The organism is Streptomyces musisoli (genome assembly GCF_016741855.1).
GTDB lineage: Bacteria > Actinomycetota > Actinomycetes > Streptomycetales > Streptomycetaceae > Streptomyces > Streptomyces musisoli.
The window spans coordinates 1-202,424 of record NZ_JAERRH010000014.1 but is presented as its reverse complement, the minus strand read 5'-3'; the positions used below and the strand labels follow the sequence as shown (position 1 = coordinate 202,424).

The following is a 202,424-nucleotide window of genomic DNA, read 5'->3' as shown; positions in this document are numbered from 1 at the left end:
TAAAGGTCGGATCCTGAACTTCGGTTCGGGGTCCGACCTTTTTCTGTTGTGCGTAACGTGTCGTTCACGTTGCGAGCACAGCATCCAGGCATGGGTACTGCAGCAATGCTCAGGGCCGCCGGCGTCGGACTCGGTGACGAGGTCGTCGTGCCGGCCTTCGGAAACGTCGAAGTCGCAGAAGCCGTGACCCTCGCCGGCGCGCTCCCGGTGTTCGCCGACATAGACCCGGTCACCTACTGCCTCGACCCCCTCTCGGTCGAGGCGGCCGTAACCTCCCGTACCGCCGCAGTCGTTGTCGTCCACCGCTTCGGACGACGCGCCGACATCGGGCGGTTGCACACACTCGGCCAGCGGCACGGACTGCTGGTGCTGGAACAGGGCGAGTCCGAAGCGCCGTACGACGAGATGGCCCAGCGCAGGGAGCGGGCCGCCTACCTCGACACCAGGCTGAAGGGCGTACGGACGCCGGACGGCGGAGACGGGCACACCTACCAGCAGTACGTCGTCCGCGTGCCGGGGAACGGCCGGCCGGACCGCGACGCCTTCGCGCGCGCCCTGCGGACCAAGGGCGTCGAGTGCGGCGTACCGGTGAAGACGCCCGTGCACCGGCTGCCGGAGTTCCGCCGGTGCGTGTCGCTGCCGCAGACCGAGCTGGCAGCCGACGAAACGCTCGCCCTGCCCGTGGACGCCGCGCTCATCAAGCGGGACATGCAGCGCATCGCGTCCGCCTGCAATGCCCTCGGCGGCCTGCTTCAGCCCGCCTTCTGACCAGGCACCGAACGAATTTGGGAACTGGGGCTCGCTCGGGGTACAGTTTCTTCGTCGCCGCGAGGGAAACCTCGAAAAGGACAGGCCCCTATAGCTCAGTCGGCAGAGCGTCTCCATGGTAAGGAGAAGGTCAACGGTTCGATTCCGTTTGGGGGCTCCAGCAAAAAGGCCCCACCCTTCCGGGTGGGGCCTTTTCGTGCATCCTCATGCCTCCTTGTGGATCCCCGGGACCCGCATCGCCAGAATCGCCATGTCGTCGGAAGGGGCGTCCGACGCGAAGCGCTCCACGGCACGCATGATGCGTGCCGCGACCGCGCCCGCCGTCAGACCCGTACACGTCGTGAGGACGTCGGCGAGGCCGTCGTCGCCCAGCATGCGCGTGCCCTCACGGCGCTCGGTGACGCCGTCCGTGACGCAGAGCAGCACATCGCCAGGGTCGAGGGTGACCGTCTCCTCGTACAGCTCCAGGTCCTCGATGACGCCCAGCAGCGGCTGGGGCTCGGCCGCGGCCGTCACCGTGCCGTCCTGGCGCAGACGCAGCGGGAGCGGATGCCCGGCGCAGACCACCTTCAGCTCCGCGCTGCCGTCCTGCTGCGGCCGCAACTCGCCGTAGAGAAGGGTCAGGAAGCGGCTGCGGTCGCCCTCGTCGAGGATCGCCGAGTTCAGGCGCTCCAGCACGGCCGGGCCGCTCAGACCCTCGCGGGCCAGCAGACGCAGGGCGTGCCGGGCGAGGCCGGTGACCGCCGCGGCATTGGGGCCCGTGCCGCAGACGTCGCCGATGGCGAATCCGTACGCACCGTTGCCGATGGGGAAGACGTCGTAGAAGTCGCCGCCCACCTCGTTGCCCTCACCGGCCGCGCGGTAGATGACCTCGACCTCGACGCCCTCGATGTACGGAGTGCCCGGCGGGAGCAGACTGCGCTGAAGGGCCTGGCTGATGGCCGTGCGCTCCGAGTACAGGCGGGCGTTGTCCAGGGCCAGGGCGGCCCGGCGGCTCAGATCCTCGGCCAGCTCCAGGATCTCCTGGCGGAAGTGCTCGTCGGTGGGCTTGCCGAGGGTCAGCATGCCGATGACGCGGTTGCGGGCGACGAGCGGCAGGACGACCGTCTCGCCGCCGACCGCTGAGGCCGTCGCGAGCGTCGGGCCGATGCCGGAGGTCACCTGATGCGTGGGACCGCCGGCCAGACCCAGGCTGCGCATGGAGGTGCGCAGGGCCGCCTGGTGGGCGACCTCGCCCGGGGCCGTCCAGACGCGTGCGCCGGGCGTCGGCACCGGATCCGGCGGCGGAACCTTCGACAGCAACGACTTGATGCCGTCGATGAGTTCCTCGTCCTCGTGCAGCACGTACGACAGGTACGGCTCGGACGCCTGGTCGGCGATCGTGTACACCGCACACCACGTGGCCAGGGTCGGGACCGTCATCTGGGCCATCAGCGCCAGGGTCTGGTCCCGGTCCAGGGTGCCGGCCAGCAGGTCGGACGCCTCGACCAGGAAACTCAGCGAGCCGCGGCGCAGCCTCTCCAGTTCGCCCAGACGGGCCGACTCCACGGCCAGGGCGATACGGTCGGCGGCGAACTGCAGGCGCAGCGCCTCCTCGTTGGTGTACCGGCCGGGAGCCTCGGCCGCGACGCCGAGGGAGCCGGTGAGACGGCCCTCCACCTTCAGCGGGACGGTGACCACCGAGCGCATGCCGGTGCCCGCGAGGAGCGGTACGGCCCCGGGGACGGCGGCGAGGTCGTCGTGGACGGCGGGCATGCGGGCGGAGCCGTAGCGGCCGGGGCCCGCCTCCACCGGCACGCGCGCGAAGCGCTGCCGGGCGGAGGGCAGGCCGGTGGAGGCGCGGACCTCCAGTTCCGTCTCGTCGTCCGTCGCGAGCAGCAGGAAGGCGGAATCGCCGTCGAGCATGTCGCGGGCGCGTTCCACCGTGCGCTGGAGCAGCCCGTCGAGGTCGTCCGGGGCGGGGGAGCCGATGAACACCTCGAAGGGGTCCGCGCTCTGCCCGTCGGACGACTGACTCTGGTCGGAGGCCGGGCCCCGGGGCGGGCTCTGAAGCACCGCGCGCTCGTGGTCGCGGACCAGGAGGCAGACGGTGGAGGGCTCGCCGCCGGTGTCGCGGACCCGGAGGTGGGAGGCGTACACCTGGGCCACGCGGCCGTCGGTGCGGCGGATGCCGTAGGTGCCCTCCCAGCGGGAGAACTGGAGGGCCTCGGCGATGCCGGTGCCGGTGCCCGGGGTGTGCGGCCAGGCCGCCAGCTCGGTGAGTGCCTTGCCGATGACGTCGGCCGCCGGGTAGCCGAACAGCTCCTCCGCGTCCTCGTTCCAGGCGCTGATGCTGCCCTTGCGGTCGACCTGGAGCACGGCGACGCGGACGCGGCCGTCGGCGAGCGGCAGGAGGTCGGCGGGCAGGGCCGGGCCGGCCGTGCGGGTGCCGACCGGACGTTCGGGCAGGTTGAGCTGGAACCAGACGTTCTTGTGCGTGGGGGTGTAGTCCACGCCCCAGCGGGTGGCCAGGGCCGCGCAGAGCTGTAGACCGCGGCCGCCCTCACGGTCCGGGCTGCCCATCGAGGCCGGCGAACTCTGGAGGGGGACCTCGCGCTCCGGGTAGCGGTCGGAGACCTCGATGCGCACGCCGTCCTCGGTGCGCAGGCACAGCACCTCCGCGTGGGTGCCCGCGTGGACGACCGCGTTGGTCACCAGTTCACTGGTGAGGACGACGGCGTCGTCGACGATGTCGGCGAACCCCCAGCCCTGGAGGGTGTCGCGGACGAAGGACCGGGCGGTCGCGACCGATCGCCCGACGGGCTCGAAACTGGCGGCCGCGCGCGCGGTGATCACAGAACTCCTCGGCCGGTCGTCGGCATGCAGGGCTGGCTGGCCGGCCGGCTCGCGCCGCTGCTGCGGCAGCAGCTCGCCCGTCGGCTGTGGCTCCGGGGGCTGTCCCCCGGGGATCAGTCCGGTGGTCATGGTGTCCGGCCGCCCCTCCGATGCCCGCTTCTACTCGTGCCACCGCCCAGACCGGTCGGACCGGTGCGGCTGGACAGCCGCATGCAAGGTTACTTACCTTCGCCGTCCGAGCGGGTGCCGGTCGCGGGTGTTTACGCCCCCAGGGTGTGCGGACGATGTGCGAAGCTGCCGAACTGTTATGGCCTGGTTCGGCCGGGGTGAAACACTGGGCAGGCTTCTGATGAAGGTCGGGCCGGGCTGCGTGTGTTCGGTGCGTGGTGGGCAGCAGCCCCTGGTGCGGCCGGATCTCGTCTGGCAGAAATACGCAGAAGTAACCGGTACGTGGAAGTAACCGGCATGCCGATGACCGGCACGCCGGGCCGAAGCGGCCGAGCACAGCAGTAACGGTCTACCCCTCCGGGAGGGACACAGTGGAGTCTGGCGCGGCGACGCGAGGCACGAAGACGCGCGCGAAAGGCGGACCTTCCCTGGGCAGGAGCGGCGGCACCACCGCCGTGGACACGGCTGCCCTGAACCGGCTGCTGGCGGCGCTCGTGGCGATGCGCGACGGGAACTTCCGCAAGCGGCTCACGGTGTCCGGGGACGGCGTGATGTCGGAGATCGCGGCCGTCTTCAACGAGGTGGCCGACCGGAATCTGCATCTGACCGGTGAGCTGTCCCGGGTGCGGCGCATGGTGGGGCGTGAGGGAAAACTCACGGAACGGCTGGAGACGGGCGCCTGCGAGGGTTCCTGGGCGGCGGCCATCGACAACTCCAACGCGCTGGTGGACGACCTCGTCTGGCCCGTCTCGGAGGTCAGCCGGGTGCTCACGGCGGTCGCCGAGGGCGATCTGTCGCCGCGGATGGAACTGCGGACCCAGGCGCCGGACGGCGGTACGGGGCACCCGCTGCGCGGTGAGTTCCTGAAGGTCGGCCGGACCGTCAACAACCTCGTCGACCAGCTGTCCACGTTCACGGACGAGGTCACGCGGGTGGCCAGCGAGGTCGGCACCGAGGGCAAGCTCGGCGGTCAGGCCCGGGTGCGCGGAATGTCGGGTTCGTGGAAGGACCTGACCGAGTCCGTCAACACGATGGCGTACCGGTTGACCGCGCAGGTGAGGGACATCGCGCTGGTGACGACGGCGGTCGCCAAGGGTGATCTGTCGCGCAAGGTCACCGTGCACGTCGCCGGCGAGATGCTGGAGCTGAAGAACACCGTCAACACGATGGTGGACCAGCTGTCGTCCTTCTCCTCCGAGGTGACGCGGGTGGCCCGGGAGGTGGGCACCGAGGGCATCCTGGGCGGCCAGGCGCAGGTGCCCGGGGTGGCCGGCGTGTGGAAGGAGCTGACCGACTCCGTCAACACGATGGCGGGCAACCTGACCGCGCAGGTGCGCGGGATCTCGCAGGTCACGACCGCTGTCGCCAACGGTGATCTGTCGCAGAAGGTGACCGTTCCGGCGCGCGGTGAGGTGGCGCAGCTCGCCGAGACGATCAACCAGATGACCGAGACGCTGCGGATCTTCGCGGACGAGGTCACGCGCGTGGCGAACGAGGTCGGCGCGGAGGGGCGGCTCGGCGGGCAGGCGAACGTGCCGGGCGCGGCCGGTACGTGGAAGGACCTGACGGACTCCGTCAACACGGTCTTCCGGAACCTGACCACGCAGGTGCGGGACATCGCCGCGGTGACGACCGCGGTGGCCAGCGGTGACCTGTCGCAGAAGGTCACCGTGGACGTGGCCGGCGAGATGCTGGAGCTGAAGAACACCGTCAACGGCATGGTGGACCAGCTGTCGGCGTTCGGTGCCGAGGTCACCCGGGTCGCGCGGGAGATCGGTGTCGAGGGTGAGCTGGGCGGCCAGGCGCAGGTGCCGGGCGCGGCCGGTACCTGGAAGGACTTGACCGACTCCGTCAACACTGCATTCCGCAACCTCACCGGCCAGGTGCGCAACATCGCCCAGGTGACGACGGCGGTGGCGAACGGTGACCTGTCGCAGAAGGTCACCGTGGACGTGTCCGGCGAGATGCTCCAGCTGAAGAACACCGTGAACACGATGGTGGACCAGCTGTCCTCGTTCGCGGACCAGGTGACGCGGATGGCCCGGGACGTGGGTACGGAGGGCCGGCTGGGCGGCCAGGCCCGGGTGGACGGCGTCTCGGGGACGTGGAAGGAGTTGACGGACTCCGTCAACTTCATGGCCGGCAACCTGACCTCTCAGGTGAGGCAGATCGCCCAGGTGACGACGGCGGTGGCGCGCGGCGACCTGTCGCAGAAGATCGACGTCGACGCGCGCGGCGAGATCCTCGAGCTGAAGAACACGATCAACACGATGGTTGACCAGCTGTCCGCCTTCGCCGACCAGGTGACCCGGGTCGCCCGCGACGTGGGTACCGAGGGGCGCCTCGGCGGGCAGGCTCAGGTACCCGGTGTCGCCGGTGTGTGGCGGGACCTGACCGACTCCGTGAACGGCATGGCCGGCAACCTGACGGCTCAGGTGCGCAACATCGCGCAGGTCGCCACGGCCGTGGCGCGCGGTGACCTCTCCCAGAAGATCACGGTGGACGCGCGCGGGGAGATCCTGGAGCTGAAGAACACGCTGAACACGATGGTGGACCAGCTGTCGTCGTTCGCCGACCAGGTGACGCGTGTGGCGCGCGAGGTGGGCACGGAGGGCATCCTCGGCGGTCAGGCCGAGGTGCAGGGTGTCTCCGGCACCTGGAAGGACCTCACGCAGTCCGTGAACTTCATGGCGAACAACCTGACCATCCAGGTGCGCAACATCGCCGAGGTCACGACGGCGGTCGCCAAGGGTGACCTGTCGAAGAAGATCACTGTTGACGCGAAGGGCGAGATCCTTGAGCTCGTCACGACGGTCAACACGATGGTTGACCAGCTGTCGAGCTTCGCCGAGCAGGTGACCCGGGTGGCCCGTGAGGTGGGCACCGAGGGCATCCTGGGCGGCCAGGCGCACGTACCGGGTGTCACGGGCATCTGGAAGGACCTCAGCAACAACGTCAACCTGATGGCCAACAACCTGACCATGCAGGTGCGGAACATCTCGCAGGTGTCCGCGGCCGTCGCCAACGGTGACCTGACGCGGCAGGTGACGATCGAGGCGCGCGGTGAGGTGGCGCAGCTCGCCGACACGATCAACACCATGGTCAAGACGCTGAGTTCGTTCGCGGACCAGGTCACCAAGGTGGCCCGTGAGGTGGGCACGGACGGCATTCTCGGTGGCCAGGCGCATGTGCCGGGTGTGGCCGGTACGTGGAAGGACCTCACCGAGTCCGTGAACGGCATGGCGTCCAACCTGACCGGTCAGGTGCGGAACATCGCCATGGTCACCACGGCCATCGCCAAGGGTGACTTGACGAAGAAGATCGACATTGACGCCCGCGGGGAGATCCTCGAGCTGAAGACGACGATCAACACGATGGTTGATCAGCTGTCCAGCTTCGCCGAGGAGGTCACGCGTGTGGCCCGTGAGGTGGGTACGGAAGGTCAGCTGGGCGGTCAGGCACGCGTGCGTGATGTCGACGGCACCTGGCGCGACCTCACCGAGTCGGTGAACGAGATGGCCGGGAACCTGACCCGGCAGGTGCGCGCCATCGCGCGCGTGGCGACCGCGGTGACCCGCGGCGACCTGAACCTGAAGATCGACGTCGACGCGTCCGGCGAGATCCAGGAACTGCAGGACTACATCAACAAGATGATCGCCAACCTGCGCGACACCACGATCGCCAACAAGGAGCAGGACTGGCTCAAGGGCAACCTGGCCCGCATCTCCGCCCTCATGCAGGGCCGTCGGGACCTGGAGGACGTCGCCTCGTTGATCATGAGCGAGCTGACGCCGGTGGTGTCCGCCCAGCACGGCGCGTTCTTCCTGGCGATGCCGCTGATGGAGGGGAAGGGCATCGGCAACGGCGAGGACGACTACGAGCTGCGGATGCTGGGCTCGTACGGCTACTCGATGGGCTCCATGCCGGCGTCGTTCCGGCCCGGTGAGGCACTGATCGGCACGGCCGCCGAGGAGAAGCGCACGATCCTGGTGGACAACGCGCCCAGCGGCTACCTGAAGATCTCCTCCGGGCTCGGCGAGGCCCCGCCCGCGCAGGTGATCGTGCTGCCGGTGCTGTTCGAGGGCAAGGTGCTCGGCGTGATCGAGCTGGCGTCCTTCACGCCGTTCACGCAGATCCAGAGGGACTTCCTCAACCAGATCGCCGAGATGATCGCGACCAGCGTCAACACCATCTCCGTCAACACCAAGACCGAACAGCTGCTCAAGCAGTCGCAGGAGCTGACAGAGCAACTGCGGGAGCGGTCGGCCGAGCTGGAGAACCGGCAGAAGGCGCTTCAGGCCTCCAACGCCGAACTGGAGGAGAAGGCCGAGCTGCTGGCCCGGCAGAACCGGGACATCGAGGTGAAGAACACCGAGATCGAGGACGCCCGGCAGGTCCTGGAGGAGCGTGCCGAGCAGCTCGCGGTGTCGATGCGGTACAAGAGCGAGTTCCTCGCGAACATGTCGCACGAGCTGCGCACGCCGCTCAACTCGCTGCTGATCCTGGCGAAGCTGCTCGCGGACAACGCCGAGGGCAACCTCTCGCCGAAGCAGGTGGAGTTCGCCGAGACCATCCACGGCGCCGGCTCGGACCTGCTCCAGCTGATCAACGACATCCTCGACCTGTCGAAGGTCGAGGCGGGCAAGATGGACGTCTCCCCGACCCGTATCGCGCTCGTCCAGCTCGTGGACTACGTGGAGGCCACCTTCCGGCCGCTGACCGCGGAGAAGGGCCTGGACCTGTCCGTGCGGGTGTCCCCGGAGCTGCCGGCCACGCTGCACACCGACGAGCAGCGGCTGCTTCAGGTGCTGCGGAACCTGCTGTCCAACGCGGTGAAGTTCACCGACTCCGGGTCGGTGGAGCTGGTGATCCGGCCCGCGGGTTCGAACGTGCCGCAGAAGATCCGGGAGCAGCTGCTGGAGGCCGGTTCGCTGACCGACCCGGACGGCGAACTGATCGCGTTCTCCGTGACCGACACCGGCATCGGCATCGCGGCGAGCAAGATGCGGGTGATCTTCGAGGCGTTCAAGCAGGCGGACGGCACGACCAGCCGCAAGTACGGCGGTACCGGCCTCGGGCTGTCGATCTCGCGGGAGATCGCGCAGTTGCTCGGCGGTGAGATCCACGCGCAGAGCGAACCGGGCCGTGGCTCGACGTTCACGCTCTATCTGCCGCTGCACCCGAGCGAGCTGCCGCCGCAGGGCTACCAGCAGTCGGTGCCCGCCCTGGAGGCCGGCGACCTGGTCGCCTCCGAGGCGGCGCGGTCCTCGGAGCTGTCCGCGGTGGAGATCGAGACGCCGGCCGAGGTGAAGTCGTACCGGGAGACGCAGAACGGCCCCGCCGCGCTCTTCCGGCGCCGGCGGCGCAGCCTGCCCGAGGAGGTGCAGCGGCTCGAGCAGTGGCCGGCCGCCTCCGAGCAGGAGCGGGTGCCGCAGCAGGGCCGTGCGGTGCGGTTCGGCGGCGAGAAGGTGCTGATCGTCGACGACGACATCCGCAATGTGTTCGCGCTCACCAGCGTCCTGGAGCAGCACGGACTGTCGGTGCTCTACGCCGAGAACGGCCGCGAGGGCATCGAGGTGCTGGAGCAGCACGACGACGTGGCGGTCGTCCTGATGGACATCATGATGCCCGAGATGGACGGGTACGCGACGACGGCGGCGATCCGTCGGATGCCGCAGTTCGCCGGGCTGCCGATCATCGCGCTCACCGCGAAGGCGATGAAGGGCGACCGGGAGAAGGCGATCGAGTCGGGTGCCTCCGACTATGTCACCAAGCCGGTCGATCCCGATCATCTTCTGGCGGTGATGGGACAGTGGATGACCACGGAGTGACCGGGGTGGGCGCGGCAACGGGCATGATCGCACCGTACGTGAACGCCGGGGGAACCTCCGGCGAGCGTCGGGAGTTGCTGCATGATGAAGGCCGGGAACATGTGGGAATCCCAGATTCCGGGAACCATCCGGGGTCCCGTCACGTTTCTCTTATGTGCACAGTGACATCGCGGTGACAGGGTGTGGCGACAGGCGGGGTGCGGCTACGATGACCGGCACAAGGACGGGCGGCGAAAGGGAGTCGTCCCCTGGGGCGGCGCCCGGTGTACCGCCGGGGCGAGGAGGGCGGGCCATGGTGCAGAAGGCCAAGATCCTCCTGGTCGATGACCGGCCGGAGAATCTGCTGGCGCTGGAGGCCATCCTCTCTGCGCTCGATCAGACGCTGGTGCGGGCATCGAGCGGGGAGGAAGCGCTCAAAGCACTGCTCACGGACGATTTCGCGGTCATTCTGCTGGACGTCCAGATGCCGGGCATGGACGGGTTCGAGACCGCCGCGCACATCAAGCGGCGCGAGCGGACCCGGGACATCCCGATCATCTTCCTCACGGCGATCAACCACGGCCCCCACCACACCTTCCGGGGCTATGCGGCGGGCGCGGTGGACTACATCTCCAAGCCGTTCGACCCGTGGGTGCTGCGCGCGAAGGTCTCGGTGTTCGTCGAGCTGTACATGAAGAACTGTCAGCTGCGTGAGCAGGCGGCGCTGCTGCGGCTCCAGTTGGAAGGCGGCGGCAAGGGCGGGGCCGCGGGCAAGGAGTCGGCCGGGCTGCTCGCCGAGCTGTCCGCGCGGCTCGCGGCCGTCGAGGAGCAGGCGGAGGCGCTGTCCAAGCAGCTGGACGACGACTCCGCGGACGCGGCGGCGGTCGCCACGGCGGCTCATCTGGAACGCAAGCTCACCGGGTTGCGCCGTGCGCTCGACGCCTTGGAGCCGGGCACGGGCGGCAGTGGTGCCGCGGTGCCGTCGCAGAACTGATGCGGGCCCGGACCGTAGTTGCGAATGAGCGTTCGTCAGTTCCGGTCCGCGGCAAGCACGACACGAACGGGTGAAGCAGTGGGCACGCGTGTCCACTGTCGTCTCCCCCGGTAACCTCACACCCATGGCCTCACGTCCCTCCGCAGCCAAGAAGCAGCCCGCGAAGAAGGCGGCGGCTCCCGCGAAGGCTCCGGCGAAGAAGGCCGCCGCGAAGAAGGCCCCGGCCAAGAAGGCGCCCGCCAAGAAAGCCGCGGCCAGGAAGGCCGCGCCTCCGAGGCCGGCGCCCAGCCCCACCGGGGGCGTGTACCGGCTCGTGCGCGCCGTGTGGCTCGGTCTCGCGCACGCCGTCGGAGCCGTCTTCCGCGGCATAGGGCAGGGCGCGAAGAACCTCGACCCGGCCCACCGCAAGGACGGCGTCGCGCTGCTGCTGTTCGGCATCGCGCTGATCGTCGCCGCGGGCACCTGGGCGGACCTCCGGGGGCCCGTGGGCGACCTGGTGGAGATCCTGGTCACCGGCGCCTTCGGCCGGCTCGACCTGCTGGTGCCGATACTGCTGGCGGTGATCGGCGTGCGGTTCGTCCGGCACCCGGAGAAGCCGGAGGCCAACGGGCGGATCGTGATCGGCCTGTCCGCGCTCGTCGTCGGCGTGCTCGGCCAGGTCCACGTGGCCTGCGGCGCGCCCGCGCGCAGCGACGGCATGCAGGGCATAAGGGACGCCGGCGGTCTCATCGGCTGGGCGGCGGCCACCCCGCTGACGTACACCATGACCGAAGTCCTCGCGGTACCCCTGCTGGTACTGCTGACGGTCTTCGGGCTGCTCGTGGTCACCGCCACCCCGGTCAACGCCATCCCGCAGCGGTTGCGCAAGCTCGGCGTCCACCTGGGCGTGCTGCACGACCACGAGGCGGACGAGTTCGCCGACGACGCGGACTACGACGAGCAGTGGCGCGAGGCGAGGCCCGCGCGCCCGCGCAGGCGCCCCGGCGCCCCTCAGGCGTACGACCCTGACAGCGCGGAGGAGGAGGCCCTCTCGCAGCGTCGCGGGCGCCCCAGGCGCTCCGCGGTGCCCCAGCCGGATCCACAGCGCCACATGGACGCCGTGGACGTCGCGGCGGCCGCCGCGGCCGCGCTCGACGGCGCCGTCATGCACGGCATGCCACCGTCCCCGCTCGTCGCCGACCTCACGCAGGGAGTCGGCGTGGGCGAGCGCGAGGACACCACCCCCGTGCCCTCGCCGGCCCCCGAGCGCTCACCGGCCCCCGAGCGCTCACCCGCCCCCGAGCGCTCGCCGGTCCCGGCACCGGCGGCCCGCCCCAAGGAGGAGAGGCTTCCGGCCGGGTCCGTCCCGGACCTGACCAAGAAGGCGCCCGACGAGCCCCGCGACCTGCCCGCGCGCGCGGAGCAGCTCCAGCTGTCCGGCGACATCACCTACGCGCTGCCCTCCCTGGACCTGCTCCGGCGCGGCGGCCCCGGCAAGGCGCGCAGCGCCGCCAACGACGCGGTCGTCGCCTCCCTCACCCAGGTCTTCACCGAGTTCAAGGTCGACGCGGCCGTCACCGGCTTCACCCGCGGCCCGACGGTCACCCGCTACGAGGTCGAGCTGGGCCCCGCCGTGAAGGTGGAGCGGATCACCGCGCTGACCAAGAACATCGCCTATGCCGTCGCCAGCCCGGACGTGCGGATCATCAGCCCCATCCCCGGCAAGTCCGCGGTGGGCATCGAGATCCCCAACACGGACCGGGAGATGGTCAACCTCGGCGACGTGCTGCGCCTCGCGGAGTCCGCCGAGGACGACGACCCGATGCTGGTCGCCTTCGGCAAGGACGTCGAGGGCGGGTACGTCATGCACTCGCTGGCGAAGATGCCGCACATGCTGGTCGCCGGCGCCACCGGCTCCGGCAAGTCGTCCTGCATCAACTGCCTGATCACCTCGGTCATGATGCGGGCGACCCCGGAGGACGTGCGGATGATCCTCGTCGACCCCAAGCGCGTCGAGCTGACCGCCTACGAGGGCATCCCGCACCTGATCACGCCGATCATCACCAACCCCAAGCGGGCCGCCGAGGCGCTCCAGTGGGTGGTCCGCGAGATGGACCTCAGGTATGACGACCTGGCCGCCTACGGGTACCGGCACATCGACGACTTCAACCGCGCGGTGCGCGAGGGCAAGGTCACGGCGCCCGAGGGCAGCGAGCGGGAGCTCCAGCCGTACCCGTACCTGCTGGTGATCGTGGACGAGCTGGCCGACCTGATGATGGTCGCCCCGCGTGACGTCGAGGACGCGATCGTGCGTATCACGCAGCTCGCGCGCGCGGCCGGCATCCACCTGGTGCTCGCCACCCAGCGCCCCTCGGTCGACGTGGTCACCGGTCTGATCAAGGCCAACGTGCCCTCCCGGCTCGCCTTCGCCACCTCCTCGCTGGCCGACTCCCGGGTCATCCTCGACCAGCCCGGTGCCGAGAAGCTGATCGGCAAGGGTGACGGCCTCTTCCTGCCGATGGGCGCGAACAAGCCGACCCGTATGCAAGGCGCGTTCGTGACCGAGGAAGAGGTCGCGGTCGTCGTCCAGCACTGCAAGGACCAGATGGCGCCCGTCTTCCGGGACGACGTCACCGTGGGCACCAAGCAGAAGAAGGAGATCGACGAGGACATCGGCGACGACCTCGACCTGCTGTGCCAGGCGGCCGAGCTGGTCGTCTCCACCCAGTTCGGGTCGACGTCCATGCTCCAGCGCAAGCTGCGCGTCGGCTTCGCGAAGGCCGGGCGGCTCATGGACCTGATGGAGTCCCGCAACATCGTCGGACCGAGCGAGGGCTCCAAGGCACGTGACGTTCTTGTGAAGCCCGATGAGCTGGACGGCGTGCTCGCGGTGATTCGTGGGGAGTCTGAGGGGTGACGCACACTGCCGTCCGGCGGAGCCGTTACGCCGGGTGGCCGCACCGTCGTGACACACCTGTTAGAGAGCGTCGGGCAACCGTTTCCCTTTGTCGTACGTCCAGTTGAGCGAAAGGACAGGTAAGGGTCCCACCCTGGGGTACCTGCTTGTCCGACCATCGGCATGTCAGGCCATATAGATGGCGTAGAAAGTCATACCGTCCGGTTGCCCCACCCTTTCGTCACCCCCCTAGACTGAGCTTCCAGCACAGGTGGCTACACGCTCGAAAGGCGCCCCCGTGTCCATCGGTAACTCCCCTGAAGACGAGCGTCCGTTCCGAGACGAGTCCCAGGAAGCCCGACCCTCCGTCGGTCGCGTCCTCCAGCAGGCGCGGATCGCGGCCGGGCTCACCGTGGACGACGTCAGCAGTGCCACTCGTGTCCGTATCGCCATCGTGCACGCCATCGAGGCGGACGACTTCGCCCCCTGCGGCGGCGACGTGTACGCCCGCGGGCACATCCGCACGCTGGCCAGGGCCGTCCACCTCGACCCCGAGCCGCTGATCGCCCAGTACGACACCGAGCACGGCGGCCGCCCCGCGCCCACGCCCGCCGCACCCCTGTTCGAGGCGGAGCGGATCCGGCCCGAGCGGCGTGGCCCGAACTGGACTGCCGCGATGGTGGCCGCGATCGTCGTCGTGATCGGATTCGTCGGATTCACCGCGTTCAAGGGCGGCGGCTCCGGCGACTCGAAGTCGCAGGTCGCCGAGGGCACCACGCCCACCGTCGGCAAGTCCGCCTCGCCAACGACGAAGAAGCAGAAGCCGGCGCAGCCGACCGGCGAGCCCTCCGACAGCGCCATCGCCGCCGCGCCCCAGGACAAGGTGACCGTCCAGGTCAGCGCGCCCAACGGACGCAGCTGGATCTCGGCCAAGGACCACAACGGCCGGATGCTCTTCGACGGCCTGCTGAAGAAGGGCCAGTCCAAGACCTTCCAGGACAACTCCAAGATCAACCTGATCCTCGGCGACGCGGGCGCGATCGAGCTGTACGTCAACGGCAAGAAGATCGAGGACACCTTCCGGCCCGGCGCGGTGGAGCGCCTCACCTACACCAAGGGTGACCCCGTGGCCGGCTGACGGATCACACCCGGCACCCGGATGTGACGGAGTCGGCCAAGATCGGCCAACCCCGTCGACGTGGGCTGTCAGTGAGACAAAGTAGTCTTGAGCCCATGCCTGAACGCCGTACCGTCGCACTCGTCACTCTCGGCTGCGCCCGTAACGAGGTGGATTCCGAGGAGCTCGCAGGCCGTTTGGAGGCGGACGGCTGGCAGCTCGTCGAGGACGCCGCGGACGCCGACGTCGCCGTGGTCAACACCTGTGGCTTCGTGGAAGCCGCGAAGAAGGACTCCGTCGACGCCCTCCTGGAGGCCAACGACCTCAAGGACCATGGCAGAACCCAGGCCGTCGTGGCGGTGGGCTGCATGGCCGAGCGGTACGGCAAGGAGCTGGCCGAGGCGCTGCCCGAGGCCGACGGCGTGCTCGGCTTCGACGACTACGCGGACATCTCCGACCGCCTGCAGACCATTCTGTCCGGCGGCATCCACGCCGCCCACACCCCCCGCGACCGCCGCAAGCTGCTCCCGATCAGCCCGGCCGAACGGCAGGAGACGGCCGCCACGGTCGCGCTGCCCGGTCACGGCCCTGCCGACCTTCCGGAGGGCGTCGCGCCCGCCTCCGGCCCGCGCGCGCCCCTGCGCCGCCGGCTGGACGGCTCCGCGGTCGCCTCGGTCAAGCTGGCCTCCGGCTGCGACCGGCGCTGCTCCTTCTGCGCCATCCCCTCCTTCCGCGGCTCCTTCATCTCCCGCCGCCCCAGCGACGTCCTCAACGAGACCCGCTGGCTGGCCGAGCAGGGCGTGAAGGAGATCATGCTCGTCTCCGAGAACAACACCTCCTACGGCAAGGACCTGGGCGACATCCGCCTGCTGGAGTCCCTGCTGCCGGAGCTGGCCGAGGTCGACGGCGTCGAGCGGGTGCGGGTGAGCTACCTCCAGCCGGCCGAGATGCGCCCCGGACTCATCGACGTACTGACCTCGACCCCCAAGGTCGCCCCGTACTTCGACCTGTCCTTCCAGCACTCCGCGCCCGGCGTGCTGCGCGCCATGCGCCGCTTCGGCGACACCGACCGGTTCCTGGAGCTGCTCGACACCATCCGCGGCAAGGCCCCCGAGGCCGGCGTCCGCTCCAACTTCATCGTCGGCTTCCCCGGCGAGACCGAATCCGACCTGGCCGAACTGGAGCGCTTCCTGAACGGCGCCCGGCTCGACGCCATCGGTGTCTTCGGCTACTCCGACGAGGAGGGCACGGAAGCCGCGACGTACGACGACAAGCTGGACGAGGACGTCGTCGCCGAGCGGCTGGCCCACATCTCCCGGCTGGCCGAGGAGCTCGTCTCGCAGCGCGCCGAGGAGCGCGTGGGCGAGACGGTGCGGGTCCTGGTGGAGTCCGTGGACGAGGAGGAGGGCGTCTACGGCCGAGCGGCACACCAGGCGCCGGAGACCGACGGCCAGGTGCTGCTCACGAGCGGCGTGGGCCTGAGCGTCGGACGTATGGTCGAGGCGAAGGTGGTCGCCACCGAAGGTGTCGACCTGGTGGCCGAGCCGCTGACCGGCTCGCTCGCGTGTAGTGAGGAGGCGGGCAGATGACCGGAGTCCCGGCATCCGCCGCGGGCGGCCCCTCCGGCGCGCAGGGCGCCCGGGGTTCCGCCGCCGCTGCCGACGGCGTCCGGACCGAGGTCTCCGGTTCTGCTTCAGGCCCCGAGGACGGCAGGGCACCACGCGGCGGCAAGATCGCGGCCGCGGCCGTCAACCAGGCCAGCGTCTGGAACGTCGCCAATCTGCTGACGATGCTCCGGCTGCTCCTGGTGCCCGGCTTCGTCGTGCTGATGCTGGCGGACGGTGGTTACGACCCGGCCTGGCGCTCGCTGGCCTGGGCCGCCTTCGCCGTCGCCATGATCACCGACCTGTTCGACGGGCACCTGGCGCGCACCTACAACCTGGTCACCGACTTCGGGAAGATCGCCGACCCCATCGCCGACAAGGCGATCATGGGGGCGGCGCTCATCTGTCTGTCGGCCCTGGGCGATCTGCCCTGGTGGGTGACGGCAGTGATCCTCGGCCGGGAACTCGGCATCACCCTGCTGCGTTTCCTGGTCATCCGCTACGGCGTGATCCCCGCCAGCCGGGGCGGCAAGCTGAAGACGCTCACCCAGGGCGTGGCCGTCGGGATGTACGTCCTGGCGCTGACGGGATGGCTGGCCACCCTGAGGTTCTGGGTGATGGCCGCGGCGGTCGTCCTCACGGTCGTGACGGGCCTCGACTACGTAAGACAAGCCATTGTGCTGCGCCGGCGGGGAATCGCCGAGCGCGCTGCGGCGTTGGAGGAGAAGGAAGCGTGAGTTCCGCGGCCACCGAACTGGTGCGACTACTGACCGTGAGGGGCGAGACTCTCGCCGTCGCCGAGTCGCTCACCGGTGGCCTGGTGGCGGCGGAGATCACCGGGGTACCCGGCGCGTCCCGGGTGTTCCGGGGCTCGGTCACCGCCTACGCCACAGAACTCAAGCACGAGCTGCTGGGCGTCGACGCCACCCTGCTGGATCAGCGGGGAGCGGTGGATCCGCAGGTCGCGGGCCAGATGGCGGCCGGCGTCCGCAAGGCCCTCGGGGCCGACTGGGGCATCGCGACCACCGGGGTCGCCGGCCCCGATCCGCAGGACGGCAAGCCCGTCGGCACGGTCTTCGTGGCCGTGGACGGCCCGCTCACCGCCCGGGCGGGTTCTGCCGGTGGCGGAAAAGTCGAGGCTCTGCGGTTGAACGGCAGCCGTGCGGAAATTCGTATGGAGAGTGTACGGAGCGTACTCGCAGTGCTCCTGGAGCAGCTTGCGGGCGAACAGACCGGGAACGAGCGGGCACAGGATACGGAACGGAACGGGGGGTTTTGATGTTTGCAGCCCTGAGTGAACACGACATCGCTCCCCGCACGGCCGCGGCGCGAGGCGGTACGGTGGGGCGAGAAGGATGCGGCTACGCGGTCCGAGGAGGGAGCCACCGATGATTCTGCTCCGTCGCCTGCTGGGTGACGTGCTGCGTCGGCAGCGCCAACGCCAGGGCCGTACTCTGCGCGAAGTCTCCTCGTCCGCCCGAGTCTCACTCGGCTATCTCTCCGAGGTGGAGCGGGGGCAAAAGGAGGCTTCCTCCGAGCTGCTCTCCGCCATCTGCGACGCGCTGGACGTACGGATGTCGGAACTCATGCGTGAGGTGAGCGACGAGCTGGCGCTCGCCGAACTGGCCCAGTCCGCCGCGGCCACCGAGCCCGTGCCCACGCCGGTCCGGCCGATGCTGGGTTCCGTGTCGGTGACCGGTGTGCCACCGGAACGGGTGACCATCAAGGCGCCCGCGGAGGCGGTGGACGTGGTCGCCGCGTGAGGTTCGCGCGCGCGGCCTGACGACCGAAGACGTGCGAAGCCCCGGCCGGCTTCCCAGGGAGACCTGGGGGACCGGGCCGGGGCTTTCGTCTTGCCGATGGTGCCTTCTCTCCGCTGACCCCCCGTTTGCCGGGGTTGTGCGGGGCGGTCATCGTGGGAGGGACGTGAGGCGCCGAAGCACCGGAGGAGCGGATGTACATCGTGAAGAGCTCGTTGGCCGACGCGGATCTGAAGACCGTGTCCGAGGCGCTCCAGGGCGCCCTCGTCGACCTGGTGGACCTCTCCCTGGTCGCCAAGCAGATCCACTGGAACGTCGTCGGCCCCCGCTTCCGCTCCATCCACCTCCAGCTCGACGAGGTCGTCGCCTCCGCCCGCACCCACTCGGACACGGTGGCCGAGCGGGCCTCGGCACTGGGTGTACCGCCCGACGGGCGCGCCGCCACGGTGACCTCCGGCAGCGGCATCAAGACCACACCGGCGGGGTGGATCAAGGACACGGACGCGGTCTCGGCGATGGTGGACGCGCTCGGCTCGGTGATCACCCGGATGCGGGAGCGGGTGGACGCGACCGCGGAGCCGGACCCCGTGTCCCAGGACATCTTCATCCAGGTCACCGCGGATCTGGAGAAGCACCACTGGATGTTCCAGGCGGAGAACGCGTAGCGAGCGTGGCGGGCGGCCGAGGAGAACCGCTGTTTCCGGCGGCGAGTGGTCCGGCGTTGCATCGGTGAGCCCGTGGTGCGCCTCCCGCGCGGGACAGGCGACGGTCTAGGGTCTTTCGTTTGGATCAGGCCGGATCAGGGAGCGCGGTCTGGTGCCGTGCAGCGCAAGGCGGAGGAGGGCGGGGCGCCATGGCGGAGCCATGGCAACCGACGACAACGCGGCGGTGGGGGCACCTCCCGCTCGAGCGAAGCCGAGAGTGGGGGAATTGGGCCAGACCGCGCGAGCCCGGCATGATCCAAACGAAAGACCCTGGCGTCCGGCTGGAGGTGGTGGCGGGCATGGTGGGGCGGATAGTGCGCCGGGGGGCCGCGGTCGGTCTCGGGGCGGTGTGGTGGTGGGCCGTGCTGCGGCTCGCCGCCGGACAGGGGACGGGCGTGCTGGAGGGGGCCGTCGCGGCCGGTGGCTGGGGGCTGAGTCTGCTGCCGGTGCACTGTGTGCCGAAGGCGAGCGCGACCGGCGCCGTTCCGACGGGACGCTGGGCGGTCGCCTGGCGGGCCGGAGGCGTCACCAGGGCATCGTCACACCCCCGTTCGGGCGAAGTATCTGGCCCGTCGTGAACCCCGACGCGTCCGACGCCAGATACAGCACCGCGTGCGCGACGTCGTCCGGTTCGCCGACCCGGCCCAGCGGTGTCCGCCGGGCCATCGCGGCCTCGGTGTGCGCCTGTGCCTCGCGGTCGTGGCGGTCGGTCATGGGGGTGCGGACCCAGCCCGGCGCGATCGCGTTGACCCGGATGCCTTGTGGGCCGACCTCGGTGGCCAGCGTCTTGGTCAGCTGCACGACGGCCGCCTTGGCCGCGCCGTAGCAGAGCAGTCCGGCACCGCCGGTGTCGATCGCGCCGGAGGCCATGGTGACGATGCTGCCGCGGGTTCCGTGCGCGAGCATCAGCCGGGCCGCCTCCTGGCAGGCGTACAGCACGCCCCTGAAGTTGACGTCCAGCACCCGGTCGAGATCCTCGTCCCGGGTCTCCAGGACCGTGCTGCTGTGCATGATCCCGGCGATGGCGGCCAGCACGTCCAGCCGCTCGCAGGAGCGGACCGCCTCGTTCAGCGCGGGCCGGTCGGTGACGTCGAGGACGTGGACGCGGGCCGTGCCGCCGCGGTCCTTGATCAGCACGGCCGTGCCGTCCAGGCCGTCCGCGTCCCGGTCGGCGCAGTGCACCGCGGCGCCCGCCTCGGCGAGCAGCACGGCGGAGGCCCGGCCGATACCGCCGGCGGCTCCGGTGACGAAGGCGGTGCGTCCGGTGAGGTCGTACGCGGCGAGAGCCATGCAGGGACGGTACGAGCATTTCTGACGGGTCGTCAATTAGTCGGCAGGGATCGGGGTCACTCTTCCGGGGCCGACTGACGGGGTGGCCTCGGGCCTCGCGCGGCTTGCCGGGGCGGGGCGGCGGCCGGTCCGTGGTGCCGGGTGTGAGCCGGTGCGTGGTGCTGGGTGGTCGGCCGGTCCGAGGTGCAGGGTGCTCGCCGGTCCGTGGTGCCGGGTCGGCTGGTCCGTGGTGCAGGGGGGCGGCTGGTCCGTGGTGCTGGGTGGTCGGCCGGTCCTGGTGCCCGGTGGTCAGCCGGTGCGGCGGTAGCGGTCGCGCCAGCGTTGGGGTGTGCCGGCCGCGGGAGCCGGACCCGTCTGGCAGGTGGGGCACCAGTAGGTGGGGCGTTCCTGGGAGCCGTCGCCCTGGTCGGCCACCCGGACGGGAGTGTGGCAGCGCAGGCAGGGGCGGGACGCGCGGCCGTAGACGAACAGGTCGTGCCGGTGCAGACCCGTGGTCTGCCGGACCGGGCGGTCGCGGTTCGCCTCCAGCAGCCGCTTGGCCAGGCCGGGCAGCTTCTCGGCGCGGTCCGCCGGGAGCGCGCCGGCCGGCAGCCAGGGGGTCACGCCGAGCAGGAAGCACAGCTCGCTCTTGTAGACGTTGCCGATGCCGGCCAGATTGCGCTGGTCCAGCAGGGCCTCGCCGAGCTGGCGGGCGGGGTCGGCGAGAACGTTGGCCAGAGCACGCCCGGGGTCCCAGTCCGGGCCGAGCAGGTCGGGGCCCAGATGGCCGACGACCTGCTCCTCCTCGGTGCTGCGCAGCAGCTCCAGGACCTGGAGACGGTAGCCGACGGCCGTGCGGTCGACGGTGCCGAGGATCGCCCGGATCTGGTGCGCCGGTCCGCCCCGCCACCGCTCGCCCGTGCCGTACACCTTCCACGCGCCCTCCATGCGCAGATGGGTGTGCAGGGTCAGGCCGCCCTCGAAGCGGGTCAGCAGGTGCTTGCCGCGCGGGATCGTGCCGAGCACCTTGCGGCCGGTCAGGTCGACCGTCGCGTACTTGGGCACGCGGAAATCGCTGCGGGTCAGCGTCTTGCCCGTGAGAGCTTCGTGCAGCCGCCGCGCCGCCTGCCAGACCGTGTCACCTTCGGGCATGCGTCAAGCGTGCCACGGCAGGGTCCGGCGGACGCGGGGCGAGGGTGGTCGTGCCGGGTGGGCGGGACGGTGACCCTACCGGGGGAGGGGGCGGACGGGACGGTGGTCGTGTCAGGTGACGGGGACGGCGACCGTGCCGGGCGGAGCAGGACGGTGGTCGTGCCGGTGAGCCGGACGGAGGTCCTGCCGGGCGGGCTGGGCGGGGGTCCTGCCGGGCCGGCCGGGCGGGGTCCGTGACCGGCGGCGCGCGGCGATGCCTGTGCCCGGGCCGGGGGCGGAGCGGCGGCCGTGGACGGAGCGGGGCGGCGGAGTGGTGCCGGTGCCGGTCATGCTCTCAGGCGCAGGCCGCGCGGGGTCGCCACGAACCCTGCCGCCTCCAGGAGGGTGCCTGTCGGGGAGGTCAGGGCCTGGGCGCCGTTGATCCGCTCGACCGTGACCGTACCGAGCGAGCCCGCGCGGGCCGCCGCGGCCAGCGCCTCGGCGGCCGTACGCAGGCGGGGGTCGTCCGTCGCGGCGGTGTCCTCGGCGGTGGGCCAGGCCAGCAGCGTCTTGCCGCCCCGCTCCACGTAGAGCGTCAGCTCGCCCTCCACCAGGACGACCAGCGAACCCGCCTTGCGGCCCGGCTTGTGCCCGGCGCCGGTCGGTGGCTCCGGCCAGGGCAGCGCGGAGCCGTAGGCGTTCGCGGGGTCGGCCGCGGCCAGGACCACGGCACGGGGGTCGGGCGCGGGGGGACCACCCGCCCGACCGTAGCCGCGGTGCGGGGCCGCGCCGTAGGCGGACTGGCCGTGGGGAGGACCCGATCCGTATGGGGTACCGCCGCCGCGTGGGCCGCCGTAGCCCGGGGCGGCGAACGGGTCGGCGAGATCGCGCGGCGAGAACCGGCCGGCGTCCGCGCCGGGGTGGTCCTCCGGCGGCCAGGTGAAGTCGCCCTCCAGGCCGGGGTGGGCGAAGCCACCGTCGGCTCCGTCGAACGTGTGGCCGTGCGGGGTGCCGTCGGTGCCGTCGAAGGGGTTCGGGAAGCCCTGGCCGGCGAAGCCGTCGGTCATGGCCGGGGCGCCGAAGCCGTTCTGTGGCACCGGCGCGGGCAGACCCTGGGCCCGCTCACGGGCGTTCGCCACCGCGCGGAGCCGGTCCACCGCGCCGTCCATCGCGAACTGGGCCGCGCCCAGCCCCTCGACCACGTAACCACGCCTGGCCTGACCGCTCTCCTCGAACACCGACAGCACGCGGTACACCGCCGAGAAGCCGCCCTCGACGCCCTCCGCGGCGACCGCACCCCGGGTGACCACGCCGTGCCGGTCCAGCAGCGTGCGGGCCAGCGCGTGCGCGCGCACGGTCGCGTCCGGCTCGGCCACGGGCAGCAGGGACCAGCGGCCGGCCACGGTCGGCGGGCCGGTGCGGGAGGCGGTGCGCGCGGCAGCGGTCAGGGAGCCGTACCGTCCGCGCGGGACGGCACGCTTGGCGCGGTGCGCGGTCGACCCCGCCGTACGGCCGGAACCCAGCAGGGAGCGCATGGGGGCCAGGGTGTCGTTGGTGAGCCGTCCCGACCAGGCCAGGTCCCACAGCGCGTCGGCCAGTTGGGGGTCGGTGACGTCGGGGTGCGTGGTGGCGCGGATCTGGTCGGCGATCTGCCGGAAGAACAGGCCGTAGCCGCCGGAGAGGGCATCGAGGACGGACTGGTGGAGCGCGGTCAGCTCCAGCGGATGCGGTGCCGGCAGCAGCAGCGGGGCCGCGTCCGCCAGATAGAGGGAGACCCAGCCGTCCTTGCCGGGCAGGGCGCCCGCGCCGGCCCACACCACCTCGCCCGCGGCGGTCAGTTCGTCGAGCATCGAGGGCGTGTAGTTCGCCACGCGGGAGGGCAGGACCAGCTTCTCCAGCGCGGAGGCGGGCACGGAGGCACCCTGCAACTGCTCGACGGCGCGCACCAGTCCGTCTACGCCGCGCAGTCCGTGGCCCTTGCCGATGTGCTGCCACTGCGGCAGGAACTGGGCGAGCGCGGCCGGCGGCACGGGCTCCAGCTCATGGCGCAGGGCCGCCAGGGAGCGGCGGCGCAGGCGGCGCAGTACGGCCGCGTCGCACCACTCCTGGCCGATGCCGGCCGGGTGGAACTCGCCCTGGACGACCCGGCCGTTGGCCGCGAGCCGCTGCAGGGCCCCCTCGGTGACCGCGACCCCCAGACCGAACCGGGCCGCCGCGGCGGCTGAGGTGAACGGGCCGTGGGTCCGGGCGTAGCGCGCGAGGAGGTCGCCCAGCGGGTCCTTGACCGGTTCGGTGAACGCCTCGGGGACACCGACCGGCAGCGCCGTGCCGAGCGCGTCGCGCAGCCGGCCCGCGTCCTCGACGGCCGCCCAGTGGTCGGCGCCCGCGATCCGGACCTTGATCGCCCGGCGGGCCCCGGCCAGCTCCGGCGCCCACTGCGGGTCCGCGCCGCGCGCGGCCAGCTCGGCGTCGGTCAGCGGGCCGAGCAGCCGGAGCACATCGGCGACGCCCTCGACGTCCTTGACCCGGCGGTCCTCGGTGAGCCACTGCAGCTCGCGCTCCAGCTCGGTCAGCACCTCCGCGTCGAGCAGTTCGCGCAGCTCCGCCTGGCCCAGCAGTTCGGCCAGCAGCCGGGAGTCCAGGGAGAGCGCGGCCGCGCGGCGTTCTGCCAGCGGGGAGTCGCCCTCGTACAGGAACTGGGCGACGTACCCGAAGAGCAGGGAGCGGGCGAACGGGGACGGCTCCGGCGTGGTGACCTCGACCAGGCGCACCTTGCGGGACTCGATGTCGCCCATCAGCTCGACCAGTCCGGGCACGTCGAAGACGTCCTGGAGGCATTCGCGGACCGCTTCCAGGACGATCGGGAACGAGCCGAACTCGCTCGCCACCTGGAGCAGCTGGGCCGCCCGCTGGCGCTGCTGCCACAGCGGGGTGCGCTTTCCGGGGTTGCGGCGCGGCAGCAGCAGCGCGCGGGCGGCGCACTCCCGGAACCGGGAGGCGAACAGCGCCGAGCCGCCGACCTGGTCGGTGACGATCTGGTCGACCTCGCCCTTGTCGAACAGGACGTCCCCGGCACCCACCGGCGCCTGCTCGCCGTCGTACTCGGCGCCCGCCTTCACCGGCTCCTGGTCGAGCAGGTCCAGGCCCATCAGATCGGCGTCCGGCAGGCGCAGCACGATGCCGTCGTCGGCATGCATGACCTGCGCGTCCATGCCGTACCGCTCGGACAGACGGGCGCCGAGGGCGAGGGCCCAGGGGGCGTGGACCTGGGCGCCGAAGGGGGAGTGGACGACGACCCGCCAGTCACCCAGCTCGTCCCGGAACCGCTCCACGACGATCGTGCGGTCGTCCGGGACGTGGCCGCAGGCCTCACGCTGCTCGCTGAGGTACGACAGCACGTTGTCCGCCGCCCATGCGTCCAGGCCGGCCGTGAGCAGTCGCAGCCGGGCGTCGTCCTTGGACAGCGAGCCGACCTCGCGCAGGAACGCGCCCACCGCGCGGCCCAGCTCCAGCGGACGGCCCAGCTGGTCGCCCTTCCAGAAGGGCAGCCGGCCCGGCACGCCCGGCGCGGGCGAGACCAGGACGCGGTCGCGCGTGATGTCCTCGATCCGCCAGGAGCTCGTGCCCAGCGTGAAGACGTCGCCCACCCGCGACTCGTAGACCATCTCCTCGTCCAGTTCGCCGACCCGGCCGCCGCCCTTCTTGGGGTCGGAACCGGCGAGGAAGACGCCGAACAGGCCGCGGTCCGGGATCGTGCCGCCGGAGGTGACGGCGAGGCGCTGGGCGCCCGGGCGGCCGGTGATCTCGCCGGTGACGCGGTCCCACACCACGCGCGGACGCAGCTCCGCGAACGCGTCCGAGGGATAGCGGCCCGCGAGCATGTCGAGCGTCGCCGTGAACGCCGACTCGGGCAGCGAGGCGAACGGGGCCGCGCGGCGGACCGCGGCCAGCAGGTCGTCGAACTGCCAGGTGTCCAGCGCCGTCATGGCGACCAGCTGCTGCGCGAGCACGTCCAGCGGGTTCGCGGGGACCCGCAACGACTCGATCGAACCCGAGCGCATCCGCTCCGTGACCACGGCCGCCTGGACGAGGTCGCCCCGGTACTTCGGGAAGACGACGCCGGTGGAGACGGCACCCACCTGGTGTCCCGCGCGGCCCACGCGCTGGAGCCCGGAGGCGACCGAGGGCGGGGACTCGACCTGCACGACGAGGTCCACCGCGCCCATGTCGATGCCCAGTTCGAGGCTGGACGTGGCGACCACCGCGGGCAGCCGGCCGGCCTTCAGGTCCTCCTCGACCAGGGCACGCTGCTCCTTGGAGACCGAGCCGTGGTGCGCGCGGGCGATCACCGGTGGCGCGCCCTGGGCCGCACCCGAGCCGCCCATCAGCTGGGCGGGGGAGTGGTGCTCGTCCAGGGTCTCCCCGGTCGCCCGTTCGTAGGCGATCTCGTTGAGCCGGTTGCACAGGCGTTCCGCCAGCCGGCGCGAGTTGGCGAAGACGATCGTGGACCGGTGGGCCTGGACCAGGTCGGCGATCCGCTCCTCCACGTGCGGCCAGATGGAGGGCCGCTCCGCGCCCTCGGCGGCTTCGGTGGCCGGGGAGCCGCCCAGCTCACCCATGTCCTCGACCGGGACGACCACGGAGAGGTCGAACTCCTTGCCGGACTCCGGCTGGACGATCTCCACCTTGCGGCGCGGCGACAGATACCGGGCGATCTCGTCCACCGGACGCACGGTCGCCGACAGGCCGATCCGGCGGGCCGGCTTCGGCAGCAGTTCGTCCAGCCGCTCAAGGGAGAGCGCCAGGTGCGCGCCGCGCTTGGTGCCCGCGACCGCGTGCACCTCGTCCAGGATCACCGTCTCCACGCCCGTGAGCGCGTCGCGGGTGGCCGACGTCAGCATCAGGAACAGCGACTCGGGGGTGGTGATCAGGATGTCCGGCGGGCGCGTGGACAGGGCGCGGCGCTCGGCGGCCGGGGTGTCGCCGGACCGGATGCCGACCCTGACCTCGGGCTCGGGCAGGCCCGCACGCACGGATTCCTGGCGGATGCCGGTCAGGGGGCTGCGCAGGTTGCGTTCCACGTCGACGGCCAGGGCCTTCAGCGGCGACACGTACAGCACCCGGCAGCGCTTCTTCGGGTCGGCCGGGGGCGGGGCCGAGGCCAGCTGGTCCAGCGCGGCGAGGAACGCGGCCAGGGTCTTGCCCGAGCCGGTGGGGGCGACCACCAGCACGTCCGAGCCCGCCTGAATGGCCTGCCACGCGCCCGCCTGGGCCGCGGTGGGCGCGGAGAAGGCCCCCGTGAACCAGCCGCGGGTCGCGGGGGAGAAGCCGTCGAGGGCCCGGTGGGCGGAGCTGACCATGCGTCCATCCTGCACCCACCCACTGACAATCACCCTGACCTGGGCAAATGGGACGCTGTGCGGGTCTTCGGGCCCGGGGCCCGGGGCCTGCTCCGCTCGGTGGCCGGCTGGCCGGCTGGCCGGCTGGCTGGCTGCGGGTCGGGGGATCGGGTGAGGCGTGCCGGGCGGCGGCGCGGGGCGTGCCGGGCGGGCTGGGGCCGGGTACGCGGAGCCGGGCCGGAGTGGTGTTGTGCCGGGCGGGGGCGACGTGGTGCCGTTCCGGGTGGGGGCGGCGTGGTGTCAGCCGGGCGGGACCGGGGCCGGGTGTGCCGGACGGGGTCGGCATGGTGCCGGGCGGGGCCGGCGAAGAGGCGTGCCCGGTGGGCCGAGACGGGGGCGGGCTCGGCGTGGGCCCGGGGTTCCGGGTGGCCGGAGCCGTGTGGCGGCCGGCCGGGCGGACAATGGCGGTATGGCGGGATCAGGGGAACGGGCACGGCACTGGCGGTACGCGGAGCTGCCCGGGGTGGACCTGCTGCGAGCCCGCTACATCCGCAAGACCTTCGTCCGGCACACCCACGAGCACTTCGTCATCGCGGCCATCGCCGACGGCGTCGAGGTCTTCCACCACCACGGCTCCGACGTCTCCGGGGGCGCGGGAGCGCTCGCCCTGGTCAACCCGGACACCCCGCACACCGGCCGGGCCGGGGTGCCCGAGGGCTGGCGGTACGGCGCGCTCTACCCGTCGCCCGACGTGGTCGCCGCGATCGCCGCCGAGACCACCACCCTCCGCGGCAGCCCGGGCTTCGTCAGCCCCGTCCTCGACGATTCCTACACCGTCCGTCTGGTCCACCAGGTGCTGCGCGCGGCCGACGAGGGCAACCCGCTGGCCGCCGACACGCTCCTGCGGGTCGCCGTGACCAGGCTGCTGCGGTTGAACGGCGGACCGCTGCCCGAGCGGCGGACCCGGACGGCCGGTGCGCGGATCGCGGCACGCGCGCGTGCGGTGCTGGAAGACCGGATGGCCGGGCCGCCGACCCTGGAGCGGCTGGCCGAGGACCTCGGGACCAGCCCGTTCGCCCTGCTGCGGGCGTTCCGCGACGCCTACGGCCTGCCGCCGCACGCCTGGCTGACCGACGCCCGCGTGCGCCGCGCCCGGCTGCTGCTGGACGCGGGGACCACGCCCGCCGAGGCGGCCGTCGCCGTCGGCTTCACCGACCAGCCCCACCTCAACCGCCACTTCGCCCGGATCGTCGGAGTGCCTCCGGGCGCCTACCAGCGCGAGCGCACGAGCCCCGGCGAGCGCAAGAACGTACAAGACACGGGTTGACGGCCGCCCGTAGCGTCCGGGGCGTGGCACAGCACATAGCACTCACGGACCAGACAGCCGACGGGGCGGACAAGCCGGACGCGGCCGTCGTACGGGACGCCCTCGGGGTCGGCGTCGCCGTAGGCCTGTCCGGATTCGCCTTCGGCGTGACCTCGGCCGGCAGCGGACTCGGGCTGCTCCAGACCTGCGCGCTCAGCCTCCTGGTGTTCACCGGCGCCTCCCAGTTCGCCCTGGTCGGGGCGCTCGCCGCGGGGGGCAGCCCGTTCACGGCCGCGGCCGGTGCGTTCTTCCTGGGCGTACGCAACGCCTTCTACGGGCTGCGGCTGTCGCAGCTGCTCGCCCTCCCGCGCGCGGTGCGGCCGTTCGCCGCCCAGTGGGTGATCGACGAGACCACGGCGGTCACCCTGGCACAGCCGACCCGGCGGGCAGCGCGGATCGGCTTCACCGTCACCGGGCTCAGCCTGTACGTGCTGTGGAACCTCACCACGCTGCTCGGCGCCCTGGGGGCCGAGGCGATCGGTGACACGCGCGCGTGGGGACTGGACGCGGCGGGACCCGCCGTGTTCCTGGCCCTGCTCGCGCCGATGCTGAAGACGGCCACCGAGCGCGCGGTCGCGGGCCTCGCCGTCCTGCTGGGCCTCGGCCTGCTGCCCGTCCTGCCGGCCGGAGTACCGGTCCTGGTGGCGGCACTGGCGGCCCCGCTCGCGCTCCTCGCCGAGGGCCGGCGCCGGGGGCGTACGGGGCAGGACGCCACGGACGGCGTGGAGGGGGACCGGTGAACACCTGGATCGCGATCGGCGTGACAGTCCTCGGCTGCTACGCCGTCAAGCTCGCCGGCCTCCTGGTGCCGGCGCACACCGTGGAGCGGCCGTACGTGCGGCGACTCGCCGCCCTGCTGCCCGTCGCCCTGCTCGCCGCGCTCACGGCCCAGCAGACGTTCGCCGACGGGCACGCGCTGGTGCTGGACGCCCGGGCCGCCGGGCTCGGCGCCGCAGCCGTGGCACTGGTGCTGCGCGCGCCGTTCCTGCTGGTCGTCACGGCGGCCGTGGTGGTGACGGCGGGCGTACGGGCCGTCGGCGGCTGAGCGGGCCGGCCGGTCGGCGGACGAGGCCGGCACGGTCCGCGGACGGGGAGGGAACGGTCCGCGGACGGGGCCGGCTCAGCCCACGAAGCGGCCGTGGGCCCTCAGGGTGCGCAGCGCCTCGATCGTCACCAGGGCGCGCGCCTCCAGCGCGGGCGCCGGGGCCCACTGGCGCCACCGGACGGGCCAGCCGCCGTCCTCCCGCTGCTCGGCGGCCAGGTGATCCAGCGAGCGTGCCATCTCGTCGTCCGTGAACCACGCGCGCGCGAGCGAGTCAGGGCTCCTGGCGAAGTCGTGCGGGAAGTGGTGCTCGCCCGGGGCGTAGCCGGACGCGACCGGAAACGCGTCGAGCCGGTCTGGGTCCAGCACGGCGAGCCGCTGCTCCCGCACCAGGCGGCCCAGCCGGTCGGCGGCGGCCTGCGCGCGCGTGCGGTCGGGAGCGGAGTCCAGGAAGGTCACGGCGGCCTCCACCTCGTAGGGGTGGGACTTCTCCAGGTTCTCCACCGCGTGCCAGCAGTAGTCGGTGGCCCGGAACAGCCAGGCGTGCCAGACCTCGTTGCGGTGCAGCAGCCCGACCACCGGCCCGGTGGCCAGCAGATCGCTGGGCGGATCGTCGACGACCGGGACGAACGGCGCCGTCGGATACCCGCGCTGGCTGGGGTGGATCGCCGGCAGTGCCCCGTCGCAGGTGGAGACGGCGGTCAGATAGCGGCACACGCGCTCCACCCGCTGCCCACCGCACCGCCCGACCGCGTCCAGCACGCGCAGCGCGTGCGCGGTGTGCAGGGGCTGGCTGACCGGTCCGCGCAGATCGGGCTCCAGGGCGTGCCCGTACCCGCCGTCCTCGTTGCGGTAGGCGTCCAGTGCCGCTTCCACCGCCTCCGGGCTGCCGTGCAGGAAGTGGTACGCGAAGAGATGCTGCTCCAGCACGCGCGCGGTGAGCCACGCGAACTGTTCGGCGCGGAAGAGCGGGGAGCGCGCCGGGGGCGTGGAGGGGAGTGGGGAAGCTCCTAGTTCGGCCATGCGTCAGACCGTAGGGCGGAAAGCGGTCTCGGCAGGCCCTCCCGGGCAGGGCCCACCCCCAGGGGCGGGATACTGGGGTCATGCGGTTGACGGTCTTCTGGCAGCGGATGGCGGAACACTTCGGTCCGGGGTACGCCGACACCTTCGCGCGCGATCACGTCATGGCCGAGCTGGGCGGACGCACGGTGCACGAGGCGCTGGACGCCGGCTGGGATGCCAAGGACGTCTGGCGCGTGGTCTGCACGGTCATGAACGTGCCGGGTGAAAAGCGCTGACCGGGCCGCTGAAATGTCGGGTTTGCCGACGCGGAATGCCACAGTACGGTACTGATCTGTCACGAAGATCGCTGGTGGGCGCCGGTTGTCGGTGGCGTGGGCGAGACTGGGCGCGTGGCACCCACTGACGAGGACCCCCTGGCACCCACTGCCGAGGACGGCGAGCCGTCCACCCGGCAGACAGCACCGGCCGTTGCGAGCCCGCCCGGCCGGCCCCCGCTCTTCGACGCCGTGGCACCGGGCGGCCGGATGCCGCGGTGGCTGCCGCGCGCCATGGTGCTCGCGCTCGCGCTGATCGCCGCGTTCCAGCTGGGCAGCTGGGCCTTCCACCAGCTGACCGGACTGCTGATCAACATATTGATCGCGTTCTTCCTGGCCCTCGCGATAGAGCCCGCGGTGAGCCGGATGGCGGCGCGTGGCATGCGCAGAGGGCTCGCCACCTTCCTCGTCTTCTTCGGGCTGACCGTCGTCGCCGCCGGGTTCGTCACCCTGCTCGGGTCGATGCTGGCCGGCCAGATCATCAAGATGATCGAGGGTTTCCCGGACTACCTTGACTCGCTCATCAACTGGATCAATGCGAAGTTCCACACGGACCTCAGACGGGTGGACGTCCAGGAGGGGCTGCTGCACTCCGCGTGGCTGCGCAAGTACGTGCAGAACAGCGCGGCCGGTGTCCTCGATGTGTCCACCCAGGTGCTCGGCGGGCTCTTCCAGCTGCTGACGGTCGCCCTGTTCTCGTTCTACTTCGCCGCGGACGGCCCCCGGCTGCGCCGCGCCCTGTGCTCCGTCCTGCCGCCCGCGCGCCAGGCCGAGGTGCTGCGCGCCTGGGAGATCGCCGTCGACAAGACGGGCGGCTATCTGTACTCGCGCGGACTCATGGCGCTCATCTCCGGGATCGCGCACTACATCCTGCTCGAGGCCATGGGTGTGCCGTATGCGCCCGTGCTCGGCGTCTGGGTGGGTCTCGTCTCGCAGTTCATCCCCACCATCGGGACGTACCTCGCGGGCGCGCTGCCGATGCTGATCGCGTTCACCGTCAACCCCTGGTACGCGGTGTGGGTGCTGGTCTTCGTCGTGATCTACCAGCAGTTCGAGAACTACATGCTCCAGCCCAAGCTGACCGCCAAGACCGTCGACATCCACCCGGCGGTCGCCTTCGGCTCGGTCATCGCGGGCACCGCGCTGCTGGGCGCGGTCGGCGCGCTGATCGCCATCCCGGCGGTGGCCACGCTCCAGGCGTTCCTGGGGGCGTACGTGAAGCGGTACGCCGTCACGGACGACCCGCGGGTGCACGGGCACCGCCGCAGGGGCCCGAGCGGTCCCGGGATGCTCACGCGCGCACGGCGGCTGTGGGCCGGGTGCCGCCCCGGCGGGCAGGAGCCCTCGTAGGCGGCTCCCGCCGCACGGCGCCGCCTCAATACGTGAGTGCCGCCCACAGGCCGGCCACGGCGACGGCTGCCGCGTAACAGCCGGCCGCCGTGGCCACGATCCGCCGGCGCACACCCTCGCCCCAGGGCGTACGGGTCAGCAGCCGGGCGAGCAGGGGCAGGACGAGGACCGCGTGCAGGCTCACTCCGTGCAGCGGCTTGAGCGGGGCGGTCGAGTGGTAGGCGGCCTCCTGGTGTCCGGTCCGCGTCAGGACGACCCCGCGCGCGATCATCGCCGCACCCGAGGCCAGTGCCACCAGCAGGAGCGCGAAACCGGACCGCACGGCCAGCGGCATGCCGGCGGGGCCCGTCGGCCGGTGCCGGAAGGACGCGACGGCGAAGAGGGTCAGCAGGACGACCAGGACGCCGCCGCCCACCGCCAGTGTCATGGACACCCCCGTGTCGAAGGGCGTCTCCATGTTCAGGTGCGAGGGCGCCCGGCGCCATGCCTGGAGGGTGATGCCGCCCACTTCCACCACGCAGTCGGCGGCGAAGACGAGCAGCAGGGCCGCGCGCAGCCGGTCGCCGGTCCGCAGGTACGACGTGACCCAGGTGACCGCGATCAGTGTCACCCCGAACGAGAGCCCGAAGGTGACGGGCTTGCGCCAGGAGACGGGACCGTCCCAGGGGCCGCCGTCGACCGCGAACACCACCAGGTGGACGAGGCCGGACAGGATGAGGAGCAGGCCCGTGGTGTGGCAGACGCGGTCGACGGTGGCGCGCGGATTCTTCATGGGCCCAGGCTCGCGGGCCCGGCCCGCGCGGTCGTCGTCCCGCCGGAGACACCCGGGGTACACCGCCGGGAGCAGACCGGCCCGCCGCGGGTGACCCGGAAGCCCCCGAGAGGGGCGAAGCGGCCCGCCGCCAGGTGACCCGAGAAGCCCCTGAGAGGGGCGAAGGCGTCGGGAAGCTGCGGGTGGTGCGGGCCGGCAGCCGGTGCAGGGCGTGGCGGAGGGCCCGCGTCCGATCCCCGTCGTTCACCTCCGCCCACCCCGCGCGGAGCCCGGCCCCACCCCGCGCGAGGCCAGGCCCCGCACCGCGTGGTGCGCTTGACACCAAAATCGAACATCCATTCTCATGGAGGCTCAGGCGAGGCTTTCGGTTGAGGATTTCGCCCCGGTTCACGGGGATATGTCCCTCGGTTATCCACAGGCTGGGCCTGCGTCGGGGCGCATTGTCAGTGGCAGGCGTTAGCGTCTTTGACGTGAAGCGATCGACTCAAGCAAACCGGGTGGAACCCATGGCAGGAACCGACCGCGAGAAGGCGCTCGACGCCGCGCTCGCACAGATTGAACGGCAATTCGGCAAGGGCGCGGTCATGCGCATGGGCGAGCGGTCGAAGGAGCCCATCGAGGTCATCCCGACCGGGTCGACCGCGCTCGACGTCGCCCTCGGCGTCGGTGGCCTGCCGCGCGGCCGTGTCGTGGAGATCTACGGACCGGAGTCCTCCGGTAAGACGACCCTGACCCTGCACGCCGTGGCGAACGCCCAGAAGGCCGGCGGTCAGGTCGCCTTCGTGGACGCCGAGCACGCCCTCGATCCCGAGTACGCGCGCAAGCTCGGCGTCGACATCGACAACCTGATCCTCTCCCAGCCCGACAACGGCGAGCAGGCCCTGGAGATCGTGGACATGCTGGTCCGCTCCGGTGCCCTCGACCTCATCGTCATCGACTCCGTCGCCGCGCTCGTCCCGCGCGCGGAGATCGAGGGCGAGATGGGCGACAGCCACGTCGGTCTGCAGGCCCGTCTGATGAGCCAGGCGCTGCGCAAGATCACCAGCGCGCTCAACCAGTCCAAGACCACCGCGATCTTCATCAACCAGCTCCGCGAGAAGATCGGCGTGATGTTCGGCTCCCCGGAGACCACGACCGGTGGCCGGGCCCTGAAGTTCTACGCCTCGGTGCGCATCGACATCCGCCGCATCGAGACCCTGAAGGACGGCACGGAGGCGGTCGGCAACCGCACCCGCTGCAAGGTCGTCAAGAACAAGGTCGCGCCGCCCTTCAAGCAGGCCGAGTTCGACATCCTCTACGGTCAGGGCATCAGCCGCGAGGGCGGCCTGATCGACATGGGCGTGGAGCACGGCTTCGTGCGCAAGGCCGGCGCCTGGTACACGTACGAGGGCGACCAGCTCGGCCAGGGCAAGGAGAACGCGCGGAACTTCCTCAAGGACAACCCCGACCTGGCCAACGAGATCGAGAAGAAGATCAAGGAGAAGCTGGGCGTGGGTGTCCGGCCGGAGGAGCCCGCGGCCGAGCCGGGTACCGACGCGGCGGTCACCACCGCGGCCGAGGACGCCGCCAAGTCGGCGCCCGCCCCGGCAGCAGCCAAGGCCACCAAGCCCAAGGCCGCCGCAGCCAAGAGCTGACCCGTGACGCGACGAACCGACTGGGCCGAGTACGAGTACGCCACCCCCGGTGCCCCACGGGGGAGGGGCACCGGGGGCTACCCGGACTCCGCCCCGGACGGTGACGACGGACACCGGGACGACGGGCACCGGGACGACGGGCACCGGGACGACGGGCGCGACGCGTACGGCGAGCGTGAGCAGCACCGCGGCCGTGACGAAAGCGGCGCACGGGGCGGAGGCCGCGGGCGCGGCCGACGGCGGCGCGGCTTCGGGGACGCGCCCGGTGAGGACGAAGGCGCCCCTTCCTCGGCGAGGGACGAGCGGGGGGAGTCTTCAGGGGACCCGGCTGAGCGGGCCCGGGCGATCTGCCTGCGCCTGCTCACCGGGACCCCGCGCACCCGCAAGCAGCTCGCGGACGCACTGCGCAAACGGGAGATCCCCGAGGATGTGGCCGAGGAGGTGCTGTCACGGTTCGAGGAGGTCGGGCTCATCGACGACGGCGCCTTCGCGGACGCCTGGGTGGAGTCACGGCACCACGGGCGGGGACTCGCCCGCCGCGCCCTCGCCCGGGAACTGCGCACCAAGGGGGTCGACTCGGCGCTGATCGACGACGCCGTCGCCCAGCTCGACTCCGAGCAGGAGGAGGCGACCGCCCGCGAACTCGTCGCCCGCAAGCTGCGTGCCACCCGTGGCCTCGACCGCGACAAGCGGCTCCGTCGGCTCGCGGGCATGCTCGCCCGCAAGGGCTACCCCGAGGGGATGGCCCTCCGCGTCGTCCGCCAGGCCCTGGAGGAAGAGGGCGAGGACACGGAGTACCTCGAAGACGGGGCCGGGGACTTCTGACCATCCCCGGGGACGAGGGCGGGGGCGGGGGCGGGACTGAGGTTCCTGGGGACGGGCCGGGGGCTGACGGTTCCCGGGTAGGGGCCAAAGACTGACGGTTCTTGGGAAGGCGCCAGGGGCTTCCGACACTTCCCGGAGGCGGGTCCGGCGACTCCCGACGCTTCCCGGGGCCGGGGCTTCCGTCGGTTGCGCGGGCATCGGGGGTCTGTGTCGGCTCGTCGGGGTCGGCCGCTTCTGCGCTCCCTCCGGGACGGGAGCCGGTGACCGGCACCTCGGACGGGCAAGGGGGTGGGGTCAACCCCCGCAGCGGAGGGGCGGGACGACCCCCGGCGGAAGACGCCGGGCCACCGCAGTGCTCTCTCCTGCCCGCACGGGCGAATCTGTACGCGCGCCCCAGGCCCTGGCTTCCGCATCAGCCGGAGGCCGGCCGCGCACGACACGACCCGTGCACACAACAGAAGAGAGTCCGTCCCCATGATGCTGCGCTACGCCCTGCGAACCATCCGCGCCCGGAAGGCCGGATTCCTCGGCGCCTTCCTCGCCCTGATGTGCGCGGCGGCCCTGATCACCGCTTGCGGCAGTCTCCTCGACACCGGCCTGCGTGGCACCATCCGCACCGAACGCTACGCCGCCGCCCCCGTCGTGGTCTCCGCCGACCAGTACGTGCACCGGACCACCGTCAAGCACAAGAAGGGCAAGACCAAGGTCAAGCACAAGGCGAAGCCCATCGCCGAGCGCGCCTGGCTTCCCGGGCACCTGCGCAGCACCCTCGCCCACACCCCCGGCGTGGCCCGGGTCGTCCCCGAACTCACCTTCCCCGCCCAGCCGTCGACCCCGGCCGGCACCGGCGGCCGTACCGCCTACGGCCATGCCTGGGACTCCGCCGCGCTGACCCCGTACCGGCTGACCGCGGGCCGGGCCCCCCGGGCCGCGGACGACCTCGTCATCGACGGCGACCTCGCCGAGCGGGCCGGCCTCCGGCCCGGTGACCGCCTCACCGTGCAGTCCACACAGGCTCCGCGCGACTACCGCATCACCGGTATCGCCACCCCTGCCACCTCCGTACGCCACCAGACGTCACTGTTCTTCTCCGCCGCCGAGGCCCGCCGGCTGGCCGCGCACCCCGGACGGGTCACCGCGTTCGGCGTACTGCCGGCCGAGGGAGCCGACCCCGAGCGGGTGCGCCAGGCCCTGGAGCGGGCGCTGCACGGCACCACGGCCCAGGTCAGCACCGGTGACGCCCGCGGGCCCGTCGAGTTCCTGGACGCCGCTGCCGCCCGCACCCGGCTGGTCAGCATGGGCGGCGCCATGGGCGGCACCTCGCTGCTGGTTGCGGTGCTCGTGGTCGTCGGCACCTTCGCGCTCACCGTCCAGCAGCGCCACCGCGAACTCGCCCTGCTCCGCGCCGTCGCCGCCACCCCCGGGCAGATCCGCAAGCTGCTCGGCCGGGAAGCGCTGATCGTCGGCGCGGCGGCGGGCACTGCCGGCGCACTGCTCGGACTGCTGCTGGGCGGCTGGCTGCACTCCCGGTTCGTCGCACTCGGCGCCGTACCCGACACGCTCGAACACACCGTCAGTGTCTTCCCGCCGCTCGCCGCCCTCGGCGCCACCCTGCTCGGCGCCTGGGCGGCAGCCAGGATCGCCTCCCACAGGATCGCCAGGATCCGCCCGGCCGAGGCCCTCGCCGAAGCCAGGGCCGAGCGCACCCGGCCCGCCTGGGGCCGGATCGTCGCCGGGCTGCTTTCCCTGGCCGGCGGAGTCGTCCTCGTCGTCGTCCTCGCCTCTCTGCGTACCGAGCCCGCCTCGACTCCTGTGACCTTCCTCGCCGTCATCGTGCTGTCCACCTCCGTCGCCCTGCTCGGCCCGCTCCTGGTCAAGGCCGCCGCGCTGCTGCTGGCCGGCCCGCTCCGGTTCACCGGTCACGGCGGCCGGCTCGCCACCGCCAACCTGCGCGGCAACGCCGCCCGCATGGCCTCCGTCGTCACCCCGCTCGCCCTGCTCGTCGGCATGACCTGCACCGTCCTGTTCGTCCAGGCCACCCTTGGGGACGCCGCCCGGACCCAGGCCCGCGAAGGCATCAAGGCCGACTGGGTCGTCGCCGGACAGGGCCTGGGCGTCCCCGGCGAGGCGGCCGAGCGGCTGCGCGCAGGGCACGACACCGTCACCGAGGTCGTCCGTACGACCGTCCGCGTCGGCCTCGACAAGTACGCCGCGCAAGCGGTCACCCCCGCGGGTCTGACCCGCACCTGGGACCCGGAGGTCACCGCCGGCTCCCTCGACCGGCTCGGTCCCGGCACCGTCGCCGTCAGCGAACTGGCCGCGGACCAGCAGCATCTGAAGCCGGGAAGCACCCTGAAACTCACGCTGGGCGACGGCACGCCCGCCACGCTCACCGTCGCGGCCGTCTACGCCCGGGGTCTCGGCTTCGGCGACCTCACCTTTGCCCACGACCTCGTGGCCCACCACGTCGACAACCCGCTCGCCTCCTCCGTCCTCGTCACCACGACCCGTACACAGACACAACTCGCGACTACTCTGCGTAAGTTCCCGGGACTGCGGATTCTTTCGCCGGCCGACGCCGACGCCGTGCAGGCCGACCGGCAGCAGGCGAACGCCGAGGTCAACTACCTCGCCATGGGACTGGTCCTGGCCTTCACCGCCATCGCCGTCGTCAACACGCTCGCCATGTCGGTCGCCGAGCGGGTCCGGGAGTTCGCGCTGCTCCGCCTCGCCGGCGCGACCCGGCGGCAGGTCCTGCGCATGCTGCGCACCGAGGCCCTGTCCGTCCTGTTCCTCGCCACCTCGCTCGGCAGCGGGATCGCCCTAGCCGTGCTCACCGCGTTCAGCGTCGGCATGACGGGCCGGGCCGCGCCGACGGTCACCCCGCTGCTCTACGTGGGCATCGTCGGGATCGCGGGCGTCCTCGCGCTCGTGGCCAGCGCCCTGCCGGGACGGGCGGCGCTCCGGGTGCGGGCGGTGACGGTCGCCACGGCGAAGGAATAGCCCACGGCCAAAAGGCAGCCCACGGCCAAAAGGCAGCCCGCGGTGAAGAGGCAGCCCGCGGTGAAGAGGCAGCCCGCGGTGAAGAGGTGGGCCGCGGTGAAGGGGTGGGCCGCGGCGAATCGGCGGCCCACGGCGGAGGACCCGTGGGAGTAGCCCACGAAGAACCCGCAGCCCCCGGCGGACGACTCGCGGGACTGTCCACGGCGAGCCGGCGGCCCACGGAGGGAGGTCTCGCACCACGGCAAAGGACTAGCACCATGGGAGAGGACTAGCGCCACGGCAGAGGACTAGCAGCACGGCAAAGGACTCGTACCACCGGCGAAGCAGACCCTTTGCCGCGAACCCCCCGCATCACGCGGGGGGTTCATCGTTGTCCTCGGCTCCGGGGTCAGGGCCTCGCCGGCTTCACCGGCAGCCCTTCCGACCGCCAGGCCTGGAAGCCGCCCACCAGGTCGGTTGCCCGGTACAGGCCCAGCTGGTGGAGGGATGCGGCGGCGAGGCTGGAGGCGTAGCCCTCGTTGCAGATCACCACGACACGCAGGTCGTGCCCGGTGGCCTCGGGGAGGCGGTGGCTGCCCTGGGGATCGAGGCGCCACTCCAGTTCGTTGCGCTCGACCACGACGGCGCCGGGGATGAGTCCGTCCCGCTCGCGCAGGGCCGCGTACCGGATGTCGACCAGCAGCGCCCGGCCGGCCCGCGCCGCCTCATGCGCCTCTCGTGCCTCGATGCGCTGGTAGCCGGCCCGGACCCGCTCCAGCAGTTCGTCGATGCCGGGCGGTCGTTCGTCGGCCGCGACGGTGCCCGCCTGCTGTTCGCCGGTGTCGCTCACTGCCAGTCCTCCGGGCGTTCGACCTGCTCCAGGCGCAGCACCTGGCCCGTGCGACTGTAACGGCGGATCCGTGGCAACGGCGGGTAATAGGCGTGGACGGAGATCGCGTGCCGGTCGCGGGACTCGTTGAGCACCTCGTGCACGTGATGACGGCCGAAGCCACGGCCCCGACCGGCGGGCAGCCGGCGCACGCGGTCCACGCCCTCGGTGAGTTCCAGGGTCTTCCAGCCGTCGGTGGGGAGCCGGGTGGCGAGGGAGTTCTCGGTCAGCTCGCCCGAGGCGGTGAGGAAGGCGCCGACCGAGTCGGCGTGGTCGTGCCAGCCGGTGCCGGTGCCGGGTGGCCAGCCGATCAGCCAGGCCTCGCTTCCGCCGGGGCCTTGCAGCCGTACCCAGGTGCGGCCCTCCGGATCGAGCGGCAGGGAGGCGACCAGCTCGGCGTCGGCCGCCGTGCGCCGGACGAAGTCGAGGAGGTCCGCCTGGGTGGGCGCCGGGGCGGCGGCACGTGACGGGGACGAGGGCAGGGAAGGGGAGGGGACAGACACGGGTACCGTCCTGAAAAGGGTTCGCGGAAAAGGGCGCACGACGGCGCCGGTGAGGAAGGGATGCGAATTCAGCAGGACGGGCGACACACGCAGCCCGCGTAGCGGACGAGGTCCATGTGGACCCTCCGCCACAGGCGCACACAGGTGTCGGTCACGATCCGGAGTACAACATGCCGGCCCACGCCGGTCAACCGGGTGTCACCCCGTGGACGGGGGTGAAGGGCGCGCGGTCAGGGCGCGCCGGAGTCCGCTCCGCACACCCTCGCACCGCACACGACGCAGACACCCCGGAGCCGACCACCCCGCGGCCCCGCCCCAAGACGGTCGAGGCCTGCCGGCGGCGGTTCCCACGTGCCCCGGGCGATGAGGACACATCGGAGCCGACCACCCCGCGGCCGGCGATGGCGGTTTCCCGTGCCCCGGCGCGATCAGTACGCACCGAAGGCGCCCCGCGCCCGGCGCCGCGCGGCCTGCTGACGGCGTTTCCCCATGCACCGGCACAGTCAGGGCGCGCGGGAGCCGGACTCCCGGTGCCCGGCACCGCCGAGGCCCGCCAACGGCGCTTCCCCCGTCCCCCCCGGCACGGTCAGCGTGCGCCGGAGTGGGCTTCCTCCTTCGGCGCCGGCTCCTTCCGCTCCTCGTCCTTCCGTTCCCCCTGCGCCACGCCGCCCAAGGCGGCCTCCGCCGCCGCGTACAGGTCGGCCGGGCGGACTCCGCTCAGCGCGGTGACCAGGTGGCCGTCGGGGCGTACCAGCAGCACGCTGTGCGCCGGGGCTCCCGGGTAGCTCTCCGCGACGAGCAGCTCGGCGGGGTGCGGCAGCGCCGTCACGGCCGCCGCGAGCCGGGGCATGACCCCGGCGGACACCCAGTGCTTGCGGTCCCAGACCCCCGTACCGGGCGCGATCAGCACGACGAGCAACGCGCCGCGGCCGAGCCGGTTCCGCAGCTGTACGAAGGAGCCGTCCTCCGCCGTGACCCGGACATCGGCCACCGGTGCGCCTGGCGGGGTGTCGACCGGAATGGTCGCCTCCAGATGCCGGGGCGCGAGCGGCGAGCCGGCGTACGTCCCGGACGCGCCCAGCGGACCGCGCCCCAGGTGGCCGTCGGCGAACAGCGCGTCGTGTCCCCGCCCCGCGCCCGGCACGATGCTGCGCAGTCCGCCTCCGCCGCGCAGCACCGGCAGTGCCTGGTCGGCGGCGCGCAGCCGGGCGGCGACCACCGCGCGCCGCTCGGCCTGGTAGCTGTCCAGCAGTGCCTCGTGCGGGCCGTGGTGCCAGGCCGTGGCCAGCTTCCAGGCGAGGTTGTCGGCGTCCCGCAGGCCCTCGTCGAGCCCCTGCGTGCCGAACGCGCCGAGCAGATGGGCCGCGTCCCCGGCGAGGAAGACCCGGCCGGCCCGCCACCGGCGGGCCAGGCGGTGGTGCACCGTGTGGACACCGGTGTCGAGCAGGTCGTACGCCGGTGCGGTGCTGTCCGTCCAGCCCGTGAGGGTCTCGCGGATCCGGGCCACCAGGGTCTCGGGCGTGACCAGGTCCTTGCCCGGCGGCAGGAGCCAGTCCAGGCGCCAGGCGCCGTCCGGGAGGGGGCGGGCGGTCACCTCCCCGGCCGAGGGCCCGGACGACCGCCACGGCGGCGTCCGATGGAGCAACGCCTGGCCCTCCCACGGAAGTTCCGCGCGCAGCGTGGCGACCGCGTGCCGCTCCACCGCCGTACGGCCCGGGAAGCGGATGTCCTGGAGCTTGCGCACGGTCGAGCGGGGCCCGTCGCAGCCGACCAGATAACTGCCGCGCCACCAGGTGGCCCTGGGCCCACGCGTGTGCGCGGTGACGCCGGAACGCTCCTGCTCGGCCGCGTCCAGTCGGCTGTCGACGGCCACCTTCACCAGCGGCTCGTCGGCCAGGGCCGCACGCAGGGCGTTCGTGAGGACGTGCTGGGCGATGTGCAGCGGGGCGGCGGGATCGGCCGCGTCGAAAGCGACCTCGCTCATCACCTGTTTGCGGCGCAGGGACCGCCATCCGGCCCAGCGCACGCCGTGCTCACCGAGGTCCGCTCCGGTCAGCCGCTCCAGCAGGGCCGCCGTGTCCTCGCGCAGGACGACGGTGCGTGCCGGGCGGGGTTCGTCCTTGCCGGGGCCCTCGTCCAGGACGACGGCGGGCACGTTCTGGCGGGCCAGCAGCAGGGCGAGCGTCAGTCCGACCGGCCCCGCTCCGACGATGATCACCGGGTCCATGACGCGGCGCCCCCTGCCCGTGACGATGCCCTGACGGAGACAAGTGAACAGGAAGGCGGAGCGGGGTGCACGATCACGAAACGTATGCAACCCATTGACAGAGTTTGCGTCAAGCGACCGGGGGCAGTGGCGATCACGCCACTGCCCCCGGTCGCTTCATGTCACCTGAATGATCGTCAGTCGACCTTGCCGGCATCCTGCGGGCCGTCGTCGGCGAGGAGACCGCTGAGATCCACGCCCCCCGGGGCGCCGCCTGCCCCGGTCGCCGCCGTACCCGGGATGTTCGCGACGCCCTGGGCGCCGAGCACCGCACCGGTCGACTTCTTGCGCCGCCGCAGCCGGCCCTCCAGCCAGCCGGCGAACGAGGTCAGCGAGAAGTTGAGGATCACGAAGATCAAGGCCACGATCGTGAAGGACGCGATGGTGTTGGCGCCGTAGTAGCCGCTCATGGTGTTCGCCGCGGCGAGCAGTTCGGGGAAGGTGAGGACGGCGCCGCCGAGCGCGGTGTCCTTGACGATGACCACCAGCTGGCTGACGATCGCCGGGAGCATCGCGGTGACCGCCTGCGGCAGCAGGATGAGCCGCATCACCTGGTTCTTGCGCAGACCGATGGCCATGGCCGCCTCGGACTGGCCCTTCGGCAGTGCGAGGATGCCCGCGCGGACGATCTCGGCGAGCACGGACGCGTTGTACAGCACCAGGCCGGTGACGACCGCGTAGAGCGGACGGTCGTCGGAACTCACGTCGGTGTACTGGCTGTACAGCTCGTTGCCGAAGATCATCAGGACCAGCACCGGGATCGCGCGGAAGAACTCCACGACGACGGTGGCCGGGCCCCGCACCCACGCATGGTCCGAGAGCCGGGCGATACCGAGGACGGCGCCCAGCGGCAGCGCGATGATCATCGCCAGCGCCGCGGCCTTCAGGGTGTTCTGCAGGCCGGGCCAGATGTAGGTCGAGTACGCCTCGGTGCCGCCGCCGAAGTAGGGCTTCCACAGCGCCCATTCCAGCTGGTTCTTCTCGTCGAGGGACGTGTACACCCACCAGACGAGCGCCGCGAGCGCGGCTATGAAGAGCACCGTGTAGAGGACGTTGCGCCGTTTGGCGCGCGGCCCCTGGGCGTCGTAGAGGACCGAGCTCATCGCTTCACCGCCACCTTCTTGCTCACCCAGCCGAGGATCAGACCGGTCGGCAGGGTCAGGCAGCAGAAGCCGAACGCGAAGATCGCGGAGATCAGCAGCAACTGCGCCTCGTTCTCGACCATGTCCTTCATCAGCGCGGCCGCCTCGGCGACGCCGATGGCGGCGGCCACCGTCGTGTTCTTCGTCAACGCGATCAGGACGTTGGTCAGCGGGAGCACGGCGGCCCGGAAGGCCTGCGGCAGCACGACCAGGAACAGCACCTGGGTGAAGCTCAGGCCGATGGCCCGCGCGGCCTCCGCCTGGCCCACCGGCACGGTGTTGATGCCGGCCCGGATCGCCTCGCACACGAAGGCCGACGTGTAGACGGTCAGGCCGAGGACCGCCAGCCGGAAGCTGTACGAGTCCACGACATCGCCGGCCCCGAGGCTGATGCCCAGCGTGTCGTGGAGGCCCAGCGAGGCGAACAGGATGATCACCGTGAGTGGAATGTTCCGCACGATGTTCACGTAGGCGGTGCCGAAACCGCGCATCAGCGGTACCGGGCCCACCCGCATGCCGGCCAGCAGGGTGCCCCAGACCAGGGAGCCCACGGCGGACAACAGGGTCAGCTGCACTGTCGTCCAGAAGGCACCGAGTACGTCGTAACCTTCAAGAAAGTCGAACACGATCTCCCGCGCTTCCGCGTGTAGGGATGCCCGGATGCGCCGCCCTCACGGACGGCGCACCCTACGGGCGTTGCCTCAGCTCTTGATGTCGCCGATCTTCGGGGCGGGCTCGTTCTTGTAGCCGGCCGGGCCGAAGTTCTTGTCCACGGCCTGCTGCCAGGACTTGTCGGCCACCATGTCCTCGAGGGCCTTGTTGATCTTGGCCTTGAGGTCGCTGCCCTTCTTGACGCCGATGCCGTAGTTCTCGTTGGTCATCTTCAGGCCGCCGAGCTTGAACTTGCCCTTGAACTGGGACTGGCTGGCGTAGCCGGCGAGGATCGAGTCGTCCGTGGTGAGGGCGTCGATCGCCTTGCTCTGGAGACCGGTCAGACATGCGGAGTACGTCGGGTACTTCTGGAGCTGCGCCTTGGGGGCGAGCCTGTCCTTGACGTTCTGCGCCGAGGTCGAGCCGGTGACCGAGCACAGCTTCGCCTTGTTGAGGTCGGCGGCCGACTTGATCGAGGCGTCGTCGGCGCGGACCAGCACGTCCTGGTGGGCCAGCAGGTACGGGCCGGCGAAGTCGACGAGCTTCTGGCGCTCGGGGGTGATCGAGTAGGAGGCGACGATGAAGTCGACGTCACCGCGCTTCAGCATGGTCTCGCGGTCGGCGCTCTTCGACTCCTTCCACTCGATCTGGTCCGCGTTGTAACCGAGCTTCTTGGCGACGTAGGTGGCGACGTCGACGTCGAAGCCGGAGTAGCCCTGCGGGGTCTTCTGGCCGATGCCGGGCTGGTCGAACTTGATGCCGATGGTGATCTTCTTGCCACCGCCGGAACCCTTGTCGTCCTTGTCGCCGCCGCACGCGGTGGCGGTCACGGAGAGGGCGAGGAGGACGGCCGAGGCGGCGGTGACCTTGCGGAGCTTCATGGTGAACATCCTTTGAGTGGTGAGGGACGAGGTCCCTGAGACGCGTGAGGCGAGCGGGCCGTGATGTCAGTGGTGCAGGATCTTGGACAGGAAGTCCTTGGCCCGGTCGCTGCGCGGGTTGCTGAAGAACTGGTCGGGGGCGGCCTGTTCGACGATCCGGCCGTCCGCCATGAAGACCACCCGGTTCGCGGCCGATCGCGCGAAGCCCATCTCGTGCGTGACCACGATCATCGTCATGCCCTCACGCGCGAGCTGCTGCATGACCTCCAGGACCTCGTTGATCATCTCGGGGTCCAGGGCGGAGGTCGGCTCGTCGAACAGCATGACCTTCGGGCCCATCGCCAGCGCCCGCGCGATCGCGACGCGCTGCTGCTGGCCGCCGGACAGCTGGGCGGGGTACTTGTCGGCCTGGGTGCCCACGCCGACCCGGTCCAGCAGGGCCCGGGCCTTCTCCTCGGCCTGCTTCTTGTCCGCCTTGCGCACCTTGAGCTGGCCCAGCATGACGTTCTCGAGCACGGTCTTGTGCGCGAAGAGGTTGAACGACTGGAACACCATCCCGACGTCGGCCCGCAGCCGCGCCAGTTCCCGGCCTTCGTGCGGCAGGGCCTTGCCGTCGATCGTGATCGCGCCTGAGTCGATCGTCTCCAGGCGGTTGATGGTGCGGCACAGGGTCGACTTTCCGGACCCGGAGGGCCCGATGACCACGACGACCTCGCCGCGGGCGATCGTCAGGTCGATGTCCTGGAGCACGTGCAACGCGCCGAAGTGCTTGTTGACGCTCTTCAGGACGACCAGTTCGTCGGACGTGGCCGCGTCCTCCTTGGCCACCGTTACTTTGGTCATCGCTCTCGGGCTCCGTCCTCCTCGGGTTTCCGAGGACAGTAGTGAGGGGCTGTGACCTGCGTCATCACATCTGAGGGAGATCTGAGCATCACGATCCGATAGCAATCGGACACGTGTCGTAGCACTTGGCGCCTGTGCGCGTATCGGCCGGGTAACGGAAGCGGCCCGCAACCCGAACCCCCTTGACGCCGTCCTTATCCATCAGCGTCACTGCCATGGTGCACGCGCGCGTGCGTGTGATCTACAAGGCTGCCGCGAACCGAGACCGTACGACCGCTGAACTGGAGGGGGCCGGGATGAGACTGCTCCTCGTCGAGGACGACAACCACGTCGCCGCGGCCCTGTCGGCCGTCCTCGCGCGGCACGGCTTCCACGTCACCCACGCGCGCAGTGGCGAGGAGGCCCTCCAGGCGCTCGTTCCCGAGGGCGCGGGCTTCGGCGTCGTCCTGCTCGACCTCGGCCTGCCCGACCAGGACGGCTACGAGGTCTGCGGCAAGATCCGCAAGCGCACCAGCATCCCGGTGATCATGGTGACCGCGCGTTCCGACGTCCGCTCCCGCATCCATGGGCTCAACCTGGGCGCCGACGACTACGTCGTCAAGCCGTACGACACCGGGGAACTGCTCGCGCGGATCCACGCCGTCAGCCGGCGCACCGTGCACGAGGACCCCGCGACCGGCGGCGAGGACGCCCTGCTCCTCGGCTCCGTCCGGATCGAACTGCCCACCCGCCAGGTCAGCGTGGACGGCACGGTGGTCCAGCTGACCCGCAAGGAGTTCGATCTGCTCGCCCTGCTCGCCCAGCGGCCCGGAGTGGTCTTCCGGCGGGAACAGATCATCAGCGAGGTCTGGCGCACCAGTTGGGAGGGCACCGGCCGCACCCTGGAGGTGCACGTCGCCTCCCTGCGCGCCAAACTGCGCATGCCCGCGCTGATCGAGACCGTACGCGGCGTCGGCTACCGGCTCGTCGCCCCGGCCGCCTAGCGGGTACGGGTGCGCACACGCCTCCTGCCGCTGCTCATCGTCCTGATGGCGGCCGTCCTGCTCGCGCTCGGCATCCCGCTCGCCGGCAGCGTGGCCGCCGCGCAGCAGCAGCAGGTCGTCGTGGACCGGATGGACGACACGGCACGGTTCGCGGCGCTCGCCCAGTTCGTCACCGACGGACCCGGTGGATCCCGCCGCACCAGCACGGACGAGCGCTGGGAGACGCTGCGCAGCGAACTGGACAGCTACCACGGCGTCTACGGCATTCGCGCCGGTGTCTTCTACCGCAACGGTTCGGCGATGGCCAACGCGCCCGGCAACTGGTACGTACCGCCGACGGGGGAGGTCCGCAAGGCCTTCGACGAGGCGCTGCTCAGCCGGCGCAGCCACGACCCGCCGCAGGCATGGCCCTGGCAGCGCAGCCGGCTCGTGATCGCCTCGCCGGTGATCCGGGACGGTGACGTCGTCGCGGTCGTGGTCACCGACTCGCCCACCGGACAGCTGCGTTCCCGGATCCTGCGCGGCTGGCTGTTCATCGGGGCCGGCGAGATCGCGGCCATGCTGCTCGCCGTCGGCGCGGCGCTGCGGCTGACCGGCTGGGTGCTCAGGCCGGTCCGGGTCCTGGACGCCACCACCCACGACATCGCCACCGGACGCCTGAAGTCCCGGGTCGCGGCCGCCGGCGGCCCGCCGGAACTCAGACGGCTGGCCCGTTCGTTCAACGAGATGGCGGACAACGTCGAGGCCGTGCTGGAGCAGCAGCGGGCCTTCGTCGCCGACGCCTCGCACCAGCTGCGCAACCCGCTCGCGGCGCTGCTGCTGCGCATCGAGCTGCTCGCCCTGGAGCTGCCCGAGGGCAACGCGGAGATCGCCTCGGTTCGCACCGAGGGCAAGCGCCTCGCGCAGGTCCTGGACGACCTGCTCGACCTGGCGCTGGCCGAGCACGTCGAGGCCGACCTCGGGCTGACCGACATCGGCGCGCTGGCCGAGGAGCGGGTGGCCGCCTGGGCACCGGCCGCCCGGGCCAAGGGCGTCCGGCTGACCGGCGACTGCCCGCCCACCACCGCCTGGGCCGACCCGATCACCCTGTCCAGCGCCCTGGACGCGGTGATCGACAACGCCGTGAAGTTCACCCCCGAGGACGGCACGGTCGAGGTCACCGTCTCCGCCGACGGCGACACGACCACGGTCGTCGTCACGGACACCGGCCCCGGCCTCACCGAGGAGGAACTCGCGCGCGTGGGCGACCGTTTCTGGCGCAGCGGCCGCCACCAGAACGTGAAGGGCTCGGGCCTGGGCCTGTCCATCACCCGCGCCCTGCTCGCGGCGGGCGGCGGCTCGATCGACTACGCCCACCACGAGCCGGGGGGACTGCGGGTGACGGTCACCGTGCCGCGGCACGCGGAGACGGCCGACGGCTCCGCGCCCGCCTCCTGAAACGAAGCCTCACGAGCCTCGTCCCGGCCCCGGCTTCCTGCCGGCTCCTACGGCTTCATCGACCGGTAGTAGCGCCGGGCGCCCTCCTGGAGGGGCAGGGGGTCGGTGTAGATGGCGGTGCGCACGTCGACCAGCTGGGCGGAGTGGACGTGCCTGCCGATGCCGTCCCGGCTGTCGATCACCGTGCGGGTCACCCACTCGGTCAGCCGGGGATCCATGTCCGCACGGGTCATCAGCACGTTGGACACGGCGATCGTCGGCACCTGCACGCCCTGCTGCACGTTCGGGTACGCCGACTCGGGGATGTTGGTGGCCCGGTAGTAGCGCGACTGCTCGCCCTGGCGGTGCAGCCGGGCGACGAGGTCGTCGTCGATCGGCACGAACCGGAAGCCGCCCTGCTTCGCCAGCGCGACCAGCCCCTTCGTGGGCAGACCGCCGGACCAGAAGAAGGCGTCGATCTTCCCCTGCCTCAGCCGTGCGGGGCCGGTGTCGATGCCGTCCGCCACCGCGGTGATGTCCTTCCGCGGGTCGATACCGGCGGCCTGGAGCACCCGTTCGGCTATCAGCCGCACCCCGGAATCGGGCAGCCCGGTGGCCACCCGCTTGTGCCGCAGGTCCCCGACGTTCTTGATGTCCGAGTCGCGGGGCACGATCAGGTGCACGTAGTCGTCGTAGAGCCGGGCCACACCGCGCAGCCGTCCTGCACCGCTGCCGTGCCGCAGCTCGTACGTGGCCACCGCGTCGGCCGCGGCGATGGTGAAGTCGGCCTTCCCGGTCGCCACCCGCTCGACGTTCTCCTGGGAGCCGGCGCTGTTGAGCAGCTTCACCGTCAGGCCCGGCATGTCCTTGCCCATCTCGGTGCGCAGCCGCTCGCCGTATTCCTGGTAGACCCCGGGAGGCGTACCCGTGCTGAACACGATCGTCCCGCTCGGCGGCTTCTCGCCCAGGGGCAGCAGCCACCACAGCAACAGCCCAAGGACCACGGCACCGACGGCCGTGCCCTGGAGCGCTCGGCGCCTGCCGACCCGGGGGAACACCTTGGACATGCGGCGATCCTGCCAGGCGACACGCTGCGCTGAACAGGGCCGGGGTCACTCCGGGGCCGACTGCGGCCAGGGTCACTCCGGAGCGGGCCACGGCCGGCGGGTGCGGTCGCCGGCGGGCGCTGTCGGTGGCGGCCGTTAGAGTCGCCGTATGAGCACTTCGCCCGCCCGTCTCGTCCGCGAGTTCCACCACGCCTTCGGCCTCGACGCCCGCAGCACGCCGGCCGAGGTGGACCCCGAACTGGCCGCCCACCGCGGGGAACTGCTCGCGGAGGAGGCCTCGGAGGTCGCCGAGGTCGCCGTGGCGGGCCCGCTGGACCGGCTCGCGCACGAGCTGGCCGACGTGGTGTACGTGGCCTACGGCACCGCCCTGGTGCACGGCATCGACCTCGACGAGGTGATCGCCGAGATCCACCGGGCCAACATGAGCAAGCTCGGCCCGGACGGGCAGGTCGCCCGCCGGGCCGACGGCAAGGTCCTCAAGGGCGAGCACTACCGGGCGCCGGACGTGTCCGCCGTGCTGCGCCGCCAGGGCTGGATACCGGACGGCGCGGCCTGACAGACCCGGAGGGGGCCAGGGTCTTCCGTCGGGATCGGACCGGATGAGGGCGCGGTGCCGGGCCCCGCGAGCCCGGCCTGATCCAGACGAGAGGCCTAGGAGGACAGCTTCCCGCCCGCCAGGTTCCACTCGCGGTGCAGGGCGCCCAGCGGGATGCTCCGCTGGATGACCGGTGTCCCGAAGATCGACAGCTGGAAGCGCAGGGTGCCGGACAGGTCCACACCGCCGTACACGCCCCAGGTGCCGTCCGCCTTCGGCGCGCTGCCGTCGGAGGCCGTGGTGAACGTGCCGGAGGCCTCGCCACGCAGATAGGGGGCCAGGTCGGCGGTGACACCGACGCTGCCGTAGAGGCCGACCGTGGCCTCGGCGCCGAGTGTGGTGCGGACGCTGCCGGCGGTGCTGACGGAGGCCCGCACCGGCGTGCTCGTCATGTCGGAGGAGCTGACCGGGGTCCACCCCTTCTTCAGGCCGAAGGTGCCGCCCGCCTTGAAGTCGCCCTTCAGGCTCTGTTCGACGTCGACGGTGACATGGCCGTCGGCGCTGATCTGGAAGTAGCAGGTCAGGTCGAGGTTGACGACGACGGGGACGGGGCCGACCTGGAGGACGGGGTCGGCGTGCAGCTTGGCGAACGGGATCCGCAGCGGGGCGCCGGTGGACGCGGCGGCCCGCCCCTTGACCGACCAGCCGGAGGTCCAGTCACCGGACACACCGAGGTACGCCGAGCCGGGCGGCGCGTCGCTCCCGGCGCCGCCGTACGCGAAGTCGACCTGCGGAGCCACCTGGACGAAGCCGTGCACGGAGGCGGTGGCCGACACGGGGGCGTCCTTGGCGGCGGGCACCTCGGCGCTGACGTCGAGGCGCAGGCTGCCGAGCGGCACGGTCGCGCCCTTGGGGCCGGCGTGCACGTCACCGGTCTTCGACCAGGACACCTGTACATCGGGCAGCAGCTTGTCGACGGCGAACGACGAGGGGTCGACCGGCACGTCGCCCTTCGCCGTGTCGTCGCCCAGCAGGGCGTTGAGCGTGGCCGGTTCGGTCTGGACCTCGGTGCCGCCGTCCCTCTCGCCGATCACCTTGGTGACCTTGGCGAGGAGTCCGTGCGGTGCGCCCGGCGCGGGAGCGCTGGCGATCACGTCGCCGACGGCGGTCCGGCCCGGTGCGGCGGAGGAGCCCGTGGACGGAGCCGGTGAGTTCGGAGCCGGCGAGTGCGGTGAACTCCCCCTCCCCTTCGGCTTGTCGGCGATGACCGCACGCCGGGTGTGGCTGTCGTACGAGTCGACGGTGAGCGTGGTGCGGTGTGCTCGCCGTCCGGGGCCGCTCGGGCTCGCCGCGGCGGTCGCGGCGGCGGTGGGCGCGGCGGCGACGGAGAGCGACTGCTGCGTGCCGTCGGAGGGCCGCTCGGTGACCTCGATCTGCCCGCCCCGGCCGGCGGCCGGCTGTCCGGCGGTCTCCGTGGCGGGCGAGGAGCAGGCCGCGGCGAGGAAGAGGGTCGTCACGGCGAGGGAGGGCAGCAGGGCACGCCTGTGCCTCATGCGTCTGCGCAAGGTGGTTCCTGTGTGGAGTGGGGGGTGGCAGAGAGATACCGAGGCTGGAACTACTCATTGGTAGAACTGATCGGTAACTCGTTGACGAGCCATGAGCATGCCATCCGCCGGGCACAGGTCACGCACAATCCGGCCACAACTCAACGTGACCTGTACCACCAGGAGTTGGGAAAAGAGCAGCTCAGCTCCCCGACAGGCCCGTGCCCCCGAGGCGGGTCAGCAGGCCCGCGAGGCCCGCGACGTCCGCCGCGGGCCATGCCGGGCCGGCGAAGACATCGGCGGCGGTCTCCTCCGCCGTGGCCAGCATCTCCGCCAGCCGCCGCCGCCCCGTCCCGGTCAGCGCCGCGTACGCCACGCGCGCGTCCCGGGCGTCCGGCTCCCGGGTCACCAGCCCGATCCGCTCCAGCGGAGCCAGCCCGCGCGTGACCCCGGAGGCGGTCAGCCCCAGCGCCTCCGCCAGGTCGACCCGGCGCATCCGGTCGCCGGGCGCCTGCCCCAGCCGGAGCAGCAGGGTGAAGTCGGCGAGGCTGACGCCGTGCAGCCCGCCCAGTCGCGCGTCGAAGCGCCGGACGAGCGTCGCCTGCGCCCGTACCAGCCGCAGCGCCGCGTCCAGGGCCTCACTCATCCGTGCCTCCCGATTCCCTTGCCATCTCCTTGACTACTCAAGTTTATGGCCCGCATTCATGAGCCGGCCGTGCGGGCGGCGCGGCGCTGTCGCTTGCCCAAGGGCGCCTGGGAGAGGTCCTCGGCGGTGGTCCGCAGGCGCTTGAAGCCGTAGCCGCGCTCGGTCAGCCAGGACTTCGCCGCCTCCTCGGCCCACTCCGTCGCCTCCAGGATGTCCTCTTCTTCCTCGCCCGTGGCGGAGAAGCGGAAGGTGAAGGCGGGCCGGGCGGCGATGTCGTAGGTGAGGTTCCCCTCGGGCGTGAAGGCGGCGCGCAGGACGTCGTGGGCGGCGGCGTCCGCCGACAGGGCGGCGCGCTGGGCTTCGGTGAGGCCGTCGAAGGCGCCGCGGACGGTGATGCGGAAGGTTCGTGTGCTCATTCCGCGACCTTAGGCACAGCCGGGGTGAACGCTCCACCGGGTTTCCGTGCGCGCAAACCCGCCCGGAACACCGCCCGGCGCCACGGGCGTAGGCCGCCGCAACCGCGATGGCAATGGCAATGGCAGGGGGAGGGGGAAGGGCAGGTGCAGGGGCCGCGGCAGGGGCGTCGCCGCCCTTGCGTGGACCGGATCGCCGCTTGCAGGGGCGGTCACGGCCGTCGGCCGGTCGGTGGCGGGGCGAACCCCGGGCGAGGTCCGGGCCGTCCGTTCCCCCGGACCGGCACCGCTGCTTCCCTGGGTTGGGGTGGTGGGACCACGGGGACGGAGGCGGGGTGGACGTCGGGGATGCGGCCGCGTTCGTGGTCGCGGTCGTCGGAGTCGTCGGGACGCTGTTGTCCGCGCTGCTGACCCAGCGCGCGGCCGACCGCAGCCGCCGGCGCGAGCAGGAGCACGCCGAACAGGTGCGGGAGCGGCGCCGGCACGCCCAGGAACTGCGTGCCTGCTACGTCGCCCTGAACACCTCCGCCCGGCAGTATCTGGCGGCACTCACCGACCAGTTGCACGCGCTGGGCCGCGACGAGGAGCTGCGGACCGTGCGGCAGCGGCTCACGGAGGCACGCGACCAGTACCGGGACGTGTACGCGGAGGCCCAGATGCGGATGCCGGAGCGGGTGCTCGGACTCACTGCCGCCCTCAGTCACGACCTCGGGGCCGTCTACGGCATGGTCCGGCGCCTGGACGACGGGACCCCGCGCGCCGGGGACTCGCCGGCCGCCGTGCGGGAGGCCATCGACGAACTGTGGGGCCGGCTGCGGCGGATGCGGCGCGAGATGCGCGCCGAACTGGGTGCGTTCCGGGCGGATTCCGGGCGGTGAGGGCCAGGACGCGGGATCTCGTCACCCTGCGGGCCCGCGGGTCGGCATAGTGGCAGGGGCGCGGTCCCAGGGCGGTCGAGGTCCGAGAGGGGCGGGACGCCGGTGAGCGAGGAGGGCGGCGGCGTGCGGGTGGGGGTTCGAGGGGTTCGGGGGCACGGGGGCGCCGTCGGGGGAGGGCGGCGCGGCGGGGGCTCCGGTGGGGGCTCCGGTGGGGGCGACGGCTGCGGTGGGGGCTGCGGCTTCCGTGGAGGCGATGGCTGCTGCGGTGGGGGTGATGGCCCGCGTGGGGGAGGGTCGGGGGGACGGACGGCCTGCTGGGAAGGGAGGACTGCGTGAGCGAGGAGGGTGCGGGGGCGGCCGGACGGCTGCTCGCGCTGATCGGTGAACACCGGGACACCATCCGCCAATCGCTGGACGACACGCAGTACGCGGTGTTGCTGACCAGGCTCACGGCCCTCGCCGAAGCCGCGCCCGACGACGACCGGGCCGTCCGCAAGGCGCTGCAGGCCGTCCGCCAGGCGCTGCTGTCGCTGCCGCACGAACATCCGGTACGCCGGGAACTCAGCTCCTCGCGACTGGCCGTGACGCTGCCTCCGCCCGGGCCGGCGACCGTGGCCGGGGCGAAGGAGCTGATGGCCTGGTTCCGGCTCCCGTCCCCACCACGCGCACCGGCGCACGGCCCGGGCTCCGACGGGCATCCGCTGCCCGGCGAGCCGGTGCACGGTTCGGGCTCTGACCGGCATCCGCTGCCCGGCGAGCCGGTGCACGGTTCGGGCTCCGACCGGCATCCGCTGCCCGGCGAGCCGGCGCATGGTCCGGGCTCCGACCGGTATCGGCTGCTCGGCGAGCCGGCCCTGTCCGCCGACGAGGCGCGGGCCCGCTGCGGCGGGGCACCCCCTCCGGAACTGATCAGACTGCGCGATCCCCGCGACGGCGACCGCTACCCGCGGTTCCAGTTCGAGCCGGCCGGCGGCACCCCGCACGGCGTCGTCCTCGAAGTCAACCGACTGCTGCTCGCGGACATCGACCCGTGGGGCGCCGCGGCCTGGTGGTTCAGCGGCAACACCTGGCTGGGCGGCACCCCCGCGTCGCTGCTGGGCCGGCTCCCCGACCACCGGCTGGTCGGCGCGGCCCGTGAACTGGCGGAGGGGGAGTGATGGGCGGCTTCTTTCCCATGATCGATCTGAAGCTGCGCCCCAACCGCCGGGTGATCCCGGCGGGCACCGAGTTGTGGCGGGTGCACCTGTCCCGGTACGCGCCGGACGAGTTCAATCCGAGGCTGGCGGACATCCACTTCGAGGGGGGCCGCTTCGACGGCACGGTGCTGGACCAGTACCACAGCCTGTACCTGGCGGAGAGCGCGCTGACGGCGCTCGCCGAGAGCGTTCTGCGCTCCCGGCCCTTCGAACTGCCCGCCGGCGACCGTACGATCCCCTACCGCGCGGTCTGGCAGCGGTCGCTGAGCTGTCTGCGCACCCGGTGCGACCTGACCCTGGTCTCCCTGGTCAGCGGGGCGGACCTGGCCGCCGTCTGCCAGGACTCCGCGTTCCTGGAGGACGAGAGCAACTACGCCAGGGCGCGGCGCTGGTCCAGCGAGATCCGGGCGCAGGCGTCCGACGCGATGGGGCTGATCTGGGAGTCACGGCGCAACCGGTCCGAGCACGCGCTGGTCCTCTACCACGACCGCTGCGTGGGACCCGACGGCTCGCCCCTGGAGGTGCTGCCCGGCCGGGGCATCCCGGACCTCGGCTCCGAGGAGGGCCGGGAGCGGGCCGGTGAACTCCTCGCACCACTGTGCGCGAGCATCGCGAGCCCGAGTGGCCCGGCTGACGGGCCGTCACCGGGCGCGGCCTCGGCGCCGCGCCCGGTGTCCCCGGAGGCGGCCGGCGCCGTGCCGGCCGCCTCCGGCATGGACCCCGGACGGGCGACCGGGGACGGCGGCGGCTCCCGTCAGCCGGTGTAGGCGGCGAAGACGCGTGTGTAGTCCCAGTCGGACTGGCTGACGCCGGAGCAGCTGTCGGCGGGGCCGCCCGTGCAGGGGCGGTCCCGGTTGGCGGACCAGAAGGTCAGCCGCGCCAGGTGGTGCTGCTGGGCGTAGCCGAGGATGGTGCGGAAGTCGGCCACAGTGACGGTCTCGTTCTGGTCGGTGACGCCGTTCATGGACGAGATGCCCATGTCCCGGTAGGCCTGGTCGTCGCTGTAGTGGTAGGCGTTCTTCAGCGCGTTCTTCAGCCCCTCGGCCGCCTGCACCGTCAGACTGCCCATGTTCCGGCCGGCGCCGCCGAAGTCGAAGGGCATGATGGCCCAGGCGTCGACGGCCAGCCCGGAGGCGGCGGCCCGGTTGATGAGGCCGGTGTCGGGGCCGCTCTGTCCGGTGCCGATGGTGATGTAGACCTTCAGGCCGGGGTTGGCGGCCTTCACGGTCTTCAGCGCGTCGACCGTGCGCTGCTGGACGGTCCCGTTGCTATAGGCGTCGGCCTCCAGGTCGATGTCGATCGCCTTCAGGCCGTAGGCGTCGACGACCTTCTGGTAGGCGGCCGCGAGTTCACCGGCGCTGGAGCAGGAACTCTCCAGCTTGTTGCCGCTGTAGCCGCCGAAGGACGGGATGACGTCCCCGCCGTTCGCCCGCACCGTGCCGACCGTCTGCTGGTCCACGCCGCCGGTCAGCGGACGGCTGCCGTCCCACTGCGGGTTGCAGTAGCCGTTGCTCAGCACGAAGGCGAGGGTGAACCACTTCACGCCGGTGGCCCGGGTGATGGTGCTCGGGCTGGGCGGGCTGCCCCAGCCGTTGTACAGGTACGGCGCCACCGCCATCGGCGCGGAGGGTGTGCCGCCGCCGGCCGCGGGCGCGTTCCACTTCTGGTTGGCGCCGCCGCCGCAGCTCCAGATCTGTGCCCGGGTGCCGTTGGCGGAGCTGTTGCCGGTGGCGTCCAGGCACTTGTCCGCCTGGGGGTTGACGATGTCGTGGGCGGCGGTGACGGTCCACTTCTGGTTCGCGCCGCCGGTGCAGCTCCACAGCTGCGCCTTGGCACCTTCGGCGGTCGAATTGCCGGTGACGTCCAGGCACTTGCCGAGGGCCCGGATGGTGCCGTCGCCGCCGACCGTCCACTGCTGGGCGTTCGTGCCGTTGCAGTCGTAGAGCTGCACCGCCGTGCCGTCGGCGGGGTTCGCCCCGGCGACGTCGAGACACTTGCCGCCGATGCCGGTGATGGTGCCGGTCGCGGCCTGCGCGGGGGACGCCGTGAGCAGGCCGGCGGACAGGGTGAGAGCGGTGACCGCGAGTGCGGTGCACGCCGAAAGAGACCTGGTTCTGGGCACGTTGGGGACGCCCTTTCGTGGGGGGTGGGGGGCCGCCCGGTGAAACTAGAGGTACAGACCACTTCCGTCAAGATGTGAAGTAAGAAGTGAGAGAAGGGGGTGAGGGAGTCGCATCGGACCAGGCGGCCCCGGTGGGCGCTGGCCGGAAGTCGTCACCGGCGGAACAGCGGGTTCTAAGCTCGGACGAGTTCGACGATCTCGATGGTCTCGGTGAAGGAGCCTGAACAGCAGTGGAGGACAAGCGCGTTGTCGTCGTGACCGGCGGGGGCTCGGGCATCGGGCAGGCCACGGCCCGGATGCTGTGCGAGGCGGGTCACCAGGTGGTCGTCTCCGGCCGGCGGGCCGAGCCCTTGGAACGCCTCGCGCGGGAGACGGGGGCGCTGGCCCATCCGTCCGACGTCAAGGACCCCGATGCGGCCGAGGGCCTCGTACGGGCGGCCCTGGACACGTACGGACGGCTCGACGGAGTGGTGCTCAACGCGGGCATCGGGCGCGGCGGAGCCGTGGGCGACATGTCGCTGCAGGACTGGGACGAGGTGATGCGCACCAATGTCACCGGCCCGCTCCTCCTGCTCCGCGCCGCGATCCCGCACCTGCTGGAGTCCAGGGGCGCGGTGGTCGCCGTCGCCTCGGTGTCCGCACTGCGCAACGGCACGAGCAACGCCCCGTACGCCACGTCCAAGGCCGCCCTGCTCCAGCTGTGCCGCTCCGTCGCCGTCGACTACGGACGCCAGGGGGTGCGGGCCAACATCGTGTGCCCCGGCTGGGTGCGGACCGAGATGGCCGACCGGCGCATGACGCGCTTCGCCGAGGAGGCCGGCCTGCCGGGCGGTGGGATGGAGGCCGCCTACGAGGAGGCGACCAGGCTGCTGCCCCAGGGCCGGCCCGGTGAACCGCGCGAGGTCGCGGAGGCGATCGGCTGGCTGCTGTCCCCGGCGGCGTCCTACGTCAACGGCGCGGTGCTCACCGTCGACGGCGGGACGACGGCCCTCGACCCCGGGACGCTCGCCTTCGACCACCACATCGCACCACGCGGCCCCGCCTCCTAGCGGCACGCAGGCCACCGACACGCCCCGGTGATTGCGCCCCGCCTCCTGGCGGCACGCGGGTCACCGATACACCTCGGTGAATGTGCCCCGCACCGGCACGCAGGCCACCGACGCACCTCGGTGATTGCGCCCCGCCTCCTGGCGGCACGCAGGCCACCGACACGCCCCGGTGATTGCGCCCCGCCTCCTGGCGGCACGCGGGTCACCGATACACCTCGGTGAATGCGCCCCGCACCGGCACGCAGGCCACCGACGCACCTCGGTGATTGCGCCCCGCCTCCTGGCGGCACGCGGGGCACCGATACGCCTCCGTGAATGCCCCGCACCGGCCCGCGGTGCGGGGACGCCGGGGGCCGTCAGGGCTGCTGCGCCGGAGAGGTCCGGTCGCGGAAGGGAAGTGCGTCGGTCATGGCCGACCACATCCGGGCGATCCCCAGCAGAGTCTCGGGACTGCCGTGAACCACCCCGGGCAGCGGGCGCGGATCGGCCGGAGGGACGCCGCCGAGTACCGCCCGCCGGGCCTGTCCCACGACACCGGCGAGCGCGGCGGACGCGAGACGGTCGTCCGGCACCCCTGCGCGCCGCGCGTGCCGGTGCGCCTCCTCGTAGGCGTCCGGCTGGATGTACGGCTGAAGCGTCAGCAGCGCGTCGTACGTCTCGATGGTCTGCCGGTGGGCCTGGAGCGCCGGCGGGCAGCGCGGCCACAGCACCTCCTGGAGCCGGGTCCGCCGCGGGCTGGCCAGGGCCACGTGGGGCACCGCCGTCACCAGGTCCCGCCACAGCGGCCACAGCTGCCAGGCCGTCCGCAGCGCGGCGGCCGACCGGGCCACGGCGGTCGCGGTGGGCACCAGCAGGGAGGCCGCCCGCAGGAAGCCGTGGACACCCATGATCACGGACAGGTACGGGAGCAGCCCCGGCGTGAGGCCGTAGAGGTGGCAGAGATAGCCGCACCAGAAGACGAGGGCGAGCACGCTGCCCGCAGCGAAAAGCCGCAGTGACCAGACGAGATCACGCTCCGCCGTGCGCAGGCTGTACCGCCAGCAGACCACGAGGGCGACGGCGTCCCCGAGGATGTGGGCGACGATGAGGATCAGCCAGTAGGCGGCCGCGGCGGACGCCGGCCGCTGGACGGCCGCCATCCCCTCGGGCGACCGGTCGCCGCGCAACAGGTCCAGGACGAGCAACGACACCAGCGCGGCCGTCAGTCCCACCGCCACGGAGCGGCGCAGCCGGGGACCGCGGCGCGGGTCGATCACGAAGAGCAGGACCAGCCCCGCGCTGAGGACGCCGATCAGATTGCGGACGAGGGACACCGTGTGCACGGCGATCCCGACGGACGTCAGCCCGCTGACGATCTCCGGCTGGAAGAGGGTGATGGCGGTGGTCGCCGCCAGGACGGTCACCCACAGCCCACGCAGATGGGGCTGGCGCAGCGCGGGCCGCGCCCGCCAGACGAGGGCGAACCACAGCGCGAGGACGCTGGCGAGTCCGACCCGGGCGGCCAGCTCACTCACCGGCATCGGCCGTCACTCCCAGGAACGCGCCGAGGCGTCCCACGGGACCGGCCACCCGGCCGCCCTCCCCGGCGCTCTGTATCAGGCTCGCGATCATCTCGGCTTCTTGTTCCTCGGTGGTCGTGTAACTCGTCCTGGCCATCAGCCGCCTGACCAGACCGGGATGCGGATCGCCCAGCAGCCGGGCGGCCGGCCCGTCATCGCCGTCCGTGACGATGCGGTGGTGGTCGCACAGCACATGGCCGATCTCGTGGAGGATGATGTGCTCACGGTGCACGGGGGCGGTACGGGCCTCGTAGAAGACGTAGTCGGCCTCCTCGGTACCCAGCCAGAGCCCGCACGCCCCGGTGGCCGCCACCTGCTCGGGCAGCTCCCTCACCACGAGCGGCCGCCCTCTCAGCTCCTCCACCCGCGCACGGAGCGCGTCCAGGGAAAGCGACCGCTGCACCCCGAGATCACGCAGAATCGCGGTGCATCGGCGCCGCAGCGCGGCGTACTCGCTCGTTCTCCGCACCTGTCGTGTCACCCCCGTTCGCTGTTCTCACCGGCCGGAACGGTTGGGGTGTCTCTCCGCCTCCGTTGCGTCGGACCGGGCGTTCACGACGCCGTACTCCCTCTGGCATCCCACTCGTCCGGAGACCTCCTCGTCGGTCGGACGGCCGGGGTGACCCCGAATCGCCCTGCCGGTACGCCGAGACGGCCGAGCACGGCGTGGCCCCACCTAAGCAGGTCGCCCGCCCTCATGCACACGCCTGCCGAGCCTTTCGGTCGCCCTTTGGCGAAAACCTTCTCCTGTCCCGGCACGGGCGGCGATGCGCCAGGCGCGCGGTGAACGACCACCCTCACCTGTGACTGCCGTCACAGGCGCGAGCGCCGCTCCCGCATCGCCCCTGTCCGCCGCGGCGGGCGGTCGCACGACGGAACAAGTGCCGCACCGCGGGTCTCCGAGGACCGCCTACCCTTGAACGCATGACCAGCAGCAGCGACCGGAGCCCGGCAGTGGACGTTCCCGCCCCCAAGAGTTACGAAATCCGCACCTACGGGTGCCAGATGAACGTCCACGACTCCGAGCGATTGGCCGGGCTGCTCGAAGAGGCCGGATATGTACGGGCCCCCGAGGGATCGGACGGGGACGCGGACGTCGTCGTCTTCAACACCTGCGCGGTCCGCGAGAACGCCGACAACCGGCTCTACGGCAACCTCGGCCGGCTGGCGCCGAGGAAGGCGTCCCGCCCCGGCATGCAGATCGCGGTCGGCGGCTGTCTCGCGCAGAAGGACCGCGACACCATCGTGAAGAAGGCGCCCTGGGTGGACGTCGTCTTCGGCACGCACAACATCGGCAAGCTGCCCGTCCTGCTGGAGCGCGCCCGCGTCCAGGAAGAGGCGCAGGTCGAGATCGCCGAGTCCCTGGAGGCGTTCCCCTCCACGCTGCCGACCCGCCGCGAGAGCGCCTACGCGGCCTGGGTGTCGATCTCCGTCGGCTGCAACAACACCTGCACCTTCTGCATCGTGCCCGCCCTGCGCGGCAAGGAGAAGGACCGTCGCCCCGGCGACATCCTCGCCGAGATCGAGGCCCTGGTCGGCGAGGGCGTCTCGGAGATCACGCTGCTCGGCCAGAACGTCAACGCCTACGGTTCCGACATCGGCGACCGCGAGGCCTTCAGCAAGCTGCTGCGCGCCTGCGGGAACATCGAGGGTCTGGAGCGCGTCCGCTTCACCTCCCCGCACCCGCGCGACTTCACGGACGACGTGATCGCGGCCATGGCCGAGACGCCGAACGTGATGCCGCAGCTGCACATGCCGCTCCAGTCCGGCTCCGACACGGTGCTGAAGGCGATGCGCCGCTCGTACCGCCAGGATCGGTACCTGGGGATCATCGAGAAGGTGCGGGCCGCCATTCCGCACGCCGCGATCACCACCGACATCATCGTGGGCTTCCCCGGCGAGACCGAGGAGGACTTCGAGGAGACGCTGCACGTCGTCCGCGAGGCGCGGTTCGCGCAGGCCTTCACCTTCCAGTACTCCAAGCGCCCCGGCACGCCCGCCGCGACCATGGAGGACCAGATTCCCAAGGAGGTCGTCCAGGCGCGCTACGAGCGGCTCGTCGCCCTCCAGGAGGAGATCTCCTGGGAGGAGAACAAGAAGCAGGTCGGCCGCACGCTGGAGCTGATGGTCGCCGAGGGTGAGGGCCGCAAGGACGGCGCCACCCACCGCCTCTCCGGCCGCGGCCCCGACAACCGCCTCGTCCACTTCACCAAGCCGGACGAGGAGGTGCGCCCCGGCGACGTCGTCACCGTCGAGATCACGTACGCCGCCCCGCACCACCTCCTGGCCGAGGGCCCCGTGCTCGGCGTGCGCCGCACGCGCGCGGGGGACGCGTGGGAGAAGCGGAACGCCGCGGAGGCCGCCAAGCCGGCGGGCGTCATGCTCGGCCTGCCGAAGATCGGCGCACCGGCACCGCTGCCGGTCGCCACGGGCAGCGGCTGCGGCTGCGACTGAAACCCGAACCCCGGCCCGCGCTCCGGCGGGCGCCGGGTTTCGGTGGGTGCCGTGGTTCCACTGGGTCGTGTGCTCCGCGGGGCCCGCGCTTCCGGTGTTCCGTGCTTCGGCGGGGCGCGGGCTTCCGGTGGTTTCGCGCCGTGTACGTCGGTGGGCGCGGCAGGCTGGAGGCGCTCGTCCTGGCGGTGGCCGACCCGATGGACGTGCCGATCCAGGAGTGACGCGCGGCCCGCTCGCCGGGTTACGCTGCCGATCATGCTTGTCGCCGCCGCAGTCTGCCCCTGTCCGCCGCTGCTCGTGCCCGAGGTCGCCGCGGGTGCCGCGCCTGAACTGGACGCCGCACGCACGGCCTGCTCGGACGCGCTCGGCCTGCTCGCCGCCGCCCGCCCCGACCTGCTGGTGGTCGTCGGCGCGGCGGAGCAGGACGGGCACGGCACCTTCCCGCAGGGCGCGCCGGGTACCTTCCGCGGCTTCGGCGTCGACCTCGGCGTACACCTCGGACCCACCGCCCACCCGGCCCCGGAGCGCGAGCTGCCCACCTCGCTGGCCGTCGGCGCCTGGCTGCTGGAGCGGACCGGTTGGGCCGACGCCCCGATCGAGGGGCTCGGCGTCGCGGAATCGCTGGAACCGGAGCGGTGCGCCGACACCGGGCGTGAGCTGGCCGGCCGGGCCGGGCGGGTGGCGCTGCTGGTCATGGGCGACGCCAGCGCCTGTCGCACGCTCAAGGCACCGGGCTACCTGGACGAACGGGCGGCGCCCTTCGACGCGGAGGTGGCGAGGGCGCTCGGCGCGGCGGACGTGGCGGCACTGCGGGCGCTGGATCCCGGGCTCGCCCTCGAGCTGAAGGCCGCCGGCCGGGCGCCCTGGCAGATCCTGGCCGGGGCCGCCGAGAACGCGAACCTCACCGGCAATCTGCTGTACGAGGACGCACCGTACGGCGTGGGCTACCTGGTCGCGACCTGGTCCTGACCCGCCCCGCCACCACCGCTCGACCGCTACACCTCTCGCGTGCCGGCACCCCGGCCGCGCGGCGGCTGCACCTTCGGGTGCGGCCACTGCTCCGTCTGCGCGATCGCCGCTCCGCGTGTGCGGTGCTCGTCCGTCCTGGGCGGCTGCCGCTACGTCTGCGCGGCCGCTTGTCCGGTCCGGGATGGCTACTGCTCCGCCTGCGCGGGCGCTGGTCGGTCCCAGGATGGTCGCTGCTCCGCCGGCGGCTCCGGTCCCTCTCGCGCTTACGCGCGGTTCCTCATGCCCGTGCGGAAACGGCGGACGGCCGGGAGCCGTGTCGCTCCCGGCCGTTCACCGTTGTGCCGACGGGGGCCGTCCGGGACACCGCCGCCGGGTTCCTCACGGATTCCGCCTCCGCCGCCGGGTCCCCCTCGGGTGCCGCCACGCGGACTCCCCTCGGGCACCACTGGGCACCCCTCGGACTCCGCCGCCCGGGCGCCCCGCACAGGGCGCCCGCTCACGAAGCCGGAGGCGGTCCCTCCGGGCGGGTCGGGGGCATCGGGTCATGAGGTGCCGCATCCGGGCCGCTCTTGTGCGCGAGGCGGTCCATCGCCTCCTTGGCCTTGCCCGTGCTCGTCTGGATCTTGTCGCTGTACTTGTGCTTGGTCCGCTCGTCGACGGCCTTCGCGGCCTTGTCGATCCCGTGCTGGACCTTGTCCCCGTGCTGCCGCGCGAGGTCCGACACCTTGTCCTTGGCCGGGCCCAGCTTGGCCTTCACGTTGTCCATCAGACCCATGGTCCACCTTCCCTCGCGGGCAATTACCTGAGGGCGCCCTCGCCGGCCTCGCTGTCGGCGGCCTCCCCGGCGGACTGCTGCCGGGGGATCCCGGTGCTCTCGGACGTGTCGTCCGTACCGGCGTCCGACCGCACGGCCACGTCCTCGTGTCCGTCCCCGACCGCCTCCGTAGCCTCCGCCGACCCGGCCTCCCCCGTCTCCGCCGACTCCGTCCGATCCGCCTGTTCCGCCTCGGCTCCTGCCGGCTCCGGGCCGGCGGGCGCCGCCGCGTCCGAGGCCTCCGGAGTCACCTTCGACCTGCCGAGAAGCCGTGCAAACACGCCCATATCCACTCCATACGGTACTCGTGCGGGCGAATTCCCGCGTCGCCCGGTGCGTACGGTTGCGCCGCCCGGGTCACCGCCCCGCGCAGTCCGGCAGGCGGCACCTCGCCACGGGCAACGACGCGGGAACCGCCCCGTCACGTAACTCGTTCGAGACCTCGCCCGGAGGTTTGCGAGACTGGTGCGGTGAGCAGTGCACCCCTCGCCCCCCGCGTCATCGCCGTCGTCGGCCCCACCGCGGCCGGAAAGTCCGATCTCGGCGTCTTCCTGGCCCAGCAGCTCGGCGGCGAGGTCGTCAACGCCGACTCCATGCAGCTGTACCAGGGGATGGACATCGGAACCGCCAAGCTGACGCCCGAGGAGCGCGGCGGCGTCCCGCACCACCTGCTGGACATCTGGGACGTGACGGTCCCCGCCTCGGTCGCCGAGTACCAGAAGCTGGCCCGCGCGAGGATCGACGCGCTGCTCGCCGAGGGCCGCTGGCCGATCCTGGTCGGCGGCTCGGGCCTGTACGTCCGCGGTGCCGTCGACAACCTGGAGTTCCCCGGCACCGACCCGGAGGTCCGGGCCCGGCTGGAGGAGGAGCTGGCGCTGCGCGGCCCGGGCGCGCTGCACGCCCGGCTGGCCGCCGCCGACCCCGACGCCGCCCGCGCGATCCTGCCGAGCAACGGCCGCCGTATCGTCCGGGCGCTGGAGGTGATCGAGATCACCGGCCAGCCCTTCACGGCGAACCTGCCCGGCCACGACTCCGTCTACGACACCGTTCAGATCGGCGTCGACGTGGCCCGTCCGGAACTGGACGACCGCATCGCGCGGCGCGTCGACCGCATGTGGGAGGCGGGCCTCGTGGACGAGGTGCGCGCGCTGGAGGCGCAGGGCCTGCGCGAGGGGCGCACGGCCTCCCGGGCGCTCGGCTACCAGCAGGTCCTTACCGCCCTCGCCGGGGAGTGCACCGAAGCGGAAGCGCGGGCCGAGACCGTGCGTGCCACCAAGCGCTTCGCGCGCCGCCAGGATTCATGGTTCAGGCGCGATCCCCGGGTGCACTGGTTGAGTGGGGCCGTCGCGGACCGCGGGGAACTTCCGCACCAGGCCCTGGCGTTGGTCGAACGACCGGTCACAGCCTGATCACGTCATGGCATCGGGATGCGCCGCGGGTCATCGCGGCCTTCGACGCCGTGCCATCATCGAGCTTCGATCGACCAAGTGGAGCCAAGTTGGGAGGGCGCGTGGCGATGGAGGCCGGCCCTCGCGACACCGCACGAAGCGCCGAACACCTCACCACCGAGGGTGACGATCCGGGCCGGAGCGAAGGCGTCCCGGACCAGGACCGTTCCCGGGTGAACGGTGTGCGCGAAGGCCTTCAGGCGAACGGTGTGCAGGCGCACGTTCCGCACGAGAACGGCCTGCTCGATGACGGTCTGATGGACGACAGTCCGCTGGGCGACGGTCTGCTGGGCGACGGCCGGACCGAGGACCGTCCGGCGGAAGACCGTCCGGTCGGCGACTCCCTGGCTGAAGATCCTCCGCTCGGCGACTCCCTTGCCGAAGATCCTCTGCTCGGGGACCCTCTGGCCGGAGGCCCTCTGCTCGGGGACCCTCTGGCCGAGGACCGTCTGGCCGACGACGGGCCCGACGACACCGCGGGCGGCGTCACCGCCGACGGACCGGCGCCCGAGGAGATGTACCCGAGCGGCCCGGAGGTCGAGGTCGAGCTGCGCCCGCAGCGCCGGCTGCGCATCTGGCAGCTCGCGCCCATCGTCGGTCTCGCCGCCGTCGGCTCCCTGATGTTCGCCTTCCCGCTCGCCTTCGACTTCGGTGACAGCGGCGCCGTCATCGCCATGCTCGGCCTGCTGATCTGCTCCTGCGCGGCCGGCTGGGGCATGATGGCCGCCCGCAGGGTGGGCTACACCTGGCCGGGCCTGCCGCCACGGGGTTCGGGCCGCCGCCCCGACTGGCGCGTCGTCCTCGGATACGTCCTCCTCGTGGTCGTGATCGCGATCCTCGCCGTCTGGCGAGTGGCAAGGCTCCGCTGAAGCGGGGGCGCGCAGAACCGCGCCCTCAGCCGCCCCCAACGGCCGGTCCGGTTCACCGCCCGCACCGGCCACTCCTTCCTACCGGCCGCTGCTTCCCGCCGGCCACTCCCTCCCGTCGGCCATTCGTTCTCATCGGCCACTCCGTCCCGTCGTCCCCCGCCGGAGCGACGCGGCCCCTCGGCGCAGCGCCTCGGCCTCCCGCCGGAGCGACCCCGTACGATCGAGGAATGAGCACACCGATCGCCTTCCTCAAGGGGCACGGCACCGAGAACGACTTCGTGATCGTCCCGGACCCCGAGAACGCCCTCGACCTCTCCCCGGCCGCCGTAGCCGCACTGTGCGACCGCCGGGCGGGCATCGGCGGCGACGGCGTGCTGCACGTCGTGCGGTCCGCGGCGCACCCTGAGGCCCGGACGATGGCCGGCGAGGCCGAGTGGTTCATGGACTACCGCAACGGCGACGGTTCCGTCGCCGAGATGTGCGGCAACGGTGTGCGTGTGTTCGCGCGCTACCTCCAGCACGCCGGACATGTGGCCGAAGGTGACCTCGTCATCGCCACGCGCGCGGGTGTGCGGACCGTCCACATCGCGAAGAACGGCGACGTCACCGTCGGCATGGGCCGCGCCCGCCTCCCCGAGGGGGACGTCACGGTGACCGTCGACGAGCGCAGCTGGCCCGCGCGCAACGTGAACATGGGCAACCCGCACGCGGTGGCCTTCGTGGCCGATCTGGCGCATGCCGGCAGCCTGTACGACGCGCCGCCGGTCAGCCCGGCGGCCGCCTACCCGGACGGTGTGAACGTCGAGTTCGTCGTCGACCGCGGCCCCCGCCACGTCGCCATGCGCGTGCACGAGCGCGGCTCCGGAGAGACACGGTCGTGCGGCACGGGCGCGTGTGCCGTCGCCGTTGCCGCCGCCCGCCGGGACGGCACCGACCCGGCCGTCACCGGCACCCCGGCGACGTACACCGTCGACGTGCCCGGCGGACGCCTGGTCATCACAGAGCGGCCCGACGGGGAGATCGAGATGACCGGCCCGGCCGTGATCGTCGCCGAGGGCGAGATCGACGCCGACTGGCTGGCCCAGTCGCTCGGCTGATCCGCCGGGGCCACGACCCCCGCGGGGCACGACCGCCGACGGCTCGGGCCCCGGTCCGTCGGCTACGGCCTCCCGGTCCGCCGGCTCGGGCCGCCCGGCCCCCGGTCGTCGGCTGCGGCCCGCCGGCCCCGTCCTCCCGGCCCGTCCGCCTCCGCGGTCCCTGGCGCCGGAGCGGTTCGAAACCGCGGGCGAGTACGGGGCACCTGACGCAGACTCTAAACCTCGATTTCGTCGCTCGAAGGGGTGATCCGTTTCACGCTCGGCCAGAGGCGGTCGGTCGCGCGCGGTGGGCTCGATAGCATCAAGCACCGGCACGGACGGGGGAACGTCGCCAACCCTGAGCCGCGTGTGCCATGGGGCTCCGTCCGCCGGTCCACGAGCCGGAGGTGCCCATGAGTGCGGAGGCCACGAATCCTGCGACGGCTGGCCCGGTAGCGCCCACAGCGCCACAAGCGCTCACAGCGTCCGCGGTGCCGCGCAGAAAGTCCCGGCCCCGGATCGACCTGCGCCGGCTCGGCCGCGCCGCGCTGCTCGGATCCGCCGGCCGCCACAAACTGCCCGACGCCATCAGCCACGTAGTGGAGGCGCACCGCGCGCACCACCCCGACGCCGACCTCGAACCCCTGCGCCGCGCCTACGTCCTGGCGGAGTCCTCGCACCGCGGCCAGATGCGCAAGAGCGGCGAGCCGTACATCACGCACCCGCTCGCCGTGACCCTGATCCTCGCCGAACTCGGCGCCGAGACCACGACCTTGACGGCCTCTCTGCTGCACGACACCGTCGAGGACACCGAGGTGACGCTGGATCAGGTGCGGGAACAGTTCGGCGAGGAGGTTCGTTATCTGGTCGACGGCGTCACGAAACTCGAGAAGGTCGACTACGGAGCCGCCGCCGAGCCGGAGACCTTCCGCAAGATGCTCGTCGCCACCGGCAACGACGTGCGCGTGATGTCGATCAAACTCGCCGACCGCCTGCACAACATGCGCACCCTCGGCGTGATGCGCCCCGAGAAACAGGCGCGGATCGCCAAGGTCACCCGGGACGTCCTCATCCCGCTCGCCGAACGCCTCGGCGTACAGGCCCTCAAGACGGAACTGGAGGACCTGGTCTTCGCCATCCTCCACCCCGAGGAGTACGCACACACCCGCGGGCTCATCGCTGAGAACGCCGCCCGCCCCGGCGACCCGCTCGCCGAGGTCGCCGACGAGATGCGCGGTGTGCTGCGCGAGGCCGACATCCCGGCCGAAGTCCTCATCCGGCCACGGCACTTCGTCTCCGTCCACCGTGTGGCCCGCAAGCGCGGCCGGCTGCGCGGCACCGACTTCGGCCGCCTGCTGGTGCTGGTGAACGAGGACGCGGACTGTTACGCCGTCCTCGGCGAACTGCACACCTGCATGACGCCGGTGGTCTCCGAGTTCAAGGACTTCATCGCCGTACCGAAGTTCAACCTCTACCAGTCCCTGCACACCGCCGTCGCCCGCCCCGACGGCCAAGTCGTCGAAGTCCTCATCCGCACCCACCAGATGCACAAGGTCGCCGAGGCCGGTGTCGTGGCCCTGGGCAACCCGTACGCGCCCGCCTCCGACACCCTCGCGTCCGGCACCTCCCCGGCCGGCGCCGCCGCGCCCGGCCCCGAGAACGCCGACGCCCCCGCAGACGGCGAGCGCGCCGACCCCACCCGCCCCGGCTGGCTCTCCCGCCTCCTCGACTGGCAGCAGGCCGCCCCCGACCCCGACACCTTCTGGTCCACCCTGCGCGAGGACCTCGCCCAGGACCGAGAGATCACCGTCTTCCGGCCCGACGGCGGCGCCCTCGGTCTGCCCGAGGGCGCCACGTGCGTGGACGCCGCGTACGCGCAGTACGGCGAGGACGCGCACGCCTGCATCGGCGCCCGCGTCAACGGCCGACTGGCCACCCTCAGCACGGTCCTGCGCGACGGCGACACGGTGCAGCTCCTGATGGGCCAGGACCCGGCCTCCGAGCCCTCCCGCGAATGGCTGGAGCACGCCCACACGCCGGCCGCCCGCATCGCCATCCAGCGCTGGCTGGCGACACACCCCGGCGCCGGCACCGACCCGGACGACGGCACCGACACGGCCGAGCCCGGCGGCAGCCGCACCGCACCCGGCGAGTCCGATGCCGCCGCCCGCACGGTCTCGGCCGGGAAGGCCGCCACGGCCCGACCCGCGACCGGCTCGGCCGCCCGCCCCGGCGCCACCCCGGGCTCACCCGTCGCCCGCCCCGCGGACGGCGCCCCCGCCCCCCGCCCCCGGCGCGCCGACGTCCTCGTGGACCCGCCGGGCGCCGCCGTGCGGCTCGCCGGGTGCTGCACCCCTGTACCGCCGGACGAGATCACCGGCTTCGCGGTGCGTGGGGGAGTGGTGACCGTGCACCGCGCGGAGTGCGCCGCGGTGGCGCACATGAAGAGCAGGGGGCGCGCGGAGATCGGCGTCCGCTGGGGGGAGACCGCCGAATGCCGGGTCACCCTGGTCGCTGAATCGTTCGGCCGCCCCCATCTGCTCGCCGACCTCACCGAGGCGATCGCCCTGGAGGGAGTCGAGATCGTCTCCGCCACCGTCGAACCGCCCAGCCAGCAGCGGGTGCGCCACACCTACACCCTCCAGATCCCCGACGCGGCCCGCCTCCCGGCCCTGATGCGGGCCATGCGGGACGTACCAGGGGTGTACGACGTGAGCAGGGCCCAGCACCAGGCACCGGCCTCCTGACGACGGCGTCCGGCACCGGCCTCCTGACGACGGCGTCCGGCCTACCCGATCGGGTGGACCGGGCGCGCGTCGCCGCCGTGGGGCGCGTACGCCCTGGTAGCGGTGGTGCATGGTGCTCACCCCCCACCCTCGCCCCAGGCCCCGGCCCGAGACCTCCCGCCAACGAACCAGGCCCGACACTCCCCAGCACCGCCCCGACACCATCCGGGAACAAACCCGGCCCGACGCCTCCCAGCACCGGCCCGACGCCTCCGACCACCGGCCCGACGCCTCCGAGCACCGGCCCGACGCCTCCGAGCACCGGCCGTGGCCCGAGTTCGGCCGGCGCCGGATCCGCTTCCGGATCTCCCGGCACCGCAAGGCGGCCCTGCTCGCCTCCGCCGTCTGCGTCTGCCTCGTCGCCGCCGCGGCCCCGGCCGAACCGCTCGGCGTCGGCGACCGGCTCTACCCGTACCTGGGCAACCCGGGGTACGACGTCGCCTCGTACGACCTCTCCCTCACCTACCCCGGCGCCAACGACAAGCCGCTCGAGGCCGTCACCACCATCGACGCCTGGACCACCGCCCGCCTTGAGCGCCTCAACCTCGACTTCGGCCACGGCACCGTGCGCTCGGTCGAGGTCGACGGCCGTCCCGCCGGCTTCGCCCGCGCCGGCGAGGACCTGGTCGTCACCCCCGAGCACCCCCTGAACCGGGGCGACTGGACCCGGATCACGGTGCGGCACACCAGCGACCCCGTTCCCGGCAAGGACCAGCAGGGCGGCTGGGTGCGTACCACGGACGGCCTCGCCATGGCGAACCAGGCCGACGCCGCCCACCTGGTCTTCCCGTGCAACGACCACCCCTCCGACAAGGCGATGTTCACCTTCCGGGTCAGCGTGCCGAACGGCTACACGGCCGTCGCCAACGGCCTGTCCGCGGGAGCCGAGCGGATCGGCCGCACCACCACCTGGACCTACCGCACCCGGCACCCCATGGCCACCGAACTCGCCCAGGTGTCCATCGGCCGCTCCGCCGTGGCGCGCCGCGAGGGACCGCACGGGCTGCCCCTGCGCGACGTCGTGCCCGCCGCCGACCGCAAGGCCCTCGAACCGTGGCTCGCGAAGACCCCCGACCAGCTCGCCTGGATGGAGAAGAAGGTCGGCCGGTACCCCTTCGAGACCTACGGCGTGCTCATGGCACAGGCGTCCACGGGCTTCGAACTGGAGACGCAGACCCTCTCGCTCTTCGAGAAGCGGCTGTTCACCGAGCCGGCCTACCCCACGTGGTACATCGAGTCGATCATGGTGCACGAGCTGTCCCACCAGTGGTTCGGCGACAGCGTCACCCCGCGCAGCTGGTCCGACGTCTGGCTGAACGAGGGGCATGCCACCTGGTACGAGGCGCTGTACGCCGAGGAGACCGCGAAGCGGCCCATGGAAGCGCGGATGAAGGCCGCCTACGGCGCCTCCGACCGCTGGCGCGAGGCCGGCGGCCCGCCCGCCCGGCCCAAGCCGCCGGCCCCCGGACAGAAGATCGACATCTTCCGGCCCAACATCTACGACGGCGCCGCCCTCGTGCTCTACGCCCTGCGGCAGGAGATCGGCCGGCCGGCCTTCGAGCGGCTGGAGCGGATCTGGGTCCGGGAGAACCGCGACGCCACGGCCACCACCGCCGACTTCGTCCGGCTGGCCTCGACCGTCGCGGGCCGCGACCTCGGCGGCTTCCTCGAGCCCTGGCTGTACGGCGAGAAGACCCCCCCGATGCCCGGCCACCCCGACTGGAAGCCCGCGGCGACGGCCAGGGCGGCCACGCCCCACACCCGGCGATAACCCGGTGACGAGACGTGCCGTGCCGTGCGACCATCTACAGGTCGGCGCGGGCACGGGGCGCGGGAATCTCCCGGGGTACTCGTGCGTTGGACAAGGCGAGCGGTCAAGGTGGGCCGCCGCACCGACGCCGTAACGGCATTCTCATCGACGTAAGGATCCAATGACCTCCTCTTCTTCCCCTTCCCAGGACACCAAGCGCCTCGCGCACGCCTACCCCGAAGGTCTTCGGGCCGATGCCCTGATGGAAGAGGACGTCGCCTGGAGCCAGCAGATCGACGGCGAGCGGGACGGCGAGCAGTTCGACCGCTCCGAGCGCGCGGCCCTGCGCCGCGTCGCCGGCCTCTCCACCGAGCTGGAGGACGTCACCGAGGTCGAGTACCGCCAGCTCCGCCTGGAGCGGGTCGTGCTCGTCGGGGTGTGGACCACCGGCACCGCGCAGGACGCCGACAACTCCCTCGCGGAGCTGGCCGCCCTGGCGGAGACCGCGGGCGCGCTCGTGCTCGACGGCGTCATCCAGCGCCGTGACAAGCCCGACGCGGCCACCTACATCGGCTCCGGCAAGGCCCTGGAGCTGCGCGACATCGTCCTCGAAACGGGCGCCGACACCGTCATCTGCGACGGCGAGCTGAGCCCGGGCCAGCTGATCCAGCTGGAAGACGTCGTCAAGGTCAAGGTCATCGACCGTACGGCCCTGATCCTGGACATCTTCGCCCAGCACGCCAAGTCCCGAGAGGGCAAGGCACAGGTCGCGCTCGCGCAGATGCAGTACATGCTGCCGAGGCTGCGAGGCTGGGGTCAGTCGCTGTCCCGGCAGATGGGTGGCGGTCGCGGCGGTCTCGCCACGCGTGGCCCCGGTGAGACCAAGATCGAGACGGACCGGCGCCGGATCCGCGAGAAGATGGCCAAGATGCGCCGCGAGATCGCGGACATGAAGACCGGCCGTGAGATCAAGCGCCAGGAGCGCCGGCGCAACAAGGTGCCGTCCGTCGCCATCGCGGGCTACACCAACGCCGGAAAGTCCTCGCTGCTCAACCGCCTCACGGGCGCCGGCGTCCTGGTCGAGAACGCCCTGTTCGCGACCCTGGACCCGACCGTCCGCCGGGCGGAGACCCCGAGCGGCCGGCTGTACACGCTGGCGGACACCGTCGGCTTCGTCCGGCACCTGCCGCACCACCTGGTCGAGGCGTTCCGCTCCACCATGGAGGAGGTCGGCGACTCCGACCTCATCCTGCACGTGGTGGACGGCTCCCACCCGACCCCGGAGGAGCAGCTCGCCGCCGTACGCGAAGTGATCCGGGACGTCGGCGCCACCGACGTGCCCGAGATCGTCGTGATCAACAAGGCGGACGCGGCCGACCCCCTGGTCCTCCAGCGGCTGCTCCGGATCGAGAAGCGCTCGATCGCCGTCTCGGCCCGCACCGGCCTGGGGATGGAGCAGCTGCTCGCCCTGATCGACGACGAGCTGCCCCGCCCCTCGGTCGAGGTCGACGCGCTCGTGCCCTACACGCACGGCAAGCTCGTCGCCCGCGCCCACACCGAGGGCGAGGTGATCTCCGAGGAGCACACCGCGGAGGGCACCCTGCTCAAGGTCCGGGTGCACGAGGAACTGGCGGCGGACCTGGCGCCCTACGCACCGGTCTCCGCAACCTGACCCACGGCAGCACGAAGGCCCGCCACCCTGCACGGGTGGCGGGCCTTCGGCACGCTCACTGCCCGGCGAACTGCTTGCTCACCGAGTCGTACACGCCCTTGGCGACGTCACCCAGCCGGGGACCGGCCAGCCAGCCCGCGCTCACCGGGCCGATGGACGTGTTGGACACCAGCGTGGGCTTGCCGTCCGCGCCCGTCTCCACCCAGCCGCCGCCGGAGGAACCACCGGTCATCGTGCAGCCGATCCGGTACATCGTCGGGTCGGCCTCCTCGATGGAGAGCCGGCCCGGCTTGTCCTTGCACTGGTACAGCAGCTGACCGTCGTACGGCGCCGCCGCCGGGTAGCCGGACGCGGTGATGCTCTGCACCTTCGGCACGGCCGGCGCGTCGAAGTTCACCGGGAGCGCCCCGCCGACCGTCTCCTCCAGCGACTTGCCGCCGCTGCCCTGCTCCGGCGTCACATGGATGACGGCGAAGTCGTACGAGGCACCGTCGCCGCCCGTCTGACCGCCCTGGTTGATCCACTGCTGTGAGGTCTTGGCCGCGTCGGCCCACCACACGCCGTACGGGGCGATCTCGGACCGGCTGGCGTTCTCCAGCTCGGCCGCCGACTTGCCCTGGTTGTTGTACGACGGAACGAAGGCGAGGTTGCGGTACCAGCCGCCCTTCTTGCCCGCGTGCACACAGTGACCGGCCGTCCACACGAGGTTGGACTTGCCCGGGTGCGCCGGGTCCTGCACCACCGTCGCCGAGCACACCATGGTGCCCTCGGGCGAGTCGAACAGCAGCTTGCCCGAGGTGGCCGCGCTGGTGTGGTACGGCGGCGTGGCCGTCTGCGCCTTCACCGGCTGCGGCGTGGGGTCCGTCACGCCCTGGTCACCGGAGATGTCGTTGTCGTCGACACCCTGGTCCGGGTCGTCGGCGTCGCGCATCCGGTCGGGGTCCCACAGGCCCTTGATGATCGGGTTGACGAAGTCGTTGGCCTCGCGCAGCCAGTCCTCCTTGTTCCAGTTCTTCCAGGCGCCGTTCTTCCACTTGTCGATGTCGATCCCGTGCTCCTTGAGCCTCCGCTTGAGGTCGTCCGGGATCGTGATCTTTCCGTCGCCGGTGCCCGCCGCGGTCGCGGTGGCGCTCGCGCTGCCGTTGGCGTTGTCGTCACCGTTGCCGTCGCAGGCGGTGGCGGTCAGCGCCAGTGCCGAGACAAGGGCGACCGCCGTCAGCGAGGTCGAGGTGCGGCGACCGCCCCTCCCTCGCCGAGCGGTGAACGACGGCCGTATGGATCGCATGTTCTTGACTCCCCTGCTGTGAAAGGAACTCGGCACTTCGGCCGCGACACCGGCGGTGAACTCAGGGAGGGTTCATGCCGGTCCCACGACCTTCTGGGAACGGCATCACACACTATGCGGTCGTCGCACGGGAGTTCTGCCGGGACGGCAACGGTTCCGTCACAGGCTGCCTGAACAGGACGACGGAAACGGGGATCTGCCGTGCGGTCAGCCGGCCGAGACCCGCCCGGACGGCGCGCGGGCCGGTGCGACGGGTGCCGTCGCGGACGGGTGGCGACCGGCAGACCGTGGAAGGCGACGTCGCCGTGGAACCGGCCACCCGGCCCCCGGGCTCCATGACGGACGTGGCCGCCCCCGCCGTGCGGACGGCGACGTGAGGCGTCACCCACGCCGTCCGGCCAAGGATCTCGAGGCGACCCCGTAACCGCCCGAACGGTCCGCGGTTGTAGCCCGTGGGGACCGGCTGCCTGTGTCCGGTCCCCGAGGAGCAACTCGCCTTCGAGCAGCGGGAGGGACAGCGCGCCGTGGCCGTTACGGAGTCGATGGCTGGAGGCACGTCCGGGGAAGCGCCGGCCGTGCACGAGGGCATCCTGAGGCGCCAGTCGGCGCGAGAGTCCTCGGCGCGTACCTACGCCCGCGCACTGCCCATCGTCCCGGTGCGGGCACGAGGGCTCACCATCGAGGGCGCCGACGGCCGCCGCTACCTGGACTGCCTCTCCGGCGCCGGCACCCTCGCCCTCGGCCACAACCACCCGGTCGTGCTGGAGGCCATCCGCCGGGTCCTCGACTCCGGTGCCCCCCTCTCCGTCCTCGACCTCGCGACCCCGGTCAAGGACGCCTTCATCACGGAGCTGTTCCGCACCCTCCCGCCGGGCCTCGCCGGCCGTGCCCGCGTCCAGTTCTGCGGACCGGCCGGCACCGACGCCGTCGAGGCCGCCCTGAAGCTGGTCCGGGCCGCGACCGGCCGCACCGGCATCCTCGCCTTCACCGGCGCCTACCACGGCATGACCGCCGGCGCCCTGGCCGCCTCCGGAGGTGCCCGCGACGTGCAGGTCGCCCGGCTGCCCTACCCGCAGGACTACCGCTGCCCCTTCGGCATCGGCGGCCCGGCCGGCGCCGAACTCTCCGCCCGCTGGACCGAGTCCCTCCTCGACGACCCCAAGTCGGGCGTACCCAAGCCGGCCGGCCTGATCATCGAGCCCGTTCAGGGCGAGGGCGGAGTGATCCCTGCGCCCGACGACTGGCTGCGCCGTGTGCGACGGCTCACGGCGGACCGCTCCGTACCGCTGATCGCCGACGAGGTCCAGACCGGAGTCGGCCGCACGGGCGCCTTCTGGGCCGTCGGCCACAGCGGCATCACCCCCGACGTCATGGTCCTGTCCAAGGCCATCGGCGGCAGCCTCCCACTGGCCGTGATCGTCTACCGCGACGACCTCGACACCTGGCAACCCGGCGCGCACGCCGGCACCTTCCGCGGCAACCAGCTCGCCATGGCAGCGGGCACCGCCACCCTCGCCTACGTCCGTGAGAACGGCCTCGCCGAACGAGCCGCCGCCCTCGGCTCCCGCATGCTGTCCCAACTCGCGGAACTCAGCGGCGCGTACGCCTGCGTGGGAGACGTACGAGGACGCGGGCTGATGATCGGGATCGAACTGGTGAACCCGGAAGCCGACGGAGCCGCCTCCGGCGAGAGCCTCCTGGCCGAGGATCCCGGTGACCTCGGCGTCTCCGGCGGTCTCGGCGTTCCCGGTGGCCTCGGCATCCCCGGTGACCTAGGCGTCCCCGGGGGCCTCGGCATCTCTGACGACCTCGGCGTCCACAGAGACGCCGGCGGCGCTGGCGGTTCCGGTGGTTTTGGAGGCACCGGCGGCTCTGGCGGGCTTGGGAGTTCCGGTGGCTATGGAGGCGCTGGCGGGCTTGGCAGCACCGGTGGCTATGGCCGGCTCGGCGGCTCCGGTCGCCTCGGTGGCCCCGATGGCGCTGGTGCCGCGCTGATCCGGACGGCATCCGGCCGCGCTCCGTACCCGGCCGCGCCCGAACTCGCCGCCGCGGTGCAGCGCGAATGTCTCCAGCGCGGCCTGATCGTCGAACTCGGCGGCCGGCACGCCTCCGTGGTCCGGCTGCTTCCGCCGCTGACGATCAGCGACGAACAGGCCACGGCGGTACTCGATCGCCTGACCGACGCGGTCGCGGCGGCGGCTCGCCACCACAAGCCCCACGACCCACACCAGCAACGACACCCCCGCCCCGACCAGCGCGCGGACTGACCACCGCGCGCCCACCCGGCCCCCGGCTTCGCCAGGCCCCTTCCGGGCCGTCACCCGTTCCTTCCGCACGCCGCCCCTTTCCGCCGTCACCCCGTCCTCTCCCCACTCGGCCCCTCCCCGGCCGTCACCCCGTCCTCTGCTCACTCGGCCACTTCCAACGTTTCCCCGCCCTCCTCCCCATCCGCCCTTCCGGCAGTCAACCCGCCCCCTCCCCACTCCGCGCCCCAGCCATCCACCCCCGGCATCGACCACCGGCCACAACCTCACAGCCCTCTCGTAGACGACTCGCTCTCCCATCCACCCGGCCGCGCCGGTGCCCCGTCCTCCACGGCCACCGGGTGAGGACGACCGAGCGGACGACGGAATCGAGCCCCCGCCACCTCTCTCCAGCCCCAGAGGAGCCGTCATGAACGCCACTCCCACCCCCGACGGCCGCTCCGGCGCCTCCGACGACCAGGGAGACTCCGGCACCCCACCCTCAGCCGTACCGCTCACCGACGCGGTCCCCCAGCAGAAGAAGCGGGAGCCGGGCCTGACCCGACGGACGGCACCCGGCGCCGACCCGCTGGAGGACGCCGATCCCCGCGCCGCGGCCCAGGCCGCCGCCGTGGAGAACCTCCTGCGGTGCTGGGCCCGCGAGACCGGCCTCACCGCTCCCACGGCCGCCCTTCTCCGCATCCCACTGCCCGCCAGCGGCACCGCGCTGATCGCACCGGTCCGGTACTGGTCCGCGACGGGCTGGCACCGCTTCGGCCCCCCGTGCCTCGCCTACGCTTCCGACACCGCGCCCCCCGTCGACGCCGTCACCCTCGCGGCCCTGCTCATCAGGGAATCAGCCGACGCGCCGCCCGACACCCCGCGCGTTCCGACCAGCACCGCACCCGACGCCGACGACGGCACGCGCCCCGGCTGCGGTGACGGCACGGGCCCCGTCCCCGGTGGCCTGGCCGGCCCTCGTCCCGGCGGCTTGACCGTCCCTCGCCCCGGCGATGGCACCGTCCCCCGCCCCGGCGTCGGCGGCGGGACCGGGCGATCTCGCTCCGGTGATGGCCCCGTCCCTCGCCCGGGCATCGCCACCGGCCCCGGCATCGCCACCGGCCCCGGCCTCAGCGGCGGCCTCGGCGACCCCGGCGATCTCGTCGCCAAGGTGTCCGACTCCGTCCGCCGCACCGCGGACTTCATCCGGCACCGGCGCGAACACCCCGCCGACACCCCCGATCTCTTCCTCAGTGCCGAACAGGCCCTCCTCCTCGGGCACCCGCTGCATCCGGCGCCGAAGAGCCGGGAGGGCCTCACCGAGGCCGAAGCCGACCGGTACTCACCGGAGTTGCGCGGCTCCTTTCCCCTGCACTGGTTCGCTGTCGCCCCCTCTCTCCTCGCGGCCGACTCGGCCTGGACCGAGGGCGGCCGCCCCGTGCCCGCCGACCAGTTGATCCGGCGTCTCGCCGGAGCCGACCTGCCACTGCCCGACGGCTACACCGCGCTTCCGCTGCACCCCTGGCAGGCACGCGAGGTACGGCACCGAGCATCCGTCGCCGCACTGCTCGACTCCGGGCTCCTGCGTGACCTCGGCCCCCTCGGCACTCCCTGGCACCCCACCTCCTCCGTCCGGACCGTCCACCGACCCGGTGCGCCCGCGATGCTCAAGCTCTCGCTGGCCCTGCGCATCACCAACTCCCGCCGCGAGAACCTGCGCAAGGAACTCCACCGCGGAGTCGAGGTGCACCGGCTGCTGCGCACCGGACTCGCCGAGCAGTGGCAGACCGCCCACCCCGGCTTCGGCATCGTCCGCGATCCCGCCTGGCTCGCCGTCGACGGCCCGGACGGCCGGCCCGTGCCGGGGCTCGACGTGATGATCCGGCACCAGCCGTTCAACCCGGCCGACGACGTCGCCTGCGTCGCCGGACTCGTCTCACCCCGCCCCCTCGCCGCTCCTCCGGCCGACGCCACTCCTCGGCCCGCCGCTTGGCCGATGAGGTCCCGGCTGGCCCAGCTCCTGGCACGCCTGTCCGCACGCACCGGCCGGCCCGTCGGCGCCGTCGCGGCGGAGTGGTTCCTGCGTTACCTGGAGCATGTCGTCCGCCCCGTCCTCTGGCTGGACAGCGAGGCCGGCATCGCCCTCGAAGCCCACCAGCAGAACACGCTGCTCCTCCTGGACGGCGACGGCTGGCCGGCCGGTGGCCGCTACCGGGACAACCAGGGCTACTACTTCCGCGAATCGAGGCGAGCCGAACTGGACGCCCGGCTGCCCGGCATCGGCGAGCGCAGCGACACCTTCGTCTCGGACGAGGTCACCGACGAACGCTTCGCCTACTACCTCGCCGTCAACAACGTCTTCGGCCTGATCGGCGCCTTCGGCTCCCAGCGCCTGGCCGACGAGCGACTGCTCCTCGCGGCCTTCCGCCGCTTCCTGACCACTCTCGCGTCAGGCCCCGCCCCACTGCGCACCTCCCTGCCCGCCCGCCTCCTGCACTCACCCGTACTGCGCTGCAAGGCCAACCTGCTGACCCGGCTGCACGGCCTCGACGAACTCGTCGGACCGGTCGACACCCAGTCCGTCTACGTCACCATCGCCAACCCCCTTCATCTCTGAGCGGCTTGCCTCCGCGCACCACCCGTGCGGACCGCACCCTCCGCGAGCCGCACCGCCTCCCGCCCCTCCGACCGCGAGCCGCACCGCCTTCCCGCACATCGAGGAACATGACCCACCTCGTCTCCTGAGAGGAGCGCACCGTGCCTCCCACCGACGCGACCGCCGGCACCGGCCCCGCACCCGCCCATCCGGGCAGCACCGGCCCCCGAGCGGACACCACTGGTCCCCGGAACTCTCCGTTCGGCCGGTTCACCGTCGAGGACGACGACCCGGACAGCGAGGACACGCTGGACCTGCACCTGACGGCCGAGTTCGTAGCCCTACGCGCCGGGGAGGCGGCCGGGCTCCTCGGCCGACTCGCCGCGTGGGGCCCGGTCGCGACCCCCGCCGGCGCCTTCCAGCTCGTGCCCGTGCGCATCGATCAGGACCTGCCGCTCGTCCACCGCTGGATGAACGACCCCGCCGTCTCGGACTTCTGGGAACTGGCCGGGTCCCCGGACCGGACGGAGGCCCATCTGCGCGCCCAACTCCACGGCGACGGGCACTGCGCCCCGTGTCTCGGCGTGCTCGACGGCATCCCGATGAGCTACTGGGAGATCTACCGTGCCGACCTGGACCCGCTGGCCCGCCGCTACCCGGCCCGGCCCCACGACACCGGCATCCATCTCCTCGTCGGTGCGGCCGTCGACCGGGGGCGCGGACTGGGATCCGCCCTGCTCCGAGCCGTGGCCGACCTGATCCTCGACCGGCGCCCCGCCTGCGCACGTGTGGTGGCGGAGCCCGATCTTCGTAACACCCCCTCCGTTGCCGCGTTCCTGAGCGCAGGGTTTCGGTTCGCGGCCGAGATCGAGCTGCCCGGCAAACGGGCCGCCCTCATGATCCGGGACCGAGTCCTGCGCGATGTGATGTAGCGTCCCGTAATCGGCCGCTCACCATGAGATACGAGCGGCGGTCCCCCAATGTTCCCGCGCCGGAAGGAAATTTTCGGCCGGCGCCCCGCGCCGTCCGGACGCCGACGTGAGGGCGGCCCGACGAGGAGCCCCGGCGCCGTACGGACACAGGCGGCCGGGGACGGCCGGACACAGGAGTTCGGCATCGCTCGGACGCCGGCGTTCAAGGGCGGCGGAACACAGGCCTTCCGCCGCTCGGACGCAGGCCTCAGGAGCGGCCTGGCACGGCCGGCTCCCACCGGCCCGGACAGCTGTCCCACACCGGCCGGACAGCCGTCCCACACCGGCCGGACAGCTGTCTCACGCCGGCCCGGCCGCAGGCGCGCCGGCCCGGCCGCGTCCCCACCACCAGCCCCAGCCCACCACCCCCAGGAGCCCGGCAGTGATCCCGCCCCCCACTCCCGCTGTGACCCCCCGTTTGTCAGTGCAGGGCCGTAGGGTGGTCAGGCTATGACGAAGCCCTCCCTCCCCGAACTCCTGCATGCCGCCGTTTCCGCCGTCGGCGGCACGGAGCGCCCTGGCCAGGTGACCATGGCCGAATCGGTCGCCGAGGCGATCGACGACGGATCCCACCTGCTGGTCCAGGCCGGCACCGGCACCGGTAAGTCGCTGGGCTATCTCGTGCCCGCGCTCGCGCACGGAGAAAGGGTGGTCGTCGCGACGGCCACACTCGCCCTTCAGCGCCAGCTGGTGGAGCGGGACCTGCCGCGCACGGTCGACGCCCTGCACCCGCTGCTGCGTCGCCGCCCGGAGTTCGCGATGCTCAAGGGCCGGTCGAACTATCTGTGCCTGCACCGCCTGCACGAGGGCATGCCGCAGGACGAGGAGGACGGGCTCTTCGATCAGTTCGAGGCCGCCGCACCCACCAGCAAGCTGGGCCAGGACCTGCTGAGGCTGCGGGACTGGGCGGACGAGACCGAGAGCGGCGACCGGGACGATCTCACCCCGGGCGTCTCGGACCGCGCCTGGGCCCAGGTGTCGGTGTCGTCGCGGGAGTGCCTGGGCGCGTCGAAGTGTGCGTACGGAGCCGAGTGCTTCGCGGAGATGGCCCGTGAGCGGGCCAAGCTCGCCGAGGTGGTGGTCACGAACCACGCCCTGCTGGCCATCGACGCCATCGAGGGTGCCCCCGTGCTGCCGCAGCACGAGGTGCTGATCGTGGACGAGGCGCACGAACTCGTCTCCCGCGTCACCGGCGTCGCCACCGGCGAACTCACGCCCGGCCAGGTGAACCGCGCCGTGCGCCGCGCCGCCAAGCTCGTCAACGAGAAGGCCGCCGACCAGCTCCAGACCGCCGCCGAGGGCTTCGAGCGGCTGATGGAACTCGCCCTGCCCGGCCGCCTGGAGGAGATCCCGGAAGACCTCGGCTACGCCCTGATGGCGCTGCGGGACGCCGCCCGCACGGTCATCTCCGCGATCGGTGCGACGCGCGACAAGTCGGTGCAGGACGAGGACGCGGTCCGCAAGCAGGCACTGGCCTCGGTGGAGACGGTGCACGACGTGGCGGAGCGGGTGCTGAACGGCTCGGAGTGGGACGTCGTCTGGTATGAGCGGCACGACCGTTTCGGCGCGTCCCTGCGGGTCGCCCCCATGTCGGTCTCCGGCCTGCTCAGGGAGAAGCTCTTCGCCGACCGGTCCGTCGTCCTCACCTCGGCCACGCTCAAGCTGGGCGGCGACTTCAACGGCGTCGGCGCCTCCCTGGGGCTGGGTCCGGAAGGTGTGGAGGGCGAGGACCTGCCGCACTGGAAGGGTGTCGACGTCGGCTCGCCGTTCGACTACCCCAAGCAGGGCATCCTCTACGTCGCCAAGCATCTGGCGCGCCCCGCGCGTGACGGTGAGCGGGCCGACATGCTGGACGAGCTGACCGGGCTGATCCAGGCGGCCGGCGGGCGCACGCTCGGACTCTTCTCGTCCATGCGGGCCGCACAGCTCGCCGCGGAGGAGCTGCGCTCCCGGATCCCCGAGTTCCCGATCCTGCTCCAGGGGGAGGAGACGCTCGGCGAACTGATCAAGAACTTCGCGGCCGACCCGAAGACGTGTCTCTTCGGCACGCTGTCGCTGTGGCAGGGCGTCGACGTCCCGGGCCCCAGCTGCCAGCTGGTCGTCATGGACAAGATCCCGTTCCCGCGTCCCGACGACCCGCTGATGAGCGCCCGCCAGAAGGCGGTGGAGGACGCCGGCGGCAACGGCTTCATGGCGGTGGCCGCCACCCACGCCGCCCTGCTGATGGCCCAGGGCGCCGGCCGGCTCGTCCGGGCATCCGGTGACCGCGGTGTGGTCGCCGTACTGGACCAGCGGCTGGCCACCGCCCGCTACGGCAGCTACCTCAAGGCGTCGCTTCCGGACTTCTGGTACACCACGGACCGCAACCAGGTGCGCAAGTCGCTCGCGGCGATCGACACGGCGGCGCAGCGGGCGGAGGCGAAGTGAACCGGGGCCTGACCGTGTAGGTCAGGCCCCCGAGGGGAACCGCCCCTACGGCCACGCCGGGCATACGCAGGGCCCCGGAACCGGCGCAGGGGTTCCGGGGCCCGGTCAGGGAGCGAGTCCGCCGACTCGCCCGCCGCAGCCGTCACACGCGCCGCAGCACAGCGACGACCTTGCCCAGGATGGTCGCGTCGTCGCCGGGGATGGGCTCGTAGGCCGCGTTGTGGGGGAGGAGCCACACATGGCCGTCCTCGCGTTTGAAGCGCTTGACGGTGGCTTCGCCGTCGAGCATGGCGGCCACGATGTCGCCGTTCTCGGCGACCGGCTGCCGGCGCACGGTGACCCAGTCGCCGTCACAGATCGCGGCCTCGATCATGGAATCGCCGACGACCTTCAGGACGAACAGTTCGCCGTCACCGACGAGCTGGCGGGGGAGAGGAAAGACATCCTCTACCGACTCCTCCGCGAGGATCGGGCCACCGGCGGCGATACGGCCGACGAGCGGGACGTACGACGCGGCAGGCTTGCCGGCGGTGTCCGTGGGCTGCACGGTGACGGCCTGGTCCGATCCGCGCACCTCGTACGCGCGCGGGCGGTGGGGGTCCCGGCGCAGGAAGCCCTTGCGCTCCAGCGCCATCAGCTGGTGGGCGACGGACGACGTGCTGGAGAGGCCGACGGCCTGCCCGATCTCCCGCATCGACGGCGGGTAACCGCGCCGCTGTACGGAGTCCCTGATGACCTCGATCACCCGACGTTGCCGGTCGGTGAGTCCGGAGCTGTCCGCCCTGATGCCTGGAGGTCGGCCCGGCAGGGAGCGCTTGTGCCCCTCGGTGTTCGTGGCTTCGTTCATCGCGTGTACCGGCTCGACTCGTCCCTGGGAGCGGTCCTGGGCGGTGATGGTGGCACTGTCTGCGGTGGTGGTCACGGCGGCCCCTCTCGATGGTCTCCCTGCTGCACAACGGTAGTTGCTTTCGAAAGGTTGCGCCAAACACACGTTCGAGTGAAAAAGTGCGTTTCACCTGACGCGATCATGTGTCTGGGTGTATGGCTTCACGCGACACTTGGCGGACAAAAGTGCCCATCGTTGTACTCTTCACCGCCGGGGTTGCTCGCCTCGTGGGCTGCGTCCCCAGTCTGCCATCCGGAATCCCTGAGTCCGGGATTCGGGGCCCTTTCTGTGCCGTAACGCCACGCGTCCTCCGTGCGACGCCCACCGTATCCCCCTGGGTGTCACGGCGGCACGGCCCGGCGCCCGCGTGTCCGCGCTGTCGTCGCAGGTGGCCGGGGGCTCCCTTCCGCAGCGACACGCGTAGCTGCGTCGATGTATGAGCCAATCCCCACATGTAGTGGTTGGATGGCTACAGCGGCCCACAAGTTGTGGTCCCCCCGGTCGGAGTCGGCTCGGGGATCGCCTATGCTTAGGGCTGCTTCGCGAGGCCTATGGGTCCGGCGAGGCTGACGAGTCTGCTGTGAGGAGGGTTGGAGAACATGCACTGCCCCTTCTGCAGGCACCCCGACAGCCGCGTGGTCGACAGTCGTACGACCGATGACGGCACGTCCATCCGCAGGCGCCGCCAGTGTCCCGACTGCTCCCGTCGTTTCACGACCGTGGAGACGTGCTCGCTCATGGTGGTGAAGCGGTCCGGAGTCACCGAGCCGTTCAGCCGTACCAAGGTCATCAACGGCGTGCGCAAGGCGTGCCAGGGGCGGCCTGTCACCGAGGACGCGCTCGCCCAGCTCGGCCAGCGGGTCGAGGAGGCGGTGCGCGCCACCGGAAGCGCCGAGCTGACCACCCACGACGTGGGGCTGGCCATACTCGGCCCGTTGCAGGAGCTCGACCTCGTCGCCTTTCTGCGGTTCGCCTCCGTCTACCGGGCGTTCGATTCGCTCGAGGACTTCGAGGCGGCCATCGCGGAGCTGAGGGAGGCGACGCGTGACCCCGCCGCGGACGAGGAACACGCGGGAGCGGGGAGCCAGGAAGACGAACGCGGGCCCGGCGGGACCACTCAGGTCCCCGTGCCCGCCCGCGCCGCCGACTGACCGGCGGGCCGGAATCCGGGAGGAGAACCGGGTTCCGGCCGGAAGGCGGCGAACCAAGACCTGTTGCGGGCGGCGGCTGAGGGTGCCCGCGACGCATGACAGAAACACGTGCCCACAAGAAACAAATGGGCACTTCAGGGCGTTTTCGCCCGTACAGGGAGGCGGCATGACAGAGACGGCGAGCGGTCCGGCACGAGGTTCCCGAGCCAAGGGCGCCAAGGCCACCAAGGGGCTGCGCATCGAACGCATCCACACCACCCCCGGCGTACACCCGTACGACGAGGTGGCGTGGGAGCGTCGTGACGTCGTCATGACCAACTGGCGCGACGGCTCGGTCAACTTCGAGCAGCGTGGCGTCGAGTTCCCCGACTTCTGGTCGGTGAACGCGGTCAACATCGTCACCAGCAAGTACTTCCGGGGCGCCGTCGGCACCCCGCAGCGCGAGGTCAGCCTCAGGCAGCTGATCGACCGCATCGTGAAGACGTACCGGAAGGCCGGTGAGGACTACAAGTACTTCTCCTCGCCCGCCGACGCCGAGATCTTCGAGCACGAGCTGGCCTACGCCCTCCTGCACCAGATCTTCAGCTTCAACAGCCCCGTCTGGTTCAACGTCGGAACGCCGCAGCCCCAGCAGGTCTCCGCTTGCTTCATCCTGTCCGTCGACGACTCCATGGAGTCGATCCTCGACTGGTACAAGGAAGAGGGGATGATCTTCAAGGGCGGCTCCGGCGCCGGCCTGAACCTTTCCCGCATCCGCTCCTCCAAGGAGCTGCTGTCCTCCGGCGGCAACGCCTCCGGTCCCGTCTCCTTCATGCGTGGCGCCGACGCCTCCGCCGGCACCATCAAGTCCGGTGGTGCCACCCGCCGCGCCGCGAAGATGGTCGTGCTCGACGTCGATCACCCCGACATCGAGGACTTCATCCAGACGAAGGTCAGCGAGGAGGAGAAGATCCGCGTCCTGCGTGACGCGGGCTTCGACATGGACCTGGGCGGCGACGACATCACGTCCGTCCAGTACCAGAACGCCAACAACTCGGTGCGCGTGAACGACGAGTTCATGACGGCGGTCCAGGACGGCGGCCAGTTCGGCCTGCGCGCCCGCATGACCGGTGAGGTCATCGAGGAGGTCGACGCCAAGGCCCTCTTCCGCAAGATCGCCGAGGCCGCCTGGGCCTGCGCCGATCCGGGCATCCAGTACGACGACACGATCAACAACTGGCACACCTGCCCCGAGTCCGGCCGGATCACCGCGTCGAACCCGTGCAGCGAGTACATGCACCTGGACAACACGTCCTGCAACCTGGCCTCGCTGAACCTGATGAAGTTCCTGAAGGACGACGGCAAGGGCAACCAGTCCTTCGAGACCGAGCGCTTCCAGAAGGTCGTCGAGCTGGTCATCACCGCGATGGACATCTCGATCTGCTTCGCGGACTTCCCGACCCAGAAGATCGGCGAGAACACCCGCGCCTTCCGTCAGCTCGGCATCGGCTACGCCAACCTCGGCGCCCTGCTGATGGCCACCGGCCACGCCTACGACTCCGACGGCGGCCGCGCCCTCGCCGGTGCCATCACCTCCCTGATGACGGGCACGGCCTACCGCCGTTCCGCCGAGCTGGCCGCGGTCGTCGGCACCTACGACGGTTACGCCCGCAACGCCGACGCCCACAACCGCGTCATGAAGCAGCACGCCGACGCCAACGGCTCGGCCGTCCGCATGGACGACCTGGACTCCCCGGTCTGGGCCGCCGCCACGGAGGCCTGGCAGGACGTCGTCCGCCTCGGTGAGAAGAACGGTTTCCGTAACTCCCAGGCGTCCGTCCTCGCGCCGACCGGCACCATCGGCCTGGCGATGTCCTGCGACACCACCGGTGTCGAGCCCGACCTGGCGCTGGTGAAGTTCAAGAAGCTGGTCGGCGGCGGCTCGATGCAGATCGTCAACGGCACCGTCCCGCAGGCCCTGCGCCGCCTGGGCTACCAGGAGGAGCAGATCGAGGCGATCGTCGCCCACATCGCCGAGCACGGCAATGTGATCGACGCCCCCGGCCTCAAGCACGAGCACTACGAGGTGTTCGACTGCGCCATGGGCGACCGCGCCATCTCCCCGATGGGCCACGTCCGCATGATGGCCGCGATCCAGCCGTGGATCTCCGGCGCCATCTCCAAGACGGTCAACATGCCGGAGACGGCGACCGTCGAGGAGGTCGAGGAGATCTACTTCGAGGCCTGGAAGCTGGGCGTCAAGGCGCTCGCGATCTACCGCGACAACTGCAAGGTCGGCCAGCCGCTCTCCGCCAAGAAGAAGGAGGAGGAGAAGGCCGAGATCACCGAGAAGACCGAGGACACGATCCGTGCCGCGGTCGAGAAGGTGGTCGAGTACCGCCCGGTCCGCAAGCGTCTCCCGAAGGGACGTCCCGGCATCACCACCTCCTTCACGGTCGGCGGCGCCGAGGGCTACATGACCGCCAACTCCTACCCGGACGACGGTCTCGGCGAGGTCTTCCTGAAGATGTCCAAGCAGGGCTCCACCCTCGCGGGCATGATGGACGCCTTCTCCATCGCGGTCTCCGTCGGCCTCCAGTACGGCGTTCCGCTGGAGACGTACGTCTCGAAGTTCACCAACATGCGCTTCGAGCCGGCCGGCATGACGGACGACCCGGACGTGCGGATGGCCCAGTCGATCGTCGACTACATCTTCCGCCGCCTGGCGCTGGACTTCCTGCCCTTCGAGACGCGCTCCGCGCTCGGCATCCACTCCGCCGAGGAGCGCCAGCGTCACCTGGAGACCGGCTCCTACGAGCCGGCCGATGACGAGGTCGACGTCGAGGGCCTGGCCCAGTCGGCGCCGCGGGCCCAGGAGCTGAAGGCCGTGGCCACCCCGAAGTCGGACGTCGGCGCGACCAAGCCCTCTCCGCAGCAGGCCCACACCAACGCGGAGCTGGTGGAGATGCAGCTGGGCATCCAGGCCGACGCCCCGCTGTGCTTCTCCTGCGGTACCAAGATGCAGCGGGCCGGTTCCTGCTACATCTGCGAGGGCTGCGGCTCGACCAGCGGCTGCAGCTGATGACACGCCGTTCCTGAAGTGAGGGGCGCCGGCCCGTGGCCGGCGCCCCTCACTCGTGCGGCGCGAGTGCGGTACGACCGCGGAACGAGGACGTCAGGGCTGGTGCGCCCTGCCCATGGCCCGGGTGAAGTCCGCCGGATCCTCGTCGAAGCCGTGCACCCCGGGCCGGAACGCCCACTCGCCGGAGTCGTCCCGCACGAACTCGGCGATCGTGGCGGCCGACGCCCCGGGCACCGAAGCGAAGTCGTCCTCCGCGAGCACGGTGTATCCCTCACGGATACGCATGGCGGGAGCCAGCACGTGGACGAACGTCTTGTGCTCGGACCGCTGTTGGATGACGACACCCACCACCACGCGCGCGTAGCGTTCGTGGAGCCGGTCCAGTTCGAGCGTCATGATCTCGTCCCAGCCGAAACCCTTGCCGTCCGTGCTGTCGCGGTTGAGGAGGATCGTGCCGTCCGGCGAGCGGCTGTCGAAGTGCACCAGATAGGCCGGAGTGCCGTACGCGTCATCGGACACGAAGGTCGCGGCGACGATGTCGAGATCGGTCGGCGGCTGACCCGCCGGACTGGGGTCCCACTTGAGCGCGACCTCGACCTTGCGGATTCCCTTGCTGAAGCCGGTCACCAGGCTTTTCCTTCCCCCTGTGGCTCGCTCGACCCCAACTCCCCTTCAGCCGGGGTTTCTTGTCCATCGTGCCATGTACGCGGGGGCGCATGCGCGGGCGATCTCCGCCGGAGCGTGACCGGCGCCACGCCCGGTGGCCTTACGATGGCGCGGTGCTGGTCAAGTGGATTCGCTGCACCGTGGTGGACCGCCGGGGCTTCGAGCGGGGGCAGCGAAAATGGGCGGGGCTTCTGGGAGAGCCGGGGTTTCGGGGACAGGGCGGGGGTTGGAGCCGGCAGCGGCCGGGAGTGGCGCACATCTTCGCCTTCTGGGAGAGCCGCGCCTTCTACGACTCCTTCATGGCCCGCTCCCACGACCGCCTCGCCACCGCCCAGTCCGGCACTTTCAAGGACGCCCAGGTCAAACTGTTCGAGTACCGCTTCGACGTGAAGACGGGCTTCGAGCCGCGCTTCACGGACACCGATCTGATCCGCGTGGCCCTGTGCCGGGTCCATGAGGAGCGCGTCGAGCACTACACGCTGATGCAGGAGAAGGTGTGGAACCCTGCGATGGCCGGTTCGCCCGGCATGATCCGCGGCATGTTCGCCGAGGCGCCCGAGCAGGAGTTCCTGATCCTCTCGATGTGGCGGTCGGCGGCCGAGCACGGGAAGTACCGCACCGAGCGCGTCGAACGCCTCGCCCTGCGTGCCCAGACCGAGGCGGACATCGCGTCGCTGTCCGGTGACCTCGTGGACCTGGAGCCGTCCTGGACGGTCTGAGACGGCATGGGTTTGACAATCAAACGTTGTGCCTGGTGTCCCCGCCCGGCGTGCCGGAAGCGGCTCCGGACGCGGGATCTTGTGTGACCTACGCTGTATGGAGCCCGTATGGGTGCTCGACTTCCCCCCGTTCGATCTAGGGTTTTGGCATGGCACGACCACGGCGCATCGTCCTTGTCCGGCACGGCGAGTCCACGGGCAACGTCGACGACTCCGTGTACGAGCGCGAGCCCGACCACGCCCTCGCGCTGACCGAGCGCGGACTGCGGCAGGCCGAGGAGACCGGTAAGAGACTCCGGGAGCTGTTCGGCCGGGAACGGGTGAGCGTGTACGTCTCCCCGTACCGCCGCACCCACGAGACGCTCCGCGCCTTCCACCTCGACCCCGACCTCATACGTGTCCGGGAGGAGCCCCGACTGCGCGAGCAGGACTGGGGCAACTGGCAGGACCGCGACGACGTGCGCCTCCAGAAGACCTACCGCGACGCGTACGGTCACTTTTTCTTCAGGTTCCCGCAGGGCGAGTCCGGCGCCGACGTGTACGACCGGGTCGGCGGCTTCCTGGAGAGCCTCTTCCGCAGCTTCGAGGCCCCCGACCATCCTCCGAACGTCCTCCTGGTGACCCACGGGCTCGCGATGCGGCTGTTCTGCATGCGCTGGTTCCACTGGACGGTCGCGGAATTCGAGTCCCTGTCCAATCCCGGGAACGCCGAGGTGCGGATGCTCGTTCTGGGAGAGGACGGCAAGTACGGGCTCGACCGGCCCTTCAAACGCTGGCGAGAACCTGTCCCCTACTGGGTGACCGGATAGAGTGGCAGAGCGATGACCGCTGACTCCTCTTCCCTCGGGCGCCTGGAGCGCGCCCTGGCGAGCCTGCACGGACTGGCCGTGGGGGACGCGCTGGGCTCCCAGTTCTTCGTTCCCGCGAACCACCCGCTGCTGAAGCGCCGCGAACTGCCCCCCGGGCCGTGGCAGTGGACGGACGACACCGAGATGGCCTGCTCCGTGGTCGCCGTCCTCGCCGACCACCACCGCATCGACCAGGACGCACTCGCCCGCTCCTTCGCCGAGCACCACGACTTCGACCGCGGCTACGGCCCCGCCGTCAACCGGCTGCTGCGCCTGGTCCGGGAGGGGGAGGACTGGCGCCGTCTGGCCGCCGAACTCTTCAACGGCCAGGGCTCATGGGGAAACGGCGCGGCGATGCGGATCGCGCCCCTGGGTGCGTGGTACGCGGACGATCCCGAGCAGGCGACCCACCAGGCGGAGATCTCGGCCTATCCCACGCACCAGCACCGGGAGGCCGTGGTCGGGGCCATGGCCGTGGCCGCGGCGGCGGCTCTGGCCGGCTCGCAGGACGGGCCGCCCGCCCCCGAGGCCCTCCTCGACGGCGTCATCGCACTCGTGCCGAAGAGCGCGGTCGGCCAGGGCCTCCGCCGCGCCCGGGACATGCTCGACTACGGCGACGCGGCCACCGTGGCGGCCGTACTCGGCTGCGGACGCCGTACGACCGCCCATGACACCGTCCCCTTCGCCCTGTGGTCCGCCGCGCGGGCCCTCGGCGACTACGCCACGGCGTTCTGGACCACGGCTCGGGTCGGCGGGGACGTCGACACGACCTGCGCGATCGTGGGCGGCGTGCTCGCCGCGGGCAAGGCGGGGACGCCGCCCGCCGAGTGGGTGCAGCGCACCGAGGCGCTGCCGGACTGGGTGCCCACGGGGATCTGACGGGCCCCTGCCCGGGGATGCCCGTGTCGCGTCGGTTGCCCCGGCCTGGGTGTCCGAGTCGGCCCGCGTGCCTGTGCCGGCCTGCGTTCGCTCGTCGGCCTGCGTGCCCGTGGCGGCCTGCGTCCGCGGGGCGGCCGGCGTGTCCGTGCCGGCCGGCCTGCGCTCGGGGGCCTGCGTCCGCGTGGCTGCCTGGGTTTCCGCGGCGGGCTGCGTGTCCGGGCCGGCCTGGGCGACCTGCGCGAACCGCGTCCGCCAAGTTCCGTGTCGACCCTGAGGAAACTCTCCGTGCGCGATGGGAACTGTCCGTCACCATCGCTCGTTGTCCCGGCATCCGCTGTTCGCCGCGTCCGCGGCCGGGGAGACCGGCGGAGCCTGCCGACGAGGGATGGGGGTGGTGCAGATGACGTCCGTGGCACGGATGCCGGTGCCGTACGCGGAGCCGGACCCGGTCCCGGGCCCGGCTCTGTTCCCGGTCGTCTGTCCGGCCTCCCTTCCGGCGCTGCGATGGACGCTGGTGGCTGTTATGCGGCCGGCCGGACCGCCGCGTGCGCCGTCCCCACCCCGGCGGCGGTTCGGCCGGCCACCGCTCCTCGTGGTTCGGCCGGCCTCAGCCCATGTGCGGGGCCGATGCGCCCGAGAGGGAGTCGAGGTCGGACTTGCGGACCCTCAGCACCAGCCAGGCGGTGAGGAAGGCGAGCGCGGCCATGGCGGCGGCGGGTATGAAGGCGGTGGAGATGCCGTGCGCGAGCACCTCGTTGCCCCAGGGCCCGGGCAGCTGGTGCGTCTTGGCGAACTGCGCCTGCTGCTCCGGCGAGGCGTCGGAGAGGAACTTCGGCAGCTGCTTCTTCGCCTCGTCCGTGCTGGCCGAGCCGAAGACGGTCGTCAGGATGGACAGCCCGAGCGAACCGCCGACCTGCTGCATGGCGTTGAGCAGCCCGGAGGCCGCACCCGCCTCGTGCTGGGCGACACCGGACACGGCGGTGACTGTGGCCGTCACGAAGTTCAGGCCCATACCGAGGCCGAACACCAGCATCGGGCCCAGGACTCCGCTCACGTAGGTGCTGTCGGGCTGGATGAAGCTCTGCCAGATCAGCCCGACCATCACGAGTGCCGAACCGGTCATCATGAACGGCTTGGGGCCGAGCACCGGCAGGAAGCGCTGCGACACACCCGCACCGGTCGCGATCGCGACGGTCACGGGAAGGAAGGCGACGCCGGCCTTGATGGCGCTGTAGCCGAGCACGTTCTGCACGAACAGCACGATGTAGAAGAACATGCCGAACATGGCCGCAGCCAGGCACAGCATGATCACGTATGTGCCCCACCGGTTCCGGTCGGCGAACATCCGCAGCGGGGTGATCGGCTCCCTGGCCCGCATCTCGGTGAGGACGAAGGCGCACAGCAGCACCACGGCCGCGCCGAAGGAACCGAGGGTCAGCCCGTCCCGCCAGCCGTCCTCCGCGGCGCGGATGAACCCGTACACCAGCGAGGCCATGCCGACCGTGGAGGTCAGCGCGCCGGTGATGTCGAAGCGCCCCGGATGCCGCTGGGACTCGTTGATGTACAGCGGCGCGAGCACCGCGATCAGCACACCGATGGGTACGTTGACGAACAGCACCCACCGCCAGTCGAGCCAGTCCGTGAGCATGCCACCCGTGAGCAGTCCGATGGCGCCACCGCCGGCGGACACGGCGGCGAACACACCGAAGGCCCGGTTGCGTTCGGGGCCCTCGGGGAAGGTCGTGGTGATCAGTGCCAGTGCCGTGGGGGACGCGATCGCGCCGCCCACGCCCTGCAAGGCCCGTGCGGCCAGCAGTTGCCAGGGTTCCTGGGCCAGACCGCCCAGCAGCGAGGCGAACGTGAACAGCAGGATGCCGGTCATGAACACCCGGCGGCGGCCGAGGATGTCTCCGGCCCGTGCACCGAGAAGCAGCAGACCGCCGAAGGTGAGCGTGTAGGCGCTGACCACCCAAGTCAGATCGGTCGTGCTGAACTTGAGGGCTTCTTGAATGTGCGGGAGTGCGATGTTCACAATCGTCGCGTCCAGTACCACCATGAGCTGGCAGGCCGCGATGACGGTGAGTGCGATGCCGGGATGCCCCTCCCGGCGGGCCACGCCCGGTTTCTGGTCGTCCTTGAGCAACTGAGAGGTCGTCACCATGGGTCCCCCCTGAAGGCGTTAGTGAACGCCCGCGTTCACTTTCCCGTCCAAGGTAGTGAGTTCTTAACAGTGAACGCAAGCGTTCACTTAGTCGTGCGCCGCGTCTGCGTCCCCCTCTTGCTGCAGCGCGGTGGCACTCCCCCGGAACACCCGCTTCTTTTGCATGCTGGAGAACACGGATGGTTACCTCGCGCTGGATGGCCGCGCCTGCAGGGGCGGCTTCCCCCCGTCGGCGCGGAGCGGTGCTGGAGCGCGCGATCCTCGACGCCGCCCTGGAAGAGCTCGGCACGGTCGGCTGGAAAGGGCTGACCATGGAGGGCATCGCGGCCCGTGCCCATACGGGCAAGGCGGCGGTCTACCGTCGCTGGCCCTCCAAGGAGGATCTGGTCGCGGACGCTCTGGTGTCCGGCCTCCCCCGGGTGGAGAAGGCTCCCGACCTCGGAAGCGTGCGCGAGGACCTTCTCGCCCTGTGCCGGCAGGTGCGGCAGAGCATGTATTCGCGGCCCGGGATCGCACTGCGATCGATCATTCACGAATGCGATCACATGCAGGCGGAGCGTTTCGCTGGGTTGATCGTCGGGAGCGTGGTAGAGCCAACCGTGGAGCTGCTTCGCGACGTTATCGATCGCGGAATAGGGCGAGGAGAGGTCCGTCCGGACGCGGCCAACGGATATGTCTTCGATGCCATCCCGGCCATGATGATGTACCGGTCCAAGATGTGCGGCAGCGAATGGAGTGACCGGGATCTGGAAGAGATGGTCGACCTGCTGATGCTCCCGCTGCTGCGGCCGTACGGGGCGTGATCGCGCACGCCGGCGCTCTCGGTGCCGGTGGGGTGACCGGGGTGTCGCCCGGCGATCCCGGCGGCGTACGCTAAGGGCGCCATGCCGTACGAACCGCCTACTCACACCGTCGAGCGCTCCCTGCGCGCCACGACCGGAGCCAAGGTCATCGCTGGTGTCGACGAGGTGGGGCGCGGCGCCTGGGCCGGCCCCGTCACTGTCTGCGCGGCGATCACCGGACTGCGCCGCCCGCCCGCGGGGCTCACCGACTCCAAGCTGCTGACGGTCAAGCGCCGCACGGAACTCGCCGAGACGCTTCAGTCATGGGTGACGGCCTACGCGCTGGGGCATGCTTCCCCCGAGGAGATCGACGACCTGGGGATGACGGCCGCGCTGCGGCTTGCCGCGGGCCGCGCTCTGGACGTCCTGCCGGTCCGCCCCGACGCCGTGATCCTCGACGGGAAGCACGATTACCTGGGCGCCCCCTGGAAGGTACGCACGGTGATCAAGGGCGATCGCTCGTGTGTGGCTGTCGCTGCGGCGTCGGTGATCGCCAAGGTTCAGCGCGACAAAATGATGGCCGAACTGGGTATCGACCATGCACACTTCGGTTTTGCGGACAACGCCGGGTATCCGTCGCCGGTGCACAAGGCAGCACTGGCGGAGTGGGGGCCCACCCCGCAGCACCGTTTGTCGTGGGCGTATCTTGATGCGTTGCCTCAGTGGCGGCACCTCAAGAAGGTCCGCAGCTGGGCGGACGGAAGCGTTCCGGAAATTGAAGGTCAGCTCGGCTTCGATTTCTGACGGTTCCGCTCGCACTGATGTGCCACCCGGTCATCCGCGTCGCACCAACGTTTGATAAATATCAGCTCATGCCTCTCATTCCCGAGGAGCCTCAGATTCACGAGAGTGCCCAGGGTCCCCGCGCCACTCCGGCCAGTGGCCGTACCGCGCCGACCCCTCGCCCCGTACCCGGCCCCCGTCCCGCGGCTCCGTCCCGCCCCGGTCGTCCCGGCCCTCTGCGGCCCACGCCGCCGGTGCAGCGCACGCCGCGTGACGTGGTTCCGGCCAAGCCAGGCCTCTCCGGCCCGGCCACTCCCGCCGCTACGGCGAACCCGCAGATCCAGCTGGTCCCGGCCTCGGCCGAGGGCGCGCTCGACGCCGCCGAAGAGGCGGTGGACCTGCTCCTGGACTCGGGCCGTGCCCCCGGCGACGTGCTTGTGATCACCACTGGTGCCCAGCACCCGTGGGCGGAGCACGAGCTGTCCTTCGGCGAAGCGTCCTACTGGGCGCAGCTCGACGCCGGTGACGACGTCTTCTACGCGGACGCCGCCATGGCCTCCCGCGCCGGGTCCCGCCCGGTGGTCGTCGTGGCCGTCAACGGAGGCCCCGCCACTGCCGCTGCCACCGCCCTGCCGCTGGCTCACTCGCAAGCCGGTGCACTGCTGATCGTCTGCGGCGACCCGCAGCAGATCAACTCGGTGCTGGGCGCCGGCGTCTGAGTCGCGTCCGGCGCCTCGGGAACACCGAGGCGCCGAGGGAGCCGCTCCGGCGGAATCCGCACGGTGCGGCTTTTGGCGTGCCTGGACGACGGATCGCGGCCGTGCCGCCGGCGGAGCTGCTCTTCCGGGGACGCGGGAGAGGAGTACGGCAGCGGAACGTCCCGCGGTCCTGCTCCCGGTCGCCACGACGATGCGTGGCATGGCCGGACAGGAGGCCCTGCCGGCACGGCCGAGAACGAGCGAGCGACCGTGCGAGGGCCCACCGGGAGCACGAGCCGCAGGTCCGCCGGCCCCGCGCGTGGGGCCGGCTGCGCCCCTCGGCGGTGCTTGCGGCGCCCGCTGGTCCGGCCGGAGGATGCCCGCCGGCCGGGTTGTGCCGTCGGTGGTACGGGCCGCCGTACCACCCGAGCCGCGCAGGTCAGCGAGCGGCTGCCCGGCGCAGCACCTCGGAGACGGGCCCGCCCGTGCGCGGTACGAGCGGTGGGGCCTCCGACGTGGCGAAGGGCTCGGGAGCGGAGTGCGCGTTGGGCCGGCGTCCGCCGCGTCCCTCGCCGAGGACCTGCCAGCCGTCGTGCGTCAGCGTGATGTACGCCCCGCAGCGCAGCCCGTGCAGCGTGCAGGCATCGCGCAGCCCCCACATCCAGGCGCCGTCCTCCTCGGTCCAACGCGCCTCGCCCTCACGGCAGTAGAGCAGCACAGCCGTGCGCACGGGGGTGCGGCGACGCAGGTCGTGCGGAATCACCCGGCGCAGCTGGGCCAGCAGCGCGTTGCGGAACATCCAGCCGTCGGCCGGCGTGGGACGGCGCGTGAACGAGGCGCTGGCCCGCAGCCGCTCGTCCGGGTCGAGAACCGCCACGATCGCCGTGAGAGGCTTCGGCTCGTGACGGGCATGCAGCCCGCTGACGACCTCACGGGGGTTGCGCAGCAGTGGGATCCCGGCGGAGGCCCACTCCGCCGGCTCGAGCAGGCGACTGGCGGAAGCGGCGGACGCTGACGTCGACAACGAGGCCGCCGAGGACGATGCGAATCCGAAGGTCACGTTCCTCCCTTCGGCTACGCGCCCATACTGCGGGCGAGGTCGGATTCGGGGGAGCGCGCACCGCAACGGAACCCAACCGGGTCACGGACGAGTCGTGCGGGTAGCGGACCTCAATTCTTCCCGTCGAACTTGGATGCGGCAACGAGCAATTGGGGCCGCCGACTGTTATCTGGCGGTGCGTGGCTTATATCCCTACCCAAAGGTTTGGCGGATGACGCCTGAGGAGCCCCGCCACGCTCCGACGAGCCGTCCCGAGCCGCTGTGTGAGCGCTCCCGCAGGGCAAGGACCAGCAGCAACGCACCGCTTGTCCTGTACGACGAGGGACCAGCGGCGCCCCCGGCTCGTCCTGCATGGCGAGCAACCAGCGGCACCCCCGGCTCGTCCGGGACGGCGAGGAGCCGGCGGCGACGCACCCCTCATCCCTGCACGGCGAGAACCAGCGGCAGCACGCCGCGGGCTCCGGACTTCCGGAGCAGCCGTGCCGCGATCGCCAGCGTCCAGCCCGTCTCCGTGAAGTCGTCGACCAGCAGCACCGGACCGTCGGCCTCGGCGAGTGCCGACGCGAGAGCGGGCGGCACCGTCAACGCACCGTCGAGCGCCTTCAGTCGCTGCGCACTGTTGCTGCGTGGCGACCGGGGCGTGTCCGCCGCGTACTCCACGGAGCCGAGCAGGGGGAGCCTGCCGATCTCGGCGATACGGGCGCCCAGGGAGCGGATGAGCTGGGGGCGGCTGCGCGAGGCCACCGTGACCACGCCCACCGGACGGGCGGCCGCGTCCGGCTCACCCGAGGCCCAGCCGCCGGGGCCCCGCGCCCAGCCGGCCAGTACGTCGACCACAGCGCGCGCCACGTCGTCGGGCACCGCGGCGTCCGGTGTCTGGGGCGCGAGCAGCGGACGCAGCCGGTTGCCCCAGCCGATGTCCGACAGACGCCCCAGAGCACGGCCCGGCGAGGCCTGATCCCCGGCCGGAATACGTCCCTTGAGTTCGATGCCGATGGCCGGCAGCCCGGTCGGCCACATGCGACGGGGTTCCACTTCCACCCCGGCACGGCCGAGGTCGCTCCGTGCGGCGTCCAGGGCAGCCGGGGACAGGCCGGAGGTGAAGCGAGGTTCCGCACAGTTGTCACAGCGGCCACAGGGTTTGGCGCCCTCGTCGTCCAACTGGCGCTGCAGGAACTCCATCCGGCACTCGGTGGTGGTCGCGTACTCGCGCATCGCCTGCTGCTCGGCCGCGCGCTGCCGGGCCACCCAGGCGTAGCGCTCGGCGTCGTACGACCACGGCTGTCCGGTGGCGACCCAGCCGCCCTTGACCCGGCGCACGGCCCCGTCCACGTCGAGGACCTTGAGCATGGTCTCCAGGCGCGAGCGGCGCAGCTCGACCAGCGGTTCCAGCGCGGGCAGGGACACGGGCCCGTCCGCTCGGGCGAGGACGTCCAAGGTGCGCCGGACCAGGTCCTCGGAGGGGAAGGCCAGCGACGCGAAGTACTCCCAGATCGCCTCGTCCTCCTTGCCCGGCAGCAGCAGTACCTCGGCGTGTGCGACGCCGCGACCGGCCCTGCCGACCTGCTGGTAGTAGGCGATGGGAGAGGAGGGCGAGCCGAGATGGACGACGAATCCGAGATCCGGCTTGTCGAAGCCCATGCCGAGCGCGGAGGTGGCGACCAGGGCTTTGACGCGGTTGGCGAGCAGGTCGTCCTCCGCCTGCTGCCGGTCGGCGTTCTCCGTCTTGCCCGTGTACGAGGCGACGGTGTGCCCGCGCTGCCGCAGGAAGGCGGTGACCTCCTCGGCGGCGGCGACGGTGAGTGTGTAGACGATGCCGGAGCCCGGCAGGTCGTCGAGATGGTCGGCGAGCCACGCCATCCGGTGCGCGGCGTCCGGCAGTCGCAGCACGCCGAGGCTCAGGCTGTCCCGGTCCAACGGCCCGCGCAGCACCAGCGCGTCGGACGTGCCGCCCGTGCCGAGCTGCTCGGCGACGTCCGCGGTCACCCGCGCGTTGGCCGTGGCGGTGGTGGCCAGCACGGGGACGCCGAGCGGGAGGTCGCCGAGCATGGTCCGCAGCCGGCGGTAGTCGGGGCGGAAGTCGTGGCCCCAGTCGGAGATGCAGTGGGCCTCGTCCACGACCAGCAGGCCGGTGGCGGCGGACAGCTTGGGCAGGACCTGGTCACGGAAGTCGGGGTTGTTCAGCCGCTCCGGAGAGACGAGCAGCACGTCCACGGCGCCCGCAGCGATCTCGGCCTGGACGGACTCCCACTCCTCGGTGTTGGCGGAGTTGATGGTCCGGGCGTGGATACCGGCCCGGCCCGCGGCCTCCACCTGGTTGCGCATGAGCGCGAGCAGGGGCGAGACGATGACCGTGGGCCCGCTTCCTCCGGCCCGCAGCAGTGAGGTCGCCACGAAGTACACCGCGGACTTGCCCCAGCCCGTGCGCTGTACGACCAGGGCCCGGCGCCGGTCGGCGACCAGTGCCTCGATCGCCCGCCACTGGTCCTCCCGCAGCCGGGCGGTGCCCGTGGCATCCCCGACTAGCCGGGCGAGGACGGCGTCCGCCTGTGCCCGGAGATCCGCGTTGCTCGTGTGCTCCATGCGTTCCATACAACAGGACGGGACCGACAACGGGCGGGCCCGGGCCGGTTCTGTGGACGACGGCGGGGGCTTTGTCGTGTCCCTGATCCGACTTATCCACAGGTTCAAGCGGACTCACAAGATCCGCGGGATCGTCGGCGCATGACGAATCACAGCGAAGCCATCGGACCCTTCGGAAACAACGACATCCCGGGGCAGGAGCCGCCGGCCGGGCCGGCCGAGCACACCGCACAGGTCACCCTGCGCACTCCGGCCGAACTCGCCGACGCCCTGCCCTACCTGCTCGGCTATCGCCCGGAGGACAGCATGGTGCTCGTCGCCCTGCACGACCGCGGCGGCCGAGGCAGGTTCGGCGGCCGGGCCCGGCTCGGCATCCCCGCGAGCGAGGAGGACTGGGAGGCGGCCGCCCGGCAACTGGCCCGCGGGCTGGTGACCGGCAGCGAGCGGCGCGGCACCCGGCCCGAGCGGATGGTGGCCTACGTCTGCCAGGAACCGGGCCCTGGAGAGTCCGGTCGCGACGTCAAACGACGGCTGGAGGGGCTGGCCCAGCTGATGCGCACCGAGTGCGGCAGCCTCGACGTGCCGGTGATCGAGGCCCTGTGCATCTCGGACGGCCGCTTCTGGTCTTACTGCTGCCCGGCGAAGGACTGCTGTCCCGACGACGGCTCCCCGATGGGCCTGCCCGGCACTTCCGTGCTCGCCGCGGCCGCCACCTACGCCGGCATCCAGGTGCGCGGCACCCTGAGGGAACTGCGCGCGAGGCTGCAACCCTGGGAGACCACCGCGGCTCTGGGGCAGGAGATCGCCCTGGACGCGGCCGGTATGAGCCTGGTGCCCCGCATCCTGGACGAGACGGCCCGTAAGGAGGTGGCGGAGGAAACCCTCGCTTGCGCCGAGCGGGCCATCCGCCGCTTCGCCGCGGCGGCACCGGTCTCCGGCGCGCATCCGGCGGACGTACGCGACGACGGGCTCCTCGGAGACGACGAGGCGGCGACCATGATCCTCGGGCTTCAGGACCGCACGACCCGCGACAGGGCCGCCGCCTGGATGGAGGGGGACGAGGCAGGTCCTGCGCTCCGGCTCTGGCGTGCCCTGGCCCGCCGCTGCGTCGGGCCCTACAGCGAGCACGCCGCCGCACCGCTGACCCTCGCGGGCTGGGTCGCCTGGTCCACGGGTGACGAACTGGAGGCGCGAGAGGCATTGGCCATGGCCCTGGGCGCGGACCCCGACTACCTCTTCGCCCGGCTGCTGCACCAGGCATGCAACGAGGGCCTGGATCCCGAAGCGGTCCGTCGCTGCCTGCGCGCCGACAGCACGCGACACACGCCCGGACAGAGCACCGAACCCACGCGCCAGGCGCCGGAACACACGCAGCAGGCGCAGCGGCCCGCTCTCGCCGAGTCCCCGCAGTCTCACACCCCGGCGCCCGGAAGCTCGACGGACGACCGGAGGCCCGGCTCCCGCACCGGCGTGCAGCGTCGTCGCCGGGCGCGCGGCGCGGACGGCGACGACGGCCGTCACCCGGCCCGGGCGAAGGCCGGCCGACGCAGGCCGGCCGACTCCCGTCCCCGCTCGTCCGCCGCCGAGGCCACGCGGCCCGGCACCCACGGCCCGCGCACCACGCGTACGCGTGCGACGGCCTTGGACGACGCCACGACCAGCGGCGTCCCGTCGGACAGCGGCCGCCCGCCGGCCGAGGGGGACGGATGAGCATGGGCCGACCCGAGTCCGGGCGGCCGCGGCCCTCGCCGGAATGGCCGAAGGCGCGCACGCGGAGACGGCCTTCGCCGGAGTGGCCGGAGTGGGCGGAGAGCCACCCATGGAGAGGGCCTTCGCCGGGCTGGTCGGAGGGCCGTCCACCGAGACGCTTCGACCGGAATGGTCGGAGGACCGTCCATGGAGATGGCCTTGGCCGGAATGGTGGGAGGGCCGCTCATGAAGATGGCCTTCGCCGGGCTGGTCGGAGGGCCGCCCATGGAGATGGCCTTCGCCGGGCTGGTCGGAGGGCCGTCCACGGAGACGGCCTTCGCCCGAACGCCGGAGGGGCGCCCAAGGAGACCGTAGGAGGCCCCGCGCGCCACCGGAGCGAACTCCCAATGCGGTGTCGTGCTCAATGGGGGCTGGCGAGCCTCCGCACGGCACCCGGGCGAGTTCCCGGTGCGTACCGGGGTCGCCTGGGGGAGGCCCCGCGCGCCACCGGAGTGAACTTCCGGTGCGGTGCCAAGACCGACCTGGTGGGGAGTGCGCCGGCGGACACTCCCGTCGGCCGGTCACGCCACCGTTCGGTCGGCTTCCCCCTCACGAGCCGTGACCCGGGCGAGTTCCGTTCCGTTCACCTGAGTGGCGGAACGCCTGGACGGGCTCAGCCGCCGTACTTCCCCTACTCCATGGGGCAGGGGCGACCCACCGGCCGCGCAGCACGTACGAGGCGCACCGAGCACAGAAGAAGCCACGCCATGCACCAGCAGCCGACTCCACCCTCCACCGCCGGCGACCGTCCGCCCCGGGGCCGGCACGGGCCGTTCATGACGGACGGCCCCCGCCCCCGCACGCCCAAGACCCCCAGCCCTCCACTTCCGCCGTCCGTGGGAGCACGTTCTCAGCCCCCGGCCGGCCACGACGGCCACCCTTTCCCCCTCCCCGCCCGGCCGAACCGGCCCGCAGCGGCCCCGCCGCCACGGACACCCCCGGCCACCCGCCCGGCGCCCGGAGGCGTGCCGACCACGCACTCGGCGCTGATCTGCGTGGCACTTCCCGGCCTCGCCATCTCCGGCGAGCGGGGACAGCTGGCGGGCCTGGGCCTGGACGGGTTCTACCGAGGCGGTAGGCGGCTGCTCTCCCGATGCCAGGTCCGGGTGGCGGGGCGTGAACCGCTGCCGGTGCTGGCGAGGATGACCGGAGCCGACAGCGCCCGCTTCGTGGGCACGCTGCGCGCCTCCCCGGCAGCCGGCCCCGACCCCGACGTCGTGGTCGAACGCACACGCCACGCCGACGGAACCGAACGGATCACACTCCGCAATGCGGCCATGCGCGCACTGCGCCTGCCCGTCGAGGTCGCCCTCGGCACCGACCTGGCGGAACTCGGCGCCATCGCCGCCGGTGCGGCGGGGTCCGAACTCCCGGCCAGCGTCCACGACGCGGGTCTGCGCTGGGCCACGACCGACGCCGCGGCCTGCGTCACCGCCGATCCGCCGCCCTCAGACGCCCTGGCTTCCGCCGGCCTGCTGCGCTGGGAACTGGAACTGCCACCTGGCGAGGCGGCAGTCGTGGAACTCAGAGTGCGGCTCGAAGGCGCGGGCCCGCTACGTGCCGCGGGACATGCCGTCACCAACCCGCTCGCCCCCGCGCGGGCGGAGGGCGACGACACCCGGCTGGCCCCGCTGCTGGACTCGGCCGTCGCCGACCTCCGGGCACTGCTCCTGCGGGACCCCGCACACCCAGCCGACACCTACCTCGCGGCGGGCGCCCCCTGGCGCTGCGGCATGGCTCCGGCCGAAGCCCTCGCCGCCGCCCGTATGACGCTGCCCCTGGGCACCCGCCTCGCCGCGGGCACCCTGCGCGTCCTGGCCCGCACCCAGCTCCCGGGACCTGGCACCCGGGCCGGACTGATCCCCGGCCCACGACGCGACGCCGGCCCGCACCTCCCGCCGAGCTGCACGGCAACGGAGGCCACACTGCTCTTCCCCGTCCTGCTCGCCGAAGCCCGCCGCTGGGGGCTGCCCGACCAGGAGACGGAGGAACTGCTGCCCGCGGCCGAGCGCTGCCTGACCTGGCTGCGGACCACCGTCGGCGACGGCACCTACCTCTCCGACCCGCACCCCGCGGGCCCGGTCCGCTGCGAGACCCAGGCCCACGCACATCGCGCCGCCCTGCTCGGCGCCGACCTCCTCGAAGCCTGTGACAGACCGGGCGCCACGGAGTTGCGCCGATGGGCCGAGACCCTCAGGGCGGCCTTTCGGTCCGGCTTCTGGCTCGAGGACCGCGGCGGACGCCCGGCAGCGGCCCTGGCACCGGACGGCCGGCCCGTGCCCCACCTGAGCGCCAGCGCCGTCCACCTCCTCGACACCGGTCTGCTCGGTGCCGGCCGGCTCGCTCCGGGCCTGCTCGACAAGGTGCGGACCGAACACCTCGCCCGGCTGCTCGGCACACCCGCCATGGACGCGGGCTGGGGACTGCGGAGCCTCGGCACCAAGGAGGCGGGACACAACCCGTTCGGTCACCGGACAGGGGCGGTGCGGGTCCAGGAGACCGCACTCGCGGTCGCCGGACTGGTGGCAGCCGGCTACGAGAAGGAAGCCGTCGGCCTGCTGAAGGGCCTGCTGGAAGCGGCGGAACACTTCGGGCACCGACTGCCGGAGATGTTCGCGGGCGAACAGCGCTCAGCCGGTTCCGCACCCCTTCCGCACCCCGCGGCCTGCCGCCCGGCGGCCACCGCAGCGGCCTGCGTGATCCTGCTGCTCACCGCCCTCACCGGCATCCGTCCCGACGCCCCGGCCCGCACGGTCACCTTGCGGCCCGTGCGGAGCGCCCCGCTCGGCGAACTCGGCCTCAGCGGACTGCGTGTCGCGGGCGCCCCCTTCGCCGTGCGCGTCAGCAGGCTGGGGCTCGCGATGGTGGAGGAGGCGGCGGACGGCCTGCAACTGGGCACGTGACGTTCCCGGACGCGAAGGATGACCACGGAGGACGCCACCGGGTCGACCGACACGAGCCGGACCGCCTCCCATGGCCGCAACGAAGCGGAACCGGCCGATGCGACCGAGCAGGGGAGTGTTTATCGTCAGGCAGACGACTATGATCGCCGCATGCCCTACGACCCGTCAGCGTTTCCGCCCTTCGCCGTCACTGTGGACCTGGTCGTACTGACCGTGCGCCGCCACTCCCTGTGCGCGCTCGCGGTACGCAGGGGCGAACCCCCCTTCCAGGGGCGCTGGGCGTTGCCCGGGGGCTTCGTACGGGACGACGAGGACCTGTCCCAGGCCGCGGCGCGCGAGCTGGCCGAGGAGACAGGGCTGTGCGCCCACGATCCCTCGGCTCCGGCCCAGGACAACGGAGCCCACTTGGAGCAGCTCGCCACCTATGGCGACCCCAAGCGGGACCCCCGCATGCGCGTGGTCAGCGTCGCGCACCTCGCGCTCGCGCCCGACCTGCCCGCACCGCGGGCCGGCGGCGACGCCGGCGACGCGCGCTGGGCGCCGGTCGAAGAACTTCTCCAGCAGGGCGGTTACGGCCGCGAAGGCGAGCCCCTGGCGCCGCTCGCCTTCGACCACGCCCAGATCCTCGCCGACGGAGTGGAACGCGCCCGCTCCAAGATCGAGTACTCGTCACTGGCCACCGCCTTCTGCCCGCCCGAATTCACCGTCGGGGAACTACGCCGCGTGTACGAGGCGGTATGGGGAGTGGCACTCGACCCGCGCAATTTCCACCGCAAGGTCACCGGAACCCCCGGCTTCCTCGTCCCGACAGGAGGGACGACCACGCGCCAGGGAGGCCGGCCGGCCCAGCTCTTCCGGGCCGGAGGCGCCACCCTGCTCAACCCGCCGATGCTGCGGCCCGAGGTCTGAGCCGAGGGACGGCGGCCGCGCCCGGCAGTGGGCTCGCCGGGGGCCGGTGCTGAGCGCCGGTTCCATCGAACGGCGGACAAGAGCGGGGCCCGGCCGCACGGTATTGTCCCGCAAGCCGCCTTATACCGGAAAAAACGGATATGTCGCGCTATCTTGCTGCAGGTGATCCAGGCCTTCGGACTGACCAGCAATCCCCGCAAGGCGCATCCGCCCGCCGTCGACGACGTCTCCTTCGAAGCGCGCGCCGGGCACGTCACCGCGCTCCTCGGGGGCGCCGACGCGGGTAAGACGACGACGCTCAGACTGATGCTCGAGCTTCAACAGGGGCGCGGCAGCACCTACTTCAGGGGCCGGCCACTGCACCGGATCGCTCATCCGTCGCGCGAAGTCGGGGTGCTCCTCGGCGACGTACCGGGCCATCCGGCCCGCTCGGTCCGCGGCCATCTGCGCATGCTGTGTGCGGCGTCGGGAGTCCCCGCGCGGCGAGCCGACGAAGTCCTCGAAGTGGTCGGGCTCGTCAGCTTCCGCGAGGAGCGCCTCGGCGCGCTGTCGCGCGGCATGGACCGTCGACTCGGCCTGGCCTGCGCCCTGCTGCCCGACCCGCACACGCTCGTCCTGGACGAACCCACCGACGGCCTTTCCGCCCGGGAGGCCCAGTGGCTGCACGGCATGTTGCGGGCGCATGCCGCCCAGGGCGGCACGGTGCTGTTCACCACGGCCGACCCGAAGGAGGCCGCACGCACCACCGACCGGGTCGTCACGCTCGACGGCGGCAGAGTCGTCGCCGACCAGGAGGCCAGGGCGTTCGCCCGCACCCGGCTGCGTCCGCGCGTGGCCGTCCGCAGCCCCCACGCCGTACGCCTCGCGGCCCTCCTCGCCAAGGAGGCCCGCACTGCTCGTCGCTCCGTCGAAGTCGTACGCGAGGGCGGCAACCGCCTCTCGGTGTACGGCAGCACGACGGCCGACGTCGGTGAGATCGCGTTCCGCAACGGGATCCTGGTCCATCAACTGGCCGACGAGGTCGGCGACATGGGGCCGGGGGCCGGAGCCGACGGCGGGGCGTGGTCCGCCGAGTCCCGGCAGGCCGTACCGGACGCGCCGCAGGCGGACCGGCAGGCCACGCCGCAGCGCACGGAGGCGGAGCGGAACCCGGTGGCCTCCGACGTCCCGCACCGGAAGCGGCAGCGCGCCTCGGCCGGCCATGTGCGGGCGGGGAGCGGAGGCGGGGTGCCCGACGGCACGGCGCCGGAACCCACATCGGAAGCCGGCCGGGGCGCACTCGTCGGCTCACCCGAAGGCCCTGGCCGCGTCGCCGACGCACCGCCGGCGGAATCTGTGCCCGCAAGGCCCACGGCACCGCGGGAGGCCACGACCGCCGGTTTCCCGGTGGCGGAGCGGCGTACCGCGGAGCCGGTGGGGGAGCGGCGTACCGCGGAGCCGGACACCGAGGAACTCGACCTCTCCCTGGCCGAGGCGGTCTTCGGCCGGCCCGTGCCGGGATCGGGCAACCGGGGATCAGGGCTGCCGTCCGAGAACGCCACGGCAGCCGGGCAGCCGCCGGGACAGCGCGAGCACACCCCGGCCGACCCGTCGGCGACGGAGGCGGAGCGGGCCCGGAGCGGCCTGCATCCGGTCGCCGAAGGGCAGTCGGCGCCCGGCCCTTCGGCGCCGGAGCGGGTGTGCGCCACCGACGACGCGCGGCCAGCGCCCGGCCGGGTCCTTGAGCAAGGACCCGAGCCGGATCGTCCGGTGACCTTCTCCGGCACCCCGGTTCACGACGCGTCGGCGGCCGCCGCGGCCTCCTCGGCCGACGGCACGGCGAACGGCCTCACCGACTCCGGTGAGGAGAGCGCGGCCGGCGCGACGCCGGGCAGACCCGACGGCCGGTCCGCGGACCCGACGCCCGTCCCGAAAGCCGGTCTCAACGGGGTCGCCGCTGCCGTCGAAACGCAGACCAGTGGCACGGGCGGACCCGCAGCGACCATCGCCGGTGCCCGCACCCTTCTGCCCGGGGCCAGGAACCCCGGCGCCCGGCAACCGCAGACCGGCCGCGCCACCCCTGCCGACGGAGCCCGCGCCCAGGCCGCCTCCTCCTCTCTCCCGCCCCCCATCCCCGTCCGCCCCGCCCGCAGCCCCCTGCGTCCGCTCCGCTACGAGATCCGGCGTGCCGCCGGCATCGGCACCGGCTTCCTCACCTGCGGCGCCGTACTGGTCGTGTCCGCGCTCACCGCCGTACTCCTGGCGCGGATCGGTCACACCCCGCAGGCCCGGCTGTTCGCCGCATGGCCGCGGGAGCTGCCGCTGCCACCCGCGGCGCTCGCGGCGGGGCTGCTCGGAGCTCTGGCCTTCGGGGACGAGTTCCGCCACCCCGCCCTGGCGGCGGACCGCGGCACCGTCCCCCGCCGGCTGGGGCTGCTCACCGCGAAACTCCTCGTCTCCGGAGCCACCGCGGCGCTGCTCGCCTTCCTCACCCTGGGCTGCGACGCCGAAGTGCTCTACGTCGTCTACGGACGGGAGCTGACAGAAGTTCCCGCGGACTGGCTTTCGCTGACCGCGAGTTGGTTCGGGCTGGTCGTCGGCTGCGCCTGGGCCGGTGTACTGGCGGCCGGTGTGTTCCGGTCCACGACGGCCGGACTGGCCGCCGTCCTCGCCGTACCCGTCCTCGGCGTGCCCGTCGTGCACAAGGCGCTGCAGGGGCCGGCCACGAGGATGGCGGCCGACTTCCCCGTGCGGCTGCACGAGGTGCTTCTGCTGCAGTGGCCCTTCGGAGGGGAGCGATTTCTGCTCGCGGCCGCGCGGGTGCTCGCTCAACCGGTGGCATGCGCACTGGCGTTGTCGCTCGCGGGGCTCCTCTGCGCTTACTTCCTCACTGCCCTGCGTACCAGGTTGCGATGACAGCCGCCCGCCCGCTTCCGTTCCTGCTCTGCGCACAACTCCCCGCAGAAAGCCCATTTCTTTCCGATAAGGCGTCAATTGCGACGCTGTGAGCGATCACCCTTTCGTGTGCTTTTCACCAAAGACCTCAAGGGAGTTGAAGGCGGCGCCGACAAAGGATCCGTGAGTACCCTTGCGCACACCATGATGACCGCCGCCCGCTCCGCCGACTCAGGTCTGGCCGGCCCGGGCGAACTCGACCGCTACCCCTACGCCGAGGCCCCGGTGACCGACCGCGTCGGTACGCCCGTCTGGGACGGCGGGGACCCGGAGCTGGGCCGTGTCGGCCGGCGGGCCGCGGGCAGCCGCGGACGCGGGCTGCACGGACAACTCGTCCAGCAGCTGGGACAGATGATCGTCTCCGGCGACCTGGGCGCGGACCGTCCGCTGGTGCCGGAGGAGATCGGCCAGCGCTTCGAGGTCTCCCGCACCGTCGTCCGCGAGTCCCTCCGCGTCCTCGAGGCCAAGGGCCTGGTCAGTGCCCGCCCGAACGTCGGCACGCGCGTGCGTCCCGTCAGCGACTGGAACCTGCTCGACCCGGACATCATCGAGTGGCGGGCCTTCGGGCCGCAGCGCGACGACCAGCGCCGGGAACTGAGCGAGCTGCGCTGGACGATCGAGCCGCTCGCCGCCCGCCTCGCCGCCGGGCACGGACGCGAGGAGGTGCAGCAGCGTCTCTGCGACATGGTCGAGATCATGAGCCACGCCATGGCCCAGGGCGACGCGCTCACCTACTCGCGGGCCGACACCGAGTTCCACGCGCTGCTCATCCAGATCGCGGGCAACCGCATGCTGGAGCACCTCTCCGGCATCGTCTCGGCGGCGCTCCAGGTCTCCGGCGGTCCGGTCACCGCTTGTGACCGGCCGAACGAGGCGTCCCTCGCCCAGCACGCGCGGATCGTCGACGCGCTCGGCACCGGCGACGGCACGGCGGCGGAGACGGCCATGCGCCAGCTGCTCACGGTCCACCCCGAGGTGGAGCGTGTGGTGCCCGCCCCGCGCGAGCACTGACCCCGCGAGGGGCGCGGTGCGGTCGCCGGTGTGCGGCGTCCTCGTGGTGCTCGTGGCGGCACCGGGCCGGGTACCGGTCGTCGCCGGACCCCGCCGGACCATCTGGGGTCCGGCGGGGTCCGGCGAGGTCCGGCAGTGCAACGGATCGCCCTGGTCAAGGACGGGGGACCGGGACACAGGCGACTGATGATCTTATTTGTGCATGTCTGACAGCTTTTGACCGCTTACGGGGTGTGACTCGGGCCACGTAGATTGGGCGTAACGCTCGTGGAGACAGCGCGATGACCTAAGAGGTGACAGCCGCGGAGGGAATACGGACGCCATGCAAGGCGCTGTGAATCTTCCCGGCCCCCGCCCGCGCCGTCGGCCCATCCCCAGGCCGGTGGTCGGCTCCTGTCCGCAGTGGACGGTGCCGGAAGCCGTTTTCCAACGTTCCGAGAGGTTGTTCGTGTCGGCCAGCACATCCCGTACGCTCCCGCCGGAGATCGCCGAGTCCGTCTCTGTCATGGCGCTCATTGAGCGGGGAAAGGCTGAGGGGCAGATCGCCGGCGACGATGTGCGTCGGGCCTTCGAAGCTGACCAGATTCCGGCCACTCAGTGGAAGAACGTACTGCGCAGCCTCAACCAGATTCTTGAGGAAGAGGGTGTGACGCTGATGGTCAGTGCCGCAGAGCCCAAGCGCACCCGCAAGAGCGTCGCAGCGAAGAGCCCGGCAAAGCGCACCGCCACCAAGACGGTCGCGGCGAAGACGGTGACCACCAGGAAGGCCACCGCCACCACGGCGGCCCCCGCGATGCCCGCCGCTCCGGCCGCAGCCGATTCCGCCGAGGAAGCCGCACCCGCCAAGAAGGCCGTCGCCAAGAAGGCGACCGCCAAGAAGACGGTCGCCAAGAAGGCCGTCGCGAAGAAGACGGCCGCCAAGAAGACCGCGGCCAAGAAGGACGACGCCGAGCTTCTCGACGAAGAGGTACTCGAGGACACCAAGGTCGCCGACGAGCCGGAGGGTGCCGAGAGCGCCGGCTTCGTCCTGTCCGACGAGGACGAGGACGACGCGCCCGCGCAGCAGGTCGCCGCGGCCGGCGCCACCGCCGACCCGGTCAAGGACTACCTGAAGCAGATCGGCAAGGTCCCCCTGCTCAACGCCGAGCAGGAGGTCGAGCTGGCCAAGCGCATCGAGGCGGGCCTGTTCGCCGAGGACAAGCTGGCGAACGCCGACAAGCTCGCGCCGAAGCTCAAGCGTGAGCTGGAGATCATCGCCGAGGACGGCCGCCGCGCCAAGAACCACCTCCTGGAGGCCAACCTCCGTCTGGTGGTCTCCCTGGCCAAGCGCTACACCGGCCGCGGCATGCTCTTCCTGGACCTCATCCAGGAGGGCAACCTCGGTCTGATCCGTGCGGTCGAGAAGTTCGACTACACCAAGGGCTACAAGTTCTCCACGTACGCCACCTGGTGGATCCGTCAGGCGATCACCCGCGCCATGGCCGACCAGGCCCGCACCATCCGTATCCCGGTGCACATGGTCGAGGTCATCAACAAGCTCGCGCGCGTGCAGCGCCAGATGCTCCAGGACCTGGGCCGCGAGCCCACCCCGGAGGAGCTGGCCAAGGAACTCGACATGACCCCGGAGAAGGTCATCGAGGTCCAGAAGTACGGTCGTGAGCCCATCTCCCTGCACACTCCGCTGGGCGAGGACGGCGACAGCGAGTTCGGTGACCTGATCGAGGACTCCGAGGCCGTCGTGCCCGCCGACGCGGTCAGCTTCACGCTCCTCCAGGAGCAGCTGCACTCCGTGCTGGACACCCTGTCCGAGCGCGAGGCCGGCGTCGTCTCCATGCGTTTCGGTCTCACCGACGGTCAGCCGAAGACCCTCGACGAGATCGGCAAGGTGTACGGCGTGACGCGTGAGCGCATCCGCCAGATCGAGTCCAAGACCATGTCGAAGCTGCGCCACCCGTCGCGTTCCCAGGTGCTGCGCGACTACCTCGACTAGGTCGCGGTCGTACGACGGCGAAGGCCCGGTTCCCCTCGCGGGGCCGGGCCTTCGTGCTGCGCGCTTGCGCCCGGTGGATCACTCTTGGTGCCCCAGGATGACCTCAGAGTGAGGAGCACGCATGCGCCGTTCCGTCGCCCGGGCGCTGATCCGGCCACTGGTTCTGGTGGCCACCGTTGCCTCGATACCCCTGGTGAGCGCGGCTCCCGCGGTTGCCGACAGTGTGGTGGTCGGGGGGTTCCCGATAGATGTTTCCCAGGCCCCGTGGACGGTGGCGCTGGCCAGCCGTGACCGGTTCGGAGGTATGCGGGCCGGGCAGTTCTGCGGTGCCGTGGCCGTGGGCCGCAGCACGGTGCTCACCGCGGCCCACTGTCTGTCCGAGGACGTCCTCGGGGCACCGCCGAACCGGGTGCCCGACCTCAAGGTCATCGCGGGCCGCACGGATCTGCTGTCACCGCAGGGCGAGGAGATCGCCGTGCGGGACGTCCGGGTCAACCCCGGGTACGACGTCGGGACCAACTCCGGCGACTTCGCGGTCCTCACACTGGACGGCTCGCTGCCGCAGAGTGCGGTCGTCCCCATGGCGCGCGCGGGTGACCCGGCCTACGGGCCCGGCACGGAGGCAATGGTGTCCGGATGGGGCGACGCGACCGGCGGAGGGGACTACGCGCGTCGGCTGCGCGCCGCACGCGTGCGCGTGCTCCCTGACGAGCTGTGCGCCCGCGCCTACCCCGGCGGCCCCGACGGCACCTATCAGGCGGGCACCATGCTGTGCGCCGGTGAGGCCGCCGGCGGCCCCGACGGCTGCCAGGGGGACAGTGGTGGGCCTCTGGTGGCCGCGGGACGGCTGATCGGCCTGGTGTCCTGGGGAAGCGGCTGCGGGCAGCCGGGGCTCCCCGGCGTCTACACGCGCGTCTCCGAGGTCGTACGGATGCTGGAACCGGCGGTAGGGGGCCGGGCCGCCGGCGCGCCCGACGGAGAGGCCTGAGCGGGCGCGGGGGCATGAGCACGGGCGGCCACTCCTGGTATGAGGAGTGGCCGCCCGTTCACCGGCCTGTGCCGGGGCTGGCTCGTCGGGTGTGCGAGATTCAGCGCTCTTCTTCGGAAGCGGTGCTCGGAGCGGACGTGAGCCGCTCCGTCTCGTCCTGTATCTCAGCGGCGATCTTCTTGAGTTCCGGCTCGAACTTGCGACCGTGGTGGGCGCAGAAGAGCAGTTCTCCGCCGCTGAGCAGGACGACGCGCAGGTATGCCTGGGCGCCGCAGCGGTCGCAGCGATCGGCGGCCGTCAGCGGGCTCGCGGGGGTCAGAACAGTAGTCACGTCGCCTCTTCTCTAGCTCGACGAGCTGTCGTACCAGGGTCAACATCCAACCAGCCCGAAAACGTTCCCGCTCGTGGCTTTTCCTCGAAAAAATCTTTCGGGGCGGCTGTCTGCTGCCGGTTGGCGGCGAATGTGCCGTATTGCGTGTCTTGGATGCGTACGGGTTCGCGCTGTCTTGCTTGCTGTCTCGTCCTCCCGGCTGGGTTGCCGGTTGTTCATGAGGACGTGCCCGGAGCCTAAATGGTTCATGCCCCGAAGGGAACGTGATATGTACTTCACTCCATCGAGGGATCGAACACTCATGCGAGTCTGGACTAGTGTGAGTTCCCGACGAGGGTGGCGTTACACCGGCTCTACCAGGGCTCGGTACCCTCTGTGCGGCGACCGAAGCCGCCCCCTTACCCAAAAGGGGGTCACCTGAAATTCAGCGAGGAGCGAACCGCGTGACCGCCGATACGTCCGTGCCGTCCACAGCGCTGCTGGCAGGAGCAGACCGGGACGGTTCCAACTACACCGCGCGGCACCTGCTCGTCCTCGAGGGCCTCGAAGCCGTGCGCAAGCGCCCGGGCATGTACATCGGCTCGACCGACAGCCGCGGCCTGATGCACTGCCTGTGGGAGATCATCGACAACTCCGTGGACGAGGCCCTCGGCGGCTACTGCGACCACATCGAGGTGGTCCTCCACGACGACGGCTCGGTGGAGGTGCGCGACAACGGCCGCGGCATCCCCGTGGACGTCGAGCCCAAGACGGGCCTGTCCGGCGTCGAGGTAGTCATGACCAAGCTGCACGCGGGTGGCAAGTTCGGCGGCGGGTCGTACGCCGCCTCCGGTGGTCTGCACGGCGTGGGCGCCTCCGTGGTCAACGCCCTCTCCGCCCGGCTCGACGTCGAGGTGGACCGCGGCGGCAACACGCACGCCATCAGCTTCCGGCGCGGTGTGCCCGGTGCCTTCGCCTCCGCCGGCGCCGACGCGAAGTTCGAGGCCAAGAGCGGCCTGCGCAAGGCCAAGAAGATCCCCAAGACCCGCACCGGCACGCGCGTGCGTTACTGGGCGGACCGCCAGATCTTCCTCAAGGACGCCAAGCTCTCCCTGGACAACCTGCACCAGCGTGCCCGGCAGACCGCGTTCCTGGTCCCCGGCCTGACCATCGTCGTGCGTGACGAGTTCGGTCTCGGCGAGGGCGGCAGCAAGGGCGAGGAGTCCTTCCGCTTCGACGGCGGCATCAGCGAGTTCTGCGAGTACCTGGCGAACGACAAGGCGATCTGCGATGTCCTCCGCTTCTCTGGCAAGGGCACGTTCAAGGAGACCGTCCCGGTCCTGGACGAGCACGGCCAGATGACGCCGACCGAGGTCACGCGTGAGCTGGGCGTCGACGTGGCGCTGCGCTGGGGCACCGGCTACGACACCGCGGTGCGGTCGTTCGTCAACATCATCGCCACCCCCAAGGGCGGCACCCATGTCGCGGGCTTCGAACAAGCTCTCACCCAGACGATGAACGATGTGCTGCGCGCCAAGAAGATGCTGCGCGTGGCCGAGGACAACATCGTCAAGGACGACGCCCTGGAGGGCCTCACCGCCGTCGTCACGGTCCGCCTGGCCGAGCCGCAGTTCGAGGGCCAGACCAAGGAGGTCCTCGGCACCTCGGCGGCCCGCCGCATCGTGAACAACGTGGTCACCAGTGAGCTGAAGGCGTTCCTGACGGCCACCAAGCGTGATGCCGCCGCCCAGGCCCGCGTCGTCATGGAAAAGGTCGTCGCCGCCGCCCGCACCCGGGTCGCGGCCCGCCAGCACAAGGACGCCCAGCGCCGGAAGACCGCCCTGGAGTCCTCGTCCCTGCCGGCCAAGCTCGCCGACTGCCGTAGCGACGACGTCGACCGCAGCGAGTTGTTCATCGTCGAGGGTGACTCCGCGCTCGGTACGGCCAAGCTGGCGCGGAACTCCGAGTTCCAGGCACTGCTGCCGATCCGCGGCAAGATCCTCAACGTGCAGCGTTCATCCGTGACCGACATGCTCAAGAACGCCGAGTGCGGTGCGATCATCCAGGTCATAGGAGCGGGCTCGGGCCGCACCTTCGACATCGACCAGGCCCGGTACGGCAAGATCATCATGATGACCGACGCCGATGTGGACGGCTCCCACATCCGTTGCCTGCTGCTCACGCTCTTCCAGCGCTACATGCGGCCCATGGTCGAGGCCGGTCGTGTCTTCGCCGCCGTGCCGCCGCTGCACCGCATCGAGCTGATCCAGCCGAAGAAGGGGCAGGAGAAGTACGTCTACACGTACTCGGACCGCGAGCTGCGCGACAAGCTCATGGAATTCCAGAGCAAGGGCATCCGGTACAAGGACTCCATCCAGCGCTACAAGGGTCTGGGCGAGATGGACGCCGACCAGCTGGCCGAGACCACGATGGACCCGCGCCACCGCACCCTGCGCCGCATCAACCTCTCCGACCTGGAGGCCGCCGAACAGGTCTTCGACCTGCTGATGGGTAACGACGTGGCGCCCCGCAAGGAGTTCATCTCCAGCTCGGCGGCGACGCTGGACCGTTCCCGCATCGACGCGTAGCCGCTGTACCGGGCTCCCGCCTATGAGCTGGAGCCCGGCTCCCGGCCGAGGCTCGGCTTGCAGGCCGTCTTCGACTGCCGGCAGGTCGGGGTTCGCCCTGCCCGTCCCGCTCCACCCTGCCCCTACGGTCCGGCCCGCAGGGTTTCTCCACCTGTGGGTGGAGGGGCCCCGCTCCACGGTTCCACCCGTGATCCACCCGGGCTCCGATCCCCTGACCTGCGAACGTCCGTAGCTTCGAAGGTGTCGGCAGCACTCGCTCCGGCAAGACCTTCTCGTTCACGGAGGTGCTGATGTCCGGGCTCGTCAACGCGCTGGTGATCGCGGCCGTCGCCGCCATAGTGATCGCGCGGCAGTTCCGCCCCCGCGCGATGGACACGGACCGGCGCTGGTGGCTGCTGCCCGTGGTCCTCGCCGCCGTCGCGCTGCGCGAGCCCGGCATCCTCGACGCCCGGCACGGTGCGGAATCCGCCGCACTGCTCGCGGTCGAGCTCCTCATCGGCCTCGTCACCGGCGTCGGCTGGGGCTGGACCACCCGCATCTGGACGGCGCCGGACGGCATCGTATGGACCAAGAGCACTCAGGCGAGCATCGCCGTCTGGATCGTGGGCATAGCCTTGCGAGCCGGCGTCTTCGCCCTCGGCTCCGCGCTCGGCCTGCACCAGGACAGCTCAGCGCTGATGCTTGGCCTCGCGGGCACCCTGCTGGTCCGCGGCGGGATCCTGGCCTGGCGGGCCCAGTCCCTCGGCGCCGCGAGCCATCCCGCCCCGGCGTACGGTGACGACAAGCCGTCGGCCCGGAAGGAGCGCGTGTGACAGAGAACGCCTGGACGCGCTGGCCGTCACGCGAAGCGCTCGGCCGCGCGGGAATCTCCCGGCCCCGGCGCCTGATCACCTGGGCGGTCCGCCTGCTCGCACTGGCCGTGCTTCTGTGGGCCGCCTTCAGTGAGCGGCACGTGGGCCTCGGCCAAGGACTAGCGGCAGCGGCGACAGCCGTCGTCGCCGCACTCGTCTCCTGGGCGTTCTTCCGGACGACCTACGAGCACCGGCTGGTGCCCTCCCTCGCGCTCATGGGCGTGCTCCTGGGCATCGCGGTCGCCGCCGGCCTCACGGGATTCAGAGGGCCGGCCCTCGTGATCTGGTGCGCCTGCGGAGTCGCCGCGCTGGAGCGGCTGCCGCTCGGGGCAGGGGTACCCGTCGCATCGGTGGCGCTGGCCTCGTACTCCGCCTTCACCGACGACCTCTGGCTGACCACGGCCGCCACCGTGGCCGGCCTGGCTCTCGGCGGATACGTCCTGCGGCTGGACGCGGAGGCCCGCGGCAATGCGCAGCGGCTGCTCGCCCAGGAGCGGGCCGCCCGCGCGGCCGAGGCCGAGTCCGCGGCGCTGGCCGAACGCGCCCGTATCGCCCGGGAGATCCACGACGTGCTGGCACACAGCCTCTCGGCGCAGCTCGTGCACCTGGAGGCGGCCCGGCTGCTGATCGAGAACGGCGCGGATCGCGAACGGATCCTGGAGCGGGTGGTGGCCGCCCGGGGGATGGCCCGCGACGGCCTCGCCGAGACCCGGCAGGCACTGTCCGCGCTGCGGGGCGAGCTGACCCCGCTGGAGGACTTCCTGACCGCACTCGTCAGCACGGCCGACGGAGCCGAGGTCACCGTCACCGGTGAACGCAGATCCCTGCCGGCCGAGGCGTCCCAGGCCGTGCGGCGGGTCGCGCAGGAGGCGCTGACGAACGTCCGCAAGCACGCCCACGGCGCCAAAGTGGATGTGCGGCTCGACTACAGCGAGCACGAAGTGACGCTGAACGTCCGGGACTCGGGCGGGCGGCCGGGCGAACTCGACGGGGCCGGAGGCGGATACGGTCTGCTGGGCATGCGCGAGCGTGCCGAACTGCTGGGCGGTTCGCTGGACGCGGGACCGGACGAGGAGGGATTCGTGGTGACGCTGAAGGTGCCCGTATGAGCGAGGCGGACGGTGAGAGGAAGCCCGCACGGGTGGTCGTGGCCGACGACCAGACCGTGGTCCGTGAGGGCATCGTGATGCTGCTCGGACTGCTGCCGGGAGTGGAGGTCGTGGGGGCCGCGGGTGACGGCGAGGAGGCGGTGCGGCTGGTCGGGGAACTCGTACCGGACGTCGTCCTGATGGACCTCAGGATGCCGCGCTGCGACGGCGTGGAGGCCACCCGGCGGATCCGCGCGGAGTACCCCGGGACCCAGGTCGTGGTGCTCACCACCTACGCGGACGACGAGTCGCTCTTCCCCGCGCTGCGGGCCGGTGCCCGCGGATACCTGACCAAGGACGCCGGCGGCGAGGAGATCGTACGCGCCGTGCACAGTGTGCTGTCGGGGGACGCGGGCCTGTCGCCGAGTGTCCAGCGCCGGCTGCTGGAGCGGCTGTCGCGGTCCGAGGCCGAGCCCGTGCCGGCCATGGACGAGGCGCCCGACGGACTGACCGCACGGGAGACCGAGGTCCTGGTGCTGATCGCCGAGGGACTCAGCAACCAGGAGATCGCCCGCAGACTGCATGTGTCGACCGCGACGGTGAAGACACACATCAACAACCTCTTCGCCAAGACGGGCCTCAAGGACCGGGCGCAGGCCGTGCGCTACGCCTACGGCAAGGGGCTGGTGCGGCCGCCCACCGGGTGAATCACCTGATGGGGTGAAGTGCCGGAGGAAGAAGAGTCAGAGATCTTCCCGTTCTGTCCATCCTTGGGCATGCAGTCAAGCAACGGTCGTCCCCGCAGAGCCGGGGATGGTCCCGAGAGTTCGGGCGGGAACCAGGAAGACCACGGCGTGCCCGCCCGCGACATGGCGTACGAGGACCCCTGGTACGACGCGCTGGCCACGGGCTGGGGCGGACTGGACGGGACCGGCGTGCCGGCGACGACCGTGCCGCCCGCGCGAGGAGGGCCCGGCGTGACGCGCACCCGCGACGTGTATGTGGAAGTGCAGCGCAGTCAGGCGTTCCAGGAGATGCGCGGCAGGTACCGGCGGTTCGTGGTGCCGGGGACCGCCGCCTTCCTGGTCTGGTACGTGGGGTACGTGGTGGCGGCGACGACCGCGCCCGGGCTCATGGCGCGGCCCGTCGCGGGCGCGGTGAACGTGGGGATGGTCGCCGGGCTCGGCCAGTTCCTCACCACGTTCCTGCTCACCTGGGCCTATGCCCGGCATGCACGGCTGCGCCGGGACCGGGCCGCACTGGACCTGCGCTGGGACACCCAGGAACTGGCCCGTGGGGCGCAGGGAGGCGCCTCGTGACGGGTGACCATCAGGCTCTGGCGCTGTTGCTGTTCAGCGGTTTCGTGGCGGTCACCCTCGGGATCACGACCTGGGTGAGCCGCAGGCGGCACGGTTCGGCGGAGGAGTTCTACGCCGGCGGGCGGCTGTTCACCCCCATGGAAAATGGTTTTGCCATCGCCGGCGACTACATGTCGGCCGCCTCCTTCCTCGGGATCAGCGGACTCATCGCCCTGTACGGATACGACGGGCTGCTGTACGGCGTGGGCTTCCTGGTGGCCTGGCTGGTGGTGCTCTTCCTGGTCGCCGAACTGGTACGCAACTGCGGGCGGTTCACCCTGGCCGACGTGGTGGCCGCGCGGATGAGTGAGCGGCCGGTGCGGATCGCCACGGGAACATCCTCGGTCGTGGTGTCCGTTTTCTACCTGGTGGCACAGATGGTCGGCGCGGGCAGTCTGGTGGCGCTGCTGCTCGGGCGGACGGGTGGTGCGGCCCGGGTCTGGGCGGTCATCGGCGTAGGCGCGCTGATGGTGATCTACGTGTCGCTGGGCGGGATGCGGGCCACCACCTGGATCCAGATCGTGAAGGCGGTCCTGCTGCTCAGCGGCACCGTTGTGCTGACCGTGCTCGTGCTGCTGCGCTTCCACGGAGACGTGGACCGGCTGCTGCTCACCGCCGCGGAGCGCAGCGGCCAGGGGAGGGCGTTTCTGGCGCCGGGACTGAAGTACGGCGGGGACTGGACCGCCCGGCTCGACTTCATCAGCCTGGGGCTCGCGCTGGTGCTGGGCACGGCCGGGCTGCCGCACATCCTGTCCCGCTTCTACACGGTGCCGACCGCGCGTGCCGCCCGCCGCTCCGTGGTGTGGTCCATCGGCCTGATCGGCAGCTTCTACCTGATGACGATCGTCCTCGGATTCGGTGCGGCGGCGCTGGTGGGGCCGCAGACCGTGCGCGCTTCCAACGCGGCGGGGAACACCGCGGTGCCCCTCCTCGCCCTAGATCTGGGCGGTGGGGCGGGCTCCACGGGAGGCACCGTGCTGTTCGCGGTGGTCGCCGCCGTGGCCTTCGCCACGATCCTCGCGGTGGTCGCGGGCATCACGCTCGCCTCCTCCGCGTCGGTGGCCCACGATCTGTACGCATCGTTGCGACGCTCCCGCGGCACGGGCCCGCGCGGCGAGGTGGCGGTGGCACGCTGGGCGGCGGTCGGCGTCGGCGTCGTGGCGATCGCCCTCGGTCTGCTGGCCCGGGATCTCAACGTCGCCTTCCTCGTCGGGCTCGCCTTCGCGGTGGCCGCTTCGGCGAACCTGCCGGTCCTGCTCTACTCGCTGTTCTGGCGCGGTCTCACCACGCGGGGCGCGGTGTGGGCGGTGTACGGCGGGCTGCTCCCGGCGATCGGGCTCGTGGTCCTGTCCCCGGTGGTGTCCGGCAGCCCGGACTCGCTGTTCCCGGGCGTCGACTTCCAGTACTTCCCGCTGGAGAACCCGGGTGTCGTCTCCATTCCGCTGGGCTTCCTCGCCGGCTGGCTGGGCACGGTCACCTCGGACGAGGTCGCGGACGAGGCCAAGTACGCCGAGACGGAAGTGCGTTCCCTGACCGGGGCCGGCGCCGCCTAGCCGGCGGCGGGCGCCGCTACGGCGCCACCCAGGCGTACCGGTGTTCCGGGCGGCCGGTGTCGCCGTACTTCAGGGACAGGTGGAGCCGGCCCGCCTGTTCCAGGTGGCGCAGATAGCGCTGGGCGGTGGAGCGGCTCAGGCCGGTCCGGGTGGCAACTTCGTGGGCCGAGAGCGGATGGCCGGCGCGATGCAGGACGCCGCAGATGAGGTCGGTCGTGGGCTCGGAGTGGCCGCTCGGCAGGCCCGGGGCGGAGGGGGCAGGAGTGGTGCGCAGGGCGCCGAAGATCCGGTCGATCTGTTCCTGTCCCGTCGGGCCGTGGCCGCCCACCCGGTCGACCGTGCGGCGCAGGGCGGCGTAGGAGTCCAGGCGGGCGCGCAGCGCGGCGAAGGTGAACGGCTTGACCAGATAGTGCAGGGCGCCCAGGCGCATCGCCTGCTGGACCGTCGTCACATCGCTGGCCGCGGTGATCATGATGACGTCGGTGCCGTGTCCCTGCTCCCGCATGCGGTGGACGAGTTCCAGGCCCGTCCGGTCCGGCAGGTAATGGTCCAGCAGGACCAGGTCGATGGTCCCGCGTTCGACGGCGGCCAGAGCCTGGGCGGCACTGTGCGCGCGGGCGGTCACCCGGAAGCCGGGAACCTTTCCCACGTACTTGGCGTTGATCTCGGCGACACGGAAGTCGTCGTCCACCACCAGGACGTCAATCATCAGGCCTCTCCTTACAAGGCCGGCGAGCGTCAGCCCGTGTTTTCGGCTCCGCAGTTGTAGCGCGAGCAAAACGAGCACAACAGGCTCTTGCGAGCAAAAGAACGGCTTGCTCTCACAAGACTGCTGCTGTGGCCGGGGCCACACCTACCGTCCCGGCCCATGAGCGCACATACCAGCCCCGCCATCGAGCTGCGGGGCGCGAGCAAGATCTTCAGAACCCCGTCCGGGGGACTGCACACGGCCGTGCGCGGCCTGGACCTCACCGTCGGGCGTGGCGAGTTCGTGGCCGTCGTCGGCCCGACCGGGTGCGGCAAGTCCACCACCCTGACCCTGGTCAGCGGCCTGGAGGAGCCCACCGAGGGCGAGGTGCTGGTGGCCGGGGACCCGGTCGACGGTGTCGGCGACAAGGTCGGCTTCGTCTTCCAGCAGGACGCCACCTTCCCCTGGCGGACCGTCCTGTCCAACGTCATGGCGGGTCCGCGTTTCCGCGGCGTACCCAAGGCGGAGGCCAGGGAGAAGGCTCGCGAGTGGCTCGCCCGGGTGGGACTCGCCGCCTTCGAGGACCGCTATCCGCACCAGCTCTCCGGCGGTCAGCGCAAGCGTGTCGCCCTGGCGGCCACATTCGTCAACGATCCCGAGATCCTCCTGATGGACGAGCCGTTCTCGGCGCTGGACGTACAGACCCGGGCGCTGATGTCGGACGAGCTGCTGGAGCTGTGGGAGGGCACCGGCGCCTCCGTCGTCTTCGTCACCCACGACCTGGAGGAGTCCATCGCACTGGCTGACAAGGTCGTCGTGATGACCGCCGGCCCCGCGACCGTGAAGCAGGTCTTCGACATCGACCTGCCCCGCCCGCGGAAGGTCGAGTCGGTGCGTCTGGAGCCGCGGTTCATCGAGATCTACCGCGAGATCTGGGAGTCCCTCGGCGAAGAGGTCCGCATCACCCGCGAGAGGGGTGCCGCCCATGTCGCCTGAGGTTCTCAGCACCCCGGTCGTCGACACCGCCAAGACACCCGGTCGCGCGCAGACCCGCGCCCGGGCCGCCCGCCGGCGCAGGATCCTGGTCAACGCCGCGCGCGTGGTGCTCCTGGTGGCGGTCCTGGGACTGTGGGAGGCCCTGTCCCGCGCCAAGGTCATCGACCCGTTCAATTTCTCGATGCCCTCGAAGATCTGGGAGCAGATCCACACCTGGGTGGCCCACGGGACAGCGCTCGGCTCCCTGGGCGAGCAGATCTGGTACACGCTGTACGAGGCACTGCTGGGCTGGGGTCTCGGTGTGGTCACCGGTGTACTCCTCGGCATCGCGCTCGGGCGGATCAGATTGCTCGCCGAGGTCCTTGGTCCATACATCAAGGTGCTCAACTCGATCCCGAGGATCGTCCTGGCGCCCATCTTCCTGATCTGGTTCGGCCTCGGACCGTCCTCCAAAGTGGCCTCGGCCGTGGTGCTCGTCTTCTTCCCGGTGTTCTTCAACGCCTTCCAGGGCGCCCGCGAAGTGGACCGCAACCTCGTGGCCAACGCCCGCATCCTGGGCGCGAGCGACCGCCGGGTGACCCTTCAGGTGGTCGTCCCGTCGGCCACCTCCTGGATCTTCACCAGCCTCCACGTCAGCTTCGGTTTCGCTCTCATCGGCGCCATCGTCGGCGAGTACATCGGCGCGACCAAGGGCATCGGCCTGCTCGTCGCGCAATCGCAGAACACCTTCAACGCAGCCGGCGTGTACGCCGCGATGGTCATCCTCGCCGTCGTCGCCCTCGTCGCGGAGGGCCTGCTGACCTTCGCCGAGCGCCGCATCTTCCGCTGGAAACCGGCCGGCTCCGACAGCTGAACGTACCCCTGCCTCCTCCCCGTACCGCCCTCCCACAAGGACGTGAACCGCATGCGCACGACTGCCGGATACGCCACCCTGGCCGCCGCCGGACTGCTCGCCCTCTCCTCGCTCACCGCCTGCGCCAACGACGCGGCGAGCTCCACGGCCGACACCGGCAGCGGCGGGGGCGGCGGCAAGGGCGAGACCGTCAAGATCATGGTCGGCGGCCTGGACAAGGTCATCTACCTGCCCGCGATGCTCACCCAGCGGCTCGGCTACTTCCAGGCCGAGGGACTGAACGTCGAACTCCTCAGCGAGCCCGCCGGGGTCCAGGCCGAGACCGCGCTCGTCTCCGGCCAGGTGCAGGGAGCGGTCGGGTTCTACGACCACACCCTCGACCTCCAGGTGAAGGGCAAGGCCGTCGAGTCGGTCGTGCAGTTCTCGCACGCGCCCGGCGAGGTCGAGGTGGTCTCGGACCGGGCGGCCGGTGACCTCGCCTCGCCCAAGGACTTCAAGGGCCGCAAGCTGGGCGTCACCGGGCTCGGCTCCTCGACCGACTTCCTCACCAAGTACCTCGCGGTGAAGAACGGGGTGAAGGTCAGCGAGTTCACGCCGGTCGCGGTGGGGGCGGGGCCGACATTCATCGCGGCTCTCCAGAACGGCGCGATCGACGGCGGCATGACCACCGACCCGACCGTCGCGACGCTCCTGGACAAGAAGGCCGGGAAGATCCTCGTCGACATGCGCACACCCGAGGGCTCGCAGGAAGCGCTGGGCGGCCCGTATCCGTCGTCCAGCCTGTACATGCAGACGGACTGGGTGAACGGTCACAAGGACACCGTCCAGAAGTTGGCCAATGCATTCGTCAAGACGCTCAAGTGGATGTCCACGCACAGCGCCGACGAGATCGCCGCCAAGATGCCCGCCGACTACTCCCAGGGCAACAAGTCCCTGTACATACAGGCCGTCAAGAACACCCTTCCCATGTTCACCGACGACGGCGTGATGCCCCAGGGCGGCCCCGAGACCGTTGAGAAGGTCCTCAAGGCGTTCAACCCCAACATCCAGAACACGAAAGTCGACTTGAGCAAGACATACACGGCAGAGTTCGTCAAGGCGGTCAAGTGACCACCCCATGAACCCCGCTCAGGCGCGGGTCGCCCACACGTAACGGTGCTCCGGGCGGCCCGCGTCGCCGTACTTGAGGGTCAGCCGGGCCCGGCCGGTGCGCTCCAGGAACTTCAGATACCGTTGCGCGGTCTGGCGGCTCACCCCCGTGCGCTCCGCGATCTCCTGGGCGGACAGGGGGTGTTCGGCGTTCATCAGCGCCTGGCGCACCAGCTCGGCCGTCGTGGGGGAGTGCCCCTTGGGCAGCCCGGGCTCCGAGGGGGCGGACAGAGCGCCGAAGATACGGTCCACCTCCGCCTGCTCGGCCTCACCACCGCCGTCCAGGGTGCGCCGCAGGCGGGCGTAAGCCTCCAGCTTGGCCCGCAGACCCGCGAAGGCGAACGGCTTCACCAGGTACTGCAACGCCCCCTGCCGCATGGCGGCCTGCACCGTCGACACGTCCCGCGCCGCCGTCACCATGATCACGTCGGTCTGGTGGCCGCGCCGGCGCATCTCCCGGACGACCGCGAGGCCCGTGTCGTCGGGCAGGTAGTGGTCCATCAGGACGAGATCGAGCCGCGGCAGGGTCTCCACCTGGCGCAGCGCGTCGGCGGCGTTGTGCGCCTCGCCGGCCACATGGAAGCCGGGCACCTTCTCCACGTAGGCGGCGTTGACCCGGGCCACCCGGGTGTCGTCGTCCACGACCAGCACCTCGATCATCGCGCCTCCTCCTCGGCGGCGGCCGGGGCGTTCGCGGTTCTCGCGGCGGGCTCCGCGGACCCGGCGAGCACCGGTTCCGGTGCCGGCTCGGTCAGCGCCTCGGGCAGGACGACGGTGAACTCCGCGCCGCCGCCGTCCGCCGCGCACACGGCCGCGCTCCCGCCCTGCCGTTCGGCGAGCCGGCGCACCAGGGAGAGACCGATGCCCCGCTTGCCGTGCGCGGGCGGCCTCTTGGTCGACCAGCCCTCCGTGAAGATCACATCCCGTTGGTCCTCCGGGACTCCCGGGCCCGTGTCGCGCACCCGGAGAACGACCGTACGGCCCTCCGCGCGCAACTCGGCCTCCACGCGCGCGTGCGGTGTGCCGGCGACCGCGTCGAGGGCGTTGTCCACGAGGTTGCCCACGATGGTGACCAGCCCCCGCGGATCGATCAGCCGGTCCGGCAGCCGGGTCCGTTCCGACACCCACAGGGCGACCCCGCGCTCGGCCGCCACGGTCGCCTTGCCCACCAGAAGCGCGGCCAGCAGCGGGTCCTGGATCTTCTCCGTGACCTGCTCGGCGGTGGCCCGGTGGTCCCCGACCACCTCACCGACGAACTCCACGGCGTCGTCGTACATCTCCAGTTCCAGCAGCCCCAGCAGGGTGTGCATGCGGTTGGCGTGTTCGTGGTCCTGGGCGCGCAGGGCGTCGATCAACCCGCGCGTGGAATCGAGTTCACGCCCCAGCTGTTCCAGTTCGGTGCGGTCGCGCAGGGTGGCCACGGCACCGCCGTCGTCCGTGGGCATGCGGTTGGCGATCAGGACCCGCCGGCCGCGTACGGTGAGCAGATCGGTGCCGGTCACGCGGCCGGCCAGCACGTCCGTCGTGCGGCCCGCGCCGAGCGCCTCGTCCGGTGCCCGACCCACGGCCTCGTCACCGATGCCCAGCAGCCGCCGTGCCTCGTCGTTGAGCAGGCGGATACGGCCTGCCCGGTCCAGCGCGACCACACCCTCCCGGATGCCGTGCAGCATCGCCTCGCGCTCCGCGAGCAGCGCCGAGATGTCGGAGAAGGCCAGGTCCCGGGTCTGCCGCTGGACCCGGCGCGAGATCAGCCAAGCGGCCAGCGCGCCCACCGCGAGCGCGCCGCCGGCGTAGGCGAACAGCCCCGGGATCGCGCTGATCAGCCGCGCCCGCACACTGTCGTAGGCGATGCCGACCGAGACCGCGCCGACGATGCGGTGGTCGGTGTCGTACAGCGGCACCTTGCCGCGCGCCGAGCGCCCCAGGGTGCCCTTGTCGATCTCCATGACCTCCTTGCCCTTCAGGGCCTCGGAGGGACTGGTGGACACACGTCGGCCGATCTGCGAGGCCGTGGGGTGCGACCAGCGCACCCAGTGTTCGTCCAGCACCACGATGTACTCCGCGTGCGTGGCCCGCCGGATCCGCTCGGCCTCCTTCTGCACGGGGCCGTCCCGGGTCGGCGGGGTGGTGCGGACGCCCTCGGCGATCTGCGGGTCCTGGGCCGTGGTCTCGGCGATGGCCAGCGCGCGGCGCATCGCCTCCTGGTCCAGCTGCTTGCTCAGCGGCGCCAGGAAGAGCCCGGTGGCGAGCACCGCCACGCCCGCGGCGATCGCCACCTGCATCAGCAGCACCTGGGAGAACATCCGCCGGGGCAGACCGAGGCGCAGACGGCGTGCGGGGGGAGTGGGGCTCATACCCACGACGGTACGTGGGGCGTCCGGAACCGCCCCAGCAGGTGTGGTGTGGATCTCTTGATCCGCTCTGGATCCGGAGATCAACCGTTGACGGGCTTTGGGTGAGGGTCGACAAGTGCGTTGACCATCGACGTGTCGAACCGGTCCAACGGCAATCATGGGCGGCGATCAGGCCCTGCTAGCTCGCCAGCGCCGTCGGCCTCAGTTCGCGCACCTCGACCACGTCCATCCGCGCGGGCGAGCCCAGAGCCGCCGCGCCACAGCTCTCCGGACGGGGCGGCAGCGACGCTCCCTGCGCCACGGTGACCCGCCACCGGCGGCCGTCGGCGTGAGCGACCGTGACCTCCCGGCGCGCGGCGGTGCCGTCGGTCCGCACGACGCTCAGCACACCCGCCCGGTACTCGCCCGCGGCCGCCCGCACGGCCAGCTCGGCCGCCTGGCCGGGCCGCTCCCACGCGGAGCACCCCCGGCACCCCTCGACGACCACACGCCCCTCACGGACACCGTGCAGGGCCTCCTTGACGGTGTGTGCCTCGGCGCGGCCGTAGGCGTACCCGTAGGGCAGGACGAGAACCGTGGGTGCGAACCGATGTCCACCCAGATGGGTGACCTCCCAGACGCCACGCACCCCCGACGTGACCAGCTCCGTGGCGAGGGGACGGCCCAGGAGGGCACAGCAGCGGTCGCGCTTGCCGTTGGTGCACACGAGTGCCAGCGGGTCACCCCGGTGGGGCCGTCCGCCGAGGGCCGCGCCGAAGGAGCGGTGGTCGCCCGCTCCGAGGGCGGCGAAGTCGAGGTCCAGCAGTTGCTGCGGATCACGGGTGGTGGCGCTGTGCAGCCATACCCGACCCGGAACGGTGTGCGCGGCGTACACCTGCCGCATCGGGGGCGTGCCGGGGTCGGCGTGGCGTCCGGGGTGCCGGATGAGGGCGACACGGACGCCGGTTCCGTCGGCGGCGGCCTCCAGCGCCCGGCCCAGCTCGGGGTCCAGGTGACTGGAGGTGAGCGCCTTGGCTCCCCACGGGCCGGGCTGCTCCAGCAGCAGCCACGTCGTCGCCGTGGCTGCCGTACCGGAAACCGGCTCGTCGAGGCTTCGGGAGACGGTCGCACACCTACTCACAGAGGTGAGCCTAACCTGAGTCTCCCCGGGGGGACTTCCGGCCCCGGTGCGGCCTACTCCGGGAGGGGCTGTGGCGGACGCGCACCGACGTAGTGGCCGCTGGGGCGCATACGCAGCGGGCGCTCGCCGTACTCCTCCAGGGCATGGGCGATCCAGCCCGCGGTCCGGGCGACGGCGAAGATCGTCTCGCCCGCCGTGGCCGGCATGCCGCAGGACGCGGTGAAGACCGCCAGGGCCAGGTCCACGTTGGCGTGCAGCGGGGTGTGCCGGGCGGTCGTGGCGACGACGTCACGTGCCGCGAGCAGCGCGGACTCCGCGCGCGGGACCTGTTCCAGCAGGGCGAAGAGGGCCCGCGCGCGGGGGTCCTCGCCCATGTACAGCCGGTGACCGAGGCCGGGGACGCGGCGGCCGGCGCGCAGCTCCTCGGCGATCACCGGCACCGCCGTGCCCTGGTCGAGCACGTCCAGGAGCATCCGGTGCGCCAGGCCGCTGGCCGCGCCGTGCAGCGGTCCCTCCAGCACGCCGAGGCCGGCCGACACGGCCGCGTAGGCATGGGCCCGGGCCGAGGCGGCGACCCGGACCGCGAGCGTGGACGCGGCCAGGTCGTGGTCGGCGAGCAGGGCGAGCGCGGTGTCCAGGACGCGGAGGGACGCCTCGTCGGCGGGACGGCCGGTCAGCCGGCCCCACAGGCGGTGGGCCAGCGGGCCGTCGTCCCTGTGGTCGTGCCGGGCCGGCGGCAGCGCGGAGACGAGGGTGGGGATGAGGATGCGCGCCGTGTTCAGCACGGCCTCCTCGGACAGGTCGAAGCGCAGCGGATCCTCGGCCGCCGCGGCGACCGCCGCCACCCGCAGCCGGTCGACGGGGGATGCGTGCTCGGACAGGGCGTCCACCGCGCGGCGGGCGACCCGCACGGTGTCCTCGGGCGCGGTGAACCTCACCCCCGGCGTCAGCCGGCCGGTCCACAGCCACTCCGCGACCTCCTCGTAGGGGTGACGTGCGGCCAGTTCGACGGCGTCCACACCCCGGAAGAAGTACCGGTCGCGATCGATGAGCGTGATCCGGGTGCGGACGGACAGATCACCGCCGGAGCCCGGGCCGCCGGCCGCCTCACGCCGGTTGCGGCGGGCGAGGGCCTCGACCTCCTTGGCCTCGAAGGTGCTGGCCCGCCCGCCGGGTTCACGTCTGCTGCTGAGCAGGCCGCGACTCACGTACGCGTAGACCGTCTCGGACTTCACGCCGAGCAGTTCGGCGGTCTCCTTGGTGGTCAGCCGGCGCCCGGGATGGTGGGGAGCGGTGTCGTGATCGCGCATGGGGTCACCGTAGTCGCCTCTGCACATGTTGATGGCTATCCATTGATTCAATCAATATTGACAGCAACTTAGTCAAGCATGGACAGTCGGATCAAGTCCAGGGAGGAAAATCATGACCATCAACAGGGCAGTCGCCACCCTCATCGACGCCCCGCGCGGTCTCGCGGGCGTCGTCGTCACCGAGACCGAGGTCGGTGACGTGCGGGGCAGGGAGGGCTTCTACCACTACCGGCAGTACTCGGCCGTCGACCTCGCCCGCACCCGGAGCTTCGAGGACGTCTGGCACCTCCTGGTCCACGGCAGGCTGCCGGACGCGCGGCGCAGTGCCGCCTTCACCGCCGAGACCGCCGCGCAGCGGCGCCTGCCCGACGACGTCCGCGCCGCCCTGCCCGCCGTCGCCGAGGCCGGCCGGGGGTCCGGGCCGCTGGCCGGACTGCGCACGGCCCTGTCCCTGCTGGGCGCCACCCAGGGCTTCCGGCCGGTCTACGACATCGACGCCGACCGGCGGCGCGCCGACACGGTGGCCGCCTGCGCGGCCGTACCCACCCTGCTCACCGCGCTCTACCGGCTCGGCCGAGGGCTCGACCCGGTCGAACCGCGGGAGGACCTCTCGTACGCGGCCAACTACCTGTACATGCTGACGGGTTCGGAGCCGGACCCGCTACGGGCCCGTGCGGTCGAGCAATACCTGATCTCAACCATTGATCACGGATTCAATGCGTCAACCTTCACGGCACGCGTGATCGCCTCCACCGGCGCCGACGTCGCGGCCTGCCTGACCGGGGCCGTCGGAGCCCTGTCCGGGCCGCTGCACGGAGGCGCACCCAGCCGCGCCCTGGACACGCTGGACGCGATCGGCACGCCCGGCCGGATCGACCCCTGGATCCGCGAGCGGGTCCTCGCCGGCGACCGGATCATGGGCTTCGGGCATGCCGTCTACCGTACGGAGGACCCTCGCTCGCGGATGCTCCGGGAGATCGCCCTGGGCTTCGGCGGCCCGCGGGTGGACTTCGCGGTGGAGGTCGAGCGCCGGGTGGAGGCGATCCTCGCCGAGCTGAAGCCCGGCCGCGAGCTGCACACCAACGTCGAGTTCTACGCCGGTGTGGTCATGGAACTGTGCGGCCTGCCCCGGGAGATGTTCACGCCCACCTTCGCCGCGGCACGGGTGGTGGGCTGGAGCGCCAACATCCTGGAGCAGGCGGCCGACTCGAAGATCATCCGCCCCGTGGCGCGCTATGTGGGGCCGCAGCCGCCCGTCGCGGTCCCCGCCGCCGGCTGAGGCCGCGCCCGCCCCACACGCTGACGCACGCGCGCGTACGTTGGCGCACGCCGCCCCGCCCCCCACGCTGACGCACGCCCACGTACGGTGCCGCACGCGCCCATACGCTGGCGCACGCCGCCCCTACACGTTGGCGCACGCGGCCGCCGTCCGCTGACGCACCCGGCCTGCTGCCCGGCTGTCGCCCGCGCCCGCGCTGCACGCCGGCACACCGCCCGTCGGCGCACGCACCCCCGCCCGTCGGCGCACGCACCCCCGCCCGTCGGCGCACGCACCCCCGCCCCTCGGCGCACGCACCCCCGCCGTCGGCGTCGGTCCCGTCGGCGCACCCGTCCGCCGGTCGGCCGACGTCCCCCGGTCGGCCGACGTCCCCCGGTCGGCCGACGTCCCCCGGTCGGTCGACGTCCCCCGGAACCCTCCTATCCTGGTCCGCAGCCGGTCCACAGGAGAGAGGTCACCCTTGGGGAACAGCTTGGGGAACAGCTTGGCGAACAGCCAGGACAGCAGTCGTAGCCCGCGCCAGATCCCGGTCGTCGTGCTCGCGGGCTTTCTGGGATCCGGGAAGACCACGCTCCTCAACCACCTGCTGCACCGCAGTGGAGGCAGCCGGATCGGGGCGGTCGTCAACGACTTCGGCGCCATCGAGATCGACGCGATGGCCGTCGCGGGCGCTCTCGGCGACTCGACCGTCTCGCTCGGCAACGGCTGCCTGTGCTGCGCCGTCGACGCGAGCGAACTCGACCTCTACCTGGACCGGCTCGCGGCGCCCGCCACCGGCATCGATGTGATCGTCATCGAGGCCAGCGGGCTGGCCGAGCCGCAGGAACTCGTGCGCATGGTGCTCGCCAGCGAGCACCCGGGCATCGTCTACGGAGGTCTCGTCGAGGTCGTCGACGCCGCCGAGTTCGACGACACGCGCGCGAAGCACCCCGAGATCGACCGGCATCTCGCCCTCGCCGACCTGGTCGTCGTCAACAAGCTCGACCGTGCCGGCGACGCCGACCGGGTCCTGGGGCTCGTCCGCTCGCTCACCGACCGCGCGGCCGTCGTCCCCGCCACCTACGGCCGGATCGACCCCGAGTTCCTCTTCGACTGCCGGCCGAGCGAGGAGCGCATCGGCCAGCTGTCCTTCGACGACCTCCACGAGCACGCCGAGGACAGCGGGGACGCCGAGGACGCCGGGGAACACACCGGGCACCTGCACACCGGCTACGACAGCCTGTCCTTCACCTCCGACGTTCCCCTGGAGCCCCGCCGGCTCATGCAGTTCCTGGACGGCAGGTCCGAGGGGCTGTACCGGATCAAGGGGTACGTGGACTTCGGGCCGCACGACCCCGACCACCGGTACGCCGTGCACGCCGTCGGCCGGTTCCTGCGTTTCTACCCGGAGTCCTGGGCGCCCGGGGCAGCCCGGCTCACCCAGCTCGTGCTGATCGGTTCCGGCATCGACGCGGACGCCCTCGGCAAGGAACTGGAGGCCTGCAAGAGCGACGCCCCACACGCCGACGAGCACGGCATGTGGGGCGTGCTGCGCTACGTGCAGGGTCCGGCCGAAGCGGAAGCCGACCTGGAGGATCCGCCCGGCTAGGTGTGCTGTCCCTGGACGTCGGTGACACGCGTACTGGGTGCTTGAACAGGTGGGGGCCTTCCGGGTTCGGTGTGGATCGCGGCATTCAGCGGACGGCAGCTGGGACAGGATCTTCGCGGCCGCCTTGGGCGACGCACCGCAACTCGTCCCCGTCATGGAACGGATTCGGGCCGCCCGCCTCGGCGGCGGGAAATCCCGTACCCGGCCGGATCATCTCGGCGGAGGGGCCGGCCGCCGTGGCGGGCGGCCTCACCGCCGCCCTGCGCGCCGCCACCGCCCAAGGCGTATTCCGCCCGACGTGACCGCCGCCACCTGCGCGGACGCCAGATCAGGCACACCACCCCCGAACCGAGGAACCAGCGGGCCGACCGGCACGGCCGTGGCAGCAAGGGCGGCGGAACCATCACCTTCGACAAGGCGATCTACAAGAGGAACGAAGTTGAGCGCACGATCAACGGTCTCGAGTCCCGGGCGGTGGCCACCAGGTTCGACGAGCGCGTCTGCAACGCCCACGGCACCGTGACCCTCGCCTCGGTCTGACTGCGGCTTCGGTCATGAGCCGCCGGACCGCTCCGCGCGGAGCATGGAGAAGATCACTTGATCGTGCCACTGGCCGCCGCGCCACTGCGCGGAGCGCAGCACGCCCTCCCTGACGAAGCCTGCCTTCTCCAAGGCACGCTGCTCGGCGAGGTTGGCGCAGTCCGTCCAGGCCTGGAGCCGTTCGGCCCTGGTGTGGTCGAAGAGGTACTCGGCCAGCAGTCGTTGGGCCTGGGTGCCTATGCCGCGGCCGTGCGAGGCCGGCACCAGGCCGATCGCCAGGGTCCAGCAGGTGGAGGTGGCGGGCCGCCCCCAGGTGCTGGCGAACCACTCGACCCGGCCCACCGTACGGCCCGCTTCCGCGACGGAGAGCACGCCGCCGTCGGGACCGAGCAGGCCGGTCTCGGCGAACTGCCGACGCAGGCCGGCCGGTGACCCGAAGCCGAACCACTGGTACTGGCCGGCCCCCTCCGGCCCGTTGAACTCGCGGTCGAACAGGTCCAGATCGTCGGCGGTCACCGGGCGCAGCGTGATCTCATCAGCCATCGAACGACTCCTGATCCTCTTGGCCCCAGGGCACGACCTCGTACGGCCGGCACGGGCGACGGCGTCTGACTCTTCCACATACCAAGCCGTGCCCCGACCGGACGCCCCGTGGCGAGCGCCGCGGTGGGCGCAGACGCGCCGGCGGATCGACCACGACTACCGGGAACTCAAGCGCGGCCCGGGCCTGGACCACTTCGAGGGCCGGACCTGGCGCGGCCGGCACCAGCGCCTCACCCTCGTCACCGCCGCCCAGGCCTTCCGCCCCTTCGGTGGCTCGACACCGGAGTGCGGACGCCGGCCCGACCCTCTACCAGGTCCTCGACATCATTCAGGACCTGCCGAGGTGCTGGACCGGCACTCGCACCACCTGCACCACCTGCGGCCGCCCGTTCCCACAAACAGACACACAACGTGACGAAGCGCTACTAGAGCACCGGCCCCGCCACCACAGCGACCGTCTTCGGCAGTGACGTGCCCGAACCGTCCCGGCGCGGGTCCGGCTCCGGCAGCTCCACCGGGGCGCCGTTCTTCTGCGCCGCACGCGCGGGAACCGGGCCCGCCCAGCCCAGCGACAGGCAGTCCTCGCCCTTCAGGAACCGCTGGCAGCGCACGCCACCCGTGGCCCGGCCCTTGCGCGGGTACTGGTCGAACGGCGTCAGCTTGGCCGTCGTCTGCACCGAGTCGTCCAGCGTGCCGCGCGAGCCCGCCACCGTGAACACCACCGCGTCGGCGGCCGGGTCGACCGCCGTGAAGGAGATCACCTTCGCGCCCTCGGTGAGCTTGATCCCCGCCATACCGCCCGCCGGGCGGCCTTGCGGACGGACGATGGAGGCCTGGAAGCGCAGCAGCTGTGCGTCGTCGGTGATGAACACCAGGTCCTCCTCGCCGGTGCGCAGCTCCACCGCGCCGACGATCCGGTCGCCCTCCTTGAGCGTGATGACCTCCAACTCGTCCTTGTTGGACGGGTAGTCGGGCACCACACGCTTGACGACACCCTGCTCGGTGCCGATCGCGAGACCCGGGGACGACTCGTCCAGCGTGATCAGGCAGACCACCGTCTCGTCGCCCTCCAGGGAGACGAACTCCGCCAGCGGGGCGCCTCCGGAGAGGTTCGGCGGGGACGCCGCCTCGGGCAGCTGCGGCAGGTCGACCACGTTGATACGCAGCAGCCGGCCGTCCGAGGTCACCGCGCCGATCACCCCGCGCGCGGTGGCCGGCACCGCCGAGACGATCACGTCGTGCTTGACGCGCTTGGTGCCCGCCTCCGGCAGCGGCTCGTCGGTCGCCGTACGGGCCAGCAGCCCCGTCGAGGACAGCAGCACCCGGCACGGGTCGTCGGCCACCTGGAGCGGGACCGCCGCCGCCGGGGCGCCCCCGGCCTCCAGCAGGACCGTGCGCCGGTCGGTGCCGAACTTCTTCGCCACGGCGGCCAGTTCGGCGGAGACCAGCTTGCGCAGCTCCGCGTCCGAGTCCAGGATCCGGGTCAGCTCCTCGATCTCCGCGGTGAGCTTGTCCTTCTCCGCCTCCAGCTCGATCCGGTCGAACTTGGTGAGCCGGCGCAGCGGCGTGTCGAGGATGTACTGCGTCTGCACATCGCTCAGCGAGTAGCGCTCCATCAGGCGCTGCTTGGCCTGCGCGGAGTTCTCGCTGGAGCGGATGATCCGGATGACCTCGTCGATGTCGACCAGCGCGGTCAGCAGGCCCTCGACCAGGTGCAGCCGGTCGCGCTTCTTGCCGCGGCGGAACTCGCTGCGGCGCCGGACCACCTCGAAGCGGTGGTCCAGGTAGACCTCCAGCAGCTCCTTCAGACCCAGCGTGAGCGGCTGGCCGTCGACCAGCGCGACGTTGTTGATGCCGAAGGACTCCTCCATGGGGGTCAGCTTGTACAGCTGCTCCAGGATCGCCTCCGGCACGAAGCCGTTCTTGATCTCGATGACGAGGCGCAGGCCGTGCTCGCGGTCGGTGAGGTCCTTGACGTCGGCGATGCCCTGGACCTTCTTCGCGTTGACCAGGTCCTTGATCTTCGCGATGACCTTCTCGGGTCCGACCGCGAACGGCAGTTCCGTGACCACCAGGCCCTTGCGGCGGGCGGTGACGGTCTCGATGGAGACCGTCGCGCGCATCTTGAACGTGCCGCGGCCGGTCGCGTAAGCGTCCCGGACGCCGTCCAGGCCGACGATCCGGCCGCCGGTGGGCAGGTCCGGGCCCGGGACGTGCTTCATCAGCGCGTCCAGGTCCGCGTTCGGGAACCGGATCAGATGGCGGGCGGCGGAGATGACCTCCCGCAGGTTGTGCGGCGGCATGTTCGTCGCCATGCCGACCGCGATGCCCGAGGAGCCGTTGACCAGCAGGTTCGGGAAGGCGGCGGGCAGCGCCACCGGCTCCTGCTCCTGGCCGTCGTAGTTCGGCGCGAAGTCGACCGTGTCCTCGTCGATCGACTCGGTCATCAGGCTCGTCGCCTCGGCCATCCGGCACTCGGTGTACCGCATGGCGGCCGGCGGGTCGTCGTTGCCCAGCGAGCCGAAGTTGCCGTGGCCGTCGACCAGCGGCACCCGCATGGAGAACGGCTGCGCCATGCGCACCAGGGCGTCGTAGATCGACGCGTCGCCGTGCGGGTGCAGCTTGCCCATGACCTCGCCGACGACACGCGCGCACTTCACGTAGGAGCGTTCGGGGCGCAGGCCCATCTCGTTCATCTGGTACACGATCCGGCGGTGCACCGGCTTGAGGCCGTCGCGGGCGTCCGGCAGGGCGCGCGAGTAGATGACCGAGTACGCGTACTCGAGGTAGGAGCCACGCATCTCGTCCACGACGTCGATGTCGAGGATCCTCTCCTCGAACGAATCGTCGGGCGGCGGGGTCTTCGTGCTGCGGCGGGCCATCGCTGCCGGCTCCTCCTGATCTGGTCGCTCACCGAGGGGGCGCGCACCCTCCGGCTCGCTCTTGCTGAAGCGATTGACGGATCTGTCGCGGACCATTGTGGACCGCGGCACTGACAACCCGGGCCACGACCCGGTCTCCACGGACCCGCCCCGCGCCGGAGGGCGTCCGCAGAGGGCCGGACGCAGGCTACGCGATCCGCTCTGGGCGTACGGCCCGCGGGAACTTCGCCGAGCCCCCGCACGCTTTGCATACAGTGGCAGGAACGGCAGGAAATCCGCGGTTTTCACAACCGCATCCGCTCGCGAAGGGATGTACATGCCCATGGGTCACACGACCACAGCCGAGGCAGGCTCCGGGGGCCTGACAGCGACCGAGCACCGCCTGGCCAACGGTCTGCGCGTGGTGCTCTCCGAGGACCACCTGACCCCGGTGGCGGCGGTCTGCCTCTGGTACGACGTGGGTTCACGCCACGAAGTCAAGGGGCGCACCGGCCTTGCTCACCTTTTCGAGCACTTGATGTTCCAGGGCTCCGCGCAGGTCAAGGGCAACGGGCACTTCGAGCTGGTGCAGGGCGCCGGCGGCTCGCTGAACGGCACCACCAGCTTCGAGCGCACCAACTACTTCGAGACCATGCCCGCCCACCAGCTGGAGCTCGCGCTCTGGCTGGAGGCCGACCGCATGGGCTCCCTGCTGGCCGCCCTGGACGACGAGTCCATGGAGAACCAGCGGGACGTCGTCAAGAACGAGCGCCGCCAGCGCTACGACAACGTGCCGTACGGCACCGCCTTCGAGAAGCTGACCGCCCTGTCCTACCCGCAGGGCCACCCGTACCACCACACGCCGATCGGCTCGATGGCGGACCTGGACGCGGCCACCCTGGAGGACGCCCGCCAGTTCTTCCGCACCTACTACGCGCCGAACAACGCCGTGCTCTCCGTAGTCGGCGACATCGACCCCGAGCAGACCCTCGCCTGGATCGAGAAGTACTTCGGCTCCATCGCCTCCCACGACGGCAAGCCCGCGCCCCGCGACGGCTCCCTGCCGGACGTCATCGGCGAGCAGAAGCGCGAGGTCGTCGTCGAGGAGGTCCCGGCGCGCGCCCTGATGGCCGCCTACCGGCTCCCGCACGACGGCACGCGCGCGTGCGACGCGGCCGACCTCGCCCTGACCGTCCTCGGCGGCGGCGAGTCCTCCCGTCTCTACAACCGGCTGGTGCGCCGCGACCGTACGGCCGTCGCCGCCGGCTTCGGCCTGCTGCGCCTGGCCGGCGCACCCTCCATGGGCTGGCTGGACGTGAAGACCTCCGGCGACGTCGAGGTGCCGGTCATCGAGGCCGCCATCGACGAGGAACTGGCCCGCTTCGCCGAGGAGGGCCCCACGCCCGAGGAGATGGAGCGCGCCCAGGCCCAGCTGGAGCGCGAGTGGCTGGACCGGCTCGGCACGGTCTCCGGCCGCGCCGACGAACTGTGCCGGTACGCCGTTCTGTTCGGCGACCCGCAGCTCGCCCTGACCGCCGTGAAGCGGGTCCTGGAGGTGACCCCGCAGGAGGTCCAGGAGGTCGCCAAGGCCCGCCTGCGGCCCGACAACCGCGCGGTCCTCGTCTACGAGCCCAAGTCCCCGGAGACCGTCGAGGACGCCCGGATCCCCGAGGACCCGGAGCGCGAAGCGACCGTAGAGGCCGGCAACGAGAACGACGAGGAGACGGCCAAGTGACCGAGCTCGCCACCATGGAGTTCCACCCCCAGCCGCAGGCCGGCGAGGCCAAGCCCTGGGCGTTCCCGGCCCCCGAGCGCGGCACGCTCGACAACGGCCTGACCGTGCTGCGCTGCCACCGCCCCGGCCAGCAGGTCGTCGCCGTGGAGGTGCTGCTGGACGCGCCGCTGGACGCGGAGCCGGCCGGCCTGGACGGCGTCGGCACGATCATGGCGCGGGCCTTCTCGGAGGGCACCGACCGGCACTCCGCCGAGGAGTTCGCCGCCGAGCTGGAACGCGCGGGCGCCACGCTCGACGCGCACGCCGACCACCCCGGCGTCCGCATCAGCCTGGAGGTCCCGGCCTCCCGCCTGGCCAAGGGACTCGGCCTGCTCGCCGACGCCCTGCGCGCGCCCGCCTTCGCCGAGAGCGAGGTCGAGCGGCTGGTGCGCAACCGTCTGGACGAGATCCCGCACGAGCTGGCCAACCCCTCCCGCCGGGCCGCCAAGGAGCTGTCCAAGGAGCTGTTCCCGGCGGCCTCGCGCATGTCCCGGCCCCGCCAGGGCACCGAGGAGACCGTCGAGAAGATCGACGCCGGCGCCGTGCGCGCCTTCTACGACCGCCATGTGCGGCCCGCCACGGCCACCGTGGTCGTCGTCGGCGACCTGACCGGCGTCGACCTGGACGCGCTGCTCGGCGAGACCCTGGGCGCCTGGACCGGCACGCCGGGCGAGCCCCGGCCGGTGCCGCCGGTGACCGCCGACGACACCGGACGCGTGGTCATCGTGGACCGGCCCGGCGCCGTGCAGACGCAGCTGCTCATCGGCCGCGTCGGCCCCGACCGGCACGACCGCGTTTGGCCCGCCCAGGTGCTCGGCACGTACTGCCTGGGCGGCACCCTCACCTCCCGCCTGGACCGCGTCCTGCGCGAGGAGAAGGGCTACACCTACGGCGTGCGGGCCTTCGGGCAGGTCCTGCGGTCCGCCCCGGACGGCACGGGCGCGGCGATGCTCGCCATCAGCGGCTCCGTCGACACGCCGAACACGGGCCCGGCGCTGGACGACCTGTGGAAGGTGCTGCGCACCGTCGCGGCGGACGGCCTGACCGACGCAGAGCGGGACGTCGCCGTGCAGAACCTCGTCGGTGTGGCACCGCTGAAGTACGAGACCGCGGCGGCCGTGGCGAGCACGCTGGCCGACCAGGTCGAGCAGCACCTGCCCGACGACTTCCAGGCGACGCTGTACCGGCAGATGGCCGCCACGGGCACGGTGGAGGCCACCGCGGCCGTCGTCAACGCCTTCCCGGTGGACCGTCTGGTGGCCGTCCTCGTCGGTGACGCCTCTCAGATCAAGGCACCGGTCGAGGCGCTCGGCATCGGTGAAGTGACCGTGGTGGCGGCCGAGTAACGTCACACGCGCGCGGGGCCCTGACGACCTACGGGTCGTCAGGGCCCCTGCTGTTCCACTCTTTCCTCCAGATGCCCGTTTTGGGGCGGAGGTTGCCTGTCTGCCCTGTGGGATGCGCTACAAAAGGGCGGATCCGTTTGAGGATTGAAAGCGGGCCCCCGTAGCGTCATCCGGGCTGTTCGTCAGGCAGTGCGCCGCGCCCGCGGCACCGGACAGCGATCGCCGAGTCCCCGTACGGCGCGAGCCAGGGGAGCCGGGGACCCACCGTCCCTGGGGTGAATCGGACGCCCGCGCGCCAGCGAGGGGGCCCGTAGGAGACCTTCCTGCTCCGAACCCGTCAGCTAACCCGGTAGGCGAGAGGGAAGGAAAGGACCAGCCACTTCATGGCGTTCATGTGCGCCACCGGGAAGCACCGCAAGCCCGGCCGGGTCAAGCGGACCACCGCTCAGGCGGCCGGCGTCGCGGCCCTCACCACCACCGGCGTGATCGGCACCCTCGCCGCCTCCCCGGCGCTCGCCGCGGAGAACTCCACGGAGCAGACCGGCCTCGTCCCGGTCCTCGCCGCGACCGACGACGTCGCCGAGCAGATCGACGCGCAGGCCGCCGCCCAGCAGCAGGCCGCCGACCAGAAGGCGGCCGAGGAGGCCGCGGCGAAGGCGGCCGCCAAGCGGGCCGAGGAGATACGCGTGGCCAAGGCCCGCGCCGCCCGCGAGGCCGAGCGCAAGCGGCTGAACGCCTTCACCGCCCCCATCGCGCACTCCTACGTGTCCACGGGCTACCAGGCCAGCAGCTCCCTGTGGTCCTCCGGCTCGCACACCGGCATCGACTTCCACGCGGCCAGCGGCACGACCGTCCACGCGGTCGGCTCCGGCACGGTCGTCTCCACGGGCTGGGGCGGCGCGTACGGCAACCAGATCGTGATCCGGATGGCCGACGGCATGTACACCCAGTACGGACACCTGTCCTCCATCGCCGTCACGGTGGGCCAGAAGGTCGTCCCGGGCCAGCAGATCGGCCTGTCCGGCGCCACGGGCAACGTGACCGGCCCGCACCTCCACTTCGAGGCGCGGACCACCCCCGACTACGGTTCCGACGTCGACCCCGTCGCCTACCTCCGCAACCACGGCGTGGGCATCTGACGCGCGGCGCACGGTCCTTCGAAGCCCCGGCTCACCGAGCCGGGGCTTTCGCCTTTTTCCCGGTGTCCACCGGACCCGCTGTCCAAAAAATATCCATGGATTAGCCCTCGCCGTCGGAAATTCCGGCTCTTTGGAATAGAGTCACGGAACACACGTCCGTCGTGACGTTTCACGGGGAGTAAGGCGGAGGTCGGTCATGCGTATTCCGGCGCACTCGGTGTGTACCGCGGTCCGGGACGACATCGTCGCCGGCGTCCACGAGCGCGGCAGCCGCCTCACCGAGGAACTGCTGGCCCGCCGCTACGGCGTCTCGCGCGTTCCCGTGCGCGAGGCGCTGCGCACGCTGGAGGCCGAGGGCTTCGTGGTGACGCGCCGGCACGCGGGCGCGTGCGTGGCCGAGCCGACCGAGCGGGAGGCCGCCGACGTGCTGGAGATGCGGATGCTGCTGGAGCCGCTGGGCGCCGCGCGGGCCGCCGAGCGGCGCACCGAGGCCCATCTGAAGGTGCTCCGAGGGCTGGTCAGGCTGGGTCAGGAGCGGGCCAGGAGGGGCAGCAGCGACGATCTGCGCTCGCTGGGCGGCTGGTTCCACGAAACGCTCGCCCAGGCCTCCGGCAGCCCCTCGCTGACCTCGATGCTGACCCAGCTGCGGCACAAGATCGCCTGGATGTACGTGGTGCAGGCCCCGCCGAGCCCGGTGGACTCCTGGGCGGAGCACGGCGCGATCGTGGACGCGGTGGCACGCGGCGACGGCGAACGCGCGCGGGCGCTCACGGCGCTGCACGCCGAGCGTGCGACGGGGGCGCACCGGCTGCGCTTCACCGGTGCCGCGAACCGTGTGAGGACTTCGCAACACGCCGTAAACACGTCCGGCCCGCGGTATTAACAAGGGCACCGTATACAAAGAAGAGTTATTCGGCGGAGCGCGTTCGGGGCGCTTTTCCGCTGCTTTCTCGTGCCGTGAATCCTGAATTCCGGCAGTTTTCGAGCGGCGGGTGCCCGCGGTGAATTCGGCCGGCCGGGAAAACGCGGAAGCCGCGCCGTCCGGTGCGGACGGCGCGGCTCCCCGGGTACTGCTCAGACGGTCTCGGGCAGCTCTTCCAGGCCCTCGGAGACCAGCCTGGCCAGACGGTCGAGGGCGGCGTCCGCGCCCTCGGCGTCGGAGGCGAGGACGATCTCCTCGCCACCCTGGGCGCCCAGACCCAGGACGGCCAGCATGGAGGCCGCGTTGACGGGGTTGCCCCCGGCCTTGGCGATCGTCACCGGGACGCCTGTGGCCGTGGCGGCTCGGACGAAGATGGAGGCGGGGCGGGCGTGGAGACCCTCGGCCCAGCCGACGTTGACGCGGCGCTCAGCCATGTGTTGCTGCCCTTCAGTGCTCAGGGTTGTCTAGACCAGTTTCCCACATCGTGGAGCATGCCCGGGAGGGACCTCCGTCCCGCCCGGTGCGGCGCCGGACCGCGGCCTCGGTCCGGCTCTCCGTCCCCCACAGACTGCCTCGCGCCGTTGTCGTACGCGAGCCGTACTCTGGGGGCCATGCAGACCTCGGCGGACCGGCAGGACCGGCACCACTACCCCGCCCACTGGGAGGCGGACGTGGTGCTGCGCGACGGCGGCACCGCACGCATCAGGCCCATCACCGTCGATGACGCCGACCGCCTGGTCAGTTTCTACGAGCAGGTCTCGGACGAGTCGAAGTACTACCGCTTCTTCGCGCCGTACCCACGGCTCTCCGCCAAGGACGTCCACCGCTTCACGCACCACGACTTCGTGGACCGGGTGGGGCTCGCCGCCACCGTCGGCGGCGAGTTCATCGCCACCGTACGCTACGACCGCATCGGCACCGACGGAATGCCCGCCTCCGCGCCCGCCGACGAGGCCGAGGTCGCCTTCCTGGTGCAGGACGCCCATCAGGGCCGCGGTGTCGCCTCCGCCCTGCTGGAGCACATCGCCGCCGTCGCGCGCGAGCGCGGCATCCGCCGCTTCGCCGCCGAGGTGCTGCCCGCCAACAACAAGATGATCAAGGTGTTCACGGACGCCGGCTACACCCAGAAGCGCAGCTTCGAGGACGGCGTCGTGCGCCTGGAGTTCGGCCTCGAACCCACCGACCGCTCCCTCGCCGTGCAGCGCGCCCGGGAGCAGCGCGCCGAGGCCCGCTCGGTACGGCGGCTCCTCGCGCCCGGCTCCGTCGCGGTCGTCGGCGTCGGCCGCGCTCCCGGCGGCGTCGGCCGCAGCGTCCTCGGCAACATCCGCGACGCCGGCTACCCGGGCCGGCTGCACGCCGTGAACAAGGCCTTCCCTAAGGACCTCGAGGAGGTCGACGGGGTGCCCGCGTACCGCTCGGTGCGGGACATCGACGGGCACGTGGACCTCGCCGTCGTCGCCGTACCGGCCGAGCACGTGCCCGCCGTGGTCGCCGAGTGCGGCGAACACGGCGTCCAGGGGCTGGTCGTGCTCTCCGCCGGATACGCCGAGAGCGGTCCCGAGGGGCGCGAACGGCAGCGGGCCCTCGTCCGGGCCGCACGCGCGTACGGCATGCGGACCATCGGCCCGAACGCCTTCGGAATCGTCAACACCGCCCCCGACGTCCGGCTGAACGCCTCCCTCGCCCCCGAGATGCCACGCCCCGGCCGCATCGGGCTGTTCGCCCAGTCCGGTGCCATCGGCATCGCCCTGCTGTCCCGGCTGCACCGGCGCGGCGGCGGGGTGACGGGCGTCACCGGCGTGTCCACCTTCGTGTCGGCCGGCAACCGAGCCGACGTCTCGGGCAACGACGTCCTCCAGTACTGGTACGACGACCCCGAGACCGATGTCGCCCTCATGTACCTGGAGTCCATCGGCAACCCCCGCAAGTTCACCCGCCTCGCCCGGCGGACCGCGGCGGCGAAGCCGCTGGTGGTGGTGCAGGGCACGGGAACGGCGCCGCAGGGGCACACGGTACGCGCCACCCGGCTGCCGTACGCGACCGTCTCCGCGCTGCTCCGGCAGGCCGGCGTGATCCGGGTCGACACGATCACCGAACTGGTGGACGCCGGGCTGCTGCTCGCCCGGCAGCCGCTGCCCGCCGGGCCGCGCGTCGCCATCCTCGGCAACTCGGAGTCGCTCGGCGTGCTGACCTACGACCGGTGTGTTGCCGAGGGGCTCCGGCCGGCGCGGCCGGTGGACCTGACGACCGGGGCGACGGCGGAGGACTTCCACCGGGCGCTCGCCGCCGCGCTGGCCGACGGCACGAACGACGCCGTCGTCGTCACGGCGATCCCCGCGATCGGGGAGGCGTCGCCCGGGGACGCGGAGCTGGCCGAGGCGCTGCGGTCGGCGGCGGCCGCGGTGCCGGGGAAGCCGGTGCTGGTGGTGCACGTGGAGCTGGGGGGACTGGCGGAGGCGTTGTCGGCCGCGGCCAGTACCGCGCCCCGGGCCGCCGACAAGGCACCCGGCACCGAGGGCGGCGCCCCCGCCCCGCCGGGCCGGGAGGACACCCGCTGCCCCGCGCAGCGACAGTCCGGCACGGTGCCCGGGCGGCCGCCGGCCGGGGTGCCGGGGCGGCCGCCGGGTGTGGTGCCGGAGCCGCCGGGCGCGGCTCCGGGCGTGGTGCCCAGTCCTCCGGAGGGCACGCGTCTCATCCCCGCCTACCCCGCCGCCGAGCGTGCCGTCCGCGCGCTCTCCGAAGCCGTGAGGTACGCGCAGTGGCGGCGGGAGGCGGCCGACCCGGGCAAGGTGCCGGAGTACGACGACATCGACGAGAGGGGGGCCGCCCGGCTGATCCAGGGGCTGCTGGAGCGCGGGGAAGGGCTCACCATCTCCGCCGCCGAGACCTGCGAGCTGCTCGGGAAGTACGGCATCCCCGTCCGCCGCGCCTTCCCCGCGCCCACCCCGTCCGGCGCCGCCGAGGCCGCCCGCGCGCTCGGCTACCCGGTGGCCCTCAAGGCCACCGCCCCGCACCTCAGGCACCGCGCCGACCTCGGCGGCGTACGCCTGGACCTCGCGGACGAGGAGCAGTTGCTGCGGGCGTACGCCGAGCTGACCGAGCTGTTCGGGCGGCCGGAGGAGCTGCGGCCGGTGGTGCAGGCGATGGCACCCAGGGGCGTCGACACCGTGGTCCGCGCGGTGATCGACCCGGCGGCCGGGGCCGTGCTGTCCTTCGGGCTGGCCGGCGCCGCCTCACAGCTGCTCGGGGACATGGCGCACCGGCTGGTCCCCGTCACCGACCGGGACGCGACCTCGCTGGTGCGGTCGATCCGCACCGCACCGCTGCTGTTCGGCTGGCGCGGCTCCACACCCGTCGACACCCCCGCGCTGGAGGAACTGCTGCTGCGGGTGTCCCGGCTGGTCGACGACCACCCCGAGGTGGTCGCGGTCACCCTGGAGCCGGTGGTCGTCGCCCCGCACGGCACGAGCGTCCTCGGCGCCACCGTACGGCTCGCGCCCCCGCCGGCCCGGGACGACCTGGGCCCGCGCACGATGCCGGCCTACTGAGCGGGGGAGGGGGGACGGCATGGAGATCGCGGGACGCCGGCTGCCCGAGGGCAACTGTGGGCCTGGAAAGTGATCGCCCAGGACGCCGGGCGGCTGCGGCCGGCCGCGGCACACCACCTCACGTACCACCACGGCCTGGAGGTCGTCTTCACCGACACCGGCTTCGTCTCGTGCCCCGCCGCCTTCCAGGAGCCCCGCTTCCGCGAGCCCACCGTCGAGGAGACGGCACGGCCGCGGCGCACCCTGGGCGAAACACCATCCCCGTGGTCGCGTTCGAAGCGGACGGCGGCGGACCGGAGCCGGTCTCCTGCCTGACCGCCGCGGAGGATCCGGAGATCCGGCCCGGGTTCGTCCCCGGGCACCCGCGCGCTGGTGCACAGGCCGTCCCCGGTCCCCGTGACTGGCCCGGACCGCCCTTGCCCACGGATTAGGATGGACGCCATGGCCAAGACCAGTACGACGACCCAGGGGCTGCGCGCGGCGATCGAGCGCAGCGGCTACTACCCGGCCCTCGTGGCCGAGGCGGTGGAGGCCGCTGTGGGCGGCGAGCCCATGCGGTCGTTCCTGGTCCACCAGGAGACGACGTTCGACCAGAACGAGGTGCGCCGGCACGTCACCGTGCTGGTCCTCACCGGCAACCGCTTCATCGTCAGCCACACCGACGAGCAGGCCGCCGACAGCACCTCCCCGACGCCGTACGCCACCACCTCCACCGAGTCCGTGAAGCTCGACCGGATCTCCTCGGTCGTGGTCAGCCGGGTGGTCGCGAACCCGGAGCAGTACAAGCCGGGCACGCTGCCCCGCGAGGTCGTGCTGACCATCGGCTGGGGTGCGGTCAACCGCATCGACCTGGAGCCCGCCGCCTGCGGCGACCCCAACTGCGACGCCGACCACGGCTACACGGGCAGCTCCACGGCGGACGACCTCAGCCTGCGCGTCAGCGAGGCGGGGGACGGCCCGGAGACGGTGCGCCAGGCGCTCGTCTTCGCACAGGCCATCTCGGAGGCGACCGCGGACCTCACGCGCTGATGTCCCAGCTCTCCGCCTGGGACCACCCGGAACCCCTCGCCCTCGACACCGCGCCGCTGCCCGAGTACGGCACCGGCTCCCTGGCCGACCTGCTGCCCACCCTGGCCGCCGGCATGGGCGTTCCCGGTCTGACCGCCACGATCGAGGAACTGACCGCCGCCGACCGGGTCTGTGTCTTCCTGGTCGACGGCCTCGGCTGGGAACAGCTCAGGGCGCACCCGGACGAGGCTCCGTTCCTGACCTCCCTGCTCGGCAGCTCGCGCGGCGGTACCGGCCGCCCGCTGACCGCCGGCTACCCGGCGACCACGGCGACCTCCCTCGCCTCCGTCGGCACCGGCCTGCCGCCGGGCGCCCACGGCCTGCCCGGGTACACCGTGCGCAACCCGGCCACCGGCGAGCTGATGAACCAGCTCCGCTGGCAGCCGTACACGGAACCGCGTCCCTGGCAGCCGTACCCCACCGTCTTCCAGCTGGCCCACAAGGCCGGCGTGCACGCCGCCCAGGTGTCCTCGCCCGCCTTCCAGCACACCCCGCTCACGAAGGTCGCGCTGAGCGGCGGCACCTTCGTCGGGCGGCTCACCGGCGAGGAGCGCATGGACCTCGCGGCCGAGCAACTGGCCGCCGGGGACCGCTCGCTGGTGTACACGTACTACGCCGAGCTGGACGGCTCCGGACATCGTTACGGCGTCGCCTCCGACACCTGGCGCGGCCAGCTCATGTACGTCGACCGGCTCGCCCAGCGGCTGGCCGAGCAGCTGCCGCCGCGCAGTGCCCTCTACGTCACCGCCGACCACGGCATGGTCGACGTGCCGTTCGACGAGCAGCATCGCATCGACTTCGACGAGGACTGGGAGCTGCGGGCCGGCGTCGCCCTGCTGGGCGGCGAGGGCCGGGCCCGGCACGTGTACGCGGTGCCCGGCGCCGGGAACGACGTCCTGACCTGCTGGCGCGAGGTGCTGGGCGAGCAGTTCTGGGTTGCTTCGCGGGACGAGGCGGTCGCGGCCGGCTGGTTCGGGCCGAGCGTGGACGAGCGCGTGTACCAGCGGATCGGTGACGTGGTCGCCGCCGCGCACGACGACGTCCTGCTGATCGCCTCCGAGCGCGAGCCGAAGGAGTCCGCACTGGTCGGCAACCACGGCTCGATGACCCCGGCGGAACAGCTCGTGCCGCTCCTCGAAGTACGCTCCTGACACGCCCCGTGTCCCCGCGCGGCCCCGCACACGACCCCGACGACCTGCCGAAAGGTGCTCAACCCCTCATGCCCGAGCTGGTGTTCTTCTCCGGAACGATGGACTGCGGGAAGTCGACGCTGGCTCTGCAGATCGAGCACAACCGCTCCGCGCGCGGCCTGGTCGGCATGATCTTCACCCGCGACGACCGCGCCGGTGAGGGCAAGCTGTCCTCCCGCCTCGGCCTGGTCACCGACGCGGTGGAGGTCGAGGACGGCCAGGACCTGTACGCCTACCTGGTGGACCATCTCTCGCAGGGCCGCAGGGCCGACTATGTGATCGCGGACGAGGCACAGTTCCTCGCACCCGAGCAGATCGACCAGCTCGCGCGCGTGGTGGACGATCTCGGCCTGGACGTGTTCGCCTTCGGCATCACCACCGACTTCCGCTCCAAGCTCTTCCCCGGCTCCCAGCGGCTGGTGGAACTGGCCGACCGGATCGAGGTGCTCCAGGTGGAGGCGCTGTGCTGGTGCGGCGCCCGCGCCACGCACAACGCCCGCACGATAGGCGGCGAGATGGTGGTCGAGGGCGCCCAGGTCGTCGTCGGCGACGTCAACCAGTCCGCCGACGAGGTCGGCTACGAGGTGCTGTGCCGCCGCCACCACCGGCGCCGGATGACCGCCGCGGCGGCCCGCGCGGCGGCCCTGTCCCCGGACGTGCTGCCCGTGCCGTCCTCCTGAGGGCCTCAGCGCGGTTTCTGCACGACCGACAGTTCGGCGCCCTCCGGGTCCACCACCGTCGCCACCCGCCCGTGCGGGCTGTCGTGGGCCGGCCTGAGGACCCGGCCGCCCAGGCCGGTGACCTGCCGCAGCGTTTCGCCGATGTCGGCGACCTCGAAGTACGTCTGCCAGTGCGGCCCCCGGTCACGGGGCAGACCCTGGCCCATGCCGTGCAGCCCGGCCACCGGACGGCCGCCCAGGCACAGGGTCAGATAGTCGAAGCCGGCGGAGACCACCGGCTCCTCCTCGTAACCGAACACGCTCGTGTAGAACTTGGCGACGCTCTCCGTCTCGAAGGTGACCAGTTCGTTCCAGACGGGGGTGCCGGGCACACCGCTGATCGCCGTGCCGAGATGAGCGGCGCCCTGCCAGATCCCGAACACCGCCCCGGAGGGGTCGGCGGCGATCGCCATCCGCCCGGCCTCGGCGGCGTCCAGCGGGCCGACGGCCACCGTGCCGCCGCACAGCCGGACCGTGTCGGCGGTCTGGTCCACGTCGTCCGAGGCGAGATACGGCGTCCAGGCGACCGGCAGCCGGTGGTCCGGCGGCAGGTGGCCCATGCCCGCCACCTCCCGCCCGTCCAGCAGCGCCCGCACGTACGGGCCGAGCTGCTGCGGGCCGGGCCGGAACTCCCAGCCGAACAGCTCACCGTAGAACTCCTCGGTGGCGTCCAGCCCGTGCACCATCAGGCTCACCCAGCAGGGTGTGCCGGGCACGCGCCGTGCGTGCGGACCGGCCGACTCCCGTGCCTCGGTCATCGATCACTCTCTCCCCGGCCCCTCGCGGTGGCCGTGTCGCTTCCGCTCCCCGGAAGGGGTGTCCACGCCGCCGGCGCGTACGCCCGTGCCGGCGCCGCATCCTCCACGGTGCCGGGGGCCGTACCGCGCCGCTCGGCGATACCTCCGAGAGGATGCCCGATCTGCCGGCTTTCGCCGCTTCCTGACGATGGCCGACGGGTCTCCGTCGGCTGTACAGCCCGTGCTCGATCCCGTACGCCTCGTGATCGAGCCTGTCCGGCCGAGCAGAGTAGCCGGACCTGGACGCCGCGGCCACCCCTGGCGTATGGATGGACGCCATGACAGCCATCATCACCGCTTCCGAACTCGCGCATGAGCTGACCGCGGGCAGTCCGCCCGTGGTGCTGGACGTGCGCTGGCAGTTGAGCCTGGCGAAGGCGGCCGGCGCGCCGGCCTTCGACGGCCGCGCCGAGTACGCGGCCGGGCACATCCCCGGCGCGGTCTTCGTCGACCTGGACCGGGAACTCGCCTCCGCGCCCGGCGCGCGGGGCCGGCATCCGCTGCCCGACCTCGCGGAGTTCGGTGCCGCGATGCGCCGTGCGGGTGTATCCGCCGGCCGGCCGGTCGTCGTGTACGACGGTGGGCAGGGCTGGGCCGCCGCGCGCGCCTGGTGGCTGCTGCGCTGGACGGGTCACCCGGACGTGCGGGTGCTCGACGGCGGGTTGCCGTCCTGGCAGGGCGAGCTGTCCGCGCGGACGCCGGAGCCGGCCGAGGGCGACTTCGCACCGGCGCCCGGGGCCGGCCTGCTGGACGCGGATGGCGCCGCGGCGCTGGCCCGCACGGGTGTGCTGCTCGACGCCCGCGCGGGGGAGCGGTACCGCGGTGAGGTCGAGCCGATCGACCGGGTGGGCGGGCACATCCCGGGCGCGGTGTCGGCGCCGACGACGGAGAACGTGGGACCCGACGGCCGTTTCCTGCCCGCGGCGGAGCTGAGGGACCGCTTCAAGGCCCTGGGGGTGTCCGAGGACGCCGAGGTGGGCGTGTACTGCGGTTCGGGCGTCTCCGGCGCCCACGAGGTCCTCGCGCTGGCGGTGGCGGGCATTCCGGCGGCCCTGTACGTCGGTTCCTGGTCCGAGTGGTCCTCGGACCCGTCCCGGCCGGTGGCGGTGGGGGCGGATCCGCAGTAGCGGGGCGGGCGAAGGAGGGGCACGCGTGCGTGCCCCTCCTCGACGGTCCCGGAGAGCTACTCCTGCTTCTTGCGGCGGGTGCCGAACACGATCTCGTCCCAGCTCGGGACGGCCGCGCGGCGCCCGGGCCGGACGCCGTCCGCCTCGGCCTGGCGGTCGGTCGAGCCGATGAGCCGGTCGCGGTGGCTGCCGACGGAGCGCGGCATGAGGACGTCCGCGTAGGCGGAGCCGGCCGACGCGGCGGGCGCCGGGGGCTCCTCGGCGACAGGCTCGTCGGCGATCTCCTCCGACGGCTCCGACGGGCGCTCCGGGACCACCAGGTCGCCGCGGAAGCTCGGCACGGCCTCCAGCAGGCTGGTCAGCGAGTCGCGTTCGCCCGTGCTCTCCTCGGCCGGCTCCGACGGCTGCGCGGGCAGGCTGGGCCGTTCCCGGTCCCCCCGGTCGAGGGCGCGGTCCAGCGAACGCTCGCGCGGCAGCCGCGCGATCCGCGGGACGAACGGGAAGCTCGGCTCCGGCACGGCGAGGTCGTCGGACTCGCCGATGAGCGAGCGGGCCTCGTCGTCCACCGCCTGTACGAGCCGCCGGGGCGGGTCGTACGTCCAGCTCGCGGAGTGCGGTTCGCCCGCGACTTGGTAGACGAGGAGCACTTCCCAGGTGCCGTCGTCGCGGCGCCAGGAGTCCCACTGCACGGTGTCCTTGTCGGCGCCGCGCAGCAACAGCCGTTCCTGCACCGCCTCGCCGAGCAGCGGGCCGGAGTTCTCGCCCGGGCGGCGGACGGGGGTCTTGCGGGCCCGCTCGGCCATGAAGGCGCGCTCGGCCAGCACCGGTCCCTCGAAGCGCCGTACCCGGTCGACGGGGATCCCGGCGAGCTGGGCGACCTCTTCCGCGGTGGCACCGGCGCGTATGCGGGCCTGGATGTCACGCGGGCGCAGATGGCTCTCGACCTCGATCTCGATCTGGCCGAGGCGGGGCCGGTCGCCGCGCACGGCGGCGCGCAGCCGTTCGTCGATCGGAAGTGTGTACTCCGTGGAGTCGGCAGCCTTGAGCACCAGCCGTGTGCCGTCATTCGAGACGGCCACGACACGCAGTTCGGGCATGGGGACCTCCCGGGTGGTGCCTGCCGACGTCACGTGCGTCGCTGCTTCCGCTAGTCGAGTGTGGCCTGCCCGGGTGCAGCCTGCCACAACCTTGCCGAGTTGCCCGGCGTGTCGGGCACGGGCCCGGGACCGCCGTTATGGCACGGTTACCTGTTCGCCACGCTAAGTGACGAACTCCGTCACCCTGTGCAACTTGCCCCCTCCCGGCGGTCCTTGCAAGGCCGCGGGCACCCTGGTGGGAGACCGGACCCAGGGCTCGCAACAGTACTCCATTTGGACCACGTGCGTGGATTGGCGCGCTGCCCAACTTCCGGCAAGGGTGGCGACTTCGCCGTTCGCAACCGGTTTTGTCGATCATGAACGTGGTGAACTTCACGCAATCGCCAGAAACGGAACTAATGGTTTCGCGTGTCTCGTGCGGTCGGTCGAACAGCGTCGGTCAAGTACGGGCCCGTTCGGGCACGCCCTCCCCGGAGCACACGGGGCGAGCGGTGACCCGGACGAGGAGCCGGGCGGGGACCCGGCCATCCCGGCCCCCACGCCCGGCGCGCCCGGTACGCCGGCCACCACGCCTACGCCCCCAGGACCCTCCGCAAGTAGTCGTTCTGGAACAGACGTTCCGGGTCGAGACGGTCCCGCAACGCGGTGAACTCACCGAAGCGCGGGTACACCCGGGCGAAGTACTCCGCGTCCCGCGTGTGCACCTTGCCCCAGTGCGGACGCCCCTCGTGCGCGGTGAAGATGCGCTCGGCGGCGGTGAAGTACCCCTGGTACGGCGTGCCCCGGAACATGTGCACGGCGATGTAGGCGCTGTCCCGGCCGGAGGCGGTGGACAGGGTGATGTCGTCGGCCGGGGCGGTGCGCACCTCGACCGGGAAACTGACCCGCACGCCCGAGCGGTCGACCATCGCCCGCAGCTCGCGCAGCGTCTCCACCACGGCCGCGCGTGGGACGGCGTACTCCATCTCCACGAAACGCACCCGGCGCGGCGAGGTGAACACCTTGTAGGGGATGTCCGTGTACGTCCGCGCGGACAGGGCCTTGCTGGAGATCCGCGCGATCGCCGGGATCGCGGCCGGGGCGGCGCGGCCGACCCACTGCGCCGCCTGGAACACCCCGTTGGAGAGGAACTCGTCCTCGAACCAGCCGGCCAGCTGCCCCACCGGCTGCTCGGGGCCGGCGCTGCGGTTGTTGCGCTTGGTGTTGGTGCTGCCCGTGTGCGGAAACCAGTAGAACTCGAAGTGTTCGTTCTCGGCCCACAGCTGATCGAACTCGCCGAGGACCCGGTCGAGGGGCATCGGCTCCTCGCGCGCGGTGAGCAGGAAGAGGGGCTCCACGGCGAACGTGATCGCGGTTACGACGCCCAGGGCGCCGAGGCCTATGCGGGCGGCGGCGAAGACGTCGGGGTTCTCCTTCTCGGAGCAGCTGAGCACCGAGCCGTCGGCCGTGACGAGTTCGAGCCCTTTGATCTGGGCGGCGATGGAGGCGGACTCGCGGCCCGTGCCGTGCGTGCCGGTACTGGTGGCCCCCGAGACGGTCTGCTCCATGATGTCGCCCATGTTGGTGAGCGAGAGACCCTCGCGCGCGAGAGCGGCATTGAGTCTCTTGAGCGGGGTGCCCGCCTCCACCGTGACCGTCATGGATTCCCGGTCGATGCCGCGTATACCGGTCAACAGTTGAGGGCGTATCAATACGCCGTCCGTGGCGGCGATCGAGGTGAAGGAGTGCCCGGTCCCGACCGCCTTCACCTTCAGGCCGTCCTCCCGGGCCCGGCGCACCGCCGCGGCCAGCTCCTCCACCGAGGCCGGCACCACCTGCCGGGCGGGACGGGCGGTGACATTGCCGCCCCAGTTACGCCAGGTGCCGTACTTCCCGCTCGCTGTGCTGCTCAACGGTGCCTCCCCGACCCGCGGCCGGCCTGCGCAGCCGGCGGTACCCGAGGAAACCGACCGCGACCGCGACGGCTCCGGACACCGCCGGAACCCCGTACCCGGCCCGTGCTCCGGCCGCGTCGATCACCCAGCCGGCCGCGGAGGAACCGAGCGCGACGCCGACCGCGAGGCCGGTGCTCACCCAGGTCATGCCCTCGGTGAGCTGCGCGCGAGGTACGTGCTCTTCGATGAGGGACATCGTCGTGATCATCGTCGGTGCGATGGACAGCCCCGCAACGAACAGCGCCACGGCCAGAAGCGGCAGGTTTCCGACCAGTAGGAGGGGGATCATACTCACGGCCATCGCCGTCACGCCCAGCAGCCAGCGGCGCTCCGGCGCACCGGTGAAGCGCAGCAGCCCGAAGACCACGCCGGCCACGCAGGATCCGGCCGCGTACAGCGCCAGGACCACGCTCGCGGCGCCCTTGTGGCCGCGCTCGTCGGCGAAGGCGACGGTGACCACGTCCACGGCTCCGAAGATCGCGCCGGTCGCCACGAAGGTCGCCACGAGCACCTGGAGCCCGACCGAGCGCAGGGCGCTGCCGCCGCCGTGCCGCTCGCGCGGGTGCGGCTCCGGCTCGGTGCCGCGCTGGGCGGTCAGCCAGAAGACGCCGGCCGCCAGGAAGCAGGCGGCCAGCAGCGGGCCCGCCTCCGGGAACCAGGCCGTGGACAGGCCGATGGAGATGATGGGCCCGAAGATGAAGCAGACCTCGTCCACGACCGACTCGAACGAGTAGGCGGTGTGGAGCCGGGGCGTGCCCCGGTACAGCGCCGCCCAGCGGGCCCGGATCATCGCGCCCAGGCTCGGCACCGACCCGATCCCGGCCGCGCACACGAACAGGGTCCAGTCCGGCCATCCGTAGTGCGCGGCGAGCAGCAGTCCGGCCGCCGCCGCCAGGGCCACCAGGGTCGCGGGGCGCAGCACCCGCCGCTGCCCGTGCCGGTCCACGAGCCGGGATATCTGCGGTCCGACCGCGGCGGCGGACAGCGCGATGGCCGCCGACAGGGCGCCCGCGAGGCCGTACCGCCCGGTGAGCTGGGAGATCATCGTGACCACGCCGATGCCCATCATTGACAGCGGCATCCGGCCGAGGAATCCCGCGGCGGAGAAGGCCTTGGTGCCGGGCGCGGAGAACAGGGCTCTGTAGGGGCTGGGCACGGGGACTCCGAAGCGGTCGTAAGGCGCGAATGCGACGGATACAGCTTACAAGTTAGGGCACCCTAATTGAACGGTGCTCGATGGAGGGAATTGTCGGCGCAAACTGCCCTGAACCATCTGTGATCCGACTCTTCACCCCGCTGTTTCCCGGCTGTCGGTGCCGGGTGGCAGGATCGACTCATGCCAGACGCGCTCGATGCCACCCCGTACGACGCCCTGCTCCTGCTCTCCTTCGGCGGCCCCGAAGGCCCGGACGACGTGGTTCCGTTCCTGGAGAACGTCACGCGCGGGCGCGGCATCCCGAAGGAACGCCTCAAGGAAGTCGGGCAGCACTACTTCCTCTTCGGCGGGGTCAGTCCCATCAACGACCAGAACCGCGCCCTGCTGGACGCCCTGCGCAAGGACTTCGCCGAACACGGCCTGGATCTGCCGGTCTACTGGGGCAACCGCAACTGGGCGCCGTACCTCACGGACACCCTGCGCGAGATGGTCGCCGACGGCCGCCGCCGCATCCTGGTCCTCGCCACCAGCGCCTACGCCTCCTACTCGGGCTGCCGCCAGTACCGCGAGAACCTCGCCGACGCGCTGGCCGCTCTGGAGGCCGAGGGCCTGGAGCTGCCGAAGATCGACAAGCTTCGGCACTACTTCAACCACCCCGGCTTCGTCGAACCCATGACCGACGGCGTGCTGCGCTCCCTCGCGGACCTCCCCGACGACGTCCGCGCGGGTGCCCACATCGCCTTCACCACCCACTCCATCCCGACCTCCGCCGCGGACACCAGCGGACCGGCCGAGGCCCACGGCGAGGGCGGCGCCTACGTCGAACAGCACCTCGACGTGGCCCAGCTGATCGCCGACGCCGTCCGCGAGCGCACCGGCGTCGACCACCCCTGGCGGCTCGTCTACCAGTCCCGTTCCGGCTCCCCGCACATCCCGTGGCTGGAGCCCGACATCTGCGACCACCTGGAGGAGCGGCACGCCGCCGGTGTCCCGGCCGTGGTCATGGCCCCCATCGGCTTCGTCTCCGACCACATGGAGGTCCTCTACGACCTCGACACCGAGGCGAAGGCCAAGGCCGAGGAGCTGGGCCTGCCCGTGCGCCGCTCCGCCACCGTGGGCGCGGACCCCCGGTTCGCCGCGGCCGTCCGGGAGCTGATCCAGGAGCGGGCCGCCCTGGAGCGCGGCCAGGAGGTCACCCCCTGCGCCCTGGGCGCCCTCGGCCCCAGCCACCAGCTCTGCCCGGTCGGCTGCTGCCCCGCCCGTGCCCCCCGCCCGGCCGCCGCGGGCGCCGACAGCCCCTACGCGTGAGGAGACCCGTGACCGACGCCCTGCACCGGGACCTGCTCGCCCTGGCCCAGGAGGCCGCCCGCCGCGCCGGCGAGCTGCTGCGGGACGGCCGCCCGGCCGACCTGGCCGTGGCGAAGACCAAGTCCAGCCCGATCGACGTCGTCACCGAGATGGACATCGCGGCCGAGAAGCTGATCACCGACCTGATCTCCGGCCGGCGTCCCGACGACGGCTTCCTCGGCGAGGAGGGCGCCTCCGTCGAGGGCACGAGCGGCATCCGCTGGGTGATCGACCCGCTGGACGGCACCGTCAACTACCTGTACGGACTGCCGACCTGGGCGGTGTCCATCGCCGCTGAGCAGGACGGCGAGACCGTCGTCGGGGTCGTGGCGGCTCCGATGCGCGGCGAGACGTACCACGCCGTCCGCGGCGGCGGCGCGTGGGCCACGGGCGCATGGGAGGGCGAGCGGGCGCTCGCCTGCCGCCCCGCGCCCCCGCTGGACCAGGCGCTGGTCTCCACCGGTTTCAACTACGTCACCGAGGTCCGCACCCACCAGGCCGGGATCGCCGCGCGGCTCATCCCCGTGCTGCGGGACATCCGGCGTGGCGGGTCGGCGGCGATCGACCTGTGCGACGTGGCCTGCGGCCGGCTCGACGGCTACTACGAGCGCGGGCTGAACGCCTGGGACTACGCGGCGGGGGACCTCATCGCCAGGGAAGCCGGTGCGCTGACCGGTGGACGGCCCGGAGAGCGGCCGTCGCGGGAGCTGACGGTCGCGGGTGCACCCGGGGTCTTCGAGCCGCTCCAGGGCCTGCTGGAGGACTTCGGGGCCTGGCACGACTGACCGCGGCGGTACGGCTCGGCGGGGTGCGGCCGCCGGGGTGGGCATGCGCAAGGGACCCCGGCGCTGGATTCGCCGGGGTCCCTCGTTGCGCTTTCGGGCCGATCAGACGCGTGACGCGCCGACCTCCACACCGTGTTCGGCGGCGAGGCGTCGCAGGTCGTCGAGCTCTGCCTGCTCCACCTCGACGAGGAAGTCGTCGCCCTCGTCACGAGCCCGCGACAGATCGGACTCGGTCGCCTTTATGCGCTGCAGAAGTCCTGCGGTGAAAGCGTCCATGCTGCGCCCCCTCGTCCTGGGTCGTGGGTCGATGGCACGGGGGTGTGCCGGATGGAAGGGGCGATCACGGCTCTCGCAGGTGCCCAGCGCTGCCCGGCCGGGCGGCTACGGTGCCGGACACCCGCGCCCGCTCTGCGAAGCGGATGGCGGAGTACCGCATGGTGCTGCGGCACATGCAGAGCGTGATCGCGGGGTGTAAAGCCGTCCTCCCCCTGCTCCCCTCCGCGGAAACCTAACCGGAGGAGAAATTCTCGTATTCCCGCACCGCCGCCCCCGTCCCTGCGGCCCTTCCCCCGCCTTACAGCCGACTTATGGCCGAAAAGGGCAGGATGGGGGTCACACTCCATGGGAACCCCTGCCCGCGCGCGCCCACGGCGCGCTACGCGGGTGGACACAGGAAGGACAAGCGACGTGCGCGTACTCGTCGTCGAGGACGAGCAACTGCTCGCCGATGCGGTGGCCACCGGACTGCGCCGGGAGGCCATGGCCGTCGACGTCGTGTACGACGGTGCGGCCGCCCTGGAGCGCATCGGCGTCAACGACTACGACGTGGTCGTCCTCGACCGCGACCTCCCGCTCGTGCACGGCGACGACGTCTGCCGCAAGATCGTCGAGCTGGGCATGCCCACGCGCGTGCTGATGCTCACCGCGTCCGGCGACGTCAGCGACCGCGTCGAGGGCCTGGAGATCGGCGCCGACGACTATCTGCCCAAGCCGTTCGCGTTCAGTGAGCTGATCGCGCGCGTGCGCGCCCTCGGCCGCCGTACCAGTGTGCCCCTGCCGCCGGTCCTGGAGCGCGCCGGCATCAAGCTCGACCCGAACCGCCGCGAGGTCTTCCGCGACGGCAAGGAAGTCCAGCTCGCACCCAAGGAGTTCGCGGTGCTGGAGGTGCTGATGCGCAGCGAGGGTGCGGTCGTCTCCGCCGAGCAGCTGCTGGAGAAGGCCTGGGACGAGAACACCGATCCGTTCACCAACGTGGTGCGCGTGACGGTGATGACCCTGCGCCGCAAGCTGGGCGAGCCGCCCGTCATCGTCACCGTCCCCGGCTCCGGCTACCGGATCTGATCGCCGTGGCCGCGACGCCCGCGCCTCCCCAGGCGCCCCCGAAGCCCACCTGGGACCCCAGGCGGCCGCAGCCCCCCTTCCCGTGGCTGCGCCCGACCATCCGCATACGGCTGACGCTGCTGTACGGCGGCATGTTCCTGATCGCCGGCATCCTGCTGCTGTCGATCATCTACCTGCTGGCCGCGCAGGCGATCAGCACCGGCAACCAGCCGCTGTTCAAGATCGTCAGCTTCTCGCAGGGCTCCCAGCTGAAGGTCTCCAGCGCCAACTGTCCCGCGATCAACGCGACCAGCCTGTCGCTCCAGGACTTCAACGACGCGATCGCCCACTGCGTGGACCAGCAGCGCCAGGAGGCCCTGGACAACCTGCTCAGCCGCTCCCTGCTGGCCCTGCTGGGCCTGGCCGTGATCGCCTTCGCCTTCGGGTACGCGATGGCCGGCCGCGTGCTGTCCCCGCTCGGCCGGATCACCCGCACCGCCCGCCAGGTGGCCGGATCCGATCTGTCCCGCCGGATCGAGCTGGACGGCCCGGACGACGAGCTGAAGGAGCTGGCGGACACCTTCGACGACATGCTGGAGCGGCTCCAGCGGGCCTTCACGGCCCAGCAGCGCTTCGTCGGGAACGCCTCGCACGAGCTGCGCACCCCGCTCGCGATCAACCGCACGCTGCTCGAGGTGCACCTGTCGGATCCGAACGCGCCGGTGGAGTTGCAGCAGCTGGGCAAGACGCTGCTGGCAACCAACGAGCGCAGCGAACAGCTGGTCGAGGGGCTGCTGCTGCTCGCGCGCAGTGACAACCAGATCGTCGAGCGCAAGCCGGTCGACCTGGCCGAGGTCGCCACGCAGGCCGTCGACCAGGTGCACGCCGAGGCCGAGGCCAAGGGCGTGAAGATCCGCGGCGAGCGCAAACCGGCCGTGGTGCAGGGCAACGGGGTGCTGCTGGAGAGGATCGCGCTGAACCTCGTCCAGAACGCGGTGCGCTACAACATGCCCGAGAATGGCTGGGTCGAAGTGAGCACGGAGGTCGAGCACGGGCAGGCGGTGCTGACCGTGTGCAACACCGGGCCGGTGGTGCCGGCGTACGAGATCGACAACCTCTTCGAGCCCTTCCGGCGGCTCCGTACCGAGCGCACGGGCAGCGACAAGGGTGTCGGCCTCGGCCTGTCCATCGTCCGGTCCGTGGCCCGGGCACACGGCGGGCACATCCTGGCCCGGCCCCGGGAGGGCGGAGGCCTGGAGATGCGCGTCACGTTGCCGATGTGATCTATTTCGACACTCGCGGCGATTGTTCGCTTCACGCGGAATTTTTCTGCCGCCGAACGGGCTTCTTGTTGTGTGATCGATCACATGGACGGAATTCCGGCCATGTACGCACGGTGATCATGACAGAAGGTGGAAAGCCGGGAAAGTCCTGGTTTTCAGGGCTCTTGATCACGGGAAGTACACGGTGAGGCGCCTTTGAGGTGCGGCATTCGAACCGTGTACGGTCCTCACCGCCATCCAAGCCGATCACTCTTGAGGGGTCGGATTGGGTGTCGATTGAGTAACAGACCTTGATGTGAGGCAAAATCTCCGCCTCAGGTCGGGCACAAGTCCGGCCTCTCACGCGTTACGTGCGCTGGAGACACCGCAGACACCCAGAGGGGGAGAGCGATATGGCAACCGACTACGACACTCCACGCAAGACCGACGACGACGTCGACTCGGACAGCCTGGAAGAGCTGAAGGCCCGGCGGAACGACAAGTCGACCTCGGCGGTCGACGTCGACGAGTTCGAGGCCGCCGAGGGCCTCGAACTGCCCGGCGCGGACCTCTCGAACGAGGAGCTGGCCGTCCGGGTACTGCCGAAGCAGCAGGACGAGTTCACCTGCATGAGCTGCTTCCTGGTGCACCACCGCAGCCAGCTGGCCCGGGAGAAGAACGGTCAGCCGATCTGCCGCGACTGCGACTGAGGACGGGTCGGCCGTGACTGGCTCGACCCCTCCGCGGAAGCGCCGCTTTTCCCTGGGGAAGGCGGACCAAGGGCCGTCCGACGGCCCGCACGGCGCGCGTGACGGCGAGCGGGGCTCACCCGAAGCGGGAGCCTCGCTCGCACCGGCGGCCGATCCGAAGGACCAGCCGGCACCGGCGCAACGGCCCGCACCCGTCGCGCGGCGCCGGGCGGTGGTGATCGGCGAGAAGGCCAGAGAACTGGCCCGTGAAGGCGCCCGCAGGGGCGGCAGCAGGGCCCGCGAGGGGCTGGCGTACCTCGCGGACCGGATCATCGAGATCGCCCCGCGCATCCCCGTACGCGACCTCGCGACGCTGCGCAGGCAGTTCCCCGGCCTCGGACCCGAGGAACTCGCCGACAAGCTGGTGGCGGGCGCCGCGACCGCCACCTCGACCGTGGGAGCCGGGATCGGCGCGGCGGCCATGCTGCCCGTGCCGCCGGCCATGCCGACCGAGCTGGCCACGGAGATCACCGGGGTCGCCGCGATCGAGCTGAAGCTGATCGCCGAACTGCACGAGGTCTACGGCGTACGCCCGCCCGGCAACCTCAAGACCCGCAGCACCGCGTACCTGTCCTCCTGGTCGGGGGAGCGCGGGATCGACGTGATGAAGCCGTCGACGTACGACACGGCCCTCGGCGGCCGGATGAAACGCGAACTGCGCCAGCGGATCATGAGGCGGACGGTCCGCAACCTGCCCAATCTGATGCCGTTCATGGTCGGAGCCGCGGTCGGGGCGGTCATGAACCGCCGGGACACCAGAAAGCTCGCGGCACAGATCCGCGCCGACCTGCGCAAGATCCAGGTGGCGTGGGACGAGCTGCCGGAACTGCCGCCGCTGGAGAAGCCGGCCGAACCGCTGCCGATGCGCGACCTCCCGAAGGAGCTCTGATCGCTCTAGGCGTGCGCCTCGCGTGCCGCCTCGATCGCCGCCGCGAGCCTCTCCGGCTCCCGCGTCGACAGGTACAGGTACGGCGTCGGGTCCTCGGGGTCCGTGACCTCCACGCGCAGCGCCCCCGGGATGTAGGCGCGCAGCAGCAGGAAGGCACGGGTGTCGGCCTTGTACGTCCGCCAGGCGCGGGCCTCCTCCGCGTCCAGCACCTCCGACGTGCCGAGCGCCGACACAGGGATCTTCGCCTCGCCCGCGACGAGCGAGTCGCCCACGATCCGGATGCGCGGGGAGCCGTAGGCGCTGGCCACCACCGCCGACGCGGCCGTACCGCCGACCAGGCCACCGAGCAGCGGCAGGGTGCCGAACGGGAGCAGGATCAGGGCGAACGAGACGCCCACGAGGAAGCTGATCAGCCACCACGAGCGGGGGGCGGTGAGGCGTTCTTCGTAGGGGCTGGCGGAGAGCTGCATGAGCCCAAGCTTGGCACGGCCCCCGAAATCCCCCGGAATCAGGGGGAGCCGATCCGAAGCGCGGTCGGGCAGGGCGATGGCCGGTGCCGGACGGGCGGGTAAGGTCTGCGGCTGTGAGTGGTAGTTCCGCAGCTCTTCAGCCTCCCGTCGACGCCGGTGAACCGGTACGGCACCCCGACGCGCCCGCGCCCGGGGAAGTCCTCGGCGCCCATTACGAACACTGTTTCGGGTGCGGCCCCGGACAGTCGCACGGACTGCACCTGGAGGCCCGGGCCGGCGAGGGGGTCTCGCTGACCGCCGAGTTCACCGTGCAGCCCGCCCACCAGGGCGCCCCGGGCCTCGCGCACGGCGGAGTGCTCGCCACGGCCCTGGACGAGACCCTCGGCTCGCTGAACTGGCTGCTGCGGACCATCGCCGTCACCGGACGGCTGGAGACGGACTTCGTACGGCCCGTGCCCGTGGGCACCACGCTGTACCTGGAGGCAGAGGTCACCGCCGTCGCCGGGCGGAAGATCTATTCCACCGCCACCGGGCGCATAGGCGGCCCCGACGGACCGGTCGCCGTCCGCGCCGACGCCCTCTTCATCGAGGTGAAGGTGGACCACTTCATCGACCACGGCCGCAGGGAAGAGATCCAGGCCGCCATGAACGACCCGGACCAGGCCCGGCGCGCCCGTGCCTTCGAGGTGAACCCGTGATGCCGGAAAGCCCCGCCGCCCGCGGCCCCCTGGACGTGCTCATCCGGCGTGTCGACCCGGAGGTACCGCTTCCGGCGTACGAGCACCCCGGGGACGCCGGCGCCGATCTGCGCACCACCGAAGCGCGCGAGCTGGGGCCCGGCGAACGGGCCGTCCTGCCCACGGGGGTGTCGATCGCCCTGCCCGAGGGGTACGCGGCTTTCGTGCATCCGCGTTCCGGTCTCGCCGCCCGCTGCGGTGTCGCCCTCGTGAATGCCCCGGGGACGGTTGATGCCGGGTACCGTGGGGAGATCAAGGTGATCGTGGTGAATCTCGACCCGCGCGAGAGCGTGCGGTTCGAGCGCTTCGACCGGATTGCCCAACTGGTCGTCCAGCAGGTCGAGAGGGTCCGCTTCCAGGAGGTCGCGGAACTTCCCGGCTCGGCGCGGGCCGAAGGGGGCTTCGGGTCCACCGGTGGCCACGCCGCGGTGGGCGGCGAGAGCGGCACAAGCGGTCAGGCCGCCGAGGGCGGTCCGACGGGTGGGAATCGATACGCTTCGGTCGTATCCGACCGGGAAGGACAGTGACGTGTTCGGACGTCGCAAGAAGAAGGGTGCCGCCGAGGACGCGGCCGGCGAGGCCGAGCAGGTCGTCGACAGCGTCGACACCGAGGCGGACGAGGTGGAGGCCGAGCGCGAGCGCGTCCGGCTGGAGCCCGAGCCCCGGCCCGACGGGCCGTGGGACAGCAGCGAGGTGCGCGACGCAGCCGAGGGCCGGGTGGACCTGGGCGGTCTGTTCGTGCCGGGCGTCGACGGCATGGAACTCCGGGTCGAGGTCGCCGGTGACGCCATCGTCGCCGCGACCGTCGTACTGCGTGACAGCGCCATCCAGCTCCAGGCGTTCGCCGCGCCCAAGCGCGAGGGCATCTGGGGCGAGGTCCGCGAGGAGATCGGCTCCGGCATCACCCAGCAGGGTGGCATCGTCGACGAGGTCGAGGGCCCGCTCGGCTGGGAGCTGCGCGCCCAGGTGCCGGTGCAGCTGCCGGACGGCACCGGCGGCTTCCAGGTCGTCCGGTTCGTCGGCGTGGACGGCCCGCGCTGGTTCCTGCGCGGTGTGATCTCCGGCCAGGGCGCGGTGCAGCCGCAGGCCGCCGGACTGCTGGAGCAGATCTTCCGCGACACGGTCGTGGTCCGCGGCGAGGGCCCGATGGCCCCGCGCGACCCGATCGTCCTGAAGCTGCCGAACGACGCCCAGATGGTCCCCGAGGGCGTCCAGCAGGAGGAGTCCTCGCGCTTCTCCGGCGGGATGGGACAACTCCAGCGGGGTCCGGAGATCACCGAGGTCCGCTGACCCCGGTTCGCCGGACCGCCGGGTCCAGCCGCAGGAGACGGGCCGCGCCCCTTCGGGGGTGCGGCCCGTTTCGCGTGTGCGTGGGCGCGGCGAGGGCCGCTGTCCGTTCACCAGGTGCGCGTACGGCCGCTGTCCGTCACCGGGTGCCCGTGCGGCGCTGTCCGTTCACCGGGTGCCCGTACGACCGCTGTCCGTCGCCGGGTGCCCGTACGCCGTGGCTCGCCGCACGGTGCCCGGCTCCTTCGAGGCGCTGCTCCGAACCCTGCCCGCGGACATCACCTGGGCCATGCCCGGGACGTGACCCGAACCCCGCCCCGGACGTCAGCGGAGATCACCTGGGCCATGCCCGGAGCGTGACCTGAACCCCGCCCGGGACGTCACCCGAGTCGTCCCCGGCCATTGTCCGGCCGGGCCGGGCGCGGCGATACTGGCCGCTCGGTCGACGGGGGAGGCGGCATGAGCGGTCAGGTTGTCACCGACACCATGGTGCGGGTCGAGGACGTCCACAAGTCGTACGGGCGGGGTGCCGCGGCCGTCCATGCGCTGCGCGGGGTGTCCTTCGAGGTGCCGCGCGGTGAACTCGTCGCCCTCAAGGGACGTTCCGGCTCCGGCAAGACCACGCTGCTGAACATCGTCGGCGGGCTCGACACGGCCGACCGCGGCGGGGTCGAGGTCGACGGGCTCCGGCTGGGCGAGCTGGGCGAGAGCGAGCTGCTGCGGCTGCGCCGGGACCGGATCGGCTTCGTCTTCCAGTCCTTCGGGCTCATCCCGATCCTGAGCGCCGCGGAGAACGTCGGCGTACCGCTGCGGCTGCGCCGCGCCGACCCGCGCGAGCGCGAGGAACGGGTCGAACTGCTGCTCTCCCTCGTGGGACTCGCCGGGCACGCGGCCCAGCGGCCCGGCGAGCTGTCCGGTGGCCAGCAGCAACGGGTCGCCATCGCCCGCGCCCTCGCCAACCGCCCGGCCCTGCTCATCGCCGACGAGCCCACCGGCCAGCTCGACGCGGAGACTGGGCACGCCGTCATGGAACTGCTGCGGGCCGTCGTCCACAGCGAGCAGGTCACCGCTCTGGTCGCCACGCACGACGCGACCCTGCTGGACCTGGCCGACCGGGTGCTGGAGCTGCGCGACGGAGAGATCTCCGAGCACTGAACCGTCCGGCAGGAGCGCTGAACGGTCCGGTACGAGCACTGAACCGTCCGGTACGAGCACTGAATTTGTGGCACGCGGAGGAGCCGGCGGCGCCGGGCACCTGGAAGGCGCTGGGCGCACCGGCGGCCCGCGCCGGCTCTTCTGGCAGGAGCGCTGAACGGTCCGGCAGGAGCGCTGAACCTTCTGGTACGAGCACTGACGCGTCCGGCACGAGACTGACGCGTCGGGAGCGGCGGCGCGTCCCGGCGGTGCGTCGTGCCGGGCTCATCAGGGTTGCGTCAAAGTTGCCCACCGCTCGCACTCCCGTCCCGTTTGCCGTGATTGTTGGCCGTAAGGTCGACGCTGCGTAGGCAACGGGTACGGGAAGACAATGAGGCCATGGCACGCGGCAAGCTTCGGATCTATCTCGGTGCGGCACCGGGCGTGGGCAAGACCTACGCCATGCTCGCCGAGGCGCACCGCCGGATCGAGCGGGGCACCGACTGCGTGGTGGCCTTCGTGGAACACCACGGCCGCCCGCGCACCGAGGTGATGCTGCACGGCCTGGAGCAGCTGCCGCGCCGGGAACTGGAGTACCGGGGCGCCACGTTCGGCGAGATGGACGTCGACGCCGTCCTGCACCGCGCCCCCGCCGTCGCCCTGGTCGACGAGCTGGCCCACACCAACGTCCCCGGCTCGCGCAACGCCAAGCGCTGGCAGGACGTGGAGGTGCTGCTCGCCGCCGGCATCGACGTCGTCTCCACCGTCAACATCCAGCACCTGGAGTCACTCGGTGACGTGGTGGAGTCGATCACGGGGGTGCGCCAGCGCGAGACCGTGCCGGACGAGGTCGTGCGGCGGGCCGACCAGATCGAGCTGGTCGACATGTCCCCGCAGGCGCTGCGCCGCCGCATGGCGCACGGCAACATCTACCGGCCGGACAAGGTCGACGCGGCCCTCTCCAACTACTTCCGGCCCGGCAACCTGACCGCGCTGCGCGAGCTGGCGCTGCTGTGGGTGGCCGACCGGGTCGACGAGTACCTGAACGAGTACCGCAGCGAGCACCACGTCTCGCGGATATGGGGATCGCGGGAGCGGATCGTGGTGGGCCTGACCGGCGGCCCCGAGGGGCGCACCCTGATCCGCCGGGCGGCACGCCTGGCGGAGAAGGGCGCCGGCGGGGAGGTCATGGCCGTCTACATCGCCCGCAGCGACGGGCTGACCGCCGCCTCCCCGAAGGAGCTGGCCGTCCAGCGCACCCTGGTGGAGGACCTGGGCGGCACCTTCCACCACGTCGTCGGCGACGACATCCCCGCCGCCCTGCTCGACTTCGCCCGCGGCGTGAACGCCACCCAGATCGTGCTGGGCTCCTCCCGCCGCAAGGCCTGGCAGTACGTCTTCGGGCCCGGCGTCGGTGCCACGGTCGCCCGCGACTCCGGCCCCGACCTCGACGTGCACATCGTCACGCACGACGAGGTCGCCAAGGGGCGGGGGCTGCCCGTGGCCCGCGGTGGCCGGCTCGGGCGCGCCCGGATCGTCTCGGGCTGGGTGGTCGGCCTGGCCGGCCCCGCCGTCTTCGCGGTGCTGCTGAACACCGTCGACCTCGGCCTCGCCAACGACATGCTGCTGTTCCTGGCCGTCACCGTCGCCGCGGCCCTGCTCGGCGGCCTGCTGCCGGCGCTGGCCTCGGCGGCCTTCGGCTCGCTGCTGCTGAACTACTTCTACACACCGCCGCTGCACCGGCTGACCATCGCCGACCCGAAGAACATCGTCGCCATCGCGATCTTCTTCGGGGTCGGCATGTCGGTCGCCTCGGTGGTCGACCTCGCCGCCCGGCGCACCCAGCAGGCCGCCCGGCTGCGCGCGGAGTCCGAGATCCTCTCCTTCCTCGCGGGCAATGTGCTGCGCGGCGAGACCGGCCTGGAGGAGCTGCTGGAGCGGGTCCGCGAGACCTTCGCCATGGAGTCGGCCGCCCTGCTGGAACGCGAGAGCGACGTCGCACCCTGGACCTGCGCGGGCCGTGCCGGCTTCGGACCGGCGCTGGAGCGCCCCGAGGACGCCGACGTCGACGTGCCCGTCGGTGACCACATGGCGCTCGCGCTCACCGGCCGGGTGCTGCCCGCCGCGGACCGCCGGGTGCTCGCCGCGTTCGCCGCCCAGGCGGCCGTCGTGCTCGACCGCAGGCGCCTGAAGGAGGAGGCCGACCAGGCCCGTGCGCTCGCCGAGGGCAACCGCATCCGCACCGCCCTGCTGGCCGCCGTCAGCCACGACCTGCGCACCCCGCTGGCCGGCATCAAGGCCGCCGTGTCCTCCCTGCGCTCGGACGACGTGGCCTGGTCCGAGGAGGACCAGGCGGAGCTGCTGGAGGGCATCGAGGAGGGCGCCGACCGCCTCGACCACCTCGTGGGCAACCTCCTCGACATGTCCCGCCTCCAGACGGGCACCGTCACACCACTGATCCGCGAGATCGACGTCGACGAGGTCGTACCGATGGCCCTGGGCGGCGTGCCCGAGGAGAGCGTGGAGCTGGACGTGCCCGAGACGCTGCCGATGGTGGCCGTCGACCCGGGCCTGCTGGAGCGGTCGGTGGCCAACCTGGTGGAGAACGCCGTCAAGTACAGTCCGCGCGGGCAGCGCGTCCTGGTCTCCGCGAGCGCCATCGCCGACCGGGTGGAGGTGCGTGTGGTGGACCGGGGCCGGGGCGTGCCGGACGAGGCCAAGGACCGCATCTTCGAGCCCTTCCAGCGGTACGGTGACGCTCCGCGCGGTGCCGGTGTCGGGCTGGGCCTCGCGGTCGCCCGCGGCTTCGCCGAGGCCATGGGCGGCACCCTCGACGCCGAGGACACGCCGGGCGGCGGGCTCACCATGGTGCTCAGCCTCCGCGCGGCGGGAGCACGCCCCGAGCCCGTCCCCACCGGAACGGGCATCGCACGGGCCCCTGACGGGGCGGCCATCACACAGGCCCGCGACGAGGCGGGCGTCCCGCAGACCGCCGACGGAACGCGCGTCGTACAGACAGCCGACGGAACGGGCGTCGTACACACCGCCGACGGGGCGGGCGTCGCGCAGGGCCGTGCGCAGGCCCCCGGCGGGGCAGGCATCGCTGAACCGGAAAGGCAGGTCCAATGACCCGGGTGCTCGTGGTCGACGACGAGCCGCAGATCGTGCGCGCCCTCGTGATCAACCTCAAGGCGCGCAAGTACGAGGTCGACGCGGCCCCCGACGGCGGGACCGCACTCGAACTCGCCGCCTCCCGCCACCCCGACGTGGTCGTCCTCGACCTGGGACTGCCCGACATGGACGGCGTCGAGGTGATCAGGGGCCTGCGCGGCTGGACCCGGGTGCCGATCCTGGTCCTCTCCGCCCGCCACTCCTCCGACGAGAAGGTCGAGGCGCTGGACGCGGGCGCCGACGACTACGTGACCAAGCCGTTCGGCATGGACGAGCTGCTGGCCCGGCTGCGGGCCGCCGTCCGCCGGGCCGAGCCGGTCGGGGCGGGCGAGGACGACCTGACGACCGTCGAGACCGAGGGCTTCACCGTCGACCTCGCCGCCAAGAAGGTCAACCGCGGCGGCAGGGACGTCCGGCTCACCCCGACCGAGTGGCACCTGCTCGAGGTGCTGGTCCGCAACACCGGCCGCCTGGTCAGCCAAAAGCAGCTGCTTCAGGAGGTGTGGGGGCCGTCGTACGGGACCGAGACCAACTACCTGCGGGTCTACATGGCCCAGCTGCGCCGGAAACTCGAGACGGACCCCTCGCACCCCCAGCACTTCATAACGGAGCCGGGGATGGGATACCGGTTCGAGAAGTGAGGGGTGGGGCGGCCGGGGTTCGGGGGTTGTCCCCGCGAGGGTGCGGTATCCCGGAGCCGGGGATGGGGTACCGGTTCGAGAAGTGGGCCGGCCGAGGGGTGAGCGGGCCTGGAGGGAAGTGAGCGGGCTTACAGCTCTGTCGGCGCTCCCCGGTACGCTTCACATATGACTGCTGTTCCTCGTTCCGAAAAGCCGGCCGGCCGGTTCCGGCGCATGCTCGACCGGCTCTCCTCGTCGCAGGAGGACCTGGAGTCGGAGGAGCTGCGCGAGGACGCCGAGACGGCGGGCTGTACGAAGATCGGCGACTGCCATGACCGGCAGATCGTCACCGTAACTGGTACCTTGCGCACGGTCACCCTGCGTCCACGCGCGGGTGTCCCGGCCCTGGAGGCCGAACTGTTCGACGGCTCCGCCGCGCTGGACGTGGTGTGGCTCGGCAGGCGCTCCATCGTGGGCATAGAACCGGGGCGCAAGCTGATCGCATCGGGCCGGATCTCGATGAGCCGGGGCCGCCGGGTGCTGTTCAACCCGAAATACGAACTGCGACCCCTCGGACGGGAGTAGCCGGTGACGTCCCTCGACAAGCCGACCGAAGACACCGACCAGATTCAGCCACATGACGCCCGCGCGGTGACCGAGGCGGCGCTGCTCGAGGCCTTCGGCGGGGTTCGCGGCATGGTCGAGACGGTCGTGCCGGGTCTGCTCTTCGTCACGATCTTCACCATCAACAAGGACCTGCACCTCTCCGCGATCGCCGCGCTGGCGGTGTCCCTCGTCCTGGTCGTGGTCCGGCTTGCCATGAAGGACACCGTCAAGCACGCCTTCAGCGGTGTCTTCGGCGTGGCCTTCGGTGTCGTGTTCGCGATGTTCACCGGCAACGCCAAGGACTTCTACCTCCCCGGCATGCTGTACACGCTGGGCCTGGCACTGGCGTACATCATCACCACCCTCGCCGGGGTGCCCCTGATCGGCCTCATCCTGGGCCCGGTCTTCAAGGAGAACCTCTCCTGGCGCACCCGTAACCCCGGCCGCAAGAAGGCGTACGCCAAGGCCAGTTGGGCCTGGGGCCTGATCCTGCTCGCCAAGTGCGCGATCCTCTTCCCGCTGTACTGGTGGGCCGACACCACCCAGCTCGGCTGGGTCCTGATCGCTCTGAAGATCCCGCCGTTCCTGCTCGCCGTCTGGCTGACCTGGCTCTTCCTGGCCAAGGCTCCGGCGCCCATCGACGTCTTCGCCGAGATGGAGGCGGAGGAGCAGGCCGAGAAGGAGCGCAAGGAGGCGCTGGCCGCGGAGGGCGGCGAGACCTCGGGCGGCCGGCACCGCCGGGAGGCGTAACCGGTTCCACCGGCGGGACAGCCCACCGCCGGACAGACCCCGGCGGGACAGTCCACCGGCGGGACAGACCCCGGCGGGACCCCCCGCGGGACAGCACACCGGCAGGAGGCCCTGCGTCGGCAGGGCCGGCGAAAAGAAGGGCGCCCTTGGCAGCAAGGGCGCCCTTCACCGTCGTACCGCCGCAGCCGTCAGGCCTCCTCGCGGCGCACCGACAGCAGTTCCTCCAGCTGTTCCTCCCGGGCCTGCGCCGCCACGAAGAGCAGCTCGTCGCCCGCCTCCAGGGAGTCCTCCTTGGAGGGGGTCAGCACACGGGTGCCGCGGATGATCGTGACCAGCGACGTGTCCTGCGGCCACTCCACGTCCCCGACCTGGGTGCCGGCCAGGGCCGACTCCTCGGGCAGGGTCAGCTCGACGAGGTTGGCGTCACCGTGGCTGAAGCGCAGCAGCCGGACCAGGTCGCCGACGCTCACCGCCTCCTCGACCAGGGCGGACATCAGACGCGGCGTGGAGACGGCCACGTCGACGCCCCAGGACTCGTTGAACAGCCACTCGTTCTTGGGGTTGTTCACGCGGGCCACGACGCGCGGAACGCCGTACTCCGTCTTGGCGAGCAGCGAGACGACCAGGTTCACCTTGTCGTCGCCGGTCGCGGCGATCACGACGTTGCAGCGCTGAAGCGCCGCCTCGTCCAGGGAGGTGATCTCGCAGGCGTCGGCGAGCAGCCACTCCGCCTGCGGCACGCGCTCGACCGAGATGGCGGTCGGCGCCTTGTCGATCAGCAGGACCTCGTGGCCGTTCTCCAGCAGCTCGCCCGCGATCGAGCGGCCGACCGCACCGGCCCCGGCAATGGCGACCCTCATCAGTGACCGCCCTCCTCTTCAGGGCCACCGGCGAACGCCGCCTCGACCTTCTCCACGTCGTCCGTCCGCATCATCACGTGCACGAGGTCGCCCTCCTGCAGCACCGTCTGGGAGGTGGGCAGGATCGCCTCGCCGAGGCGGGTCAGGAACGCCACCCGGACGCCCGTCTCCTCCTGCAGCTTGCTGATCTTGTGGCCGACCCACTTCGGGGAGACGTGCACCTCCGCGAGCTGCACCCCGCCGGTGGGGTCGCGCCACAGCGGCTCGGCCCCGGAGGGCAGCAGGCGGCGCAGCATCTGGTCGGCGGTCCAGCGGACCGTGGCCACCGTGGGGATGCCCAGGCGCTGGTAGACCTCGGCGCGGCGGGGGTCGTAGATACGGGCGGCCACGTTCTCCACGCCGAACATCTCACGGGCCACGCGCGCGGAGATGATGTTGGAGTTGTCACCGCTGGAGACGGCGGCGAAGGCGCCGGCCTCCTCGATGCCCGCCTCGCGCAGGGTGTCCTGGTCGAAGCCGACCCCGGTGACCCGGCGTCCCCCGAATCCCGGGCCCAGCCGGCGGAAGGCGGTGGGGTCCTGGTCGATCACGGCGACCGTGTGGCCCTGTTGCTCCAGGGTCTGGGCAAGAGCGGATCCCACTCTTCCGCAGCCCATGATGACGATGTGCACGACCGTCCTTCCGGTGTCCAAAAGTTACTGCTCAGCATCAGGGTCTCAGACCGACGCCCAAAGCTACACACGGGCGCCGGGCGGTGGGCACCCCTGTGCCCGGCCCGGCGGGAGCCGACGGCGAGTGATGCTGCGCACGCTGCACAGCGTCAGGATTCCGAGGCCGGTCAGGGCGAGCACCGCCCCGATCAGCACCGCGGTCGCGGGCATGGAACCTCCGAAGTGCGAAGACAGGCGGGGTTTGCCATCTAGGCATGGAGGGCACACGAACGACGGATTCCGTAGTTCCGTGCGCCCCCGATTTCACTCGTGAGGCAGATCGCGCACGCCGGGTGGGCGGGTGCCAGTTCGAAGGCTTACGATCCTCTCTCGTGTCCAAACTGACCGACGTGCCCAAACGGATCCTGATCGGGCGCGCACTGCGTAGTGACCGGCTGGGTGAAACGCTGCTGCCGAAGCGCATCGCACTGCCCGTCTTCGCCTCCGACCCGCTGTCCTCCGTCGCCTACGCGCCGGGGGAGGTCCTGCTGGTCCTGTCCATCGCGGGCGTGTCGGCGTACCACTTCAGCCCGTGGATCGCGGTCGCGGTCGTGGTGCTGATGTTCACCGTGGTCGCCTCCTACCGGCAGAACGTGCATGCCTACCCGAGCGGTGGCGGCGACTACGAGGTCGCGACCACCAACCTCGGCCCCAAGGCCGGCCTCACCGTGGCCAGCGCCCTGCTCGTGGACTACGTCCTCACCGTCGCCGTCTCCATCGCCTCCGGCATCGAGAACCTCGGCTCCGCGATCCCCTTCGTGGTCGAGCACAAGGTGCTCTGCGCCTCCGCCGTGATCGTGCTGCTGACGCTGATGAACCTCCGCGGCGTGAAGGAGTCCGGCAAGCTCTTCGCGATCCCGACGTACGTGTTCGTCGGCGGCGTCTTCATCATGATCGCGTGGGGTGCGTTCCGGGGCCTGGTCCTCGGCGACACCATGCACGCGCCCACCGCCGACTACCACATCAAGGCCGAGCACCAGGGCCTCGCGGGCTTCGCGCTCGTCTTCCTGCTGCTGCGCGCCTTCTCCTCCGGCTGTGCGGCCCTCACCGGCGTCGAGGCCATCTCCAACGGCGTCCCGGCCTTCCGCAAGCCCAAGTCGAAGAACGCGGCGACCACGCTCGCCATGATGGGCCTGCTCGCCGTCACCATGTTCTGCGGCATCATCGCCCTCGCGATGGCCACCAACGTCCGCATGGCCGAGCACCCCGCCACCGACCTGATCCACAACGGCGTCCCGGTCGGTTCCGGCTACGTCCAGAACCCGGTGATCTCCCAGGTCGCCGAGGCGGTCTTCGGCAAGGGCAGCTTCCTGTTCATCCTGCTGGCCGCCGCCACCGCCCTGGTGCTGTTCCTGGCCGCCAACACGGCGTACAACGGCTTCCCGCTGCTCGGCTCGATCCTCGCCCAGGACCGCTACCTGCCGCGCCAGCTGCACACCCGCGGCGACCGGCTCGCCTTCTCCAACGGCATCGTGCTGCTCGCGGGCGCCGCGGCCCTGCTCGTGGTCATCTACGGCGCGGACTCCACCCGCCTGATCCAGCTGTACATCGTCGGCGTGTTCGTGTCCTTCACGCTCAGCCAGACCGGCATGGTCCGGCACTGGAACCGCCACCTCGCCGTCGAGAAGGACCCGGCCAAGCGCCGCCACATGGTCCGCTCCCGCGCGATCAACGCGTTCGGTGCCTTCTTCACCGGCCTGGTGCTCGTCGTCGTCCTGGTCACCAAGTTCACGCACGGCGCCTGGGTGGCCCTGCTCGGCATGTGCATCTTCTACGCGACGATGACCGCGATCCGGAAGCACTACGACCGGGTCGCCGAGGAGATCGCCGCGCCGGAGGGCCCGCCCAGCGACGACCTGGTCCGCCCGTCCCGGGTCCACTCCGTCGTGCTGATCTCCAAGATCCACCGCCCGACGCTGCGCGCCCTGGCCTACGCCAAGCTGATGCGCTCGGACACCCTGGAGGCGCTGACCGTCAACGTCGACCCGGCCGAGACGAAGTCGCTGCGCGAGGAGTGGGAGCGGCGCGGGATCGACGTACCGCTGAAGGTCCTCGACTCGCCCTACCGGGAGGTCACCCGCCCGGTGATCGAGTACGTCAAGAGCCTGCGCAAGGAGTCGCCGCGCGACGCGGTCTCCGTGATCATCCCCGAGTACGTGGTCGGCCACTGGTACGAGCACCTGCTGCACAACCAGAGCGCCCTGCGCCTCAAGGGCCGCCTGCTGTTCACGCCGGGCGTCATGGTGACGTCGGTGCCCTACCAGCTCCAGTCCTCCGAGGCGGCCAAGCTGCGGGCCCGCAAGCGGCAGGAGTGGAACGCCCCGGGTGCGGTCCGGCGGGGCCCGGCGGTGGAGCGGCCGAAGGAGTCCTCGGCGGCCAAGGACTGAGGCACGGCGGGGAGGCCGTAGACTGGTGGGCTGTTGTCCGGCCCACCGGTGTGCGGCCGTACCCGTGTCCTTCCCCGTCTCCCCCCTTCTCGATCTGGAGTCACCCCACCATGCAGGCAGAACCGACGAAGTCTCTGGTGGGCGAGGAGTACGAGGTCGAGATCGGCCCCGTCGCCCACGGCGGCCACTGCATCGCCCGTACGTCCGAGGGGCAGGTGCTGTTCGTCCGGCACGCGCTGCCCGGCGAGCGGGTGGTGGCCCGGGTGACGGAGGGCGAGGAGGGCGCCCGCTTCCTGCGTGCCGACGCCGTGGAGATCCTCCAGGCCGCCAAGGACCGCATCGAGGCGCCCTGCCCGTACGCCGGCCCCGGCCGCTGCGGCGGCTGCGACTGGCAGCACGCCAAGCCGGGCGCCCAGCGCCGGCTGAAGGCCGACGTCATCACCGAGCAGCTGCGGCGGCTCGCCGGCCTCACCCCCGAGGACGTCGGCTGGGACGGCACCGTGGTCCCGGCCGAGGGCGACAAGCTGCCGGCCGGCCAGGTGCCCCAGTGGCGGACGCGGGTGCAGTACGCGGTGGACGCGGACGGCAACGCCGGCCTGCGCCGCCACCGCTCGCACGAGGTCGAGCCGATCGACCACTGCATGATCGCGGCGGCGGGGGTCAGCGAACTCGGCATCGAGGACCGGGACTGGTCCGGCATGGCCTCCGTGGAGGCGATCGCCGCGACGGGGTCCCAGGACCGCATGGTGATCCTGGAGCCGAAGCCGGGCGCACGGCTGCCGCTCGTCGAGCTGGACCGGCCCGTCTCCGTGATGCGCGTCGACGAGAAGGACGGCGGCATCCACCGCGTCCACGGCCGCGCGTTCGTGCGTGAGCGCGCCGACGACCACACCTACCGCGTCGGCAGCGGCGGCTTCTGGCAGGTCCACCCGAAGGCGGCCGACACCCTCGTCAAGGCCGTCATGCAGGGCCTGCTGCCCCGCAAGGGCGAGATGGCCCTCGACCTCTACTGCGGCGTCGGCCTCTTCGCCGGCGCGCTCGCCGACCGCCTCGGCGAGAAGGGCGCGGTCCTCGGCATCGAGTCCGGCAAGCGGGCGGTGGAGGACGCGCGGCACAACCTGGCCGACTTCCCGCGGGTGCGGATCGAGCAGGGCAAGGTCGAGTCGGTCCTGCCGCGCACCGGCATCACGGACGTCGATCTGATCGTCCTCGACCCGCCGCGGGCCGGCGCCGGCCGTCGGACGGTCGACCACCTCTCCTCCCTCGGCGCCCGCCGCATCGCCTACGTCGCCTGCGACCCCGCCGCACTGGCCCGGGACCTGGGCTACTTCCGGGAGGCCGGGTACCGGGTGCGGACGCTGCGAGCGTTCGACCTGTTCCCGATGACGCACCACGTCGAGTGCGTCGCGATCCTCGAACCGGTCGCGAAGGGCTCCTGACCTGCGGCTTCGATCAGTAAGGGGAACGTGGGCGCGTGGTGCTCTCGGTCTTCGCAGGGTCCGCGCCAGGCAGTTCTGACGCTCATGTGACGCTCGCTCTGGTGGTGCGTCAGGTTGTGGGTGAGGGGGTGGACTGTGTGGTCCGTGACTCGAGTCGGGTGGCGACCGGACAGGGCTGGCCACGCTGATCAGAGACTCTGCGCCTCCGAGTGCGGCATCGCCGAGGCGGTGCTTCCCCGATCGGAGCGCTGACGAGGCCCTTTTCACCGCTCGCCCCGCTGCCCAGGCGTACTGGCGGAGACTGCGCGGTGGTGATGGCGGCTAGGCGCGTCGAGAGCAGCACTCCGGCGGTGATCGATGCGGCGCGGGCAAGGAACACGGTTCCGGGCGCGCGGTTCCGAGGCATGAGCGTGCGGTTGCGGCGATCTCCCGGCTTACGGCCGAGGGACTGCGGCCGAGCTCGGCCGTGATGGCCCGGACGGACGCCGTCTCCCGGAGCCGGTCAGCGATGTGGATGCGGTCGGCCTCGGTGAGGCAGCGCGACGGGCCGACGGGTTCCTCGGGGTGAGCCGGGGGTTCGGGTGCTTGCCAGGGCCGCCCCGTGTCCACGATGGGCGGGGCCACCCTGTACCTCCCGGATGCCTGCCGGCCGTAGAGCCGACGCTTGCCGGTGCGGCGGTTGATGCCGATGATCCGGCAGGCTTCCGTGTTCCCTATTCCAAGATCCACGAGCCGAAGGTGTTCCTCCCGCTCAGGGTCCGACCTCCTGAGTCCCTGAGGCCGCCGATCCTTCCGGATCTCGAAGCCCTTCACACCCCTTGGACCGGGGTGTTGCGACGACCACTAGAACGGAAGCGTGCCGGCGGGGCCTCTGTGTGCCGTGGGTCGGTGAGTCAATGGTCGGAGTAGCTGAAGTCGCCCACGGTCCAGGCGCTGACGTCCTCGATCGCGACGCGGTACATCCCGCCTGTCTCCGGGATCCCCACCGTACCCTGCAGGATCCGGGCGACGTGGAAATGCAGATGCGTGGGCGGTCCGTCCTTCCTCGTGGGGTTGTCGAAGACGGCGGAGAACTCGCCCAGGTCGGCGGAGTCCGTCAGCACCTCCGACACCCTCTGCCTCCACATGGCTTCCGGAGCCAGCCGACCGGTGATGACAGCACCACTGGTGACCACGGTCAGGGACATCTGATTGCTCTGCCCGGACTCCACAAGGGCGGCTATCGCAACGAGCAGCTCGTCAGACTTCGGCATGGGATCGGATTCTATGCGCCCGCACGGGCGGCTCGGACGATGGCGCAACCGGGCGAGACGGGTGCATACGGCTCCGCTGGTGCCGCACGACAGGCCGGGGGTGCGCATGTGCGGCGGCTGCGAGCCAGGGGCGTGCTTCGAGGCATTAGTCGGTTGCCGCAGGTCTTCGATGAACGCTTGTGCGGTATCGCGTGCGTCGGCAACGGCCGCGTAGGAACAGGGCAGAAGTGGCGTTGACGGACCCTGTGTTCATCGGGGTCACCCTCGTCTGCGGATCGTTCATGCCCGGCCCTTGCCTACCCGACCCTGCGTCCCGCCCGCCAACCCACCCGAGCCACCGTGCTCACGGGAGGGGGCTGAGAAGCGCGGTCGACGCGCCGCGCGGGTCGACGCGCCGCCACGGGCAGCTCCGCGGGCGGCTCTGGGCCTCATCCGTGCGCCGGACCTGCTCTGCCCGGTTTTGTGCCCCCAGGCTCAGCATGTGGTCGCCGAGCCGGGAAGCAACCCGGACAGCACTCTTCCGAATGTGTCTGCGGAAGAACTCCAGACGCTAACCAGGGAGAAAACCTGTCGTGACGACAATAGACATTGGTCCGTCGCAGGGCTACTGTGTTTGTCGTACCCAGGAAGTCGAAGTGGGCACGGCAGACACGAACTGCCGTGCCGGCAGGTCGAGCAGGACACGGCCCAAGAGGGTCGTGAGTAGTACCCGCGGTATCCAGCAGTACCACCGAGTAACCGAAGGTAAGGAGCGAGACGCCATCAGGATCGCCCGGGCGAGGAAGCAGTCCGCCCGGGTACCGCAGGCCCCGGATTGGAAGGTGGTCCCCGGTCACGCATCCGCGATCCCCGCAGTCTGCCCTCCCAGGCGGACCCTGCGGACATACAAGGCCGGCGCAGTTCGCCGGTAGATGGTGTTGAAAGCTCGGGGCCCGGGTGCCAGTACGGCGCCTGGGCCCCCCGACGCGTCCCCCGGAAGAAGAGGTCTATGCCCCCTGGCAGTTCCCGCGCCGTCACCCCTCTCGATGACGACGACTACCCCGCCTACACCATGGGCCGGGCCGCCGACATGCTCGGCACCACCCCCGCCTTCCTGCGCGCCCTCGGCGAACACCGCCTGATCACACCTTTGCGCTCCGAAGGCGGCCACCGCCGCTACTCCCGCTACCAGCTGCGTATCGCTGCCCGTGCCCGCGAACTCGTCGACCAGGGCACCCCCATCGAAGCTGCCTGCCGCATCATCGTCCTCGAAGACCAACTCGAAGAAGCGCAGCGCATCAACGAGCAAATGCGCGCACAAGGCCCCGAGCCGCAGTCGAAGACCTCAGCCTGACCGGGCGCCGGCGCGAAGACACGGACGACGCTCCCTGCCCGCCACCGACTGACGCCGCCATCGGACCCTGAAACGAGCGCCCCTGACTCCCGCAGGGCAAGGACCCCGGCGATCACCACGCTGGGGTCCTTCTCCGTCCAAGACGGTTCCACCAGTCCCGGGCCGGAGCCCGGCCGGCGCGCCGGTTGCCCATCGGCGGCCTGTCAGGCCCAGCGAGGCACACGCCTGCCGTGTCGACGTCCGTGCCGTCCCGCGCCTGGCACGGTGGTTCTCATGCAGCCGCTGCCGGCTCCCTGCCCCGCCGACCTCATGCCCGACTGCGACGGGCATGGCGGCCTTCGAAGAGGCGTACCGGCAGGCCGAGGAGCAGGACGCCGTCTTCGTCGCCATCGAGTCTCTGGTCGAGCACTGGACGGTGAAGGCCGACATGATCACCGCCCCGCAGCACGCCGTCGCCGACTCGGTTTACGACGCCATCCGCGCCGCGGTCATCCAGATGATCCGCGCCGGCGAGATCCGCTCGGACTCCTCCGCGGGGCCGGTCTACTTCGTACTGGACTCCAAAATCATCTCGTGGCGGCTTTTGAGCTCACCTTGGCTGGACCCCGCCTGACCCCTCCCTTCCCTGTCCGGCCGCCGGCGTCATCAGATCGTCCCCGGACACCGTTGTGGTGCCCCGACCCTGTCGGGAGGAGGTTATGGATCACCTGTCCCGCTCTCCGGGTACCGTCAGGGTATGAGTCATCCGCACCCCGAGCTGAAAGCCGCCCCGCCCCTTCCCGAAGGAGGGCTGCGGGTCATCGCCCTGGGCGGCCTGGGTGAGATCGGCCGCAACATGACCGTCTTCGAGCACGCGGGCAAGCTGCTCATCGTCGACTGCGGCGTGCTGTTCCCCGAGGAGACCCAGCCCGGCGTGGACGTGATCCTGCCGGACTTCACCTCGATCCGGGACCGGCTGGACGACATCGTGGCCGTAATCCTGACCCACGGCCACGAGGACCACATCGGCGGCGTACCGTACCTGCTGCGCGAGCGGTCCGACATCCCGGTCGTCGGCTCCAAGCTGACGCTGGCGTTCCTGGAGGCCAAGCTCAAGGAACACGGTATCCGGCCGCGCACGGTGCGGGTGCGGGAGGGCGACCGGCGCGGTTTGGGGCCCTTCGACTGCGAGTTCGTGGCGGTCAACCACTCCATCCCCGACAGTCTCGCGGTCGCGATCCGCACCCGGGCCGGGATGGTGCTGCACACCGGTGACTTCAAGATGGACCAGTTCCCTCTCGACGACCGCATCACCGATCTGCGCGCCTTCGCCCGCCTCGGCGAGGAGGGCGTGGACCTGTTCCTCACCGACTCCACCAACGCCGAAGTACCCGGCTTCACCACCTCCGAGCGTGAGCTGAACCCGGCGATCGAGCAGGTGATGCGCACCGCGCCGCGCCGGGTCATCGTCTCCAGCTTCGCCAGCCACGTGCACCGCATCCAGCAGGTCCTGGACGCCGCCCACCAACACGGCCGCAAGGTCGCCTTCGTCGGCCGGTCGATGGTACGCAACATGGGCATCGCCCGTGACCTGGGCTATCTGAAGGTCCCCTCCGGTCTGGTCGTGAGCACGAAGGAGCTGGAGAAGCTCCCGGACCACAAGATCACGCTGGTGTGCACCGGCTCCCAGGGCGAACCGATGGCCGCGCTGTCACGGATGGCCAACCGCGACCACATGATCCGCATCGGCAAGGACGACACCGTCCTGCTCGCCAGCTCCCTCATCCCCGGCAACGAGAACGCCATCTACCGGGTGATCAACGGACTCACCCGGTGGGGCGCCCACGTGGTCCACAAGGGCAACGCCAAGGTGCACGTCTCCGGGCACGCCAGCGCCGGCGAACTCGTCTACTGCTACAACATCGTCAAACCCCGCAACGTCATGCCCGTGCACGGCGAATGGCGCCACCTGCGGGCCAACGCCGACCTCGCCATCCGTACCGGTGTCGACCCCGACCGGGTCGTCATCGCCGAGGACGGCGTCGTCGTCGACCTGGTCGACGGACGCGCATCCATCACCGGCAAGGTCCCCGCCGGCAACGTCTACGTGGACGGTATGGAAGTCGGCGGCGCCACCGAAGCGTCCCTCAAGGACCGCCTCACCCTCGCCGCCGAAGGCGTGGTCACGGTGGTGGCGATCGTCGACGCGGACACCGGCGCCCTCGCCGAGGCCCCCGACTTCCTGGCCCGGGGCTTCGTCCACGACGACGCCACGTTCGAGTCCGTCGTCCCCGTCATCGAGAAGTCCCTGGCCACCGCGGCCGAGGAAGGTGTCGGGGACGCGCGCCAGCTCGAACAACTCCTCGCCCGTGCCGTCGCGAACTGGGCGTTCCGCACCCACCGCCGAAAGCCCCTCATCATCCCCGTCATCATCGACGCCTGAGCCGCACCCGGGCAGGCGTCCGGGGGCGGACGCCGATGTGCACGAGGTGAAACCCGGCGACGAGTCGGTCCTGATGTCCAGCCTCATCACCGGCCCACCGGGTCGGCCCGTACGAATCGCGCCCGGGTTTCGCCCGGACGCGTCCGGGGCGGCCCTGTGCCGAGCGCTGCGCCTCCAGCAGCTGACCTGCCGCCCGAGCAGCAACATGACGGCCACGGGGATCAGAGACGCGGACAGCCCGGTGTACCGGCCGAAGGAGGAGAGAAAGTCGGTCAGACATGACGCTCATTTGACGCTCCGGCCGCCTCGCAGCCCGTGCCCAAGGCAGGAAAACCCCTTGTGACCTGCAGATTCTCCCGTCCACACACCTTGTGACGTGTTTCCGATGACGCCTCATGTGGAGTGCGTCGCGATCCTCGAACCGGTCGCGAAGGGCTCCTGACCCGCGGTTTCGTGCGTGTGCATTATGTGCGGGGTGGGCAGGCGTCACGGGCGGCGAGGCCGGGAGGTGCTTCAGTCCGCCGCCAGAAGCCCCGCGGAGGCGAAGGCCTCGTACGTGGACGGCGAGTCCAGTGCTCCGACTTCCGTGAAGTAGCGCGTGGTCGCCCGGGCGGCCCGGCCGATGACGGCCCTGGTCACGTCGGCCGGATGAGTCTCGGCGAGGATCTCCTCGGCTTCCTCCGCACTGAATCCGGCGTCCCCGAGGGTGAGGGCGATGGCCAGGTAGTCCGGTTCCAGGAACGCGGTGATGAGCTCCGGAACCAGCGCACCCACCCGCCTGCGCGCCCGTGCGTCGAGTGCGTGCCAGAAGAATTCGAGGAGGCTGCGGAAGTAGGCGTGGTGCTTCCCCTCGTCCTCGGCGTGGTCCTGGACCAGCTCCCTGACCGCTTTCGGCAGCCGCTTGTCCCGGGGGAGTTCGGAGAGGATGGAGGAGATCAGGGTCTCGCTCACGATGGAGAAGGCGAGGTTTGCCGCTCCTCGCAGATCGTGGTCCATCTCCGCGCGGATGCGGTCCAGCCGGTCCATGAACGCCGGGCGGTCCGGCAGGCAGGCGTCGAAGCCGGTCCGCCCCTCCACCTGGCGGGACAGGTCGTCGGAGAACTGGGCGTGCCAGGCCTCATCCGTCGTGATCTTGAAGGCGTCTTCCCGCATGGCGGCCGGCAGGTCGAGTCCGCTCCGGCCCCGGCTGATGTCCATGGTCACCGGCATCACGGCGACTTGTTCCAGCTCGGTGGTGAAGTACAGGTACTGGTGCAGCCGTTGGGTGAGTATTCGCTCCGTCACCCCGTCCGGACGGGACCGTACGAGCGGATGCGCGACGACCGGCATCAGCTCGGGCGGGAAGTAGAGCCGGCCGGGCTCGGAGGGCGTCAGCAGGCGCGGCGGCTTCACGCGCACGCTGGCGCGCGCGTCCCAGAGCGTGAACCTGCTGTGGTACTGGGCCGCCGCCGGCGATTCGGCGTCGGTCAGCAGGGTGAGGGCCTGCCGCAGGTGCGCGCGGTGCGTGGTCTTCTCCATCTCCATGGCCGGGCCTATACGCCGGCGCTGATCGGATCGGCCTCTTCGGCGACGGCCGGGCCGTGGGTCTGCCCCAGGCGCCGCACCTCGGGGATGGCCAGCACTCCCAGACTGGACACGGCCATCAGTGCGGCGGCGCCGTAGAGCGCCGCCTTGGCCCCGACGGCCATGGCCAACGGGCCGGCCAGCGCCATGCCCAGGGGGATGAGCGCGCTGGACAGCAGCCATTCGTAGGCGGAGACGCGGGACATCCGGTCGGCGGGGATCTGCTGCTGCACCGCGGTGTCCCACAGCGTCCCCATCAGGCCGAGGGCGAAGGCCATGACGCCCGCTCCCACGGCGATGAGCGCGGTGTGCGCCCCGAGCGCGATGAGGGCGAGCGGTATGGCGCCGAGCGAAAGGCAGATGTTGATCACTACCAGGGGCCGGGACGTGCGGACTCGCAGGGAGACCAGCGCGCCGGTGAGTGCCCCGACCGTCGCACCCTGGGCGATGACGCCCCAGGCCACCTCGCCGCCGATGCCGCTGATGACCGTCGCCGCTCCGACGGTGAAGTAGACGGTCCGTGACAGGTTCCAGCAGCCGTGGGCAAGGAAGTTGCTCCACAGCCAGGTCCGTTCACGGATCTCGCCCCACCCCTCACGGAGCTCCTTGAGGAAGCCCTCGCGCGGCGTCGCCGCGTGCTCGACGCGCAGTCTGCTGAGCATCATGACGTTGACCGCGAAGGTCGCGCCGTCGATGACCATGGCCCAGCCGGGTCCGATGGTGAGAGCGATGGTGGTGGCCGCCGCAGGCCCCAGCATCATCGCCGAGCGCCTGGAGACGGCCATGACCGCGTTCGCCCGCTGCAGGAGTTCAGGGGCGACCGTCGCCGGGACGAGGCCGCTGGAGGCGGGCAGGAAGAAGCCCGTGGCCGCTCCCACGCAGCTGGACGCGAGTATCAGTTCGGGGAGACCGGCGTGGCCGCCGACTATCCGGAGCCCGATGAAGGTGTGCGCGACACAGCGGATCGAGTCCGCCGCCATCATCACCTTCTGCCGGGGCAGCCGGTCGGCCCAAACGCCGCCCACGAGGAGGGAAAGAGATTCTCCGACCGCGGCGCCGGCCAGGACCAGGCCCAGGTCGGTGGCCGATCCGATTTCCTGCACCAACGCTAGGGTGAGTGCGACAGGAAAAATGGCACTGCCGGCATAGGAAAGGGTTTGCCCGAACCAGAGAACCCGGAACCTGCTGTCGCTCAATGGCCCGCTTGAAGCCCGTGACTTACGCAGATTCATGCTTGGGACTGTATCACCACACCTCCACGGCGAGGCGAATGGATTTCGCCTCGACAGGGCAGCCGGAGGCCGCGACACAGCGACCCGCACCGTTGAATTTACGGTATGTCCGATTCCGCCGAATGGTCCCTCTGTAAGCTTCCCCGCACCACCCGGCCGGGCCAATAGGGGACCGTCGGTAACGGGTGGCGGAATTAAGCGGAATTAAATAATCCGCCCACGCGAGACCCTCTGCCAAGGGGCCACCAGGCCCGCAACAAAAGGGGGTTGACGAATGATCTACCGGGACGTAACAATGCTGTCGCCGGTCAAAACCCGTCTGGGACGTGGATAGATCTGGTTTGGGGGCACGTCGGCACAGGGCCGGCGAAGGCGACCGTCTCGGTTTCCGAACGGAGCGACCAAGGGGGGCGCATTCCCGTTGGATAATTCACTTCCTTTGCGCTGCTCTGCGGCGACCGCTTAGGTCTGTCTCCCTCTATTCCATTCAAGGATGGAGGTGAATACACATGAAGAAGTACATCAAGCCGTCGACCAAGAAGGTCGACTTCGGTACGGTCATCGTGACCACCCGCTAAATAGCTCGCCGAGTACGCGTCACGCCCGGTCGGGCGTGACGCGTGCCCGCTTTATCTCTGAGTTCCTACTCGGGTCGCGACGAAGGTGAATGACATGTGTGGAATCGCTGGTGTTGCCCGGATCGACGGTGGCATGTTGACACCTGCCGCCGACGAACTGCTGCGTGACCTGGCGTGCACGCTTGCCCACCGCGGCCCGGACGACGAGCGGCTGCTGCGTGAGGACCAGGTGGGCCTCGCCTTCACGCGGCTGTCCCTGGTGGACCCCGTGGGCGGCGGTCAACCGCTGGTCAGTGAGGACGGCTCCGTCGTCCTGATCGCCAACGGCGAGGTCTACAACCACCGCGAGCTGGCCGCGTCCTTGCCCCCGGGCGCCCGCTTCAAGACCCAGTCGGACTGCGAGGTGCTGCTGCACCTCTACCAGCGCGACGGCCTGAACTTCCTCGACCGGGTGAACGGCATGTTCGCCGTGGTCCTCTGGGACCGGAAGCAGAACAAACTCCTCTTCTGCCGGGACCGGTTCGGCATCAAGCCGCTCTTCTACCACCGCAACCGGGAGCGGATCGTCTTCGCCTCCGAGATCAAGGCGCTCTTCACCGACCCCGCCACACCGAGGCGGCTGGACTGGAGCGGCGCGCTCGCCGACTACGGCATGAGCTCGACGCCCGCTTTCGTCCACGATCCGGTCAACACCTGGTTCGAGGGCATCGAACTGGCCCCGGCGGCCACGGTGATGGAGATCGACCTCAAGGACGGCGCCACCCGCGAGCACCGCTACTGGTCGCTGCCCGGCGCGGCCGCGGACTCCGACGCCTCGGACGAGGAGTACATCGAGCGCTACCGGGATCTCCTCGCCGGGTCCGTGCAGGACTGCGCCATGGCCGACGCCGAGCTCGGACTGTTCCTCAGCGGCGGAATCGACTCCTCCGCGGTGGCCGCGCTGGCTGGCCAGAGCGGACTGCGGACCTTCAGCGTGCTCACGGGAGCGACCGTCCTCAACGGCGACGCCGAGTGGAGCCACCGCGCGGCCCGGATGCTCGGCGTGCCGAACGAGCAAATCCTCTTCGACGCCGACCGGGTACCGGGGATCGAGGAGTGGAAGAACCTGCTCTGGCTCACCGAGACGCCGCTGTGCAGCCCGGAGCAGTTCTACAAGTACGAACTGCACCGCCACGCGCGCCTGCGGTACCCCGAGATCAAGGGCATGCTGCTGGGCGCCGCCTCCGACGAGTTCAATGGGGGTTATACCCTCAACTACACCGGCGAAGGAGGCGACTGGAGCGACTTCATCGCCAACATCGGCGCCCTGGCCCGCCGGAAATCCCTGGACAGCAGGCCGCAGTTGGCGAGCTGGTGGCAGATGTCCGACGTGCCGCTGCTCACGGACGAGGCCGCGCACGCCGGTCTGGGCGGCGACGCCGCCGATCCCTACGACGCGTTCATCGCCTGGAAGTACCGCAGCCTCCAGCAGTACAACGTCTGGCACGAGGACCGTACGGCCGCCGGCAACAGCGTCGAGGCCCGGGTGCCCTTCCTCGACCACCGTCTGGTCGAGCTCGTCGCGTCGATCCCCGTCACCCGCCGCGCGAACCTGCTCTGGGACAAGCGGATCCTGCGCGAGGCGATGGTCGGCATCCTCCCCGGGGACCTGATCAACCGCCCCAAGGTCCCCTTCTTCCACGGCGAGGGACAGCGCCACACCTACCGCACCTTCACCCGCATGCTGGCGCAGGGCGGCGACGCGCTCCTCGAAGAGGCGTTCTCCTCCGAGCGGGCCCGCCAGTTCATCCACCAGGACGGCGTCCGCGAGAGCCTGCGGCGCCTGGAGCGCGATCCCGAGAACGGCAGCGTCGAGCACCTGCTGCGGCTGGTCAACCTCGGCCTGCTGGAACGCATGACCGCGGACCTTCCCGTCCCCCCGGCAGCCGCGTTCAGGGCCGCCCCCGAACCCGTGACCTTCGGGTACTCCGACTGGGACGAGAGCGAGGCGCAGATCCGCGACCTCACCATGCCGCGGCCCCCGGTGGACCCGGCGGCCGTGTACGCGCTGCGGGCCGACACCCTGCTCGCCTGCGTGCCGGCCCAGCCCGGCACCTGGTACCTGCTGGTCGACGGGGCGTGCGAGTTCGTGCTCAGCGAGGACGAGGAACCCGCCCTGACCGCGCTGCTGCGCTCGCTGGACGGAGAGACCTCGCTGGAGAAGGTACTGGCGGCCGAGGGCCACACGCTCGCCGAGCTGAAGCCGCTGCTGGAGGAAGTGATCGACCTCGGACTCGTCGTCGAGGCCGCCCCGAAGGGAGCCGACCGTGTCTGAGGACCGCACGCACCAGCTGGAGGAACTGCGCGCGCTGGACCTGCTGCCCGAGTCCTGGGTCTGTGTCTTCGAGGCGGGTTCACTGGTCCGGGGCTGGGGCAACGCCTCCAGTGACGTGGATCTCTACGTGATCTCCGAGGAGCCGTGGACGGGTGAGGGCGTCTCGCACCATCCCGTACCGCTCGTACCCGCCGTCGTGCTGGGGGAGGAAGCCTTCGTCGGCGCGATGCGCTGGGACATCCGGTACTGGACGCGCGGCCAGGTGGAGCAGGTCCTCGCCAAGGTCACCTGGCAGGCCTTCGAGCAGGGCGCCGAGGAACTCACGCTGCGCGAGGTCCAGTTGCTGGACCGCCTCACCTTCGGCGCGGCGGCGGGCGGACAGGAGCTGCTGTCGCACTGGCGCGTCCAGGTGGAGGAATCCGCGTTCCGCTCCATCCTCGCGACACGCATCCTGAACATGGCCGACTCCCGCGTCGAGGACGCGGTGGGCCAGCTGGAGGCCGGAGACGTGGACAGCGCCGTGCTCTCCGCACGGGCCGCGTTCCACTACACGGTCGACGCGCTCCTGGCCTCGGAAGGCGAGTGCGGGCCGGGCGAGAAGTGGCGGGCCCGAAGGCTCCGGGCCGTCGCCCCCGACGTGCTGCCTTACGACAAGTACTGGGCCCTGGAGACGATGCGCTCGCTGGACCCCGCGGATCCCGCGGCCTGGATCAACGAGGTGCTCTCGGTCTGCCGCGGCATCACCATGGAAGTGGACATCTGATGAGCACAGCGAGTCCGGTGACGGCCGAGTCCATCCCGTCTGTCCGCCCCGACATCCGGGTGCGCAAGATCCGCGGCACCTTGGTGGTCGCGGTCCCCGAGCAGGCCTTCGAGCTGGCGGAGACGACGGCGTTCATCTGGAAGCGGATCGACGGGGTGCTCACCGTGGGCGGCATCGGTGAACTCCTCGCCCGGGAATACGGGATCGACGTCGAGACCGCCGTCGAGGACACGATCGAAGTCCTGGCCGAACTGGTCCAGTACGGCGCCGTCCGTGTCTGAACCGACGGCCGCCGAAGTGATCAGAGCCTGGCGGGATCCGCTGTTCCGAGCCGCTCTGGGCGACCTTGCACGAGCCGCACTGCCTCCGCATCCGGCGGGCGACATCGAGGTACCGGGCCTGGACCGGGAATAGCGGGAACAGAACGAGAGGCGAGACGGTGCTGGACGAATTCCTCGACGACGCGCGCTGGTGGGCGGGGCTCACCCCCGCGGAGCGCCGCACGGCCGGGGGTTTTGAACCGGACCCCGAGGAGCTCAAGCGCGGGACGGCACGAGTCCGCCTGTGGCAGGAAGGGCTGCTCGTCCCCGGGCTGCGCGTACAGCCGGACGCACTCGGCGCCCGGTGGGACCTCGCCCCTGGCCAACTCGCCCTGCTGGCCGCGGAGTCCCCGCAGGAGCTGAAGCTGCGGCTCCCCGGCGCGCCGGACTGGGTACCCGTCCTCGTCGATGCCTGGCAGCGGTTCGCCGGCTCGGCCCTCCCCGCGCTCCCCGCCCACTCGGAGGATGTCGACGTACCGCTGGACTGGCTGGGCCCGTTGGCGGCGTGGGCGCGGGAGCAACTGCGCGGCCGCCTCGGCGCGGCGGGCGGACTGCCGGACACCCACCCGCTGTTCGCCCCCGACACCGACACCTTGCGCACCATGGTCCAGCGGACGCTGGTGCTCGAGATCAACGCCGCCCGGCTGGAGGGCCGGCTCCACGGTGCGGACCCCGAAGCCCGGTACGAGGCGTTCGGCGAGAGCCTGCGGGACCCCGAGCGGGCCTTGGACCTCCTGGCCGCACACCCCGTGCTGGCCCGCGGCCTGGTCGGCCACGTACGGCAGTGGGTCGACGTCCGGGCGGAATTCGCCGAGCGCCTGATCGCCGACTTCCCCGAGCTGCGCGAGCGCTTCGCGATATCCGGCGAGGGCCTCAAGGACCTGGCGGACATCACGTTCGGCGCCGGCGACGCCCACCGCGGCGGGCGCACGGTGGCGATCCTGGCCTTCCGCGACGGATCCCGGCTGGTCTACAAGCCGCGGAGCCTGGCGGTGGACACGCACGTGAACCGGCTCCTGTGCTGGATCAACGACCGTGCCCCCCGCCACCCCTTGGGGACCGCCGACCTCCTGGAACGCCCGGACTACGGCTGGAGCGCCTTCGTCACCGCCGCGCCCTGCGCCGACGCGGACGCTCTGGGCAGGTTTGCCTGGCGGCTGGGCGCCCATCTCGCGCTCTTCCACGTCCTGGGCTGCTACGACATGCACCTGGAGAACCTGATCGCGGCGGGCGAGCACCCCGCGTTCATCGACCTGGAAGCGATGTTCCACACCGAGCCCGCGACCCCGGCCGAAGCCGACCCCGACCCCATGGACATGCTGCTGCGCGCCTCGGTCCTCGCCGTGGGGCTGCTCCCGCAGCGCGTGGTGAAGGGCGACGGGACCGGCGTGTACGCCATGGAGATCAGCGCCATGGCGGGCGGCGCCGCCCCCGGCGAGTACGAGATCCGGCCCGACGTCGTCCTGGCCGACAGCGGCACCGACCGGGTGCGGGTCGCACGCGAGCGGCGCCCCGTACCGGAGTCGGGCAACCGCCCCGTCCTGGACGGCCGGCCCGCCGACCCGTCGGCGATGCTCCCCGGGCTGATCGAGGGCTTCGAAGACTGCTACCGGCTGCTGCTCGCCGGACGCGAGGACCTGCTCCGCGAGCTGGAGGCCTTCGCCGACGACGACGTACGCACCGTCCTGCGCAACACCTCCACCTACAGAGCGGTACTGGAGGAGGCTTGGCACCCGGACCTGCTGGGGGACGGTCTCGACCGCGCGTACCTCATGGAGGCGCTGGACCCTGACGCGGAGGGCGACGCGGCGGTCCTGGCGAGCGAACTCGCCCAGTTGGCCCGCGGTGACGTTCCCGTCTTCACCGCCAAGCCCTCCGGCACGGCGCTCTTCGACGACGACGGCGTCATCGTCGCGAAGGGCTTCTTCCGGCAGAGCGGACTGGATACCGCGCGGCGTCGGCTGGCGGCCCTGAGCGAGGAACACCTGCGGGACCAGCTGTGGTTCATACACGCCTCCCTCGCCACCCGCGAGCTCGGCGGACACGCACAGGAGGACGGGCCCGCGCAGGCGGAGGGGCCCGCCCGGGAGGGCGGCGTAGCGGCCGGCCGGCACCTCCGGCAGGACACGGACCCCGGTACGGCGCTCGCCGCCGCTCTCCGCATCGGGGACCAGCTGCTCGCGTCCGTCCGGCACGGCGGGGACGGCGTGGTGGAGTGGGCCAACCTCAACCTGGTCGGCGACCGGTACTGGGTGGTGGGGGCCAGCGGGCTCGGGCTCTACTCGGGCGTGACCGGAATCGCCCTGTTCCTCGCGGAACTCGCCGCCGCCACCGGCGTCAACCGCTACGAGCGGCTGGCGCGCGATGTCGTGGAGGCCCTGGCGGACCCCGACGGCATGCCCGAACCGGAAGACCTCCGCGGAATGCCCGTCGGCGGATACGAGGACCTGTGCGGCGTGCTGCTGCTCCTCGACCGGGTCGGACGGCTGTGGGAGGAACCCGCACTCCTCGACGCGGCCCGCTCCCTGGTGCCCGCCGTACGGCAGAACCTCGAGGATGACGAGACCTTCGACATCGTGGGCGGCGCGGCCGGAACCGCGCTCGCGTTGATCTCCCTCTACGCGGCCCGGCCCGACGAGTCGACGCGCGCCGCCGTGCGCCGGGCGGGCGAGATCCTCCTGGACCACGCTCCGACGCGCGAAGGTGTCCACGGATTCGGGCACGGACAGGCGGGCCGGGCCTACGCGTTGTCCGCGATCGGGGACCTGACAGGTGAGCCCCGCTACGCCGCGGCCGCCTCGCGCGCCCTGGCCGAGAACGACCGCTCGGCGGCCGGTACCGGTACGGGCGTCAACGCCTGGTGCCGGGGTTCCGCCGGTACTCTGCTGGCCACCGCGAGGATGGGCGGGCCGGCCGGCCGGCCGGAGCTCTCCGCCGTACGGGAGGGCCTGCGGGCCGGGGTCGGCAACGACTCGCTGTGCCACGGCACCCTCGGTCTGGCGCACGCCCTGCTCACCGCCGGTGAGAGCTCCGGCGACCAGGCCCTGGTCGAAGAGGCCCGCCAGGCGGTGACCGGAGTGGCACACCGCGTCCTCGCAGGCGACGTACGCACGGGCGTTCCGCACCGCCTCTGGGTGCCGGGCCTGATGAACGGCGCGGCGGGGATCGGCTACGGCCTGCTCCGCATCGCGCTGCCCGACCGTGCGGTGCCCGACGTCCTCCTGCTGGGGACCTGAGACCGAACTCCTCGAAGGCTCCCGCTCCTCCACCGTGAGAAATGGAAAAAACATGCTCGAACTGCCCGTCATCCGTGAGCTCGTCTCCCGCTGCCTGATCGAGGACCTCGGCCGGGGCGACACGACCACGGACGCATGCGTCCCCCCCGAGGCCGAAGGCCGGGCGCTCATGGCGGCCCGGGAGGACCTCGTCTTCTGCGGCGGGGCCCTGGTACGGGAGGTCTTCGCCCAGCTCGACCCGCGCGTCCAGGTCGAGCAGCTGTGCCGGGAGGGTGAACTGCTCACGGCGGGCAAGGCCGCCGTCTCCCTGGCAGGACCCGCCCAGTCGCTTCTGAAGGGCGAGCGCCTGGCCCTCAACTTCGCCCAGCGGATGAGCGGTGTGGCAACCCTGACCCGGTCGTTCGTCGACGCCCTGACCCCCGGCTCCGGCACCCGGATCACCGACACCCGCAAGACCACTCCGGGTCTGCGGGCCGTCGAGCGCTACGCGGTCCGGTGCGGCGGCGGGTACAGCCACCGGTCCGACCTCGGCGCGGCGGTGCTGATCAAGGACAACCACGTAGCGGCTGCCGGAGGCATCACCGCCGCGGTGACCCGTTCCCGGGCGGTCGCCACCCACGCGACCCGCATCACCTGCGAGGTCGACACCCTGGAGCAGCTGCGCGAGGCGATCGAGGTCGGGGTCGACATCGTGATCCTCGACAACTTCACCAACGAACAGATCGCCACCGCCGTGGAGTTCACCAGCGGGCGGGCCGTCATCGAGGTCTCGGGCTCCGTCTCGCGGGAGCGGATCAGGGATATCTCCGCACTCGGCGTCGACATCGTGAGCATCGGTGCGCTGACCCACTCGGCGCGCGCGGTGGACCTCGGTCTCGACTGGACCGCATAACCCCTACGAAACGCTTCATTCCGCCCGAAGAGGAGGTAGCCGTGCCAAAGGCAGTCATTGATGTCAACGTGCGATATTTGGACCAGGACCTCCGGGAGGAATACCTGCAGAGTCCCAGCTTGAGTGATTACCTCTACCAGGAGCCTCCGACCGGACTTCCGCGCCTGATCGAACGCGACTACGTGAAGCCGGAGTTCTTCGACTGGGCGTTCACCAAGCTCGAGGAGGCCGGGTTCGATCCGAAGGAGGTCGACCTCCGGTACGCGTCGATCGATGTGCGGCTGGCTCCGATCCGGGAATCGGGCCGGGTCCTCTCCTTCCCATTCATGATCAACTCGGCCTTCACCTACAACGGCCTGAACATCCACGGTCCTTTCGTCGCGGGGCATCAGGCCGGCATCTCCATGGTGCAGTCGCTCTCCGAGGTCAAGTACGCCAGGTTCAACCTCCCGCCGCACCTCGACGGAGTGTTCACCAGCGACCACCAGACCTCGGTCATCGCGAACAGCATCAACGGGATCAGGACGGCGCCGGGCGTGGACGGGCTGATCGCTGCGCTGCCCGACCGCGGCCGCGACCCCGAGATGTTCCGTAAGTCGAACATCGCCCGGGTGCTGACCGGAGGTCACATCACGGACGCGGCGCACGACCGGGAGCCGGGGACCATCTGGCCCGGAAACCCGCTGCGCAGTGTGCCCTTCAAGATCACGCCCGAGGTGTACGGGGGCAGTCTGCCCCTCTACTCGAACGACTTCACGTACTACTCCTTCTTCCGCCCCGAACTCCACGATGAACTGCTCCAGGACGCGCGGTTCCTGAGACTCATAGACCTGATCCGGCGAATGGGGCCCTCTTTCAAGGCCAACCGGCCCGACTCGTCCGAAGGTCTGCTCTTCAACCCGCAGCGAAACATGCAATTCGTCACGGAACTCATCACCCGGAGCGCCAAGTGATCGACATCCCCGTTCCCCTCGCGACCGGTCCCAAGCCCGAGCGGGGCGTACTCGTCAGCTTCTCCGGCGTCGACGGGTCCGGGAAGACCACGAGCATCAGGCGCCTCAAGGGGACCCTGCGCAGGAACGGCTACCGGGTCCGCGTCTTCAAGCTGCCCAGCAACGAGTGCAAGAAGCTCCGCCTCTTCACGGAGTACAAGAAGGATCCGCTGACGGCGGAGCCCGAGGGCCGGGTCGACATCTTCTCCATGTTCCTGGCGGTGACCGGGGACCGGCTCAACACCATCAGGACCAAGATCCTGCCGCTGCTCGACGCGGGGTACGCGGTCATCGTCGACCGTTATCTGTACTCGGCGCTGTGCGAGGCCGTCATCTCCTCCAGCGGGCTCACACCCACGCAGTGGCGGGTCGTCTCGGACATCATCTCCGAGTTCCCCACGCCGCATGTGGCGTTCTTCACCCGGGTGAGCTTCATCGAGGCCCGCAAGCGGATCAACTCGCGCGAGGCGGAGCGCGACGACTTCGTCGACCCCCTGCTCTTCAACGCGCGGATCGACGCCTTCGAGATCGTCCGCAGCAAATTCGACGGCGTGCTCGTGGACACCGCCCTCGACGAGCACTCCTGCTTCAAGATCGTCTCGCGCGAAGTCGGCCGGCACGTGAAGAACCAGCCGGCGCGGGCCTGACCGCACACCGCCCGGCGGGCCCCGCCGGCCGACGACTCCGCGGTCGCCGTACACCTGCTCGGCGCCTCCGGGCCGCGGGCTGGGGCGGTGGGTCTTCTGGGCCGCTGGTCGCGGGCTTGACCTTGACACCGTGACAAGGTGTCCCCTGGGCGCAGGAGGTGGTCCCGATCAACACGGCAAACGGAACCCCGAAGCACGCCCGCCTGGCCCACGCGCTGAGCGCCGAGGACGCGTCTGTCCGGCTGCACGCCGCCCTGGCGGTCGGCTCGGACCCCGATCCCGGCTTCCTGGAGACGCTCGTCGAGCGGTGCGCGGTCGAGCCGGACTTCTTCGTGCGGGACATGCTGTCCTGGGCGCTGACCCGGCTCTCGCCGGAGATCACCCTGCCCCGGCTGCGGCGGGAACTCGCCTCCGAGCGGGCGCAGGCCCGCAGCCAGGCGCTGCACACGCTCTCCAAGATCGGCGACCGGAGCGCGTGGGCCTGGATCACCGGGTCCCTGCTGCGCGACGCCGACGACGAGGTCGCGCGGACCGCATGGCGCGTCGCGGTCGTCCTCGTGCCCGAGGACGGGACGGAGGGCCTTGTCGACGAGTTGGTCGACGAACTGGTCATGCAGCTCGGACGCGGAGACCGCGGTGTGCGGCTGAGCCTGAGCCGGGCGCTGGTCGACCTCGGCGACGTGACCGGGCCCGCGTTGGAGCGGGCTGCGGCGAGTCCCGACCCGGCGGTGGCCATGCACGCGACGGCCACCGAGCTGCTCCGGCGAAATCCGGAGACCGGTTTCGACGAGGCTGTCGAGGAGGCGAAGCGAGTCGTCGCACTCGGCCCGGAGCGAGCCGAGACCGCCACTGCGACCGCCGCCGCGTCCGAGGCCGAGACCGCCGCCGCGCCCGCCGCCGCGTCCGCGTCCGAGACCGCCGCCGCTGCCGCTGCCGCCGCCGCGGCCGCGGCGGGAGTCGCCGGGACCATGGAGGCCGTTGAGCCTGCCGAGTCTGGGGAGCCTGGGGAGCCTGTGGAGATGGTTGACGCAGCGGGGACCGGTGATGCTGTGGAGACCGTGGAGTGCTGATCGGTGAAGTGGCCCGCCGGTCGGGGGTGAGCCCCCGGATGCTCCGGCACTACGAGGCCCTCGGGCTGGTGCGGCCGACCGGTCGCACCGTCGGCGGCTACCGCGAGTACTCCGCCGAAGACGTCCGCCGGATCTTCCACGTGGAGAGCCTGCGGTCCCTCGGACTCTCGCTCAAACAGATCGGACGCGCGCTGGAGGACCCGGACTTCACGCCGTCCGACCTGGTCAGCGACCTCATCCGGTGGACGGAAGACCGCCTGGAGCGGGAGCGGGAACTGCTCGAGCGGCTCCGCGCGATCGATGCGTCGGCGCCCGCCGGCTGGCAGGACGTCCTGCGCGTCGTCGAACTCATGCAGGGCCTCGGCTCGCCCAGCGCCGCCCGCAGGCAGCAGGCCCTCCTGGCCCGGACGGAGGGCGTGCCGGTTCCCGCGGAGCTGCTGGCCGGGGCGATCCTGTCCGAAGCCGACCTCAACGTCACGGGCGCCCTCCGCTGGGCGCTCGCCCGAGCGGGCGGCGACGGCGTGGCGGCCCTGGCCGCCGGCATGTACGCGGACGACGTCGACATCAGACGGCGCGCGGTGCTGGCGATCGCCGGGATGTCCGGGGCCCCGGGTGCGACCGAGGTGCTCGCGGACGCGCTCGGGGACCCGGACGCCACGGTGCGCAGGCACGCTGCTCTGGCGTTGGGCAGGCGTGGCGTGACCGCGGCCGTGCCGACACTCGTCCGCATGGTGGTCGAGGGCTCCAACGACGTCGACGCGGCCGAAGCCCTGGGAACGCTGTCCCGGGACCGGGACTCCGGGTGCGCGGACCGGATCGTCACCGCACTGGCCGGCGAACTCGACGCGCCCGGCGCGGACTCCGCGACTCGGATGCGCCTGGCCCAGGCGCTGATCGAGCTGCCGGGGTCCACCGCGCGGGAGGTCCTGCGCCGGCTGACCCACGACGACGACCGCGCCGTCGCCCTCGTCGCCTCGGCCTTCGTCGCGGTCCTCGACGAGCGGTCTGCCGAAGACCGAGGAGACGAGGCTGAAGACCGGAGCGACGAGGCTGTGGATCGAGGCGGCGAGGGTGCGGACCGGGGCGACGCTGTTTCCTGAAGGCGCGCATCCGAGGAGCCGCGGCACCCCGGTCCTGACGGACGCGGCTTCTGGATCGGAGATGTCGCTGTCGCGTCGTCGAGTGGACTGCGCTGTGTGCGGCTCGGGAGCCGAGGGCGCGGGCGGAGGCTCTGCCGTGCGGAGCCGGGACCGCCGCCTCGTACCGGGCACGGAAGTCCGCACCGGGCACGGTAGTCCGTACCGGGCACCGAAGTCCGTACCGGTCACGGAAGTCCGCACCGGGCACGGAAGCCACTGCCGGGCACCGAAGCCACTGCCGGGCACCGAAGTCCGTACCGGGCACCGAAGTCCGTACCGGGCACCGAAGTCCGTACCGGGCACGGGAGTCCCTGCCGGGCACCGAAGTCCGTACCGGAGACGGAAGGCCGTCGGATACCGAGGCCCGTACCCGGTCAGCCCGGTCTCGTGGTCAGGACGCCGCTCCCGTCAGGCCGAGGAATTCGCTGCGGGAGCGGGCGTCGGAGCGCAGCAGGCCGAGCAGCGTGGAGGTCATGGTGCTGGATCCGGTCGCCTGGACACCACGCAGGGTCATGCAGCAGTGCTCCGCCTCGATCACCACGCCGACGCCCTTGGGCTCCAGATGGGTCTGGAGCCAGTCGGCGACCTGCTTGGTCAGGCGCTCCTGCACCTGCGGGCGGCAGGCGAAGTGCTCGACGACGCGGGCCAGTTTGGACAGGCCCAGGATGCGGGCGCCCGGCAGATAGCCGACGTGCGCCGTGCCCACGAACGGCAGCAGATGGTGCTCGCACACCGACCGGACCGGTATGCGGCGGGCCAGCACGAGTTCGTCGTAGCCCTCGTCGTTGGGGAAGGTGGTCAGGTCGAAGGGGCGCGGGGTGAAGAGTTCGGCGTAGGCGCGGGCCATCCGGCCCGGTGTGCCGCGCAGGCTCTCCGAGGTGGTGGAGATGCCGAGCGCGGTGAGGAACCGGCCGGCCGCGGCCTCCGCGGCGGCCAGGTCGATCCCGTCGGCTTCGTGGACGACCCGCAGGGCGGGCCGCCCGGGTGTCGCCTCTTCCTCGACGAGGGGTTCCATTCGGGCGGTGGTGCTGTTCAGGTGCTCCGTCATGTCAGCTGCCCCCGATGCCGAGAGCGGTGAGCAGGACCAGGACGAGGGTGGCCACGGCGAGCAGACCGTGGGCCAGTACGACCGGCACCGGGAAGTGCCGCTCGGCGGGGACGGTGCCTTCCGCCCCAGGGCCCGCGGCGGCCCCGGCCGTGGTGCGGTCGCGGTGGACGGGGATCCAGCGGGCCAGCATCACGAAGCCCAGCAGTGCGACCGGCAGCAGCAGCCCGAACGCGGTCCAGGCCAGGGCGCTCCTGTCCGCCACGACGTAGCTGATCCACACCACCAGTCCGATCGCGGCCAGGGCGAAATGGCCGAAGACGACGGGTGCGGGCAGGCGGCTGGTGCCGGTCTGCTGCTGGCGGATTCCGCCGCGTTGGATCCAGGTGCCGAGCATGTAGAAACCGCCGAGGGCGGTGATCACCCAGGTGATCAGTGCGGCGATGTCCATGGGGGAACTCCCGAGGGGGACGGGTGGGGGAGAGCGGCCGGCGGGCACCGGCCGTCAGGGTGGGTGGGAGGCCGGGTCACACGGCCGGGCGGGTGCCGCTCCGGTCGCGGCCGGGCGTGTATCCCTCGGCCTGGGTGTTCTCGTCGGCGACGCGCACGCCGTAGCGGTAGGCGAGCTTGCCGCCCAGGAATCCCGAGATCGCGAGGACCACGATGCCGAGCGCGGACAGGGCGAGCCTGCCGATGCCGACGCTTCCGCCGCCGGTGTAGTCGCTCTGGCGCCACAGGAAGTTGACGACGTAGGCGGCGGTCACCAGGAGGTTCAGCGTCATGTGGACCAGGGCGGTGCGATAGGCCGGGGTGCCGGCCGCAATCGCGAACAGGTCGAGGAATCCGACCGTGGCTGCCAGCACGGCGCCGATCACGCCGACCGCGATCAGCCACTCCGAGGACTGGGTCAGGAAGCCCGGACGGTGCACGACGTGGGATGCGATGTCGAACACCAGGCTGGTCACCCAGGCGCCGATCGGCACGGTCACCAGGATCGGGTGGAACGGGTGGCCGTACGGGCCGGCGAGCGAGGCGCTGACCGGGCGCTTCGCCTGAAGCTGTGACTCACTGGTCATCGCAACCTCCACTAGTTTCACCAACAAATCTTGGTCTTATTGTGCGGGGGCGTCAAGACGCGCAGCCCACGACGGGCGAAGAACACTTGTGCCCACGTGGATGGGAGCTACCGTGGTCGTGTGGCTTCCGATCCGAGCGCGCAGGCCGACGCGGCCGACAGCGCCATCGACTCCGTCAGCGTTCTGAGCGAGGACTCGCGGCGGCGCATGTTCACGTTCATCCGGCGTGCCCGTCGCGCGGTCACCCGGGACGAGGCCGCCGCCAGCGTCGGTATCTCCCGCAAGCTCGCCGCCTTCCACCTCGACAAGCTCGTGGACGCCGGCCTGCTGCGGGCGCGCTACGAAACGCCGGGGGGGATCCGCAAGGTCGGCAGGCAGCCCAAGGTGTACGAGCCCACCGACGCGCAGATCACCGTGAGCATCCCGGACCGTCGCCACGAACTCCTGGCCGACCTGCTCCTGGACGCCGTCCTCACCGAGGGCGCCGGTGAAAGCGCAGCCCAGGCGGCGATGCGGACCGCCGGACAGCGCGGCCGGCAGCTGGGCGAGGCCGCGCGGGACGAGACCCGTCCCGGGCGCCTGGGCCCCGAGCGCGGGCTGACCGCGTGCGAGCGGCTGCTGGACCGGTACGGTTACGAACCCGTCCGGGAGACCCCGACCCGGCTCCGGCTGCGCAACTGCCCCTTCCACCCGCTGGCCGCGAAGGCCACGGAGCTGGTGTGCGGCATGAACCAGGCCTTCCTCTCCGGGTACCTCCAGGGGCTGGAGGTCAACGGGGTGCAGGCCGTTCTGGCCCCCGAGCCGGGGGAGTGCTGTGTGCGGCTGGGGCCGAGCGACCCCGAGCATGACGACGTGACGGCCGAGGACCGCTGACGCGACGCCGGCCGCCTGCCCACGCGGGCGGGGCCTTCAGGGTGGGCGGGGTGCCGTTCGGTGCCGCCTCCGAGAGGGTGCGGCCGGTGGTCTGCACGGGCCGGCGGACCCCGTCGGGCCGCACCCGGAAGGCGCCCGGGGTGATTCCGCGGGCGCCGTCGGTAGGGCGAGATCCGGCCAAATGGGCCGGGGTGATGGGGGCGGGCGGCGCGTCCTCGTGAAGGGGAACGGCCGCCCCTCCGTCCCGGTTACATGTTGATCATGTGCCCGGCCAGGCCGTGGATGGCCTCCTTGACCGCTTCGCCGAGCGTGGGGTGCGCGTGGACGTTGCGGGCGACCTCGTGGACCGTCAGGTCCCACTGCTGGGCCAGGGTCAGTTCCGGAAGCAGCTCGGTGACCTCGGGGCCGATGAGGTGGGCGCCGAGGAGTTCGCCGTGCGTACCGTCGCTGATGACCTTGACGAAGCCCACGGGGTGCCCCAGGCCGTGCGCCTTGCCGTTGGCGGTGAAGGGGAACTTGGCCACCTGGACGTCGAACCCGCGCTCGCGCGCCTGGGCCTCCGTCCAGCCGAAACTGGCCACCTGCGGCTGGCAGTAGGTGGCCCGCGGGATCATGGTGTAGTCCAGCTCCATGGTCTCCGCGTCGGCGATGGTCTCGGCGGCCACGACGCCCATGGACTCGGCGGCGTGCGCCAGCATCAGCTTGGCGGTGACGTCCCCGATCGCGAAGATGTGCGGCACATTGGTGCGGCAGCGCCCGTCTACGTCGATGGCGCCGCGGTCGGTCAGGCGGACCCCGGTGTTCTCCAGGCCGTAGCCCTGGACGTTCGGGGCGAAGCCGATGGCCTGGAGCACCTTGTCGGTCTCCAGGACCCGTCGCTCGCCGCCCTTGTTGACGGTCACGAGGACGCGCGGGCCCGAATCGTCGATGGTCTCGACGGCGGTGCCCGTGAGGACCTCGATGCCGAGCTTGCGGTAGTGCTTCGCGAGCTCCTTGGAGATCTCCTCGTCCTCCAGCGGAACCATGCGGTCGAGGAACTCGACGATGGTGACGTCCACGCCGTAGCTGCGCAGCACGTAGGCGAATTCCACACCGATGGCGCCGGCGCCGGCGATGACGATGCTGCCCGGCAGCGTCTCGCTCAGGATCTGGCTCTCGTACGTGACCACGCGGTCGGACAGGGCGGTGCCGGGCAGCAGTCGAGGGGTGGCGCCGGCCGCGATGATGCAATGGCCGAAAGTCACCGTCTCCGTGTGCCCGTCCGGGTGGGTCACCGTCAGGGTGTGGTCGTCGGTGAAGGCGCCCCGCCCCTCGAGCTGGGTGATAGCGTTCTTCTTCATCAGATAGTGAACGCCCTTGACCCGGCCGTCGGCGACCTTGCGGCTGCGCTGGTGGGCGACCCCGTAATCCGCGGAGATGTCGTCGCCCACGGAGATCCCGTACGCCTTGGCTTCGTTCGTGACGAACTGCACCATCTCGGCGTTGCGCAGCAGGGCTTTGGAGGGGATGCAGCCGACGTTGAGGCAGACGCCTCCCCAGTACCGCTCTTCCACCACCGCGGTGGACAGACCGAGCTGCGCGCTGCGAACCGCGGCCGTGTAGCCGCCCGGGCCCGCTCCTAGAACAAGGACATCGAAGTGTTGGCTCACAAGGAGATGATCCTTGTCCGGTTGCGGTGCTACGCGCAACCCGGTTCGAACCGGCCTTGTTTTCGCCGCAGTTGGTGTCCCGAGGCTACCAACACTACCGGGGGTTTGCCGCTAGTGATGTTCGACACGCAATTTCTGGAGGCGTCCCATCCGGCCCCGTGATAGGTATTGAGCAGCCGTGGCGGAATGCCTACGCATCGTGGCGTATAAGTTACGAGAAGTTGCGAAGCGGCTTATGTTAGGGGGACGGGGACGTGCCTGACGGCGCGGAGAACAGTTACGACCTGATGGTCGCGGGGGGCTCAACGGGCGGGGATACCGCCGCTCTCCGCACAACCGGTCAGGCTCTTCCGGCGGCGACCGCCGCCGGTGTCGACGTGGCGGACGTGACCGCATACCAGGATGGCGTGGCCGGCCGGCCGCACCGGGGCCTCCTGGGCGCCCTGAAGGCGCGGTCCACCCAGGTCGTGCAGCGTGGGGGCGAACTGCCCTCGGACGGCGAAGTCGCCATGTTCCACGGTGTTCTGAGAGAAAGTCAGCTGACGCTCACTTAGCAGTTCCCGCACACGCACGGCTGTTCCAGCCCGTGGGACGGGCGACCGTTCCCCGGTTCCGCTTGCCCGCCATCGACTCACCGGACACATCTGCCTGCCGGGCAGCCCGCAGCGCTGCCGCGTGCGTTCACGCGGCCGCCGTGGCGCTGACCGCTGCCTGCCGGGCGCGCGGCGGCTCACGCACGCGCGCTCACCGTCGCTTCACACACCGACGACGAAGACGGAACGGGGAATCCGACCATGGAATCCGGCATTTTGCGCGACGCCCTCTCCTCCCTCGTGCACGGCGACTCCTACCGTGAGACGCTGCCGCGGCTGAAGAAGATCTTCTCGCCGGAGCTCTTCGCCAGACCGTCCGGCCTGGCGGACGCGGACCGCCACTCGCTCACCTACCAGCGGCTGCGGCACATCAGCGACCGGCTGGACACCAGCACCCCCCTGCTCCAGCAGCGCGACGTGCTCTTCCCGGTGCTGGAATGGGTCGCCCTCGCCGACCCCTCCCTCTTCTACGCCTTCTTTTTGCACCATTGCACCACGGTCGGCGCCGTTCTGGAGTTCGGCGCGGGCCGCGACGACCTCGACGACGTCCTGGCCCAGCTGGCGTCCACCGAGGCCGTGGGCGCCCTGCTGATGACCGAACTCGGCCACGGCAACAGCAACGCCGCCGTGCGCACCGAGGCCGTCTACGACCCGGCCACCCGCGAGTTCGTCCTCACCACCCCCGGCCCCGAGGCCGTCAAGTACCCGCCGAGCGTGGCCTGTCCGGGTCTCGCCCGGACCGGAATCGTCACCGCCAAGCTCGTCGTCGACGGGCAGGACCACGGGCTGTTCTGCTTCGTCGTACCGCTCAGCGACACCACCGGCCCCTGCCCGGGCGTGGTGATCGAACCGCAGGACTCGGCCCCGATCCTCCCCCTCGACTGGGCGACCGTCTCCTTCCAGGGCGTACGCGTCCCCTACCGGTACTGGCTGCGGGACTCCGCGCAGATCGCCGAGGACGGCACCTTCACCGACGCCCTCAGCAACCCCGCGATGCGCTCCCGGCAGGCCTCCCGGCTGATCCGGTACGTCTGGGAGGTGGCCGCCGTCGGCCTCGCCGCCGTCACCCGGGCCAGCGCCGCCGTCGCCGTCCGGCACGCACACGCCCGCTACACCAACGGCACGTTCGCCGGGTTCGCCGACCCCATGCCGGTCATCCGCTACCGCAACCAGCAGCGCACCCTGTTCGGTGCCCTGTCCGCCGCCTACGTGGCCACCATGGCCGCGAAGTCCTTCTCCGGTCCCGAACCGGTCGGACGCAGCGCCGGCGAGATCCGCACCCTGTTCACCCTCAAGGCGGCCATCGACCGGCTCGCCGAACGGGTCACCGCGGACACCCGCGCCGCCTCCGGCGTCCTCGGCTTCAGCCCGAGCAACCGCTTCCTGGACTACCAGGGCCTCGCCCACGCCTTCAACGCCGCCGGACTGAGCACCCAGGTCCTCCACCTCAACGCGGCCTGGACCATGGCCCTCGGCTTCGACTACGAGCCGCCCGCCGACGAATCCGCCCCCGCCCAGGACCTGCGCGACCCGGCGCGGTGGCGGGCGCTGACCGGCACCCGGGAGAGGCGCCTGCACGAACGGCTCGTCACCGAACTCGGCGCCGCCCGGGCCGCCGGACTCGGTGAGTTCGACGTCTGGAACGACCGCTTCGAACTGGCCGAGCAGATGGCCGAGGCGCACGCCCTGCGCCTGCTGGTCGACCTCGTCCGCACCGAGACCGAGGCCCTGCCGGACGCCGACGCCGGACGCCTGGCCCGCGACCTGTGCTCCCTGCACGTGCTGAGCGAGATCTCCGCCCACAGCGGCTGGTACCTCGCCGAGGGCCTGCTCACCGCCGACGAGGCCGGCGCCCTGCCGGGCCTGCTCAACCGGATCTGCGCCGACCTCGCCCCGCACGCCATGGAGCTGGCCGACGCCCTGGACGTGCCCTACGACCTGGTCGGCGCGCCCATCGCGCACACCGACTACGCGACCGCCTACACCAAGGCCGCGTTCGCCGACCCCGCGTAGCCGGGACGGATCACCCGTTCACTCCTCCTGGACCGCCCTGCCCCGAAGGTTTGCAGCACTATGCGAAACTCCTCCCAGGCCCGCGCCCGGCTCACGTCCGACACCCCCGCCGACACCCCCGTCGAGGCCATCGCCGTCGTCGGCATGGCCTGCCGGCTGCCCCAGGCATCCGGCCCCGACGCGTTCGCCCGCCTCCTGCGCGACGGCGTCGACGCGATCCGGGAAGTCCCCGCCGACCGCTGGGACGCGGCGGAACACACCGGCCAGGACACGGACACGCCCGGCGCGGGCACCCGGTGGGGCGGCTTCCTCGACGGAACCGACCGGTTCGACCCGGCCTTCTTCGGCATCTCCCCGCGCGAGGCCACGGCGATGGACCCGCAGCAGCGGATCACCCTGGAACTCGGCTGGGAGGCGCTGGAGGACGCCGGCATCCTCCCCGACACGCTGCACGGCACCGACGCGGGCATCTTCGTCGGCGCGATCTGGGACGACTACGCCACGCTGGCCCACCGCCGGGGCACCACGGGCATCACCCCGCACACCCTCACCGGCCTGCAGCGCGGCATCATCGCCAACCGCCTCTCCTACGTCCTCGGCCTGCGCGGACCCAGCCTCACCGTGGACAGCGGCCAGTCCTCTTCCCTCACCGCCGTCCACCTGGCCTGCGAAAGCCTGCGCAGCGGCGAATCCAGCCTCGCCCTCGCGGGCGGCATCAACCTCGATCTCGTCCCCGAAAGCGCCCTGACCGTCGCCGAGTTCGGCGCCCTGTCCCCGGACGGCCGCTGCTTCACCTTCGACAGCCGGGCCAACGGCATCGTGCGCGGCGAGGGCGGCGGCCTCGTCGTCCTCAGGCGCCTGTCCGACGCGATCGCCGACGGCGACCGGATCCACTGCCTGATCCGCGGCAGCGCCGTCAACAACGACGGCGGCGGCGACAGCCTGGCCAGCCCCGACCGCGACGCCCAGGCCGCGCTCCTGCGCCGCGCCTACGACAACGCCGGCGTGCACCCCGGGGACGTGCAGTACGTCGAGCTGCACGGCACCGGCACCCGGGTCGGCGACCCGATCGAGGCCGCCGCCCTCGGCGAGGTGCTCGGCGCCGCCCGCGCCGACGGCGACCCGCTGCTCGTCGGCTCCGTCAAGACCAACATCGGCCACCTGGAGGGCGCCGCCGGTATCGCCGGCCTCATCAAGACCGCCCTCGCGATCAAGCACCGGGAACTCCCCCCGAGCCTCCACTTCCGCGCCCCCAACCCGGCGATCCCGCTGGCGGAGCTGCGGCTGAGGGTCCACACGGAGAACGGCCCCTGGCCCAGGGCCGACCGCCCGCTGATCGCCGGCGTCAGCTCCTTCGGCGTCGGCGGCACCAACTGCCACGTCGTCCTGGAGGACTGGCGCGACGGCGCCGACACCGAACAGGACCGCCCCGACCCCGCCCCGTCCGGCCCGGTGCCGTGGCCGGTCTCCGCCAAGACCGAGAAGGCCCTGCGCGGCCAGGCCCGGGCGCTGCTGGACCGGCTGGACGACGCGGTGTCCCCGGCCGACATCGGCCACTCCCTGGCCACCACCCGTACCGCCTTCCCGCACCGGGCCGTCCTGCTGGGCGAAACCACCGAGGACTTCCGCACCCGGCTGGCCGAACTGGCCGCCGGCCGCCCCGCCACCGGACTGGTCGAGGGCGTCGCCTCCGGCACCGCGGGCCGCCCCGTCTTCGTCTTCCCCGGCCAGGGATCCCAGTGGGCCGGCATGGCCGTCGACCTCATGGACAGCTCACCGGTCTTCGCCGAGCACATCCACCGCTGCGAGCAGGCACTCGCCCCGCATGTGCCCTGGTCGCTCACGCACGTGCTGCGCGGCGGCAGCGAGACCGACCCCGAGCTGTCCCTCGACCGCCTGGACGTGGTCCACCCCGTCCTGTTCGCGGTGATGGTCTCCCTCGCCGCACTGTGGCGGTCGTACGGTGTCGAACCCGGCGCCGTGGTCGGCCACTCGCAGGGCGAGATCGCCGCCGCCCACGTGGCCGGCGCGCTCTCCCTGGAGGAGGCGGCCCGCGTGGTCGCCCTGCGCAGCCGGGCCTTCGCCCTGCTGGCCGGAACCGGCGGCATGGCCTCCGTCGCCCTGCCGGCCGCGGAGGTGGAGCGGCTGCTCGCCCCGTGGGCGGACCAGCTGTCCATCGCGGCCGTCAACGGCCCCCGCGCCGTCACCGTCTCCGGTGACGTACCCGCCCTGCACGAGCTGATCGCGCGGTGCGAGAGCCAGGACATCCGCGTCCGCCTGCTGCCCATCGACTGCGCCGGCCACTCGGCACACGTGGAGCGGATCCGCGAGCCGCTGCTGGACCTGCTCGGCAGCGTGACCCCCACGTCCGCACCGGTGCCGTTCTACTCGACCGTCGAGGGCCGCTGGCTGGACACCGGCGAACTCGACGCCCAGTACTGGTACCGCAACTCCCGGCGCACCGTCGGCTTCGAACCCGCGATCCGGGCGCTCGCGGAGGCCGGGCACGAGACGTTCCTCGAAATGAGCCCGCACCCGATCCTCGCCGCCGGCATCCAGGAGACCGCGGAGGACGTCCACGGCAAGGGCCTCGTCGTCGGCTCCCTGCGGCGCGGCGAGGGCGGACTCGACCGCATGCTCACCGCCCTGGCCGAGGCATCCGTGCACGGCGTCGCGGTCGACTGGTCCGCCGCCTTCACCGGCTCCGGGGCCCGGCGGGTCGACCTGCCCACCTACGCCTTCCAGCGCCGCCGGTTCTGGCTGGACGCGCCGGCCGCCCACACCGGACCCGCCGGTCCCGGGCGGACGCCCCCCGCCGTCGACGCCGTCGAGGAGGACCACGGCCCCGCCACCGAAGGGACCCCGCTGCGCGAGCAGTGGGCCGCGCTGGGCGAAAACGCGAGCCGGGACGCGGCGCTGGACCTGGTCCGCACCCACCTCGGCATCGTGCTCGGCACGGCCGAGACCGACGACATCGACGTCGAGGCGTCCTTCCGCGAGCTGGGCTTCGACTCGATGATGGCCGTCCAGCTGCGGAACCGGCTGAACACGGCGACGGATCTGCGGCTGCCGAGCACGGTCGTCTTCGACCACCCGTCGGCCGCCGCGCTCGCCCGGTTCATACGCGCCGAGCTGCTCGGACTGTCCGGCGACGAGACGGGCGACCCGGAACCCGCGCCGCCGGTGGCCGCCGGTGAGGCGGATGCCGAGCCGGTGGCGATCGTGGGCATCGGCTGCCGGTTCCCGGGTGGGGTCGGTTCGCCGGAGGATCTGTGGCGGCTGGTCACCTCGGGCACGGACGCGGTGTCGTCGTGGCCGACGGACCGAGGCTGGGACGCGGAGGGACTCTACGACCCCGATCCGGGGGCAGCGGGGAAGACCTACTCGCGGTCGGGCGGCTTCCTGTTTGACGCGGCGGAGTTCGACGCGGGGTTCTTCGGTATCTCGCCGCGTGAGGCGCTGTCGATGGATCCGCAGCAGCGGTTGCTGCTGGAGACGTCGTGGGAGGCCATAGAGCGGGCGGGCATCGACCCGGCGTCGCTGCGGGGCAGCCGCACCGGCGTCTACGTCGGTGCCATGGTCCAGGAGTACGGCCCCCGCCTCGCCGACGCGACCCCCGAGAGCGAGGGGTACCTGCTGACCGGCACGCACGGCAGTGTCACCGCC

Annotated in this window: 160 protein-coding genes, 1 tRNA gene, 3 pseudogenes and 1 riboswitch; of the genes and pseudogenes, 110 read left to right on the top strand and 54 right to left on the bottom strand. The window is 71.7% G+C overall.

Annotated features, from left to right (window positions below; genetic code table 11):
- Positions 1 to 105: 105 nt before the first annotated feature.
- Positions 106 to 768, top strand: a complete 663-nt coding sequence (locus tag JK361_RS29870) for a DegT/DnrJ/EryC1/StrS family aminotransferase (protein WP_201823995.1) — start codon at positions 106 to 108, stop codon at positions 766 to 768.
- Positions 769 to 852: 84 nt separating this feature from the next.
- Positions 853 to 928 (top strand) — tRNA-Thr (locus JK361_RS29865).
- A gap of 44 nt (positions 929 to 972) precedes the next feature.
- Here the strand turns inward: JK361_RS29865 and JK361_RS29860 are convergent.
- Positions 973 to 3,732: a SpoIIE family protein phosphatase gene (locus JK361_RS29860; RefSeq protein WP_201823978.1), complete on the bottom strand. Its 2,760-nt coding sequence runs from the start codon at positions 3,730 to 3,732 to the stop codon at positions 973 to 975.
- Between the two features lie 410 nt (positions 3,733 to 4,142).
- On the opposite strand from JK361_RS29860, the gene JK361_RS29855 reads away from it, so the two are divergent.
- The 10 genes from JK361_RS29855 to JK361_RS41510 all read left to right on the top strand — a co-directional run bounded on the left by JK361_RS29855 (position 4,143) and on the right by JK361_RS41510 (position 19,213).
- Entirely contained in the window at positions 4,143 to 9,602 is a 5,460-nt protein-coding gene (locus JK361_RS29855; protein ID WP_201823976.1) for a HAMP domain-containing protein, read from the top strand.
- A 292-nt stretch (positions 9,603 to 9,894) separates the two neighbouring features.
- Positions 9,895 to 10,575 (top strand): response regulator, encoded by a 681-nt coding sequence (locus JK361_RS29850; RefSeq protein WP_201823974.1) that lies wholly within the window; start codon positions 9,895 to 9,897, stop codon positions 10,573 to 10,575.
- 124 nt (positions 10,576 to 10,699) lie between these two features.
- Complete coding sequence (locus JK361_RS29845) at positions 10,700 to 13,471, top strand: DNA translocase FtsK (protein WP_201823972.1); 2,772 nt, start codon at positions 10,700 to 10,702, stop codon at positions 13,469 to 13,471.
- Between the two features lie 277 nt (positions 13,472 to 13,748).
- Positions 13,749 to 14,588, top strand: coding sequence for a helix-turn-helix domain-containing protein (locus JK361_RS29840; RefSeq protein WP_201823971.1), 840 nt, complete (start codon positions 13,749 to 13,751; stop codon positions 14,586 to 14,588).
- A 95-nt stretch (positions 14,589 to 14,683) separates the two neighbouring features.
- Positions 14,684 to 16,156 (top strand): 30S ribosomal protein S12 methylthiotransferase RimO, encoded by a 1,473-nt coding sequence (gene rimO / locus JK361_RS29835; protein WP_201823969.1) that lies wholly within the window; start codon positions 14,684 to 14,686, stop codon positions 16,154 to 16,156.
- A complete protein-coding gene (gene pgsA / locus JK361_RS29830) occupies positions 16,153 to 16,908 on the top strand; it encodes a CDP-diacylglycerol--glycerol-3-phosphate 3-phosphatidyltransferase (RefSeq protein WP_201823962.1) in 756 nt (251 codons plus the stop codon). The genes rimO and pgsA overlap by 4 nt, the downstream gene beginning before the upstream one ends.
- Complete coding sequence (locus JK361_RS29825; RefSeq protein ID WP_201823961.1) at positions 16,905 to 17,450, top strand: CinA family protein; 546 nt, start codon at positions 16,905 to 16,907, stop codon at positions 17,448 to 17,450. The genes pgsA and JK361_RS29825 overlap by 4 nt, the downstream gene beginning before the upstream one ends.
- A gap of 109 nt (positions 17,451 to 17,559) precedes the next feature.
- Complete coding sequence (locus JK361_RS29820) at positions 17,560 to 17,934, top strand: helix-turn-helix domain-containing protein (protein WP_030178264.1); 375 nt, start codon at positions 17,560 to 17,562, stop codon at positions 17,932 to 17,934.
- Positions 17,935 to 18,125: 191 nt separating this feature from the next.
- Positions 18,126 to 18,596, top strand: a complete 471-nt coding sequence (locus tag JK361_RS29815) for a Dps family protein (RefSeq protein WP_201823959.1) — start codon at positions 18,126 to 18,128, stop codon at positions 18,594 to 18,596.
- A gap of 338 nt (positions 18,597 to 18,934) precedes the next feature.
- Positions 18,935 to 19,213 (top strand): hypothetical protein, encoded by a 279-nt coding sequence (locus tag JK361_RS41510; protein ID WP_236053798.1) that lies wholly within the window; start codon positions 18,935 to 18,937, stop codon positions 19,211 to 19,213.
- On the opposite strand, the gene JK361_RS29810 is transcribed toward JK361_RS41510, so the two are convergent.
- The 3 genes from JK361_RS29810 to JK361_RS29800 form a co-directional block, all read right to left on the bottom strand.
- Positions 19,161 to 19,925, bottom strand: a complete 765-nt coding sequence (locus tag JK361_RS29810) for an SDR family NAD(P)-dependent oxidoreductase (protein WP_201823957.1) — start codon at positions 19,923 to 19,925, stop codon at positions 19,161 to 19,163. The two genes, JK361_RS41510 and JK361_RS29810, sit on opposite strands and share 53 nt — an antisense overlap.
- Positions 19,926 to 20,213: 288 nt before the next feature.
- Entirely contained in the window at positions 20,214 to 21,056 is an 843-nt protein-coding gene (locus JK361_RS29805; RefSeq protein ID WP_201823955.1) for an Fpg/Nei family DNA glycosylase, read from the bottom strand.
- 326 nt (positions 21,057 to 21,382) lie between these two features.
- A complete protein-coding gene (locus JK361_RS29800) occupies positions 21,383 to 26,395 on the bottom strand; it encodes an ATP-dependent helicase (protein ID WP_201823952.1) in 5,013 nt (1,670 codons plus the stop codon).
- A 448-nt stretch (positions 26,396 to 26,843) separates the two neighbouring features.
- Between JK361_RS29800 and JK361_RS29795 the strand changes: the two genes are divergently transcribed.
- The 3 genes from JK361_RS29795 to JK361_RS29785 are packed head-to-tail and all read left to right on the top strand — an operon-like array spanning position 26,844 to position 28,785.
- Entirely contained in the window at positions 26,844 to 27,701 is an 858-nt protein-coding gene (locus JK361_RS29795) for a helix-turn-helix transcriptional regulator (protein ID WP_201823950.1), read from the top strand.
- A 23-nt stretch (positions 27,702 to 27,724) separates the two neighbouring features.
- Entirely contained in the window at positions 27,725 to 28,480 is a 756-nt protein-coding gene (locus JK361_RS29790) for an AzlC family ABC transporter permease (RefSeq protein ID WP_201823948.1), read from the top strand.
- Positions 28,477 to 28,785 (top strand): AzlD domain-containing protein, encoded by a 309-nt coding sequence (locus JK361_RS29785; protein ID WP_201823946.1) that lies wholly within the window; start codon positions 28,477 to 28,479, stop codon positions 28,783 to 28,785. The genes JK361_RS29790 and JK361_RS29785 overlap by 4 nt, the downstream gene beginning before the upstream one ends.
- A gap of 75 nt (positions 28,786 to 28,860) precedes the next feature.
- On the opposite strand, the gene JK361_RS29780 is transcribed toward JK361_RS29785, so the two are convergent.
- Positions 28,861 to 29,805: a hypothetical protein gene (locus tag JK361_RS29780; protein ID WP_201823937.1), complete on the bottom strand. Its 945-nt coding sequence runs from the start codon at positions 29,803 to 29,805 to the stop codon at positions 28,861 to 28,863.
- 80 nt (positions 29,806 to 29,885) lie between these two features.
- Here JK361_RS29780 and JK361_RS29775 point away from each other — a divergent pair, with 80 nt between their 5' ends.
- Complete coding sequence (locus tag JK361_RS29775) at positions 29,886 to 30,080, top strand: DUF3046 domain-containing protein (protein WP_201823935.1); 195 nt, start codon at positions 29,886 to 29,888, stop codon at positions 30,078 to 30,080.
- A gap of 138 nt (positions 30,081 to 30,218) precedes the next feature.
- Entirely contained in the window at positions 30,219 to 31,469 is a 1,251-nt protein-coding gene (locus tag JK361_RS29770) for an AI-2E family transporter (RefSeq protein WP_201823994.1), read from the top strand.
- A 25-nt stretch (positions 31,470 to 31,494) separates the two neighbouring features.
- Here the strand turns inward: JK361_RS29770 and JK361_RS29765 are convergent, their stop codons facing one another.
- Entirely contained in the window at positions 31,495 to 32,241 is a 747-nt protein-coding gene (locus JK361_RS29765) for a hypothetical protein (protein WP_201823933.1), read from the bottom strand.
- A gap of 506 nt (positions 32,242 to 32,747) precedes the next feature.
- Between JK361_RS29765 and recA the strand changes: the two genes are divergently transcribed.
- From recA to JK361_RS29750, 3 genes are all read left to right on the top strand, one after another.
- A complete protein-coding gene (gene recA, locus JK361_RS29760) occupies positions 32,748 to 33,875 on the top strand; it encodes a recombinase RecA (protein ID WP_201823931.1) in 1,128 nt (375 codons plus the stop codon).
- A gap of 3 nt (positions 33,876 to 33,878) precedes the next feature.
- On the top strand, positions 33,879 to 34,700 hold the full coding sequence (gene recX, locus JK361_RS29755; RefSeq protein WP_201823924.1) for a recombination regulator RecX: 822 nt from the start codon (positions 33,879 to 33,881) through the stop codon (positions 34,698 to 34,700).
- Between the two features lie 474 nt (positions 34,701 to 35,174).
- The gene (locus JK361_RS29750) at positions 35,175 to 37,703 is read left to right on the top strand and encodes an ABC transporter permease (protein ID WP_201823922.1); all 2,529 of its coding nucleotides are present in this window, start codon (positions 35,175 to 35,177) and stop codon (positions 37,701 to 37,703) included.
- A 388-nt stretch (positions 37,704 to 38,091) separates the two neighbouring features.
- Here the strand turns inward: JK361_RS29750 and JK361_RS29745 are convergent, their stop codons facing one another.
- From JK361_RS29745 to JK361_RS29715, 8 genes are all read right to left on the bottom strand, one after another.
- Entirely contained in the window at positions 38,092 to 38,532 is a 441-nt protein-coding gene (locus JK361_RS29745; RefSeq protein ID WP_201823920.1) for a rhodanese-like domain-containing protein, read from the bottom strand.
- On the bottom strand, positions 38,529 to 39,074 hold the full coding sequence (locus tag JK361_RS29740; RefSeq protein WP_201823918.1) for a cupin domain-containing protein: 546 nt from the start codon (positions 39,072 to 39,074) through the stop codon (positions 38,529 to 38,531). Before JK361_RS29740 ends, JK361_RS29745 begins: the two co-directional genes overlap by 4 nt.
- Positions 39,075 to 39,142: 68 nt before the next feature.
- Entirely contained in the window at positions 39,143 to 39,190 is a 48-nt protein-coding gene (locus tag JK361_RS42680) for a hypothetical protein (RefSeq protein WP_309506048.1), read from the bottom strand.
- Between the two features lie 470 nt (positions 39,191 to 39,660).
- Positions 39,661 to 41,301 carry an FAD-dependent monooxygenase gene (locus JK361_RS29735; RefSeq protein ID WP_201823917.1) on the bottom strand — a complete coding sequence of 547 codons (1,641 nt, stop codon included), beginning with the start codon at positions 41,299 to 41,301 and terminating at the stop codon, positions 39,661 to 39,663.
- 176 nt (positions 41,302 to 41,477) lie between these two features.
- A complete protein-coding gene (locus JK361_RS29730) occupies positions 41,478 to 42,443 on the bottom strand; it encodes an amino acid ABC transporter permease (protein ID WP_201823909.1) in 966 nt (321 codons plus the stop codon).
- The gene (locus JK361_RS29725) at positions 42,440 to 43,108 is read right to left on the bottom strand and encodes an amino acid ABC transporter permease (protein WP_201823907.1); all 669 of its coding nucleotides are present in this window, start codon (positions 43,106 to 43,108) and stop codon (positions 42,440 to 42,442) included. The genes JK361_RS29730 and JK361_RS29725 overlap by 4 nt, the downstream gene beginning before the upstream one ends.
- Before the next feature lie 75 nt (positions 43,109 to 43,183).
- Complete coding sequence (locus tag JK361_RS29720; protein WP_201823905.1) at positions 43,184 to 44,014, bottom strand: glutamate ABC transporter substrate-binding protein; 831 nt, start codon at positions 44,012 to 44,014, stop codon at positions 43,184 to 43,186.
- Positions 44,015 to 44,080: 66 nt separating this feature from the next.
- Positions 44,081 to 44,857, bottom strand: coding sequence for an amino acid ABC transporter ATP-binding protein (locus JK361_RS29715; RefSeq protein WP_201823903.1), 777 nt, complete (start codon positions 44,855 to 44,857; stop codon positions 44,081 to 44,083).
- Between the two features lie 296 nt (positions 44,858 to 45,153).
- Between JK361_RS29715 and JK361_RS29710 the strand changes: the two genes are divergently transcribed.
- Positions 45,154 to 45,840 carry a response regulator transcription factor gene (locus JK361_RS29710; RefSeq protein WP_201823992.1) on the top strand — a complete coding sequence of 229 codons (687 nt, stop codon included), beginning with the start codon at positions 45,154 to 45,156 and terminating at the stop codon, positions 45,838 to 45,840.
- A gap of 9 nt (positions 45,841 to 45,849) precedes the next feature.
- Complete coding sequence (locus tag JK361_RS29705) at positions 45,850 to 47,277, top strand: sensor histidine kinase (RefSeq protein ID WP_201823901.1); 1,428 nt, start codon at positions 45,850 to 45,852, stop codon at positions 47,275 to 47,277.
- Between the two features lie 47 nt (positions 47,278 to 47,324).
- Here the strand turns inward: JK361_RS29705 and JK361_RS29700 are convergent, their stop codons facing one another.
- A complete protein-coding gene (locus JK361_RS29700) occupies positions 47,325 to 48,323 on the bottom strand; it encodes a TAXI family TRAP transporter solute-binding subunit (RefSeq protein ID WP_201823899.1) in 999 nt (332 codons plus the stop codon).
- A 148-nt stretch (positions 48,324 to 48,471) separates the two neighbouring features.
- On the opposite strand from JK361_RS29700, the gene JK361_RS29695 reads away from it, so the two are divergent.
- Complete coding sequence (locus tag JK361_RS29695; protein WP_201823897.1) at positions 48,472 to 48,879, top strand: pyrophosphohydrolase domain-containing protein; 408 nt, start codon at positions 48,472 to 48,474, stop codon at positions 48,877 to 48,879.
- A 95-nt stretch (positions 48,880 to 48,974) separates the two neighbouring features.
- Here the strand turns inward: JK361_RS29695 and JK361_RS29690 are convergent, their stop codons facing one another.
- The 3 genes from JK361_RS29690 to JK361_RS29680 all read right to left on the bottom strand — a co-directional run bounded on the left by JK361_RS29690 (position 48,975) and on the right by JK361_RS29680 (position 51,464).
- Positions 48,975 to 50,411 (bottom strand): hypothetical protein, encoded by a 1,437-nt coding sequence (locus JK361_RS29690; RefSeq protein WP_236053768.1) that lies wholly within the window; start codon positions 50,409 to 50,411, stop codon positions 48,975 to 48,977.
- Positions 50,412 to 50,604: 193 nt separating this feature from the next.
- Entirely contained in the window at positions 50,605 to 51,048 is a 444-nt protein-coding gene (locus tag JK361_RS29685) for a MarR family winged helix-turn-helix transcriptional regulator (protein ID WP_201823895.1), read from the bottom strand.
- 56 nt (positions 51,049 to 51,104) lie between these two features.
- On the bottom strand, positions 51,105 to 51,464 hold the full coding sequence (locus JK361_RS29680; protein ID WP_201823888.1) for a DUF6204 family protein: 360 nt from the start codon (positions 51,462 to 51,464) through the stop codon (positions 51,105 to 51,107).
- A 332-nt stretch (positions 51,465 to 51,796) separates the two neighbouring features.
- Between JK361_RS29680 and JK361_RS29675 the strand changes: the two genes are divergently transcribed.
- The 3 genes from JK361_RS29675 to JK361_RS29665 all read left to right on the top strand — a co-directional run bounded on the left by JK361_RS29675 (position 51,797) and on the right by JK361_RS29665 (position 54,302).
- A complete protein-coding gene (locus tag JK361_RS29675; protein WP_201823886.1) occupies positions 51,797 to 52,339 on the top strand; it encodes a hypothetical protein in 543 nt (180 codons plus the stop codon).
- Between the two features lie 332 nt (positions 52,340 to 52,671).
- Positions 52,672 to 53,496 carry a hypothetical protein gene (locus JK361_RS29670; protein WP_201823884.1) on the top strand — a complete coding sequence of 275 codons (825 nt, stop codon included), beginning with the start codon at positions 52,672 to 52,674 and terminating at the stop codon, positions 53,494 to 53,496.
- A 17-nt stretch (positions 53,497 to 53,513) separates the two neighbouring features.
- Positions 53,514 to 54,302 (top strand): RES family NAD+ phosphorylase, encoded by a 789-nt coding sequence (locus JK361_RS29665; RefSeq protein WP_236053766.1) that lies wholly within the window; start codon positions 53,514 to 53,516, stop codon positions 54,300 to 54,302.
- On the opposite strand, the gene JK361_RS29660 is transcribed toward JK361_RS29665, so the two are convergent.
- On the bottom strand, positions 54,290 to 55,657 hold the full coding sequence (locus JK361_RS29660; RefSeq protein WP_201823880.1) for a ricin-type beta-trefoil lectin domain protein: 1,368 nt from the start codon (positions 55,655 to 55,657) through the stop codon (positions 54,290 to 54,292). The genes JK361_RS29665 and JK361_RS29660 overlap by 13 nt on opposite strands.
- Positions 55,658 to 55,887: 230 nt before the next feature.
- On the opposite strand from JK361_RS29660, the gene JK361_RS29655 reads away from it, so the two are divergent.
- On the top strand, positions 55,888 to 56,706 hold the full coding sequence (locus tag JK361_RS29655) for an SDR family NAD(P)-dependent oxidoreductase (RefSeq protein ID WP_201823878.1): 819 nt from the start codon (positions 55,888 to 55,890) through the stop codon (positions 56,704 to 56,706).
- A 356-nt stretch (positions 56,707 to 57,062) separates the two neighbouring features.
- Here JK361_RS29655 and JK361_RS29650 read toward each other — a convergent pair whose 3' ends face one another.
- Together JK361_RS29650 and JK361_RS29645 are read right to left on the bottom strand one after the other, a co-directional pair.
- Positions 57,063 to 58,226, bottom strand: a complete 1,164-nt coding sequence (locus JK361_RS29650) for an MAB_1171c family putative transporter (protein ID WP_236053765.1) — start codon at positions 58,224 to 58,226, stop codon at positions 57,063 to 57,065.
- Positions 58,213 to 58,734 (bottom strand): regulator component, encoded by a 522-nt coding sequence (locus JK361_RS29645; protein ID WP_201823876.1) that lies wholly within the window; start codon positions 58,732 to 58,734, stop codon positions 58,213 to 58,215. The genes JK361_RS29650 and JK361_RS29645 overlap by 14 nt, the downstream gene beginning before the upstream one ends.
- A 455-nt stretch (positions 58,735 to 59,189) precedes the next feature.
- Here JK361_RS29645 and miaB point away from each other — a divergent pair, with 455 nt between their 5' ends.
- Together miaB and JK361_RS29635 are read left to right on the top strand one after the other, a co-directional pair.
- Entirely contained in the window at positions 59,190 to 60,719 is a 1,530-nt protein-coding gene (miaB, locus tag JK361_RS29640) for a tRNA (N6-isopentenyl adenosine(37)-C2)-methylthiotransferase MiaB (protein ID WP_201823874.1), read from the top strand.
- A 255-nt stretch (positions 60,720 to 60,974) separates the two neighbouring features.
- Positions 60,975 to 61,688 (top strand): class III extradiol dioxygenase subunit B-like domain-containing protein, encoded by a 714-nt coding sequence (locus JK361_RS29635; protein ID WP_201823872.1) that lies wholly within the window; start codon positions 60,975 to 60,977, stop codon positions 61,686 to 61,688.
- A gap of 496 nt (positions 61,689 to 62,184) precedes the next feature.
- On the opposite strand, the gene JK361_RS29630 is transcribed toward JK361_RS29635, so the two are convergent.
- Entirely contained in the window at positions 62,185 to 62,463 is a 279-nt protein-coding gene (locus JK361_RS29630; protein WP_201823870.1) for an antitoxin, read from the bottom strand.
- A gap of 23 nt (positions 62,464 to 62,486) precedes the next feature.
- Complete coding sequence (locus JK361_RS29625; RefSeq protein ID WP_201823868.1) at positions 62,487 to 62,789, bottom strand: hypothetical protein; 303 nt, start codon at positions 62,787 to 62,789, stop codon at positions 62,487 to 62,489.
- A gap of 183 nt (positions 62,790 to 62,972) precedes the next feature.
- On the opposite strand from JK361_RS29625, the gene miaA reads away from it, so the two are divergent.
- From miaA to hflX, 6 genes are all read left to right on the top strand, one after another.
- A complete protein-coding gene (miaA, locus tag JK361_RS29620; protein WP_201823867.1) occupies positions 62,973 to 63,911 on the top strand; it encodes a tRNA (adenosine(37)-N6)-dimethylallyltransferase MiaA in 939 nt (312 codons plus the stop codon).
- Positions 63,912 to 64,354: 443 nt separating this feature from the next.
- Positions 64,355 to 64,819 carry a hypothetical protein gene (locus JK361_RS29615; RefSeq protein WP_236053789.1) on the top strand — a complete coding sequence of 155 codons (465 nt, stop codon included), beginning with the start codon at positions 64,355 to 64,357 and terminating at the stop codon, positions 64,817 to 64,819.
- Positions 64,820 to 65,046: 227 nt separating this feature from the next.
- Complete coding sequence (dapF, locus tag JK361_RS29610; RefSeq protein ID WP_201823865.1) at positions 65,047 to 65,916, top strand: diaminopimelate epimerase; 870 nt, start codon at positions 65,047 to 65,049, stop codon at positions 65,914 to 65,916.
- A 392-nt stretch (positions 65,917 to 66,308) separates the two neighbouring features.
- Positions 66,309 to 68,642, top strand: coding sequence for a RelA/SpoT family protein (locus tag JK361_RS29605; protein WP_201823863.1), 2,334 nt, complete (start codon positions 66,309 to 66,311; stop codon positions 68,640 to 68,642).
- A 109-nt stretch (positions 68,643 to 68,751) separates the two neighbouring features.
- Positions 68,752 to 70,452: a M1 family metallopeptidase gene (locus tag JK361_RS29600; protein ID WP_236053764.1), complete on the top strand. Its 1,701-nt coding sequence runs from the start codon at positions 68,752 to 68,754 to the stop codon at positions 70,450 to 70,452.
- A gap of 160 nt (positions 70,453 to 70,612) precedes the next feature.
- Positions 70,613 to 72,103 carry a GTPase HflX gene (gene hflX, locus JK361_RS29595; RefSeq protein ID WP_201823861.1) on the top strand — a complete coding sequence of 497 codons (1,491 nt, stop codon included), beginning with the start codon at positions 70,613 to 70,615 and terminating at the stop codon, positions 72,101 to 72,103.
- 55 nt (positions 72,104 to 72,158) lie between these two features.
- Here hflX and JK361_RS29590 read toward each other — a convergent pair whose 3' ends face one another.
- A complete protein-coding gene (locus JK361_RS29590) occupies positions 72,159 to 73,388 on the bottom strand; it encodes a trypsin-like serine peptidase (RefSeq protein ID WP_201823854.1) in 1,230 nt (409 codons plus the stop codon).
- A 542-nt stretch (positions 73,389 to 73,930) separates the two neighbouring features.
- Between JK361_RS29590 and JK361_RS29585 the strand changes: the two genes are divergently transcribed.
- The 4 genes from JK361_RS29585 (at position 73,931) to JK361_RS29570 (ending at position 81,625) form a co-directional block, all read left to right on the top strand.
- Positions 73,931 to 75,655, top strand: a complete 1,725-nt coding sequence (locus JK361_RS29585; protein ID WP_201823852.1) for a diaminobutyrate--2-oxoglutarate transaminase family protein — start codon at positions 73,931 to 73,933, stop codon at positions 75,653 to 75,655.
- Between the two features lie 406 nt (positions 75,656 to 76,061).
- Complete coding sequence (locus JK361_RS29580) at positions 76,062 to 78,248, top strand: IucA/IucC family protein (protein WP_201823844.1); 2,187 nt, start codon at positions 76,062 to 76,064, stop codon at positions 78,246 to 78,248.
- A 140-nt stretch (positions 78,249 to 78,388) separates the two neighbouring features.
- Positions 78,389 to 79,159: a GNAT family N-acetyltransferase gene (locus JK361_RS29575; protein ID WP_201823842.1), complete on the top strand. Its 771-nt coding sequence runs from the start codon at positions 78,389 to 78,391 to the stop codon at positions 79,157 to 79,159.
- A 489-nt stretch (positions 79,160 to 79,648) separates the two neighbouring features.
- The gene (locus JK361_RS29570) at positions 79,649 to 81,625 is read left to right on the top strand and encodes an ATP-dependent DNA helicase (protein ID WP_201823840.1); all 1,977 of its coding nucleotides are present in this window, start codon (positions 79,649 to 79,651) and stop codon (positions 81,623 to 81,625) included.
- A gap of 142 nt (positions 81,626 to 81,767) precedes the next feature.
- Here JK361_RS29570 and lexA read toward each other — a convergent pair whose 3' ends face one another.
- Positions 81,768 to 82,547 (bottom strand): transcriptional repressor LexA, encoded by a 780-nt coding sequence (gene lexA, locus JK361_RS29565; RefSeq protein ID WP_201823838.1) that lies wholly within the window; start codon positions 82,545 to 82,547, stop codon positions 81,768 to 81,770.
- A gap of 563 nt (positions 82,548 to 83,110) precedes the next feature.
- On the opposite strand from lexA, the gene nrdR reads away from it, so the two are divergent.
- A complete protein-coding gene (gene nrdR, locus JK361_RS29560; protein ID WP_201823836.1) occupies positions 83,111 to 83,662 on the top strand; it encodes a transcriptional regulator NrdR in 552 nt (183 codons plus the stop codon).
- Positions 83,663 to 83,828: 166 nt separating this feature from the next.
- Positions 83,829 to 86,723: a vitamin B12-dependent ribonucleotide reductase gene (locus JK361_RS29555; RefSeq protein ID WP_201823834.1), complete on the top strand. Its 2,895-nt coding sequence runs from the start codon at positions 83,829 to 83,831 to the stop codon at positions 86,721 to 86,723.
- A 93-nt stretch (positions 86,724 to 86,816) separates the two neighbouring features.
- Here JK361_RS29555 and JK361_RS29550 read toward each other — a convergent pair whose 3' ends face one another.
- Entirely contained in the window at positions 86,817 to 87,350 is a 534-nt protein-coding gene (locus JK361_RS29550) for a TerD family protein (protein WP_201823832.1), read from the bottom strand.
- A 152-nt stretch (positions 87,351 to 87,502) separates the two neighbouring features.
- Here JK361_RS29550 and JK361_RS29545 point away from each other — a divergent pair, with 152 nt between their 5' ends.
- From JK361_RS29545 to JK361_RS29535, 3 genes are all read left to right on the top strand, one after another.
- Positions 87,503 to 88,108, top strand: coding sequence for a YdbC family protein (locus tag JK361_RS29545; RefSeq protein ID WP_201823831.1), 606 nt, complete (start codon positions 87,503 to 87,505; stop codon positions 88,106 to 88,108).
- Between the two features lie 149 nt (positions 88,109 to 88,257).
- Complete coding sequence (locus JK361_RS29540) at positions 88,258 to 88,917, top strand: histidine phosphatase family protein (protein WP_201823829.1); 660 nt, start codon at positions 88,258 to 88,260, stop codon at positions 88,915 to 88,917.
- Positions 88,918 to 88,929: 12 nt separating this feature from the next.
- Positions 88,930 to 89,835 carry an ADP-ribosylglycohydrolase family protein gene (locus tag JK361_RS29535; RefSeq protein WP_201823827.1) on the top strand — a complete coding sequence of 302 codons (906 nt, stop codon included), beginning with the start codon at positions 88,930 to 88,932 and terminating at the stop codon, positions 89,833 to 89,835.
- A 607-nt stretch (positions 89,836 to 90,442) separates the two neighbouring features.
- On the opposite strand, the gene JK361_RS29530 is transcribed toward JK361_RS29535, so the two are convergent.
- On the bottom strand, positions 90,443 to 91,993 hold the full coding sequence (locus JK361_RS29530; RefSeq protein ID WP_201823982.1) for an MFS transporter: 1,551 nt from the start codon (positions 91,991 to 91,993) through the stop codon (positions 90,443 to 90,445).
- Between the two features lie 182 nt (positions 91,994 to 92,175).
- Here JK361_RS29530 and JK361_RS29525 point away from each other — a divergent pair, with 182 nt between their 5' ends.
- From JK361_RS29525 to JK361_RS29515, 3 genes are all read left to right on the top strand, one after another.
- Positions 92,176 to 92,799, top strand: a complete 624-nt coding sequence (locus tag JK361_RS29525; protein ID WP_201823825.1) for a TetR/AcrR family transcriptional regulator — start codon at positions 92,176 to 92,178, stop codon at positions 92,797 to 92,799.
- An 81-nt stretch (positions 92,800 to 92,880) separates the two neighbouring features.
- Positions 92,881 to 93,582 (top strand): ribonuclease HII, encoded by a 702-nt coding sequence (gene rnhB, locus JK361_RS29520; protein ID WP_201823823.1) that lies wholly within the window; start codon positions 92,881 to 92,883, stop codon positions 93,580 to 93,582.
- A 68-nt stretch (positions 93,583 to 93,650) separates the two neighbouring features.
- Positions 93,651 to 94,280 (top strand): hypothetical protein, encoded by a 630-nt coding sequence (locus JK361_RS29515; RefSeq protein WP_201823821.1) that lies wholly within the window; start codon positions 93,651 to 93,653, stop codon positions 94,278 to 94,280.
- 418 nt (positions 94,281 to 94,698) lie between these two features.
- Here JK361_RS29515 and JK361_RS29510 read toward each other — a convergent pair whose 3' ends face one another.
- Both JK361_RS29510 and JK361_RS29505 read right to left on the bottom strand, forming a co-directional pair.
- Entirely contained in the window at positions 94,699 to 95,319 is a 621-nt protein-coding gene (locus JK361_RS29510; RefSeq protein WP_201823819.1) for a hypothetical protein, read from the bottom strand.
- A 417-nt stretch (positions 95,320 to 95,736) separates the two neighbouring features.
- The gene (locus tag JK361_RS29505; protein ID WP_201823817.1) at positions 95,737 to 97,902 is read right to left on the bottom strand and encodes a RecQ family ATP-dependent DNA helicase; all 2,166 of its coding nucleotides are present in this window, start codon (positions 97,900 to 97,902) and stop codon (positions 95,737 to 95,739) included.
- Positions 97,903 to 98,043: 141 nt separating this feature from the next.
- On the opposite strand from JK361_RS29505, the gene JK361_RS29500 reads away from it, so the two are divergent.
- The 7 genes from JK361_RS29500 (at position 98,044) to JK361_RS29470 (ending at position 110,386) form a co-directional block, all read left to right on the top strand.
- Positions 98,044 to 99,612, top strand: coding sequence for a DUF4192 domain-containing protein (locus JK361_RS29500; protein WP_201823815.1), 1,569 nt, complete (start codon positions 98,044 to 98,046; stop codon positions 99,610 to 99,612).
- An 815-nt stretch (positions 99,613 to 100,427) separates the two neighbouring features.
- A complete protein-coding gene (locus JK361_RS29495; RefSeq protein ID WP_372448752.1) occupies positions 100,428 to 102,554 on the top strand; it encodes a glycogen debranching N-terminal domain-containing protein in 2,127 nt (708 codons plus the stop codon).
- A gap of 150 nt (positions 102,555 to 102,704) precedes the next feature.
- Positions 102,705 to 103,463 (top strand): NUDIX hydrolase, encoded by a 759-nt coding sequence (locus JK361_RS29490; RefSeq protein WP_201823811.1) that lies wholly within the window; start codon positions 102,705 to 102,707, stop codon positions 103,461 to 103,463.
- A 162-nt stretch (positions 103,464 to 103,625) separates the two neighbouring features.
- Positions 103,626 to 106,358: an ABC transporter ATP-binding protein gene (locus JK361_RS29485; protein ID WP_372448751.1), complete on the top strand. Its 2,733-nt coding sequence runs from the start codon at positions 103,626 to 103,628 to the stop codon at positions 106,356 to 106,358.
- A 162-nt stretch (positions 106,359 to 106,520) separates the two neighbouring features.
- Entirely contained in the window at positions 106,521 to 107,408 is an 888-nt protein-coding gene (locus tag JK361_RS29480; RefSeq protein ID WP_201823800.1) for a FadR/GntR family transcriptional regulator, read from the top strand.
- A gap of 448 nt (positions 107,409 to 107,856) precedes the next feature.
- On the top strand, positions 107,857 to 109,398 hold the full coding sequence (locus JK361_RS29475; RefSeq protein WP_201823798.1) for an RNA polymerase sigma factor: 1,542 nt from the start codon (positions 107,857 to 107,859) through the stop codon (positions 109,396 to 109,398).
- Positions 109,399 to 109,519: 121 nt separating this feature from the next.
- The gene (locus tag JK361_RS29470) at positions 109,520 to 110,386 is read left to right on the top strand and encodes a S1 family peptidase (RefSeq protein ID WP_201823796.1); all 867 of its coding nucleotides are present in this window, start codon (positions 109,520 to 109,522) and stop codon (positions 110,384 to 110,386) included.
- A gap of 100 nt (positions 110,387 to 110,486) precedes the next feature.
- Here the strand turns inward: JK361_RS29470 and JK361_RS29465 are convergent, their stop codons facing one another.
- On the bottom strand, positions 110,487 to 110,717 hold the full coding sequence (locus tag JK361_RS29465; protein WP_199212290.1) for a DUF7455 domain-containing protein: 231 nt from the start codon (positions 110,715 to 110,717) through the stop codon (positions 110,487 to 110,489).
- 443 nt (positions 110,718 to 111,160) lie between these two features.
- Between JK361_RS29465 and JK361_RS29460 the strand changes: the two genes are divergently transcribed.
- The 6 genes from JK361_RS29460 (at position 111,161) to JK361_RS29435 (ending at position 118,134) form a co-directional block, all read left to right on the top strand.
- Positions 111,161 to 113,284, top strand: a complete 2,124-nt coding sequence (locus tag JK361_RS29460) for a DNA gyrase/topoisomerase IV subunit B (protein ID WP_201823794.1) — start codon at positions 111,161 to 111,163, stop codon at positions 113,282 to 113,284.
- A 290-nt stretch (positions 113,285 to 113,574) separates the two neighbouring features.
- Positions 113,575 to 114,096, top strand: a complete 522-nt coding sequence (locus tag JK361_RS29455) for a DUF1453 family protein (RefSeq protein ID WP_201823792.1) — start codon at positions 113,575 to 113,577, stop codon at positions 114,094 to 114,096.
- On the top strand, positions 114,093 to 115,244 hold the full coding sequence (locus JK361_RS29450; RefSeq protein ID WP_201823789.1) for a sensor histidine kinase: 1,152 nt from the start codon (positions 114,093 to 114,095) through the stop codon (positions 115,242 to 115,244). The genes JK361_RS29455 and JK361_RS29450 overlap by 4 nt, the downstream gene beginning before the upstream one ends.
- Positions 115,241 to 115,930 carry a response regulator gene (locus JK361_RS29445; protein ID WP_201823783.1) on the top strand — a complete coding sequence of 230 codons (690 nt, stop codon included), beginning with the start codon at positions 115,241 to 115,243 and terminating at the stop codon, positions 115,928 to 115,930. Before JK361_RS29450 ends, JK361_RS29445 begins: the two co-directional genes overlap by 4 nt.
- Positions 115,931 to 115,999: 69 nt before the next feature.
- The gene (locus JK361_RS29440; protein WP_201823781.1) at positions 116,000 to 116,542 is read left to right on the top strand and encodes a DUF485 domain-containing protein; all 543 of its coding nucleotides are present in this window, start codon (positions 116,000 to 116,002) and stop codon (positions 116,540 to 116,542) included.
- Positions 116,539 to 118,134: a monocarboxylic acid transporter gene (locus tag JK361_RS29435; RefSeq protein ID WP_201823779.1), complete on the top strand. Its 1,596-nt coding sequence runs from the start codon at positions 116,539 to 116,541 to the stop codon at positions 118,132 to 118,134. The genes JK361_RS29440 and JK361_RS29435 overlap by 4 nt, the downstream gene beginning before the upstream one ends.
- A 16-nt stretch (positions 118,135 to 118,150) precedes the next feature.
- Here JK361_RS29435 and JK361_RS29430 read toward each other — a convergent pair whose 3' ends face one another.
- Positions 118,151 to 118,843: a response regulator gene (locus tag JK361_RS29430; protein ID WP_201823777.1), complete on the bottom strand. Its 693-nt coding sequence runs from the start codon at positions 118,841 to 118,843 to the stop codon at positions 118,151 to 118,153.
- 159 nt (positions 118,844 to 119,002) lie between these two features.
- On the opposite strand from JK361_RS29430, the gene JK361_RS29425 reads away from it, so the two are divergent.
- Genes JK361_RS29425 through JK361_RS29415 form a run of 3 tightly spaced genes read left to right on the top strand, consistent with a single transcriptional unit; the run spans position 119,003 to position 121,781 of the window.
- Complete coding sequence (locus JK361_RS29425; RefSeq protein ID WP_201823775.1) at positions 119,003 to 119,818, top strand: ABC transporter ATP-binding protein; 816 nt, start codon at positions 119,003 to 119,005, stop codon at positions 119,816 to 119,818.
- The gene (locus JK361_RS29420; protein WP_201823773.1) at positions 119,808 to 120,671 is read left to right on the top strand and encodes an ABC transporter permease; all 864 of its coding nucleotides are present in this window, start codon (positions 119,808 to 119,810) and stop codon (positions 120,669 to 120,671) included. Before JK361_RS29425 ends, JK361_RS29420 begins: the two co-directional genes overlap by 11 nt.
- 51 nt (positions 120,672 to 120,722) lie before the next feature.
- Positions 120,723 to 121,781, top strand: a complete 1,059-nt coding sequence (locus tag JK361_RS29415) for an ABC transporter substrate-binding protein (RefSeq protein WP_201823771.1) — start codon at positions 120,723 to 120,725, stop codon at positions 121,779 to 121,781.
- An 18-nt stretch (positions 121,782 to 121,799) separates the two neighbouring features.
- On the opposite strand, the gene JK361_RS29410 is transcribed toward JK361_RS29415, so the two are convergent.
- From JK361_RS29410 to JK361_RS29395, 4 genes are all read right to left on the bottom strand, one after another.
- A complete protein-coding gene (locus JK361_RS29410; RefSeq protein ID WP_201823761.1) occupies positions 121,800 to 122,480 on the bottom strand; it encodes a response regulator in 681 nt (226 codons plus the stop codon).
- Positions 122,477 to 124,174, bottom strand: a complete 1,698-nt coding sequence (locus tag JK361_RS29405) for an ATP-binding protein (RefSeq protein ID WP_201823759.1) — start codon at positions 124,172 to 124,174, stop codon at positions 122,477 to 122,479. The genes JK361_RS29410 and JK361_RS29405 overlap by 4 nt, the downstream gene beginning before the upstream one ends.
- A gap of 178 nt (positions 124,175 to 124,352) precedes the next feature.
- On the bottom strand, positions 124,353 to 125,294 hold the full coding sequence (locus JK361_RS29400; protein ID WP_201823757.1) for a ferredoxin family protein: 942 nt from the start codon (positions 125,292 to 125,294) through the stop codon (positions 124,353 to 124,355).
- Between the two features lie 53 nt (positions 125,295 to 125,347).
- Positions 125,348 to 126,604, bottom strand: coding sequence for a citrate synthase (locus JK361_RS29395; RefSeq protein ID WP_201823755.1), 1,257 nt, complete (start codon positions 126,602 to 126,604; stop codon positions 125,348 to 125,350).
- A gap of 112 nt (positions 126,605 to 126,716) precedes the next feature.
- On the opposite strand from JK361_RS29395, the gene JK361_RS29390 reads away from it, so the two are divergent.
- From JK361_RS29390 to JK361_RS41505, 3 genes and pseudogenes are all read left to right on the top strand, one after another.
- Positions 126,717 to 127,883 carry a citrate synthase/methylcitrate synthase gene (locus tag JK361_RS29390; RefSeq protein WP_201823753.1) on the top strand — a complete coding sequence of 389 codons (1,167 nt, stop codon included), beginning with the start codon at positions 126,717 to 126,719 and terminating at the stop codon, positions 127,881 to 127,883.
- Between the two features lie 472 nt (positions 127,884 to 128,355).
- Positions 128,356 to 129,471: a CobW family GTP-binding protein gene (locus JK361_RS29385; protein ID WP_372448750.1), complete on the top strand. Its 1,116-nt coding sequence runs from the start codon at positions 128,356 to 128,358 to the stop codon at positions 129,469 to 129,471.
- 127 nt (positions 129,472 to 129,598) lie between these two features.
- A pseudogene (locus JK361_RS41505) lies at positions 129,599 to 130,011 on the top strand (transposase family protein); the annotation flags it as partial.
- A 12-nt stretch (positions 130,012 to 130,023) separates the two neighbouring features.
- Here JK361_RS41505 and JK361_RS29380 read toward each other — a convergent pair.
- Complete coding sequence (locus JK361_RS29380) at positions 130,024 to 130,554, bottom strand: GNAT family N-acetyltransferase (protein WP_201823749.1); 531 nt, start codon at positions 130,552 to 130,554, stop codon at positions 130,024 to 130,026.
- A gap of 121 nt (positions 130,555 to 130,675) precedes the next feature.
- Here JK361_RS29380 and JK361_RS42880 point away from each other — a divergent pair.
- Positions 130,676 to 130,813 (top strand): annotated as a pseudogene (locus tag JK361_RS42880) (IS701 family transposase); the annotation flags it as partial.
- 166 nt (positions 130,814 to 130,979) lie between these two features.
- Here JK361_RS42880 and JK361_RS29375 read toward each other — a convergent pair.
- Entirely contained in the window at positions 130,980 to 133,436 is a 2,457-nt protein-coding gene (locus tag JK361_RS29375) for a DNA gyrase/topoisomerase IV subunit A (protein ID WP_201823747.1), read from the bottom strand.
- Positions 133,437 to 133,752: 316 nt separating this feature from the next.
- Between JK361_RS29375 and JK361_RS29370 the strand changes: the two genes are divergently transcribed.
- From JK361_RS29370 to JK361_RS29355, 4 genes are all read left to right on the top strand, one after another.
- Positions 133,753 to 135,150, top strand: coding sequence for a M16 family metallopeptidase (locus JK361_RS29370; protein WP_201823745.1), 1,398 nt, complete (start codon positions 133,753 to 133,755; stop codon positions 135,148 to 135,150).
- Positions 135,147 to 136,535: a M16 family metallopeptidase gene (locus JK361_RS29365; RefSeq protein ID WP_201823742.1), complete on the top strand. Its 1,389-nt coding sequence runs from the start codon at positions 135,147 to 135,149 to the stop codon at positions 136,533 to 136,535. Before JK361_RS29370 ends, JK361_RS29365 begins: the two co-directional genes overlap by 4 nt.
- A gap of 210 nt (positions 136,536 to 136,745) precedes the next feature.
- Positions 136,746 to 136,906: riboswitch (cyclic di-AMP (ydaO/yuaA leader) on the top strand.
- 12 nt (positions 136,907 to 136,918) lie between these two features.
- Positions 136,919 to 137,674 carry a M23 family metallopeptidase gene (locus tag JK361_RS29360; RefSeq protein WP_201823739.1) on the top strand — a complete coding sequence of 252 codons (756 nt, stop codon included), beginning with the start codon at positions 136,919 to 136,921 and terminating at the stop codon, positions 137,672 to 137,674.
- A 196-nt stretch (positions 137,675 to 137,870) separates the two neighbouring features.
- Positions 137,871 to 138,557 (top strand): GntR family transcriptional regulator, encoded by a 687-nt coding sequence (locus JK361_RS29355; protein ID WP_201823736.1) that lies wholly within the window; start codon positions 137,871 to 137,873, stop codon positions 138,555 to 138,557.
- Positions 138,558 to 138,748: 191 nt separating this feature from the next.
- On the opposite strand, the gene JK361_RS29350 is transcribed toward JK361_RS29355, so the two are convergent.
- Positions 138,749 to 139,030 carry an HPr family phosphocarrier protein gene (locus JK361_RS29350; RefSeq protein WP_201823733.1) on the bottom strand — a complete coding sequence of 94 codons (282 nt, stop codon included), beginning with the start codon at positions 139,028 to 139,030 and terminating at the stop codon, positions 138,749 to 138,751.
- Positions 139,031 to 139,207: 177 nt separating this feature from the next.
- On the opposite strand from JK361_RS29350, the gene JK361_RS29345 reads away from it, so the two are divergent.
- The 5 genes from JK361_RS29345 to JK361_RS29325 all read left to right on the top strand — a co-directional run bounded on the left by JK361_RS29345 (position 139,208) and on the right by JK361_RS29325 (position 145,082).
- Positions 139,208 to 142,144 (top strand): bifunctional acetate--CoA ligase family protein/GNAT family N-acetyltransferase, encoded by a 2,937-nt coding sequence (locus JK361_RS29345; RefSeq protein WP_201823731.1) that lies wholly within the window; start codon positions 139,208 to 139,210, stop codon positions 142,142 to 142,144.
- 69 nt (positions 142,145 to 142,213) lie between these two features.
- A complete protein-coding gene (locus JK361_RS41495; protein WP_236053758.1) occupies positions 142,214 to 142,459 on the top strand; it encodes a hypothetical protein in 246 nt (81 codons plus the stop codon).
- Between the two features lie 117 nt (positions 142,460 to 142,576).
- Positions 142,577 to 143,173: a DUF5998 family protein gene (locus JK361_RS29335; protein ID WP_201823723.1), complete on the top strand. Its 597-nt coding sequence runs from the start codon at positions 142,577 to 142,579 to the stop codon at positions 143,171 to 143,173.
- The gene (locus JK361_RS29330) at positions 143,173 to 144,363 is read left to right on the top strand and encodes an alkaline phosphatase family protein (RefSeq protein WP_201823721.1); all 1,191 of its coding nucleotides are present in this window, start codon (positions 143,173 to 143,175) and stop codon (positions 144,361 to 144,363) included. Before JK361_RS29335 ends, JK361_RS29330 begins: the two co-directional genes overlap by 1 nt.
- A gap of 68 nt (positions 144,364 to 144,431) precedes the next feature.
- A complete protein-coding gene (locus tag JK361_RS29325; protein ID WP_201823719.1) occupies positions 144,432 to 145,082 on the top strand; it encodes a thymidine kinase in 651 nt (216 codons plus the stop codon).
- A 5-nt stretch (positions 145,083 to 145,087) separates the two neighbouring features.
- Here JK361_RS29325 and JK361_RS29320 read toward each other — a convergent pair whose 3' ends face one another.
- Positions 145,088 to 145,879, bottom strand: a complete 792-nt coding sequence (locus JK361_RS29320; RefSeq protein WP_201823715.1) for a VOC family protein — start codon at positions 145,877 to 145,879, stop codon at positions 145,088 to 145,090.
- Positions 145,880 to 146,196: 317 nt separating this feature from the next.
- On the opposite strand from JK361_RS29320, the gene JK361_RS29315 reads away from it, so the two are divergent.
- Entirely contained in the window at positions 146,197 to 147,045 is an 849-nt protein-coding gene (locus tag JK361_RS29315; protein ID WP_201823713.1) for a sulfurtransferase, read from the top strand.
- 56 nt (positions 147,046 to 147,101) lie between these two features.
- On the opposite strand, the gene sepH is transcribed toward JK361_RS29315, so the two are convergent.
- The 3 genes from sepH to JK361_RS29300 all read right to left on the bottom strand — a co-directional run bounded on the left by sepH (position 147,102) and on the right by JK361_RS29300 (position 151,232).
- Entirely contained in the window at positions 147,102 to 148,142 is a 1,041-nt protein-coding gene (sepH, locus tag JK361_RS29310; protein ID WP_201823710.1) for a septation protein SepH, read from the bottom strand.
- Between the two features lie 572 nt (positions 148,143 to 148,714).
- Complete coding sequence (locus JK361_RS29305; protein ID WP_201823708.1) at positions 148,715 to 150,034, bottom strand: D-arabinono-1,4-lactone oxidase; 1,320 nt, start codon at positions 150,032 to 150,034, stop codon at positions 148,715 to 148,717.
- Positions 149,994 to 151,232 (bottom strand): MFS transporter, encoded by a 1,239-nt coding sequence (locus tag JK361_RS29300; protein ID WP_201823699.1) that lies wholly within the window; start codon positions 151,230 to 151,232, stop codon positions 149,994 to 149,996. Before JK361_RS29300 ends, JK361_RS29305 begins: the two co-directional genes overlap by 41 nt.
- Before the next feature lie 180 nt (positions 151,233 to 151,412).
- Here JK361_RS29300 and JK361_RS29295 point away from each other — a divergent pair, with 180 nt between their 5' ends.
- Complete coding sequence (locus tag JK361_RS29295; protein ID WP_201823698.1) at positions 151,413 to 152,540, top strand: ferrochelatase; 1,128 nt, start codon at positions 151,413 to 151,415, stop codon at positions 152,538 to 152,540.
- An 8-nt stretch (positions 152,541 to 152,548) separates the two neighbouring features.
- Entirely contained in the window at positions 152,549 to 153,364 is an 816-nt protein-coding gene (locus tag JK361_RS29290; protein ID WP_201823696.1) for an inositol monophosphatase family protein, read from the top strand.
- Between the two features lie 102 nt (positions 153,365 to 153,466).
- Here JK361_RS29290 and JK361_RS29285 read toward each other — a convergent pair whose 3' ends face one another.
- Positions 153,467 to 153,640, bottom strand: coding sequence for a hypothetical protein (locus JK361_RS29285; protein ID WP_167381439.1), 174 nt, complete (start codon positions 153,638 to 153,640; stop codon positions 153,467 to 153,469).
- Positions 153,641 to 154,051: 411 nt separating this feature from the next.
- Here JK361_RS29285 and JK361_RS29280 point away from each other — a divergent pair, with 411 nt between their 5' ends.
- From JK361_RS29280 to JK361_RS29265, 4 genes are all read left to right on the top strand, one after another.
- On the top strand, positions 154,052 to 154,705 hold the full coding sequence (locus tag JK361_RS29280) for a response regulator transcription factor (protein ID WP_003993508.1): 654 nt from the start codon (positions 154,052 to 154,054) through the stop codon (positions 154,703 to 154,705).
- Between the two features lie 5 nt (positions 154,706 to 154,710).
- Entirely contained in the window at positions 154,711 to 155,967 is a 1,257-nt protein-coding gene (locus tag JK361_RS29275) for a sensor histidine kinase (RefSeq protein WP_201823694.1), read from the top strand.
- Between the two features lie 392 nt (positions 155,968 to 156,359).
- Entirely contained in the window at positions 156,360 to 156,656 is a 297-nt protein-coding gene (locus JK361_RS29270; protein WP_005481602.1) for a DUF4193 domain-containing protein, read from the top strand.
- 13 nt (positions 156,657 to 156,669) lie between these two features.
- The gene (locus tag JK361_RS29265) at positions 156,670 to 157,584 is read left to right on the top strand and encodes a hypothetical protein (protein ID WP_201823692.1); all 915 of its coding nucleotides are present in this window, start codon (positions 156,670 to 156,672) and stop codon (positions 157,582 to 157,584) included.
- A gap of 5 nt (positions 157,585 to 157,589) precedes the next feature.
- Here JK361_RS29265 and JK361_RS29260 read toward each other — a convergent pair whose 3' ends face one another.
- Positions 157,590 to 158,054, bottom strand: a complete 465-nt coding sequence (locus JK361_RS29260; RefSeq protein ID WP_201823690.1) for a DUF3093 domain-containing protein — start codon at positions 158,052 to 158,054, stop codon at positions 157,590 to 157,592.
- 113 nt (positions 158,055 to 158,167) lie between these two features.
- Here JK361_RS29260 and JK361_RS29255 point away from each other — a divergent pair, with 113 nt between their 5' ends.
- The 9 genes from JK361_RS29255 (at position 158,168) to JK361_RS29220 (ending at position 166,359) form a co-directional block, all read left to right on the top strand.
- Positions 158,168 to 158,752 (top strand): PaaI family thioesterase, encoded by a 585-nt coding sequence (locus JK361_RS29255; protein WP_201823687.1) that lies wholly within the window; start codon positions 158,168 to 158,170, stop codon positions 158,750 to 158,752.
- Positions 158,752 to 159,318 (top strand): dUTP diphosphatase, encoded by a 567-nt coding sequence (gene dut, locus JK361_RS29250; RefSeq protein WP_201823674.1) that lies wholly within the window; start codon positions 158,752 to 158,754, stop codon positions 159,316 to 159,318. Before JK361_RS29255 ends, dut begins: the two co-directional genes overlap by 1 nt.
- Before the next feature lies 1 nt (position 159,319).
- Positions 159,320 to 160,081, top strand: coding sequence for a DUF3710 domain-containing protein (locus JK361_RS29245; RefSeq protein ID WP_201823672.1), 762 nt, complete (start codon positions 159,320 to 159,322; stop codon positions 160,079 to 160,081).
- Positions 160,082 to 160,253: 172 nt separating this feature from the next.
- Positions 160,254 to 160,382, top strand: a complete 129-nt coding sequence (locus JK361_RS42170) for a hypothetical protein (protein ID WP_262418472.1) — start codon at positions 160,254 to 160,256, stop codon at positions 160,380 to 160,382.
- Between the two features lie 155 nt (positions 160,383 to 160,537).
- Entirely contained in the window at positions 160,538 to 161,233 is a 696-nt protein-coding gene (locus tag JK361_RS29240; RefSeq protein WP_201823669.1) for an ABC transporter ATP-binding protein, read from the top strand.
- Positions 161,234 to 161,611: 378 nt separating this feature from the next.
- Positions 161,612 to 164,341 carry an ATP-binding protein gene (locus JK361_RS29235; protein WP_236053757.1) on the top strand — a complete coding sequence of 910 codons (2,730 nt, stop codon included), beginning with the start codon at positions 161,612 to 161,614 and terminating at the stop codon, positions 164,339 to 164,341.
- Complete coding sequence (locus tag JK361_RS29230) at positions 164,338 to 165,024, top strand: response regulator (RefSeq protein WP_201823666.1); 687 nt, start codon at positions 164,338 to 164,340, stop codon at positions 165,022 to 165,024. The genes JK361_RS29235 and JK361_RS29230 overlap by 4 nt, the downstream gene beginning before the upstream one ends.
- 165 nt (positions 165,025 to 165,189) lie before the next feature.
- Positions 165,190 to 165,588: an OB-fold nucleic acid binding domain-containing protein gene (locus tag JK361_RS29225; protein WP_078629620.1), complete on the top strand. Its 399-nt coding sequence runs from the start codon at positions 165,190 to 165,192 to the stop codon at positions 165,586 to 165,588.
- Positions 165,589 to 165,591: 3 nt separating this feature from the next.
- On the top strand, positions 165,592 to 166,359 hold the full coding sequence (locus tag JK361_RS29220; RefSeq protein WP_201823664.1) for a DUF3159 domain-containing protein: 768 nt from the start codon (positions 165,592 to 165,594) through the stop codon (positions 166,357 to 166,359).
- 188 nt (positions 166,360 to 166,547) lie between these two features.
- On the opposite strand, the gene JK361_RS29215 is transcribed toward JK361_RS29220, so the two are convergent.
- Positions 166,548 to 167,219, bottom strand: coding sequence for a potassium channel family protein (locus JK361_RS29215; RefSeq protein WP_184969885.1), 672 nt, complete (start codon positions 167,217 to 167,219; stop codon positions 166,548 to 166,550).
- Positions 167,219 to 167,890, bottom strand: coding sequence for a potassium channel family protein (locus JK361_RS29210; protein WP_184969883.1), 672 nt, complete (start codon positions 167,888 to 167,890; stop codon positions 167,219 to 167,221). Before JK361_RS29210 ends, JK361_RS29215 begins: the two co-directional genes overlap by 1 nt.
- Before the next feature lie 371 nt (positions 167,891 to 168,261).
- Here JK361_RS29210 and JK361_RS29205 point away from each other — a divergent pair, with 371 nt between their 5' ends.
- A complete protein-coding gene (locus tag JK361_RS29205; RefSeq protein ID WP_201823662.1) occupies positions 168,262 to 170,316 on the top strand; it encodes an APC family permease in 2,055 nt (684 codons plus the stop codon).
- Between the two features lie 110 nt (positions 170,317 to 170,426).
- Entirely contained in the window at positions 170,427 to 171,755 is a 1,329-nt protein-coding gene (locus JK361_RS29200; RefSeq protein ID WP_201823660.1) for a class I SAM-dependent RNA methyltransferase, read from the top strand.
- Between the two features lie 400 nt (positions 171,756 to 172,155).
- Here JK361_RS29200 and JK361_RS42875 read toward each other — a convergent pair.
- Positions 172,156 to 172,568 (bottom strand): annotated as a pseudogene (locus tag JK361_RS42875) (helix-turn-helix domain-containing protein); the annotation flags it as partial.
- A gap of 80 nt (positions 172,569 to 172,648) precedes the next feature.
- Positions 172,649 to 173,008, bottom strand: coding sequence for a GvpU-like protein (locus JK361_RS29190; protein WP_201823656.1), 360 nt, complete (start codon positions 173,006 to 173,008; stop codon positions 172,649 to 172,651).
- A 988-nt stretch (positions 173,009 to 173,996) separates the two neighbouring features.
- On the opposite strand from JK361_RS29190, the gene JK361_RS29185 reads away from it, so the two are divergent.
- The 3 genes from JK361_RS29185 (at position 173,997) to JK361_RS29175 (ending at position 176,763) form a co-directional block, all read left to right on the top strand.
- Complete coding sequence (locus JK361_RS29185) at positions 173,997 to 174,341, top strand: MerR family transcriptional regulator (protein WP_122214167.1); 345 nt, start codon at positions 173,997 to 173,999, stop codon at positions 174,339 to 174,341.
- A gap of 328 nt (positions 174,342 to 174,669) precedes the next feature.
- Positions 174,670 to 174,954, top strand: coding sequence for a hypothetical protein (locus tag JK361_RS29180; RefSeq protein WP_201823653.1), 285 nt, complete (start codon positions 174,670 to 174,672; stop codon positions 174,952 to 174,954).
- Between the two features lie 123 nt (positions 174,955 to 175,077).
- Positions 175,078 to 176,763: a ribonuclease J gene (locus tag JK361_RS29175; RefSeq protein WP_201823650.1), complete on the top strand. Its 1,686-nt coding sequence runs from the start codon at positions 175,078 to 175,080 to the stop codon at positions 176,761 to 176,763.
- A 513-nt stretch (positions 176,764 to 177,276) separates the two neighbouring features.
- Here JK361_RS29175 and JK361_RS29170 read toward each other — a convergent pair.
- Positions 177,277 to 178,287, bottom strand: a complete 1,011-nt coding sequence (locus tag JK361_RS29170; RefSeq protein ID WP_201823646.1) for a diiron oxygenase — start codon at positions 178,285 to 178,287, stop codon at positions 177,277 to 177,279.
- An 8-nt stretch (positions 178,288 to 178,295) separates the two neighbouring features.
- On the bottom strand, positions 178,296 to 179,558 hold the full coding sequence (locus JK361_RS29165; RefSeq protein ID WP_236053756.1) for an MFS transporter: 1,263 nt from the start codon (positions 179,556 to 179,558) through the stop codon (positions 178,296 to 178,298).
- A 672-nt stretch (positions 179,559 to 180,230) separates the two neighbouring features.
- On the opposite strand from JK361_RS29165, the gene asnB reads away from it, so the two are divergent.
- The 10 genes from asnB to JK361_RS41475 all read left to right on the top strand — a co-directional run bounded on the left by asnB (position 180,231) and on the right by JK361_RS41475 (position 191,470).
- Positions 180,231 to 182,450 (top strand): asparagine synthase (glutamine-hydrolyzing), encoded by a 2,220-nt coding sequence (asnB, locus tag JK361_RS29160; protein WP_262418470.1) that lies wholly within the window; start codon positions 180,231 to 180,233, stop codon positions 182,448 to 182,450.
- Positions 182,443 to 183,213: a hypothetical protein gene (locus tag JK361_RS29155; RefSeq protein ID WP_201823637.1), complete on the top strand. Its 771-nt coding sequence runs from the start codon at positions 182,443 to 182,445 to the stop codon at positions 183,211 to 183,213. Before asnB ends, JK361_RS29155 begins: the two co-directional genes overlap by 8 nt.
- Positions 183,213 to 183,494, top strand: a complete 282-nt coding sequence (locus JK361_RS29150; RefSeq protein ID WP_201823634.1) for a PqqD family protein — start codon at positions 183,213 to 183,215, stop codon at positions 183,492 to 183,494. Before JK361_RS29155 ends, JK361_RS29150 begins: the two co-directional genes overlap by 1 nt.
- Positions 183,391 to 183,627, top strand: coding sequence for a mersacidin/lichenicidin family type 2 lantibiotic (locus JK361_RS42675; RefSeq protein ID WP_372448749.1), 237 nt, complete (start codon positions 183,391 to 183,393; stop codon positions 183,625 to 183,627). The genes JK361_RS29150 and JK361_RS42675 overlap by 104 nt, the downstream gene beginning before the upstream one ends.
- 25 nt (positions 183,628 to 183,652) lie before the next feature.
- Positions 183,653 to 186,769, top strand: a complete 3,117-nt coding sequence (locus tag JK361_RS29140; RefSeq protein WP_201823628.1) for a type 2 lanthipeptide synthetase LanM family protein — start codon at positions 183,653 to 183,655, stop codon at positions 186,767 to 186,769.
- A 52-nt stretch (positions 186,770 to 186,821) separates the two neighbouring features.
- Positions 186,822 to 187,661 (top strand): carboxylating nicotinate-nucleotide diphosphorylase, encoded by an 840-nt coding sequence (gene nadC / locus JK361_RS29135; protein ID WP_201823625.1) that lies wholly within the window; start codon positions 186,822 to 186,824, stop codon positions 187,659 to 187,661.
- Between the two features lie 119 nt (positions 187,662 to 187,780).
- Positions 187,781 to 188,614 (top strand): hypothetical protein, encoded by an 834-nt coding sequence (locus JK361_RS29130; protein WP_201823623.1) that lies wholly within the window; start codon positions 187,781 to 187,783, stop codon positions 188,612 to 188,614.
- The gene (locus JK361_RS29125) at positions 188,611 to 189,300 is read left to right on the top strand and encodes a dTMP kinase (RefSeq protein WP_201823621.1); all 690 of its coding nucleotides are present in this window, start codon (positions 188,611 to 188,613) and stop codon (positions 189,298 to 189,300) included. Before JK361_RS29130 ends, JK361_RS29125 begins: the two co-directional genes overlap by 4 nt.
- 158 nt (positions 189,301 to 189,458) lie before the next feature.
- Entirely contained in the window at positions 189,459 to 190,370 is a 912-nt protein-coding gene (locus JK361_RS29120; RefSeq protein WP_307787344.1) for a HEAT repeat domain-containing protein, read from the top strand.
- A complete protein-coding gene (locus JK361_RS41475) occupies positions 190,364 to 191,470 on the top strand; it encodes a MerR family transcriptional regulator (protein WP_201823619.1) in 1,107 nt (368 codons plus the stop codon). Before JK361_RS29120 ends, JK361_RS41475 begins: the two co-directional genes overlap by 7 nt.
- Before the next feature lie 430 nt (positions 191,471 to 191,900).
- On the opposite strand, the gene folE is transcribed toward JK361_RS41475, so the two are convergent.
- The 3 genes from folE to JK361_RS29100 all read right to left on the bottom strand — a co-directional run bounded on the left by folE (position 191,901) and on the right by JK361_RS29100 (position 193,630).
- The gene (gene folE / locus JK361_RS29110) at positions 191,901 to 192,524 is read right to left on the bottom strand and encodes a GTP cyclohydrolase I FolE (RefSeq protein WP_201823980.1); all 624 of its coding nucleotides are present in this window, start codon (positions 192,522 to 192,524) and stop codon (positions 191,901 to 191,903) included.
- Positions 192,525 to 192,558: 34 nt separating this feature from the next.
- Positions 192,559 to 193,005 carry a hypothetical protein gene (locus JK361_RS29105; RefSeq protein ID WP_201823617.1) on the bottom strand — a complete coding sequence of 149 codons (447 nt, stop codon included), beginning with the start codon at positions 193,003 to 193,005 and terminating at the stop codon, positions 192,559 to 192,561.
- Positions 193,006 to 193,081: 76 nt separating this feature from the next.
- Positions 193,082 to 193,630 (bottom strand): DUF2231 domain-containing protein, encoded by a 549-nt coding sequence (locus tag JK361_RS29100; RefSeq protein WP_201823615.1) that lies wholly within the window; start codon positions 193,628 to 193,630, stop codon positions 193,082 to 193,084.
- Between the two features lie 120 nt (positions 193,631 to 193,750).
- Here JK361_RS29100 and JK361_RS29095 point away from each other — a divergent pair, with 120 nt between their 5' ends.
- Positions 193,751 to 194,503 carry a helix-turn-helix transcriptional regulator gene (locus JK361_RS29095; RefSeq protein WP_201823613.1) on the top strand — a complete coding sequence of 251 codons (753 nt, stop codon included), beginning with the start codon at positions 193,751 to 193,753 and terminating at the stop codon, positions 194,501 to 194,503.
- Between the two features lie 248 nt (positions 194,504 to 194,751).
- Here JK361_RS29095 and lpdA read toward each other — a convergent pair whose 3' ends face one another.
- The gene (gene lpdA / locus JK361_RS29090) at positions 194,752 to 196,152 is read right to left on the bottom strand and encodes a dihydrolipoyl dehydrogenase (RefSeq protein WP_201823610.1); all 1,401 of its coding nucleotides are present in this window, start codon (positions 196,150 to 196,152) and stop codon (positions 194,752 to 194,754) included.
- Positions 196,153 to 196,946: 794 nt separating this feature from the next.
- Here lpdA and JK361_RS29085 point away from each other — a divergent pair.
- Both JK361_RS29085 and JK361_RS29080 read left to right on the top strand, forming a co-directional pair.
- Entirely contained in the window at positions 196,947 to 198,758 is a 1,812-nt protein-coding gene (locus tag JK361_RS29085; RefSeq protein WP_201823609.1) for an acyl-CoA dehydrogenase, read from the top strand.
- A gap of 60 nt (positions 198,759 to 198,818) precedes the next feature.
- The coding region (locus JK361_RS29080; RefSeq protein ID WP_201823608.1) for a type I polyketide synthase at positions 198,819 to 202,424 on the top strand (3,606 nt) is incomplete at its 3' end.

Excerpts from the sequence above, each read along its gene's own strand:
- JK361_RS29815 (WP_201823959.1), top strand. The coding sequence starts at position 18,126 with ATGTACATCGTGAAGAGCTCGTTGGCCGACGCGGATCTGAAGACCGTG.
- JK361_RS29445 (WP_201823783.1), top strand. The coding sequence starts at position 115,241 with ATGAGCGAGGCGGACGGTGAGAGGAAGCCCGCACGGGTGGTCGTGGCC.
- JK361_RS29625 (WP_201823868.1), bottom strand. The coding sequence starts at position 62,789 with ATGGGCGTGTTTGCACGGCTTCTCGGCAGGTCGAAGGTGACTCCGGAG.
- JK361_RS29775 (WP_201823935.1), top strand. The coding sequence starts at position 29,886 with ATGCGGTTGACGGTCTTCTGGCAGCGGATGGCGGAACACTTCGGTCCG.
- JK361_RS29420 (WP_201823773.1), top strand. The coding sequence starts at position 119,808 with ATGTCGCCTGAGGTTCTCAGCACCCCGGTCGTCGACACCGCCAAGACA.
- JK361_RS29295 (WP_201823698.1), top strand. The coding sequence starts at position 151,413 with ATGCCAGACGCGCTCGATGCCACCCCGTACGACGCCCTGCTCCTGCTC.
- JK361_RS29810 (WP_201823957.1), bottom strand. The coding sequence starts at position 19,925 with ATGGCTCTCGCCGCGTACGACCTCACCGGACGCACCGCCTTCGTCACC.
- JK361_RS29695 (WP_201823897.1), top strand. The coding sequence starts at position 48,472 with ATGAGCACTTCGCCCGCCCGTCTCGTCCGCGAGTTCCACCACGCCTTC.
- folE (WP_201823980.1), bottom strand. The coding sequence starts at position 192,524 with ATGGAACCCCTCGTCGAGGAAGAGGCGACACCCGGGCGGCCCGCCCTG.
- JK361_RS29710 (WP_201823992.1), top strand. The coding sequence starts at position 45,154 with ATGAGACTGCTCCTCGTCGAGGACGACAACCACGTCGCCGCGGCCCTG.
- JK361_RS29490 (WP_201823811.1), top strand. The coding sequence starts at position 102,705 with ATGCCCTACGACCCGTCAGCGTTTCCGCCCTTCGCCGTCACTGTGGAC.
- JK361_RS29440 (WP_201823781.1), top strand. The coding sequence starts at position 116,000 with ATGCAGTCAAGCAACGGTCGTCCCCGCAGAGCCGGGGATGGTCCCGAG.
- JK361_RS29395 (WP_201823755.1), bottom strand. The coding sequence starts at position 126,604 with ATGCGCGATCACGACACCGCTCCCCACCATCCCGGGCGCCGGCTGACC.
- JK361_RS29455 (WP_201823792.1), top strand. The coding sequence starts at position 113,575 with ATGTCCGGGCTCGTCAACGCGCTGGTGATCGCGGCCGTCGCCGCCATA.
- JK361_RS29270 (WP_005481602.1), top strand. The coding sequence starts at position 156,360 with ATGGCAACCGACTACGACACTCCACGCAAGACCGACGACGACGTCGAC.
- JK361_RS29555 (WP_201823834.1), top strand. The coding sequence starts at position 83,829 with ATGACAGAGACGGCGAGCGGTCCGGCACGAGGTTCCCGAGCCAAGGGC.
- JK361_RS29375 (WP_201823747.1), bottom strand. The coding sequence starts at position 133,436 with ATGGCCCGCCGCAGCACGAAGACCCCGCCGCCCGACGATTCGTTCGAG.
- JK361_RS29390 (WP_201823753.1), top strand. The coding sequence starts at position 126,717 with ATGACCATCAACAGGGCAGTCGCCACCCTCATCGACGCCCCGCGCGGT.
- JK361_RS29500 (WP_201823815.1), top strand. The coding sequence starts at position 98,044 with ATGACGAATCACAGCGAAGCCATCGGACCCTTCGGAAACAACGACATC.
- asnB (WP_262418470.1), top strand. The coding sequence starts at position 180,231 with ATGTGTGGAATCGCTGGTGTTGCCCGGATCGACGGTGGCATGTTGACA.
- JK361_RS29190 (WP_201823656.1), bottom strand. The coding sequence starts at position 173,008 with ATGCCGAAGTCTGACGAGCTGCTCGTTGCGATAGCCGCCCTTGTGGAG.
- hflX (WP_201823861.1), top strand. The coding sequence starts at position 70,613 with ATGACCTCCTCTTCTTCCCCTTCCCAGGACACCAAGCGCCTCGCGCAC.
- JK361_RS29345 (WP_201823731.1), top strand. The coding sequence starts at position 139,208 with ATGCAGACCTCGGCGGACCGGCAGGACCGGCACCACTACCCCGCCCAC.
- JK361_RS29665 (WP_236053766.1), top strand. The coding sequence starts at position 53,514 with ATGATCGATCTGAAGCTGCGCCCCAACCGCCGGGTGATCCCGGCGGGC.
- JK361_RS29325 (WP_201823719.1), top strand. The coding sequence starts at position 144,432 with ATGCCCGAGCTGGTGTTCTTCTCCGGAACGATGGACTGCGGGAAGTCG.
- JK361_RS29105 (WP_201823617.1), bottom strand. The coding sequence starts at position 193,005 with ATGGACATCGCCGCACTGATCACCTGGGTGATCACCGCCCTCGGCGGT.
- JK361_RS29330 (WP_201823721.1), top strand. The coding sequence starts at position 143,173 with ATGTCCCAGCTCTCCGCCTGGGACCACCCGGAACCCCTCGCCCTCGAC.
- JK361_RS29185 (WP_122214167.1), top strand. The coding sequence starts at position 173,997 with ATGCCCCCTGGCAGTTCCCGCGCCGTCACCCCTCTCGATGACGACGAC.
- dut (WP_201823674.1), top strand. The coding sequence starts at position 158,752 with ATGCCGGAAAGCCCCGCCGCCCGCGGCCCCCTGGACGTGCTCATCCGG.
- JK361_RS29430 (WP_201823777.1), bottom strand. The coding sequence starts at position 118,843 with ATGATTGACGTCCTGGTGGTGGACGACGACTTCCGTGTCGCCGAGATC.
- JK361_RS29260 (WP_201823690.1), bottom strand. The coding sequence starts at position 158,054 with ATGCAGCTCTCCGCCAGCCCCTACGAAGAACGCCTCACCGCCCCCCGC.
- JK361_RS29800 (WP_201823952.1), bottom strand. The coding sequence starts at position 26,395 with ATGGTCAGCTCCGCCCACCGGGCCCTCGACGGCTTCTCCCCCGCGACC.
- sepH (WP_201823710.1), bottom strand. The coding sequence starts at position 148,142 with ATGCCCGAACTGCGTGTCGTGGCCGTCTCGAATGACGGCACACGGCTG.
- JK361_RS29600 (WP_236053764.1), top strand. The coding sequence starts at position 68,752 with ATGGTGCTCACCCCCCACCCTCGCCCCAGGCCCCGGCCCGAGACCTCC.
- JK361_RS29350 (WP_201823733.1), bottom strand. The coding sequence starts at position 139,030 with ATGGCTGAGCGCCGCGTCAACGTCGGCTGGGCCGAGGGTCTCCACGCC.
- JK361_RS29415 (WP_201823771.1), top strand. The coding sequence starts at position 120,723 with ATGCGCACGACTGCCGGATACGCCACCCTGGCCGCCGCCGGACTGCTC.
- JK361_RS29535 (WP_201823827.1), top strand. The coding sequence starts at position 88,930 with ATGACCGCTGACTCCTCTTCCCTCGGGCGCCTGGAGCGCGCCCTGGCG.
- JK361_RS29360 (WP_201823739.1), top strand. The coding sequence starts at position 136,919 with ATGGCGTTCATGTGCGCCACCGGGAAGCACCGCAAGCCCGGCCGGGTC.
- JK361_RS29235 (WP_236053757.1), top strand. The coding sequence starts at position 161,612 with ATGGCACGCGGCAAGCTTCGGATCTATCTCGGTGCGGCACCGGGCGTG.
- JK361_RS29470 (WP_201823796.1), top strand. The coding sequence starts at position 109,520 with ATGCGCCGTTCCGTCGCCCGGGCGCTGATCCGGCCACTGGTTCTGGTG.
- JK361_RS29765 (WP_201823933.1), bottom strand. The coding sequence starts at position 32,241 with ATGAAGAATCCGCGCGCCACCGTCGACCGCGTCTGCCACACCACGGGC.
- JK361_RS29405 (WP_201823759.1), bottom strand. The coding sequence starts at position 124,174 with ATGAGCCCCACTCCCCCCGCACGCCGTCTGCGCCTCGGTCTGCCCCGG.
- JK361_RS29730 (WP_201823909.1), bottom strand. The coding sequence starts at position 42,443 with ATGAGCTCGGTCCTCTACGACGCCCAGGGGCCGCGCGCCAAACGGCGC.
- JK361_RS29370 (WP_201823745.1), top strand. The coding sequence starts at position 133,753 with ATGCCCATGGGTCACACGACCACAGCCGAGGCAGGCTCCGGGGGCCTG.
- dapF (WP_201823865.1), top strand. The coding sequence starts at position 65,047 with ATGAGCACACCGATCGCCTTCCTCAAGGGGCACGGCACCGAGAACGAC.
- JK361_RS29355 (WP_201823736.1), top strand. The coding sequence starts at position 137,871 with ATGCGTATTCCGGCGCACTCGGTGTGTACCGCGGTCCGGGACGACATC.
- JK361_RS29605 (WP_201823863.1), top strand. The coding sequence starts at position 66,309 with ATGAGTGCGGAGGCCACGAATCCTGCGACGGCTGGCCCGGTAGCGCCC.
- JK361_RS29335 (WP_201823723.1), top strand. The coding sequence starts at position 142,577 with ATGGACGCCATGGCCAAGACCAGTACGACGACCCAGGGGCTGCGCGCG.
- JK361_RS29850 (WP_201823974.1), top strand. The coding sequence starts at position 9,895 with ATGGTGCAGAAGGCCAAGATCCTCCTGGTCGATGACCGGCCGGAGAAT.
- JK361_RS29150 (WP_201823634.1), top strand. The coding sequence starts at position 183,213 with ATGAGCACAGCGAGTCCGGTGACGGCCGAGTCCATCCCGTCTGTCCGC.
- JK361_RS29085 (WP_201823609.1), top strand. The coding sequence starts at position 196,947 with ATGGAATCCGGCATTTTGCGCGACGCCCTCTCCTCCCTCGTGCACGGC.
- rimO (WP_201823969.1), top strand. The coding sequence starts at position 14,684 with ATGCCTGAACGCCGTACCGTCGCACTCGTCACTCTCGGCTGCGCCCGT.
- JK361_RS29230 (WP_201823666.1), top strand. The coding sequence starts at position 164,338 with ATGACCCGGGTGCTCGTGGTCGACGACGAGCCGCAGATCGTGCGCGCC.
- JK361_RS29100 (WP_201823615.1), bottom strand. The coding sequence starts at position 193,630 with ATGACCAGTGAGTCACAGCTTCAGGCGAAGCGCCCGGTCAGCGCCTCG.
- JK361_RS29540 (WP_201823829.1), top strand. The coding sequence starts at position 88,258 with ATGGCACGACCACGGCGCATCGTCCTTGTCCGGCACGGCGAGTCCACG.
- nadC (WP_201823625.1), top strand. The coding sequence starts at position 186,822 with ATGCTCGAACTGCCCGTCATCCGTGAGCTCGTCTCCCGCTGCCTGATC.
- JK361_RS29700 (WP_201823899.1), bottom strand. The coding sequence starts at position 48,323 with ATGTCCAAGGTGTTCCCCCGGGTCGGCAGGCGCCGAGCGCTCCAGGGC.
- JK361_RS29860 (WP_201823978.1), bottom strand. The coding sequence starts at position 3,732 with ATGACCACCGGACTGATCCCCGGGGGACAGCCCCCGGAGCCACAGCCG.
- JK361_RS29635 (WP_201823872.1), top strand. The coding sequence starts at position 60,975 with ATGCTTGTCGCCGCCGCAGTCTGCCCCTGTCCGCCGCTGCTCGTGCCC.
- JK361_RS29585 (WP_201823852.1), top strand. The coding sequence starts at position 73,931 with ATGGCTGGAGGCACGTCCGGGGAAGCGCCGGCCGTGCACGAGGGCATC.
- JK361_RS29165 (WP_236053756.1), bottom strand. The coding sequence starts at position 179,558 with ATGAATCTGCGTAAGTCACGGGCTTCAAGCGGGCCATTGAGCGACAGC.
- JK361_RS29580 (WP_201823844.1), top strand. The coding sequence starts at position 76,062 with ATGAACGCCACTCCCACCCCCGACGGCCGCTCCGGCGCCTCCGACGAC.
- JK361_RS41510 (WP_236053798.1), top strand. The coding sequence starts at position 18,935 with ATGGTGGGGCGGATAGTGCGCCGGGGGGCCGCGGTCGGTCTCGGGGCG.
- JK361_RS29215 (WP_184969885.1), bottom strand. The coding sequence starts at position 167,219 with ATGAGGGTCGCCATTGCCGGGGCCGGTGCGGTCGGCCGCTCGATCGCG.
- JK361_RS29380 (WP_201823749.1), bottom strand. The coding sequence starts at position 130,554 with ATGGCTGATGAGATCACGCTGCGCCCGGTGACCGCCGACGATCTGGAC.
- JK361_RS29845 (WP_201823972.1), top strand. The coding sequence starts at position 10,700 with ATGGCCTCACGTCCCTCCGCAGCCAAGAAGCAGCCCGCGAAGAAGGCG.
- JK361_RS29680 (WP_201823888.1), bottom strand. The coding sequence starts at position 51,464 with ATGAGCACACGAACCTTCCGCATCACCGTCCGCGGCGCCTTCGACGGC.
- JK361_RS29525 (WP_201823825.1), top strand. The coding sequence starts at position 92,176 with ATGGTTACCTCGCGCTGGATGGCCGCGCCTGCAGGGGCGGCTTCCCCC.
- JK361_RS29590 (WP_201823854.1), bottom strand. The coding sequence starts at position 73,388 with ATGCGATCCATACGGCCGTCGTTCACCGCTCGGCGAGGGAGGGGCGGT.
- JK361_RS29315 (WP_201823713.1), top strand. The coding sequence starts at position 146,197 with ATGACAGCCATCATCACCGCTTCCGAACTCGCGCATGAGCTGACCGCG.
- JK361_RS29495 (WP_372448752.1), top strand. The coding sequence starts at position 100,428 with ATGACGGACGGCCCCCGCCCCCGCACGCCCAAGACCCCCAGCCCTCCA.
- JK361_RS29410 (WP_201823761.1), bottom strand. The coding sequence starts at position 122,480 with ATGATCGAGGTGCTGGTCGTGGACGACGACACCCGGGTGGCCCGGGTC.
- JK361_RS29715 (WP_201823903.1), bottom strand. The coding sequence starts at position 44,857 with ATGACCAAAGTAACGGTGGCCAAGGAGGACGCGGCCACGTCCGACGAA.
- JK361_RS29505 (WP_201823817.1), bottom strand. The coding sequence starts at position 97,902 with ATGGAGCACACGAGCAACGCGGATCTCCGGGCACAGGCGGACGCCGTC.
- JK361_RS29200 (WP_201823660.1), top strand. The coding sequence starts at position 170,427 with ATGCAGGCAGAACCGACGAAGTCTCTGGTGGGCGAGGAGTACGAGGTC.
- JK361_RS29795 (WP_201823950.1), top strand. The coding sequence starts at position 26,844 with ATGGCGGGATCAGGGGAACGGGCACGGCACTGGCGGTACGCGGAGCTG.
- JK361_RS29285 (WP_167381439.1), bottom strand. The coding sequence starts at position 153,640 with ATGGACGCTTTCACCGCAGGACTTCTGCAGCGCATAAAGGCGACCGAG.
- JK361_RS29685 (WP_201823895.1), bottom strand. The coding sequence starts at position 51,048 with ATGAGTGAGGCCCTGGACGCGGCGCTGCGGCTGGTACGGGCGCAGGCG.
- nrdR (WP_201823836.1), top strand. The coding sequence starts at position 83,111 with ATGCACTGCCCCTTCTGCAGGCACCCCGACAGCCGCGTGGTCGACAGT.
- JK361_RS29780 (WP_201823937.1), bottom strand. The coding sequence starts at position 29,805 with ATGGCCGAACTAGGAGCTTCCCCACTCCCCTCCACGCCCCCGGCGCGC.
- JK361_RS29690 (WP_236053768.1), bottom strand. The coding sequence starts at position 50,411 with ATGAGGCACAGGCGTGCCCTGCTGCCCTCCCTCGCCGTGACGACCCTC.
- JK361_RS29180 (WP_201823653.1), top strand. The coding sequence starts at position 174,670 with ATGGCGGCCTTCGAAGAGGCGTACCGGCAGGCCGAGGAGCAGGACGCC.
- JK361_RS29225 (WP_078629620.1), top strand. The coding sequence starts at position 165,190 with ATGACTGCTGTTCCTCGTTCCGAAAAGCCGGCCGGCCGGTTCCGGCGC.
- JK361_RS29820 (WP_030178264.1), top strand. The coding sequence starts at position 17,560 with ATGATTCTGCTCCGTCGCCTGCTGGGTGACGTGCTGCGTCGGCAGCGC.
- JK361_RS29650 (WP_236053765.1), bottom strand. The coding sequence starts at position 58,226 with ATGCCGGTGAGTGAGCTGGCCGCCCGGGTCGGACTCGCCAGCGTCCTC.
- miaB (WP_201823874.1), top strand. The coding sequence starts at position 59,190 with ATGACCAGCAGCAGCGACCGGAGCCCGGCAGTGGACGTTCCCGCCCCC.
- JK361_RS29735 (WP_201823917.1), bottom strand. The coding sequence starts at position 41,301 with ATGGACCCGGTGATCATCGTCGGAGCGGGGCCGGTCGGACTGACGCTC.
- recA (WP_201823931.1), top strand. The coding sequence starts at position 32,748 with ATGGCAGGAACCGACCGCGAGAAGGCGCTCGACGCCGCGCTCGCACAG.
- rnhB (WP_201823823.1), top strand. The coding sequence starts at position 92,881 with ATGCCGTACGAACCGCCTACTCACACCGTCGAGCGCTCCCTGCGCGCC.
- JK361_RS29175 (WP_201823650.1), top strand. The coding sequence starts at position 175,078 with ATGAGTCATCCGCACCCCGAGCTGAAAGCCGCCCCGCCCCTTCCCGAA.
- JK361_RS29170 (WP_201823646.1), bottom strand. The coding sequence starts at position 178,287 with ATGGAGATGGAGAAGACCACGCACCGCGCGCACCTGCGGCAGGCCCTC.
- JK361_RS29570 (WP_201823840.1), top strand. The coding sequence starts at position 79,649 with ATGACGAAGCCCTCCCTCCCCGAACTCCTGCATGCCGCCGTTTCCGCC.
- pgsA (WP_201823962.1), top strand. The coding sequence starts at position 16,153 with ATGACCGGAGTCCCGGCATCCGCCGCGGGCGGCCCCTCCGGCGCGCAG.
- JK361_RS29720 (WP_201823905.1), bottom strand. The coding sequence starts at position 44,014 with ATGAAGCTCCGCAAGGTCACCGCCGCCTCGGCCGTCCTCCTCGCCCTC.
- JK361_RS29870 (WP_201823995.1), top strand. The coding sequence starts at position 106 with ATGCTCAGGGCCGCCGGCGTCGGACTCGGTGACGAGGTCGTCGTGCCG.
- JK361_RS29750 (WP_201823922.1), top strand. The coding sequence starts at position 35,175 with ATGATGCTGCGCTACGCCCTGCGAACCATCCGCGCCCGGAAGGCCGGA.
- JK361_RS29805 (WP_201823955.1), bottom strand. The coding sequence starts at position 21,056 with ATGCCCGAAGGTGACACGGTCTGGCAGGCGGCGCGGCGGCTGCACGAA.
- JK361_RS29425 (WP_201823775.1), top strand. The coding sequence starts at position 119,003 with ATGAGCGCACATACCAGCCCCGCCATCGAGCTGCGGGGCGCGAGCAAG.
- JK361_RS29240 (WP_201823669.1), top strand. The coding sequence starts at position 160,538 with ATGAGCGGTCAGGTTGTCACCGACACCATGGTGCGGGTCGAGGACGTC.
- JK361_RS29515 (WP_201823821.1), top strand. The coding sequence starts at position 93,651 with ATGCCTCTCATTCCCGAGGAGCCTCAGATTCACGAGAGTGCCCAGGGT.
- JK361_RS29320 (WP_201823715.1), bottom strand. The coding sequence starts at position 145,879 with ATGACCGAGGCACGGGAGTCGGCCGGTCCGCACGCACGGCGCGTGCCC.
- JK361_RS29630 (WP_201823870.1), bottom strand. The coding sequence starts at position 62,463 with ATGGGTCTGATGGACAACGTGAAGGCCAAGCTGGGCCCGGCCAAGGAC.